This window comes from Micromonospora sp. CNZ299 (assembly GCF_002754415.1).
On sequence record NZ_PEFG01000001.1, the window covers coordinates 6,515,614 to 6,746,299 of the forward strand.

The 230,686-nt window shown below is 71.8% G+C and carries 203 protein-coding genes, 1 tRNA gene and 4 pseudogenes (1 of these 208 cut by a window edge); 73 read left to right on the plus strand and 135 right to left on the minus strand.

Annotated features, from left to right (window positions below; all coding sequences use genetic code 11):
- Window positions 1-346 carry the 3' portion of a lysoplasmalogenase gene (locus tag CLT68_RS29380; protein WP_099855845.1) on the plus strand. 356 nt of this gene lie to the left of the window's left edge, so the window shows 346 of its 702 coding nt (coding positions 357-702); the start codon falls outside the window, past its left edge; the stop codon is at window positions 344-346.
- Here the strand turns inward: CLT68_RS29380 and CLT68_RS29385 are convergent.
- Window positions 315-1,112 (minus strand): tyrosine-protein phosphatase, encoded by a 798-nt coding sequence (locus CLT68_RS29385; protein WP_099855847.1) that lies wholly within the window; start codon window positions 1,110-1,112, stop codon window positions 315-317. The two genes, CLT68_RS29380 and CLT68_RS29385, sit on opposite strands and share 32 nt — an antisense overlap.
- 44 nt (window positions 1,113-1,156) lie before the next feature.
- Here CLT68_RS29385 and CLT68_RS29390 point away from each other — a divergent pair, with 44 nt between their 5' ends.
- Window positions 1,157-2,254 carry a mandelate racemase/muconate lactonizing enzyme family protein gene (locus CLT68_RS29390; RefSeq protein WP_099855849.1) on the plus strand — a complete coding sequence of 366 codons (1,098 nt, stop codon included), beginning with the start codon at window positions 1,157-1,159 and terminating at the stop codon, window positions 2,252-2,254.
- Between the two features lie 58 nt (window positions 2,255-2,312).
- Entirely contained in the window at window positions 2,313-3,239 is a 927-nt protein-coding gene (locus CLT68_RS29395; protein WP_088949277.1) for a C40 family peptidase, read from the plus strand.
- 38 nt (window positions 3,240-3,277) lie between these two features.
- On the opposite strand, the gene CLT68_RS29400 is transcribed toward CLT68_RS29395, so the two are convergent.
- Window positions 3,278-4,276: a TerC family protein gene (locus CLT68_RS29400; RefSeq protein WP_099855851.1), complete on the minus strand. Its 999-nt coding sequence runs from the start codon at window positions 4,274-4,276 to the stop codon at window positions 3,278-3,280.
- 485 nt (window positions 4,277-4,761) lie between these two features.
- Here CLT68_RS29400 and CLT68_RS29405 point away from each other — a divergent pair, with 485 nt between their 5' ends.
- Window positions 4,762-5,055: an antibiotic biosynthesis monooxygenase family protein gene (locus CLT68_RS29405; protein ID WP_099855853.1), complete on the plus strand. Its 294-nt coding sequence runs from the start codon at window positions 4,762-4,764 to the stop codon at window positions 5,053-5,055.
- 108 nt (window positions 5,056-5,163) lie between these two features.
- On the opposite strand, the gene CLT68_RS29410 is transcribed toward CLT68_RS29405, so the two are convergent.
- The 4 genes from CLT68_RS29410 to uvrB all read right to left on the minus strand — a co-directional run bounded on the left by CLT68_RS29410 (window position 5,164) and on the right by uvrB (window position 9,837).
- Window positions 5,164-6,021 carry a helix-turn-helix domain-containing protein gene (locus CLT68_RS29410; RefSeq protein ID WP_099855855.1) on the minus strand — a complete coding sequence of 286 codons (858 nt, stop codon included), beginning with the start codon at window positions 6,019-6,021 and terminating at the stop codon, window positions 5,164-5,166.
- Window positions 6,022-6,341: 320 nt separating this feature from the next.
- A complete protein-coding gene (locus tag CLT68_RS29415) occupies window positions 6,342-6,710 on the minus strand; it encodes a VOC family protein (protein ID WP_099855857.1) in 369 nt (122 codons plus the stop codon).
- A gap of 79 nt (window positions 6,711-6,789) precedes the next feature.
- Window positions 6,790-7,644 (minus strand): helix-turn-helix domain-containing protein, encoded by an 855-nt coding sequence (locus CLT68_RS29420; protein WP_099855859.1) that lies wholly within the window; start codon window positions 7,642-7,644, stop codon window positions 6,790-6,792.
- Between the two features lie 84 nt (window positions 7,645-7,728).
- Window positions 7,729-9,837: an excinuclease ABC subunit UvrB gene (gene uvrB / locus CLT68_RS29425; protein WP_088949283.1), complete on the minus strand. Its 2,109-nt coding sequence runs from the start codon at window positions 9,835-9,837 to the stop codon at window positions 7,729-7,731.
- A 208-nt stretch (window positions 9,838-10,045) separates the two neighbouring features.
- On the opposite strand from uvrB, the gene CLT68_RS29430 reads away from it, so the two are divergent.
- Entirely contained in the window at window positions 10,046-12,124 is a 2,079-nt protein-coding gene (locus tag CLT68_RS29430) for a hypothetical protein (protein ID WP_099855862.1), read from the plus strand.
- 10 nt (window positions 12,125-12,134) lie between these two features.
- On the opposite strand, the gene coaE is transcribed toward CLT68_RS29430, so the two are convergent.
- Both coaE and rpsA read right to left on the minus strand, forming a co-directional pair.
- Entirely contained in the window at window positions 12,135-13,316 is a 1,182-nt protein-coding gene (coaE, locus tag CLT68_RS29435; protein ID WP_099857787.1) for a dephospho-CoA kinase, read from the minus strand.
- 240 nt (window positions 13,317-13,556) lie between these two features.
- On the minus strand, window positions 13,557-15,065 hold the full coding sequence (rpsA, locus tag CLT68_RS29440) for a 30S ribosomal protein S1 (protein WP_030337999.1): 1,509 nt from the start codon (window positions 15,063-15,065) through the stop codon (window positions 13,557-13,559).
- 471 nt (window positions 15,066-15,536) lie between these two features.
- Here rpsA and CLT68_RS29445 point away from each other — a divergent pair, with 471 nt between their 5' ends.
- From CLT68_RS29445 to CLT68_RS29460, 4 genes and pseudogenes are all read left to right on the plus strand, one after another.
- Window positions 15,537-16,364, plus strand: a complete 828-nt coding sequence (locus CLT68_RS29445; RefSeq protein ID WP_099855864.1) for a class I SAM-dependent methyltransferase — start codon at window positions 15,537-15,539, stop codon at window positions 16,362-16,364.
- 56 nt (window positions 16,365-16,420) lie between these two features.
- Entirely contained in the window at window positions 16,421-17,023 is a 603-nt protein-coding gene (locus CLT68_RS29450; RefSeq protein WP_486482376.1) for a Uma2 family endonuclease, read from the plus strand.
- A 52-nt stretch (window positions 17,024-17,075) separates the two neighbouring features.
- A complete protein-coding gene (locus tag CLT68_RS29455; protein WP_099855869.1) occupies window positions 17,076-17,294 on the plus strand; it encodes a hypervirulence associated TUDOR domain-containing protein in 219 nt (72 codons plus the stop codon).
- Window positions 17,281-17,628, plus strand: a pseudogene (locus tag CLT68_RS29460) (DUF3140 domain-containing protein); the annotation flags it as partial. The gene CLT68_RS29455 and the pseudogene CLT68_RS29460, both read left to right, overlap by 14 nt.
- A 436-nt stretch (window positions 17,629-18,064) precedes the next feature.
- On the opposite strand, the gene polA reads toward CLT68_RS29460, so the two are convergent.
- From polA to CLT68_RS29505, 8 genes are all read right to left on the minus strand, one after another.
- On the minus strand, window positions 18,065-20,764 hold the full coding sequence (gene polA, locus CLT68_RS29470; protein WP_088949290.1) for a DNA polymerase I: 2,700 nt from the start codon (window positions 20,762-20,764) through the stop codon (window positions 18,065-18,067).
- A 134-nt stretch (window positions 20,765-20,898) separates the two neighbouring features.
- Window positions 20,899-21,612, minus strand: coding sequence for an ABC transporter ATP-binding protein (locus tag CLT68_RS29475; RefSeq protein ID WP_099855875.1), 714 nt, complete (start codon window positions 21,610-21,612; stop codon window positions 20,899-20,901).
- Complete coding sequence (locus CLT68_RS29480) at window positions 21,599-22,540, minus strand: ABC transporter ATP-binding protein (RefSeq protein WP_099855877.1); 942 nt, start codon at window positions 22,538-22,540, stop codon at window positions 21,599-21,601. The genes CLT68_RS29475 and CLT68_RS29480 overlap by 14 nt, the downstream gene beginning before the upstream one ends.
- A complete protein-coding gene (locus CLT68_RS29485; RefSeq protein ID WP_088949293.1) occupies window positions 22,533-23,711 on the minus strand; it encodes a branched-chain amino acid ABC transporter permease in 1,179 nt (392 codons plus the stop codon). The genes CLT68_RS29480 and CLT68_RS29485 overlap by 8 nt, the downstream gene beginning before the upstream one ends.
- A complete protein-coding gene (locus tag CLT68_RS29490) occupies window positions 23,708-24,691 on the minus strand; it encodes a branched-chain amino acid ABC transporter permease (protein ID WP_099855879.1) in 984 nt (327 codons plus the stop codon). The genes CLT68_RS29485 and CLT68_RS29490 overlap by 4 nt, the downstream gene beginning before the upstream one ends.
- Window positions 24,692-24,757: 66 nt before the next feature.
- Window positions 24,758-25,909, minus strand: coding sequence for a branched-chain amino acid ABC transporter substrate-binding protein (locus CLT68_RS29495; RefSeq protein ID WP_099855881.1), 1,152 nt, complete (start codon window positions 25,907-25,909; stop codon window positions 24,758-24,760).
- A gap of 364 nt (window positions 25,910-26,273) precedes the next feature.
- On the minus strand, window positions 26,274-27,461 hold the full coding sequence (locus CLT68_RS29500; protein ID WP_099855883.1) for a hypothetical protein: 1,188 nt from the start codon (window positions 27,459-27,461) through the stop codon (window positions 26,274-26,276).
- A 65-nt stretch (window positions 27,462-27,526) separates the two neighbouring features.
- Window positions 27,527-28,150, minus strand: coding sequence for an ANTAR domain-containing response regulator (locus tag CLT68_RS29505; RefSeq protein ID WP_088951901.1), 624 nt, complete (start codon window positions 28,148-28,150; stop codon window positions 27,527-27,529).
- Window positions 28,151-28,255: 105 nt separating this feature from the next.
- Here CLT68_RS29505 and CLT68_RS29510 point away from each other — a divergent pair.
- The 3 genes from CLT68_RS29510 to CLT68_RS29520 all read left to right on the plus strand — a co-directional run bounded on the left by CLT68_RS29510 (window position 28,256) and on the right by CLT68_RS29520 (window position 29,844).
- A tRNA-Leu gene (locus CLT68_RS29510) sits at window positions 28,256-28,332 on the plus strand.
- A 281-nt stretch (window positions 28,333-28,613) separates the two neighbouring features.
- On the plus strand, window positions 28,614-29,114 hold the full coding sequence (locus tag CLT68_RS29515) for a hypothetical protein (RefSeq protein ID WP_486482377.1): 501 nt from the start codon (window positions 28,614-28,616) through the stop codon (window positions 29,112-29,114).
- 79 nt (window positions 29,115-29,193) lie between these two features.
- Complete coding sequence (locus tag CLT68_RS29520; RefSeq protein WP_099855888.1) at window positions 29,194-29,844, plus strand: NAD-dependent epimerase/dehydratase family protein; 651 nt, start codon at window positions 29,194-29,196, stop codon at window positions 29,842-29,844.
- A gap of 9 nt (window positions 29,845-29,853) precedes the next feature.
- Here CLT68_RS29520 and CLT68_RS29525 read toward each other — a convergent pair whose 3' ends face one another.
- Window positions 29,854-31,032: a trans-sulfuration enzyme family protein gene (locus CLT68_RS29525; RefSeq protein ID WP_099855890.1), complete on the minus strand. Its 1,179-nt coding sequence runs from the start codon at window positions 31,030-31,032 to the stop codon at window positions 29,854-29,856.
- A gap of 83 nt (window positions 31,033-31,115) precedes the next feature.
- Here CLT68_RS29525 and CLT68_RS29530 point away from each other — a divergent pair, with 83 nt between their 5' ends.
- Complete coding sequence (locus CLT68_RS29530; protein WP_088949299.1) at window positions 31,116-31,595, plus strand: Lrp/AsnC family transcriptional regulator; 480 nt, start codon at window positions 31,116-31,118, stop codon at window positions 31,593-31,595.
- Between the two features lie 72 nt (window positions 31,596-31,667).
- Window positions 31,668-32,678, plus strand: a complete 1,011-nt coding sequence (locus CLT68_RS29535) for an LLM class flavin-dependent oxidoreductase (RefSeq protein WP_199177177.1) — start codon at window positions 31,668-31,670, stop codon at window positions 32,676-32,678.
- Window positions 32,679-32,878: 200 nt separating this feature from the next.
- On the opposite strand, the gene CLT68_RS29540 is transcribed toward CLT68_RS29535, so the two are convergent.
- Complete coding sequence (locus CLT68_RS29540; protein ID WP_099855893.1) at window positions 32,879-35,140, minus strand: rhamnogalacturonan lyase family protein; 2,262 nt, start codon at window positions 35,138-35,140, stop codon at window positions 32,879-32,881.
- A 243-nt stretch (window positions 35,141-35,383) separates the two neighbouring features.
- Between CLT68_RS29540 and CLT68_RS29545 the strand changes: the two genes are divergently transcribed.
- Window positions 35,384-36,823 (plus strand): pyridoxal-dependent decarboxylase, encoded by a 1,440-nt coding sequence (locus tag CLT68_RS29545; RefSeq protein WP_486482378.1) that lies wholly within the window; start codon window positions 35,384-35,386, stop codon window positions 36,821-36,823.
- Between the two features lie 240 nt (window positions 36,824-37,063).
- Here the strand turns inward: CLT68_RS29545 and CLT68_RS29555 are convergent, their stop codons facing one another.
- Window positions 37,064-38,050: a sulfite exporter TauE/SafE family protein gene (locus CLT68_RS29555; protein ID WP_099855897.1), complete on the minus strand. Its 987-nt coding sequence runs from the start codon at window positions 38,048-38,050 to the stop codon at window positions 37,064-37,066.
- A 257-nt stretch (window positions 38,051-38,307) separates the two neighbouring features.
- Window positions 38,308-38,772 (minus strand): RrF2 family transcriptional regulator, encoded by a 465-nt coding sequence (locus CLT68_RS29560; RefSeq protein WP_099855899.1) that lies wholly within the window; start codon window positions 38,770-38,772, stop codon window positions 38,308-38,310.
- Window positions 38,773-39,040: 268 nt separating this feature from the next.
- Between CLT68_RS29560 and CLT68_RS29565 the strand changes: the two genes are divergently transcribed.
- Window positions 39,041-39,709 (plus strand): YceI family protein, encoded by a 669-nt coding sequence (locus CLT68_RS29565; protein ID WP_099855901.1) that lies wholly within the window; start codon window positions 39,041-39,043, stop codon window positions 39,707-39,709.
- Window positions 39,710-39,774: 65 nt separating this feature from the next.
- On the opposite strand, the gene CLT68_RS29570 is transcribed toward CLT68_RS29565, so the two are convergent.
- From CLT68_RS29570 to CLT68_RS29585, 4 genes are all read right to left on the minus strand, one after another.
- Window positions 39,775-40,659 carry an acyl-CoA thioesterase gene (locus CLT68_RS29570; RefSeq protein ID WP_099855903.1) on the minus strand — a complete coding sequence of 295 codons (885 nt, stop codon included), beginning with the start codon at window positions 40,657-40,659 and terminating at the stop codon, window positions 39,775-39,777.
- The gene (gene pyk, locus CLT68_RS29575) at window positions 40,656-42,104 is read right to left on the minus strand and encodes a pyruvate kinase (protein WP_088949305.1); all 1,449 of its coding nucleotides are present in this window, start codon (window positions 42,102-42,104) and stop codon (window positions 40,656-40,658) included. The genes CLT68_RS29570 and pyk overlap by 4 nt, the downstream gene beginning before the upstream one ends.
- Window positions 42,105-42,309: 205 nt before the next feature.
- Window positions 42,310-43,686 carry an FAD-binding oxidoreductase gene (locus CLT68_RS29580; RefSeq protein ID WP_099855905.1) on the minus strand — a complete coding sequence of 459 codons (1,377 nt, stop codon included), beginning with the start codon at window positions 43,684-43,686 and terminating at the stop codon, window positions 42,310-42,312.
- Between the two features lie 134 nt (window positions 43,687-43,820).
- Window positions 43,821-44,186 (minus strand): YciI family protein, encoded by a 366-nt coding sequence (locus CLT68_RS29585; RefSeq protein ID WP_088949307.1) that lies wholly within the window; start codon window positions 44,184-44,186, stop codon window positions 43,821-43,823.
- A gap of 254 nt (window positions 44,187-44,440) precedes the next feature.
- Between CLT68_RS29585 and CLT68_RS29590 the strand changes: the two genes are divergently transcribed.
- Window positions 44,441-45,313 carry an aldo/keto reductase gene (locus CLT68_RS29590; RefSeq protein ID WP_088949308.1) on the plus strand — a complete coding sequence of 291 codons (873 nt, stop codon included), beginning with the start codon at window positions 44,441-44,443 and terminating at the stop codon, window positions 45,311-45,313.
- 25 nt (window positions 45,314-45,338) lie between these two features.
- Here CLT68_RS29590 and CLT68_RS29595 read toward each other — a convergent pair whose 3' ends face one another.
- The 3 genes from CLT68_RS29595 to CLT68_RS29605 form a co-directional block, all read right to left on the minus strand.
- Window positions 45,339-45,755, minus strand: a complete 417-nt coding sequence (locus CLT68_RS29595) for an effector-associated constant component EACC1 (RefSeq protein WP_099855908.1) — start codon at window positions 45,753-45,755, stop codon at window positions 45,339-45,341.
- Between the two features lie 13 nt (window positions 45,756-45,768).
- The gene (locus CLT68_RS29600) at window positions 45,769-47,976 is read right to left on the minus strand and encodes a M48 family metalloprotease (RefSeq protein WP_099855910.1); all 2,208 of its coding nucleotides are present in this window, start codon (window positions 47,974-47,976) and stop codon (window positions 45,769-45,771) included.
- 171 nt (window positions 47,977-48,147) lie between these two features.
- Window positions 48,148-48,942, minus strand: a complete 795-nt coding sequence (locus tag CLT68_RS29605; RefSeq protein WP_099855912.1) for an esterase/lipase family protein — start codon at window positions 48,940-48,942, stop codon at window positions 48,148-48,150.
- Between the two features lie 231 nt (window positions 48,943-49,173).
- Between CLT68_RS29605 and CLT68_RS29610 the strand changes: the two genes are divergently transcribed.
- A complete protein-coding gene (locus tag CLT68_RS29610) occupies window positions 49,174-50,532 on the plus strand; it encodes a pentapeptide repeat-containing protein (protein WP_143743291.1) in 1,359 nt (452 codons plus the stop codon).
- Between the two features lie 15 nt (window positions 50,533-50,547).
- On the opposite strand, the gene CLT68_RS29615 is transcribed toward CLT68_RS29610, so the two are convergent.
- Window positions 50,548-51,123 (minus strand): TetR/AcrR family transcriptional regulator, encoded by a 576-nt coding sequence (locus CLT68_RS29615; RefSeq protein WP_099855916.1) that lies wholly within the window; start codon window positions 51,121-51,123, stop codon window positions 50,548-50,550.
- A 215-nt stretch (window positions 51,124-51,338) separates the two neighbouring features.
- Here CLT68_RS29615 and CLT68_RS29620 point away from each other — a divergent pair, with 215 nt between their 5' ends.
- From CLT68_RS29620 to CLT68_RS29630, 3 genes are all read left to right on the plus strand, one after another.
- Window positions 51,339-52,805, plus strand: a complete 1,467-nt coding sequence (locus CLT68_RS29620) for an MFS transporter (protein ID WP_099855918.1) — start codon at window positions 51,339-51,341, stop codon at window positions 52,803-52,805.
- Window positions 52,806-52,910: 105 nt separating this feature from the next.
- Complete coding sequence (locus CLT68_RS29625) at window positions 52,911-53,897, plus strand: SEC-C metal-binding domain-containing protein (RefSeq protein ID WP_099855920.1); 987 nt, start codon at window positions 52,911-52,913, stop codon at window positions 53,895-53,897.
- A 127-nt stretch (window positions 53,898-54,024) separates the two neighbouring features.
- Window positions 54,025-54,507: a nitroreductase family deazaflavin-dependent oxidoreductase gene (locus tag CLT68_RS29630; protein ID WP_099855922.1), complete on the plus strand. Its 483-nt coding sequence runs from the start codon at window positions 54,025-54,027 to the stop codon at window positions 54,505-54,507.
- Here CLT68_RS29630 and CLT68_RS29635 read toward each other — a convergent pair.
- From CLT68_RS29635 to CLT68_RS29675, 9 genes are all read right to left on the minus strand, one after another.
- Window positions 54,488-54,892, minus strand: a complete 405-nt coding sequence (locus CLT68_RS29635; protein WP_099855924.1) for a hypothetical protein — start codon at window positions 54,890-54,892, stop codon at window positions 54,488-54,490. The two genes, CLT68_RS29630 and CLT68_RS29635, sit on opposite strands and share 20 nt — an antisense overlap.
- Complete coding sequence (locus CLT68_RS29640; RefSeq protein ID WP_099855926.1) at window positions 54,889-55,200, minus strand: hypothetical protein; 312 nt, start codon at window positions 55,198-55,200, stop codon at window positions 54,889-54,891. Before CLT68_RS29640 ends, CLT68_RS29635 begins: the two co-directional genes overlap by 4 nt.
- Before the next feature lie 78 nt (window positions 55,201-55,278).
- Window positions 55,279-57,507, minus strand: coding sequence for a GmrSD restriction endonuclease domain-containing protein (locus CLT68_RS29645; RefSeq protein ID WP_099855928.1), 2,229 nt, complete (start codon window positions 57,505-57,507; stop codon window positions 55,279-55,281).
- Window positions 57,508-57,547: 40 nt separating this feature from the next.
- A complete protein-coding gene (locus CLT68_RS29650; RefSeq protein WP_099855929.1) occupies window positions 57,548-59,047 on the minus strand; it encodes an HsdM family class I SAM-dependent methyltransferase in 1,500 nt (499 codons plus the stop codon).
- A complete protein-coding gene (locus tag CLT68_RS29655; RefSeq protein WP_099855931.1) occupies window positions 59,044-60,423 on the minus strand; it encodes a restriction endonuclease subunit S in 1,380 nt (459 codons plus the stop codon). Before CLT68_RS29655 ends, CLT68_RS29650 begins: the two co-directional genes overlap by 4 nt.
- A complete protein-coding gene (locus CLT68_RS29660; RefSeq protein WP_099855932.1) occupies window positions 60,420-63,911 on the minus strand; it encodes a DEAD/DEAH box helicase family protein in 3,492 nt (1,163 codons plus the stop codon). The genes CLT68_RS29655 and CLT68_RS29660 overlap by 4 nt, the downstream gene beginning before the upstream one ends.
- A 206-nt stretch (window positions 63,912-64,117) precedes the next feature.
- Window positions 64,118-64,567 carry a hypothetical protein gene (locus CLT68_RS29665; RefSeq protein ID WP_099855934.1) on the minus strand — a complete coding sequence of 150 codons (450 nt, stop codon included), beginning with the start codon at window positions 64,565-64,567 and terminating at the stop codon, window positions 64,118-64,120.
- A gap of 345 nt (window positions 64,568-64,912) precedes the next feature.
- Complete coding sequence (locus tag CLT68_RS29670) at window positions 64,913-65,176, minus strand: DUF6244 family protein (RefSeq protein WP_088949318.1); 264 nt, start codon at window positions 65,174-65,176, stop codon at window positions 64,913-64,915.
- Window positions 65,177-65,341: 165 nt separating this feature from the next.
- Entirely contained in the window at window positions 65,342-65,560 is a 219-nt protein-coding gene (locus tag CLT68_RS29675; protein ID WP_099855935.1) for a winged helix-turn-helix domain-containing protein, read from the minus strand.
- Between the two features lie 337 nt (window positions 65,561-65,897).
- Here CLT68_RS29675 and CLT68_RS32990 point away from each other — a divergent pair, with 337 nt between their 5' ends.
- The 4 genes from CLT68_RS32990 to CLT68_RS29690 are packed head-to-tail and all read left to right on the plus strand — an operon-like array spanning window position 65,898 to window position 67,785.
- Window positions 65,898-66,053 carry a hypothetical protein gene (locus CLT68_RS32990; RefSeq protein WP_158240966.1) on the plus strand — a complete coding sequence of 52 codons (156 nt, stop codon included), beginning with the start codon at window positions 65,898-65,900 and terminating at the stop codon, window positions 66,051-66,053.
- Entirely contained in the window at window positions 66,050-66,667 is a 618-nt protein-coding gene (locus CLT68_RS29680) for a hypothetical protein (protein WP_099855937.1), read from the plus strand. Before CLT68_RS32990 ends, CLT68_RS29680 begins: the two co-directional genes overlap by 4 nt.
- Complete coding sequence (locus CLT68_RS29685) at window positions 66,661-67,221, plus strand: hypothetical protein (protein ID WP_099855939.1); 561 nt, start codon at window positions 66,661-66,663, stop codon at window positions 67,219-67,221. Before CLT68_RS29680 ends, CLT68_RS29685 begins: the two co-directional genes overlap by 7 nt.
- Before the next feature lie 6 nt (window positions 67,222-67,227).
- Entirely contained in the window at window positions 67,228-67,785 is a 558-nt protein-coding gene (locus tag CLT68_RS29690; protein ID WP_143743292.1) for a hypothetical protein, read from the plus strand.
- 134 nt (window positions 67,786-67,919) lie between these two features.
- On the opposite strand, the gene CLT68_RS29695 is transcribed toward CLT68_RS29690, so the two are convergent.
- Window positions 67,920-70,709, minus strand: a complete 2,790-nt coding sequence (locus CLT68_RS29695) for an ABC transporter permease (protein ID WP_158240967.1) — start codon at window positions 70,707-70,709, stop codon at window positions 67,920-67,922.
- 125 nt (window positions 70,710-70,834) lie between these two features.
- Between CLT68_RS29695 and CLT68_RS29700 the strand changes: the two genes are divergently transcribed.
- On the plus strand, window positions 70,835-71,554 hold the full coding sequence (locus CLT68_RS29700; RefSeq protein ID WP_099855944.1) for an ABC transporter ATP-binding protein: 720 nt from the start codon (window positions 70,835-70,837) through the stop codon (window positions 71,552-71,554).
- A 15-nt stretch (window positions 71,555-71,569) separates the two neighbouring features.
- On the opposite strand, the gene CLT68_RS34030 is transcribed toward CLT68_RS29700, so the two are convergent.
- From CLT68_RS34030 to CLT68_RS29720, 4 genes are all read right to left on the minus strand, one after another.
- A complete protein-coding gene (locus tag CLT68_RS34030) occupies window positions 71,570-72,496 on the minus strand; it encodes a hypothetical protein (RefSeq protein ID WP_486482379.1) in 927 nt (308 codons plus the stop codon).
- A 2-nt stretch (window positions 72,497-72,498) separates the two neighbouring features.
- Window positions 72,499-75,030, minus strand: coding sequence for an FtsK/SpoIIIE domain-containing protein (locus tag CLT68_RS29710; RefSeq protein WP_099855946.1), 2,532 nt, complete (start codon window positions 75,028-75,030; stop codon window positions 72,499-72,501).
- A 98-nt stretch (window positions 75,031-75,128) separates the two neighbouring features.
- Window positions 75,129-77,825 (minus strand): type 1 periplasmic-binding domain-containing protein, encoded by a 2,697-nt coding sequence (locus tag CLT68_RS29715; RefSeq protein WP_486482380.1) that lies wholly within the window; start codon window positions 77,823-77,825, stop codon window positions 75,129-75,131.
- A 127-nt stretch (window positions 77,826-77,952) separates the two neighbouring features.
- A complete protein-coding gene (locus CLT68_RS29720; protein WP_099855948.1) occupies window positions 77,953-78,750 on the minus strand; it encodes an SGNH/GDSL hydrolase family protein in 798 nt (265 codons plus the stop codon).
- A 184-nt stretch (window positions 78,751-78,934) separates the two neighbouring features.
- On the opposite strand from CLT68_RS29720, the gene CLT68_RS29725 reads away from it, so the two are divergent.
- Window positions 78,935-80,485, plus strand: a complete 1,551-nt coding sequence (locus tag CLT68_RS29725; RefSeq protein WP_486482381.1) for a M1 family metallopeptidase — start codon at window positions 78,935-78,937, stop codon at window positions 80,483-80,485.
- A 146-nt stretch (window positions 80,486-80,631) separates the two neighbouring features.
- Here CLT68_RS29725 and CLT68_RS29730 read toward each other — a convergent pair whose 3' ends face one another.
- The 3 genes from CLT68_RS29730 to gltB form a co-directional block, all read right to left on the minus strand.
- Window positions 80,632-81,126 carry a hypothetical protein gene (locus CLT68_RS29730; protein WP_099855950.1) on the minus strand — a complete coding sequence of 165 codons (495 nt, stop codon included), beginning with the start codon at window positions 81,124-81,126 and terminating at the stop codon, window positions 80,632-80,634.
- Window positions 81,127-81,306: 180 nt separating this feature from the next.
- Window positions 81,307-82,842: a glutamate synthase subunit beta gene (locus CLT68_RS29735; protein ID WP_099855952.1), complete on the minus strand. Its 1,536-nt coding sequence runs from the start codon at window positions 82,840-82,842 to the stop codon at window positions 81,307-81,309.
- Window positions 82,835-87,481, minus strand: coding sequence for a glutamate synthase large subunit (gene gltB, locus CLT68_RS29740; protein WP_099857795.1), 4,647 nt, complete (start codon window positions 87,479-87,481; stop codon window positions 82,835-82,837). The genes CLT68_RS29735 and gltB overlap by 8 nt, the downstream gene beginning before the upstream one ends.
- 203 nt (window positions 87,482-87,684) lie before the next feature.
- Between gltB and CLT68_RS29745 the strand changes: the two genes are divergently transcribed.
- Window positions 87,685-88,530 (plus strand): GNAT family N-acetyltransferase, encoded by an 846-nt coding sequence (locus tag CLT68_RS29745; protein ID WP_099855954.1) that lies wholly within the window; start codon window positions 87,685-87,687, stop codon window positions 88,528-88,530.
- 10 nt (window positions 88,531-88,540) lie between these two features.
- On the opposite strand, the gene CLT68_RS29750 is transcribed toward CLT68_RS29745, so the two are convergent.
- Window positions 88,541-89,728, minus strand: a complete 1,188-nt coding sequence (locus CLT68_RS29750) for an FAD-dependent monooxygenase (protein ID WP_099855956.1) — start codon at window positions 89,726-89,728, stop codon at window positions 88,541-88,543.
- Window positions 89,729-89,743: 15 nt separating this feature from the next.
- Window positions 89,744-90,946 carry a prolipoprotein diacylglyceryl transferase gene (gene lgt, locus CLT68_RS29755; protein ID WP_099855958.1) on the minus strand — a complete coding sequence of 401 codons (1,203 nt, stop codon included), beginning with the start codon at window positions 90,944-90,946 and terminating at the stop codon, window positions 89,744-89,746.
- 102 nt (window positions 90,947-91,048) lie between these two features.
- Between lgt and CLT68_RS29760 the strand changes: the two genes are divergently transcribed.
- Window positions 91,049-91,627: an NUDIX hydrolase gene (locus CLT68_RS29760; RefSeq protein WP_099855960.1), complete on the plus strand. Its 579-nt coding sequence runs from the start codon at window positions 91,049-91,051 to the stop codon at window positions 91,625-91,627.
- Window positions 91,628-91,737: 110 nt separating this feature from the next.
- On the opposite strand, the gene trpA is transcribed toward CLT68_RS29760, so the two are convergent.
- Genes trpA through trpC form a run of 3 tightly spaced genes read right to left on the minus strand, consistent with a single transcriptional unit; the run spans window position 91,738 to window position 94,620 of the window.
- The gene (gene trpA, locus CLT68_RS29765) at window positions 91,738-92,541 is read right to left on the minus strand and encodes a tryptophan synthase subunit alpha (protein WP_088949334.1); all 804 of its coding nucleotides are present in this window, start codon (window positions 92,539-92,541) and stop codon (window positions 91,738-91,740) included.
- A 1-nt stretch (window position 92,542) separates the two neighbouring features.
- The gene (gene trpB, locus CLT68_RS29770) at window positions 92,543-93,781 is read right to left on the minus strand and encodes a tryptophan synthase subunit beta (RefSeq protein ID WP_099855962.1); all 1,239 of its coding nucleotides are present in this window, start codon (window positions 93,779-93,781) and stop codon (window positions 92,543-92,545) included.
- 35 nt (window positions 93,782-93,816) lie between these two features.
- On the minus strand, window positions 93,817-94,620 hold the full coding sequence (trpC, locus tag CLT68_RS29775; RefSeq protein ID WP_172862221.1) for an indole-3-glycerol phosphate synthase TrpC: 804 nt from the start codon (window positions 94,618-94,620) through the stop codon (window positions 93,817-93,819).
- Between the two features lie 484 nt (window positions 94,621-95,104).
- On the opposite strand from trpC, the gene CLT68_RS29780 reads away from it, so the two are divergent.
- Window positions 95,105-95,374 (plus strand): hypothetical protein, encoded by a 270-nt coding sequence (locus tag CLT68_RS29780; protein WP_099857797.1) that lies wholly within the window; start codon window positions 95,105-95,107, stop codon window positions 95,372-95,374.
- Window positions 95,375-95,401: 27 nt separating this feature from the next.
- On the opposite strand, the gene CLT68_RS29785 is transcribed toward CLT68_RS29780, so the two are convergent.
- The 4 genes and pseudogenes from CLT68_RS29785 to CLT68_RS34040 form a co-directional block, all read right to left on the minus strand.
- A complete protein-coding gene (locus CLT68_RS29785; protein WP_486482382.1) occupies window positions 95,402-95,992 on the minus strand; it encodes a Trp biosynthesis-associated membrane protein in 591 nt (196 codons plus the stop codon).
- 114 nt (window positions 95,993-96,106) lie between these two features.
- The gene (locus CLT68_RS29790; protein ID WP_099855967.1) at window positions 96,107-97,660 is read right to left on the minus strand and encodes an anthranilate synthase component I; all 1,554 of its coding nucleotides are present in this window, start codon (window positions 97,658-97,660) and stop codon (window positions 96,107-96,109) included.
- A 49-nt stretch (window positions 97,661-97,709) separates the two neighbouring features.
- Complete coding sequence (gene hisI, locus CLT68_RS34035) at window positions 97,710-98,141, minus strand: phosphoribosyl-AMP cyclohydrolase (RefSeq protein WP_099857799.1); 432 nt, start codon at window positions 98,139-98,141, stop codon at window positions 97,710-97,712.
- Between the two features lie 186 nt (window positions 98,142-98,327).
- Window positions 98,328-99,008 (minus strand): annotated as a pseudogene (locus CLT68_RS34040) (phosphoribosyl-AMP cyclohydrolase); the annotation flags it as partial.
- 195 nt (window positions 99,009-99,203) lie between these two features.
- Here CLT68_RS34040 and CLT68_RS29805 point away from each other — a divergent pair.
- The 4 genes from CLT68_RS29805 to CLT68_RS29820 all read left to right on the plus strand — a co-directional run bounded on the left by CLT68_RS29805 (window position 99,204) and on the right by CLT68_RS29820 (window position 101,881).
- Window positions 99,204-99,959 (plus strand): ABC transporter ATP-binding protein, encoded by a 756-nt coding sequence (locus CLT68_RS29805; RefSeq protein WP_099855969.1) that lies wholly within the window; start codon window positions 99,204-99,206, stop codon window positions 99,957-99,959.
- Window positions 99,956-100,711 (plus strand): ABC transporter permease, encoded by a 756-nt coding sequence (locus tag CLT68_RS29810; protein WP_099855971.1) that lies wholly within the window; start codon window positions 99,956-99,958, stop codon window positions 100,709-100,711. Before CLT68_RS29805 ends, CLT68_RS29810 begins: the two co-directional genes overlap by 4 nt.
- 62 nt (window positions 100,712-100,773) lie before the next feature.
- Entirely contained in the window at window positions 100,774-101,370 is a 597-nt protein-coding gene (locus CLT68_RS29815) for a TetR/AcrR family transcriptional regulator (protein WP_099855972.1), read from the plus strand.
- Between the two features lie 103 nt (window positions 101,371-101,473).
- Complete coding sequence (locus tag CLT68_RS29820) at window positions 101,474-101,881, plus strand: hypothetical protein (RefSeq protein ID WP_099855973.1); 408 nt, start codon at window positions 101,474-101,476, stop codon at window positions 101,879-101,881.
- Window positions 101,882-101,926: 45 nt separating this feature from the next.
- Here CLT68_RS29820 and CLT68_RS29825 read toward each other — a convergent pair whose 3' ends face one another.
- From CLT68_RS29825 to CLT68_RS29835, 3 genes are all read right to left on the minus strand, one after another.
- Complete coding sequence (locus CLT68_RS29825; protein WP_099855975.1) at window positions 101,927-102,676, minus strand: DUF2470 domain-containing protein; 750 nt, start codon at window positions 102,674-102,676, stop codon at window positions 101,927-101,929.
- Between the two features lie 87 nt (window positions 102,677-102,763).
- Window positions 102,764-104,533 (minus strand): ABC transporter ATP-binding protein, encoded by a 1,770-nt coding sequence (locus CLT68_RS29830; protein WP_099855978.1) that lies wholly within the window; start codon window positions 104,531-104,533, stop codon window positions 102,764-102,766.
- A 126-nt stretch (window positions 104,534-104,659) separates the two neighbouring features.
- A complete protein-coding gene (locus CLT68_RS29835) occupies window positions 104,660-106,543 on the minus strand; it encodes an ABC transporter ATP-binding protein (protein WP_099855980.1) in 1,884 nt (627 codons plus the stop codon).
- Between the two features lie 173 nt (window positions 106,544-106,716).
- Between CLT68_RS29835 and CLT68_RS29840 the strand changes: the two genes are divergently transcribed.
- The 3 genes from CLT68_RS29840 (at window position 106,717) to CLT68_RS29850 (ending at window position 110,389) form a co-directional block, all read left to right on the plus strand.
- Entirely contained in the window at window positions 106,717-107,346 is a 630-nt protein-coding gene (locus CLT68_RS29840; RefSeq protein ID WP_099857801.1) for a TIGR03085 family metal-binding protein, read from the plus strand.
- 127 nt (window positions 107,347-107,473) lie between these two features.
- Complete coding sequence (locus CLT68_RS29845) at window positions 107,474-108,424, plus strand: terpene synthase family protein (RefSeq protein ID WP_099855982.1); 951 nt, start codon at window positions 107,474-107,476, stop codon at window positions 108,422-108,424.
- Between the two features lie 138 nt (window positions 108,425-108,562).
- The gene (locus CLT68_RS29850; RefSeq protein WP_099855984.1) at window positions 108,563-110,389 is read left to right on the plus strand and encodes an AMP-dependent synthetase/ligase; all 1,827 of its coding nucleotides are present in this window, start codon (window positions 108,563-108,565) and stop codon (window positions 110,387-110,389) included.
- 45 nt (window positions 110,390-110,434) lie between these two features.
- Here the strand turns inward: CLT68_RS29850 and CLT68_RS29855 are convergent, their stop codons facing one another.
- Entirely contained in the window at window positions 110,435-111,739 is a 1,305-nt protein-coding gene (locus CLT68_RS29855) for a low temperature requirement protein A (RefSeq protein WP_099855986.1), read from the minus strand.
- 122 nt (window positions 111,740-111,861) lie between these two features.
- On the minus strand, window positions 111,862-113,313 hold the full coding sequence (gene yczR, locus CLT68_RS29860) for a MocR-like transcription factor YczR (RefSeq protein ID WP_099855988.1): 1,452 nt from the start codon (window positions 113,311-113,313) through the stop codon (window positions 111,862-111,864).
- Between the two features lie 59 nt (window positions 113,314-113,372).
- Between yczR and yczE the strand changes: the two are divergent.
- Together yczE and CLT68_RS29870 are read left to right on the plus strand one after the other, a co-directional pair.
- Window positions 113,373-114,021: pseudogene (gene yczE / locus CLT68_RS29865) on the plus strand (membrane protein YczE); the annotation flags it as partial.
- A 193-nt stretch (window positions 114,022-114,214) separates the two neighbouring features.
- Window positions 114,215-114,676: a hypothetical protein gene (locus CLT68_RS29870; RefSeq protein WP_099855990.1), complete on the plus strand. Its 462-nt coding sequence runs from the start codon at window positions 114,215-114,217 to the stop codon at window positions 114,674-114,676.
- 5 nt (window positions 114,677-114,681) lie between these two features.
- Here CLT68_RS29870 and hisF read toward each other — a convergent pair whose 3' ends face one another.
- From hisF to hisD, 12 genes are all read right to left on the minus strand, one after another.
- Window positions 114,682-115,449: an imidazole glycerol phosphate synthase subunit HisF gene (hisF, locus tag CLT68_RS29875; RefSeq protein WP_088949351.1), complete on the minus strand. Its 768-nt coding sequence runs from the start codon at window positions 115,447-115,449 to the stop codon at window positions 114,682-114,684.
- A 73-nt stretch (window positions 115,450-115,522) separates the two neighbouring features.
- On the minus strand, window positions 115,523-116,521 hold the full coding sequence (locus CLT68_RS29880) for an MDR family NADP-dependent oxidoreductase (protein WP_099855992.1): 999 nt from the start codon (window positions 116,519-116,521) through the stop codon (window positions 115,523-115,525).
- Window positions 116,522-116,567: 46 nt separating this feature from the next.
- Complete coding sequence (locus CLT68_RS29885) at window positions 116,568-116,999, minus strand: organic hydroperoxide resistance protein (protein WP_088949353.1); 432 nt, start codon at window positions 116,997-116,999, stop codon at window positions 116,568-116,570.
- Between the two features lie 5 nt (window positions 117,000-117,004).
- Window positions 117,005-117,451 carry a MarR family winged helix-turn-helix transcriptional regulator gene (locus CLT68_RS29890; protein WP_088951911.1) on the minus strand — a complete coding sequence of 149 codons (447 nt, stop codon included), beginning with the start codon at window positions 117,449-117,451 and terminating at the stop codon, window positions 117,005-117,007.
- 79 nt (window positions 117,452-117,530) lie between these two features.
- Window positions 117,531-117,920 carry a RidA family protein gene (locus tag CLT68_RS29895; protein ID WP_099855994.1) on the minus strand — a complete coding sequence of 130 codons (390 nt, stop codon included), beginning with the start codon at window positions 117,918-117,920 and terminating at the stop codon, window positions 117,531-117,533.
- On the minus strand, window positions 117,917-118,642 hold the full coding sequence (priA, locus tag CLT68_RS29900) for a bifunctional 1-(5-phosphoribosyl)-5-((5-phosphoribosylamino)methylideneamino)imidazole-4-carboxamide isomerase/phosphoribosylanthranilate isomerase PriA (RefSeq protein WP_099855996.1): 726 nt from the start codon (window positions 118,640-118,642) through the stop codon (window positions 117,917-117,919). Before priA ends, CLT68_RS29895 begins: the two co-directional genes overlap by 4 nt.
- A 14-nt stretch (window positions 118,643-118,656) precedes the next feature.
- A complete protein-coding gene (locus tag CLT68_RS29905; RefSeq protein WP_088949356.1) occupies window positions 118,657-118,980 on the minus strand; it encodes a hypothetical protein in 324 nt (107 codons plus the stop codon).
- Window positions 118,981-119,016: 36 nt separating this feature from the next.
- A complete protein-coding gene (gene hisH / locus CLT68_RS29910) occupies window positions 119,017-119,649 on the minus strand; it encodes an imidazole glycerol phosphate synthase subunit HisH (RefSeq protein ID WP_088949357.1) in 633 nt (210 codons plus the stop codon).
- A 13-nt stretch (window positions 119,650-119,662) separates the two neighbouring features.
- The gene (locus tag CLT68_RS33580) at window positions 119,663-119,833 is read right to left on the minus strand and encodes a hypothetical protein (RefSeq protein WP_165435803.1); all 171 of its coding nucleotides are present in this window, start codon (window positions 119,831-119,833) and stop codon (window positions 119,663-119,665) included.
- Between the two features lie 58 nt (window positions 119,834-119,891).
- On the minus strand, window positions 119,892-120,503 hold the full coding sequence (gene hisB, locus CLT68_RS29915) for an imidazoleglycerol-phosphate dehydratase HisB (protein ID WP_088949358.1): 612 nt from the start codon (window positions 120,501-120,503) through the stop codon (window positions 119,892-119,894).
- A complete protein-coding gene (locus CLT68_RS29920; protein ID WP_088949359.1) occupies window positions 120,503-121,573 on the minus strand; it encodes a histidinol-phosphate transaminase in 1,071 nt (356 codons plus the stop codon). The genes hisB and CLT68_RS29920 overlap by 1 nt, the downstream gene beginning before the upstream one ends.
- A 156-nt stretch (window positions 121,574-121,729) precedes the next feature.
- Window positions 121,730-123,052 carry a histidinol dehydrogenase gene (hisD, locus tag CLT68_RS29925; protein WP_088949360.1) on the minus strand — a complete coding sequence of 441 codons (1,323 nt, stop codon included), beginning with the start codon at window positions 123,050-123,052 and terminating at the stop codon, window positions 121,730-121,732.
- Window positions 123,053-123,158: 106 nt separating this feature from the next.
- Here hisD and CLT68_RS29930 point away from each other — a divergent pair, with 106 nt between their 5' ends.
- Window positions 123,159-123,866 (plus strand): LON peptidase substrate-binding domain-containing protein, encoded by a 708-nt coding sequence (locus CLT68_RS29930; protein ID WP_088949361.1) that lies wholly within the window; start codon window positions 123,159-123,161, stop codon window positions 123,864-123,866.
- Here the strand turns inward: CLT68_RS29930 and CLT68_RS29935 are convergent.
- From CLT68_RS29935 to mraZ, 25 genes and pseudogenes are all read right to left on the minus strand, one after another.
- Window positions 123,778-124,605 (minus strand): DUF2567 domain-containing protein, encoded by an 828-nt coding sequence (locus CLT68_RS29935; RefSeq protein WP_099855998.1) that lies wholly within the window; start codon window positions 124,603-124,605, stop codon window positions 123,778-123,780. The two genes, CLT68_RS29930 and CLT68_RS29935, sit on opposite strands and share 89 nt — an antisense overlap.
- Window positions 124,606-124,661: 56 nt before the next feature.
- The gene (locus CLT68_RS29940) at window positions 124,662-126,389 is read right to left on the minus strand and encodes an AAA family ATPase (RefSeq protein WP_199177178.1); all 1,728 of its coding nucleotides are present in this window, start codon (window positions 126,387-126,389) and stop codon (window positions 124,662-124,664) included.
- Window positions 126,390-126,463: 74 nt separating this feature from the next.
- A complete protein-coding gene (locus CLT68_RS29945; RefSeq protein ID WP_099856002.1) occupies window positions 126,464-127,492 on the minus strand; it encodes a hypothetical protein in 1,029 nt (342 codons plus the stop codon).
- A gap of 42 nt (window positions 127,493-127,534) precedes the next feature.
- On the minus strand, window positions 127,535-128,479 hold the full coding sequence (locus tag CLT68_RS29950; RefSeq protein ID WP_099856004.1) for an RluA family pseudouridine synthase: 945 nt from the start codon (window positions 128,477-128,479) through the stop codon (window positions 127,535-127,537).
- On the minus strand, window positions 128,476-129,090 hold the full coding sequence (gene lspA / locus CLT68_RS29955; protein WP_088949366.1) for a signal peptidase II: 615 nt from the start codon (window positions 129,088-129,090) through the stop codon (window positions 128,476-128,478). Before lspA ends, CLT68_RS29950 begins: the two co-directional genes overlap by 4 nt.
- A 65-nt stretch (window positions 129,091-129,155) precedes the next feature.
- Entirely contained in the window at window positions 129,156-129,575 is a 420-nt protein-coding gene (locus CLT68_RS29960; protein ID WP_088949367.1) for a TraR/DksA family transcriptional regulator, read from the minus strand.
- A gap of 228 nt (window positions 129,576-129,803) precedes the next feature.
- The gene (locus tag CLT68_RS29965) at window positions 129,804-131,303 is read right to left on the minus strand and encodes a potassium/proton antiporter (RefSeq protein ID WP_099856006.1); all 1,500 of its coding nucleotides are present in this window, start codon (window positions 131,301-131,303) and stop codon (window positions 129,804-129,806) included.
- Between the two features lie 22 nt (window positions 131,304-131,325).
- Window positions 131,326-131,631, minus strand: coding sequence for a DUF167 domain-containing protein (locus tag CLT68_RS29970; protein WP_099856008.1), 306 nt, complete (start codon window positions 131,629-131,631; stop codon window positions 131,326-131,328).
- Between the two features lie 10 nt (window positions 131,632-131,641).
- Complete coding sequence (locus CLT68_RS29975) at window positions 131,642-132,271, minus strand: hypothetical protein (protein ID WP_486482469.1); 630 nt, start codon at window positions 132,269-132,271, stop codon at window positions 131,642-131,644.
- A 242-nt stretch (window positions 132,272-132,513) separates the two neighbouring features.
- A complete protein-coding gene (locus CLT68_RS29980; RefSeq protein WP_088949371.1) occupies window positions 132,514-133,326 on the minus strand; it encodes a DivIVA domain-containing protein in 813 nt (270 codons plus the stop codon).
- A gap of 44 nt (window positions 133,327-133,370) precedes the next feature.
- Window positions 133,371-133,676 (minus strand): YggT family protein, encoded by a 306-nt coding sequence (locus CLT68_RS29985; RefSeq protein ID WP_088949372.1) that lies wholly within the window; start codon window positions 133,674-133,676, stop codon window positions 133,371-133,373.
- Between the two features lie 30 nt (window positions 133,677-133,706).
- The gene (locus CLT68_RS29990) at window positions 133,707-134,399 is read right to left on the minus strand and encodes a cell division protein SepF (protein WP_088949373.1); all 693 of its coding nucleotides are present in this window, start codon (window positions 134,397-134,399) and stop codon (window positions 133,707-133,709) included.
- 190 nt (window positions 134,400-134,589) lie between these two features.
- Complete coding sequence (locus CLT68_RS29995; protein WP_099856011.1) at window positions 134,590-135,333, minus strand: YggS family pyridoxal phosphate-dependent enzyme; 744 nt, start codon at window positions 135,331-135,333, stop codon at window positions 134,590-134,592.
- 9 nt (window positions 135,334-135,342) lie between these two features.
- Entirely contained in the window at window positions 135,343-136,458 is a 1,116-nt protein-coding gene (ftsZ, locus tag CLT68_RS30000; RefSeq protein WP_099856013.1) for a cell division protein FtsZ, read from the minus strand.
- Window positions 136,459-136,703: 245 nt separating this feature from the next.
- Window positions 136,704-137,522: a cell division protein FtsQ/DivIB gene (locus CLT68_RS30005; RefSeq protein WP_088949376.1), complete on the minus strand. Its 819-nt coding sequence runs from the start codon at window positions 137,520-137,522 to the stop codon at window positions 136,704-136,706.
- Entirely contained in the window at window positions 137,519-139,084 is a 1,566-nt protein-coding gene (murC, locus tag CLT68_RS30010) for a UDP-N-acetylmuramate--L-alanine ligase (protein ID WP_099856014.1), read from the minus strand. The genes CLT68_RS30005 and murC overlap by 4 nt, the downstream gene beginning before the upstream one ends.
- Entirely contained in the window at window positions 139,081-140,187 is a 1,107-nt protein-coding gene (murG, locus tag CLT68_RS30015; RefSeq protein WP_099856017.1) for an undecaprenyldiphospho-muramoylpentapeptide beta-N-acetylglucosaminyltransferase, read from the minus strand. The genes murC and murG overlap by 4 nt, the downstream gene beginning before the upstream one ends.
- Window positions 140,187-141,617 carry an FtsW/RodA/SpoVE family cell cycle protein gene (locus tag CLT68_RS30020; RefSeq protein WP_374223699.1) on the minus strand — a complete coding sequence of 477 codons (1,431 nt, stop codon included), beginning with the start codon at window positions 141,615-141,617 and terminating at the stop codon, window positions 140,187-140,189. The genes murG and CLT68_RS30020 overlap by 1 nt, the downstream gene beginning before the upstream one ends.
- Window positions 141,618-141,944: 327 nt before the next feature.
- A complete protein-coding gene (gene mraY / locus CLT68_RS30025; protein WP_099856021.1) occupies window positions 141,945-143,069 on the minus strand; it encodes a phospho-N-acetylmuramoyl-pentapeptide-transferase in 1,125 nt (374 codons plus the stop codon).
- Window positions 143,066-144,463, minus strand: a complete 1,398-nt coding sequence (locus CLT68_RS30030; protein ID WP_099856023.1) for a UDP-N-acetylmuramoyl-tripeptide--D-alanyl-D-alanine ligase — start codon at window positions 144,461-144,463, stop codon at window positions 143,066-143,068. The genes mraY and CLT68_RS30030 overlap by 4 nt, the downstream gene beginning before the upstream one ends.
- Window positions 144,460-146,022: a UDP-N-acetylmuramoyl-L-alanyl-D-glutamate--2,6-diaminopimelate ligase gene (locus tag CLT68_RS30035; protein ID WP_099856026.1), complete on the minus strand. Its 1,563-nt coding sequence runs from the start codon at window positions 146,020-146,022 to the stop codon at window positions 144,460-144,462. Before CLT68_RS30035 ends, CLT68_RS30030 begins: the two co-directional genes overlap by 4 nt.
- A gap of 52 nt (window positions 146,023-146,074) precedes the next feature.
- Window positions 146,075-148,282, minus strand: coding sequence for a peptidoglycan D,D-transpeptidase FtsI family protein (locus CLT68_RS30040; protein WP_099856028.1), 2,208 nt, complete (start codon window positions 148,280-148,282; stop codon window positions 146,075-146,077).
- Between the two features lie 3 nt (window positions 148,283-148,285).
- Window positions 148,286-148,891 carry a cell division protein FtsL gene (gene ftsL, locus CLT68_RS30045; RefSeq protein ID WP_099856030.1) on the minus strand — a complete coding sequence of 202 codons (606 nt, stop codon included), beginning with the start codon at window positions 148,889-148,891 and terminating at the stop codon, window positions 148,286-148,288.
- Window positions 148,881-149,990: pseudogene (gene rsmH, locus CLT68_RS30050) on the minus strand (16S rRNA (cytosine(1402)-N(4))-methyltransferase RsmH). Before rsmH ends, ftsL begins: the two are co-directional and overlap by 11 nt.
- A gap of 205 nt (window positions 149,991-150,195) precedes the next feature.
- Entirely contained in the window at window positions 150,196-150,627 is a 432-nt protein-coding gene (gene mraZ / locus CLT68_RS30055) for a division/cell wall cluster transcriptional repressor MraZ (RefSeq protein WP_088949385.1), read from the minus strand.
- Between the two features lie 355 nt (window positions 150,628-150,982).
- Here mraZ and CLT68_RS30060 point away from each other — a divergent pair, with 355 nt between their 5' ends.
- Genes CLT68_RS30060 through CLT68_RS30075 form a run of 4 tightly spaced genes read left to right on the plus strand, consistent with a single transcriptional unit; the run spans window position 150,983 to window position 154,491 of the window.
- Window positions 150,983-152,230, plus strand: coding sequence for a MurT ligase domain-containing protein (locus tag CLT68_RS30060; RefSeq protein WP_088949386.1), 1,248 nt, complete (start codon window positions 150,983-150,985; stop codon window positions 152,228-152,230).
- Entirely contained in the window at window positions 152,220-152,939 is a 720-nt protein-coding gene (locus CLT68_RS30065; protein ID WP_088949387.1) for a type 1 glutamine amidotransferase, read from the plus strand. The genes CLT68_RS30060 and CLT68_RS30065 overlap by 11 nt, the downstream gene beginning before the upstream one ends.
- Complete coding sequence (locus tag CLT68_RS30070; protein ID WP_088949388.1) at window positions 152,936-153,619, plus strand: TVP38/TMEM64 family protein; 684 nt, start codon at window positions 152,936-152,938, stop codon at window positions 153,617-153,619. Before CLT68_RS30065 ends, CLT68_RS30070 begins: the two co-directional genes overlap by 4 nt.
- 2 nt (window positions 153,620-153,621) lie before the next feature.
- Window positions 153,622-154,491, plus strand: coding sequence for an aminoglycoside phosphotransferase family protein (locus CLT68_RS30075; protein ID WP_143743293.1), 870 nt, complete (start codon window positions 153,622-153,624; stop codon window positions 154,489-154,491).
- Window positions 154,492-154,503: 12 nt separating this feature from the next.
- On the opposite strand, the gene leuS is transcribed toward CLT68_RS30075, so the two are convergent.
- Window positions 154,504-157,344 carry a leucine--tRNA ligase gene (gene leuS, locus CLT68_RS30080; protein WP_099856034.1) on the minus strand — a complete coding sequence of 947 codons (2,841 nt, stop codon included), beginning with the start codon at window positions 157,342-157,344 and terminating at the stop codon, window positions 154,504-154,506.
- Between the two features lie 218 nt (window positions 157,345-157,562).
- Complete coding sequence (locus tag CLT68_RS30085; RefSeq protein ID WP_099856036.1) at window positions 157,563-158,354, minus strand: cysteine hydrolase family protein; 792 nt, start codon at window positions 158,352-158,354, stop codon at window positions 157,563-157,565.
- A gap of 276 nt (window positions 158,355-158,630) precedes the next feature.
- Here CLT68_RS30085 and CLT68_RS30090 point away from each other — a divergent pair, with 276 nt between their 5' ends.
- Genes CLT68_RS30090 through CLT68_RS30100 form a run of 3 tightly spaced genes read left to right on the plus strand, consistent with a single transcriptional unit; the run spans window position 158,631 to window position 163,480 of the window.
- Window positions 158,631-159,689, plus strand: a complete 1,059-nt coding sequence (locus CLT68_RS30090) for an AAA family ATPase (protein ID WP_099856038.1) — start codon at window positions 158,631-158,633, stop codon at window positions 159,687-159,689.
- A 1-nt stretch (window position 159,690) separates the two neighbouring features.
- Window positions 159,691-160,989 (plus strand): DUF58 domain-containing protein, encoded by a 1,299-nt coding sequence (locus tag CLT68_RS30095; RefSeq protein WP_088949392.1) that lies wholly within the window; start codon window positions 159,691-159,693, stop codon window positions 160,987-160,989.
- 16 nt (window positions 160,990-161,005) lie between these two features.
- A complete protein-coding gene (locus CLT68_RS30100; RefSeq protein ID WP_099856040.1) occupies window positions 161,006-163,480 on the plus strand; it encodes a transglutaminase TgpA family protein in 2,475 nt (824 codons plus the stop codon).
- A gap of 476 nt (window positions 163,481-163,956) precedes the next feature.
- On the opposite strand, the gene CLT68_RS30105 is transcribed toward CLT68_RS30100, so the two are convergent.
- The 12 genes from CLT68_RS30105 to CLT68_RS30155 form a co-directional block, all read right to left on the minus strand.
- Complete coding sequence (locus CLT68_RS30105) at window positions 163,957-164,355, minus strand: DUF3040 domain-containing protein (protein ID WP_088949394.1); 399 nt, start codon at window positions 164,353-164,355, stop codon at window positions 163,957-163,959.
- A 116-nt stretch (window positions 164,356-164,471) separates the two neighbouring features.
- Window positions 164,472-165,734: a DNA polymerase IV gene (locus CLT68_RS30110; RefSeq protein WP_099856042.1), complete on the minus strand. Its 1,263-nt coding sequence runs from the start codon at window positions 165,732-165,734 to the stop codon at window positions 164,472-164,474.
- 63 nt (window positions 165,735-165,797) lie between these two features.
- Complete coding sequence (locus CLT68_RS30115; RefSeq protein WP_099856044.1) at window positions 165,798-166,964, minus strand: alkaline phosphatase family protein; 1,167 nt, start codon at window positions 166,962-166,964, stop codon at window positions 165,798-165,800.
- Window positions 166,961-167,728, minus strand: a complete 768-nt coding sequence (locus tag CLT68_RS30120; RefSeq protein ID WP_088951912.1) for a methyltransferase domain-containing protein — start codon at window positions 167,726-167,728, stop codon at window positions 166,961-166,963. The genes CLT68_RS30115 and CLT68_RS30120 overlap by 4 nt, the downstream gene beginning before the upstream one ends.
- Window positions 167,729-167,737: 9 nt before the next feature.
- The gene (locus CLT68_RS30125; RefSeq protein WP_099856046.1) at window positions 167,738-168,661 is read right to left on the minus strand and encodes a carbohydrate ABC transporter permease; all 924 of its coding nucleotides are present in this window, start codon (window positions 168,659-168,661) and stop codon (window positions 167,738-167,740) included.
- On the minus strand, window positions 168,658-168,831 hold the full coding sequence (locus CLT68_RS33000) for a hypothetical protein (RefSeq protein WP_158240969.1): 174 nt from the start codon (window positions 168,829-168,831) through the stop codon (window positions 168,658-168,660). The genes CLT68_RS30125 and CLT68_RS33000 overlap by 4 nt, the downstream gene beginning before the upstream one ends.
- On the minus strand, window positions 168,828-169,775 hold the full coding sequence (locus tag CLT68_RS30130; RefSeq protein WP_099856048.1) for a carbohydrate ABC transporter permease: 948 nt from the start codon (window positions 169,773-169,775) through the stop codon (window positions 168,828-168,830). Before CLT68_RS30130 ends, CLT68_RS33000 begins: the two co-directional genes overlap by 4 nt.
- A 7-nt stretch (window positions 169,776-169,782) precedes the next feature.
- Window positions 169,783-171,132 (minus strand): extracellular solute-binding protein, encoded by a 1,350-nt coding sequence (locus tag CLT68_RS30135; RefSeq protein ID WP_099856050.1) that lies wholly within the window; start codon window positions 171,130-171,132, stop codon window positions 169,783-169,785.
- A 97-nt stretch (window positions 171,133-171,229) separates the two neighbouring features.
- Window positions 171,230-174,637, minus strand: a complete 3,408-nt coding sequence (locus CLT68_RS30140; RefSeq protein ID WP_099856051.1) for an error-prone DNA polymerase — start codon at window positions 174,635-174,637, stop codon at window positions 171,230-171,232.
- 108 nt (window positions 174,638-174,745) lie between these two features.
- The gene (locus tag CLT68_RS30145) at window positions 174,746-176,512 is read right to left on the minus strand and encodes a Y-family DNA polymerase (RefSeq protein WP_099856052.1); all 1,767 of its coding nucleotides are present in this window, start codon (window positions 176,510-176,512) and stop codon (window positions 174,746-174,748) included.
- Window positions 176,509-177,234 (minus strand): hypothetical protein, encoded by a 726-nt coding sequence (locus CLT68_RS30150; protein WP_099856054.1) that lies wholly within the window; start codon window positions 177,232-177,234, stop codon window positions 176,509-176,511. The genes CLT68_RS30145 and CLT68_RS30150 overlap by 4 nt, the downstream gene beginning before the upstream one ends.
- 102 nt (window positions 177,235-177,336) lie before the next feature.
- Window positions 177,337-177,786, minus strand: coding sequence for an SAV_6107 family HEPN domain-containing protein (locus CLT68_RS30155; RefSeq protein WP_088949400.1), 450 nt, complete (start codon window positions 177,784-177,786; stop codon window positions 177,337-177,339).
- A 713-nt stretch (window positions 177,787-178,499) separates the two neighbouring features.
- On the opposite strand from CLT68_RS30155, the gene CLT68_RS30160 reads away from it, so the two are divergent.
- From CLT68_RS30160 to CLT68_RS30185, 6 genes are read left to right on the plus strand one after another with little or no spacing between them, the layout of a single operon-like run.
- Window positions 178,500-178,988, plus strand: coding sequence for a YbaK/EbsC family protein (locus CLT68_RS30160; RefSeq protein WP_088949401.1), 489 nt, complete (start codon window positions 178,500-178,502; stop codon window positions 178,986-178,988).
- Window positions 178,985-179,722 (plus strand): monooxygenase, encoded by a 738-nt coding sequence (locus tag CLT68_RS30165; protein WP_088949402.1) that lies wholly within the window; start codon window positions 178,985-178,987, stop codon window positions 179,720-179,722. Before CLT68_RS30160 ends, CLT68_RS30165 begins: the two co-directional genes overlap by 4 nt.
- A complete protein-coding gene (locus CLT68_RS30170; RefSeq protein ID WP_099856055.1) occupies window positions 179,719-180,270 on the plus strand; it encodes a GNAT family N-acetyltransferase in 552 nt (183 codons plus the stop codon). The genes CLT68_RS30165 and CLT68_RS30170 overlap by 4 nt, the downstream gene beginning before the upstream one ends.
- Window positions 180,267-181,166: a carotenoid biosynthesis protein gene (locus tag CLT68_RS30175; RefSeq protein ID WP_099856057.1), complete on the plus strand. Its 900-nt coding sequence runs from the start codon at window positions 180,267-180,269 to the stop codon at window positions 181,164-181,166. Before CLT68_RS30170 ends, CLT68_RS30175 begins: the two co-directional genes overlap by 4 nt.
- Window positions 181,163-182,290, plus strand: a complete 1,128-nt coding sequence (locus CLT68_RS30180) for a glycosyltransferase family A protein (RefSeq protein ID WP_099856059.1) — start codon at window positions 181,163-181,165, stop codon at window positions 182,288-182,290. The genes CLT68_RS30175 and CLT68_RS30180 overlap by 4 nt, the downstream gene beginning before the upstream one ends.
- An 11-nt stretch (window positions 182,291-182,301) precedes the next feature.
- Entirely contained in the window at window positions 182,302-183,789 is a 1,488-nt protein-coding gene (locus CLT68_RS30185; RefSeq protein WP_088949406.1) for a phytoene desaturase family protein, read from the plus strand.
- A gap of 24 nt (window positions 183,790-183,813) precedes the next feature.
- Here the strand turns inward: CLT68_RS30185 and CLT68_RS30190 are convergent, their stop codons facing one another.
- A complete protein-coding gene (locus tag CLT68_RS30190; RefSeq protein ID WP_099856061.1) occupies window positions 183,814-184,503 on the minus strand; it encodes a CDP-alcohol phosphatidyltransferase family protein in 690 nt (229 codons plus the stop codon).
- A 44-nt stretch (window positions 184,504-184,547) separates the two neighbouring features.
- Window positions 184,548-185,465 (minus strand): methylenetetrahydrofolate reductase [NAD(P)H], encoded by a 918-nt coding sequence (gene metF / locus CLT68_RS30195; protein WP_099856063.1) that lies wholly within the window; start codon window positions 185,463-185,465, stop codon window positions 184,548-184,550.
- A 247-nt stretch (window positions 185,466-185,712) separates the two neighbouring features.
- On the opposite strand from metF, the gene CLT68_RS30200 reads away from it, so the two are divergent.
- Window positions 185,713-186,102 (plus strand): helix-turn-helix domain-containing protein, encoded by a 390-nt coding sequence (locus CLT68_RS30200; RefSeq protein ID WP_099856065.1) that lies wholly within the window; start codon window positions 185,713-185,715, stop codon window positions 186,100-186,102.
- Between the two features lie 9 nt (window positions 186,103-186,111).
- A complete protein-coding gene (locus CLT68_RS30205; RefSeq protein WP_099856067.1) occupies window positions 186,112-187,194 on the plus strand; it encodes a polyprenyl synthetase family protein in 1,083 nt (360 codons plus the stop codon).
- Window positions 187,195-187,336: 142 nt separating this feature from the next.
- Here CLT68_RS30205 and CLT68_RS30210 read toward each other — a convergent pair whose 3' ends face one another.
- Both CLT68_RS30210 and CLT68_RS33005 read right to left on the minus strand, forming a co-directional pair.
- Window positions 187,337-187,726: an Rv2175c family DNA-binding protein gene (locus CLT68_RS30210; protein ID WP_099856069.1), complete on the minus strand. Its 390-nt coding sequence runs from the start codon at window positions 187,724-187,726 to the stop codon at window positions 187,337-187,339.
- The gene (locus CLT68_RS33005; protein WP_158240970.1) at window positions 187,723-187,872 is read right to left on the minus strand and encodes a hypothetical protein; all 150 of its coding nucleotides are present in this window, start codon (window positions 187,870-187,872) and stop codon (window positions 187,723-187,725) included. Before CLT68_RS33005 ends, CLT68_RS30210 begins: the two co-directional genes overlap by 4 nt.
- 42 nt (window positions 187,873-187,914) lie before the next feature.
- On the opposite strand from CLT68_RS33005, the gene pknB reads away from it, so the two are divergent.
- Both pknB and CLT68_RS30220 read left to right on the plus strand, forming a co-directional pair.
- Window positions 187,915-189,900, plus strand: coding sequence for a Stk1 family PASTA domain-containing Ser/Thr kinase (gene pknB, locus CLT68_RS30215; protein ID WP_099856071.1), 1,986 nt, complete (start codon window positions 187,915-187,917; stop codon window positions 189,898-189,900).
- Window positions 189,900-190,778, plus strand: coding sequence for a deoxyribonuclease IV (locus CLT68_RS30220; protein ID WP_099856073.1), 879 nt, complete (start codon window positions 189,900-189,902; stop codon window positions 190,776-190,778). Before pknB ends, CLT68_RS30220 begins: the two co-directional genes overlap by 1 nt.
- A 122-nt stretch (window positions 190,779-190,900) precedes the next feature.
- On the opposite strand, the gene CLT68_RS30225 is transcribed toward CLT68_RS30220, so the two are convergent.
- The 4 genes from CLT68_RS30225 to CLT68_RS30240 form a co-directional block, all read right to left on the minus strand.
- Window positions 190,901-191,935, minus strand: coding sequence for a GntG family PLP-dependent aldolase (locus CLT68_RS30225; protein ID WP_099857803.1), 1,035 nt, complete (start codon window positions 191,933-191,935; stop codon window positions 190,901-190,903).
- 166 nt (window positions 191,936-192,101) lie between these two features.
- On the minus strand, window positions 192,102-193,508 hold the full coding sequence (locus tag CLT68_RS30230; protein WP_088949414.1) for a class II 3-deoxy-7-phosphoheptulonate synthase: 1,407 nt from the start codon (window positions 193,506-193,508) through the stop codon (window positions 192,102-192,104).
- An 87-nt stretch (window positions 193,509-193,595) separates the two neighbouring features.
- A complete protein-coding gene (locus CLT68_RS30235; protein ID WP_099857805.1) occupies window positions 193,596-194,111 on the minus strand; it encodes a nuclear transport factor 2 family protein in 516 nt (171 codons plus the stop codon).
- Window positions 194,112-194,297: 186 nt separating this feature from the next.
- Entirely contained in the window at window positions 194,298-195,917 is a 1,620-nt protein-coding gene (locus CLT68_RS30240; protein ID WP_099856075.1) for a glycosyl hydrolase family 18 protein, read from the minus strand.
- Between the two features lie 168 nt (window positions 195,918-196,085).
- Between CLT68_RS30240 and CLT68_RS30245 the strand changes: the two genes are divergently transcribed.
- Entirely contained in the window at window positions 196,086-196,574 is a 489-nt protein-coding gene (locus tag CLT68_RS30245; RefSeq protein ID WP_099856077.1) for a glutathione peroxidase, read from the plus strand.
- 9 nt (window positions 196,575-196,583) lie between these two features.
- On the opposite strand, the gene CLT68_RS30250 is transcribed toward CLT68_RS30245, so the two are convergent.
- Window positions 196,584-197,147, minus strand: coding sequence for a GNAT family N-acetyltransferase (locus CLT68_RS30250; protein ID WP_099856079.1), 564 nt, complete (start codon window positions 197,145-197,147; stop codon window positions 196,584-196,586).
- 411 nt (window positions 197,148-197,558) lie between these two features.
- Between CLT68_RS30250 and CLT68_RS30255 the strand changes: the two genes are divergently transcribed.
- On the plus strand, window positions 197,559-198,233 hold the full coding sequence (locus CLT68_RS30255; RefSeq protein WP_099856081.1) for an NAD(P)-binding domain-containing protein: 675 nt from the start codon (window positions 197,559-197,561) through the stop codon (window positions 198,231-198,233).
- Between the two features lie 26 nt (window positions 198,234-198,259).
- On the opposite strand, the gene CLT68_RS30260 is transcribed toward CLT68_RS30255, so the two are convergent.
- Entirely contained in the window at window positions 198,260-199,861 is a 1,602-nt protein-coding gene (locus CLT68_RS30260) for a glycosyltransferase 87 family protein (RefSeq protein WP_099856083.1), read from the minus strand.
- Window positions 199,862-199,976: 115 nt separating this feature from the next.
- On the opposite strand from CLT68_RS30260, the gene CLT68_RS30265 reads away from it, so the two are divergent.
- From CLT68_RS30265 to CLT68_RS30275, 3 genes are all read left to right on the plus strand, one after another.
- Complete coding sequence (locus CLT68_RS30265) at window positions 199,977-200,648, plus strand: methyltransferase domain-containing protein (protein ID WP_099856085.1); 672 nt, start codon at window positions 199,977-199,979, stop codon at window positions 200,646-200,648.
- A 262-nt stretch (window positions 200,649-200,910) separates the two neighbouring features.
- Window positions 200,911-201,780 carry a DUF4397 domain-containing protein gene (locus tag CLT68_RS30270; protein WP_099856087.1) on the plus strand — a complete coding sequence of 290 codons (870 nt, stop codon included), beginning with the start codon at window positions 200,911-200,913 and terminating at the stop codon, window positions 201,778-201,780.
- Window positions 201,777-202,421, plus strand: coding sequence for a class F sortase (locus CLT68_RS30275; RefSeq protein WP_328381716.1), 645 nt, complete (start codon window positions 201,777-201,779; stop codon window positions 202,419-202,421). Before CLT68_RS30270 ends, CLT68_RS30275 begins: the two co-directional genes overlap by 4 nt.
- Before the next feature lie 102 nt (window positions 202,422-202,523).
- Here CLT68_RS30275 and CLT68_RS30280 read toward each other — a convergent pair whose 3' ends face one another.
- The 5 genes from CLT68_RS30280 to CLT68_RS30300 form a co-directional block, all read right to left on the minus strand.
- Window positions 202,524-202,874 (minus strand): DUF2203 domain-containing protein, encoded by a 351-nt coding sequence (locus tag CLT68_RS30280; RefSeq protein WP_088949422.1) that lies wholly within the window; start codon window positions 202,872-202,874, stop codon window positions 202,524-202,526.
- 46 nt (window positions 202,875-202,920) lie between these two features.
- Window positions 202,921-203,739 (minus strand): pyrroline-5-carboxylate reductase, encoded by an 819-nt coding sequence (gene proC, locus CLT68_RS30285; RefSeq protein WP_088949423.1) that lies wholly within the window; start codon window positions 203,737-203,739, stop codon window positions 202,921-202,923.
- Window positions 203,740-203,853: 114 nt separating this feature from the next.
- On the minus strand, window positions 203,854-204,882 hold the full coding sequence (locus CLT68_RS30290; RefSeq protein ID WP_088949424.1) for a 6-phosphofructokinase: 1,029 nt from the start codon (window positions 204,880-204,882) through the stop codon (window positions 203,854-203,856).
- Between the two features lie 158 nt (window positions 204,883-205,040).
- Window positions 205,041-205,544: a pyridoxamine 5'-phosphate oxidase family protein gene (locus tag CLT68_RS30295; protein WP_099856089.1), complete on the minus strand. Its 504-nt coding sequence runs from the start codon at window positions 205,542-205,544 to the stop codon at window positions 205,041-205,043.
- A gap of 78 nt (window positions 205,545-205,622) precedes the next feature.
- Complete coding sequence (locus tag CLT68_RS30300; RefSeq protein ID WP_088949426.1) at window positions 205,623-206,120, minus strand: polyadenylate-specific 3'-exoribonuclease AS; 498 nt, start codon at window positions 206,118-206,120, stop codon at window positions 205,623-205,625.
- A gap of 285 nt (window positions 206,121-206,405) precedes the next feature.
- Here CLT68_RS30300 and CLT68_RS30305 point away from each other — a divergent pair, with 285 nt between their 5' ends.
- Window positions 206,406-207,098 (plus strand): Crp/Fnr family transcriptional regulator, encoded by a 693-nt coding sequence (locus tag CLT68_RS30305; protein ID WP_007463121.1) that lies wholly within the window; start codon window positions 206,406-206,408, stop codon window positions 207,096-207,098.
- A gap of 72 nt (window positions 207,099-207,170) precedes the next feature.
- Here the strand turns inward: CLT68_RS30305 and CLT68_RS30310 are convergent, their stop codons facing one another.
- The gene (locus CLT68_RS30310; RefSeq protein WP_088949427.1) at window positions 207,171-207,368 is read right to left on the minus strand and encodes a hypothetical protein; all 198 of its coding nucleotides are present in this window, start codon (window positions 207,366-207,368) and stop codon (window positions 207,171-207,173) included.
- Window positions 207,369-207,434: 66 nt separating this feature from the next.
- Here CLT68_RS30310 and CLT68_RS30315 point away from each other — a divergent pair, with 66 nt between their 5' ends.
- The 3 genes from CLT68_RS30315 to CLT68_RS30325 all read left to right on the plus strand — a co-directional run bounded on the left by CLT68_RS30315 (window position 207,435) and on the right by CLT68_RS30325 (window position 213,834).
- On the plus strand, window positions 207,435-211,058 hold the full coding sequence (locus CLT68_RS30315; RefSeq protein ID WP_486482383.1) for an ATP-binding protein: 3,624 nt from the start codon (window positions 207,435-207,437) through the stop codon (window positions 211,056-211,058).
- A gap of 263 nt (window positions 211,059-211,321) precedes the next feature.
- The gene (locus CLT68_RS30320; RefSeq protein ID WP_099856094.1) at window positions 211,322-212,176 is read left to right on the plus strand and encodes a hypothetical protein; all 855 of its coding nucleotides are present in this window, start codon (window positions 211,322-211,324) and stop codon (window positions 212,174-212,176) included.
- Window positions 212,177-212,334: 158 nt separating this feature from the next.
- On the plus strand, window positions 212,335-213,834 hold the full coding sequence (locus tag CLT68_RS30325) for a trehalose-6-phosphate synthase (RefSeq protein WP_486482384.1): 1,500 nt from the start codon (window positions 212,335-212,337) through the stop codon (window positions 213,832-213,834).
- A gap of 31 nt (window positions 213,835-213,865) precedes the next feature.
- On the opposite strand, the gene CLT68_RS30330 is transcribed toward CLT68_RS30325, so the two are convergent.
- From CLT68_RS30330 to CLT68_RS30355, 6 genes are all read right to left on the minus strand, one after another.
- Window positions 213,866-214,663 carry an alpha/beta fold hydrolase gene (locus CLT68_RS30330; protein ID WP_099857809.1) on the minus strand — a complete coding sequence of 266 codons (798 nt, stop codon included), beginning with the start codon at window positions 214,661-214,663 and terminating at the stop codon, window positions 213,866-213,868.
- Window positions 214,664-214,711: 48 nt separating this feature from the next.
- Entirely contained in the window at window positions 214,712-216,118 is a 1,407-nt protein-coding gene (locus tag CLT68_RS30335; RefSeq protein WP_099856100.1) for a flavin-containing monooxygenase, read from the minus strand.
- A 116-nt stretch (window positions 216,119-216,234) separates the two neighbouring features.
- The gene (locus CLT68_RS30340; RefSeq protein ID WP_088949432.1) at window positions 216,235-216,927 is read right to left on the minus strand and encodes an endonuclease/exonuclease/phosphatase family protein; all 693 of its coding nucleotides are present in this window, start codon (window positions 216,925-216,927) and stop codon (window positions 216,235-216,237) included.
- Between the two features lie 12 nt (window positions 216,928-216,939).
- A complete protein-coding gene (locus tag CLT68_RS30345) occupies window positions 216,940-217,887 on the minus strand; it encodes an ROK family glucokinase (protein ID WP_088949433.1) in 948 nt (315 codons plus the stop codon).
- A gap of 76 nt (window positions 217,888-217,963) precedes the next feature.
- Entirely contained in the window at window positions 217,964-218,668 is a 705-nt protein-coding gene (locus CLT68_RS30350) for a hypothetical protein (protein ID WP_099856102.1), read from the minus strand.
- Window positions 218,669-218,699: 31 nt separating this feature from the next.
- On the minus strand, window positions 218,700-219,155 hold the full coding sequence (locus CLT68_RS30355; RefSeq protein WP_088949435.1) for an SRPBCC family protein: 456 nt from the start codon (window positions 219,153-219,155) through the stop codon (window positions 218,700-218,702).
- Window positions 219,156-219,343: 188 nt separating this feature from the next.
- On the opposite strand from CLT68_RS30355, the gene CLT68_RS30360 reads away from it, so the two are divergent.
- The 7 genes from CLT68_RS30360 (at window position 219,344) to CLT68_RS30390 (ending at window position 227,873) form a co-directional block, all read left to right on the plus strand.
- A complete protein-coding gene (locus CLT68_RS30360) occupies window positions 219,344-221,158 on the plus strand; it encodes an AMP-dependent synthetase/ligase (RefSeq protein ID WP_099857811.1) in 1,815 nt (604 codons plus the stop codon).
- A 14-nt stretch (window positions 221,159-221,172) separates the two neighbouring features.
- Entirely contained in the window at window positions 221,173-222,867 is a 1,695-nt protein-coding gene (locus CLT68_RS30365) for a sensor histidine kinase (protein ID WP_099856104.1), read from the plus strand.
- A gap of 7 nt (window positions 222,868-222,874) precedes the next feature.
- Entirely contained in the window at window positions 222,875-223,543 is a 669-nt protein-coding gene (locus CLT68_RS30370) for a response regulator transcription factor (RefSeq protein ID WP_007072219.1), read from the plus strand.
- 188 nt (window positions 223,544-223,731) lie between these two features.
- The gene (locus CLT68_RS30375; protein ID WP_088949437.1) at window positions 223,732-224,541 is read left to right on the plus strand and encodes an SAM-dependent methyltransferase; all 810 of its coding nucleotides are present in this window, start codon (window positions 223,732-223,734) and stop codon (window positions 224,539-224,541) included.
- 79 nt (window positions 224,542-224,620) lie between these two features.
- Entirely contained in the window at window positions 224,621-226,279 is a 1,659-nt protein-coding gene (locus tag CLT68_RS30380; RefSeq protein ID WP_355161551.1) for a putative bifunctional diguanylate cyclase/phosphodiesterase, read from the plus strand.
- A 333-nt stretch (window positions 226,280-226,612) separates the two neighbouring features.
- Window positions 226,613-227,197, plus strand: coding sequence for a TetR/AcrR family transcriptional regulator (locus CLT68_RS30385; protein ID WP_099856106.1), 585 nt, complete (start codon window positions 226,613-226,615; stop codon window positions 227,195-227,197).
- A gap of 13 nt (window positions 227,198-227,210) precedes the next feature.
- Complete coding sequence (locus tag CLT68_RS30390; RefSeq protein WP_088949439.1) at window positions 227,211-227,873, plus strand: lysophospholipid acyltransferase family protein; 663 nt, start codon at window positions 227,211-227,213, stop codon at window positions 227,871-227,873.
- Window positions 227,874-227,887: 14 nt separating this feature from the next.
- On the opposite strand, the gene CLT68_RS30395 is transcribed toward CLT68_RS30390, so the two are convergent.
- The 3 genes from CLT68_RS30395 to CLT68_RS30405 all read right to left on the minus strand — a co-directional run bounded on the left by CLT68_RS30395 (window position 227,888) and on the right by CLT68_RS30405 (window position 230,589).
- Window positions 227,888-229,012 carry a glycosyltransferase family 4 protein gene (locus tag CLT68_RS30395; protein WP_088949440.1) on the minus strand — a complete coding sequence of 375 codons (1,125 nt, stop codon included), beginning with the start codon at window positions 229,010-229,012 and terminating at the stop codon, window positions 227,888-227,890.
- Window positions 229,009-230,268, minus strand: coding sequence for a M48 family metallopeptidase (locus CLT68_RS30400; protein WP_099856108.1), 1,260 nt, complete (start codon window positions 230,266-230,268; stop codon window positions 229,009-229,011). Before CLT68_RS30400 ends, CLT68_RS30395 begins: the two co-directional genes overlap by 4 nt.
- Before the next feature lie 102 nt (window positions 230,269-230,370).
- A complete protein-coding gene (locus CLT68_RS30405) occupies window positions 230,371-230,589 on the minus strand; it encodes a hypothetical protein (protein ID WP_099856110.1) in 219 nt (72 codons plus the stop codon).
- Window positions 230,590-230,686: the final 97 nt, after the last annotated feature.

A 230,686-nucleotide genomic window follows, 5' to 3' on the forward strand; every position in this document is an offset into this window, starting at 1 on the left:
GACGTACGCGGTGCTGACCGTCGTCGCGCTGTGGTGGATGTGGGCGGGACTGACCGACGCCGGGCTCGCCGTGCCGGTGGCCGGCTACGCGCTCGCGCTGGCCGCGATGGCCACCACCGCCACCACCAAGGGCTGGCGGGTCGGTCTCGGCGCAGCGCTGTTCCTCGGCTCCGATCTGCTGATCGCCGCCGGGGTGGCCGAGGTGGCCCAACCACCCGGCGCACCCGTGCTGGTCATGGCGACCTACGCCGCCGGCCAGGCGCTGATCGTCCTCGGCCTGGCCGCCCGCGTCGGCACACCCCCGGGCGCGCCGGTCACTCCAGCAGTTGCGCCCGCAACGCGCTGAGGGTCTCGTCGGTCAATCCCAACCCGTCCCGCAGGTACGCGTCGAACGAGCCGTGCACGCGGCGTACCTCGTCGTAGCCGGCGTCGAGGTACTCGGCGCGGACCTCCAACACCGGCAGCACCGCGTCGACGTCCAGCTCCGGCTGCCGTCGTCGCATCGCCTCGATGATCACCGCCCGCAGGCTGTCGGTCAGCTCGTTGTTGCGTAGGTAGTCGGCGCGGATCGCCGCCTCGTCCACGCCGAGCGCCGTCAACAGGATGACGGTCAGCCAACCGGTGCGGTCCTTGCCGGCGGAGCAGTGGTAGACCATCGGCAGGTTCTCCGGCTGGGCGGCCAGCCGCACCGCCTCCGCGAAGCCGACCCGAGCCGACTCGCCGGTCACGAACCACCGGTAGATGGCGGCCATCGCCCCCGTCGTGCCCTGCCGGGCCAGCTCCGCGTACGCGTTCAGGTCGTGGCCGAGCAGCACCGCCGACACGTACGTGAAGACCGGGTGCTCCGGGTCGTGCACCGGCAGGCACACCACCCGTGGCTCACCGGCCAGTCGATCCGCCGGGGCGACCTCGATCTCCGCGGGGGCGCGCAGGTCGAGCACGCACGCCGGTCCCAGCTTCGCGAGCACCGGCAGATCCTCGTCGGTCAGCCGCCCCAGCGCGGGAGTGCGGAGCAACTGCCCCGCCCGGACCCGCCTCCCGTCGGCACCGACGAGCCCACCCAGATCGCGTGCGTTCGGTGCACCTACCAGCTCCCAGCCCTGCCCGGTCATCCGGTCTCCCATCCCGACGTGCGCCTGCGTATAGGGTGCCTGACATGACGATCTCGGAGGTACGCACCCACCGGGTTTCGGCCCCCTTACACACCCCGTTCGTCACCGCGTTGCGTCGTACCACCACAGTGGACACCCTCGTCGTCGAACTGGTCGACTCCGACGGCCGTTCCGGCTTCGGCGAGGCCCCCCAGGTGTGGCAGGTCACCGGCGCGTCGGTCGCCGGCGCACGGGCGTGCGTACGCGAACTGCTCGGCCCCCAGCTGATCGGCCGTGACCCGGACGACCTGGTGGCCCGATGCTCCGAGGTGCAGCGCGCGGTGGTCGGCAACGAGGCGGCGAAGGCCGCGGTGGACGTCGCCCTGCACGACCTCGCCGCCCGGCGGTTGGGCGTACCCCTGGTGCGGTTGCTCGGGGGCACCAGGCTGCGGGTGCCGACGGACGTCACGCTCGCGGCGGGCGACGCGGTGGACCTGGCGGCGGCGGCGCGGCAGCGGCAGGCGGACGGCTTCGGCGTGCTGAAGTTGAAGGTCGGCACCGACGCGAGCACCGACCTGGACCGGGTCCGGGCCGTTCGCGCGGCCGTCGGCCCGGGGGTGCGGATCCGGCTCGACGCCAACCAGGGCTGGACGCCCCGGGAGGCGGTCCGGGTGATTCGGGGCATCGAGGACGCCGGCCTCGACGTGGAGCTGGTCGAGCAGCCGGTGGCCCGCTGGGACCTGGACGGCCTGGCCTGGGTGAGCGACCGGGTGTCCGTGCCGATCCTGGCCGACGAGGCGGTCTTCGGGGTCCGTGACCTGGTGGAGGTGATCCGTCGTCGGGCCGCCGACCTGGTCAACGTCAAGCTGGCCAAGTGCGGTGGGCTGCACCCGGCGCGTACCCTCCTCGAACTTGCCACCGCCCACGGGCTCGGCACGGTGGTCGGCTCCATGATGGAGAGCCAGGTCGGCATCGGTGCGGCGGCGAGCCTGGTCGCCGCGTACGGCACCACCGCGGTGCCCGACCTGGACGCCGCCTGGTGGCTGGCCTGGTCACCGGTGCAGGGCGGAATACGCTACGAGGGGGCGACCGTGGTGTTGCCCGACGCGCCTGGCCTGGGCATCTCCGGCCTTGCTGAAGCAAAGGTGCAGGCGCGTGGTTGATGAGCGTTGGTTTCTTTCATAGGGTTCCCTGGACAGCCGACTCGATCTGGGGGTTGACGTGAAGCTGCAACCGGGCCGCGAGGCCGTCGTCCGGGTCGCGGTGGCGACGCTCTGGACCTCCCCCGAGGCGGTCCGCCCGGTCGACCGTCCGGCGCTGACCGCCGGCGCCGACATCCTGACCTGGGTTTCCGGCCTGGACACCGACCAGCAGGTCGGCGACTGCGTGCTGAGCCAGCTCCTGCTCGGCGAGCGGGTCCTCGTCAGCGAGCTGCGCCCGGACGGCTGGGCCCGGGTGGTCGCCGTCGAGCAGCCCGCCGCCAAGCTGGACCCGCGCGGCTACCCGGGCTGGCTTCCCACCGAGCAACTGACCCCCGTCGACCCGTCCACCGACACCGGCACCGACCCGCCGCTGGTGGTCGACTCCACAGTCACCGGGCTGCACGCCGCTCCGAACGGTCCGGTGGTGCTGCCCGGCGTCGTCGTCGGCACCCGCCTCGTCCCGGCCGGCCCCGCGCGCGACGACTGGCGGCCGGTGCACGTCCCCGGTCACGCCGCGCCACTCTGGTTGCCCGACGACCACCTCGTCGCCACGTCGGCCGAGGCGCCGGCCGCAGCGCAGGCGCTCGCGGTGGCACAGCGGCTGCTGGACGTGGCCTACATCTGGGGCGGTCTCTCCGCGCACGGCATCGACTGCTCCGGGCTGGTGCACCTGGCCTGGCGGCGGTTCGGGGTGCTGCTGCCCCGCGACGCCGATGACCAGGCCGTCGCCACCACGCCGCTGGCACTGGGGGCGGAACGCCCCGGTGATCTCTACTTCTTCGCCCGACCCGGCCGCAAGATCCACCACATCGGCATCGTCACCGCCCCGCCCGGTAACGGTGGCGAGCGGCGGATGCTGCACGCCTGCTACCGGCGGCGGCGGGTCATCGAGGAGCCCCTGCCGGCCGACCGGACGGCGACGCTGGTGGGCGCACACCGCGTCTGACCGGCCGGGCGCGTTTCCCGCACCCGGCCGGCGACACGTCAGCGTCGGGCGTCGACCAGCTCGCGGCGCCGGTCCCGGGAGGACTTGATCAGGCTGGCGGCGGTGGCGATGCCCAGGGTGCCGAGGATGACCAGCAGCGACAGCCAGATCGGGATGTGCGGCGCCCAGCCGACGTGCTCTCCACCGTTGATGAATGGCAGGTTGTTGTCGGCCAACGCCTCCAGCACCAGCTTGACCCCGATGAAGCCGAGCACGACGGCCAGGCCGTAGCTCAGGTAGATCAACCGGTCGAGCAGGCCACCGAGCAGGAAGTAGAGCTGACGGAGGCCCATCAGCGCGAAGACGTTCGCGGTGAAGACCAGGTACGGCTCCTGGGTGATACCGAAGATCGCCGGGATCGAGTCCAGGGCGAAGATCAGGTCGGTGGTGCCGATCGCGATCATCACGATCAGCATCGGGGTGAACAACCGCTTGCCGTTCAAGTGGGTGGTGAGCTTCGCGCCGTCGTAGTCCTTGGAGATCGGCAGCGCCTTACGGCTCCACCGGATCAGCAGGTTCTCGGAGAACTCGTCCTCGTCCGGCTCACCCTGCCGGGCCAGGTTGACCGCGGTGTAGATCAGGAACGCGCCGAAGATGTAGAAGACCCAGGAGAACTGCGAGATCAGCGCGGCACCGGCGGCGATGAACCCACCCCGCATCACCAGCGCCAGCACGATGCCGACGAGCAGGACCTTCTGCTGGTACTGCCGGGGCACCCCGAAGCGCGCCATGATGATCACGAAGACGAAGAGGTTGTCCACCGAGAGGCTGTATTCGGTGAGCCAACCGGTGTAGAACTGCCCCGCGGAGCTGGCGCCCGAGGTCAACCAGACACCGACGCCGAAGATCAGGGCGAGACCGACGTAGAAGGCGACCCAGAGGCTCGACTCGCGCACACTCGGCTCGTGCGGGCGCCGACCGATGATCAACAGGTCGACGAGCAGGACCGCAGTCAGTGCGACAAGCGTTCCCGCCCACACCAATCCGGACACGTCCAACGTTCATTCCTCCGGCAGACACGCGGCGTCGGGCACACCGTACGCCCCCGGAGAGGCCGGTGTGCCGCTGTCGCTCACTCTGGTGACTGTCGGAGGTCTCTTCCGCCGCCGCCCGCGAACGGAACGGCGACCTACGGGGCCGGGTCGGGTCGCCGTGGTTCCGACGATCGACCGTGCTGACGACTCCGTCGCGAAGGAATACTCCCCTCCTCGTTGACCATTGTTGCCCACCACGCGCCGTGATCACACCCCGGGCACCCGGTGGCGCCAACCACCCCTCGCCGGGGAATACCGGGGGCAGCGCCCGCGTCAGACCGCCGCGTCACACCCGCTGTGGTGTCCTAGGAGGCTAGTGCAGGTCGGGTGCGGTTATCGGGTCGCTGAGCGACCCGCAGTCAGTCAGCACATGCAGCGGCGGGCACCGTCGACACCGGAACAGACCCCGCGGCACCGCCGACGCGGCCCGTCATGCGAGGCTGTCCGACATGGTGCTTGAGGTCGCGCTCATCGACGTACTGCCCGGACACGAGGACGCGTTCGCCGCCGCGTACGCCGAGGGTCACCCGGTTCTCGCCGGGGCAACCGGCTGCCGATCCGTGCGGATGACCCGGGGCATCGAGTCCCCGACCCGCTTCGTGCTGCTCGTCGAATGGGACTCGGTCGAGGCGCACGAGGAGAACTTCCGGGCCACCGAACGGTTCGAGCAGTGGCGGGCGTTGATCGGGCCACACTTCGCCGGTCCGCCCGTGGTCGAGCACTTCCTCGACGTGAAGGCCTGAGCCTGCTGTCGTACCCCGCGGTTATCGTGCCCTGCGCACGCGCACGCGCCGGCCGCCGGTCCCGACGGGCTCGGGGGCGCCGGGCCCGGTGGCCGCGCGGCGCGGCTTCTACTCGCCGACGCGGCGGGCCAGCACGGTGACCGTCTCCTCCGGTGACAGCGCGGCCGCCAGCAATGCCTCGGTCATCCGCTGGTAGCGGTCGACGTCGAGCACGGTGGCCAACCGCACGTCGGTGGTCAACGCCTCCAACATCACCGTCCGCGGGTCCGCGGGGTCGGGAAAGGCATAGCAGGAGTACGGGGTCAGCGGATGCAGCCCACCACCGGCCGCCCCGCGGGGCAGCAGCCGCACCGTGACATGGGACAGCCCGGTCACGGCGACCAGATGCCGCAACTGTTCACGCCAGACCTCGTCCGGCAGGTCGCCCCTGTCACAGACGGCCTCGGCGAGCACCGCCGTGTAGCGCGGCGGATAGGCCCGCCGCAACACCTCCTGCCGCAACGCCCGGGCGCGCACCTCGGCCTCCACGTCGACCTCGGGCGTGAGCTGGGCGCCGGCCGCGACCAGCACCCGCGCGTACGCGGGCGTCTGGAGCAACCCCGGCACGATCGCCGGCTGGTATTCGACGATGTCGGCGGCACCCGCCTCCAACTCGGCGTAGGTGCGCTGCCGTTCGCTCATCTCGCCCAGTGTCTTCCACCAGCCGCGGCTGGTCGCCGCGTCCCGGGCGATCACGATCAGCGCGTCCCGGGCGGGCGAGGGCACCTTGTAGATGTCCAGCAGATCGAGCACATCGGCGAGGTCAGGGCGGCTCTGACCCAGCTCGATGCGGGACAACTTCGACGTCGAGGCCCAGCCAAGCCGGTCGCAGACCTGCTCCAGGGTCAGCGCCTCGCGTCGGCGTAACTGGCGCAACTCTGCGCCGAGACGTGCACGTCGAATGACAGGACTTGTTGGCAGCGGCATCCCGGCCTCCCCACCGAGGGAGAGTACGCAGGACGATCACCCAGTGCAATAGCTCGCTCGCGCACCGCAATCAGGGGAAATGGTGCCGTCCGGCGGTCGGACCGGCCATTTTCCGGCGTTTCCGCACGTCAAGCGGCGTGCCTAGTCGTGTTGTCCAGTCCCGTGCACCGGAGTCCCGCGCACCTGGAGTCCCGCGTGCGGCAGGGCCCTGCGGTGCTGTGCCGCCCTGCGGTGCTGTGCCGCCCTGCGGTGCTGTGCCGCCCTGCGGTGGTGTGCGGCCCGGCAGTGCCGCACGGCTCCCGGCGTGCCGCGCGGTTGGCTCAGGGCCGGTAGGTGCCGAAGGACCAGACGGTGCCGGCCAGGTCACGGGCGGCGTAGTCACGGGAACCGTAGTCGGTGTCGAACGGCTCGCGCGTGATCTCGGCACCGGCGGCGCGTGCCCGGGCGCAGTGGGCGTCGACGTCCGGCACCGCCACGTAGACCGACCAGTCGTCGTCGGCCGGTCGAGATGCCGCGTCGGCCCGACCACCCAACATGATCATGCCGGTGTCGAGGACGAGTTCGGCGTGCGCGACAGTGCCGTCCGACGCCTCGTGCACCGAATGCACCTGGAAGCCGAAGGCGGAGCAGAGCCAGTCGATGGCGGCGCGGGGATCGGAGTAACGGAAGATCGGGTAGACGGTTCGCATGACCCGATTCTGCTGCCGGCGGCCCCGATCCGGATTGGACGAATGTGACCTGGGCGCGTCCCCTGCCGACCGGGTGGCGTCAGCCGGCCGGAGCGCGGGCGGCGAGCAGGGCGGCCGGAGTGGCCCCCGCGAACTGGCGAAAGTCCCGAATGAGGTGGGACTGGTCGTAGTAGCCGTAGCGCGTCGCCACCATGGCCCAGTCGACGGCGCCCACCTCGCGCTGATCGGCGCAAGCCGGCGCCCCGGCGGTCGGTCCGACGTCGGTGAGCACCGCGTACGCCCGCTGGAAACGCAGCAACCGGGCGGCCATCTTGGGCGGCAGACCAACCTCCTGCCGGAACCGGGACGCGAGGTGTCGCCGGCTCCAGCCCAGCTCGTCGGCCAACACACCGACACTCCCCTGCCCACCGCTGGAGACGAGCCACCGCCACGCCCAGTCGAGCCGGGCGTCGACCGGAGGGGACGCCGCCAGCCGGGCCGCGAGGACCCCGTCGAGCAGGGCGAACCGCTCCGGCCAGCCGGGCGTCTCCGCGAGCCGGCCACGCAGCCGATGCAGCCAACGGCCCGGGAGTTGCCCGACGTCGACGGCCCGGTTGGTCAGCTCACTCAGCGGCAGGCCGAGCAGCCGCCGGGCGGTCAGTGGGGCGAGCAGCAGCTCGACGCCCTCCCCCACACCCACAGTGCGCGTTGTGCACCAGCCGTCGAAGGTGCCGGCCACGAACGAGTCGACCATCGTGACGCCGCGCTGCGCGCTGCGCGGGTCGGTCACGTCCAGCGGAGCGCCCCAGCCAAGGATCAGCACCACGAAGACGCCCGCCGACTCGCGGCGCACCAGCGGGATGTCCGCCCGTTGCCGGTAGCCGACGTACCTGTCGACGAACGGACGCAGGCTGACCTCGGGCAGGCCGAGGACGAACTCGTCGACCGGTGCCACCGCAGTCAACCCCGCCCGCCCTTCGCACGGTCGCGATCCGGCCGGCCGCGCCCCGGGGAACGCTGATGGCCGGCCGGATGGCTGTCACTTCACGCCGGCGGCGTCCATGCCGCGCAGCTCCTTCTTCAGGTCGGAAACCTCGTCGCGGATCCGAGCCGCCAGCTCGAACTGCAACTCGCGGGCGGCGGCCAGCATCTGGTCGTTGAGCTCCTGGATGAGCTGGGCCAGGTCGGCGCGGGCCATCCCCTCCCGTGACGGGGTGGTGGTGGCGGACCGGCTCCGGCTGCGGGTCTCCTTGACCGGCGCCTTGCCTCGGGACAGCTGTCGCACCGCGCCCCCGACGCGGGAGTTCTCGGTGTCCTCCGCCTCGCGGTAGATGTCGTCCAGGATGTCGTGGATCTTCTTACGCAACGGCTCCGGGCTGATCCCGTGCGCCTCGTTGTGCGCGATCTGCTTGGCCCGACGCCGGTCGGTCTCGTCGATCGCCGCCGCCATCGACGGAGTGATCTTGTCGGCGTACATGTGCACCTGACCGGACACGTTACGGGCGGCCCGGCCGATGGTCTGGATCAACGACCGGCCGCTGCGCAGGAAGCCCTCCTTGTCGGCGTCGAGGATCGCCACCAGCGACACCTCGGGAAGGTCCAGACCCTCCCTGAGGAGGTTGATGCCGACCAGCACGTCGTAGTCGCCCTTGCGCAGCTCACGCAGCAGCTCCACCCGGCGCAACGTGTCGACCTCCGAGTGCAGGTAGCGCACCCGGATGCCGTTCTCCAGGAGATAGTCGGACAGGTCCTCGGCCATCTTCTTGGTCAGCGTGGTGACCAGCACCCGCTCGTCGCGGTCGGTCCGTAGCTTGATCTCGTGCATCAGATCGTCGATCTGACCCTTGGTCGGCTTGATCACGACCTGCGGGTCGACCAGACCGGTCGGCCGGATGACCTGCTCGACGAACTCGCCCTGGGCCTGCTCCATCTCCCAGGTGCCGGGGGTCGCGGACAGGTAGACCATCTGGCCGACCCGCTCCAGGAACTCGTCGAAGCGCAGCGGCCGGTTGTCGGCCGCGCTGGGCAGCCGGAAGCCGTGGTCGATGAGCATCCGCTTGCGGGACGCGTCGCCCTCGTACATGCCGCCGATCTGCGGGATGGTCACGTGCGACTCGTCGACCACCGTGAGGAAGTCGTCGGGGAAGTAGTCGAGCAGGGCGTGCGGCGGGCTGCCGGGCAGCCGCCCGTCCATGTGCATCGAGTAGTTCTCGATGCCGGAGCAGAAGCCCACCTGCCGCATCATCTCGATGTCGTAGGTGGTGCGCATCCGCAGCCGCTGCGCCTCCAGCAGCTTGCCCTGGCGCTCCAGCTCGGCGAGGCGCTCGGCCAGCTCCACCTCGATGTCACGGATCGCCCGCTCCATCCGCTCCGGACCGGCCGCGTAGTGGGTGGCCGGGAAGATCACCAGCTGGTCGACCTCGCGGACCACGTCACCGGTCAACGGGTTGAGGTAGTAGAGCTTCTCCACCTCGTCACCGAAGAGCTCGATGCGGACCGCCAGCTCCTCGTACGCCGGGATGATCTCCAGTGTGTCGCCGCGGACCCGGAAGGTGCCCCGCTGGAAGGCCATGTCGTTGCGGGTGTACTGGATGTCGACCAGCCGGCGCAGCAACTGGTCGCGGTCGAGCTCCTGCCCGATCTGCACCTTCACCGCCCGGTTGAGGTATTCCTCCGGGGTGCCCAGACCGTAGATCGCCGAGACGGTCGCCACCACGATCACGTCGCGCCGGGTGAGCAGCGACATTGTCGCCGAGTGCCGCAGCCGCTCGACCTCCTCGTTGATCGAGGAGTCCTTCTCGATGTAGGTGTCGGTCTGCGGGATGTAGGCCTCAGGCTGGTAGTAGTCGTAGTACGAGACGAAGTATTCGACAGCGTTGTGCGGCAGCAGCTCGCTGAACTCCTTGGCCAACTGCGCACAGAGCGTCTTGTTCGGGGCGAGCACCAGGGTGGGGCGTTGCAGTCGCTCGATCAGCCACGCCGTGGTGGCGCTCTTGCCGGTGCCGGTCGCGCCGAGCAGCACGGTGTTGCGGTCGCCGCGCCGAACCCGACGCTCAAGATCGTCGATGGCCGCCGGTTGGTCGCCGGCCGGCTGAAAGTCACTGACGACCTGGAAGCGGCTGTCCAGCCGAGGAATGTCGAGCGCCATACCGTCAACGGTACGCCGGAGGTCCGACAGGAACGGCCGTCACGCCAGGTACGTGATCAGCTTCAATATTCCCATTGTGTGGCCCATGTCACCGGGACTACCCTCTTCATGTAGGCCGCTCGCGGCGGCCGACCGGGCAGGTGGCCAGGCCGTCACATCACGGCCGGTCGCCCCCGGCACTGCGGTCGCAGCACCCGGCTCGCCCGGCGTGCGCACCCGTGTGGTCGCGCTCGAGGCGCAGACCGGCCGCCGCGAGCGCCCCTGCTCGTCACCCCGACGCCTCCCCGCCCGTTTCATCTCCGTGGACACCTCTCCGACCCCGGCACCCGACACCACTCCCCGCGGCGCGCCCCGGCCGGACGTCACCGCCGCCGAGCGGCCCAACTCCCCCAAGGTCGGGCGGTCAGGCAGCGGGCGGCACCGCTCCGGCACCGCCTCAGAGACCACCCGGAGCACGGACACCGGAGTCGGTTCCACCACCGGCCGGCCCACCGGCGCCCGCCGAGCCGCCACCGACCGCCCGACCGACGCCGCAGCCAGGGCCAGCCGACCTGCAAACGCCCGCTCGACCAGCCCAGGGCTGCCCACCGCCGCTCAGCGAACCGGCAGTGGGCGCAGGCCCGAGAAGGACCGGACCACCGGCGGCCAGGCGCCCACGGAGATCCGGGCCACCACCGGCGACGGGCCCACGGAGAGCCGGACCACCACCGGCCAGGGCCCCACGCAGCGCCGAACCGCCACCGGGCGAGGTCCCGGGACAGCCGGGACGAACACCCGCCGCGAGGCCACTGCCGAACCCCCCACCGACACGGCGGACGCCACCGGCCCGGCCCCGGTCAGCCGCCGCAGACGTACCCTGCTGCTGTTGCTCGCCCTGACCGCCGCGACGTCCGCGACGGCGCTGGTGCTCGGGTTGTTGAGCTGGGCGCCCGACCCGCCCGAGCCGACCCGGCCGCTGACCCTCGCCGAGGGCGAGCGGCTGGCCGCCGTGCGGGTCACCAACCTCCGGGACCTGCGCGCCGGAGTCCGCATCACCGCCGGCGCCGACGCCGCCCGGATCGAACTGGTGGGCTGGGTGGACTGGTCGCGGTCACTGCTCTACCTCGATGTGGGTGGGCCGGGCGCGGGCACCGAACGCGGGCTGGTGCAGCGGGTCGGCCCGGTCCTGGTCATCCGGCCCGACCCGGCAGCAGTGCCCACCCCCGCCGCGCCGCCCCTGCTGCCTCCGGCGGACCGTTGGCGGCTGCACCGACTGGCACCCGGGACGAACCTGGCACCCGTGCTCGACCTGCTCCTCGGCCTCGCCGCCGACCGCCCGGACCAGACCCAGGCGGTGCCCGGCAGCGGTGCGCGTTGGATCGCTCAGGACACCGTGGCGGCCGGTCCGGTGGACGTCCTTGAGGCGTCGCTGCCGGCCGGACCGCCACGCCGTAGCCCGGCATTCGGCAGCACGGTGGCACCCACGCCGAGCGCCGTGCCGGCGAGCACCGACCCGAACGGGCAGACCCGGTTCTGGCTCGATCAGGACGCCCGACTGCACAAGCTGGTGACCCGGTTGCCCGGCGTCGGCCCGGTCACGATGATCCTCAACCGGGCGGACCGGCCGACGCTGCGTCCGGTGGACGCACTCGGCGGCCGGCCCGGCCTGCCCCGCGCGCTGACCGACGCCGAGCGGCGTCGACTGGACCGGTTGCCGGCCCGGCTCCGGGCCCAGCGCGGTGCGACGATGACGCTGACCGCGCCCGTCGGCACAGACACGAACCTGCGGGGCGCTGGCTGGGTGAGCTGGACCACGGGTACCGCGTACCTCGCGGTCGCCGACCTGGGCGTGCCGGACCGCCGGACCCTGCTGCGGCGCGACACCGCCGGTCTGGCCCGGGCGGATCTGCCGGCGGCCGCCGCCGGCGGCGGCACCGCGGAAGCGCCCGGCCGACCACCGCTGCCACCCCCGGCCGGGCCCTGGCGGGCCCAGCGATCGGGCGGCGACGACCTGAACGTGCTGGTCGAGGCCGCGGTGGCCGCCGGGTCGGTCGGGCCACCAGGAACGGCCCTCCGGGTACGCGAGGACGTCACCGCCGGACGGACCGTGGACGTCGTCGAGGTGGGTCCGGCCGACGCCCGACTGCGTTACTGGATCGACCGCGACGGGTCGCTACGCCGGCTGGAGCTGCACACCGACGCCAACGCCTGGGCCCAACTGGACCTCCAGCCCGCCGTGGTGCCCCGACTGATTCCAGTGCCTCGCCCGGCCGCCAAGCCTCGACCCACGACACCTCGGCCCCGCTGAGCGGTAACGCTCAGGGCCGCCAGCCGGTCTGCTCGGCCCACTGCTCCGCCCGCAGGTACTCCTCGTCGAACCACGGGTCGCGCGCCGTGCCCGAATCGCCAGCGTCCGGTGCGGCGTCGACCAGGTCCCTCTTGAGCAGCAGGTACGCGGCCCGCTGATCCGGGTCGGCCCGCAGGTGGTCGCGCATCAGCAGCGCGTACCGCCAACCCGGCGAATCGGCCACCCGCACGTGCAGGCGAACCGGGCGGGCCGGGTCCGCGCTGCCGTGCAACCTCTTCTCCCACCGACCGCTGCCGGCCGGGCGTGGGTCGTCCCACCAGTGCCCCGGCACCCGGGGGAACCCGGCGTTCGCCAGCCGGTCGACCAGCGCCCCGTCGGCGTCGGCGAGGCTGCGCACGGCCACCTGCACGTCGATGACGTCCTGGGCGGCGAGGCCGGGCAACGCGGTCGAGCCGATGTGGTCGATCCGCAGGGCGTCCGAGCCGAGCGTGTGCCGGATTCGGGCGGCCAGCCGCTCGTACTGCTCCGGCCAGCTCGCGTCGGTCCCCGCCGGGTCGACCCGGTCCGGCAGGACCACCCGCCGCTCGCGCAGATTGTCCTCGTAGGGCAGCAGCCGCTGCCGCCAGAGGTCGTCGACGGCGTCGTGCAGATCCGCCAGGCTGCCGTCGTTGGTCAGCACCACGTCCGCGGCGGCCCGTCGTCGGGCGTCGTCGGCCTGGGCGGCGATCCGCCGCTCCGCCTCCGCGCGGTCCATCCCCCGGTCGCGCGCCAGCCGCTCCAGTCGGGTCGTCACGGCCGTCTGCACCACGATCACCAGGTGGTACGTGGGCGCGAGCCCCACCTCGACCAGCAGCGGTACGTCGTTGACGACGATCGCGCCGGGTGCCGCCGCAGCGGCCAGCTCCGCGGTGCGAGCCCGAACCCGGGGGTGGGTGATCGACTCCAGCCGACGGCGGGCCTTCTCGTCGGCGAACACCACAGCGCCCAGCGCGACACGGTCCAGTGAACCATCGTCGTCCAACACCGCGTCGGAGAAGGCCGCAACGATCTCGGCCAGTCCCTCAGTGCCCGGCGCCACGACCTCCCGGGCCACCTGGTCGGCGTCGATGAGCACCGCGCCCCGCTCGACCAGCCTCGCGGCCACCGCGCTCTTTCCCGACCCGATCCCGCCGGTCAACCCCACTCTCAGCACCCGACCAGTCAACCGGATCCCCGAGCCCGCCGCCAAACCCACCGCCATCGTCCCGACCGACCCGGCCCGAACGGCCGAGGCCCGCGCAGCCGGCCGACCCGGCCCTGCCCGCCTCGTCTCGGACCGGGCTCGTCGAGAGGCCCGGGCTGCTCCCACAACGAGCGGGCCTCACCCACGACGGGGGCCCCGCCCCCGGCGATCCGAAGATCGCGGGGACGGGGCCCGTCGTCGTTCAGCGGGTCACTTACCGCCGGCGAGCTTCTCCCGCAGTGCGGCGAGCGCCTCGTCGGTGGCCAGCGTGCCGGCCGGCTCCTCGGCCTGCCGGCTCGGGGCCGGGCTGGACGAGGAGGTGGTGCCACCGCCGCCACCGGCAGCGGCCGGGACGACCGGAGTCGGGTTGGCAGCGGCCTCGGCGTCGGCAGCCCGAGAGGTCTGCACCTGCTTGGTGTGGGCCTCCCAGCGCAGACGAGCCTCGGCGTACTGGTTCTCCCAGGTCTCGCGCTGCTTGTCGTACCCCTCGAGCCACTCGCCCGTCTCCGGGTCGAAGCCCTCCGGGTAGATGTAGTTGCCCTCGGTGTCGTACGTCGCGGCCATGCCGTAGAGGGTCGGGTCGAAGTGCTCCTCGCCCTCGACGAAGCCCTCGTTGGCCTGCTTGAGCGACAGCGAGATCCGGCGGCGTTCCAGGTCGATGTCGATGACCTTGACCATGACCTCGGAGCCAACCTGGACGACCTGCTCCGGGATCTCCACGTGGCGCTCGGCCAGCTCGGAGATGTGGACCAGGCCCTCGATGCCGTCGTCCACGCGGACGAACGCACCGAACGGAACCAGCTTGGTGACCTTACCCGGCACGATCTGCTGGATCGCGTGGGTGCGGGCGAACTGCCGCCACGGGTCTTCCTGGGTCGCCTTCAGCGACAGCGAGACCCGCTCGCGGTCCAGGTCGACGTCCAGGACCTCGACCTCGACCTCCTGGCCGACCTCGACAACCTCGGACGGGTGGTCGATGTGCTTCCAGGACAGCTCGGAGACGTGCACCAGACCGTCGACGCCGCCAAGGTCCACGAAGGCGCCGAAGTTGACGATCGAGGACACGACGCCCTTGCGGACCTGGCCCTTCTGCAGCTTGTTGAGGAACTCGGTGCGCACCTCGGACTGCGTCTGCTCCAGCCAGGCCCGGCGGGACAGGACCACGTTGTTGCGGTTCTTGTCCAGCTCGATGATCTTGGCCTCGAGCTCACGCCCGACGTACGGCTGCAGGTCGCGCACACGACGCATCTCGACCAGGGACGCGGGCAGGAAGCCCCGCAGCCCGATGTCGAGGATGAGGCCGCCCTTGACCACCTCGATGACCGAACCGCGGACGACGCCGTCCTCGTCCTTGATCTTCTCGATCGTGCCCCAGGCCCGCTCGTACTGTGCCCGCTTCTTGGAGAGGATCAGACGACCCTCCTTGTCCTCCTTCTGGAGGACCAGGGCCTCGATGTGGTCGCCAACCGTCACAACCTCGGCGGGGTCCACGTCGTGCTTGATCGACAACTCCCGAGAGGGGATGACACCCTCGGTCTTGTAGCCGATGTCGAGCAGGACCTCGTCCCGATCGACCTTGACGACGGTTCCTTCGACAATGTCGCCGTCGTTGAAGTACTTGATGGTCTCGTCGATCGCGGCGAGGAATGCCTCCTCGGAACCGAGATCGTCGTGGGTGACCCGGGTGGCGCTCGAGGGGGCCTCGATGCTGCTCGTCATGTGGGCGGTTGCTCCGGTCGGTGGGTTGTCACAGCAGGCTGGTGTCGCAGTGACCTGTTCGCGCCAACGGATCCGCCGCCGGGCACACCGAACGATCGCCTAGTGAGATCATGATGTGGCTCCGACGACCGCGTACCTGCTCCCTGCCGAGGCAACGCGATCCGCGAGCGCATCGTCTAGCCTACCGTGCGCATTACCACAGCGTGCAAGCCCTCCCGGCTTCTCTCCGTGCGGTGACCTGCGAAAGGCGAACAATCGCCCGTAAACGGCCTCTGCTGTCTCGTGCGTCACAGCAGCCCCAGCCGTCGCATCATCCAGGCGGACATGTGCTCCGCGTGATCGACCCGGTTTCCTGAACATCGGCGTGTCCCACCGGCCCGGACACCGCGACTTCACGGAAACCGGGTCGATCAGGCATCACCGCGCGAGGAGTCGCAGGATCTCGGACGCGCCGCCGTACCGAACGGGGCGATGGGGCCTAGCGTGAGCGCCGTGGATGACGACAGCCGGGTCACCCGGCGCCGGGTGGGTGACGCCGAGGCCCGGCGGGCCAACCGCGGCTGGTGGGACACCGACGCCGACGACTACCAGGCCGAGCACGGCGCGTTCCTCGGCGATGTGGACTTCGTCTGGTGTCCGGAAGGGCTGCGCGAGGCCGACGCCCGGCTGCTGGGCGACCTGTCCGGGCGGCGGGTGCTCGAGGTTGGCTGCGGCGCGGCGGCCGCTGCCCGCTGGCTCGCCACCCAGGGTGCCCGGCCGGTCGCCTTCGACCTGTCCGCCGGCATGTTGCGGCACGCCGCCAAGGCCGCCGACGACACCGGGGTACGCGTACCGCTGGTGCAGGCCGACGCCCTCGCCCTGCCGTTCGCCGACCGGTCGTTCGACCTCGCCTGCACCGCGTTCGGGGCGATCCCGTTCGTGGACGACTCGGCGGCCCTGCACGCCGAGGTGCACCGGGTGCTGCGCCCCGGGGGGCGGTGGGTGTTCTCGGTGACCCACCCGATGCGCTGGATCTTCCTCGATGACCCGGGTGAGGGCGGGTTGACGGCCGTCCACTCGTACTTCGACCGCTCCCCCTACGTGGAGCAGGACGAGTCCGGCGTGGCCACCTACGTCGAGCAGCACCGCACCCTCGGCGACCGGATCCGTGAGCTGGTCGGCGCCGGGTTCCGACTGCTGGACCTGGTGGAGCCGGAGTGGCCGGAGGGGCACGAGGGGATCTGGGGGCAGTGGAGCCCGCTGCGCGGTCGGCTCTTCCCCGGTACCGCCATCTTCGTCACCGAGAAGCCCGCCGACTGAGCGCGTCGCACCCGCAGTCCGCCCTACGTCGCATCGACCGCCGGTAGGCTCGTCCCATGAGCGCCGAGCCCATCCGGACATCACCTGGCCCCTGGTGTCCGGACCCGATGCGGCAGCAGCGTGCCGACTACACGCTGGAGGACCTGCTCACCCTGCCGGACGACGCCCCCCGCGTCGAACTCGTCGACGGAGTTATCCAGGTGACGCCCTCCCCCACCCTGGGCCATCAAGACATCTCGTTACTGCTTGCGCACTGGCTGCTGCAACATGTGCCGGCCGACCTCCGGGTCGTGCAGGCCGTCGGAGTCGGGCTGAGTTCGAACACCAGCCGACAGCCCGACGTTCTGCTGCGGCGGGCCGGCGTGTCTTCCTCCCGATCCTCGCTGCGTCCGGCGGATGTGGTCCTCGCCGTGGAGATCGTCTCGCCCGGTACGCGACGGATCGACAGGTTCGCTAAGCCCGGCGAGTACGCCGCCGCCGGCATTCCGTTCTACTGGCGCATCGAGCAGGACCCGGTGCACGTCTACGCGTATCGGATCGGCGACCGCGTGGGTCCCGGCGGTGAGCGGCAGTACGAACTGGTCGCCGACGGCACCGACGTGATCGAGCTGGCCGAGCCGTTCGACATCAAGCTGCCGATCGCCGAGATCACCCCGTAGCGCGTCGCCGGAACGGCCGTTTCGCCGTCCCGGTGTCGGGTAGCCGAGGAGCATGGCCGAGCAGCGATTCCGCAGAGGCGACCAGGTTTCCTGGTCGGCCCACGGCAGCCGCGCGTACGGCGTGGTGCAGGAAAGGATCACCGAGCGGACGCGGATCAGTGGGCGGGCGGTGAACGCGGCTCCCGACGACCCGCAGTACCGGGTCCGCAGCGACGGCACGGGCCGCGACGTGGCCCACCGACCCGAGGCGCTGCGTCATGAGCAGAGCTGACGACCAGGGCCGGGACACCTACCGGGAGTTCACCGACGCGGTGAACATGAAGCCCGGCGAGCTGTCCACATGGCTAGAAACCGACGAATCGAAGCAGGTCGGCTGGCACAAGGGTGGCCGTTCCGGTGGCGGCGAGTCCGTCGGCCACGAGTCCGGCCGGAAGATCATCAACCTGTTGCGTCGTAAACGCGGCGACCTGTCCGAGGGCGACTACAAGCACATGCGCAAGGTGGTCGGCTACGTCCGACGGCACATGGCGCAACGCCCGTCCGGCAATGTCCGCGACACCAAGTGGCGCTGGTCCCTGATGAACTGGGGCCACGACCCCCTGAAATAGCCCGCGAGCACGCCCGAACCACGTCACTCCACAGCAAGATCCGCACAACTTCGGCGAAGTTGGTGCCTCAGAACCCCGCGACCCAGCACTTTCCCCGAAGTTGCGCAGATCTTGGGCCAGTGTCGGCGCGGCGCGGCGCGGGACCTTGCGAACAAGAAGACGGCGGACGCCATGCGGACCTGGCGACCAGGCGTCGGTACCACGTTGGCGGTAGCAGCGCGGACCTGGCGATCATGGGCAGCTGTCCACCAGGCCGAGCTGGACCGACCGCAGAGACCTCGTCGGGGTTCCGGGGCAGCCCGACCCGCGCAGGGATCAAGCCTGACCGCCCGGAGCGGGTCGGGCTGCCCCGGAACCCCCAACCGCGACCAACCCAGGAACCCCGGCCGCGACGAAGCCCGAAACTCACCCGCGACCGCGACCGCCAAAAGGCTCAGTGGTCAGCGCTGTTCCAGTCCCGCCCCTCGCCCACGGACACCTCCAACGGCACCGACAGCGGGTACGCCCCGCCCATCTCGTGCCGGACCAGCGCCTCCAGAGCCTCCCGCTCACCGGGGGCCACCTCGAAGACCAACTCGTCGTGCACCTGCAGCAGCATCCGCGAGCGCAGCCCGGCCTCGCGCAGCGCGGTGTCGACGTGCAGCATCGCCACCTTGATGATGTCAGCCGCGGAACCCTGGATCGGGGCGTTGAGCGCCATCCGCTCGGCGATGTCGCGGCGCTGCCGGTTGTCGCTGACCAGGTCGGGCAGGTAGCGGCGGCGACCCAGGATGGTGGAGGTGTAGCCGTCCTGACGAGCCCGGGCGACCACCTGGTGCAGGTAGTCGCGCACCCCGCCGAACCCGGCGAAGTAGTTTTCCATCAGCCCGCGCGCTTCCTCGGTGTTGATCCCGAGCTGCTGGGACAGGCCGAAGGCGCTCAGCCCGTACGCCAGGCCGTAGTTCATGGCTTTGATCTTGCGGCGTTGGTCGGGGGTGACCTGGTCGAGCGGCACCCCGAAGACCGACGAGGCGGTGGCGGCGTGGAAGTCGGCGCCGGAGTTGAAGGCGTCGATCAGCGCGTCGTCCGACGACAGGTGCGCCATGATGCGCATCTCGATCTGGCTGTAGTCGGCGGTGAGCAGGCACTCGTAGCCCTCTCCCACCACGAAGGCCCGGCGGATCCGCCGGCCCTCTTCGGTGCGGATCGGGATGTTCTGCAGGTTGGGCTCGGTGGACGAGAGTCGACCGGTGGCCGCCACCGTCTGGTTGAAGGTGGTGTGGATCCGGCCGTCGTCGGAGACCGACTTGAGCAGACCGTCCACTGTCGACTTGAGCTTGGCGACGTCGCGGTGGCGCAGCAGGTGGGCCAGCACGGGGTGCGGCTGTTGCGCATAGAGCCACTGCAGGGCGTCGGCGTCGGTGGTGTAACCCGTCTTGATCTTCTTGGTCTTCGGCAGGCCCAGCTCGGTGAAGAGGATCTCCTGCAGCTGCTTGGGCGAGCCGAGGTTGAACTCCCGGCCCACCGCCTCGTACGCGCCCTGAGCGGCGGCCTTCACCTCGGCGGCGAAGTGCGCCTCCAACTCGGACAGATAATGCGTGTCGGCGGCGATGCCGGTGCTCTCCATGCCGGCCAGCACCCGCATCAGCGGCAGCTCGACCCCGGCCATCAGGCGGGCGGACTGCTCGCCGTCGCGGGACAACTCGGCGTCGATCGCGTCGGCCAGGTCGAGGGTGGCCCGGGCCTGGAGCATCAGGTTCTGCTCGACCACACCCTCGTCGCCCAGCCCGTCGAGGGTGAGCTGGCCGGACTCCGGGACGTCGACGCGCAGCTCCCGGTGCAGGTAGCGCAGCGCCAGGTCGGTCAGGTCGTAGGACCGCTGGTCGGGGCGGGCCAGGTACGCGGCGATCTGGGTGTCCCGGACGATGCCGGCGAGCTGCCAGCCGTGCGCGGCGCAGGCCAGCACGGCCGGCTTGCTGTCGTGCAGCACCTTGGGGCGCTGCTCGTCGGCCAACCAGCTGGCCAGGGCGCCCTCGTCGGTCGGGTCGAGCGTTGCCGGGTCGACCCAGGCCGCCGCACCGCCGGCGGTGGCCAGCGCGAGACCCGTGATCGAGGCGGTGTGCCGGCGGTTGGGGCCGGTGTCGAGCTTGACCGCCAAACCGACGGGGGTGCCGGTCGGCGCGTGCGTGGTCAGCCAGCCGGCCAGCGTGCCGGGCTCGGTGAGAACCTCGCCGGTGAGGTCGAACCCGGACTCGGCCTCCGGCTCGACCGCCTCCAGGTACTGGTAGAGGCGGTCGCGCAGGATGCGGAACTCCAGGGTGTCGAAGACCTGGTGCACGGCCTCCCGGTCCCAACCGGTCCACCGGGCGTCCTCCGGGCGCAGCGGCAGCTCCAGGTCGGAGACCAGGCAGTTGATCTCGTAGTTGCGGATCACGTCGGCGAGCCGCTCGCGCAGGCTGTCGCCGGCCTTGCCCTTGATCTCGTCGGCGCGGGCGATTACGCCCTCCACGCCGCCGTACGTGATGATCCACTTAGCCGCGGTCTTCGGGCCGACGCCGGGGATGCCGGGCAGGTTGTCGCTGGTCTCGCCGACGAGCGCGGCGAGGTCCCGGTACTGCTGTGGCGGAACGCCGTACTTCGCCTCGATCGCGGCCGGGTCCATCCGGGCCAGGTCGGAGACGCCCTTGCGCGGGTAGAGGACGGTGATCTGGTCGTCGACCAGCTGGAACGCGTCCCGGTCGCCGCTGCTGATCAGCACCGTCATGCCCTGGTCGCGGGCCTGGCAGGCGAGCGTGGCGATGACGTCGTCGGCCTCGAAGCCCTCCTTTTCCACCACTGGGATCTGGAGCGCGGCCAGGACCTCCTTGACCAGGCTGACCTGCCCCTTGAAGTCGGTCGGGGTCTCGCTGCGGCCGGCCTTGTACTCCGCGTACTTGTCGGTGCGGAAGGAATGGCGGGAGACGTCGAAGGCGACGACGATGTGGGTGGGCTGCTCGTCGCGCAGGACGTTGATCAGCATCGAGGTGAAGCCGTAGACCGCGTTGGTCGGCTGACCCGTCGTGGTGGAGAAGTTTTCCACAGGCAGGGCGAAGAAAGCCCTGTATGCCATGGAATGTCCGTCGACGAGGAGCAGGCGCGGCGTCGTAGCTGTCACGGCAGCGACTCTAGCCCGTCGCACCGACATCCCTGGCCGGCGGCACCGGGTGACACGACGCCGAAACGGCGTCCGCCCCGAACGCCGACGGCCGGCCACCCCGTGCAGGGGTGACCGGCCGTCGCTCGGGTGGCTCAGGCCACGCCGAGGTACGCCTCCTTGACCGACGGATCGTGCAGCAGGTCCTGACCGGACCCCTCCTTGACGATCCGACCGGTCTCCAGCACGTAGCCGCGGTGTGCCCGCGACAACGCCTGCTGGGCGTTCTGCTCCACCAGCAGGATGGTGGTGCCCTGCTGGTTGATCTCCGTGATGATGTCGAAGATCTGCCGGATCACCAGCGGGGCCAGACCCATCGACGGCTCGTCGAGCAGCAGCAGCTTCGGACGGCTCATCAACGCCCGGCCGACCGCGAGCATCTGCTGCTCGCCGCCGGAGAGCGTGCCGCCGGCCTGCTTGCGCCGCTCGGCCAGCCGCGGGAAGAGGGTCAGCACCCGCTCCAGATCGGCGGCGATGCCGGCGGTGTCCCGCCGGGTGTACGCCCCCATGTCCAGGTTCTCCATCACCGTCATACCCGGGAAGATCTGCCGCCCCTCCGGCGACTGACACAGCCCCCGGACCACCCGCAGGTCGGCCCGGAGCTTGCTGATGTCCTCACCATTGAAGGTGATCTTCCCGTTGGCGAGCGACCGGGTCCCGGAGATGGCCCGCATCGTGGTGGTCTTACCGGCGCCGTTCGCGCCGATCAGGGCCACCACCTCACCCTCGTTCACGGTGAGGCTGATGCCGTGCAGCGCCTCGATCCGGCCGTACGCGACGGCGACGTTCTCGAGCTCAAGCAGCGTCATCGGCTGGCTCCCCCAGGTATGCGGCGATCACCTTCGGATCGCGGCTGACCTCCGCGGGCGCACCCTCGGCGATCTTGCGGCCGAACTCCAGCACCACGATCCGGTCGGTGACACCCATGACCAGCCGCATGTCGTGCTCGATGAGCAGCACGGTCAGGCCCTTGTCACGGATGTTGCGGATCAGGGTGAGGAGCTCCTCCTTCTCCGCCGGGTTGAAGCCGGCAGCCGGCTCGTCCAGGCAGATCAGCTTCGGCTCGGTGGCCAGCGCGCGGGCGATCTCCAACCGGCGCTGGTAGCCATACGGCAGGTTGCGTGCCTCGTCGTTGGCCCGGTCGGCGATGCCGACGAAGCGCAACAGCTCGAGCGCCTTGGCCTCGGCGGCCCGCTCCTCGAGGATGTGCCGGGACAACCCGAACGTCTTGGCGAACGTCCGGCGAATCTCCTGCCACGACCGCTGGATGCCCGACTCGGCGGTGACCTGCGGCAACTCGTGCTGCTTCGGCCTGCGCCGAGGCAACCGGAAGAGCGCCCCGGGCACGCTGGTCTTGTGCCGGGAGTCGGTGCCGACCATGACGTTCTCCAGCGCCGTCATCTCCGGGAAGAGACGGATGTTCTGGAACGTCCGGGAGATGCCCAGCTGGCTGATCTGGTGCGGCTTGCGGCCGGTCACCTGCTGGCCCTGGAACCGTACCGCTCCGGAGGTCGGCTTGTAGACCCCCGTCATCACGTTGAAGCTGGTGGTCTTGCCGGCGCCGTTGGGCCCGATGAGACCGAGGATCTCGCCCTCGTAGATCTTAAAATTGATCTTGTCGAGGGCCACCACGCCGCCGAAGCGGAGCGTGACGTCGTCGACTTCGAGCAGTACCGACCGGGGCCCCGGCTGGGCCGGGATCTTCGGCGCGGACGTGCTGGTGGTCTGGTCAGACATGAGCAGGCGCCTCCTCTGCCTCGGCCGCGCGGTCCTTCAACTCACGGGCCCGCCGCCGGCTGGGGATCAGGCCCTGCGGACGCAGGATCATCACCAGCACCATGGCCAACCCGAAGACCAGCCACCGATAGTCGGCGAAGTCGCGGAACCGCTCCGGCAGGTACGCCAGCAGGACCGCGCCGAGCGAGACGCCGATCATGTTGCCGGAACCGCCGACCACGACCATGGCGACGAAGAGGATCGAGAGGTTCGCGTTGAACTGGGTCGGGTCGATGAACGCGTTACGGCTGCCGAAGAGGAAGCCCGACAGGCCACCGAGCGCCGCGCCCATGGCGAACGCCCACAGCTTGAACTTGAACGGATACACGCCCATCACCGCGGCGGCGTCCTCGTCCTCGCGGACCGCGAGCCACGCGCGACCAACCCGGCTGTGCTCCAGCCGGCGAACCAGGATCACCATCAGCAGTACGAAGGTGATCGCCAGCCAGTACCAGGGCTTCGCGTCGATCAGACCGAAGACCTTGTTGTCCGCCGACGGCGGACCCTCCGGACCCGGAATGGCCGAGATACCGACCGGACCGTTGGTGACGCCGGTGGCGTTGCGGGCGACGATGCGGATGATCTCACCGAAGCCGAGCGTCACGATGGCCAGGTAGTCACCGCGCAACCGAAGCGTCGGCCAACCCAGCAGCACACCGGAGATCATCGTCAGCACGATCGCGAGCAGGAGACAGATCCCCCAGGTCACCGCCCAGGTCGGCGGCAGGTTGAACTCCTGCTGGATCCACTTGACGACCGGCGAGTTCACCGAGCCGAAGAGCGCCACGCTGTACGCGCCGATGGCGAAGAAGCCGATGTAGCCGAGGTCGAGCAGGCCGGCGAGGCCGACCACCACGTTCAGACCGATCGCGACAAGCACATAGATGGCGCAGATGAAGAGCACACCCGCCCAGTTGTTGCCGCCCTCGATCGAGTCGGTACGCAGGTTGTTCAGACCGGGGATCATGAGACCACCGGGCAGCTTGCCCAGGTACGGCAGGTGGTAGACGAAGACGAGCAGAGCCACCACACCGATGGCCTTCTGCCACTTCGGCAGGGCCTGCCAACGGTCGCTGACCGAGGTCAACAAACCGACCCGGCGGCGGTCTGCGGAGCGAATCTTGTCGATCATGCGCGGGCCCTCCCGAGCGACTCACCCAACAGGCCGGTGGGCCGGAACATCAGCACCACGATCAGCACCACGAAGGCGATGACGTCCTCCCAGTTGGACGCGAAGAGCGTCGCGCCGTAGACCTCGACGATGCCGAGGAAGAGGCCACCCAGCAGCGCACCGCGCAGGTTGCCGATGCCGCCGAGGACCGCTGCGGTGAACGCCTTCAGGCCGAGCACGAAGCCGATGCTGTTCTGCGTGAAGCCGAACCGCATGCTCCACAACAGCGCGGCGGCGCCGGCCATGATGCCTCCGAGCACGAAGATCAGCATGATCACGCGCTCCTGGTTGACGCCCATCAGCGCGGCGGTTTCCGGGTTCTGGGCCACGGCCCGCACACCCCGGCCGTACCGGGTGCGGTTGATGAACCAGTCCAGCACCGCCATCATGGCCACGGCCGCGACGAAGACGATGAGCTGGATGTTCGTGATCGCCGTGTTGCCGATGGTGAAGAGGGTCTCCTGCTGGATGATCGTCGGCATACCGACGATCTGCCGCGGCCGGCCGAACACGTCCGGCAGGGCGCCACCAAGCAGCTTGGGCAGGACCTGCCCGAACAGCTCCACGAAGACCAGCGACAGACCGATCGCGGTGATCAGGAAGATCAGCGGCGGTGCGTTCTTGCGTCGCAACGGCCGGTACGCGATCCGTTCGAGCGCCAGGGCCGTGCCGCCGGAGGCGACCGCCGCGACGACCAGACCGAGCACCAGGAACAGGATCGCCTGGCCGATAGGCGGGTTATTTTGCACCCCGAGCTGGTTCCAGAGGATCAGCACCGCGAAGGTACCGACCATGAACACCTCGGAGTGCGCGAAGTTGATCAGGCGAAGAACGCCGTAGACGAGGGTGTAGCCGAGGGCGATCAGGGCGTAGATCGCACCCTTGGACAGGCCGTCGACCGTGTGCTGGCCGAGATGGCCGATCAGTTCATCGAAATGCACCGGGGGTCTCCTTGAATCGAGTGCGGCCGGGGTGAAACACCCCGGCCGCACTCCATTGCGGGGGCGTCAGCTGAGCTTGAGCTCCTGCAGCGCTTCGATGGCCTCGCCCTTGATCTGGTAGGCCCAGATGACGACCTTCGTCGGGTCGACGTCACCCTTGGAGTCGAACTTGATGTACTTCGACACACCCTGCTTGTCGTACGACTTCACGAACGCCAGGATGTCCCCCCGGCTCTTCTTGCCAGCCTTGAAGGCGTCCAGGTAGATGGTGGCGCCGTCGAAGCCTTCCGCACCGTAGGAGCCCGGCGGGATGCCGAACTTCTTCTGGTAGTCGGCAGAGAAGGTGCCGCCGGCCTTGTCGGCCGGGAGGCACGGGCAGGTGATGATCGCGCCCTCGGCACCGCCGGAGGCACCCTTCGGGAACGCCGTGTCGTAGAGACCGTCCGGACCGACGAACTTGGCGTTGACGCCAGCGGCACGCATCTGCTTCACCAGCGGGGCGGCCTCACGGGTGTAGCCGCCGTAGAAGACGAAGTCAGCCTGCGAAGACTTGATCTTCGAGACGGTGGCGTCGAACTGCGTCTGCCGCTCCTGGATCTTGTCCTTGTTCACGACCAGCGGGCCGAGCTGCTTGCCCAGCTCGTCGGTGATACCGGCGCCGTAGGCGCTGGCGTCATCGACCATGAAGACCTTCTGCGCGTTCTGGGTCTTCAGGTAGCTCGCCACCGCACCGGCCTGCGTGCCGTCGTTGCCGACCACGCGGTAGAAGGACGTGTTGCCCTTCTGGGTCAGGTCGGTCCGGGTCGCCGACGGGCTGACCATCGCCAGGCCAGCGGCCTGGTAGATCGGCATCGTCGCGTCCGACTCACCGGAGAAGTGACCACCGATGACACCGAGGAACGAGTTGTCCCCCGCGATCTGGTTCGCGAACGGGGTCGCCACCGCGGGGTCACCCTGGGTGTCGAACTCCTGCATGGTGACCTTGCAGTCCGCGTTCGCCGCGTTGAACTGCTCCACGGCGAGCTTCGCGCCGTTCAGCGACGGGATCACCAGACCCGCGTTGTCACCAGTGAACGCGCCGAAGATCGCGATCTTGCCACCGCAGTCACCGGACGCGGTTCCACCCTCGCTGCCACCGGAATCCTGGCAACCAGCCGCGACCACCAGGGTCGCGGCGAGCGCAACGGTGCCCAGCGCCCGTACATAGCTTCGCCTCACGGCTTCAGACCTCCTCCAGATGCGGACGCGGCTGACCCGTTGCGACGGCGACAGCAGCAGACCGCAATTCCACCCACCCCGCAGGGACTGCCCCTGCGTTACGGCTCGTGATGGCGGAGCGTACCGACACCGCATACCGTCCCGGAAGACCTGAACGCTGGGTCTGCGAAACCGTTACGAAGACGTGGGCAATCATGTCGATGTCCGTAACAGGTGAATCCGCCGGACGGTCCTTAAACCCACGCCCGGTCGCAGTCCGCCCGCACCCGCCCGGACCGGGCACTGCTGCCGAAAAAGCCGATTGACCTGCGGAAACGTCTCAGCGGGACCGCAACCGGAACCGTGCACCACGTGAACGTCGGTGTCAGACGCCCACACCGGCCGCCCACCACAGCCCGGCCCGCGTCCCATCGTCGGCCGCCAACCACCACCGGTCACCCACCGCCACCAGCGTCACGTCCCGATCAACACCGGCCAGCACATCGAGCGGCGCCGTGACCTCCCGCCACGACCCACCCCGGTCCGACGACACCCACACCGAGTGCCGCGCCCCGTCCGTCACCGCGGCGAACAACCGATCCCCGGACGACACCAGCGACGTCACACTCTGCACCCCGGCCCCGGCCCGCCGCCCGAACGTCCCGGCGGACACCCAACTCTCCGCCTCCTGCCGCCAGGCGCCGAACACCGCCCCACGCAGACCGACCGCCACCGGCACCCCGCCGACCAGCACCACCCGCTGCAACTCCTCGTACTCCGAACTGCCCGGCAGCACGGTGCGCCGCCACGACCGCCCGTCCGGTGACGACCAGACCGCCGGGTCACGGTCGATCCGGCCGGCCGGCAGAAGGCCGCCCACCGCCAACCAGCCCGACGACGTCGCCACCGAGTCGAACGCCCAGGTCACCCCCACCGCGTCACTCGCCAGCTCCGGCGCACCCTCGACCAGCGCGAACTCCGCCACGTCCGGCGACGACACCCAGGAAGCCGCGCCCGCCGAACGGTTACCGACGATCAACCAGCCCTGCGCACCCGCCGTCAGGCGGGACACGTTCACCGCCGTCGGGCCGCCGTACGTCTCGAACGACGCCTGCACCTCGACCAGCGCACCGTCGGCCACCTGCCGCCAGGTGCTCACCCGCGGGTAGCCGTGCGCGCCACCGACCTTGGCACCGATCAGCGCCGCCTTCCCGTCCCGGCAGGCCACCGACAGGAACACGTTCTGCCGACCGTAGAAGGACTCCGCGCGAACCGGCAGCACCGTCCAGGTCGTACCGTCCACACTGGTCCAGGCCGCCGGACGCGTGCCGCCCTCGGCATCGACGACGCCACCGACCACGAACCACCGATCCGCGCATGACGCCGCGTCACGTATCAGTGGACGCCCCGCACCGCCCGGCGGCGCCGGCAGCGTCAGCGGCTGCCAAGCCGGCCGCAACGCCGGCGCGGCCGGCGTCGCCGACCCCGCGCCGTCGGGCGCGGCCGACCCGTCGCACCCGGCAAGCACCAGCGTAAAGAGGCCGAACACCGCGATCACCCGTCGGACGGACATCCGCCGATGCTAACCACCGGACACCGCTCACGGCGGCCCACACGGCCCGTTGTCGCGCGGAGCGCTCAGACGGTCGGCTGCTGCGACACCTCGCCGCCGGCGGTCTCCGCGAGGATCCGCTCGGCGACCTCCTTCATGGTCATCCGGTGGTCCATCGCCGTGCGCTGGATCCACTTGAACGCCTGCGGCTCGGTCATGCCGTACGTGGTCATCAGCGCGCCCTTTGCGCGCTCCACCGCCTTGCGGATCTCCAGACGGTCGGTCAGGCTCGCGACCTCGGCCTCCAGGGCCGCGACCTCCGAGTAGCGCGACAGCGCGATCTCCACCGCCGGGACCAGGTCACTCTTCTGGAAGGGCTTCACGAGGTACGCCATCGCGCCCGCCGCCCGCGCCCGCTCCACCAGATCACGCTGGCTGAACGCGGTCAGGATGATCACCGGGGCGATCCGGGCACCGGCGATGCGCTCGGCGGCGGCCAGCCCATCCATGATCGGCATCTTGATGTCGAGGATGACCAGGTCGGGCTTCAACTCCTCGGCGAGGCGAACGGCGGTCTCGCCGTCGCCGGCCTCCCCCACCACCTCGTAACCCTCTTCGACCAGCATCTCGGCGAGGTCCAGCCGGATCAGCGCCTCGTCCTCGGCGATCAGTACGCGCCTGCGCTCGGTATCCGTCGGCATCTCAGCCACCAGCCCTACCCCCACCAGTTCGAACGCGTCACCCGCCCAGCCGGGTGTCACCGCCCTCAGCGTAGTAGGTAACCTATGGGAGGCCACCAGAGCATGCGGCCAAGCGTCCCCGTATTCCAACCGGCAGAGAAGCGGAGCTCAAACCTCCGACAGTGTGGGTTCGAATCCCACCGGGGGCACCAAAAGTGTCGTACGCCTGTTCCAAAATCGTGCTGTGCACCCACCTGAACTGCGCCTACAGGCCCGCGCCCTCCGCGCTCGCGGACACAACATTCACGCAGTAGCTCGCACGCTCTCACTGCCATACGCGACGGTCTGGCACTGGTGCGTCGATCGACCCGAACCGGTGAAGCGCGGCACTGAGCTACGGTGCTTCCGATGCCGGCCGGATGTCGAGAATCCGACCGACCCCGCCGCCTATGCCTACCTGCTCGGTCTCTACCTGGGCGACGGTCATCTGGCCATGTCACCAAAGGTCCCGGTGCTCCGAATCGCTTGTACGGCCATCTATCCGAATCTCACCGACGCGTGCGAGGCCGCCATGCTCGCGGTGCTCGCCGCGCGTGTGCAGAGGATCCCCAAGCAGGGCTGCATCTCGATCGAGAGCAGTGGGGCGCACTGGCCGTGCCTGTTGCCGCAGCACGGCCCAGGTAAGAAGCACGAGAGGCCGATCGTCCTGGCCGACTGGCAGCGACCGATCGTCGAACGACACCCGGGCGACTTCCTGCGCGGCCTGTTCCACTCCGACGGCTGCCGCGTCGCCAACCGGGTCACCGTGCGCGGCAGGGCGTACGTCTACCCGCGTTACATGTTCGTCAACGAGTCGGCCGACATCATGCGGCTGTGCCAGTGGGGCCTCGACCTGCTCGGCATCGACTGGCGGATGAACCGGCGCAACTCACTCTCGGTGGCGCGACGGGGCGCGGTCGCCGTGTTGGACCGGCACGTGGGCCCAAAGTCCTGACCGGTACCGCGCGGATCACACCGACCGTGGGAGCCTGGCCGCCAGGCGGCAGCGGGATCGACGACAGGGGTGGGAACTGATGCGGGTGGTCATCTTCGGTGCGACCGGCATGGTCGGCCAGGGCGTGTTGCGGGAGTGCCTGCTCGCCGACGACGTGCGGGAGGTGCTGACTGTCGGTCGCCGGTCGACCGGTCGGCAGGACCCGAAGCTGCGGGAGCTCACGGTCGCGGACGTGGGTGAGTTGGCTGCGGTGCGCGCCGAGTTGACCGGTGTGGACGCGTGTTTCTACTGCCTGGGCGTGTCCTCTCTGGGTCTGGACGAGGCGGCGTACACGCGGGTGAGCTACGACTACCCGCTCGCGGCGGCACGGTTGTTGGCGGAGGTGAGCCCGCAGGTCACGTTCGTCTACGTGTCGGGCCAGGGCACCGATTCGTCGGGTCGGGGTCGGGTGATGTGGGCGCGGGTCAAGGGTCGGGCCGAGAACGCGATCATCGAGCTGCTGCCCAACGGCTACGCGGCGCGTCCCGGTTTCATCCAGCCGACCTACGGGGCGGTGTCGAAGACCCGGTTGTACCGGTTCGGGTACGCGGTCGCGCGGCCGCTCTTTCCGGTGTTGCGTCGGTTGCTGCCGAGCCAGGTCACCACCACCGACGGGATCGGTCGGGCGATGCTGCGGGTGGCTCGGGAGGGCTCGCCGCGTCGGGTGTTGGGCAACCGCGAGCTGCGCTGACCGGGCCCGTCAGGCGATCGTGTCGAGGGCCTGGGCGAGGTCGGCGCGCAGGTCTTCGGGGTCTTCGAGACCGACCGAGAGCCGCAGCAGGGCGGCGACGGGTTTCGCGTCGCCCTCGACGGGTCGGTGGGTGAGCGAGGCGGGGTGCTGGATGAGGGTGTCGACGCCGCCGAGGGAGACGGCGTGGGTGATGAGGCGGCAGGCGCTGGTGACGGCGGCAGCGGCGGGTGCGCCGCCGCGTACCTCGAAGGCGAGCAGGCTGCCGGGTCCGGCCATCTGCCGGCCGACCAGCGCCGCCGGATCGTACACCGAGGGGTGGTGCACCCGGTGTACGGCCGGGTGGTCGGCGAGCCAGCCGGCGAGCTTCTCGGCGCTGGCCTGTTGGGCGCGGACCCGCAGCGGCAGGGTCTGCAGGCCGCGGTGCAGCAGGTAGCCGCCCAGTGGGTGCAGGATCGCGCCGGTGACCGCGCGGACCTGGCGTAGTCGCGCGGCCCAGTCCGCGTCGCAGGCGACGACGCCGGCGAGCACGTCGCCGTGCCCGCCGATGCTCTTGGTGGCGCTGTGCAGGACGAGGGTGGCGCCGTGTCGGGCGGGTTGTTGCAGGACGGGGGTGGCGACGGTGTTGTCGACCAGCAGCGGGACGTCGCCGGCCGCGGCGGCGAGAGCGGCGATGTCGACCAGGTCGAGGGTGGGGTTGGCGGGTGTCTCGACGATGACCAGCGCGGTGTCGGGGCGGATGGCGGCGGCGACCTCGTCGGGGCGTGCCCAGGTGACGGTGGTGCCGAGCAGGCCGGTGGCGAGGACGTGGTCGGTTCCGCCGTAGAGGGGCCGGACGGCGACGACGTGCCGGCGGTCGTCGCGGGCGGCGGCGAGCAGGGTGGCGGTGAGGGCGGCCATGCCACTGGCGAAGGCGACGGCCTGGGCGGTGCCCTCCAGTTCGGCGAGGGCGGTTTCGAAGCGGGCGACGGTGGGGTTCCAGAGCCGTTGGTAGACGGCGCCGCCCTCGGCGGGGAGGGTGCCACCGGTGGCGAGCTGCTCGTACGCGGCGCCGCCGTCGTCGACCGAGGGCAGTGGGTTGGTGGTGGACAGGTCGATGGGTGGCACGTGCACGCCGAGGGCGCGTAGGTCGTCGCGGCCGGCGTGTACGGCCCGGGTGTCCACCGTCGTCATGCCGGTAGCGTCGAACATCTACTGCCTGATGGGCAATGGTTCGGCAGATCATTCTGTCGATCGGCTTGGTTTTGGTGGCGTATTCGGGCGATGATGGCGGGATGCCTCCTGAGCCGAACGATGTGCGGCCGTATCCGGCCCTGGACGAGGTGGACCGCGCGATCCTGAGCGAGCTGGCCGCTGACGGTCGTCTGCCGAACAACGCCCTCGCCGAGCGGGTGGGGGTGGCGCCGTCGACGTGTCTGACGCGTACGCGGGCGCTGCGCGAGCGTGGCGCGATCCGTGGTTTCCATGCCGAGGTGGATCCGGCCGCGCTCGGCCTGCCGTTGCAGGCGTTGGTGTCGGTGCGGCTGACGGCGCACGAGCGGGCGGCGGTGGACGCGTTCCGGGCCCGGTCGGTGCGGCTGCCGGGGGTGGTGTCGGTGTTCCACGTGGCCGGCGCGGAGGATTACGTGCTGCACGTGCGGGCGGCGTCCGGTGACGCGTTGCGGGACTTCGTGCTGGACCATCTGGCGGTCGACCCGGTGGTGCAGCACACCCAGACCAGTCTGATCTTCGAGCAGGCGCGCGGAATGGGCTGAGCAGCGGGTGAGCTGGCCGACGAAAACCCGCGTGGCGGAACAAAGCCGCCCGTTGACGGGTTGGTTGACCTTGTGATCACCGTACCGTTGTCTGTTCTTGATCTTGCCCCGGTCGCCAAGGGCACCTCCGCTGGCGCGGCGTTGCAGGCCACCACCGAGCTGGCCCGACGCACCGAGGAGCTGGGCTACCACCGGTTCTGGGTGGCCGAGCACCACAACATGCCGGCGATCGCCAGCTCCGCGCCCGCGGTGCTGCTGGCGCACCTGGCCGCGAACACCTCGACGATCCGCCTCGGGTCGGGTGGGGTGATGCTGCCCAACCACGCGCCGCTGGTGGTGGCCGAGCAGTTCGGCACCCTGGAGGCGCTGCACCCCGGTCGCATCGACCTCGGTATCGGCCGGGCGCCGGGCACCGACCAGGTGACCGCGCTGGCGTTGCGGCGCACCATGGAGGGCCTGTCGGCGGAGGGCTTCCCCCGCGAGCTGGCGGACCTGATGAACTACTTCAGCGGGGAGAAGCCGGGGCAGATCGTCGCCACGCCGGGTCACGGCGAGCAGCCGGCCGTGTGGCTGCTGGGTTCCAGCGGTTTCAGCGCCCAGCTCGCCGGTCTGCTCGGCCTGCCGTTCTCGTTCGCGCACCACTTCAGCTCGGCGAACACCCTGCCTGCGCTGGCCCTGTACCGGCAGAACTTCCGGCCGTCGCAGTGGTTGGACAAGCCGTACGCGATGGTGGCGGTCAACGCGGTGTGCGCGGAGACCGACGAGCGGGCCGAGTGGCTGACGGGGCCCAGCGCGTTGTCGTTCCTGAAGTTGCGCTCGGGCCGGCCGGAGCCGCTGTCGACGCCGGACGAGGCGGCGGCGTACCCGTACTCGGAGTTCGAGAGGGAGTTCGTCCTGCAACGCCGAGACGGTCAGGCGATGGGTTCGCCGGAGACGGTGCGCCGGCAGCTGACCGAGTTGATCGAGCGCACCGGCGCGGACGAGCTGATGCTGACCACGCTCGTGTACGACGTCGAGGACCGGGTGCGGTCGTACGAGTTGATTGCCGAGCAGGTGGCGGGCGGTCTGCACCGGGCGGCGTGAAACACGATCTTCACGTCAGCGTCACCCGGCCGACCCGGACGGTGCCTAATGTTGGTGCCGGTGGTGGTACGGCATTCTCGGTCGGGACGGGTCGAGAATGCCGCGGTGTGGCGCACCGGGCCGGAGCTGAGCGGATTCCGCGGCTGCGGCCCGGTGCCTGCCACCCTGGGCGGCCCCGTTCGGGACCACCAGGGGTCAGATCAGCGTAGGTAGATGTTCGGGGTGGGCGGGTCGGCCATCCCGTTACCGATGAAGAACCCCGGGTGTGGCGGTTGGTTGTAGGCGGTGTTCTGCCACGCGATCGCCACCCGATACTGCGGGTCGTGCATCAGGGTGTGGATTCGGGTGCTGGTCGGTGTGGGCGTGCTGTAGACGCGCAACGCCCGGCTGTCGGTGGTTCGCCAGATCACCTCCTCACGCCAGTCGCCCAGGATGTCGCCGGAGAGCGCCGGGGTGGACTTGGTGCCGTTATTGGACGCCACCCCGCTGCCGGTGAGCAGCCGGGTGTCGCCACCGGTGCCGTACTTGTCGATCTTCGTGGCGTCGACCAGTTCCCGCACCGGATCACCGTCCCACCAGGCGAGGAAGTTCGCCGACGACGGCTTGCGGCCGATGTTCTGCCCCCGGGTGTTGGCCAGCCCGGTGGCCGCCGACGACCAGGACTCCGCGCCGGGGCTGCCGGCCCAGATGTCCGCGGAGACTCCCCGGCCGTTGTCGCCGGAGGCCGGTGTGGACCAGAGGACCTGACCGGTACGGGCGTCGGCGAAGTAGGAGCTGGGCTTGCTGGCGTCCTCGTCGACCTTGAACACCTCCAGGCCGGCGCGGCCCGGGTCGAGGTCCCCGACGTGCATGGCGTCGCCGTGCCCGTTGCCGGTGGAGTGCAGCAACCGGCCGTTGTCGTCGATGGTGGCGGCCCCGTAGACGATCTCCTGCCGGCCGTCGGAGTCGACGTCGGCGACGGAGAGCTGGTGGTTGCCCTGCCCGGCGGCGGCGCCGTTGCCGGAGGCGTTCGAGTCGAACGTCCAGCGCTTGCGCAGCGTGCCGTCGCGGAAGTCCCAGGCCGCGATCACCGCTCGGGTGTAGTAACCCCTGGCCATGATCAGGGAGGGACGCTGCCCGTCGAGGTAGGCGGTGCCGGCGAGGAACCGGTCCACCCGGTTGCCGTACGAGTCGCCCCAGGAGGAGACGGTGCCGCGCGGCGGGTCGTAGTTGACGGTGGAGAGCACCGCGCCGGTCTGCCCGTTGAACATGGTCAGGTACTCCGGACCGGACAGCACGTAGCCGCTGGAGTTGCGGTGGTCCGCCGACGACGAGCCGATGACCTGGCCGGTGCCGGAGCGGGTGCCGTCGGCGGTCTTCATGGCCACCTCGGCGCGGCCGTCGCCGTCGTAGTCGTACACCTGGAACTGGGTGTAGTGGGCGCCGGCGCGGATGTTGCGGCCCAGGTCGACGCGCCACAACCGGGTGCCGCCGAGGGTGTACGCGTCGACGAGGACGTTGCCGGTGTAGCCGGACTGGGAGTTGTCCTTGGCGTTGGACGGCTCCCACTTGAGCACGATCTCGTAGCTGCCGTCGCCGTTGAGGTCACCCACCGAGGCGTCGCTGGCGCTGTAGCTGTAACTCTCACCGCTGGGGGTGCTGCCGCCGGCCGGGACCTGCAACGGCACGTCCAGGTAGCCCGCGCCGAACTGCAACGCCGGTGCCGACGCCGCCTGCTCGGCGCCGCCCACCACGGCCCGCACGGTGTACGCCGAGCCGGCCGCCGCGCCGCTGTCGAGGTAGTTGGTGGCGCCGGTGATCGGGCTGGCGTTGACCTTTGTCGCCCCCCGGTAGAGGTTGAACGCGACCCCGGAGGTCTCGGTGCCGAGCAGCCGCCAGGAGACGAGGTTGCCGCTGCCGGAGCGGACACTGATCAACCCGCGGTCCAGGTTCTCCATCTGCAACACACCAGCCGACGGCGGCGGAGTGGTCGGCGGTGGCGTGGTCGGGGGTGGGGTGGTGGGCGGTGGCGTGGTCGGGGGTGGCGTGGTCGGTTCGCCGGTGGGTGGGGCGCCGGTGCAGGTGGTGCCGTTGAGCGCGAAGCTGCCCGGCACCGGGTTGCTGCCGGTCCAGGAGCCGTTGAAGCCGAACGTGGCGGTGCCGTTGGTCGCGATGGCGGCGTTGTGGTCGACGTTGCGGGCGGTGACCTGGGCACCGGACTGGGTGACTGTGGCGTTCCACGCCTGGGTGACCTGTTGCCCGGCGGCGTACGACCAGGTGAGGGCCCACCCGTTGACCGGGTCGCCGAGGTTGGTGACGGTGACGTTGGCGCCGAAACCGCCCTGCCACTGGTTGGTGATCTGGTAGTCGACCCGGCAGCCGACGGCGGCGGCCGAAGCGGCGACCGTGCCGAGGGTGCCGGCCACGACGGCGGCGGCCGTCGTGCCGGCGAGCAGGATCAGCCGATGTCTGGACGGGTGCATGGACTGCCTCCGGGGATCCGGTGGTGATCGCTGCGGCCCACTGACCCCTGCCCGGGAAGCACAGTGGACCGGCCCGGCCGCGACTGCGGCGGACGGCGATCTGATCGGGGTTGAACGCCCTGGAACTCGCGGATCCGGCTCACCGCGCATCGTAAGGCAAGCGCTTTCCGGTACGCAATATCGACAACCGTCGTTCATTTTCGGGTCTTGCCCCGGCAGGCGCCACCTGATCAACTCGTGGGTGTGAGCGCCCCGCACATGAGCCCCGACGAGTTCCGCCGAGCCGGCCATGCCGTCGTCGACTGGATCGCCGACTACTGGGCGACTGTCGAACAGCGACCGGTCGCCCCGTCCGACCCGCCGGGCACCGTCGCCGCCGCCCTCCCCACCACGCCACCGACCACCGGCGGCGAACCGGTCGAGGCGGTCCTCGCCGACCTGGACTCCATGGTCGTACCGGGGCTGACCCACTGGCAGCACCCCGGCTTCTTCGGCTACTTCCCGGCCAACACCTCCGGCCCGAGCGTGCTCGGTGACCTGGTCAGCTCCGGGCTCGGTGTGCAGGGCATGCTCTGGGCCACCAGCCCGGCCTGCACCGAGCTGGAGACGGTGATGATGGACTGGCTGGCCCACCTGCTGGACCTGCCGCAGCGGTTCCGCTCGACCGGCAGCGGCGGCGGAGTCATCCAGGACTCCGCCTCCTCGGCGACGCTGGTGGCCACCCTGGCCGCACTACACCGGGCCAGCGGAGGGCGCTGGCGCGACACCGGCATCGACCGGCGCTACCGCGCCTACACCTCCACCCACGGCCACTCCTCCATCGAGAAGGCCGTACGCATCGCCGGGCTGGGCAGCGACGGCGTCCGGTCCATCGCTGTGGACCCGGACACCCAGGCGCTGCTGCCCGACGCGCTGCGTACGGCGATCGAGGCCGACCTGGCCGCCGGTGACGTTCCCGCCATCGTGGTGGCGACCATCGGCACCACCTCCACCACCGCCATCGACCCACTGCCCGAGATCGGGGCGATCTGCGCCGAGTACGGGATCTGGCTGCACGTCGACGCCGCGTACGCGGGCTCCGCCGCCGTCTGCCCCGAGCTGCGGTGGTCGCACGCCGGCCTGGAGCACGCCGATTCGTACTGCTTCGACCCGCACAAGTGGCTGCTCACCGGCTTCGACTGCGACGCGTTCTGGGTGGCCGACCGCGCCGAGCTGATCGAGGCGCTCACCGTGCTGCCGGAGTTCCTGCGCAACGCCGCCTCCGACTCCGGCGCGGTCATCGACTACCGGGACTGGCAGGTGCCGCTGGGCCGGCGCTTCCGGGCCCTGAAGCTGTGGTTCGTGCTGCGCTGGTACGGCGCCGAAGGGCTACGGGCCCACATCCGCTCCGGGGTGGCGCTCGCCGCCCAGTTCGCCGATCGGGTGCGCACCGACGACCGCTTCGAGCTGGCGGCGGCACACCCGTTCTCACTGGTCTGCTTCCGACTGCGCGCTGGCGACGACGTCAACGCCGCACTGCTGGCCCGGGTGAACGACACCGGGCGGGTGCACCTGACACACACCCGGGTCGCCGGCCGCTACACGCTGCGCATGGCCATCGGCTCCCCGCAGACCACCGAAGCGCACGTCGACGAGGCCTGGACGCTGCTCGCCCACGCGGCCAAAGACCTGCTCACCCCCTGACGCCCCCTCCCCCCGCACCCCGCCGCACCCCGCCGCGCCCCGCGCCCCGCACCCCGCACCCCGCACCCCGCACCCCGCACCCCGCACCCCGCACCAAGATCCGCGCAACTTCCCTGATGTTGCTGCCTCCGGCGCGCGGGAGGCAGCAACATCCCTGATGTTGCGCGGATCTTCCGCGCGATCTTGACGGGTCAACCCCGGAAAGCGCGGCGTTGACCGTCGAGCGGGTGTGGCGCGCGTTCAGCGCTGGTTGGGCGTACCCGTCGCGGCCAACTCGCCCGCGACCACCGCGGCCGGAGTGGCGGGAGCAGCAGCAAGGGCGTGAGGGGCAGCAGCGGCGGCCTCGGCGGTCGCTGCTTCGGCGCGGGCCAGGCGGGTCCGGCGCAGGGCCCGCACGGCCAGCACCAGGGCGGCCAGCCAGCCGGCGGCCAGCAGGGCGTACGTGATGGGGCGGACCGGGCCGTCCAGTTCGGCGGAGCGGAGCAGGGTGCGGGCGTTGGTCAGCACGATCACGCCGCCGACGGCCGCGCCGAGGAGTTGGGCGGGGACGATGCGCACCAGCCAGGCGGCCAGCGGGGCGGCGATGAGCCCGCCGATCAGCAGTGCCGCGACGGTGGGCAGCAGGAACCCCTCGGTGCCCAGCCCGATCAGGAAACCGACGCTGGCGGCGGCGGCCACGACGAACTCGGAGGTGTCCACCGAGCCGATCACCTTGCGGGGTTCCATGCGGCCGGAGACCAGCAGTGCCGGGGTGGCCACCGGGCCCCAACCGCCGCCGCCGGTCGCGTCGACGAAGCCGGCGACCAGGCCGAGGGGGCCGAGGAAACGACCGCGCAGACGGCCGCCGACCCGATCGGTGCGCAGCGGTCGGGCGAAGCGGATCAGCAGGTACGCGCCAAGGGTGAAGAGGATGGCAGCCATCCACGGCGCTGCCGCCTCGGTGGAGATCGAGCTGAGCACTGTGGCGCCGGCGAAGGCGCCGATCGCGCCGGGTAGGGCGATGCGGCTCACCACCCGCCAGTCGACGTTGCCGAACCGCCAGTGCGCGACGCCTGCGGCGAGGGTGGTGCCGATCTCGGCCAGGTGCACCGAGGCCGAGGCGGCGGCCGGGGCTACCCCGGCGACCAGCAGCAGGGTGGACGAGGTCAACCCGTACGCCATGCCGAGCGAGCCGTCGATCAGCTGCGCGACGAGCCCGACCAGAGCGAGGACCAGCAGCTTGCGCACGAGCGCCCCCTGACTTTTCGGCATCTCCTATCGACTTGGTCGACAATGCGGCACGGGGCTGCCAGGGTCAAGCCCCCGATCGGTGGATGGGACGCGTCCATGCGGAGCGCGGCACGAGAGACGACATCACGCCGCGCAGCACCACGGATGACGTAACCAGTGGCCGCACTGCGAGGACAACAGACGCGGCGCGCCGCCGAGGACGACGTCAAGGGCGCGCATCGCGGCAGAGGCCGCCGGGCGGTGCGGGGCGGCGCTCAGATCCAGGCGCGCGGGTCGGCGACCAGCTCGGTGACCCGTGCGGGCAGGGTGCCCGCTGCCACGTCGGCGATGCTGACCAGGTCCAGGATTTCCCGCTCGCTCGCCCGCAGCGCGATCCAGACCTCCTGGAGCGCCCGGGCCGGACCGTGGTAGCCGAGCTGCTCGGGACGATGCCCGCGTACGTGGGCGAGCGGGCCGTCGATCACCCGGATCACCTCGGCGAGGGAGATCTCCTCGGCGGGGCGGGCCAGCCAGTAGCCGCCCTCCGGGCCACGCTGCGCGTGCACGATGCCGCCGCGGCGCAGCTGCAACAGGATGCTCTCCAGGAATTTCGGCGGGATCTCCTGGGCACGGGCGATCTGGTCGGCCGTGACCGGCCGGCTGCGCCCAGGACCACTGGCCGTCGCGGCAAGCTCGGCGGCCGCGCGGAGGGCATAGTCGACCCGGGCGGATAGGCGCATGCCGGCAAGGTTAGTCGCTGGTCAGCCGGCTGGGCGGGCGACCCTCGGCCGATCGGGTACGCATCGATGGAAATCCGTGCCGCTCGCGCCCGTTCCCGCCACCAATGCGCAGCGGCGAAAGCGCGTCATGATCCACCGCGCGGTGGGGGCCGAAATGCTGTTCTGGAGCGTCCTTATGCTGGGCGGGAGTACGAATGTCCGGCCGTTTACGTGGCCGCCGGCAAGATATAGATAAACACCCGGGTGCGCTCGGGGGGAAGGCAATACGATGACCGATGTCGCCACACGCACCTGGGATGGCATGACCATCCCGGTCGCCGGCACCTATCTTCTCGATCAGGCGCACAAGCGGATCGGTTTCCTGTCCCGGCACATGATGGTGAGCCCGGTGCGCGGCGAGTTCGCCGAGGCCACCGCCGAGATCATCGTGGCGGAGGACCCGCTGCTCTCCTCTGTGACGGCCACCATAATGTCGGCCAGCATCACCACCGGCAGTGTCGACCGGGACACACATCTGAAGAGTGCCGACTTCCTCGATGTGGAGCGCTATCCAACCCTCGAATATCGAAGCACCGGAATCAAATGGCAGGGCACCGAGGATCCCATATTCCAGTGGGCCCGTCTGCGCAACCATCGGCTGGGTGGACGAGGCCGGAGTCACATTGTTCCGCCGCAGTCCGACAGCACACCCGGACGATTCGTCCTCACCGGTGAGTTGACGGCGAAGGGGGTCACCCGGGCTGTCGACCTGGAGGTGAATTTCGGTGGCAGCCGTCGTGATCCGTACGGGCAGAACATCTTCGGATTCAGCGCGACGGCCGAGATCAACCGCGAGGACTACGGCCTGCTCTGGAATGTCATCCTGGAGAGCGGCGGAGTGCTGGTCGGCAAGACGGTGCAGATCGAGATCGCCGGCGAGGCCATCTACCAGGCCTGACCCGCCTCATCCCCGCCACGACGCGGCCGTTGCGGACGCGCGCCTGGCGGGGATGATCGAGAAGGTCAGGCGCCGACGCGGCGGAGCAGGCCCTCCTGGACGGCGCTGGCGATCTGCTGGCCGTCGGTGGTGAACATCCGGCCGGTGGCCAGCCCACGCGCGCCGGACGCCGACGGGCTCAGGCAGTCGTAGAGGAACCACTCGTCGGCCCGGAACGACCGGTGGAACCACAGCGCGTGGTCCAGGCTGGCGCCGACCAGCCCGCCCGGCCCCCACACCTCACCGTGCGCGGAGAGCACCGAGTCGAGCAGGGTGAGGTCCGAGGCGTAGGTGAGCGCGCAGGCGTGCAGCAGCGGATCGTCCGGCAGTTTGCCGTCGATGCGCATCCAGACCCGCTGGTGCGGGTCGGCGGGCCGGTCACCGGGACGGACCCAGCCGGGCTCCCCCACGTAGCGCACGTCGATCGGACGCGGGATCTGGCCCCAGATGCCCAGCCGCTCCGGGTAGCGGGAGAGCCGGTCGGTCATCGTCGGCACGTCCTGCGGCATGGGTACGTCCAGCGGGGCGATGACCTGGTGGTCCAGACCCTCCTCGGCCCGCTGGAACGACGCCGACATGAAGAAGATCGGCTTGTCGTGCTGGAGGGCGACCGCGCGGCGAACCGAGAAGGACCGGCCGTCGCGGATGTTCTCCACCTGGTACTCGATCGGCTCGACCGGGTCGCCGGGGCGGACGAAGTATCCGTGCAGCGAGTGCACGAAGCGCTCCGGGTCGACAGTGCGGCCGGCGGCGACCAGTGCCTGACCTGCGACCTGGCCGCCGTACACCCGTTGTGGGCCGACCGGGGGGCTCATCCCCCGGAAGGTCATGTCCCCGGTCGGGTCGAGGTCCAGCACTTCCAGGAGCTGGTCCACGGCGGCCTGGCCGACCGCGACCCGACCGTCGCTCACTGCAGCGCCCGCGCCGACGCCGCGTCGACCAGCGACCCGAGCTGGTGTACGCGCAGCGTGTTGGTCGAGCCGGGGGTGCCGGGTGGGCTTCCGGCCACGATCACCACGTAGTCACCCGGGTTGGCCCGGTTGAGGCCCAGCAGCGCCTGGTCGACCTGACGGAACATGTCATCAGTGTGCTGCACGAACGGCATCAGGAAGGTCTCCACGCCCCAGGAGAGGGCGAGTTGGTCGCGCACCTCGGGCACCGGCGTGAAGGCCAGCAGCGGCAGGTCGCAGTGCAGGCGGGACAGCCGTCGGACGGTGTCGCCGGTCTGCGAGAAGGCGACGAGCGCCTTGGCGTTGATGGCCCGGGCGATCGACGAGGCGGCGACGGTGAGCGCGCCGCCGTGGGTACGCGGGTCGTGCTGCAACCGGGGCACGCCGATCGAGCCGGACTCCGTGGTCGTCACGATCTTGGCCATGGTGCTGACGGTCAGCACCGGGTACTTGCCGACGCTGGTCTCGCCGGAGAGCATCACCGCGTCCGCGCCGTCGAGCACCGCGTTGGCGACGTCGGACGCCTCCGCCCGGGTGGGGCGGGAATTCTCGATCATGGAGTCGAGCATCTGGGTGGCCACGATGACGGGCTTGGCGTTCTCCCGGCACAGCTGCACGGCGCGCTTCTGCACCAGGGGCACCTGGTCCAGTGGCATCTCGACACCGAGGTCACCGCGGGCGACCATGACACCGTCGAAGGCCAGCACGATGGCCTCCAGGTGCTCCACCGCCTCCGGCTTCTCGACCTTGGCCAGGACCGGGCGGAACACGCCCTCCTCGGCCATGATGCCGTGCACGAGCTTGATGTCCTCGGCCGAGCGGACGAAGGACAGCGCGACCAGGTCGACACCGAGGCCCAGGGAGAAGCGAAGGTCCTCGGCGTCCTTGTCCGACATGGCGGGCACGCTGACAGCCACGTTGGGCAGCGAGACGCCCTTGTTGTTGGAGACCGGGCCGCCCTCGGTGACCAGGCAGCGGATGTCGTTGCCGGTGACGTCGGTGACCTCGACGGCGACGCGACCGTCGTCGATCAGCAGCCGGTCGCCGGGCTTCACCTCGTGCGGCAGCTTCTGGTAGGTGCAGGAGACGCGCTCCTTGGTGCCGATGATGTCGTCGCCGGTGATCACGACCGAGTCGCCGGTGCGCCACTCGTGCGGGCCGTCGGCGAACTTGCCGAGCCGGATCTTGGGGCCCTGGAGGTCGGCGAGGACGGCCACCGGCTTACCTGCCGCCTCGGACGCCTCCCGGACCAGTCGATAGACCGCCTCGTGGTCGGCGTGGCTGCCGTGGCTGAAGTTGAGCCTCGCCACGTTCATGCCGGCCTCGACAAGACCCCGGATGCGCTCCGGGGACGAGGTGGCGGGACCCAGAGTGCAGACGATCTTTACGCGGCGTGTCACGCCCATCAGGCTAGTCTCTCCTTCAGGTCGGACTCGGGGCCGACCCATTGCAGGCAGCGGAACATGTGTCCAACGACGCGCGGTGCGCGTCGGGCCGGCGGGTGGAACCGCACCGGGAACGTTGTGGCGACGGGCAACGGCGACCGCGCGCCGGGAATCGTACGCCTCCGGTGGCGTGCGCTGTCGGGGTGCTCCCGGCGGCAGGTCACCATCAGCGCCGCGACCGGGGCAGGGTGGGCACCGCGGTGAGCAGGTCACGCGGGTCGTAGCGGTGCTTGGCCCGGCGTAGCCGCGGCCAGTTCGCGCCGTAGGCGAGCTGGACCCGGTCGGTCTCCTCGGGGGCGAGCAGGTTGGGGTAGCCACCGGGCAGGGCGTGCGGTGCGAGCGCCGCCGAGGTGTGCTCGGCCCACTCCCGGTGTGGCCTGGCCTGGTCGCTGGGTGCCCAGACCGCGATGATCTCGGTCAGCAGGTGGTCGGTGCGCAGGCCGAACGCCGTGTCGGCGAGACGGACCCGGGTGGCCGCGCCGTGGAAGTGGTGCACGGCCAGCGCGGAGAACGGGGAGCTGACCTGCCGGGCCGCGTCGACGAGCACGTCCACCGTGCTGTCGGTGAGCGCGGGCAGCCAGCGGGTACGCAGCAGGTAGTGGTTGCCGTCGACCATCCCGCCGTCGAACATCCGCAGCGCGTCCGCGTACGGCATCGGCGCGATCTGGTCGATCAGCGGGGTGCCCAGCGCGCGTAGCCGATCCATCCACGGCAGCCCGGCGTCCAGGTCCGGGCCGCTGTAGAACGGGCAGACGAAGATGACCGGTTCGCCGGCCGGGCCGGGCAGGAAGCCGGTCATCACGGTCAGCTCGTCCGGGGCCTCGGCGATGAGCGCGCCGTAGCCGCGCAGGACGGCCGGCGCCTCCGCCAGAGCGAACATGATCATGCCGGCCAGCACGCCGGGCAGCCGGTGCGCGCGGAAACGCAGCTCGGTGACCACGCCGACGTTCCCACCGCCGCCGCGCAGCGCCCAGTACAGCTCGGCGTCGTGTCGAGGGTCGGCGGTGACCCGGCGGCCGTCGGCGAGGACCACCTCCGCGCCGAGCAGGCTGTCCAGGGTCAGCCCGAACCGGCCGCACAGCGGGCCGTACCCGCCGGCGAGGGCCAACCCGGCCATGCCCACGCCGCCAACGGTGCCGGTGGGCACCACCAGGTCGTACGGGCGGGCGGCGGCCAGCAGCCCGGCAGCCGTGACACCGCCGCCGATGGTGAACGTGGCCGCGTCCACGTCGATGTCGACCGCGCGCAGACCGGTCAGGTCGAGCACCACACCGCCGTCGCGCAGCGCCCGGCCCGCCCAGTCGTGCCCTCCGGAGCGGACCGACAGCGGCAGGTGGCACTGGGCGGCGACGCGGACCGCGTGGGCCACCTCGTCGGCGTCCAGGCACTGGGCCACCAGGACCGGCGTGCGCTGAACCGCACCGTTCCAGAGCGTCGTGGTGGTGACGTACGCCGGATCGCCCGGCTCGTGCAGCCGATCGCCGAGCAGGGCGCGCAGCCGGGTGGTGGCCGTCGCGACATCGGGGGTGGCGGCGGAGATCATGGCGACTCCTCGACCGGGGCCTACCCAAGGCTTTCCGGGTACGCCCCGGCGGCGGCCCTCGCTGGGCGCGACCGTAACACCGGCAGGCAGCCGAGCGCCGTCGCCATCACGACAGCCGTCGATTGACCGGGTGGTCAGCTTTCCGTCTTCACCAGCGGAAACTCCAGGGATCCGGCCGGGCAGAGGAAGGTCAGCACGTCCACCCGGTAGAGCCCGGCCTGCACCGCCGGGTCGGCCTCCAGCACGCTGCGGACGTCGTCGACGCTGCCGGTGCGGGCCAGACCGAAGCCGATCGGTGGCTCCGGCTCGCGGGCCGGCCCGTCCACCGAACCGGCGACCAGGATGATGCCGCTTCGCTGTAGCGCCTGCATGTGCTCGGCGTGCTCGGCCTGCAACCGCTGCACGGTCTCGGCGGGCAGGACCCGTCCGGCCGCGCCGGGATAGATCACGATGCACTCGTACGTGTCGAGCGCGAAGTTGACCTGCGGCACTCCCGCCATGGGTGCTCCCTCTGCCGTCGCGCCGGAAGGCACCGGCTCCGGCCAGCGTCGCACGGACGCCCCGGTCGTACCGGCAGCTTCCGGGCAATGCCCGGCGCGGACTCCAGGCGACCGCCCGACGCGGCTTGCGGGTGAGGTGTCCACGCACACAGTCGACCGACGAGCGGAATACCGGCCGGCTGCCGGGGGATGATCTATCTGGTGGCGGGTGGGCCTTTCCACGCCCCCACGACACGACGATTGGGGATCGGCCAATGGCGACCAACATCAGTGAGCAGCCCGCGAAGGCGTCCGGCACGTACCGCATCGGTGGCGACGTCACCGTCAACCGGCTCGGCTACGGGGCGATGCAGATCACCGGCCCGGGTGTCTGGGGAGACCCGAAGGACCCGGCCGAGGCGGTCCGGGTGCTGCGCCGCGCGGTCGAGATGGGCGTGACGTTCATCGATACAGCCGACTCGTACGGCCCGTTCGTCTCGGAGTTGCTGATCCGGGAGGCCCTTCACCCGTACGCCGATGACCTGGTCATCGCGACCAAGGCCGGGCTGAGCCGCTCCGGCCCGGGCGACTGGCGTGCGCTGGGCCGCCCGGAGTACCTGCGCCAGCAGTGTGAGCTGAGCCTGCGGCACCTCGGCCTGGACAGCATCCCGCTGTACCAGCTGCACCGGATCGACCCGAAGGTGCCGCTCGCGGACCAGTTGGGTGAGCTGGCGCTGCTGCGCGAGGAGGGCAAGATCCAGCACATCGGTCTGTCCGAGGTGAGCGTCGCGCAGATCGAGGAGTCCCGGGCGATCACCACGATCGCGTCGGTGCAGAACCTGTACAACCTCGCGAACCGCAGCGCCGAGGACGTGCTGGAGTACTGCGAGCGCAACGACCTCGCGTTCATCCCGTGGTTCCCGATCGCGACCGGCGAGCTGGCCCGCCCGGGCGGCCCGCTGGACGCCATCTCCACCGCGCACGGCGCGTCGCCCGCGCAGCTCGCGCTGGCCTGGCTGCTGCGCCGCTCGCCGGTGATGCTGCCGATCCCCGGTACGTCCTCGGTGGCGCACCTGGAGGAGAACGTGGGCGCTGCCGACGTACGGCTCACCGACGACGAGTTCGAGGCGCTCGCCAAGGCGAGCTGACCCACCGGTGCGGACGCCGTCGGTGTCAGTCGACGGCGTCCGCGCCGGGCTCCCGGTCGGCGTCCGGGCCGGGCTCGCGGGCGGCCCGCAGCGCCTGGGTTGCCTGGGCCAGCAGGCGGGCCGAGTCGGTGCGCCCGCTCACCTGTAGTTCCACCTCGGTGTCTCCGGCCTGGATCCGGATGCTCGCCTCGGTGCGCTGCTGGTCGACCCAGGACTGCAACAGGTTGAACAGACCCGGGAGCAGCCCCTGGGCCAGCACCGCGATGATCACCGCGTCGCTGAAGCCCGGCCGGCCCCCGCCGCCACCGGCCTGGCGGACCACCGGCCGGTACTCCGGCTGGCGGTGGATCCAGGTCAGCAGGTCGACCGACGGGGGCTGCCGCTGCCGGGGGTTGATGGTGAGCCGCACGGGCAGCCGGGCTGCGGCGAAGCTGTCGGTCACGGTCTCTCCCCGGTCAGTTGGCGGCGGGTCGGAAGGCGACGGCGTCCCCGTCGGCGGTGGCGACACCCGCGACGGTGAACGCGTCCTCCTCGGTGAACGGTGAGTTGGTGCCGAAGTACGTGGTGGTGCCGCTGACCTGCACCTTGCCCTGCGTCTCGTACGGGGTGGCGACCTGGGCGCTGGCCGGGCCGGTCAGTTCGACGGTGAGTTTCGGGTACTCCAGGATCTTCCAGGTGACCTTCTGCGCGGAGCTGCCGTAGTAGCGGAACGGGCAGCCGGGTGGCGCGGCGACCGTCTGCTTGGCGCACTCGTCCAACCAGGCGCGCACCCGGGCTTCGACGGCCTCGCCCGCCGCGGGCTTGAGCACCGGAGCCAGTTGCACTGTCGCCGCGCTCTGCCCGGGGCCGACCACCACGGTCTCGGCGGGCGTCTCGCTGAGCGCGCTGGACGGGCCGGTCGCGGTGTAGCCGCCGGGCAGCAGCATCAGCGCGGGGCCCTCGGCGGCGCCGGGCAGTTCCACCCCGTTGAGCCGCACTCCGGGGCCGGCGATCGGCGTGTTGAGCGCGGCCAGCCCACCGTCGACCCGCCAGCCGTGGAACAGCCCGGCGGTCGCCTCGTCGTCACGACGCAGGCTGACCGTGGAGGTTTGCGCCGCGCCGCCCAGCCGGTACGCCACGATGGCGGTGGCGGCGTCGCCGTCGCGTTCCAGTGAGCTGATCTCCACGTCGGTCGGTGGTTGGTAGCCCTCGCCGCGCAGCAGTTGGGCGAGCAGCTTGCGGTCGGTGACACCGTTCTGGTCGGTCAGGAAGCCGAGCGCGGCGTCGCTGTCCCGGTCGGCGAGCGCGGAGAAGTATCCGTCGACCGTCGACTGGGGGCGGAAGAACGCCCACTGCACCACGCCGAGCCCGCCGGTGCCGGCGCAGGCCGCCAGCATCAGGGCGCCGACCAGCAGCCAGGTGCGGCGGGTGCCGACCGGACCGGAGTGGCCGAACAGCCGCTCGACGGTGACCGCTGGCTCGCCCGCCCCGGCGGACACACCGGCCACCGACGCCCGCTCCAGGGCGTCGAGCCGCAGTTCGTGCGGCGGGTGGGTGGCGCAGACCGCCTCGTCCCAGCCGCTGCGGCCCGTCTCGAAGGACAGTCGCCGCTCCAGCACGCGCCGCATTCCCTCGACGTGCCCGGTGAGCACGGCACCGAGGTCGGCCCGGTATTCCGCGGCCCGGACGTCACGGGCGTGCAGCGGCAGCACCACGTACCGCATGGTGAGCAGCACCGGCCAGAAGAACAGGAAGACCACGAAGTTGGTGGCCGGGTGCGGGAAGGTCCGCATCAGCCAGGTCGGCAGGGCGTGCGCGAGGGTCAGCGGCAGACCGACACCACGGACGAAGGCGCTGGTGATCTCGTCCCCGGTGCGCCAGTGCACCAGCTCGTGGCTGAACAGCGCGGCGATCTCGTCGTCCGGTTCGGTCAGCACGGCGGTGGTGACCACCACGTGCCGGGCGTACGTGCGGGCGTTGCTCAGGACCGGATCGTCCTCGATGAGCAGCCGCGGCACGCTGGGCAGGCCGAGCCGTCGGGCGCAGTCGTCCAGCACCGGGCGCAGCCGCGCGTACTCGCGGCGGCTGGGCTGACGGGCACCGGAGACCACCAGCAGTCGCGGTTCCAGCAGCACCCGGTAGAGCGTGTAGAGCACCCCGATCAGCGCCGCCGCGGCGACCGTGCCGACCAGGCCGGTGACCACCGTGAGCGGCCCGGCGTCGGCGCCCAGCCAGGGCACCACCAGCACGGCGAGGAAGCCGCCGAGGAACCCGACGACGAAGCCGACCACGCCGCCGAGGGCCCCGCCGGTGCGGGTCAGGAACGCCTCCAGCAGGGGGCCGAGCAGCGGCGCGTCGCGCAGCACCTGGGGCAGCTGGTCATCGGCGCCCAACCCGCCGGCGAAGAGCCCGCCGACAGCGAGGACGAGACCACCCCAGAACGCCAGGAGCAGCGCGACCGGCAGGTAGAACCAGGTGGCGAAGAAGGCACCGAGCACGCCGCGCCAGTCCCGCAGGATCCCGGCGCGCAGCCAGACCAGCGCGCTCGGATAGCCCGGCGGTCGGTCGGCGAATCCCCCGGTGGGCGGCGGTGTGTCGGCCGCCGGCGGTTCGGCGGCCCGGACGTCGAGCTGCGGCACGGTCGGCGGAGTGCCCTCCGGCGGCACGGAATGCGGCTCGGTCATGCGCGCTGCTCCTTGGGAAAGTCGCTTGCTCTGTCGCGAGTGGACAGCCGCAGCAGGCTATCGAGGACACCTGATGTCTGCCATCCCGTTTCGCCGTACCGTCGCCGACCCGACACTCACCGTCGCGCGCCCGTGGGGGTGGTCCCGCCGGGACCACCCCCGTGGACCGGGTCAGAGCGCGAGGCAGTTGGGTCGCACCGGGCCGTCGACCAGGGCGCCACGCACGATGGTGTACGCCGTGCCGTCGAGCACCAGGCCGAGGTGCCCCACCACCCGCAGCGGGCAGTACGTCTGGATCAGCACGTTGGTCGCACCATCGTTGACCACGGCGTTCCCGGTCGGCCGGACCAGCTCGTCCTGAAGCGTTCGGATGGTGGTGTAGCGCACCGCGCCGGGGGTGTCGTCGCCGGCGTTGAGGTCGGCGAGGAACGCCGAGCCGATGGTCATCTGCTGGCAGGCCACGACACCGGCGCAGCTGCCCAGCCCGAGGAACGCCACGATGTTGGCGACGTAGGTGCCGTACTGCGGTGTGCCGAGGCTGACGTAGCGCCCGATGGCGGCGGTGCCGCCGAGCCGCTTGAGGTAGTAGCGGCTGACCAGGCCACCCTCGGAGTGGGCCACGACGTCCACTGTCGCCGCACCGGTGCTGGCGCGCACCTGGTCGACGTAGGTGGCGAACGCGCGGGCGGACGTGGGGATGTCGCCGAGGCCCAGCCCCGGCAACTGGTAGATGAAGGTGCGGTAGCCGTCGGCGCGCAGCCGGGCGGCCATCGGCTCGTACGCGACGGCGATGCCACTGAGCCCGCCGACCACGATCACCGGGTTGGCCGCGGCCGCGGCGGCGAAGGCTTCGGGGGTGACGGGAGCCGGGGTGGGATCGGCGGGGGCGGCGGTCGCCGTGCCGGCGGACGCGAACAGGGCGGCGGCGACGAGGGACACGACGAGGGCGGTCTTTCGGAGCAGCATGGCTGCACCTCCGGGGGGAGGCACCCGGCGTACCGGGCAGGTGGGTGGGGGTGTCCGGTCGACCGTGCGACGATCATCCCCGCAACAATTCAGAAACGTCAATGACTTGTTACGCGCCGGTAACCCGTTGTCCCGGCGAGGGCGCAAACGCGCAAATCGCGGCGCTCCACATCGGACCACCGGCCCGGCGCGCGCACCCCGGGTCGGGTCGGCGGATGGCATGCTGTGGCCGTGGCCGCCGACGAACCCACCGAGCGCCAACTACGGGTGATGCCCTGGTGGCTGGTCCTGGTCGGCCTGCTGCTCGCCGCCGCCCTGGGCTGGCTGGTGCTGGACCTGCTGCTCACCGAGGCCGACCGGGCCAGCCAGCCGGACACCCGCGCCACGCTGCGCATCGACGCGATCCGCACCGGCCTGACCGTGGTCGCCGGCACCGGCGGAGGTCTCGCCCTGCTCCTGGCCGCCCGCCGCCAGTGGATCACCGAACGCGCGCAGCGGCACCAGGAGAGCGTCGCCGCCCGGGACCAGGCCCACCGCGACCGGGCGCAGGCGCACGCCGAGTCAGTGGCCGAAGCCGCGCAACGCCAGCAGGACCGGCAGTCCACCGCCGCCGAGCACGACGCCGCCGAACGTCGACTGACCGAGCTCTACACCCGGGCCGTCGAGCTGCTCGGCAACGACAGCGCGGCGGTACGCCTCGGCGGGCTGCACGCGCTGGAACGCCTCGGTCAGGACAACCCTGGGCAGCGCCCGACGATCGGGGCGGTGCTCTGCGCGTACCTGCGGATGCCGGCGCCCGACGACGAGCCGCGCGAGACGGAGGTCCGGCGTACCGCGCAGCGTGTGCTGACCCGCCACCTGTGGGCGGACGACGTGGCCCACTGGCCGGAGCTGGTGCTGGACCTGACCGGTGCCACGCTGGTCGACTTCGACGCCACGGGCTGCATGCTGGTCGACGCGAACTTCACGGCGACGGCGTTCACCGGCACGACCACCTTCGCGGGCGCGACGGTGCGGGGGCGTGTCCTACTCGGGGCGGCGACCTTCGGCGACGTGGTCTTCGAGGGCGTCGCGGCCGACGGTGAGGTCCTGCTGGACGGCGTCCGCGTCAGCGGTCAGGCCACCTTCGACGGGGCCACGTTCAGCGACGGCCTGTCCTGTCGACGGTCCACCTTCGCCGGTCATACCTCGTTTCGCCAGGTGACCTTCGGTCAGCCGACCAGCTTCGACGCGACCCGCTTCGAGGACTCCACCACGTTCCGGCAGGCCGTCTTCGAGGGCGCCCTGTCGATGGAGCACACCGAGTTCGGCCGGTCGGCCAACTTCCACGCTGCCCGTTTCACGAACATGGCGCTGTTCCGCTGGACGGTGTTCGGGGCGGAGGCGTTGTTCGACCAGGCCCGCTTCACCGACGCCGCGAACTTCGGCCGGGCCCGGTTCCACAGCATGGCCAGCTTCCGCGACACGCAGTTCAGCCGGCCACCGCAGGTCGATCAGGCCCGGGCGGTGGTCGATCCCGGTCACCGCTGGCCGGCGGGCGCGGTGGTCCAACAGCTCGATGACGAGTGGCTGTTGCTGGTCGACCGCTGACCGGCCGGGCGAGCGTCAGCGGGTGGAGGCGCGCAGCCCGTCCAGGGCCACGCCGAGCACCCTGTCGCGCTGCTCGGGTGACGGGAACTGGGCCATGGTGAGGCCGCTGATCAGCCGCACCACGTCGTCGAAGCCGATGTCGTCACGGACCACGCCGGCGGCCTGGGCGCGACGCATCAGCGGCTCGCCGGCGGAGTAGATCTCCGTCCGGCAGCTCCGGAAGATCTCCGAGTCGTGCAGCAGATGCTCGGCGAGCGCCCGCTTGGTGGCGACGTACGCGACGAAGCGGTGCAACCAGGCGACGAGCGCGTCCCACGGTGGCAGCTCGGCCAGGTCCTCGGCGGAGCGGCTCAGCGCCCGGACCTCCTCGACGTACACGGCCTCGAAGAGGTGCCGCCGGCTGGGGAAGTTGCGGTAGAGCGTGCCGATGCCGACCCCGGCCCGGCGGGCCACGTCCTCCAGGGAGGCGGCGGCGCCGTTCTCGGCGAACGCGTCGCGCGCAGCGGCGACCAGAGCGTCGTAGTTGCGCCGTGCGTCGGCCCGCTTCGGGCGTTGCGCGAACACCTCGGGCACCTGCCCCGCGCTGGTCATGACGTGCGTCACCTCGTCCTGGTTGCAACCGGAGGCAACCCTCCGCTAGCTTAGTGGAGGCACCCCTCCGGAATCCCGGAGGCCTGCCTCCGCTTAGCTTACCTGGGGACCCTCCCGATCCGCCTGGCCACCCGATCGCCCGGACCCGACAGCCAGCCCGCCACAGACGACGGGTGACAAACCTCCTTCCGTACCGTTATCAGGAGTCTTCTCTCGTGGCAGTGACCTCCCGACGCAGCTCGCGTCGGCTCACCTTCACCGTGCTCGCCGCCGGTGCCGGGTTCTTCGCGATGCTCCAGTCGTTGATCACCCCGGTGCTGCCGACCATCCAGCACGATCTGCACACCTCCCAGAACACAGTGACCTGGGTCCTGACCGCCTACCTGCTCTCCGCGTCGATCTTCACGCCGATCCTCGGACGGGTCGGCGACATGGTCGGCAAGGAGCGGATGCTGGTCGTCGCGCTCGCCGCGCTCGCCCTCGGCTGCCTGCTGGCCGCCATCGCGCCGAACATCGGCGTCCTCATCATCGCCCGGGTCGTGCAGGGCATCGGCGGAGCGGTCTTCCCGCTGTCGTTCGGCATCATCCGCGACGAGTTCCCCGCCGCGCGGGTCTCCACGGCCGTGGCCGCCATCTCGGCGATCGTCGCCGTCGGCGGTGGCCTGGGCATCGTGCTGGCCGGCCCGATCGTCAGCACGCTCGACTACCGCTGGCTGTTCTGGATCCCGATGGTCGTGGTCGGGCTGACCGCCGTGGCCGCCCACCTCTTCGTCCCCGAGTCCCCGGTCCGCACCCCCGGTCGCATCGACTGGCGAGCGACAGTGCTGCTCTCCGGCTGGCTGGTCGCGTTGCTGCTGCCGATCAGCCAGGGCGCGGCGTGGGGCTGGACCAGCCCCCGGGTGCTCGGCCTGCTGGCCCTCGCCGTGGTGCTGCTGGTCGGCTGGCTGGTCGCCGAGGTGCGGTCGCCCAACCCGCTGATCGACATGCGGATGATGCGCCTGCCCGGCGTCTGGACCACCAACCTGGTCGCCCTGCTCTACGGCGCGTCGATGTTCTCCGTGTACGCCTTCCTCCCCCAGTTCCTGCAGACCCCGACCGCCGCCGGTTACGGCTTCGGCGCGAGCATCAGCCAGGCCGGTCTGCTCATGCTGCCGATGGTCAGCGCGATGTTCGTCGCCGGCATCGTCGCCGGCCGACTCCAGGCGGTCTTCAGCGCCAAGGCGCAGCTCGCCACCGGTGCCACGTTCAACGTGGCCGCCTCCGCGATGCTCGCCGTCGCGCACGACACCCGCTGGGAGGTCGCCATCGCCGGTGGACTGGTCGGCCTCGGCATCGGCCTGGCCTTCGCGTCGATGGCCAACCTGATCGTCGCCAGCGTGCCCGCCAGCCAGACCGGCGTGGCCACCGGCATGAACGCCAACATCCGCACCATCGGAGGCGCGATCGGCGCCGCAGTGGTCAGCGGTGTGATCACCGCGAACCCGCAGGCCAACGGCCTGCCCCGGGAGGCCGGCTTCACGATGGGGTTTCTGGTCCTCACGGCCATCGCGCTGGCCGCCGCGCTCGCGGCCCTCGCCGTCCCGTCCGCCCGGCGGAAGGCGGCCGGTCCCCGGCCGTCCGCCACGACGATCGTCGAGTCCGAGCTAGCCGGCGAGTTCGCCACCATGCCCGCTACCCGCTGAGGGAACGTGTCGGAGCCCGGGCGGTTCGCCGCCCGGGCTCCACCATGTCCGGGAGTACGCTGGCCGCTTCCCCGTCCACCACTCGCCGCTCTTCAGGATGCCCACATGCCCGAGTTGCTGACCACCGACCGCATCGAGGAGATCGGCTCCCTGGGCTTCGAGAGCCCGGACCCGGCCGCGCTGGTCGCCGAGCTGGTGGGCGCCGTCGACGAGGGGCGGGTCGCCGACCCCGACGACACCGCGTACGCCCTGCTGGTCGCCGCGGACATCCTGGAGCAGGCCGGCGACCTGGCCGACGCGCTCGCGCTGGCCACCCGCGCCATCGCCGAACAGCCCGACGAGGACGCGTACGCCCGCTCGGTGCGCGGCGGTCTGCTGCTGCGCCTCGGCCGCTCCGACGAGGGCATGGCCGAGCTGACCGCCCTGCGCCCGCTGCTGGAGACCAACCCCAACGCCACGTACCTGGTCGACGAGCTGGCCGAAGCCGGCCAACCCGAGCTGGCGCTGGAATGGCTGACCGGGGCGCTCGACGCGATCCTGGAACGGACCCGCAACCAGCAGCACGAATCCGAGGACGCCCAGGACGAGGCCGCGGCCATGATCTACGGCCTGACGCAGCGGCGGCACAACCTGCGCGAGGAGATGGGCCTCCCGCACGACGAGTACGACAACCTCGCCGACCGGCTGCGCGCCGCGAGCGACCACGCGCTCGACGCACTGGACGAGGGCCCCGCGACGCTGCTGTTCTGGCCGCAGGCGGAGTTCGGCGCGCTGCTGCTGCGCTGGCCCGCCCTCGCCGACAGCTACCCCGCCAGCTGGGACGAGCACCGCGCTCAGACCGAACGCGCCCTCGTCGACGCATCCGGGCTGGGCGGCGCCGACCTGGGCGTGGTCGTCGGCTCCGTCGCCGGGTTGTCGGCCTTCGCCGAACGCGAGGGCAGCGACCCCACCGACGAGGAAACCCAGGACGAGTACGCCGACTCGCTCACCGGCCCCGACCTCAGAGCCTGGCCGCCCGGGCGCAACGACGCCTGCTGGTGCGGGTCCGGGGCGAAATACAAGAAGTGCTGCCTGCCGCGCTCGCGCGGATGACCCCCTCGGTCCTGGCCCCACGCAACTGGAGGCCAAGTCCCGTGAAAGCCTGATGCCGGTGAGTCATCTTGATGACTCACCGGCCTGCCCTCCCCCAGCGGACAGGCCCGATGAAGGAGGCGAAGCGATGACCGCGCAGGAGCAGCACGAAACGATCGAGGACAGCCCGGTCGGCTGGGTGGCCAAGCACATCCAGCGGTACGTCGAGACCGACGGCGCCGACGGCGGCACCTACCACGGCGTACCGTCGCTGCTGCTCACCACCCGCGGACGCCGCACGGGCGCCCTGCGCCGCACCGCTCTGATGTACGGCCGCGACGGTGACAACCACCTGCTGGTGGCGTCCAACGGAGGCGCGGACAAGCACCCCGCCTGGTACCTGAACCTGAGCGCCGACCCGGTGGTGGAGATCCAGGTCGGCCCCGAGCGCATCGCCGGTCGGGCCCGCACGGCGACGGGCGAGGAGCGGGCCCGGCTGTGGCCGGTGATGACGAAGGTCTTCCCGACGTACGAGCGCTACCAGAAGGGCACCGACCGCGAGATCCCCCTCGTCGTCATCGAACGCGCGCCCCGGAACCCTCGGCGACCCTCTAGGCAGGAAAGCGGATGACCGGGAGGTCACCGCCGTCGCCGTACGCCTTACCCTCGCCGGTCAGCACCGAGGCATCGTGCTCCAGGACAGCCATCACCGCAGCAGCAAGGTCAACGCGACCAGTGACCAAGCGCCAGTACGCCAACTCCTGCCAGTCCTCACCCCACGTCGGCAGCACCGCGCAGGCGGGACGTTCGAGCAGTCGGTGCAGCACCGTCCGATCACCCGGATCGTCCACCACGGCCAGCGCCTCGGCCACGACCACCGCCGGCACACCGAACCGGACCCCGTCCTGGGCAACCTCGTGGATGGGTTCGGCGACATCCATGGACCCGGCCACGTAGGCGAGCAACGCGGACCGGTCCAGTATCAGCCGGACCGACGGCGCCTCGGGAGTCGTCATGCCGCTGGGGCCTGGCTGCCGGAGCCGTCGAGCATCTCCGCTGCCGCGCGGCGCGAACGGTCACGTAGTGCGGCGCGTCGACCAGGCGACCATTCCTGCTCGACCTGAGCGCGTCGGGCCCTGGCACGGGCCTGTCCCTCCGCCGTCACGGTCATGCCTCGGCGGGCCAACTCGGCGTCGAGATCCTCAGCGCGCATCCGTGCCCGAATCGTGTCGACTACGTACGCGCTGGCGTTGGGCTCACGCTCCAGGCGCTCGGCCACGTCCTGCGGAAGCGAGAACGACTTCTTGCTCACCGATCCGGTCATACCAGGGAGCCTACCGAATCGCACCACCAGTCGTTAACGACACGAGCACGTTGCTCGGATCGGACTGAGCGAGCACCCCTACGTCGCCACCTCAAGCAGGCCACGCGACAACGCATCCGCCCGCACATCGTGCAGTGGCGTCAGGCCGTCGCCCCGCCGCACCTTCCATGCGCTCCAGCCGTTGATTGTCGGCTTACCGGTGGCAGTCGACCCGGCCGGGGAGGGTGACTCGAACGCTTCCCCGCTCTCCAACTCGATTTGACCGGCTTCATTCACATGCGCGAGGTAACGATCGCGCTTGTAGGTGAGAACCAACTCCTCACCAACGCTGAGCGCCCCGACAGTGACAAGTCTTGCGACGGTAACGCCACCGAAGTGAGCCCGGGTACGTCTGGCTACGGCGGCAGACACGCGCTGAGCAGGGACAGCGACGGGAACGTCGCTCTGCTCGACCACCTGCCGCGCGACAGTGGGCGGCAGGTTGAAACCGAGCCGCTTCGGGTCCCAGACGATCTCGCATAAGCGCTCGTAGAGCTGCTGTCGCAGCTCGATGGCTGACATGTCGAACCTGGCCACCGGATGGAAGATCTTCTCCAGCCGATATTTTTTGATCACTCCCTCCGTGAAGGGTCGGTTACGTTCCTGGGTAGCTTTGTGCAGCGACGCCGCGAGGTGATTCTGGCCGCGGTACCATTCGATTTTCTGCTCATACGGGGCGTCCTGATAGCTGGCGTTATGAGACTTCCTGAGCAGCAGCAGTGCGCCGATCCGATTGCGCTGCACCCGGAAGACCGACTCGGTCTTAACCTCGGGCTGGTGCCGTTCGAACTTGTTCGCCCAAATATGTTCGATCTCGAACGGCTCATCCTTGTCGAGATACCGGGCGATCTCGTTCGGTCGGCCACACTCGGTCTCCACGAAGGCCGTCAGTCGTGCGAGCAGGTACCTGACCTGAGATCGGTTGTCCGCTCGCAGCCCGTACCGCTTGACCCCGATGAAGTCGACATCCAGCTCAGCTATGCGCCGCCCCAGCACCTTCGCGACAGCGTCGATGTCCGGGCAGGCGCGAAGATCGAGAATCACCGGCAGGACGTGGGTGTCCAGATCATCCGGCTTTCCGATCCGGTTGTTCACGGCCATCCGGACGAACACCAAGTCGAGGTAGGCGGCAACCAGGAACGCCTTCTCTCGGAACTGGGCGTCGGTGTCGTCAGGGTCGATCGCGGCCAGCAGGAACGGCATCTGGTCGATCTCGTTCCTGGCATTATGAAACAGCGGTTCGAGACTGGGCTCCAGGACGCTCGTCGCCGCGTGCAGTGAGGCGTACCGCCCGGAGAGGCGCGCCAGATCGTGTTCAATGAAGCGCGCGAAATCCGGCGCAAAATTCAGATTCATTCGACGCGAAGCATTCTCCTGCACCCAGCCGTGGAACGATACCGTGATGTCGGAGACCTCCTCGGCGCTCTGTGCGTACCGGCCGATGAGCAATGCTTGAAGAAACTTTGCAGCTGCCTGCGGGGCGTGATTGTCGACCCTGGCCAGGATGCCACCCCACGCCTCCCCCAACCGGGGCAGGTTGTGGCCGTTGCTGGCGCGTCGCAACAGGAAGCTCTTCAGAAGATCAGCGGGACCGAGCTGTACCCCCCGGTCATTCATTGTCTCGAAGATCTCCCAGCCCTGCCGGCGATTGTTGGCGTTGATGCCGACAAGGCAGACCCGGTTGAGCAGCCAATGGATGAAAAGCGGCAGGGCTTCGTCGCGGACGGATTCCGGCAGCAGCCCGTCAAGCTCGTGGCTGCGTTCATGAAGGTTCTTGACCGACGGGCTCGCGTCGGCGGGCAACGAGAACGGCTTGTCTTCGAAGATCGCATCAAGGACAGGGGTCCGCTCATCGGAGCGGATCGCGTAGGCCCGCTCTCCGAATGAGCTGTCAGCGATGAGCGGCTCCAGGGCACCGACGTCGCCCCGATACTCGGGCCGCTCTGCCTCCACCGCGAGCCGGCGCAGATGCAACAGCAGCAGGTGCAGCGTGGTAATCCGTTGCTGTCCGTCGACAAGTGACGCCACCTCGTCGTCCTGGTAGTAGACAAAGGGCCCGAGGAAGTACGGCCGATAGTGGCGCACCGCGCGCCGTTCATGGCCAGGCATCCAGTCTTCAGCGAAGTGGTCAGTCAGGTCGTCGATCAGCGCTTTGACGTCCTTCCGGCCCCAGCTGTACTCACGCTGATACGGATCAAGCCGGAATTTTAAGAGGCTGAATAGCTCCTTGATCGTGAAGCCGTCACCACGAATGGGAGAGTCGGTCATGCCACCACCTTCGTCGCACCAGCACTACGGAGCGGACAAGTTAGCTCGGATTCGGCTGCACCTTCGACGCGGTCAGGGCTTCCGCGATGGCTGCGAACTCCCGTAGCGCCGCTTCCAGATCCTCTACGATCTCCTGGGCGATCACTTCCGGCGGCAGTAGTGCGTCGGCGTTCTCAAGGGAGGCGTCCTTGAGCCAGGTGATGTCGAGGTTCACCTTGTCGCGGGCGATCAACTCCTCGTAGGAGAACGCCCGGAACCGCTCGGTCTCGACCCGCTCGGCGCGATCCTTGCCCGGCAGGTAACAGTCGACGAAATCCTGGAGGTGTTCGCGACGCAGTGGGTTCTGCTTGAGCGTGAAGTGCTGGTTGGTGCGGAAGTCGTACACCCAGAATTTTTGGGTCCACGGCTCCTCGCGGGCGCGCTTGCGCTCAAAGAAGAGCACGTTGGCCTTCACCCCGCCGGCGTAGAAGATGCCGGTGGGCAGGCGCAGCATGGTGTGCAGGTCGTACTGCTTGAGCAGCCGGCGGCGGATGGTCTCCCCAGCGCCGCCCTCGAAGAGCACGTTGTCCGGCAGGACGACGGCGGCCCGTCCGTCGATCTCCAGAAGCGATGCGATGTGCTGGACGAAGTTGAGTTGCTTGTTGGCGGTGGTGGCCCAGAAGTCGTTCCGCTCGATCTCCCGTTCTTCGCGGGTGGAGCGGCCATCTTCGCCGACCATCCGGATCGAGGAGCTGCGGCCGAACGGCGGGTTGGCGAGGACCAGGCTGTAGCGGCGGTCCGGCTCCCTGCCGAGCGCGTCCCTGATCGCGATCAGAGAGTCGCCGCTGGGCGTGCCGATGCCGTGCAGCAGCATGTTCATCGCGGCCAGTCGAGCGGTGCCGTCGACCAACTCGGTACCGCTGATTGCACCGTTGGCGAGCCGGCGCCGCTGATCCGGGGTGAGCTCAGCGCCGTAGTGCCGCTGAATGTGGTCGAACGCGGCGAGCAGGAACCCGCCCGTGCCGCAGGCCGGGTCGGTGATCGTGTCGTCGGGGGTGGGCTGCATGCAGTCGACCATCGCGGCGGTCAGTGCGCGCGGGGTGAAGTACTGGCCGGCACCGGACTTGGCGTCTTCGGCGCCCTTGGCCAGCAGTTCCTCGTAGGCGTCACCCTTGACATCGACGCCTGCCTGCGACCACTGCTCCTTGTCGATCAGGTCGACGATCAACCGCTTAAGCTTCGCCGGGTCCTGGATCTTGTTCTGCGCCTTGCGGAAGATCGTGCCCAGGGTGCCGTCTTCCTTGGCCAACTCGGTGAGGATCCGCCGGTATTGCACCTCCAGAGCGTCAGCCTCCGCATCAAGCAGCGTCTGCCAACTCAGCTCGTCGGGCACGATCTGCTCCGGTCGAATCGGCCGGTTGGCCCGCTCGTCGGCCATCTTAAGGAAGAGCAAGAACGTCAACTGCTCAACGTAGTCGATCGTCGAGACGCCGTCGTCGCGCAGCACGTCGCAGTAGTTCCACAGCTTCTGCACCAACCGGCGCGAATCCACAGTGCTCACAGCGGCAATGCCTCCTGCTGGTAGTTGTCGCCGGTCACCCTGGTCGGCGGTGCCGCCAGCTCCCTTTTATTAAGCGGAGGGCGCCTCTTCTGCTTAGGTGGTGCGGCTGCCCGTTCGGCTCGGATGCGTGCGAGTAGATCCGACGCCGGCTCGTCGTTGGGGTTCTGCGGCACCAGCCGCCCCACGAACGCTGTCGATAACAGCGAAGTTCGCAACTGGGCCGCACGCTTCGATGCGGTCAGCAATGCTGCACGCAACCGTTGTGTTTCCTCGGCTGCCGCCTGCCACCGAGCAATGATTCGGTCCTGTTCATCGAGCTTCGGCACGGGAATCGCGACGTCGGACAGTATGGCCTGGTTGACCTTGTAAATGCCGGCAGTAGTACGCGCCGACCGCTCGATTTGGTGACGCACATGAGGCGAATTCCAAACGAGTGCCAAAAATTCGGGCCTAATCGCAGATTTATCCACCCGAACTCGAATTAGGGTGTCCGGGAAGGCGACAGGGTCGGGATCTTGAGATACCAGCCCTCCACGCCCAACCAGTCGAAGTGATCCATTTCCTCGGCTTACTAGAAAATCGCCTCGATGTACCAGGTACTGCCGCGCCTCGCCGAGGCTCCACGCACCCGATTTGCGCTCCGATAAATCAATCTCATCGCCACGCAACGCGGTCAGGCGAAGCACCGGGAAACCACCGGCCTGAGTAGGCACCGACCTGCCATTGATCATCTTCTCGGTGAGAAGTGCGCCCAACTTGCGCTGATCAAGCAGGCTTGAACCTAACAGGGTCTTCATTAAGGCCCTGCTCAACGAATCGAGCCGCGCGCTGCTCCCGGCAAGGTTCGCTACACCTGCGTCGAGACTGAACAGGGCATCTTCAAGAGCGTTGACGATGCGCCGCTGCTCGGCGAGTGGTGGCAGCGGGATGGGCAACTGTCGGAGCTGCTCCTGCGGGAGATGTTTGATGGTACTTCCGGTCGCCCAACTTGCCAGGACTCCTCGCGAAGTGAGGTATTCGAGGACATAGCGCAGATACTGCGGATCCATGCACCCGAGTGGGCGAACCCGGTGTAGGGCCTTCTGAAATGCCATGTACTCATCGCCGCCGCGCCAGATGGCGCAACGCCCGATCTCACCGCCTTCACAGACGAGGAGATCCCCGTCTCGAACCCGGAAGCGCTCCTCCTGATCAGGCGGCACGTCCATAGTCAGCACGTCGACCTGATCGATGCGACCCCATTGAACGTTTACGTTACGAAGGTACGGACGTAGATGCCGCCCGGTGCCCTGGCCTCGGTCGAGCATCTTGCCGAGGGACGTGTCCGCGATCTCCCCAAGCGTTGTCTCCGTCCAGCCGGAGGGTAGTTCGGTCACGCGGACAGCTCCTGGTTCAGTTCGTTGAGTAGCGGCTCGGCGCGCTTCCCGAACGCACCGGCGAACCCGTCGATCCCACCTCGCTCACTGAACGGCGCGCCCTCCAAGTCGTCCGGGGTGATCTCCACGCTGACCGCTATCACGTCCTTGATCCTCTCCAACCACCACGCCTGATCGGCAGTGAACGTAGCGCCCGCCTGCTCCTGCCGGAGCAGCCACCCACGGAAGCGCTCCTCGACGAGACTGCGGTACGGGCGCAGCTCCTGATCCAGCCCCAACTCATACCGGATGAGGCTGACAAGATCCGTCACTCCCCTGCTGCCCGCCGAATCCGCGGTGCGGCCGAGCAGCACGTACGACTTCCACAGCGATTCCGGCGTCCACGCCTGCGGCGGCCGGGCAATGCGCGACGCCAACTCCTTGAGCTGGTCGTACCCGACCCGTCCCCGCCCCTCGAAGAAGACCTGCAAGGCGCTGATCTCGTCGCGGTGTTCCTCCAGATAGTCGTGCCAGCTCTTCACTGTGACCTGGGCGCGTTCCTCGGGCGGCACCCCGGCCGCCGAGATCAGCTTGTCGGCGTTCACCTCGTCGATGGTGATGTCGTGCGCGCGGCGGATCTCCAGGATGCGTTCACGCAGCGGCGGGTTCGCTGCGAGCGGGCGCAGCGCGCCGGCCAGCAGGTCGCGTACGGCGTCCGGGCCAGCTTCCTTGGCCGGGTTGAGCTGTTCGGGCGCGACCGCGTCGACCAGGCCCCGCACGATGCCGGTCAGTGGTTGGTCGGCGAGATCGGCCAGTTCCGCCCGCTCGTCGTCGGTCAACTGCTGTTCCAGCCGGGCCAGCCGGGCGGCGAGCGTGGCCACCTCGTCCGGGTCGGCGGTCAGCGTGCCGGCCTTCTTCAGCAGGTCGCGCAGCGAGATCTGCCGTTCGGTGTGGCGTTGCAGGGGCACCGCCTCGTCCAGGTCCGCTTCGGTGACACCGACCGCATCGACGATGACGAACCGGTCCTTGACCTCAGCGTCGGGCGTGACAGCCTGGAACTCGGCGGCGTCGATCGTGCGAGCGCCACGACCCTTCATCTGCTCGAAGTAGGTGGCGCTGCGTACCGGGCGGAGGAAGAACACACACTCCAGAGGCCGGACGTCGGTGCCGGTGGCGATCATGTCGACGGTCACCGCGATGCGCAGCTCCGGGCTGTTGCGGAACGCCTGGATGAGGGTGTCCGGGTTGTCGCCACTCTTGCGGGAGGCGTACGTGATCTTCGCGGCGAAGTCGTTGCCCCGCCCGAAGACCAGTCGGACCATCTGCACGATCTCCTCGGCGTGGTTGTCGTCGCGGGCGAAGATCAGCGTCTTGGGCACGGTCTTCCGCCCGGGGAAGATCTCGGTGAAGAGGCGTTCCCGGAACGTGTCCAGCACCAGCCTCAGCTGGCCCTTCGAGATCACCGAGCGGCCGACCTGGCTGCCGCCGTACGTGAAGTCGTCTTCCAGCTCCTGATAGCGCTCGGCCCGGGTGCGCCGGTCGCGCAGCGGCACTACGGTGCCGGCCTCGATGTCGGCGCCCCTCTCGGTGATCTCCGTCTTGATCCGGTACACGTCGAAACTGACGTTGACCCCGTCGGCGACCGCCTGCTCGTAGGTGTACTCCGAGACCAGGTTCTGCTGGAAGAAGCCCAGCGTCTGCTTGACCGGCGTGGCCGTGAGCCCGACCACGAACGCGTCGAAGTACTCGATGACGCCTCGCCACTTGCCGTAGATCGAGCGGTGGCATTCGTCGACCACGATCAGGTCGAACGTCTCCGGCGGAAAGCGCCGGTTGTAGGCGACCTCGGCCGGCTCGTTCAACTCGTAGTCGTCGTACGCCCGGTCATCGAGATCCACGTCCGGCAACTCGTCGCCGCGCAGTGCGCCGTAGAGCCGCTGGATCGTGGAGATGACCACGGCGGAGGAGTCGAGCATGCCGGTGCCCGAAAGCCGGTCGACGTTGTGCAGTTCGGTGAACTTCCGTCCGTCGTCCGGGGTCTGGTAACCCGCGTACTCGCGCAGGGTTTGCTTGCCGAGGTTGTTGCGGTCGACCAGGAATAGGATCCGCGCGGCGCGGGCGTGCTTCAGCAGCCGATAGCTACTGGTGACCGCCGTGAACGTCTTGCCAGCGCCCGTGGCCATCTGGATCAGCGAGCGCGGCCGATCCTCGGCGAGGGAGCGTTCCAGCCCATCGATCGCATCCACCTGAGCAGGACGCAGGCCGAGTCGGTCCAGCGCCGGCATCCGCCGCAGCCGCGCCCGCAACGTCGGTGCCGCCGGGTCGTCGTCGGCCTCCCGCATCCACCGCGCGAACGTCTCGGGCCGATGGAAGGCAAAAACCTCACGGGTACGCGGGAACGGGTCGAGCCGGTTGACGAAGGCGGTCTCGGTTCCCGTGGCGACGTAGCCCAAGGGCAGCGGATCGTCCCGGCGCCATGCGGCGAGCTTCTGCTCGGCGGTGAGGCCGTTGAGGTAGCGGTCGAGCTGCGCTTCGACACCGCGCGGTGCAGTCCCCTCCCGCTTGGCTTCGATCACGCCGACCAGCCGCTGGTTGACGTAGAGCAGGTAGTCGGCCCGGCCAGTCGCCAGGGTCACCTCCCGCACGGCGATGCCGGTGCCCGCGTAAAGGTTGATCTGGCTCTCGTCCTGCACAACCCAGCCGGACGCGCCCAACTGCCGGTCGATCTCGACACGGGTCTGGATCTCGTTGAGCGGTTCGTGCGAGGCACGACGGGCACGGGCGATGAACTCCTCGCGCCGAGCGGCCGAGACCTTGGCCGTCGCCTTGCTGTCCAGCGCCGCTTGCTCCGCCTCGGCCGCCGACTTCAGACTCGCGACCAGCACGGCTGCCTGATCGCGGCGGGCATCGGCATCGCGGACGGCGCGATCCGCCGCGACCATCGCCTCCGCCTTGGCCTGCGCCAACGACGCCTTGCCCTCCAGCAGAAGCTTTGTCTGCGCCAGCTCGTCCTTGTAGCGCTGGATCTCGGCATGGAGCCCGTCGGCGATGCTCAGCGACACCTGCTGAGGCGGCGGGGAGGGCGGCACGAAACCGAGCGGCGCGCGGTCGCCGGTCAAGGCCCGATGAAACCAGACGCCCAGCTCAAATCCAGTACGCAGCATGTCCAGCGCCGCGCGAACCTCGCCCAGATGATCGTGTACGGCCTTGTTGCCCTGATCGCGGAGCCGGTCGAACGCTTGGTAGATCTCTGGAACGAGGGTGCCGTCTGCGTAGAGCGCCTCAACCCGGCGGTAGAAGTTGTTCTGCTGCGGCCTTACACCGGTACGCCGGACGAGATCCTTGGCCATCTCGTCGCCGAAGGCGCGAATCTTGAACATTGCCGACTGGGCGTCGACATAGACGAGCAGCTCTGCACCAGCGCCGTACCAGACCAGCAGCGGGTGTTCCTTGAGGAACCCGAAGTTGGCGGACTGCTCTGCCAGACGTCGTACCTGTCGAGGATCCACGACACTCCACGTGGCTAGCCTGCGGTGAACACGTCAGGATAGGGACGATCACCGCTGGGCACAGCCCGCACCACGCGCGGTGACAGCTTTCCGACAGCAACAACCTGATCGGCTGACCAGGCTATCGGCGGCCGAGCCCGAACCAGCAATCCCGAACGCCTCGGCCACACCGGTTAGGCCAGGAGCCCCACCGTGCTGTCGCTCAGTCAGCGTCCGGCCGCCTCAATTGCCGCCTCCGCCTTGTCCAGGTAGTTGAACCACCACTGTCCCTCAGGCATCGGTCGCGCCGAGAGCAGGCTTCCTGCGACGACGAACGCCAAGACCACAACGTCCTCGGGCGACAACCGCTCAGTCAATGACCTACCCGCTACGACAGCGTTCATGAAGAGAGCCGCTTCATCTGAGGTGACAGACGCCCACGCCTCCATCCGGCCGATCTCCTCGGCCAACACATCGACCTGCTGAGGTGTGGGCCGGGCACCATGCATGTCGATGAGGACGAAGCCCGAGACTGCGACCGCCAGCGCAAGAGCCGCTTCCTGGGCCGACTCGTCGGGGAACGACTTCAGCGCCGCGTCAAACTTCTCCAGGTCCCGCTTCACAACCCAGTGAAGGGTGTCTCGGACGCGCTGCTCGGTGCCTTCATCGATCTTCATCGCGACTCCCCTGTTGTCGATGCTTGGCCTTCCACGCCTTGTAAGCGCCCGCCGTAGCCACGCCTGCTATGAAAACGCCGCCAATGGCTTTAGGTACGAGCGGCAGAAACTCGACGAACGTAGCCCAGGCAGTTGAAGCAAAGGAACCACCTAAAGCGATGGCCTCAGGGCTTACCCGCTCTCTGCGCCTTGGGCTCGGCGCCTCCGCAGCACTCCGATCCCGGAACGCAGCAGACAGACCATTGGCGGTGGGTGTAGCAGGTGATGCCTGGGTTGGGACTGCGGGTCGCAAGGTGACGCCGGCTGCTGCGGGTGGTTGGTGGGTTGTGCTACCACCACCCGTGGTCAGTTTCCCAGCGCTCGAACCTTGGCGATTGTCTCCTGGACGTGCTGCTTGGCCGGGTCGCCACCCTGGGATGCCTGTGCCAGTGCCTGGCGGTACGCATCGATCATGCCGACCAGTGGGCCGGCTGCCACGCCTTCCAGCGCACCGGCCACGAGTGCCCGCGCCTCGGCCGCGTCCTGGGCTGCCGCTGCCGTCTTGGCCTTCGCCTCGTCCAGCTTCTGCGACGCCGCCGCCAGCCTCGCGATGATCTGTGCTGCGCTCACGCGCGCCTCCCCCGTGGTCGACCATCGCCTCCACCACCGCACCGGCGGAGACCACATGGGAGCGTACGAGATCCGCGCACCGAGCGCGACCGCATGATTGCTCTCACGTCACGACAAGAGCAGCAGATGCCTCAAGAATTCAAGCCGTGCGAGGGATCGGCCTAATCAGCGCTCAGCGACGAACACGCCCAGTCCGTGAACACCTTCGACGAGGCCCTGGGTTTGTAGGACGAGAATCGCCTGCCGCACCACACCGGCCGAGACGTCATGCTCAGCACGAAGCTGAGAGGTGGACGGAAGCTTGTCCCCTGGAGCGAGTTCACCGGACGCGATCTGCTCTCGGATATGGTCCGCGAGCTGCGCCCATTTGGGCTTGGCGGGCATTTCGTCTCCCTGGTCTGCACCGCCATTTGATCACACCCGACTAGTCAGGACAAGAACGGACTACTCTGTCGTTGACTTGTATAGACTAGTGTGACAAAGTTCGAATCGACCGGCTCCCTGGTCTGCAACCCGGAGCTGGTTCGTTCCCACCGCGCAGAGAGCGCCCGGCCGGTCGGTCCCCCCGTTCGGCCGGGCGTGCCGGGGCGTGCCCGCACGCCGTCCTGGCGCACAAGCCATGACCAGCAAGGAGACGACCCGACGGGAGCCCCCGATGCCCGATCGACCCGACGAATCCCCTACTGACCCAGCATCCCCATCCAAGCAGCGCCGTCGCCTCGTGTCCGATCAGGACATCGAGGATGCCGACGACGTTCTGTTTGCCCATCCACCACGTGTGGTGCGGCGCTGGCTGTGCGAGTGCGGCGTGGACTACCCCTGCGCCGATGTGCGCTTCGCCCTCCTGGTCAAGTCCAGCGCTGAGGCGGGCGAATGAGCATCGACACCGCGGACGACCTGCGTGCCGCATGGTTGGCCACGATCTCCGCCGCCGACCGCGCCGGTGCGCACCTGCACGGGGCCGGGCCGCGCGGCCGGCGGCTGCCCTGGCAGGACGCGGTCACGGAGTGCTGGCGTGCGCTGAGTTTGGTCTACGCCGGCTTGGCCGCGGACCGGAGTTCGCCGGGAGGCTCGGCCGGGGACCTGCTCGCCGGCCTGCGTGACGCTCGCGTCGACGCCGACCGGGCCGCCACGTTGGCTGCCCGTGTCCGGTGGCGGTTGGGGGCGGCTGAGGACCGGCTGCGGCGTACCCGAATCGTGGCGGACGCGGTCGCGGCCCGGCACGTCGCGGCGGCGATCAGCCGGTTGGACCTGGTCGGTGCCCGGCTCGCGGTCGGCAGCTGCCGGATCGACCGAACGGTCGCGGCACTGACCGGTGAACCGACGGCGCCGCCCCGGCCCACCAGCCACCGCAACGCCGATAGCGACAGCGCCGAGCTGATTGCCCGCGGCTGTCACGCGGCGAGCGTTCTGGTGACCAGGCGGTACCGATTGAGCAGGCCACGCCGACACAGGAGCGCACTCACAATGATCAGGGAGCGACGATGGTGACCGATCCACACGCGGCGCTACGGGGTCTGCTGACTGGTCGGCTGCGTGGCCACGAACGGCGGCTGCGCCGGTTCACCGAGGCGGACTGGCGGCGGTACGCCGATCTGCTCGCTGGGGCGCTGCTGGTGGCGGTGCGGCGACGGTTCGTGGCTGGGCAGGATCGGGCGCCGGTGATCCGGTTCGTGGCGTCCGTCCGGGAACGTTACGACGCCACCGGGCGTGACGTCGATCCCGTGCTGGCTGAGGCGCTGGTCTGGGCGGCGCTCGGTGAGCGTCCGCCGGTGCCCGACGACGCGGCGGCGGTCGTCGCGCGGACGGTGTTGCTGCTCGGTCTGCTCGAAGACGAGGGTCTCACCGACAGCGAGCGCGACGGCATTCTCGCCGCTGCCGCGCACGCTGCTGACGACTCAGCGCCCGGTGTCGAACGGCGGCAAACAGGCGGAAGTGACCAGCAGCAGGGACCGACTTCGCGGGACAGTGCCGGGGCGGGCAGCGTCATAGACTCTGCTGCCGGCAGCCAGGAGAACGGTCCGGGCATGCCGCTGGAGGAGTGACGCGACGTGGCACCTCAAGGGAACCCCGCGAGCCCCACCGGCCGTCGTCGCCGGGCCAGGGCCATCGTGCTGTCGGGCGGGCTCGTGGTGGTTCTGGCCCTCGTGCTCGTAGCCGCCCACTCCACCGGTGACAGGTGGGGCATCCTCAACAGTTCCCGGTCGTCTTCCTCGACACCGCCCGCGCCCACGGCGACCGCGGAATCACGGGCACAGCTCGCCCGGGCCTGCATCGCGCAGACCAAGGGCGAGGAAGCCGTGGCGTACTTCCACCGGGACATCCCCGCCGACCGGTGGGGCGACCCGGTCCGCGGCACCGCCTCGGCGAGCAGCGAGCCGTTCGTGCTGTGGCTCTTCGACGACGATTGCGAGCCACACAAGGCGCTCGACGTGCCAGCGCGGACCAGTCGTACGTTCAAGGCGCAGGTGGGTCAGGTCTGGTCCTACACGGAAGCGTCCGCGGGGCAACCGACCGGCGGCCGCACCTGTCGCGTCTTTGGCCTCTCGAACAGCGGCACCGAGCAGAGATTCAGCGACAGCGGGCTCCTCACCTACCACGCGGAGTAGACGAGCGGTCCTCCTGCGGACCGATCGCCGTTCGGAATCTGACCTGACCGCAGAACAACCACAGCTGGCGCGCGGGATCCGCAGAAAACGCAAGCTGGGTCAGCGGACCGGGCTCGCCTGCATGAAGAACCTCGTCACTCATCGGCCAGGTCTCTGGCAGGCATGCGACGGACCAGGACCGCAGGCAGCAGTCCGGCGGTCGCGGCGAGCAGTACGCCGAAGCCCGCAGTTCCGGCAGCGACGAGGAGCATCGCCGGGGTGATACCGCCAGCGAAGAAGGAAATCGCGACGAGCGCGACCCCGCCACCGGTAACACCACCGAGCATCCCGATGACGAGCCCTTCCAGAGACACCAGGCGGACGAGTGCGCCGTCCGACCAGCCCGTCGCCTGCAACACGGCGAACTCTGTCGCCCTCTCCCGCACACCGAGATAGAGGACGTCCGCCACGGCGGCGACGCTGAACACGACCAGCCCGACCACGGTGACCCGGTCGATCTCCCGAACGGTCACCGACACCCCGTCACCGAGCACGGTGCCGATGATCCGACCCTTGAAGGTGAGGTCGACGGCGACAGCGAAGGTCAGCGCGGCCACGGCAATGGCGAGGCTCACCGCTGCGAGTGCGGTACGGCCGGGTACGCGGCGGGTGCCGGTCACCGCCATCCGAAGAATCGTCCGTTGCGTACCTGCTCGCACACTGGCCGCCGCCACGGCCGGCTGCAGGGCCGCCGCCGGGTAGGCGCCCGCGGCGCGCAGTGCGGGGACGAGTGCCGCGACAAGCGTCAGCGCGACGGCGACACCGAAGGCCACCGCGACTCGCGACCACGGCACCTCGATGCCGACCGCGGTGGCGACCGGAACGGTGAGCAGCCCAGCCGCGACTCCAGCGAGGGCACCCAGCAGGCCTGCCTCGCCGAGGATCAACCCGGCGAGGCGGTGCGCCGGCCAACCCAGGCAGGCGAGGGTGGCAAGCTCCCGGCGCCGGTCGCGCATTGCCGCCGACACCGCATTGCCGACGAACAGCACGCAGGTGATGAGCACCATGCCGAGCAGAACGCTGCTCTTACGGTCGACCGCCCGCACGAGCACCGCCGCGACGCCCTTCTCCGTCCACATCTCGTGCACGGTGAGCGAGGGGCGGCCGTACTTGCCGGCGGGCAGGACCAGCGTCTCCCGCGTCGCGGACGAGCCGAGGACGATATCCACATCGAGGCCCGTGCGTTCGGCGATCTCCTCGGCCACAACTCGGACGCGTTCCCGGCCGACAGCGTCGAACCGGTCGATCCCCGCCACCCGGACCCGGACGGCACTCAGCGGCGACTGAGCCTGCCCAGCATCGGCGCCACGGAGCAGGTCGGGCAGAGACATCAGGTTGGTGAGCAGTTGCGGAGGGGCCGCGACATACCCGGTGATGCTGCTGGTGGGCAGCAGGTTCTGGCCGCCGAGCGCGCTGCTCGAACGCCGGTCGCCTCCGCTCACGCTGGGTGCGACGAACGTTTCCATCGGCGCGCCGGTCAGCTCTCGTCCCTGGGTGACGACCAACGGGTCGAGTGCCCCCACGACTGTGCCCTCGACGACCAGTTCCTGGTCCGTCCGGATGTCGTCCCCGATCGCCCGCATAGCGGTGTCCAAGGCAAGGGGTGAGAACCGCTCGGTGTCAGCTGCGCTGCGCAGACGCTCTGGTGGGTCAGCGGGGCGCACCCGCAGCCCGTCGCCGTCCTGGTCGTACGACGGTGAAGTTACTGTCACCACGTCATGAATGTCGATGGTCTCGCCGCTCGCGGTGTTCGAGGCGAGCCAGTCGGCCCAGACGGTGCTCAGTGCTCTCCGCTCAGGCGGCAGCGCCGCACCGGCATCGACGGTGAGGCGGGCGAGTTCGGGTCGGTCGTCGCCCGCCCTGACCAGGCCCGGTTCGGGCAGGGCACTGATCGCGACCGTCATCTCCTCGTCACTGATGAGACGGTCGGTCGCCAGCATCGGCACGCGTGGCACCGGGTGCTCTCCACCGCCGGGCTGTGGTCGCTCATCCGCGTTCAGGTAGCGCCCCGAGGTCATCGCGCGGTTCAACCCGGACAGCCGGGCCTCCTGATCCGGGTCGATCGCCGCAGTCAACAATGAGAAGCGGGCGGGCTGCCTGACAATGAGCCGCTCCATGACCGGCAGGGCCCGCCCCCGGGTCAGCACCGTCGCGTCCCGGAACGTGCCGTCGTCGATCAACTGGTAAGCCCTGACCGCGTGGCTCACCGGGCTGCGGGGGTCGTCGCGGAGCCAGTCGCAGACCAGTTCACGGTGTCCGTCGCTGAGCACCTCCAGCGGAGGCTGGCTGGCTGCGGGACAGCGGCGGGAGACGTAGTCGGCCGACAGTTCGGTCCCGTCGGCGTACACGTGCACCTGCCGGTCGTTGATGAAGTCCCGCACCGGGATCAACTGATTACGGGTTACGTAGACGAAGGCAGGCGTGCCGGGCACGCGGGTCAGCCCTCGATCGGCGACCGTCTCCGGGGACAACCGCAACAGCTGCTGCCTGAGCCGTCGGTCGACCCGATCGGTGAGGTCCACCGGCAGGCCGAGATCGACGCTGACATAGCCGACCATGGCCACGGGTGCCGCAATCTCGACGCCATCAATAGCCTGGATGTTCCGCCACTGGCCGAGCGAGAGACCGCCGAACTGGCCGGAGAGGAAGTTGGGCCGCACCAGGCCCTGTCGCGTCTCCAACTCGCCCCGCGTCCCGGCCGGCCGGACCAGAATGTCGTACGTGGAGCGGTAATTGGCCTGCACAACGCCGACGGCTTGCAGTCGGGAGGCCGTCGTTGCCCCGGTGAGCACACAAAAGCCGGTGGTGGCCAACATGACGGCGCTGAGCACGGCGAGACTGCGGCCCGTGCGGTGCCGCAGTTGAGTGATGATGATGCGAAGCAAGGCGCGGTTCCCAACTGACGGGCTCAGGTTAGCGCGTGCACCGTGTGCGGGCTGCCCCTCGATGATCATCAGCCAGGGATCCGATCAGACTCCAACACACAGCCGGAAGAACAGGTGTCCCGCTCATGGCGATCGGTGCAGAGCAACCAGAGAAGGCCGGGGCATCGATCCGGGCGAGCCACCTGACCAGATCATTCGGCACCGGCGCCGCACGGATCGTCGCCGTCGATGACCTTTCACTCACCATCTCGCCAGGGGCGGTGGTCGCGCTCCGTGGTGCCAGCGGTTCGGGCAAGTCGACTCTGCTCCATCTGCTCGCCGGGATCGAGCGACCCGAGTCGGGAGGGCTCAACGTCGGTGGGGTCGACCTGGGCCGGGCCACCAGACGACACCTGACGCAGCACCGACGTCGGGTGGGGCTGGTGTTTCAGCGGTTTCACCTGCTCCCGGCCATGTCCGTCCTGGACAACGTCCTCGCACCCGTGATCCCGCTTCGGGTGTCGTTCGACGCGGTTGCGCGGGCGAGGGAACTGCTGGCCGCCGTTGGGCTGGCAGGACGCGAGTCTGCCGTGCCCACTCAACTCTCCGGCGGCCAGCAGCAGCGCGTGGCGGTGGCCCGGGCGCTGATCGGCTCTCCTGCGCTGATCCTCGCCGACGAGCCGACGGGCAGCCTGGACTCCACCACCGGGGCCGAGATCATGGACCTGCTGCTGCGGGTCGCTGCTGAGCGGTCCACGACGATGGTCATCGCCACGCACAATGAGGGTGTCGCCAACGCCTGTGACCACGTCATCACGATGCGCGACGGTCAGATCACGGTCGACGAGCCCGCCCAGTCGGCCTGACCAGCCCGGCGAGGGTCAGCGCAGGCCGCGGACCAGCAGCAGGTAGGCGCAGTAGGCCATCGGCACCAGCAGGAAACAGATCAGGAACCCGAGCGGCAGATAACGCGGCGGGGTGCCGGTGACCATCGCGGGTCGCCCCCACCTGCCCAGCACCAGGTACCCACCGAAGAACGCCACCGCCGGCAGCCCCGCGCAGATCCACGCGCCGAGCGTGAACCCGTCGACCATGCCGACGCCGGACGCCAGCACCAGGGCCAGCACGAGCACCCCGGCGGCAGCGCCGCACGCGGCGTAGACAGCGACCGCCCGCGCCAGCGGCGACCACGTCGGCAGGAGCGCCGGCCGCTGGGCCAGAAGCTCCGCCTGCTGTCCGTGCCGGTCGGCCTCGTCGGCCATCCGCCGGGCCAACTCCAGCTCCACCGCCGGGTCGACCGCCGCCGCGCGTTGCGCCGGCACCCCGACGCCCGCCGGGCTCACCGCAGTCGGCAGCGCCAGCCGCGCCTCCCCCGCCGGCAGCTGGGGGTACGCCCCGACCCCCGCCCGCCCCGGCACGCCGGCTGCGCCGTCGGATCCCCCGTCCCCCGATCCGGGTGCGGTGGAAGGGCCGGACCCGGCAGCGGACGAAAGGCCCGACCCGGCAGCGGTGACCGGACCAGCGCCGAACCCGGAGCCGGAGGCCGACCCGGAGCCGGACGGTGGGCCCGGCCAGCCGGCGGCTTCGGCCGGACTCCCTGGGGCAGAGCCTGCGGGTGGCTGGTCGACTCGGATCGATCGGCCGAGCTGGTCGAGGCGGTGCCCCTGTGCGGTCAGTCTCTGCTGGAGGTAGTCGACGGCGGCGTGCAGGTCACGGCGGCGCGCGGACTCGGTGGCGGCGTGCTGCTCACCGGCCCGGCGCTGCTCGGAGAGTTGTCGGGCCAGCGCCGCGTACTCCTCGAAGGACACTGTCACCGCTCCCCGTCCGGGTCGTGCCCGTCGCCGACGAACGGGACGATCAGCCGGGTGCGCTGGTCGTGCCGGTCGATCAGCAGCGCCCGGTCGGCGCGGGGCGTGTAGGTCAGGTCGTGCGTCCCGAGGTGCAGGGCCAGCTCGGCCCCGGGCACGTTGAGGGCGACCAGACAGGCCACGTCGTCACGGTTCTGGGTGCCGCCGAGGTCGTCGGCGAGCCGGCGCAGCCCTCGCCACCAGCCGAGCAGGTGCACGCCCTGCCCGGGGCCCTGGCGCAGCAGTGTGCGCAGGTCGTCCAGGCCGGAGCGGAACGTGCCCGGGTCGGTCGCCCCGAACACCGGCGCGGCGGCGTCCATGCCGAACACCACCAGGTATTCGCGGCCGGTGGCCCCGGCGGCCAACGTGGTGACCCGGTCGCGCAGCCCGGCCGCGTCGAGGCGGTGCACGGGGTGGCCGGCGGCCCGCAGGACCGCTTCGGTGTCGTCGGCGACCGGGTCGGCGACGGTGACCAGGGAGGCCAACTGGAACCGGGCGTCACCGGGGGCGTGCTGGCGGGCCAGGCTCAGCGTCGCGGCGCGCAGCACGTCCGCGCCGGTCGGTGCGGTGCCCACCACGGCGAGGTGCCGGCCGGGGGTGGTGTCCATCAGGAACAGGGCGGTGGTGCCATGCACGTCGACGGTCCGGCCGACCAGGGCCATCGGGCGCCGACCACCGGGGCGCAACCCGGCGAAGGTGGGGTCGTCCTCGACCCGTGCGACCTCGTACCCCTTGAAGACCGCCGGTGCCCGCGAGCCCGGCGGGCGGGCCTGCCACAGCTCGTGGCGCAACGCGGCGAGGTCCGCGGCGGCGGCGTGCGCGTCGGGGAAGCGCAGCACGGTGTCGGCGCCGACCGCGCCGGCGGCGGTGTTGACCACGGCGGAGCCGACCGGCAGGGCCGCGGCGGCGTCGTTGAGCTGATCGAGCACCCCGCCGCCGCCGGGCAGCGCCACCCGCAACGCGAACTGCCCGAAGATCGCCTCGGCCCGCCCGTAGAGGGCTTCGATGCCGGTCATGCTCTGGCTCGCCAGCACCAGGTGGATGCCGTACGAGCGGCCCTTGCGGGCCAGCTCCTCCAGCAGGTCCACGGATTCGCGAGCCAGCGCGTCGTTGCCGGCGAGCAGCACGTGGAACTCGTCGATGACCGCCACGATGCGGGGCAGCGGATTGTCCCGTGGCAGGTCGGCGAGCTTCGTGACGCCGTGGCGCTTCAGCGCGCCGGCCCGGCGTTGCGCCTCCCGGCGCAGCTCCCGCAGGACGGCGAGGCCGTACTCACGGTCGGATTCGATGCCGACGGCACGGGCGTGCGGCAGCCAGGACGGGTCCCGACCGGTGGGCACGAACTCGGTGAAGCTCACGCCCTCCTTGAAGTCGAGCAGGTAGAGCTGCAACTCGGCCGGGGAGTAGCGGGCGGCCAGCCCGTAGAGGACGTCGAGGAGGAAGACGGTCTTGCCCGCGCCGGTGCGCCCCCCGACCAGCCAGTGCGGGGTGGCGTCGTCGAACGCGAGCGTCAGGGGTGCGGTGCCGGCCCGGCCGATCACCGTCCGCAGACCGTTGCCGGCCGACTCGGCCCAGCGTCGCTCCGGCAGCAGGTCGGTGAAGGGCAGCGCGTCGGCGCGGCGGGTGGCGGCGCCGAGGTGCTCGGCGAGCGCGCGTACCGAGGCGGCCGGCGGGTCACCGTCGAGCACCACGGGTGCGGCGAGCCCGCTGCCGTCGGCGCTGAACGGGATGCCGGGCGGGTCGCCGACCTGCGCGTACCCCTGGTGGAGCCGGATCGCGGTGGTGCCACCCAGCGGCGGCGCGGTTTCGCCGGGCACCCGGGACGGGTGGCCGGTGAGCAGCACGCAGACGGCGGCGGCCGGGCCGGCGTGGGTGAGCGCGGCGAGCCGGGCCAGCTCACGCGGCGGTGGCGGGGCGGTGGCGACCACCACCAGGAGGTGCCGGCCGGCGGGCTGACCGTGCTGGGCGGCGCGGGCATGCTGCTCGGCGGCATCGAGCAGCGCGGCCACCTCGGCCTCGCTGGTGGCCGGCGGGTCGAGCACCCCCGCGTCGAGCAGGGGACGCAACGGGCCGAAGGTGGCGCCGAGCGCCGCGGTGTCGATGCCGGCGACCCGGACCTGACCGGGCGGTGCGGTGGCGACCAGCCGCAGCACCAGTGCCCGCAGCAGCCCGGCGACCCGGGGATCGCGGGCGTCGGTGTCCAGGGCCAGGTGGTGCCCACCGCCGAGGGGAACCAGCACCGGGAAGCCAACGTCCCAGATGGACGCCTCGCCGATCCGGACGGCCGCCGGCCCGTCGGTCAAGGGCGTGGCGCCCGGAGCGGGGGTGGCCAGGGCGCCGCCGAGGCGGGCGAGGCGGGTCACCAGCGCGTCGATGCCGGCCGGGGCGACGGCAGCCGGTGCGGTGCCGAGCGCGTTGCGGGCGGCGTCGAGGTGCGCGCGGGCCGCCCGGTGGGAGTTGATCGCCTGCCCGTACGCCGACGCGAGCCTGCCCACCCTCTGCCCCCAACGCCGACGGCCGCCTGGTCCCAGGAACCCTAACGGACAGCGGTGGCACCCGGACAGTCCTGCGAGGACGTGTCACGCCGGACCCGTCAGGCAGGGCCGCACGGCACGGGGTCGGGCGCGTCGGCCAGCCCACAGCGGAACACCTCCACCGGCGCCGTCGCGACCTGCGGGACCTGCTCCACCCGCAGCAGGGCCAGCCGTTTGTCGACCGGCTCGCCCGACTCGGGCGTGAACCGGATCAGCCCGGCCACCCCCCGGTAGCCCTGGCCGGCGTTCTGCCGGAGCACCTCCGCGTGCACGGCGACCGGGTTGACCGACGTCGGCTCCCACCGTTGTCGCGGGTCGGCGTGGTGCAGCCGGGCGGCGAGGCTCTCCACCGCCCGGATCATCATCATCGCCGCGTCGTAGGCGAGGCTGACCCGCTCGCCGACCTGGTGCCCGGAGTCCGGCCGGCAGCGCGGCGGGTCCAGCAGGTCGTCGGCCTGGATCCAGGACAGGAAACTGGCCCGGGCGTCGTCGCGGCGCTCCTCGGCGACCCGCAGCGCCGCGCAGGTGGCCAGGGATGCCTTGGAGACGTACGTGACCGGCAGGTTGCCAGGGGCGGCGGCGCGCAGCCCGGGGTTGGCCATGTAGCGGTTGACCGAGTCGTCGGCGACGAGGTGCCGGGGCGGGTTGCCCCCGCACTCGCGCAGCGCCCGCAGGAAACCGTCGAACTCCGTCCAGCGGCCCGCGTAGAAGAGCAGGCCGGGGTAGCCGCACTCGTCGGTCAGCCGCTCACCGGTGCTCCACTCGTCGAGGCGCGTCATGCGGGCGCCGAACCGCTGCCGCAGCCCGTCGACGAGGGTGCCCACGTAGAGGTCCTCGGTGAGTGAGCTGCCCTCCAACGTCGTGTAGTAGACGTGTGCCTCGTCGACCTTCAGCACCTGCTGGGCGTACGCGTCGACCATCTCCACCTGGTCGGTGTTGGGCGCGGAGATCTGCAGGTAGAGGCGGGAGTTGGCGTCCATCCGGTCGGCGGAGAGCGTGGGTGCCAGCACCGGCAGCCCGGCCTTGTGCAGCTCGCGCAGCGCTCGGGCGGTGCTCGTCCGGCTTTCCACCAGGCCGACCACCCCGACCACCGTGGGGTCGTCCGAGGCCAGCTCGGCCAGCATCGACACGGCCCGGTCTGCGTAGATCATCTGCTTGCCGCCGTTGGCCACCACGATCCGCAGCAGCGCGGCGCCGTCGGCACCGGCCGACTCCTTCAGCAACGCGTACTGGGCGGTGGCCATGCCTTCGAGCTCCTCGCGCTCGGAGACGTAGGACTCCTCGTCGGCGCGGGTCAGGTTGCCGGTCAGGGTGCCCAGGTAGACCAATGTCAGGAAGGGCCGGCGTCGTTCGCTGCGCTGCCAGACCTCCTCGGCGGCGCGGTTCTGCGCGAAGATGCGCTGCTGGATCTTTCGCAGACCCTCCTGACCGGGGTCGTTGTTGAACACCTGCGCGGCGCTGTCGCTGTAGCCGACACACTCGCCGCTGGCGACCACCTCGACCGAGACCCGACCGCCGGTCAGCGACGGGTGACACCCCGGCGCCCACCGGCTGCCCGCCCACACACCGAGCGCGGCCACCAGCACCAGGCACAGCGCCGCCGGCAGGAAGCGCCGCGACCACCAGGGCGGGTCGGGCGCGGAGAACGGTCGCATGCCGCCACGCGACGGCGGGCCGGTGTCGGAGTCGTCGGGGCGCAACGCCACCAGCCAGGCGGCCGGGCGGCGCAGCCGCCGCATCTCCGGCAGCGCCTCGGCCCACTCGTCGTACGCCTCGTCGGCCTCGGTCAGCGGGTGCGGCTCGGGGAGTTCCGGCGGTGGTTGCCCGCCGGACACCACGATGAGCAGCGGGTCGTTGCGGCCCGTCTCGGTGCGGACGTCGCCGATCAGGCGGACCAGTTCGCCACCGACGTTGCCGGGGGCGACGTGATTGATCAGCAGCGCCGGGTACGCGGTGCGCCGCCAGTCCGACGGGCGCCACGGTCGACGCCGGTACGCCTGCCGCAGGTCCTCCAGGAACGCGTGCAGCAGCAGCTTGTTGACCTGGTCGGGTTGCTCGCCGTCGCGCCACCCGGCGGTGAGGCGTTCGGCGAAGCCGAGGAAGGTGACCGACTGCCGGGGCGCCAGGTACTGCTGGCGCATGAACCAGTTGTAGTGCCGCCCGAGCACCGGCACCCGGCCGGAGACGGCGGCCCGGAAGACCACCCCCGGCACGGCGCGGCGGACCACCCACAGCAGCACCTGCGAGACGATGCTGACCGCGTCGCCGCCGGTGGGCAGGGCCTCGGGCGTACGCGGGCCCCGGCGGTCGCGCAACCGTCGGACCAGGGCCGCGCGGCCGTCGTCGGCGTCGATGCCGAAGCTGAGGCTCTGGTGCATCAGCCAGTCGGCGAGCGGGTAGTGCCGGAAGCGCAGCCGGGCGGCGCCGAACGCCTCCAGGGAGAGCTGCCGGTGCAGTTCGCGCAGCAGCGCCGGCACGTCCCCGGCGCCCGGTGGCGCGTCGGCGTCCAACACGGCGTGCGGCACCCGCCGCCGGGCGCCCTGACCGAGGAAGCGGCGCAGCGACACCATCAGATCCGCCGTGTCGGAGCGGACCAGCCAGACCAGCGGCAGCCGACGGTCGCCGCGACGGGGTCGCCGCAGCAGCCGTGCGAGCAGCGCGAAGAACTCCAGCCCGCCAGCCGGCAGTCGCTCGCGCCCGGTGGCCGCCTGCCGCTGGCCGATCAACTCCTGCTTGGGCACCTCGGACCGTCGCACGCGTCACCTCCGATTCCACCCAGTGTGACGCATCGGGTACAGACGCGGGGCCGGCCGACGGCCGAGTGCCCACAGGGGACGCTCGGCCGCCGGCCGGTGGGTTCTGGCGGTGCAGTGCCGTTTCGCTCTAGCCGGTGACAGCGTTCAGCGCGGGCAGGTATCCGTAGCGGTAGCCGTCGGCGTCCGGGTGGTACGCCTCGATGATCCCGGAGATGTCGTTGATCCACGGGTCGCCGGCGCAGACGCCGTGGCCGGCAAAGTTGCGCCGGGTGTCGGCGAAGGTGGCGCCGGCCGCGCTGGCCCGGCCAGCCGTGACCGAGGCGAGCACGTCGGCGGCCTCGTTGAGGATGGTGCGCTTGTAGGTGCTCATCGCCAACCATCCGCAGGAGGTCGTCTCGAACAGCCGCGGGTAGCCGAGGACGATCAGCCGGGCGTTGGGTGCCCGGCTGCGGATGGCGGCGTAGGTGGCGTCCAGCCGGGCGGGCAGGGTCGTGGTGGCGAAGGTCTTCGCGGTGTTGACGGCGTTGGTGCAGGACGAGGTGCTGCCGAACCGGCAACTGGTGATGACGTTGACGAAGCCGGCGTCGTTGCCGCCGATGGTGATGGTGACCAGGGTGGTGCTGGCGCTGAGCGCGCTGACCTGGTCGTTGAGCACGTCGGCGGTGACCGCACCGCCACAGGCCCGGAAGTTGAAGCTGGTCACGCCGTGGGCGGCCGCCCAGAGCGGGGCGTACGACTTCTGGCTGCGCAGGCAGCCGGACGAGTCGTACGGGCCGGCGCCGACGCCGGAGGAGTACGAGTCGCCGAGCGCGACGTAGTTGACGGCGGCGGCCTGCGCGGTGCCGGGAACGAGCACGGCGCCGAGGGCGGCGGCGCAGAGGGCGACCAGTGCGGCCAGGGCGCGGGCGAGTGGACGGTGGGGCATGACGGACCTCCACAGAACAGGGGGTGGTGGGATCCTGCGACCGCGCGCGTGGCCAGGGGTGGGTCTTTTGTTACTAGCCGGTAATGCTATCGAAACATGTGCATCAATGGAATAGCTGGACGACGCCGCGCGGCGGGTCTGCGACGTTCACTTCTGTCGATTAGGTTGACGTGGCGAACACCCGATGGAGGGAGTCCACCTCGTGCGACGAGCACTCACGGCGGCCACCGCCGCCCTGACCCTCACCACCGCCGGCACCATGCTCGCCGGCACCCCCGGCCAGGCCGCCCCGACGGGCTGGGGTCGGCCGATCGTCACGGCCGCGCCGCAACCCGGCGCGCCCGGCCTGGGCGACACCTACTTCCCCGACTACGGCAACGGCGGCTACGACGTCGAGCACTACGACGTCCGGCTGCGCTACGACCCGGCCACCGACCTGCTCACCGGCACCACCACCATCCTCGCCACCGCCACCCAGGACCTGTCGGCGTTCAATCTCGACTTCCTGCTCGACGTCGAGTCGGTGCGGGTCAACGGTTGGGCGGCGACCACCAGCACCGCGGGCGCACACGAGCTGGTGGTCACCCCGGCCCGCACGGTGACCCGGGGCCAGCAGCTCACCATCGTGGTGCGCTACAACGGCATCCCGTCGGAAACCCTGGTCGGCGGCTACACCGGCTGGACGCGCACCGACGACGGCGCCCTCGCCGTCAACGAGCCCGAGTCGGCCTGGTGGTGGTTCCCGAGCAACGACCACCCCCTGGACAAGGCCACCTTCGACATCTCGGTGTCGGTGCCCACCGGCGTCGAGGTGATCAGCAACGGCGTGCAGCCGAGGCCACCGGTGGCCGAGGCCGGAAACCGCACCCGGTGGATCTGGCGGACCACCTCACCCACCGCCACCTACCTGGCCTTCATGGCCATCGGCCAGTACGACATCGTCACCGACACCACGCCCGGCGGCCAGCCGGTGGTCAACGCGTACAGCACCTCGCTGGGCGCGCTCGGGCCGGCCGCGAGGGCCAGCATCGAGCGGACCGCCGAGATCGTCGACTGGGAGAGCGGGATCTTCGGGCCGTACCCGTTCGAGGCGCAGGGCGGCGTCGCCGGGCCGATCGACGGCATCGGCTTCGCACTGGAGACCCAGACCCGACCGGTGTACGGGCCGGGCTTCTGGCGGCGCGGCGCCAACACGTACGTGGTGGCGCACGAGAACGCCCACCAGTGGTTCGGTGACTCGGTCTCGGTGGCCGAGTGGCGCAACATCTGGCTCAACGAGGGCTTCGCCTCGTACGCCGAGTGGCTCTGGTCGGAGGAGCAGGGTGAGGGCACCGCGCAGGAGGTGTTCGACTTCACCTACGCCAGCTACCCGGCTGACGACGAGTTCTGGCAGGTGCTGCCCGGCGACCCTGGTGCCGCCCGGCTCTTCGACAACGCCGTCTACGACCGCGGCGCGATGACGTTGCACCAGTTGCGGCTGGCCGTCGGCGACGACGCGTTCTTCGAGATCCTGCCGGCCTGGACCAGCGAGCACCGGTACGGCAACGGCACCATCGAGCAGTTCCAGGCACTTGCGGAACGGATCTCCGGGCTGGACCTGGACGAGGTGTTCACCACCTGGCTGTTCACCGCCGGCCGGCCCGACGTGGCCACCGCCGCACGCAAGGCGGCCCCGCCGACGGAGCCGAAGTCCTGGGCCAAGATCCGCGAGTCGCACCACCTGCTGTCGCACTAGGCATCCGGTGTGGACCGCGAGCGCCCGCACGTGAGCGCGGGCGCTCGCGGCACGCCCGCCGACTTTTGTCGATCATGGAGTTGTGGTGCCAACTTCGGCCCGAAACGGGTGGTTCTTCCGGCACCACAACTCCATGATCGACGGCGTCAGGGGCGGGCCGTGCTCGCTTCCACGGCACGGATGTGCCGGTAGGCGAACCAGAGCGGAGGGAACGCCCCGACCGCGAAGGACAGGTCGATGAGCGTCCAGAACCAGGGGATGTCCCGGATCGGCCCGCAGATCAGCGCCAGCGGCACGATTCCCGCGCAGGCGATCATGCCGACCTGCACGACCCACACGTTGCGCACCGGGTCGCGCAGCGGCCCCCAGAACGCCACCGCCAGCACCAGATGGGCGAACGCCAGCCAGTCGGTGCCGTAGAGCAGGAACGGGTAGTCCTCACCGGCCGTCACGAGGCCGGTGTGCACCCGCTCGATCCAGGCGACCAGGGCAGGCAGTTGGCCGGAGAGCGGGTCCAGTGCGCGCAGCAGCCAGCGCACCTCGATCTCCAGCGGAAATGCGGTGGCACCGCTCAGAAAGAGCCCGATCAGCACGACCCAGAGCCACCGACGGGTCCGTCGTAGCCGCTCCTCGATGTCCATGATCGCAGCGTAACGATGATCTTCGTGTCGTCCTGTCCCGTGCGCGGGGCACCGGGGGTGACCGCTGTCTCAGCGACGCGCCACCCGCCCGGCCGTGGCCAACTCCGGGAGCGTCTTCACCAGCGGGAATGTCCGGCCGATGAGGCAGCAGACCTGCCCCACCGACCGGACGCCCGCAACTCAGCGAGCGGCGAGAGCCTGCGCGGCCGGGCCGACCGGGGCCGGCAACGCACCGACACCACCGAGGTGCTCGTGGATGGCGGCAGCCGCCGCACGCCCCTCGGCGATGGCCCAGACGATCAGCGAGGCACCCCGGTGCATGTCACCGGCCACGAACACCCCGTCGGCGTCGGTCTGCCAGTCGTCGCGGGCGTCGACCGCGCCCCGGGGATTACGGGTCACACCGAACTGGGCCAGCAACGGCTGCTGCTCGGTGCCCTCGAAGCCGATCGCCAACAGCACCAGATCTGCCGGCAACTCCCGCTCGGAACCCGGCACCACGGTCACGACCCGTCGACCGTCGCGCTTCTCCACTGTCACCTCAGCGATCCGCACCGCCCGCACCTGCCCGGTGCCGTCGTCCACGAACTCCTGCACCGCAACGGCGAAGACCCGCTCGCCACCCTCCTCGTGCGCGGGGTAGCTGCGCAGGATCCACGGCCACGTCGGCCACGGGTCCCGTGCCTCGTCGCGCTCCTGGGGCGGCTGCGGGTACAGGTCGAGCTGGTGCACGCCCGCGGCGCCCTGCCGGTGCGCGACGCCGAGGCAGTCAGCAGCGGTGTCACCACCACCGATGATCACGACGTGCTTGCCGGCCGCGTCGATCGGGCTGCCGTCCGGCAGCAGCGCACGCGCCGGCCGGGCCTCACCCGTGGCCGCGACGCCAGGCTGGTCGGTGGCCGCGGTGGCCACCGCGCGATTCGCCGCGACCAGGTGCGCCATCGCCTGGTGTACGCCCCGAAGCGCCCGCCCCGGAGTCTCCGGAGTGTCCCGCCCCTGCAACGCGCCACAGGCCAGCAGCACCGCGTCGTGTTCGGCGCGCAACTGCTCGGCGGTGACGTCCACCCCGACATTCACTCCGGTGCGGAAGCGCACCCCCTCGGCGACGAGCTGGGCCAGGCGGGCATCGATGTGCCGCTTCTCCAGCTTGAAGTCGGGGATGCCGTACCGGAGCAGGCCACCGATCGCGTCGTCACGCTCGTACACCATCACCGCGTGACCGGCGCGGGCCAGTTGCTGGGCGGCGGCGAGGCCGGCGGGCCCGGAGCCGACGACGGCGACCGACCGACCGGACGGCGCCGGCACCGCGCGAGGGGTGAACCCGCGTGCCGCGGCGGCGTCGGCGATCTCCACCTCGACCTGCTTGATGGTCACCGGCTTGCCGCCGGAGATGCCGAGGACGCAGGCCGCCTCGCAGGGCGCCGGGCAGAGCCGGCCGGTGAACTCCGGGAAGTTGTTGGTGGCGTGCAGCGACTCGACCGCGGCGTCCCAGTTGCCGGTCCGCACCAGATCGTTCCAGTCCGGGATGCGGTTGCCCAGCGGGCAGCCGTCGTGGCAGAACGGGATGCCGCAGTCCATGCATCGGGTGGCCTGCTCGCGGACCAGTTCCTCGCCGGCCGGTGGGTACACCTCGCGCCAGTCGCTGATCCGCACCGGCACCGGGCGGCGGGCCGGCAGTCGCCGGTCGTAGCGCAGGAAACCGTTCGGGTCAGGCACGAGCCACCTCCTGGGCAGCCACCCGCGGGGCGGGCGGCACCGGCGCGGCGGACGGCGCGCTGAGCGCGCTCATCACCGCGTCGTCGACGTTGCGGCCGGCGGCTTCGGCGGCCTTCATGATCTCCAGCACCCGGCGGTAGTCGCGGGGCACCACGGCGGTGAACTCGGCCACCGCCTCCGGCCAGCGCTTGAGCAGCTCCTCGGCGACCGCCGACCCGGTCTCAGCCACATGCCGCTGGACCAGCTCGTGCAGCAACGACTGCTCCTGCTCGCCCAGTTGCGCCAGGTCGACCAGCTCCGTGTTGACCCGTGCGCGGTCCAGGTGGTGCACGAACGCCGTGCCGCCGGACATGCCGGCCGCGAAGTTACGACCGGTCGCGCCGAGCACCACGACAGTGCCGCCGGTCATGTACTCGCAGCCGTGGTCGCCAACCCCCTCGACCACGGCGACCGCACCGGAGTTGCGCACCGCGAACCGCTCCCCCACCCGGCCACGCAGGAAGACCTCACCCGCCGTGGCCCCGTACAGGATGGTGTTGCCGGCGATGATCTGATCCTCGGCCCGCTGCCCCGGCTCGGCGTCCGGGTCGAGGAACGGCGCGGCGGCGTCCGGACGGACGATGATCCGCCCACCGGAGAGGCCCTTGGCCACGTAGTCGTTGGCGTCGCCGTGCAGCCGTAGGGTCACCCCGCGCGGCAGGAACGCGCCAAACGACTGCCCGGCCGTGCCGTGCAGCACGAACTCGATGGTGTCGTCCGGAAGGCCGGCACCGCCGAAGCGGCGCGTCACCTCACCGCCGAGCATCGCGCCGACGCTGCGGTGCTCGTTGCGGACCGCCACCTCGACACGTACCGGCGCACCGGCGGACAGGGCGGGCTGCGCGAGCGCGATCAGCTCGTTGTCCAGGGAGAGCTCCAGGCCGTGATCCTGTGCGCGAATCCCCCGTCGGGCCGCGCCGGCGGGCAGCTCCGGCAGGTGCAGGACGGGCGCCAGGTCCAACCCGTGCGCCTTCCAGTGCGTCAGCGCCGGGGCCACGTCGAGCAGCTCGGACTGCCCGATCGCCTCCTCGATGGACCGGAAACCCAGCTCGGCCAGGTATCCCCGAACCTCCTCGGCGAGGAAGAGGAAGAAGTTCTCCACGAACTCCGGGGTGCCGGTGAAGCGCTCGCGCAGCACCGGGTTCTGCGTGGCGATGCCGACCGGGCAGGTGTCCAGGTGGCAGACCCGCATCATCACGCAACCGGCGACGATCAGCGGCGCGGTCGCGAAGCCGAACTCCTCCGCGCCGAGCAGCGCCGCGATCAGCACGTCGCGGCCGGTCTTGAGCTGACCGTCGACCTGCACGGTGACCCGGTCGCGCAGCTTGTTGAGCAGCAGCGTCTGTTGGGCCTCGGCAAGTCCCAGCTCCCACGGGGTGCCCGCGTGCTTGAGCGAGTTCATCGGGGAGGCGCCAGTGCCCCCGTCGTGGCCGGAGATCAGGATGACGTCGGCCTTGAGCTTCGCCACCCCGGCGGCGACGGTGCCGACGCCGACCTCGCTGACCAGCTTGACGTGCACCCGCGCGGTCGGGTTGACGCACTTCAGGTCGTGCACGAGTTGGGCGAGGTCCTCAATGGAGTAGATGTCGTGGTGCGGCGGCGGGGAGATCAGACCGACGCCCGGAGTCGCGTGCCGGGTACGGGCGATCCACGGCCAGACCTTGTTGCCGGGCAGTTGACCGCCCTCGCCCGGCTTGGCGCCCTGGGCCATCTTGATCTGGAGGTCGTCCGCGTTGACCAGATATTCGCTGGTCACACCGAACCGGCCGCTGGCGATCTGCTTGACCGCCGAACGGCGGGCCGGGTCGTGCAGGCGATCGACGTCCTCGCCGCCCTCACCGGTGTTGGACTTGCCGCCGAGACGGTTCATCGCGATGGCGAGCGTCTCGTGCGCCTCCGCGGAGATCGACCCGTACGACATGGCGCCGGTGGCGAACCGCTTGACGATCTCGCTGGCCGGCTCGACCTCGTCGATCGGCACCGCCGGGCGGAGCCCGGTGCGCAGGGTGAACAGTCCACGCAGCGACCCGGCCTGCGCGGCGAGCGCGTCGACCTTCGCGGTGTACTCCCGGAAGACGTCGTACTGCCGGCTGCGGGTGGCGTGCTGCAACAGGAAGACCGTCTCCGGGTTGAACAGGTGCAGCTCACCCTCGCGGCGCCACTGGTATTCGCCACCGACCTCCAACCGGTCGGAGGCGGCGGAACCCGCCGGGGGCCAGGCCAGCGCGTGCCGGGCGGCCACCTCGGCATGCACGCCCGCGAGGTTCACCCCGCCGATCCGGCTGGGGGTGCCCCGGAAGTAGCGCTCGACCAGCCGGGTGTCAAGGCCGACCGCCTCGAAGACCTGCGCCCCGCAGTACGAGGAGACCGTCGAGATGCCCATCTTCGACATGATCTTCAGGACGCCCTTGCCGAGCGCCTTGGCGTAGTTGCGGACCGCGGCTGCCGGCTCGACGCCGGCCAGGGCGCCGGTGGCGATCATGTCCTCGACGGACTCGAACGCCAGGTACGGGTTGACCGCCGCGGCGCCGTAGCCGATCAGGACCGCCGCGTGGTGCACCTCCCGGCAGTCGCCGGACTCCACGATCAACGCCGCCTGGGTGCGGGTCTGCTCCCGCACCAGGTGCTGGTGCACGGCGGCGGTGAGCAGCAGCGACGGGATCGGCGCGAGGTCGGCGTTGGAGTCCCGGTCGGAGAGCACCAGGATGCGGACGCCGTCCTCGATGGCCTCGGAGACGTGCCGGCAGATCTCGGTCAGCCGTGCCTTGATCCCGGCCGCGCCCTCCCGGATGCGGTACAGCCCGGACACCCGGACCGCCTTGAAGCCGGGCAGGTCGCCGTCCTCGTCGATGGAGAGGATCTTCGCCAGCTCGTCGTTGTCGATGATCGGGTGCGGCAGCACGATCTGGCGGCAGCTCGCCGCGCCCGGGTCGAGCAGGTTGCCCTCCGGCCCGATCGTCGACGCCAGACTGGTCACCAGCTCCTCGCGGATGGCGTCCAGTGGCGGGTTGGTGACCTGGGCGAAGAGCTGGTGGAAGTAGTCGTAGAGCAGCCGCGGCCGGGTCGACAACGGCGAGATCGGGGTGTCCGTACCCATCGAACCGAGCGGCTCGGCGCCGGTGCGGGCCATCGGCCCGAGCAGGATCTTCAGCTCCTCCTCCGTGTAACCGAAGGTCTGCTGCCGGCGGCGCACCGAGTCGTGGGTGTAGACGGTGTGCTCGCGGGCCGGCAGGTCGCCCAGCTCGATCAGCCCGGCGTGCAGCCACTCGCCGTACGGCTGGGCGGCGGCCAACTCGGACTTGATCTCCTCGTCGTGCACGATGCGACCCGCGACGGTGTCGACCAGGAACATCTTGCCCGGCTGGAGTCGCCCCTTCGCGACCACGTGGGCCGGGTCGAGGTCGAGCACGCCCGCCTCGGAACCGAGCACCACGAGCCCGTCGTCGGTCTGCCACCAGCGCCCCGGGCGCAACCCGTTGCGGTCCAGGACCGCGCCGACGATCTCGCCATCGGTGAAGGCCACCGACGCGGGACCGTCCCACGGCTCCATCAGGCTCGCGTGGAAGCGGTAGAAGGCCCGCTTGGCCGGCTCCATGCCGGGGTCGTTCTCCCACGCCTCGGGGATCATCATGAGCACCGCGTGCGGCAGGCTCCGTCCGGCCAGGTGCAGCAGCTCCAGGACCTCGTCGAAGTTCGCCGAGTCGGAGGCGCCGGGCGTGCACACCGGGAAGACCCGCCGGATGTTGCCCGGCACGTTCGGCGAGCGCAGCAGCGCCTCGCGGGCCTGCATCCAGTTGCGGTTGCCACGGATCGTGTTGATCTCGCCGTTGTGGGCGATGAACCGGTACGGGTGCGCCAACGGCCAGGACGGGAAGGTGTTCGTGGAGAAGCGGGAGTGCACCAGCGCGATCGCGCTGTCGATCCGCTCGTCGCGCAGGTCCGGGTAGAACGCCGGCAACTGGTCGGGCGTCAGCATTCCCTTGTAGACCATGGTGCGACTGGACAGCGACGGGAAGTATGCCGGCACGCCCCGCTCGGCGGTCTCCCGCTCGGCCTGTTTGCGCAGGCTGAACGCCACCCGGTCCAGGTCGATGCCGCGCAGCGGTGAACCGGCCGGCCCCTCTGGCGAGTCGGTGAGCCGGCGCGCGGCCAGGAAGAGTTGCCGGACCCGGGGCATCGCCGCCAGGGCCGTCTCACCAAGCTCACTCGGGTCGATCGGCACGTCCCGCCAGCCGAGCAGGTCGGCTCCCTCGACCAGTGCGTACTTCTCGACAACCCGCCGGGCACGCGCCTCGGCGGCGTCGTCGTCGGGGAGGAAGACCAGCCCGGTGGCGTACTCGCCCGCCGGGGGAAGCGCGACGTCGGCCACCGCGCGCAGGAAGGTGTCGGGGACCTGGATCATGATGCCGGCGCCGTCGCCGGTGTTCGGCTCGGCACCGCGAGCGCCGCGATGGTCCAGTCGACAGAGGGCACCGAGCCCGTTGGCGACGACCGCGTGCGAACGCCGGCCCTGCAGGTCCGCCACGAAGGCCACCCCGCAGGCATCGTGCTCCTGCGCCGGGTCGTAGAGGCCCTGCGCGGGCGGGCGGGAGCCGGGCATCGGGGACGCCTGCGGGCTGTGCGGATACGGCTGAATCTTGTCCGCGTACGGCTGAGCCACCGGGCCTCCTGTCGTCACTCAGGTTGGATCATGGTGGGGACGACGTCGGCCCGGGGTCTATTGAGTCTACGTTAGGGCCGGGGTCGCGGGGCCACCTGAGATTGATCACACCGTCCACAGGCTGGGACGTGTAGTCTCGCGCGGTGGATCAGCTACACAAGGACGTCTTCGACCGGTTGGAACGCTTCTACGACGCGGTGCCCCGCGACGTCGCCGGTGCGGAGGAGCACGGCGGGTTGGTGCTGTTCGTCCGCAACGGTGCCGGCTGGCCGTTCTACGCCCGCCCCCGGATCGACGCCACCGAGCCGCCGTCGCTGGCCGACGTGACCTCGGTCCGCGAGCGGCAGCGCAAGCTGGGCCTGCCGGAAGCCTTCGAGTGGGTGCACGAGACGAGCCCCGAGCTGCTGGCGGTGGCCCGCTCGGCGGGGCTGCACGTGCTGGAGGCGCCGCTGATGGTGCTCGACCCGGCCGCGCTGCCCGACCCGGCGACGCTGTCCGACGTGGCGGTGCGGGTGCTGGCCGCCGACTCCCCCGGTTTCGCCGCCGATGTCGCCGCGCGGCGTGCGGTGGCAGCGGTGTCGTTCGCCGCCGCCGGCACCGCGCCCGGCGAGGCCGGCCCGGCCGAGCGGGACGCCGCCGTCACCGAACTCGAACTGGCCGCGCTCGACGAGGAGCGTTCCCGGATCGCCGACGGTCGACGGATTTCCGCGCTGGCCGGCACCCCCACCGATGGTGCGCTGGCCAGCGGCATGGCCATGCGCGTCGGCGACGTCGCCGAGATCGCCGGGGTGGCCACCCTGCCCGCCGCCCGCCGACGCGGGCTGGGCGCCGCGCTCACCGCGACCCTGGCCCGGGAGCTCGTCGCCGCCGGCACCGACCTGGTCTTCCTCTCCGCTGGCAGCGACGAGATCGCCCGGGTCTACCTGCGGGTCGGCTTCCGCCGCATCGGCACCGCCTGCATCGCCGAACCGGTCGCCCTGATCCCCTGACCGGGGTGGGTCAGGTTGGGGGGCGCCACTGGGCCGCGGAGGCAGCGGCGCTGGAGAGCAGTCGCGAGTTGATCGTGCCCAGTGCGGCGTCCCGGGCTCGCAACGCCAACCGGCCCCGAGCCTGGAGCACCGCCGACATCCGTCGGGTCTGCCGGACCACTGTCGCGGCCCGCGGGCGGCGAATCCGGTCGTACGCCTGAACGGCGTCGGGCAGCCGAGCCTCCCGCAGCAGAGAGGCCAGGGTGGCGGCGTCCTCGAACGCGAGGCAGGCGCCCTGCCCGAGGTGCGGCGGCATGGCGTGCGCCGCGTCGCCGAGCAGCACGACGCCGCCCGGCCCGGACGGAAAGCCGTACGCGCGGGGCAGCGGTCGCAGCTCGCGGACCTCCTGCTGGACCAGGTCGGCCGGGTCGGTGGCGTCGAGCAGTGCCCCGATCGGGTCGGGCCAGCCCGCGTACCAGCGGCGCAACAGGGCGAGCTGGGTCTCCGGTGGTTCCGGGCGGGGTGCGCCGGCGGCGGTGGCCACCCAGTAGATGCCGCCCCGGGTGGACCCGCCGGACGAGCCGCGCTCACCCAGCGACGCGGCCACGAACCGGTAGCCGGCGCCCAGGATCTCGCCGGCGAGTGGCTGGTCGTCGGGTAGCCGAGGGGCCTGATACCAGGGAATGACGGCCCGCCAGGCGGCGCATCCGGAGCTGACCACCCGGGAGTCGGGAGCGAGTTGGCGGCGGATGCCGCTGTCCGTGCCGTCGGCGGCGACCACCAGGTCGACCTCGATGGTGTGCCGGCCGTCGCTGACCGCCGGCCGCTCACCGGGCTCGACCCGGACGTGGCGCACCGTCACACCGGTCCGCAGCTCGACCCGCTCACCGAGGCCGGCGATCAGCGCGTCGTGCAGATCCTCGCGGTGCACCACCACCGGCATCCGGTCGGCGGGAATGGGCCGGGGCTGCACGAGCCAGTGCCCGTCGGGGCGACGGACCCCACCGTCGGGCAGCGGCGTGGCGATGGCAGCCAGGCCCGCGCCGAGACCGAGGGCCTGCAGCGCGCGGACGCCGTTGGGCCAGAGCACCACGGCGGTCGGCTCGGGACGGACCCGTTCGGCGCGCTCCAGCAGGGTCACCTGCCAGCCGGAGCGGGCCAGCGCGCCGGCCACCGCGAGGCCACCGACCCCTGCGCCGACGACCACCGCGCTTCGCATCGGTGCCGCCCCCGCTCAGCTGTCCCGGTCGGCGGGCCGTGCGCCAGTGGCGTCGGCCCGGTCGGTACGGGTGGCCGACGGGTCGTCCGTCGGGTCCTCGTCGGTCGACGGGCTGTCCACGGTTGCCTCGTCGACACGCGACTCGTCACCCAGCGGCTCGGCGCCACCGGGCCGGACGTCCTCGTCGGCGGTCGGCTCGGGCGGCACGACGCCGGTGTCCTGCCAGGCGGCGTACTGCTCCTCGCTGACCACCCGGTAGCCCTCCGGGGCGGCGGCCTGCGCTGGGGTCTCCCGCTCGGAGAGGTCCACCTGGGACAGGTCGGACGTGGGGGGCGTGGTCGGCGTTGCCGCCGCGCCGATCGGGATCAGGAATTCCTGGGGGCCGCGCACCCGGACGAAGTAGATCAACCCGCCGAGGAAGACCAGCGCGGCGGTCCAGACGTTGAGCCGTACGCCGAGGATCTGGTTGGCCTCGTCGGTGCGCATCAGCTCGATCCAGAAGCGGCCGGCGGTGTAGCCCATCACGTAGAGCGCGAACGCCCGGCCCCGGCCCAGCTTGAGCCGGCGGTCGAGGAGGAGGACCAACGCGACCACGCCGAGGTTCCACAGCGCCTCGTAGAGGAAGGTCGGCTGGTAGAGGCCCGGTTCGAGGATCGGCTGCCCGGCGTCGTCGCGCAGCGCGTGCCCCGGATTGTCCGGGTCCATCCGGTGAATCTCCAGACCCCACGGCAGGGTGGTCCGGCCACCGAACAGCTCGTTGTTGAACCAGTTGCCGAGCCGGCCGACCGCCTGGGCCAGCGGCAGCCCGGGTGCCAACGCGTCGGCCACCACCCCGAACGGGATGCCGAGCTGTCGGGCCGCGATGAAGGCGCCGAGCGCGCCACCGGCGACGGCGCCCCAGATGCCGAGACCGCCCTCCCAGATGGCGAATGCCTTCATCGGCTCACCACCGGCGCCGAAGTATTTCTCCGGTGAGCTGATCACGTGGTAGATGCGGGCGCCGATGATGCCCGCCGGCACCGCCCAGACGGCGATGTCGAGCACGGCACCGGGCGCGACGCCGCGCTGCCGCAGCCGGCGCTCCGTCACCCAGCAGGCCAGCACGATGCCGGCGATGATGCAGAGCGCGTAGGCCCGGATCGGCACCGGCCCGAGCTGCCAGACCGCGGTGCTGGGGCTGGGCAGGGCCGCCTGGGGGGACAGCGAGGCGAGGGTCACGGGTGCACACGCTACCGCTGCACACCCCCGCAGCGGCACCCCGGGCCGCTGGAGTGCGCATCCCGGTGACTTCTGGTTTGCACCCCCGTACGCTCTTTGTCCATGAGCGCGCTCACCTGGGCGGTCGCCGCGGTCGTCAGTGACGACACCGGCCGGGTGCTGCTCTGCCGGCAGGGCCGGGGGGAGCGCCGATACGCGCTGCCCGGCGGGCGGCTACGCCCGGCCGAGAGCCCGGTGCAGGCGGCCCTGCGGGACATCCGCGCGGAGACCGGCTGGGAGATCGAGCTGGTCGACCTGGTCGGCGTCTACCACCTGACCGGCCCCACCGGGCGGACGGCCCCCGGGCGCGCCGGGCCGCTGCCGGACGTCCTCGTGCACGTGTTCCGGGCCCGCGCCGCCAGGGTCCGACCCGCCGCCGACCCGACGCCGGGCTGCCGGTTGTCCTGGCACTCCCCCGACGCGCTGCCCGAGTCGGTCACGCCGCTCACCCACGCCGCCGTCACCGATGCTCACGCCGGCCGCTCCGGCGTGCTCCGCGACGCTTCGTGGGCACCGCCCGAGCCCATTGGAGAGCCGGTGAACGGGCCTGCCGGGCACGGGGTCGTGGCACAGCCGCCGGAACAACGTGGTGAGACGGCGGCGGACGCCCCACTTCGCCCCGGACCGCGCCGACACGACTGAGCGGCCCGACGCCGACCGGACGGGCAGCACCCGTTCGAGCGTGATGCCGGTGAGTCATCAGGATGACTCACCGGCATCACACGCCTGAGACAGACAGGCCCGCCGCGCCGTCAGCGGGTGGGGTTGCGGACGCCTTCCGCGAGTTCGGCACTGAGGGTACGCAGGGCGGCCAGCCCCTCCGCCTCGCTGGGCGCGTCAAGCACGCACCGGACCAGGGCACTGCCGACGATCACCCCGTCGGCGTACCCGGCGACGGTGCCGGCCTGCACACCGGTGCCCACGCCCAGACCGACACCGACCGGCAGGTCGGTGACCGCCCGGACCCGGGAGACCAGCGTCGGCGCGGCGTCGGACGTGCTCGCCCGGGCACCGGTCACCCCCATCACCGCTGTCGCGTAGACGAAACCGCGGCAGTGCTCCACCGTCATCGCCAGCCGGGCGTCGGTGGACGACGGCGACACCAGGAACGTGCGGTCCAGCCCGTGCGCGTCCGAGGCGGCCAGCCACTCGTCGGCCTCGTCGGGAATGAGGTCGGGGGTGATCAGCCCGGTGCCGCCGGCGGAGGCGAGATCACGGGCGAACACGTCCACGCCGTACCGCTCGACCGGGTTCCAGTAGGTCATGGTGACCACCGGAGCGCCGGTGGCCGCCACCGCCTCGATGATGCGCATGGTGTCCGCGGTGCGTACGCCACCGGCCAGGGCGATGTCACTGGCCTTCTGGATCACCGGCCCGTCCATCACCGGGTCGGAGTAGGGGATCTCCACCTCGATGACGTCGACGCCGGCCTCGACCATGGCGGTCATCGCGGCGATGCTGCCCTCGACGGTCGGGAAACCAGCCGGCATGCAGCCGACCAGCAGTGCCCGCCCGTCGGCGCGGGCCTTGTCGAAGGCCACCCCGATCCGGCTCATCTCACCGCTCCTTGTCGAGGATGCCGAAGTAGTCACCGGCGGTGTGCACGTCCTTGTCGCCCCGCCCGGAGAGGTTCACCACGATGGTGGGCTCGCGGCCCAGCTCGGCGGCGAGCTTCGGGGCCAGCGTGAGGGTGCCGGCGAGCGCGTGCGCGCTCTCGATCGCCGGGATGATCCCCTCGGTGCGGCAGAGCAGCTCGAACGCGGCCATCGCCTCGTCGTCGGTGACCGGCAGGTAGGTCGCCCGGCCGGTGTCGTGCAACCAGGCGTGCTCGGGCCCGACGCCCGGGTAGTCCAGGCCGGCGGAGATCGAGTGCGACTCCAGCGTCTGCCCGTCGGCGTCCTGCAACACATAGGTGCGGGCACCGTGCAGCACGCCGGCCGACCCACCGGTGATGCTGGCCGCGTGCCGGCTGGTGGTCACGCCGTCGCCGCCGGCCTCGAAGCCGTACAGCCGCACGTCCTCGTCGCCGACGAAGGCGTGGAAGATGCCCAACGCGTTGGACCCGCCACCGACGCAGGCAGTGACCGCGTCCGGCAGCGCGCCGGTGAGGTCGAGGCACTGCTGGCGGGCCTCGTCGCCGATGCCCCGGACGAAGTCGCGGACCATCGCCGGGAACGGGTGCGGGCCGGCGGCGGTGCCGATCAGGTAGTGCGTCTCGTCGACGTTGGCCACCCAGTCGCGCATCGCCTCGTTCATCGCGTCCTTGAGCGTGCGCGAGCCGTTGGTGACCGGGACGACGGTGGCGCCGAGCATCCGCATCCGGGCCACGTTGAGGGCCTGCCGCTCGGTGTCGACCTCGCCCATGTAGACCACGCACTCGAGGTCGAACAGGGCGGCGGCGGTCGCGGTGGCCACGCCGTGCTGCCCGGCACCGGTCTCGGCGATCACCCGGGTCTTGCCCATCCGCTTGGTGAGCAGCGCCTGGCCGAGCACGTTGCGCACCTTGTGCGCGCCGGTGTGGTTGAGGTCCTCCCGCTTGAGCAGCACCCGTGCGCCGAGGGTCGCGGAGAACCGCCGGGCCTCGTAGAGCAACGACGGGGTGCCGGCATAGTCACGCAGCAACGCGGCGAACTCGGCCCGGAAGGACTCGTCCGCCATCGCCGTGCGCCACGCCCCGTCGAGCTCGTCCAGCGCGGCCACCAGGGCCTCGGGAACGAACCGACCGCCGAAGCGGCCGAAGTGGCCGGCGGAGTCGGGCTGCGAGCCGGCCACCGGGGCCAGCGCGTCGGCGCTCATCGGAAAATCCTCTCGGTGGGGCGTCCGGTGCGAGGTCAGCGCACCGGCCTGGGCGTTGCCGGGTGGTTGCCCGCGTTGACCAGTTCGGCGACGGCCTCGCGAGGGCTCTTCTGGGTGACCAGGCCCTCGCCCACGAGCACCGCGTCGGCGCCCGCCGAGGCGTACCGGATCAGGTCGTGCGGGCCACGGACGCCGGACTCGGCGATCTTGACGACACTGCTGGGCAGGCCGGGCGCGATCCGCTCGAACACGGACCGGTCGACCTCCAGGGTACGCAGGTCACGGGCGTTGACCCCGATCACCTGCGCGCCGGCCTCCAGAGCGCGGTCGGCCTCTTCCTCGTCGTGCACCTCGACCAGCGCGGTCATGCCCAGCGACTCGATGCGCTCCAGCAGACCCATCAGCACGTTCTGTTCGAGCGCGGCGACGATCAGCAGAACCAGGTCGGCGCCGTGCGCGCGCGCCTCGTGCACCTGATAGCTGGAGACCACGAAGTCCTTACGAAGCACCGGAACCGTGACCGCGGCCCGGACGGCCGCCAGGTCGTCCAGTGAGCCACCGAACCAGCGCCCCTCGGTCAGCACGCTGATCGCCCGAGCCCCACCGGCCGCGTAGTCGACGGCGAGGTCGGCCGGATCGGCGATCTCGGCCAGCCGGCCCTTGGACGGCGACGAACGCTTCACCTCGGCGATCACAGCGACGCCGGGCTTGCGCAGCGCCGCGTACGCGTCCAGCGGCGGCGGCGCAGCCGCTGCCAGTTCACGGATCCGCTCCAGCGGAACCTGCTCCTGGCGCCGGGCGACGTCCTCACGTACGCCAGCCAGAATCTCGTCGAGCACGCTTACGGACGCTGCCTGACCGGCGTCGTCCCCCTCCGCGTGCGCATGCTCAGCAGTCACCAACGGACTCCCCTCTCCGGGCGTCATGGGCCGATGCTAGGGGCAGCCGACCTACGCCGGACGCCGGGGGTATGGCGCTGCTCACGAAAAGGGCTGCGGCATAATGGCCGACTTGCCGTGAACGGTGTGTCACGCAGCGCCACCTCCGATATCGACCACCGTCACGGGTACGGGGCCTGGCGGCCACGGTCGAACCGGGCCGATCCATCGATCATGCCACCAGTCGGTGGACGGCGCTCAGCGACAACGACGCCGGTCGATGTTGTGAGCAAGCTCAAGGTTTGGCAGGGGGCCCTGGTCAGGGCCAGGGCGGACAGTTGACCGGGCGTTCACGGCGGCGAAACGTCAGCCGGCGAGCATCGTCCTCGGGCAGACTCAATGGCGCGCCTGCCCCGACCGTCGCAACTCCTCGTGCGAGGTGACCATGAGCATTTCCGAGCCGCAGCCGACCATCGGCCTGACCACCATCTCGCGCACTGTGGCGTCGCTCGCCGTCGGCGTGGTGCACAGCGTGGAGCGGGCCGTGGTGGGCGAAGGACGGATGCGGACCGCCCGCGGCAACGCCTGGGAGGCCGTCTGCGCCGACCGCGCCCGCGCCGACCAGCGTGCCGAGCTGAACCGCCTGGTAGCCGAACTGACCGCCGCCCGCGCCGCCGGTCGCCGAACCCAGCGGGAGCACCAGCCGGTCGGCTGACCCCCGCCCACCGCACCGGCCGCCGCCTCAGTCGGCCGTCGGGTCCTCGCCCCGGTCCAGGGCGTCCCACGCCTCGGTGGTCCGCCGCCCCGCCAGCGGAGCCGGCGGACCCTCCGAACCAGCCGGCACCGACGTGGTCGCAGGGGCCGAACGCACCGGCCGCTCATACCGGGCGCCCATCGCCGGCCAACCGCCACCACGCAACGCCGTCCACCACCCGCCGACGGCAGCCAGCAGACCGCCGAGCAGGCAGAGCGCCGGCCACTGCCGGCTCACCGAACCGCCGATGTCGGCGACCAGCCCGTACCCGCCGCCAGCCGCCACGGCCAGCCCCAGCGCGCCGAGCAACCCACCGAGCACCTGCCGCAGTCGACCCCGGGTGGCCAGCACCGCTCCACCACCCGCCAACGCCACCAGCGCCAACGCCGGCAGCCAGGGCAGCAGCCCGCCGCCGCTGCGGGTGTCCCGCACCGGCGGCAGCGGCGCCGGGCGCACCGTCAGCTCCACCGACCAGCTCCGCGTCGCCGCCCACAACGCCAGGCCCGCGCCGGCCAGACAGAGCAACACCGCGTACGTCAACTCGCGCCGACCCACGGCGGCCCGCTCCTCGGCGCTCACCGGCCCCACCTTCCGTTCGCGACTGCGGGGCTCCGCTGCGCTGCACTCCTCGCGCTCACCGAGCCCACCTTCCGTTCGCGACTGCGGGGCTCCGCTGCGCTGCACTCCTCGCGCTCACCGGGCCGGCCGCAGGGTTTCGGCGGCCGCGATCGCCGCCAGCACGGCGGCGGCCTTGTTCCGCGTCTCCTGGTCCTCGGCGGCCGGGTCCGAGTCGGCGACCACCCCCGCCCCGGCCTGCACGTACGCGCGGCCGTCGCGGATGAGCGCGGTCCGGATGGCGATCGCCATGTCCAGGTCGCCGCCGAAGCCGAAGTAACCGACAGTGCCCCCGTAGACGCCCCGGCGGACGGGCTCCAACTCTTCGATGATCTCCATGGCCCGCACCTTGGGCGCGCCGGAGAGCGTGCCGGCCGGGAAGGTCGCGGCGAGCGCGTCGAAGGCGGTCTGGTCGTCCCGCAACGTGCCGGTGACGGTGGAGACGATGTGCATGACGTGGCTGTACCGCTCGATGGTGGCGAACTCGGGCACCTCCACGCTGCCCGGCTGACAGACCCGACCCAGGTCGTTGCGGCCCAGGTCGACCAGCATCACGTGCTCGGCTCGCTCCTTCGGGTCGGCGAGCAACTCCTGGGCGAGCGCTGCGTCGGCGGCGGGGGTGCCGCCGCGCGGCCGGGTGCCGGCGATCGGGTGCAGCAGCGCCCGCCGTCGCCCGTCCAGGCCACCGGTGACCTTCAGGTGTGCCTCCGGCGACGAGCCGACGATGTCGAACCCGTCGAAGCGCAGCAGGTACATGTACGGGCTGGGGTTGCTGGTGCGCAGCACCCGGTAGACGTCCAGCGGGTCGGCGTGGATCGACCGCTCGAAGCGCTGGGAGAGCACGATCTGGAAGCACTCACCGGCCCGGATCGCCTCCTTGGCCGCCTCCACCGCCTTCGGGTACCCGTCGTCGGGCGTACGACAGAGCACCTCCCCGGCCGGCGGACGCTCGACGGTGGAGATCATCGGCGGGATGGGCCGCGACAGCGCGGTGGTCATCGCGTCCAGTCGGCCGACCGCGTGGTGGTACGCGGCGGTCACCTGCGGGCCGCGGTCCGGGGCGTCCGGCGGTGGCAGCACCGCGTTGGCGACCAGGATCGCCGAACCGTCGTAGTGGTCGAGCACCACCAGGTCGGTGGCGAGCATCATGCCCAGCTCCGGCACGCCCAGGTCGTTCTCGGTCAGCTCCGGCAACCGCTCGAAACGGCGGACCAGGTCGTAACCCAGGTAGCCGACCATGCCCCCGGTCAACGGCGGCAGGCCGTCGGACGGGTCCCCCACCGGGCCGGCCAGCGCCGCCACCGTCTCCCGCAGCACCCGCATCGGGTCACCCTCGGTGGGCAGCCCGGCCGGCGGCTGGCCGAGCCAGGTCGCGACGCCGTCCCGCTCGACGAGGGTGGCGCTGCTGCGTACGCCGATGAACGAATACCGTGACCAGGCCATGCCGGCGGACCCGACGCCCTGCTCGGCCGATTCCAACAGGAACGTGCCCGGCCCGCCGGCCAACTTCCGGTAGACCCCGACCGGGGTCTCCGCGTCGGCCAGCAACCGCCGGGTGACCGGCACCACCCGCCAGCCGGTGGCCAGCTCGGTGAAGGCGGCCAGGTCGGGGCTGACGATGCCGTCGGTCATGGCTGGGTCTGCCTTTCGTTCACGGCCGTGGGGCTCGGCCACGCCGCGCTCACCGTGCCTCCGGCGTGGTGACGGGCAGCTCGGTGAAGAAGCAGGTCCGGTGGCCGGTGTGGCAGGCCGCTCCGACCTGGTCCACGCTCACCAGCAGCGCGTCCCCGTCGCAGTCCAGCGCGACAGAGCGGACGTACTGGTGGTGCCCGGAGGTGGCGCCCTTGACCCAGTATTCGCGTCGGCTGCGTGACCAGTAGGTGGCGCGGCCGGTGGTGAGGGTGCGGTGCAGCGCCTCGTCGTCCATCCAGGCGACCATCAGCACCTCACCGGAGTCGTGCGCGCGGACCACGGCGGCCACCAGGCCGTCGGCGGAGCGGCGCAGCTGGGCCGCGATGGCCGGGTCGAGCCGGGACGGGCGAACCGGCTCGGACACCACCGGGTCGCTCGGATCGCTGGGAACGCCGGTCACCGGCGAGTCAGGTACGGGCACAGTGATGAATTGTCCCGCACGCGGTGCTGGTACCGGCGACCGCTCCCGCCCGGGCTGCGACGCAGACCCGGCGGGCCGGGCCAGCTGGGCCACGTAGCGGTCCAGCCGACCGTCGACCAGGGCAGCGGCCAGGTCCGCGCCGGCCGTGTCGGCGATCTCCTCGGCGTACGGCCGGATGAGCGGCAGTGTGCCGGCGACCAGCCGTACGGCGGCGGCCCACAGCTGGCTGGTGGCGCCCGGACGCAGCCCGAGGCAGAGCAGCATGTCCGACCGGTAGCCGGGTGGGGCGACCGGGAGTTCCAGGGCCGCCGCGAAGGCCGCCCGACGGGAGTGGACCCGCACCGACGGGTTGGCCGGGCGCAGCACCGACGGGCAGAGGCGGGCCAGGTCGGCGACGGCGAGCCGGACCCCCACGCGGTCGTTGGCGACGCGGGCGGCGGCGGCCTTACCGAGCGTGGCGATCAGCTCCTCCAGCCGGGGTGGCTCGGCGGGCTGACAGAGCACCGGCAGATCGATCCGGGGCCGCCAGTGCGGGTCGGCCCAGAGCAGTCGCGCCGGTGTGGTGACCGGCAGCCCGAACGCCCAGTCGGCCGGTTCGCCGAGTCGGTGCACCCAGGAGCGGACGTCACGGGCGGCCACCGAGACGTGGGTGACCCGGCCTGCGGACTCGGCCAGGTACGCCTGTCGGGCGGCGTACGGGGCACCGCCGACCAGCACGTCGAGGTCGACGTCGCTGTGTGCGGTGGCGGCGCGGCGGGCGTGACTGCCGCGCAGCAGGATGCCGACGACCGGCCGCTCGGCGCCCTGTCGCAACCGCGCGGCCCAGTCCTCAAGAAAACCGCTGTCCGGTAACGGAGCGTGACCCACCGCGCCATCGTGCCGTACGTCCGATCAGCGCGCAATGCCCGTTGGCGGACTCGGTGTCCGGTCCGGAGCCTACTGCCCGTTCTCACGCTGTACGCGACGGCGGGCAGTCGGACACCGGCCTCGACCGTTGCGCCCGAATCGGTATTTCATCTAGCGTTGAGTTCAACAGATGATGAGTTTCTTTGGAGGTGCGCGATGGACGACGCGATAGCCGTCCGCGACCTGGTCGTCGACCGAGGCGGGCGGCGGGTGCTGGACGGCATCAGTTGCCGCGTCCCGCGCGGGGCGGTCACCGGCCTGCTCGGCCCCAGCGGCAGCGGCAAGACCACGTTCATGCGAGCGGTGGTCGGCGTGCAGGTGGTCGGCGGCGGGGAGATCACCGTCCTGGGCCAACCGGCGGGCACCCCGGCGCTGCGGCACCGGGTGGGCTACCTGACCCAGGCGCCGAGTGTCTACGCCGACCTGACCGTTCGGGAGAACGCCCGCTACTTCGCCGCCCTGTACGGACGAGGGCGGGTCGAGGCCGACCGCGCGGTCAGCGATGTCGGGCTGACCGACGCGGCGGGCCAACTGGTCGCCACCCTCTCCGGCGGTCAACGCAGCCGGGCCTCCCTGGCCTGTGCGCTGGTCGGCGAGCCGGAACTGGTCATCCTCGACGAGCCGACCGTCGGTCAGGACCCGGTGCTGCGGGCCGACCTCTGGGCCCGGTTCCACGCGATGGCCGCCGCCGGCACCACCCTGCTGGTGTCCAGTCACGTCATGGACGAGGCGGCCCGCTGCGACCGGCTCCTGCTGATCCGCCAGGGGCGGCTGATCGCCGACGACAGCCCCGCCGCCATCCGCACCGCCGCCGGTGTCGACGACCTCGACGAGGCGTTCCTGCGCCTGATCCGGGCCGGCGAGGCGGGCCCGACCACCACCGCCACGACAGCCGGACAGGAGCAGTCATGAACCCGCGGATCCTGGCGGCCACCACCGGCCGCATCCTGCGCCAGCTCCGGCACGACCGGCGGACCATCGCGCTGCTCGTGGTGGTGCCGGCCGCCCTGCTCACCCTGGTCTACTTCATGTACTCCGACCAGCCCACCCCGCCCGGGCAGCCGACGACGTTCGACCGGATCGCGCTGGTGATGCTGGGCATCTTCCCCTTCGTGATCATGTTCCTGGTGACCAGCATCGCCATGCTGCGCGAACGCACCTCCGGCACCCTGGAGCGGCTGCTCACCACACCGCTGGGCAAGCTCGACCTGCTCTTCGGGTACGGCATCGCGTTCGGGCTGGCCGCCGCCGTGCAGGCCGCTGTCGCCGCCGGTGTGGCGTACTGGATCTTCGGCCTGGAGACCGCCGGCAGCATCGGTCTGGTGATCGGGATCGCCGTCGTCGACGCCGTGCTCGGTGTCGCCCTCGGGCTGCTGTGCAGCGCCTTCGCGCGCACCGAGTTCCAGGCAGTACAGTTCCTGCCAGTCGTGGTGATCCCCCAACTGCTGCTCTGCGGGCTGTTCGTGGCCCGCGACCAGATGGCCGGCTGGCTCCAGGCGCTCAGTGACGCCTTCCCCCTGTCGTACGCCATCGAGGCGTTGCAGGAGGTCGGTGCCCACGCCGAGCCGACCGGCAGAATGTGGCGGGACGTGGCGGTGGTGCTCGGGGCGGTGGTGCTCGCGCTCGTGCTCGCGGCGGCCACCCTGCGTCGACGCAGCGGGTGAGGCTGCGGCAGCCGTGGGCGGACCGGCCCACGGCTGCCCAGGTGGACGAACGAAGGGTGGCGATGACGCGGCGGACCGGCCGGCGACCCGGCAACCCGGACACCCGGGAGGCGATCCTCGACGCGGCGCGCACGGCGTTCGCCGAGCGTGGCTTCGACTCCGCCTCGATCCGCGCCATCGCCGGCACGGCAGGCGTCGACCCGGCGTTGGTGCACCACTACTTCGGCAGCAAGGACCAGCTCTTCCTCACCGCGATGAACTTCCCGGTCGACCCTGGTGAGCTGGTGCCGAAGGTGGTCGCCGGCGACCCGGACGGGGCCGGCGAGCGACTGGTGCGCACCTTCCTCGGCGTCTGGGACTCACCGGCCGGCAGCGCCGCCCAGGCACTGCTGCGCTCCGCGGTGAGCAACGAGTGGACCGCTCGACTGCTGCGCGAGTTCGTCACCACCCAGGTCCTGCGGCGGGTGCTCGAACAGCTCGACGTCGATCCGGCCCAACTGCCGCTGCGCGGTTCCCTGGTGGCCACCCAGATGATCGGCCTGGCCATGATGCGGCACGTGGTGCGTCTGGAGCCGGTCGCCTCGGCGGACCCGGAAACCCTGGTCGCCGCGATCGGCCCGACGATCCAGCGCTACCTCACCGGCCCCCTGCCGACCTAGGGGCGGTCGCGGCGGGCCGGCTCTCGGGTTCGCAGGGTTGAACGGTGCGGAATCGGAGATGGTAGGGGAAGTTCGTCTCCGACAGAGCCCCAGGAACAGGATCATGAGCCAACCGACGAAACCCGTTCTGCAGGCCATCGGTCAGGCCTCCCTCGGCGCTGTCCTGCTGAGCACCGGCGTTGGTCACCTGACGACGAAGCGGCAGGAGTTCCGGGCACAGGTGCCGTCCTGGCTGCCGGTCGACGTCGACAAGGTCGTGGTCGTGTCCGGTCTCGCTGAGGTCGCGCTGGGATCGGCGTTGCTGGCGACGTGGCGCCAACCCGCCCGCCGGTTGCTCGGCCGGGCCGTCGCCGGCTTCTTCGTCGGGGTCTTCCCCGGCAACATCGCCCAGTTCGTCGAACGCCGGAACGGCTTCGGGCTGGACACCGACCGCAAGCGGGCGCTACGCCTGCTCGGTCAGCCGGCGCTGGTGGCGTGGGCGCTGGCCGCGACCCGCGATCGGTCCAGCTGACGGCGTGCAGCCAGGCAGGTGGTGCCAGCGGCGTGCCTGCCGGGCTCAGTACGGCGGATGGGCCTCGGCCGGGCGGCGCAGCGTCGGGAGCAGCCAGCCCAGTTCGTCGGCGTCGGCCAGCGGATCCGGGAAGGCCAGCCGGACCCGACGCCGCGCGCCCGGTCGACCGAGGGCGACCACCAGCCCGTAACGGTCGATGCGCACCACCCGGGGTGGCCCGTCCGGGGTCTGCTCGGTCAACCCGAGCTGCCGGCGCAGATACTCGGTGACCTGCGCGCCGTCGCGCTCCGCGAGGTCGGCCAGCAGACGCGCCTCGACCGGGTGCACCGGGTCCGGCTCGGCCTCGGCGTACTCCACCGGGTCGACCCGGTGCACGGCGCCGGCCCGCTCCCAGCGGACCTCGACCACCTCGAAGCGGAACAGTCGGAACCGGGTGCCCAGGTCGAGCAGGTCGCCGGTCGGCTCCACCGCGGCGAAGTCGACAGCCGCGTGGCGGGCCTCGTCGCCGTGCAGCTCGGCAGCCCACCCGGAGACCCAGGCGCGACCCAGACCGGGCGCACCGGCGGCGGGCGGCAGGTCGAGCACGTCGAGCACCACCGCCACGTCGCTGCCCCCGGCCACCGGTTGCAGCGCGGCGGCCAGGTGGCTGGCCACCGGCACCAGCAGCAGCACCCGCCCGTCCGGATCGGTCACGTGCCGGGCGTGGTGCGGGCCGGGCCGGTGGGCCAGGTGGACGAGACCGGGCAGGCGCCCGGCGACGAGGGTACGAACGATCTCGGCGGGGTTGGGCCGCATGGGCGCGACCTCCTTCGAAGGTTAGGCTTACCTAAGCCGGAGCCTAGAGCACCTGACCTTCGACGTCCACCACACCGGCGCATCGCGTCACCGGGTCTGCTCCAGCCAGGACGCGTAGAGCAGGCCGTAGACCGAGTCCGCGTCGCGGACCAGCTCGTCGTGCGGACCCCGCTGCACCACCCGACCCCGGTCCACCACGATCACCTCGTCGGCCGCCTGCGCCGTGGAGAGCCGGTGGGCGATCGCGAGGGTCGTCCGGCCCCTGGTGACCGCGTCCAGGGTGCGTTGCAACCGCACCTCGGTCGCCGGGTCCACCGCGCTGGTCGCCTCGTCCAGCACCAGCAGGTCCGGATCCGCCACGTACGCGCGGGCCAACGCGACCAACTGCCGCTCACCGACGCTGAGCGCCTCGCCGCGCTCGCCGACCGGAGTGTCCAGCCCCGCCGGCAGGCCATCCAACCAGTCCGACAGACCCAGCTCGGTGAAGGCGGCGCTCAACTGCTCGTCGGTCAGCTCCGGCCGAGCGAACCGGACGTTGTCCCCCACCGTCGCGTCGAAGAGGAACCCGTCCTGCGGCACCATCACCACCCTGGAGCGCAGCGAGTCGAACCGGACGTCCGCCAGCGGCACCCCGGACAGCAGCACCGCCCCCGCCGACGGGTCCATCAGACGGGTCAGCAGCTTCGCGAAGGTCGTCTTGCCACTGCCGGTCTCGCCGACCACCGCCACCCGGCTCTTCGCCGGAATCTCCAGGTCGATGTCGTGCAACACCGGCGGACCGCCCGGGTACGCGAAGCGCACCCCCGCGAACCGGATGTCCAACGGCCCGCTCGGCAGGTCCCGTCCCTGCTCCCCCGGGTCAGCCACGTCCGGGGCGACGTCCAGCACGTCCAGCACCCGACGCCAGCCCGCGATCGCGTTCTGTGCCTCGTTGAGCACCTCGGTGGCGATCTGCACCGGCTGGATGAAGAGCGTCACCAGGAACAGGAACGCGGTCAGCTGGCCGATCGACAGCGTGCCGTCCACGCCCAACGTCACCCCGAGCACCACCACGCCGGCCAGCGCCAGCCCCGCGGCCAACTCACCGACCGAGCTGCCCACGATGCTGATCCGGATCGCCCGCTGCTGCGCCAGCCGCTGCCCGTCGATGGCCTCGTCCAGCCGCCGCTCGGTGCGCCGCGCGATGCCGTACGCCCGGATCACCGGCGCGCCCACCACGCTCTCGCCGATCGCGCCGAGCAGCGTGCCGGTGCGCTGCCGCACCGTCGCGTACGCCGAACCCAGGCGCTGCTGCAACTGCCGGATGACGAACACGGCCGGCAGGAACGCGGCCAGCACCACCAGGGTCAACTGCCAGGAGTACGCCAGCATGACGGCGGTGGTGACCACCAGCTGACCGAGGTTGACCAGCAGGATCACCCCGCCCCACTGGAGGAACTGGGTGATCTGGTCGACGTCGCTGGTCACCCGCGAGACCAGCGAGCCGCGCCGCTCCGACTGCTGGTGCAACATCGACAGGTCGTGCACGTGCCGGAACGCCCGCGTCCGCACGTTGGCCAACGCCGTCTCGCTGACCGTGAACAGCCGGCGCATCATCAGATAACCGCAGACCGTCGTGATCACCAGGATCGCCGTGGTGATCGCCACCACCGTCCAGACCACGTCGAGGTTCAGACCACCGACGAGGCCGCGGTCGATGCCCTGCTGCACGGCGACCGGCACGGCCACCCGACCGACCATGTAGACCAACGCCAGGGCCAGCGTGCCGGCCAGACCGGTCCGCAGCTCCGGCGACAGCGCCAGACCCCGGCGCAGGGTCTGCCAGGTCGTCTCCTCCCGCTTGTCACCCGTCCCCATGGGAGTCGTCACCGGGCCCGCCTTTCGTTCGCGACTGCGGGGCTCCGCTTCGCTGCACTCCTCGCGCTCACCGGGCTGGCCTTTCGTTCGCGACTGCGGGGCTCCGCTTCGCTGCACTCCTCGCGCTCACCGGTCCACCTCGATTTCCAGGCCCGAGGGCAGCGGCGCGACATCGTCGCCGTACGAACTTTCCTGCGCGCGGTCGACCTCGGCCTGCTCGTAGGCGGTGACGAGGTCGACGTAGCCGGGCACGGTGGCCAGCAGCTCGGTGTGGGTGCCCCGGGCAATCACCCGCCCCTGCTCCACGTAGATGACCTCGTCGGCGAGCGCGATGGTGGCCCGCCGGTATGCCACCACCAGGATCGACGCGACCGGCACCCCCGGCTCGGCCGTCGACGACCGCAGCCCGGCCAGGATGGCCGCCTCGACGCGGGGGTCCACCGCGCTGGTCGCGTCGTCGAGCACCAGCAGGCGCGGCCGGCCGGCCAACGCGCGGGCCAGGGTGAGCCGCTGCCGCTGCCCGCCGGAGAGCGAGGTGCCCCGCTCACCGACCATGGTGTCCAGGCCATCGGGGAGCGCGGCGACGAACCCGTCCGCCTCGGCGAGCCGAAGCGCCGCCCAGACGGCCTCGTCGTCGATGCCCTGCCGGTCGAGGGCGATGTTGGCGCGAACCGTGTCGTCGAAGACGAACGGCACCTGCGCGACCAGCGCCACAGTGCCGGCCAGCGACGCGGCGGTCAGCTCGCGCACGTCCACCCCGTCCAGGCTGACGGTGCCGGAGTCCGGGTCGACGAGGCGCACCGCCAGCGAGGCGATGGTGGACTTACCGGCGCCGGTCGGCCCGACCAGGGCCACCGTCCGACCGGCCGGCACGGTGAAGCCGACCTCACCGAGGACCTGCGCCCCGGTCTGGTGCGCCTCGGCCGGTGGGTAGGAGAAGTGCACGTCACTGAAGGTGAGGGTGGCCGGGCCGGCGCCGGCCGCGTCGAGCACGCGCTGCCCGTACGGCATCTCGCCGGTGGCGTCGAGCACCCGGCGGACCCGGTCCCAGCCGGCGACGCTGCGCGGCAGCTCGGCCAGGACCCAACCGATGGCCCGCACCGGGAAGGCCAGCACGGTGAAGAGGAAGGCCACGCTGACCAGCTCGGTCACGCTGATCGCGCCCTGGCGCAGCCGGAACGCCCCGACCACCAGCACGGCCAGGGTGCCGAGACTGGGCAGCGTCTCCAGCAGCGGGTCGAAGATGCCGCGCAGCCGACCGACCGCGATCAACGAATCGCGCAGCTCACCGGCACGGCCCGCGAACCGGGCGGTCTCCTGGGCCTCGCGACCCATCGTCTTGACCACCAGAGCGCCGTCGAAGCTCTCGTGGGCGATGCCGCTGACCTCGGCGCGCAGCCGCTGCGCCCGAGCCTGCCGGGGCGCCATCCGGCGGGAGTAGACGACGTTGAGCGCGAACAGCGCGGGGAAGACCGCCAGGCCGACCAGGGCGAGCGCCCAGTCGGTGGCGAAGAGCGACACGATCGCGCCGACCAGCATCACCAGCGTGCCGACGGCGAAGGGCAGCGGCGCGATCGGGTACCAGGCCGCCTCCACGTCGGAGTTGGCGTTGGACAGCAGGGTGCCGGTGGAGTTGCGGTGGTGCCAGGACAGCGGCAGCTCCAGGTACCGGCGGGTGACCCGGCGGCGGTAGGAGGCCTGGAGGCGGTACTGCATGTAGCCGGCACCGAGCCGACGGCCGAAGATGCCCGCCACCCGCAGCACGCTGATCCCGAACAACGCGGTCGCCGCCAGCGCCAGGGTGCCCGCGCCCACCTCGCCGCGTTCGATGGCCGGAAGCGCCACCTCGCCGATGACCGACCCGACGACCCGCGCGCTGACAATGATCATCCCGCCGAAGAGCACGCTGCCCACGACCGCGACGGTGAAGATCCGTGGCTGCTCGCGGATCGCCTGCCGCAGGACCCCCAGCCCTCGGCTGAGCACGTCCCGACTTGTCCTGCTCGCCACACTCTCCCCCGCCGTAAGCCGCAATTATCTCCCTCATCCTTACCGGTCCAGGCCAGCACCGCCGACCCCGACGGGATATGTCGACCATCACGTACCGGACGGGGCGAACCGCGGACATCGAACCGGCGGACGGTAGCCGCGCGCCAACGGGCCACCGGGCCTACGATCAGGCCATGCCGCGGTACGCCCGAGCCGAGCGCGATGCGCTGGCCGATCTCTTCCTGGCCCTCGGGCCGGACGCCCCGACGATCAACGAGGGGTGGGCGACCCGTGACCTCGCCGCGCACCTGGTGCTGCGGGAACGCCGCCCGGACGCGGCCGGGGGCATCATGCTGCCGCCGCTGCGCGGCTACGCCGAGCGCGTCCGTCTCCGACTCGCCGCACAGCCCTACCCGGACCTGGTCGACCAGGTGCGCAACCCGCCGTTCTGGAGCCCGGTCAGCAACCGGGTGACCGACGAGCTGGCCAACATGATGGAGTTCTTCATCCATCACGAGGACGTGCGGCGGGCCGGCTCCGGGTGGCAGCCGCGGGACCTGCCGGTCGGCTTCCAGGCTGCGCTCTGGAAGCGTGCCTCCCCGATGGCCCGCTTGACACTTCGCCGCTTTCCGGCGGACCTCTACGTGCAGGCGCCCGGCCACGGCGAACTCTCCGTCGGCCGGGGCGGCGAGCCGCTCCGGGTGGTCGGCGCCCCGGCCGAGCTGGTCTTGTTCCTTTCCGGTCGGCAACGGGTGGCCCGGGTCCAACTGGACGGTCCTCCGGAGGCCATCCGACGCCTGCGGACCGCCAGCCTGGGAATGTGACGCTATGTCCGGAAACGGTCACAGGTCCACTGTGGAATGCCCCACACCCAGCGACGAAAGCTGATACCTCCTCACGTACGCTTTACCGCGTCACTCTTCGCCGAGCGGCAACGAGTGGGGACGGACTGTGCGAAGTTTCGCGATTTCGGCGCTGCGGGAGCCCCCGTTTCCCGTAGGCCGCCATGAGGCCACCGAACGGGTGGCGGACGAGAGCCTGGAGTGGGCGCAGACCTTCGGGCTGATCGATTCCAGCCAACGGGTTCGTCGGCTGCAGCGGGCCGACGCCGCCGGCCTGGCCGGCCGTGCCTGCCCGGCGGGCTCGGTGGACGGGTTGCGACTGCTCACCGACCTGATCAGCTGGCTCTTCGTGATGGACGACGCCTGCGACGAGGACGGCCTCGGCGCCGACCCGGTCCGGCTGGGACCGGCGATCAGCACCCTGCTCGACGTGCTGGACCGGTACGGCAACCCGGACGTCCCACCGCCCGCCGTCGGACCCCTGGGTGACGCCTTGCACGACCTGTGCCGCCGGACCCGGCTGCACGACGACCGTGCGGCGCTGCTGCTGCGGTTCGTCAGCCAGATGCGGGAGTACCTGCTGGCACTGCTCTGGGAGGCGACCAACCGGGAGCGTCGGCGCGTGCCGGAAATGGCGGAGTACCTCCAACTGCGCCGGCACATCGGCGGCGTGCACCCCTGCCTCACCCTGACCGACCTGGCATCGGCGCGGCCCCTCGGGGCGATCCAGCGCGCCAACCCGGCGCTGCTCGCACTGGATCTGCTGGCGGTGGACCTGGTCTGCTGGTGCAACGATCTCTTCTCCTACGGCAAGGAGAGCCAGGCTGATCCGGAGGCGCACAACCTGGTCACCGTGATCGCCCAGGGCGCCGCCGGGGACGAGGCGACCGCGCTGCGGGCCGTGGCGAACCGGTTCAACCAGAGCCTGGCGGCGTACCTGGAAGCGGAGGAGGCGCTGTTGTCCAGCGGGAACGACGAGATGACCCACGCGGCGGCCACCCGGCGCAACTGGGTCCGGGCCACCTACGACTGGTCAGTCGTGGCTGCCCGATACGCCTGATTCCGCCGGACCGGTTGGTGGGTTGGGCCGGCCGGACGATCACCAGGGCTAGCCGATGCACGGTGCAACGCAATACTCTTCGGTAACCATCATGACGTGACGACGGTCACGCCACCACCCCCGAAGGCGGCTCCAGCGATGGCTCTCGATATACCGTACCGTTCCATCCCGGACATGTTCCTCAAGCGCGTGGCGGCCACCCCCGACCGGAACGCGTTCGCCTCCCCCGCCCCCGACGACTCGGGGCCCGTCTGGCTGACCTGGGAGCAGGTCGGCCAGCGTGCCAAGGCGGTCGCCGCCGGCCTGCACGGCCTGGGCGTCGGCCAGGAGGACCCGGTCGCGATCCTCGCCAACACCCGACTGGACTGGGTGATCGCCGATCTCGGCATCATGTGCGCCGGCGGGGCGACCACCACCGTCTACCCGACCACCGAGCCGGCGGACGCGACCTTCATCATCGCCGACTCCGGCTCGAAGGTGCTCTTCGCGGAAAATCCGGCCCAGGCGGCGAAGATCGCTGGCGCCAACCTGCCCGCGCTGACCCACGTGGTGCTCCTCGACGGCGACACCGACCAGGCCGCGGCGATCCCCCAGTTGACCCTCGCCGAGCTGGAGGAGCGGGGCACCCGCACGCTGGCCGCCGAGCCGGATCTGATCGACATGCTGGTGGCCGGCATCGGCCCGGACCACCTGGCCACCCTGATCTACACCTCCGGCACCACCGGTCGACCCAAGGGCGTCGAGCTGCTGCACGGCGGCTGGTGCTGGGAGGCCGTGGCGCAGGCGGAGGTCGGGCTGCTGCGCGACGACGACCTGCAGTACCTGTGGCTGCCGCTGGCCCACTCGTTCGGCAAGACGCTGCTCTGCGGTGCCATCCACGTCGGCCTGCCCACCTATGTCGACGGGCGGGTGGAGAAGCTGGTCGACCTGCTGTCGGTGATCCGCCCGACGCTGATGTGCGGCGCTCCCCGGGTGTTCGAGAAGGTCTACAACCGGGCGGTGACCACCGCGCAGGACGGCGGCGGCGCGAAGGCGAAGATCTTCGCGTGGGCCGTCGGCGTCGGCAAGCAGAAGGTGACACTGGAGCAGGCCGGCAAGCCGGTGCCGGCCGGGCTGAAGCTGCGTTACGGCCTGGCCGAGAAGCTGGTGTTCAGCAAGCTCCAGGCCCGCCTCGGCGGCCGGATGCGGGTGCTGGTGTCCGGTGCGGCTCCGCTCAGCCCGGAGATCGCCACCTTCTTCGCCGCGGCGAACCTGCCGATCTCGGAGGGCTACGGCCTGACCGAGACCAGCGCCGGCAACTTCGTCAACCCGCCGTCCGGGCTCCAGATCGGCACTGTGGGCCGGGCGATGGGTGACCTGGAGTGCCGGATCGACACCGACGGGGAGATCCTGGTGCGTGGCCGGCCGGTGATGCGCGGCTACCACAACCTGCCGGAGGAGACCGCCGCCGCGTTCACCGAGGACGGCTTCTTCCGCACCGGTGACATCGGCACCCTGGACGAGCAGGGCTACCTGCGGATCACGGACCGCAAGAAGGACCTGGTCAAGACCTCGGGCGGCAAGTACATCGCGCCGTCGCACATCGAGGGGATGTTCAAGGCGATCTGCCCGTACACCTCGCAGGCGGTCGTCGTCGGTCAGGCCCGCAACTTCTGCACGATGCTGGTCACGCTGGACCCGGACGCGATCCGGGGCTGGGTCGCCGGTGGTCCGCTGGAGGGGCGCAGTTACACCGAGATCGTCGCCTCGCCGGAGGCCCAGACGATGGTCGAGGAGTACGTCGCCCAGCTCAACGCCAAGCTCAACCGCTGGGAGACGATCAAGAAGGTGGCCATCCTGCCGCGCGACCTGACGATCGAGGACGGCGAGATCACCCCGTCGTTGAAGATCAAGCGGCGTGGTGTGGAGAGCAACTTCGCGGCCCAGATCGACAAGATGTACGCGGGCACGCTCGCCGAGCTGTGAGCCGGCCGAGGGTCCCGTGTCGGCGAGAGAGCCGGCACGGGGCCCTCACAGGTGGTGGCCCCGCCACCTCGTGTGTTCCTCTTCCGCGGCGAGCTGCTCCTCGAACGCCTTCTGCCGGACCCCGGCCCGGCGCCGCGAGTCGACGACCGTCTGCGCGGCCACGGCCAGCGTCGTGGCCAGGGCCAACATGCCCAACGCGATCAGCTCGGGCAGCGACCCGGCAACCGGCACCAGCGCGACCAGCAGCAGGATCCCGCCGATCGTGGGCCAGCGGGGGGCGCCGAGCATCAGCCGGCCGAGCACGATGAGCGCGAGCAGGTAGAGCCCGACCCCACCGTAGAGCGCCAGCAGGTCGAAGCTCGGCAGCGGGATGCCCCAGCTCGGTGTGTTGGGGTCGGCGCCCTCGTGGATCAGCCCCTTGAGCCCGAGCGCGAACAGGATGATGCCGGCGATGACCGGCAGGTGCAGGTAGCTGTAGGCGTTCCGGGCCAGGATGGCACGGGCGTCCGGGTCGCGGGTGCGGTGCAGGGTCTGTTCCATGCCGAGCGCCAGGGTGTCGAAGTACGCCCACCACATCGCGGCGACCACCGCGACGCCGAGGAGCGCGGCGAACAGCACCGGCCAGGTCAGCGGCAGACCGGCGATCCCGCTGGGGCTGAGTCCGAGCGCGATGATGGTCTCGCCGAGGGCGACCAGGACGATCTGACCGTGCCGCTCCGCCCAGTGCCCGGCCGAGAGCACCGTCCACCCGCTGCCCCGCAGCGTGAGGCCGGCTCCGTACTCCACGCCGAGGGCCGCGAGCCAGCACAGCAGGCGGGCCACCGACTCGGCTGTTCCGTCGAAGAACCGCTGCGGCAGCAGCCCGGCGACCACGATGAGGGCCGTGGCCAGCAGCAGCGGCAGAACGAGCAGCCGCCAGCGTCGACGCACGTCGCGGTTTCGGCGGCCGATCCACAGGAAGATCACCGTCTCGCTCACACGCACCAGGAAGTAGCAGGTCGCGAAGACCAGCGGACCGAACAGCCCACCGGGCCGGTCGACGAACGCCTTCGGCAGACTCAGCGCCAGCACGAAGGCGGCGGCGATGGTGACGAAGCCGATCGCCGGGACGATGCCCTGGTCGGTGCGGATCAGGTTGCCCAGCACGGCGAACCCCGACCAGCACCACCAGAGCAGGGCCAGCAGCACCAGGCACTGCACCAGGCCCCGGGCGGTCGGATTGCCGGCGGTGGCCGTGGTGACGTGCAGGAACGCGAAGACGAAGACCAGGTCGTAGAAGAGTTCGAGCGGGGTCGCCCGTGAGCCCGGCGCGCTCCGGCGGACCCCGCGCATCCCCCCGCCCTCGCCCATCAGGAGATTGTGGCAGTCGAGGTAGGGCGAAAGGCATGTTCCCGGCATACCGTCGAGATCCCTGGTGCCGGCAGACAGGCGACGATCGTGGGTCGAGGGCCGGTGGTCGGGTCGCGGTTGGCTCAGGCGATGACGGCGGGCTCCCGCCATCGCTGCCGGCCGGTGCGGTCCAGGTCGTAACGCACCGCCGCGATCCGCCCCACGGCCTCCACCAGGTCCGCGGCCGGCAGGGTGAACGGCAGCCGCAGGAACCGCTCCATGGTGCCATCCAGGCCGAACCGGGGGCCGGGAGCCAGCCGTACGCCGACCTCCTCGGCGGCCCGGGCCAGCGCGCTGGAGACCGGGCCGTCCAACTCGGCCCACAGCGTCACGCCACCCCGGGGAACTGTGACCCGCCAGTCCGGCAACCGCTGCGCCAGCGCGCCGAGCAGAGCGTCACGCTGGACGGCCAACTGGACGCGGCGCTCGGCCACGATGGCGTCGGCGTCGGCGAGCAGGTGCACAGCGACCAGCTGGTCCAGCACCGGGCTGGCCATGTCCACCCCGACCCGGACGGCGGCCAGCCGCTGCACCTGCGGCGCGGAGGCGCGCACCCAGCCGATCCGCAGGCCGCCCCAGTAGGGCTTGCTCATCCCGCCGATGCTGATGACCCGGCTGTGCCGGTCGTAGACGCCGACCGGGGGTGGCAGCTCGGTGCCGTCCAGCGGAAGGTCCACGAAGGACTCGTCGATGACCAGATCGGTGCCGACCGCGTGGGCGGCGGCCACCACCCGTTCGCGCAGCGAGGCGGGCATCAGGTGCCCGGTCGGGTTCTGGAACTCCGGAATCAGGTAGGCCAGCTTGGGCCGGGTCTGCCGGAGGCTGCCCAGCAGCAGGTCCGGCTCCCACCCGTCGGCAGCCAGGCCATGGGTGGTGATCCGGGCCCGTCGCCCGGCCAGCGCGGCGAGCGCGTTGGGGTAGGTCGGTGACTCGACCAGCACACTGCCGCCAGGGGCCAGGGCGAGTCGCAACACCAGGTCCAGTGCGTGCTGGGTGCCGCTGGTGACCATGATCTGGTCGGCCGAGGTGGGCAGGCCCCGGGCGGCGTACGCGTCGGCCACCGCCTCGCGCAGCTCGATGATGCCGGTCGGGTGGTAGCCGGCCCCGCCCAGATAGCGGGGCAGGTCCTCGGTGGCGGCACGGGCGGCCGTCAGGAGCTGCGGTGGGGCCGCCAGCGCGGCGACACCGAGGTCGAGCATCTCCCGGTCGTCCAGGGGGGTCCACAGGCCGGTGCTGGCCACCCGGTGGTTGCCGGGCAGCATCGTCCAGCTGCCGGCGCCGCGGCGGCTTGCCAGGTGCCCGGTCTCGCGCAGTTGCCGGTACGCGGCGGTGACAGTGGTCCGGCTGATCCGCAACGCCTCGGCCAGCTCCCGTTCGGCGGGAAGGCGGACGCCCAGCGGCAGCCGGCCGTCGGCGAGCAGACCGCGCACCGTGCCGGCCAGCGCGGCGTAGTCGGGGCTGCGTCGGCGGCCCGGCAGGGCGTGCCACTGACCGAGCAGACGCGCCAATTGGACGCCGCGCACCTGACCCGTCATGGCCACTCCCCGGATATTGGCTTCTTCCTCGACGTGGATTGGCACCTAGGGTGGCATGCATGGCATTGCTTGGCAATCTGCGGCACCGGCCGGTTCGACGGTTGGTCCAGCTCTACCTCGGGCTTGTCCTCTACGGCGTCAGCATGGCCCTGATGGTCCGCTCCGACCTGGGCCTCGACCCGTGGGACGTGTTCCACCAGGGCCTCTCCGAGTTGACCGAGCTCTCGTTCGGCACCGTCACCATCGGCGTCGGCGCTCTGGTGCTGCTGCTCTGGATCCCGCTGCGACAGCGGCCGGGTCTCGGCACGATCAGCAACGTCGTGGTGATCGGTCTGGTCGTGGACGCCACACTGGCCCTGATGCCCGCCGGTGGCCCCCTCGGCGTCCGGATCGCGCTGCTCGTCACCGGGATCGTCGCCAACGGCGCCGCCACCGGCATGTATCTCGGTGCCCGGCTGGGCCCGGGCCCACGTGACGGGCTGATGACCGGTTTCGTCGCCCGCCGGCCGGGCTGGTCGGTCCGGCTGGTGCGCACCGTCATCGAGGTCACCGTCCTGGCTCTGGGCTGGCTGCTCGGCGGCACTGTCGGCCTGGGCACTGTCGCGTACGCGCTGGCCATCGGTCCGTTGGCCCAGCTCTTCATCCCGCCGTTCGCCGTACCCGAGGAAAGTGTGTCCGACGCCACCACGCGCGGTGCCACCGTCCCCGACGGTGCCGTGTCCGACGGCGCCGCCGCTCCCCCGGCGGAGGCCGACGTGCCGCGACCAGGCAGCACCGCCCCGGCCGCTACCACCGGCTGAGCCCTCACCGACCGTTCGCGAACCGGCACACGGTGGTGGTCCGGTGTGCCGGATGGAGGGTGGGTGTTCCCTTCCGCGACGCGCGCCGTCATCATCTCTGCATGGGGGAGAACGGTTGGCGCTGGACGGACGCCTGGATCTTCGTGTCGCTGGTCATCGCGAGCGGAGCCGGACGGCACCACCGGTCGGCCACTAGTCGACGGCCGGAGGGCGTCCGCCTGACCGACGTGCTCTCCACCGCCGACCACCTCAACCACGCGATCCCGCAAAGGCACGAGGTGGAGGCCGCGATCCAGCGGCTGGTCGGCGCCGGGCTGGTGAGCGTCGCCGACGGCTGGTTCCGGATCACCGCCGAGGGCGAGCAGCTCTGGCGCACCCGCCCTCGGGCGGGGGTGGCAACCATGGTGGACACCGTGCAGGGGGTGCTGACCCGCCGGCACGCACCCGGCAGCGCGGACTGGATCCTGGAAGAGGCCGACCACGCGGCGGCCGTCCAGGAATACGCGGTCCGTTCGATCCCCACGCCCCGGCGGTCACCGGAGGGGCACTCCGGCGTGCACTGACCGGCTCAGCGCACCGGGTGGCCGCTGTGGCGCAGAGCGTCCTTGACCTCGGCCACGGTCAGCTCACCGAAGTGGAAGACGCTGGCGGCGAGCACCGCGTCCGCTCCGGCACCGATCGCGGGCGGGAAGTGAGCCACCTCACCGGCGCCGCCACTGGCGACCACCGGCACGTCCACGACGGCCCGCACCGCGGCGATCAGCTCCAGATCGAAGCCGGCCTTGGTGCCGTCGGCGTCCATCGAGTTGAGCAGGATCTCCCCCGCGCCCAGCTCGGCGCTCCGCTGCGCCCACCGCACCGCGTCCATTCCGGTGCCGCGCCGACCGCCGTGGGTGGTGACCTCGAAGCCGCTGGGCGTGCCGCCGTCGGGCGACCGACGCACGTCGAGGGAGAGCACGAGCACCTGCCGGCCGAACCGGTCGGCGATCTCGGCGATCAGCTCGGGGCGGGCGATGGCGGCGGTGTTCACGCCGACCTTGTCCGCCCCGGCGCGCAACAGTGTGTCGACGTCGGCGACCTGCCGGACCCCGCCACCGACGGTGAGGGGGATGAACACCGACTCGGCGGTGCGGCGCACCACGTCGAGCATGGTGCCCCGGTCACTCGAGGACGCCGTGACGTCGAGGAAGGTCAGCTCGTCCGCGCCCGCCCGGTCGTACGCGGCGGCCAACTCCACCGGGTCGCCGGCGTCGCGAAGGTCGAGGAAGTTGACCCCCTTGACCACCCGCCCGGCGTCCACGTCCAGGCAGGGGATCACGCGCACCGCCACCGTCATGCCGCGAGCCTATCCTCCGTCAACGACACGGCGGTCGACCCGATCGGGTCGACCGCCGTGAACGAGGCCTGGGTCACACCTTGACGAGCATCTTGCCGAGGTTGTCGCCACGCAGCAGGCCGATGAACGCGTCCGGAGCGTTCTCGATGCCGTCCACGATCGTCTCGTCGTAGGACAGCGTGCCCTCGCGCAGCCAGCCGGCGACGTCGCGGACGAACGCCGCCCGCATGTCGTTGTGATCGTTGACCAGGAAGCCGCGCAGGGTGAGCCGCTTGCCGATGACCAATGCCAGGTTGCGCGGCGCGGCCGACGGCTCGGTCTCGTTGTACTGCGAGATCATGCCGCAGATCGCGGCCCGGCCGTGCAGGTTCATGGCCGAGATGGCGGCCTCCAGGTGATCGCCGCCGACGTTGTCGAAGTAGACGTCGACGCCGTCCGGCGCGGCCGCCCGCAGCGACTCGCGGACCGGCCCGTCGTGGTAGTCGAACGCGGCGTCGAAGCCCAGCGCCCGCAGCCGCTCGACCTTGGCCGGCGAGCCGGCGCTGCCGACCACCCGGCCGGCACCCTTGAGCTTGGCGATCTGGCCGACCAGGCTGCCGACCGCGCCGGCCGCGGCGGAGACGAAGACCGTCTCGCCGGGCTTCATCGCGGCGACCTCCAGCAGCCCGGCGTACGCGGTCAGCCCGGTCATGCCCAGCACGCTGAGGTACGCGCTGACCGGCGCGACGCTCGGGTCGACCGGCCGGGCGGCGGTGGCGTCGAGCAGCGCGTACTCCCGCCAGCCCAGCCCGTGCAGGACGGTGGTCCCGACGGCGACGTCCGGTGCCTCGCTGGCCACCACCTCGCCGATCGAGGCACCGTCGAGCGGCGCGTCGAGGGCGAACGGCGGCACGTACGACTTGACGTCGTTCATCCGTCCGCGCATGTACGGGTCGACCGACATGTACTGGTTGCGGACCACGATCTGGCCCGGGCCCGGCGTCGGGACGTCGGTCTCGACGAGCCGGAAGGTGTCCTCGGTGGGCCAGCCCTGAGGGCGGCTGGCCAGGTGGATCTCGCGGTTTATGGTCACGGGGTGGTCGTCCTCTCGTCCGCGGTGGGGGTCTCGGTCCGCGAGGTCACGCGGCCAAGGTCTCCCGGACGGTCAGCGTGACGTCGATGTTGCCGCGGGTCGCGTTCGAGTACGGGCAGACCTGGTGGGCCTGCTCGACGATCTGCTCGGCGGTCTCGCGGGAGACGGCGGGCAGGTCGACGACGAGCTCGACGGTGAGCCCGAAACCGCCGCTGCCGTTCGGGCCGATGCCCACCTCGGCCGCGACGACGGAGTCGCTCACGTCGGCCTTGGCCCGGCGGCCCACCAGCCGCAGCGCGCTGTGGAAGCAGGCCGCGTAGCCGGCGGCGAAGAGCTGCTCGGGGTTGGCGGCGCCGCCGGCGCCACCCATCTCCTTCGGCACGGCCAGGTCGAGCGCGAGGGTGCCGTCGGAGGTCTCGACGTGGCCGTCGCGGCCATCGCCCTTGGCGGTCGCGGATGCGGTGTAGATGACCTGCATGAGAGTCACTGCTCCTTCTGTCGATGGATGGTGTCGGTGACCCGGGTGAGCGTGTCGCGCAACGCGACAAGCTCATCGATGCCCAGCCCGGTGGCCAGGGCGATCCGCAGCGGGACGTCGCAGAGCTGCTCCCGCAGCGCCCGCCCCTGCTCGGTGAGGCCCACCTCGACCCGCCGCTCGTCGCGCGCCGACCGCCGCCGAACCACCAGGCCAGCTCCTTCCAGCCGCTTGAGCAGCGGGGAGAGCGTGCCGGAGTCCAGTCGCAGCTCGGCGCCGAGCTCGGACACCGTGGGGGCGTCGTCGGGGCGTTCCCAGAGCACAAGCAGCACCAGGTACTGCGGGTAGGTCAGCCCGAACTCGTCGAGGATCGGCCGGTAGACGTCGGTGAGGGCGCGCGACGCGGCGTAGAGCGCGAAGCACACCTGTCGGCGCAACAGCAGATCATCGGTCACCGCTGAACCGTAGCCCACAATTAAGTTGTGCACAACTTATCTGGCCGGGAAGCGGCCGGCACCACGCCGACCGCCAACCTCAGCGACCGCCGAGGTACGCCTCCAACTCCACCTCGACCAGGTGCTCCGGATCCAGCAGACCGGCCACCACCACCAGGGTCGCCGCCGGCCGGACCGCGCCGAAGACCGCGTTGTGCGCCCGGCCCACCTCGTCGGCGTGCAGCCGGTCGGTCACGTACATTCGGGTCCGGACCACGTCGCCGGGCTCCGCACCCACCTCGGCCAGCGCGTCCAGCCCGATCCGCAACGCCTGCGCGGTCTGGGCGGCGGCGTCACCGACGTGCACCACCCGACCGTCCACCGTCGCCGTGCAACCGGCCGTGAACGCCAGGTCACCGGCCCGAACCACCCGGGAATAGCCGTACCGCTGCTCCCACGGGCCACCCGAGGAGAGCCGGGTGACCGTCACGCCTCGGCCAGGGTCCGCAGCGCCTCGGCCACCGTGAAGGCACCCGCGTAGAGCGCCTTACCGGCGATCACACCCTCCACCCCGAGCGGCTCCAGGGTCGCCAACGCCCGCAGGTCGTCCAACTTGGACACCCCACCGGAGGCGATCACCGGCCGGTCCGTGCGGGCGCACACCTCGCGCAGCAGGTCCAGGTTCGGCCCGCGCATCGTGCCGTCCTTGGTGATGTCGGTGACCACGTACCGGCTCGCGCCCGCCTTGTCCAGCCGCTCCAGCACCTCGTACAGGTCACCACCGTCGCGGGTCCAACCACGCGCGGAGAGGGTGTGGCCGCGCACGTCCAGCCCGATGGCCACCCGGTCGCCGTACTCCCCCACCACCCGGTCACACCAGACCGGGTCCTCCAGGGCGGCGGTGCCGATGTTCACCCGGGTCGCCCCGGTGCCCAGCGCCGCCCGCAGCGACTCGTCGTCCCGGATGCCGCCGGAGAGCTCCACCTTCACGTCCAACTGGCGCACCACCTCGGCGAGCAGGTGCGCGTTGGTGCCCCGACCGAACGCCGCGTCCAGGTCGACCAGGTGGATCCACTCGGCGCCGTCCTGCTGCCAGGCCAGCGCCGCGTCCAACGGCTCGCCATAGATGCTCTCGCTTCCGACGGCGCCCTGCACGAGCCGGACGGCCCGGCCGTCGGCGACATCCACAGCGGGTAACAGGGTGAGGCTCAACGTCTTCTCCTCGATCAGGTACGACGGTCCAGGGCGATCACGACGATCGCCGGCAGTACGAGCAGCAAGAGCACCATCAGCGCGACACGCAGCGCCAGGTTGTCGACGAACGTCCAGATCAGAATCAGCGCGGCACCGGTCAGCAGCACGATCGCGGCCCGCTCACCCCGGCTGTGCCGGGGCAACCGTCCGGAGCGGCCCCGCCGCACCTGCGGCGTCAACCGGCGGACCACCGCGCGACGGCGCTGACGGCGCGCCACCTGCCGCTGCCGGACCGCCCGCTCCCGGGCCTGCTCGGCCTCACGCACCGCCCGACGACGGGCCCGTTCCCGGCTCACCGCGACACCCTCGCGCCGGGCACCGGGCGACGACGGTCAGTCACCGCTGGGCAGCGTGACGAGCCAGTTGCGCAGCAGCGCGGCACCGGTGTCGGCGGACTTCTCCGGGTGGAACTGGGCCGCCGACAGCGGACCACGCTCCACCGCGGCGACGAAATCAGTGTCGTGATGGGCGGTGGTCACCGTGGCACCGGCAGCAGCCAGCGCCGCCGGGTCCCCCATCGCGTACGAGTGGACGAAGTAGAACCGGCTCTGCTCCGACAACCCGGCGAAGAGCACCGACCCCTCGGGCGCCCGGACCGTGTTCCAACCCATGTGCGGCAACCGGGTGGCGGCCAACCGGGTCACCCCGCCGGGCAGCAACCCGAGCCCCTTGGTCACCACACCGTGCTCCTCGCCGTACTCGAAGAGCACCTGCATGCCCACACAGATGCCGAGCACCGGCCGACCCGCCGCCACCCGCTCGGCGATCACCGGGCCGGCGCCGAGCGCCTCGATCCCGGCCATGCACGCCGCGTACGCGCCCACCCCCGGGACCACCAGGCCGTCGGCGGCGGCCGCGGCCGCCAGGTCATCGGTCACCCGCACGTCAGCACCGGCGGCGGCCAGCGCCCGCTCCGCCGAGCGCAGGTTGCCCGAGCCGTAGTCGAGCACCACCACGTCACTCATGTCGTCACCCCGATCACCCGTTCTCCGGCAGCAGCCGCAGAACCCCGGCGACAGTGGCGAGCACCGCGAGCGCCGCGGTGACCAGCACGGCCGCCTTCGGCGCACCCTGCCGGTAGAGCGACCAGGTGCCACCCACCAGCACCCCGGCCAGGATCAGCAACAACGTCGGCAACGCGGCACCCATCAGAGCCACCCTCGAATCGCGACTGCGGGGCTCCGCTGCGCTGCACTCCTCGCGCTCATCAGAGAGCACCCTTCGTGCTGGGAATCGCGCCCGCCGAGCGTGGGTCGATCGCGGTCGCCTCCCGCAGCGCCCGGGAGACCGCCTTGAACTGCGCCTCCACCACGTGGTGCGCGTCCGGGTGACCGCCCGGCCGGGCCGCCCGCAGCACGTCGACGTGCAGCGTGACCCGGGCCGCCTGACCGAAGGACTCCCAGATGTGCCGGGTCATGCTCGTCGCGTACACCGGCCCGATGTACGGGGCCAGCGCCGGCTCGTCGTGCACCACGTACGGCCGACCCGAGAGGTCCACCGCGGCCCGGACCAGCACCTCGTCCATCGGCACGGTCGCCGAGCCGTACCGCCGGATGCCGGCCTTGTCGCCCAGCGCCTGGTCGAACGCGGCACCCAGGGCGAGCGCCGTGTCCTCGATCGTGTGGTGCGCGTCGATCTCCAGGTCACCCACGGTGCGCACGGTCAGGTCGAAGCCGCCGTGCCGGGCGATCTGGTGCAGCATGTGGTCGTAGAAGCCGACGCCGGTGCTGATCTCGGCGGCGCCGGTGCCGTCGAGGTCGATCTCGACGAGGACCTTGGTCTCCTTGGTGATCCGCTCCACCCGGGCGGTCCGGCTCATCACACAGTCTCCATTGCAGAAAGGAAGGCGTCGGTCTCGGTCGGGGTGCCCGCGGTCACCCGCAGCCAGCCGGGCAGGCCGACGTCGCGGACCAGCACCCCCTGTGCCAGCAGCGCCTTCCAGACGGTGGTCTGGTCCCCGCCCACCTCGAAGAGCACGAAGTTGGCGTCGCTGTCGGCGACCCGCAACCCACGCTCGCGCAGCGTCGCCACGATCCGGTCCCGCTGCGCCATGATCGCGCTGACCGTGCCGAGGAGTGCGTCGCGGTGGGTCACCGCCGCCCGTGCGGCGGCCTGGGTCAGTGCGGAGAGATGGTACGGCAAACGGACGAGCTGCACCGCCTGCACCACCGCCGGGTCGGCGGCCAGGTAGCCCAACCGCCCGCCGGCGAAGCCGAACGCCTTGCTCATCGTGCGGCTCACCACCAGCCGCGGGTGGCCGGGCAGCACCGCGAGGGCGCTGACCGTGCCCGGTCGGGCGAACTCGGCGTAGGCCTCGTCCACGACCACCATGCCCGGCGCGACGTCGAGCACCGCGGCGATCACCGCCGGGTCCAGTGCCGTGCCGGTGGGGTTGTTCGGCGAGCAGAGGAAGACCACGTCGGGCCGGTGCTCACGGACCTGGGCGACCGCCTCCTCGGCGGTCAACCCGAAGTCGACGCCGCGCTCGGCGGGCACCCACCGGGTGCCGGTGCCGAGGGCCAGCAGCGGATGCATCGAGTACGCCGGAACGAAGCCGAGCGCGCTGCGCCCCGGCCCACCGAACGCCTGCAAAAGCTGCTGCTGGATCTCGTTGGAGCCGTTGGCCGCCCACACCTGCTCGACGGTGAGCCCGTGCCCGAGATATTCGGCCAGGTCGGCGCGGAGCGCCAGCGCGTCCCGGTCCGGGTAGCGGTTCAACTCGCGCAGCTCGGCAGCGAGCGCCTTGCCGATCGCCTCGACCACCGGCTCCGGCACCGCGTACGAGTTCTCGTTGGTGTTGAGCCGCACCGGCACGTCGAGCTGCGGCGCCCCGTACGGCGAGAGCCCGCGCAGGTCGTCGCGGATCGGCAGCTCGTCCAGGCTGCTCATGCCGCCTCCCCGCTTCGCGAGGAGGCGGCATGAGGCACCGGGCGACCGAGCCAGCTGGTTCGCTCGCTGCGCTTGCTCATGCCGCCTCCCCGCTTCGCGAGGAGGCGGCATGAGGCACCGGGCGACTGAGCCAGCTGGTTCGCTCGCTGCGCTCGCTCATGCCGCTCCACCCGGGAAACGGGCCTGGACCGCCTGGCCGTGCGCCGGCAGGTCCTCCACGTTGGCCAGGGTCACCACGTGCGGGGCCACCTCACGCAGAGCGGTCTCGGTGTATTCGATCAGGTGCACGCCGCGCAGGAACGACTGCACGGACAGCCCCGAGGAGTGCCGGGCGCAGCCGCCGGTGGGCAGCACGTGGTTGGACCCGGCGCAGTAGTCGCCGAGCGACACCGGCGACCAGGCGCCCACGAAGATCGCCCCGGCGTTGCGAACCCGCAGCGCCCACTGCCGGGCGTCGACCGTCTGGATCTCCAGGTGCTCGGCCGCGTACGCGTCGACCACCCGCAACCCCGCCTCAAGATCGTCGACCAGGACGACGCCGCTCTGCTCACCGGTCAGCGCCGTGGTCACCCGCTCGGTGTGCTTGGTCGCCGGCACCTGCCGGGCCAACTCCCGCTCGACCGACTCGACCAGCGCCAGCGACGGGGTGACCAGCACGCTCGCGGCGAGCGGGTCGTGCTCGGCCTGACTGATCAGGTCGGCGGCCACGTGCGCCGGATCGGCCGTGTCGTCGGCGAGGATGGCGATCTCGGTCGGCCCGGCCTCGGCGTCGATGCCGACCACGCCACGCAGCAGCCGCTTGGCGGCGGTCACCCAGATGTTGCCGGGGCCGGTGATCAGGTCGACAGGGTCGCACCGCAGCTCACCCAACGGGTCGACCGCTGCGCCGTACGCCAGCATCGCCACCGCCTGGGCCCCGCCCACGGCGTACACCTCGTCGACGCCTAGCAGCGCGCACGCGGCGAGCACCCGGGGGTCGGGCAGACCGCCGTTGTCCTTCTGCGGCGGGCTGACCACCACCAGCGACCGCACGCCGGCCGCCTGCGCGGGCACGACGTTCATCACCACTGTCGACGGGTACATCGCCAGGCCACCGGGCACGTAGAGGCCGACCCGGTCGACCGGCAGCCAGCGCTCGGTGACAGTGCCGCCGGGCACCACCTGCGTGGTGTGGTCGGTGCGCCGCTGGTCGTCGTGGACCCGACGGGCCCGGCTGATCGACTCCAGCAGCGCGGCGCGCACAGCCGGGTCGAGCACCCCCTCGGCCTCGGTGATCGCCTCGACCGGCACCCGCAGCACCTCGGGGGAGATGCCGTCGAATCGCTCGCTGGCCTCCCGGATCGCCGGGTAGCCATGCTCGCGAACCGCCTCCACCAGCGGGCGGATCCGCTCGACGGCAACCGACACGTCGAGCTGGGCACGGGGCAGCAGGCGGCGCGGGTCTCCGAGACCCTTGCGCAGGTCGATCCGATTCAGCACCCTTGCGAGTCTAGGCGGCCGGCCCGGCGTACACCCGAGCCGCCCGTCCGCCGGGACGGTGAGCCGGGCCACGCCCACGCGGGCGAGATTGGTTAGGCTCGACCATGTGACCGCACGGCTGCCGGTGTTTCCGCTCGCAACGGTGCTCTTTCCCGGGTTGGTGCTGCCGCTGCACATCTTCGAGGAGCGCTACCGGGCGCTGGTCCGACACCTCGTCGACCTGCCCGAGGGCGCTCCCCGCGAGTTCGGTGTGGTGGCCATCCAGGCTGGCTGGGAGGTCGCGCCCGCCGGTCCCGGCGCCCGCGCGACGCCCGGCGTCGGCGACGTCACCCTGCACGAGGTGGGCTGCACCGCCGAGCTGCGTCAGGTGACCGAGCTGACCGATGGCGGCTTCGACATCGTCACGGTCGGCCGACGCCGTTTCCGGATCGCCGAGGTCGACGACAGCGCGGCCCCCTATCTGACCGCCGACGTCGAGTGGCTGCCCGACCCGGCCGGGTCGGACGAGGTGGCCGATCTGCTGGCCGCCCGGGTGATCGCGGTGTTCCGGCAGTACCTCGGCCTGATCCGCTCCGACCCGGAGGAGATCTCCGAGCAGCTGCCGGAGGATCCGACGGTGCTCTCCCACCTGGTGGCGGCGACCGCGGCGCTCACCGTCGACGACCGGCAGCGCCTGCTGGCGATCGACGACACCGCCGCGCGGCTGCGCGCCGAACTGCGGCTGCTCAACCGCGAGGCGGCTCTGCTGCGCCAGGTGCGGGCGGTTCCGGTGCCGCTGGCGGAGCTGGCGTCGTCCCCACCGACACCCAACTGAGGTCGGCCGGCTCGGGTTCCGGACGGAGGCCCGGCCACCGCGACCAGCCGGCCAGCAGGGTGTACGTGATCGCGGCCCCGAAGGCCGGCAGCAGCAGGTTGCCGTGCGGCACCGGCAGGACGCCGAGCAGCCAGTCGACCCCGCCGGCCCGCAGGTCCGGGGGCTTGGTGAAGGACTGCCCCGCCGGGGCGGTGTCCAGCAGCCGGTCGAAGGTGGCCAGACCGACCCGCCGCCCCACCTGCCAGGCAACCGGCGCGGCGGCCAACGCGCCGAGAACCGCGGCGAGCAACCCGACCGGGCCGCGTCGCCGGCGCAGCACGAACCACAGGACGAGCGCCACCAGCAGCCCGAAGCCGAGCCCCAGCAGACTGAACCACCCGTCCGCCGCGATCGGCTGCTCCGGTTGCGGGTCGGCGTAGATCGCCCCCTCGGCGGTCTTGAGCACCGGCGTGGCCGGCGCGAGCACGGCCCACAGCAGCCCGAACGGCACACCCAGCACGGCCAGCGCGAGCACGGCGCCCAGCACCGTCGCCGCTGTGCGCAGCGGACGACGCGGCTCGTCGGAGGTCAACTCGAACCAGCTCCGGGACGCGGTCGAGGGTGCCGCGCCCGGCGGCTCGGCGTACACCGGCGGTTGGGCAGCGGGCTGCGTCTGCGACGTGGTCCCCGACGGGTCGGGCGGAGCGGCCCGGTCGGGATCGTCGACGGGCCGCTCGGGTTCGGGGTTGTCCGGGCTCACCCGATGATCCTCTCAGGCCCGGTGCAGGGCCGGGGCTCCGGTGGCGGCAGACCAGCTCACCGGGCGAACGGCTCCACCATCATCGCCGCCGCCTGCAACCAGGCCTGCCGGGTCTCCGGCTGGAGTTGGTGGTACTCGATCGACGACCCGGTCTCCAGCGCCGGGTCGTAGGGCACCACGGCCACCCCACGCGTACGGGTGGCGAAGTGCCGCTCCAGGTCGTCCTGCAACGACGAGCGGCCCGGGGTCGGGCAGGAGATGAGGGTGATGGCGTTGTCCGCCAACTCGCCCATGCCCTCCTCGTGCAGCAGGTCGAGCATCCAGTCGGCGCTGAACGCCGCGTCCTCCCGGGGCACGGTGGTCACCACGAGCTGGTCGGCGGCCTGCATCACGGTGCGCCAGTTGGGGCTCTCCACGTTGTTGCCGGTGTCGACGCAGACCACGTCGTGGGTGCGCCGCAGCAACTCCAGCACACGTCGGACGGTGAACTGGTCCAGTCGTTGGGCGAAGCGCGGGCTCTCCTCGCCGGCCAGCACGTCGTACGAGCCGTCGGATGCGTGCCGCAGGTAGTCGTCCAGCCGACCCAGCAGGGTCTCGCCCTCGAGGATCTCGATCTGCGCCAGGTCGGTGATCAGGTGACGGATCGTCCGGGCGTGCCGGGCACTGCCGGCGCGCAGCCCGAGGGTGCCGCGCAGCTCGTTGTCGTCCCAGGCCAGCACGCCCTGTCCGCGCACACTGCCGACAGTGGCCGCGGCGAGCACTGTGGCGGTGGTCTTGTGCACCCCGCCCTTGGGGTTGGCGAAGGCGAACACCCGGGGCGTGCCCAGGTCACGCCGGAGCACCCCGTTGGCGCGTTCCTGCTCCTGGTCGACGCCCTGCGGGCGCCACTCGACCCGGGCCGGAAAGGCGCGCTCGACGATCGCCGAGCCGACCGACGGGGCGGGTGGCGGGGCCACCGGCGCGACGGGTGGCGGGGCCACCGGCGGTGCGACCGGTGCGGCGAGTGGCGGTGCGACCGACGGGGTCGGGGGCGCCGGGTAACCGGTCTCCGGTTGGTAGCCGGTCTCCAGCAGGGCGTACCGGGACTGCACCGGCGGGTCGCCCGGCCGGTAGCCGTTGTCCAGCAACGCGTACCGCGACTGGGCCGGGTCGGGGACGGCTGGCGGTGGCTCGGGCTCGGCCCGGTACGTCGGTTCGGCCCGATAGCCCGGCTCGGCCCGGTATTCGGGCTCGACGCGATAGCCAGGCTCGGCCCGGTACGTCGGCTCGGCCCGATAGCCCGGCTCGGCCCGGTATTCCGGCTCGACGCGATAGCCAGGCTCGGCCCGGTAATCCGGCTCGGCGCGGTACGCCGGCTCGGCGCGGTACGCCGGCTCGGACCGGTACGCCGGCTCCGACCGGTAGTCCGGCTCAGAGCGGTACACCGACTCGGCCCGATAGTCCGGCTCGGCGCGGTAACCCGGCTCCGCCCGGTAACCCGGGTCGGCCCGGTAGGCGGGGTCGACACGGTAGGTCGCCTCGGCCCGGTAGTCGGGCTCCGCGCCGTACGACAGCTCGGCCGGATGCCCGATGGCGGACGCCCGCCCGGCGTTGCCGTTCGGTGCCGCGCGCCGTGGCAGCGGATCCGGTGACGGGTCATCGGCATGCCGGTCCGGCTCGGTCTGCTCCGCGCCGCGACCGCCCAGCCGGGCACGGTCCAACAACGCGCGCCAGCGCGGCGCTGGTTCGGCCGGCCGGCCCCAGCCGGTCTCACTGCCCTCCACGGCCCGCCCTCCCAGCGCCATCGATCTCCGTCTGACAGGCTACGAACCAAACCCTATTCGGACCACACCTCAGAGCGCACACCAGCCGACGCAGATCACGACGACGCGGGCGTCGGCAGCTCGGCACCGATGCCGTCCGGGGAGGTGGTGACGGTCGGCGGGGGTGGCGCGGTCGACGTGGCCGGCGACGGTGCGGGTGACGGAGTCGTGACGACCGGTGCGGGTTCCGACGATTCGCCCATCGACGCCATCGGCGCGGGCGCGGGTGGTGTCGAGGCCGCGTCCCCGTCGGGCGTGGGCGCCGGACTCGGCCCGATGTCGACAGGCGGACGCACCACGTCGCGCTGTTCGGGCAGCGGAGGTGTGAAGACCGTGCGGTCCAGGCGGTACACCTCGGGAGCGGGGTCGACCGCACGTACGTCCGGCCGGGCCGCCACACCGCGCAGCGCACCCGGCGTCGCTCGCACCACAGCGGCGTAGACGCAGGCGCAGCCGGTCCGGTACGCGGTCGCCTCGGCGGCGGCCACCTCGGCGCCGCTGGCGTAGCGCTCCCGCAACTCCCGCTCATCCGGCCCGTCACCGTCTACCGTGGCGGCCAGCGCCCGGTAGTCGGCGGCTTCGACGTCCTTGCGGGCCGCCACCTGGTCCATCCCGGCCACGACGTCGTCCGGCACCCGCAGCGCGGGAATCTTGACGATCTCGGTCTGCCGCCCGGGTAGCGGCACCCGCCCGAAGACGGTGGAGACCCCCACGTCGCCGAGGACCGTCGCCAGACGCTGCGGCGGCAGGTACGCGGCAAGCGTGACCAGCGCGTAGGTCCCGTCCCCCGCGGACTGCGCCGACGCGGGCAGCGCGGCCAGGTCGGCGGCGGCGGACCGCAGGTAGCCGGGGACGGAATCGCCGTCGGTCACACCGACGCGGGTCACCTCACCCACCGTCCGGTCGCCGACCGGAGTGTCGTCGACGGCCCAGACCGCGGTGCCCAGGACCGCCGCCGCAGAGAGCACGGCGGCCCAGGTGAGCACCCCGGACCGCGCCGACCGCTCGCCGAGCCGGGTCACGGCCCGGGTCAGCGGCGGCAGCAGCCGTTGGTCCAGCTGCCGCAGCAGGTTGCCGGCGCGCACGGGCGGGATCCCCTCGTCGGAGCGGTGTCGGGCGGTCGCCGCTCAGTCACGCAGGATCTGAAGCGCACGGTCCAGGTCGTCAGGGTAGTCGCTGACGAACCGGACCTCGTCCCCCGTTCGGGGGTGCAGGAAGCTCAGTTCGCGGGCGTGCAGCCACTGTCGGGCCAGGCCGAGACGGGCCGAGAGGGTGGGGTCGGCACCATAGGTGAGGTCACCCACGCAGGGGTGCCGCAGGGTGGAGAAGTGCACCCGGATCTGGTGGGTCCGGCCGGTCTCCAGTCGAACGTCGACCAGGCTGGCCGCCGGGAACGCCTCAATGGTGTCGTAGTGGGTGATGCTCGGCTTGCCGCCGGACACCACCGCCCAGCGGTAGTCGTGGGTGGGGTGACGGTCGATCGGCGCGTCCACGGTCCCGCGCAGCGGGTCCAGGTGACCCTGCACCACCGCGTGGTAGCCCTTGTCCACCTCGCGGTACTTGAAGGCCCGCTTCAACGCCGTGTACGCCTGCTCGCTCTTGGCGACCGCCATGATCCCGGTGGTGCCCACGTCGAGCCGGTGCACCACGCCCTGTCGCTCGGCGGCGCCACTGGTGGAGATGCGGTGCCCGATCGCGGCGAGGGCGCCGATCACGGTCGGGCCGGTCCATCCGGGGCTGGGGTGCGCGGCCACGCCCACCGGCTTGTCGACCACCACGATGTCATCGTCGGCGTAGACCACCCGCAGGCCGGGCACCGCCTGCGGCACCACTGTCGGCGGTGCGACCGGGGCCGGCAGCGTGACGTCCAGCCAGGAGCCGGCCTTGACCTTGTGCGAGTTGGGTCGGGCGGCGCCGTCGACGAGCGCGTCCCCGGCATCCACCAGGGCCGCGGCGGAGGTGCGGGAGAGCCCGAACAGGCGGGACACCGCCTGGTCCAGTCGCATGCCGTCGAGGCCGTCCGGCACCGGGAGGGAACGGTGGTCGCCGCCAGCGGCGAAGGCGGAGGTCATGCCCGCTCCTTCTGGTCGGCGCCCTGGGTGGCGTCCGTTTCGGCCGGGGCGTCGTCGCGTCCGGCCCGCCGGCCGTCCCGCTGGCGGCCGGTCAGTTCCAACAGGACCGCCAGCAGCACACCGCAGACCAGCGAGCTGTCCGCCAGGTTGAACACCGGCCAGACCTGGCCGTACGGGTCGAAGAGGCTGATCATGTCGACCACGTGCCCGTGGAAGGGCGAGGGCGCCCGGAAGATCCGGTCGACGAGGTTGCCCAGCGCACCACCCAGCACCAGGCCCAGGGAGATCGCCCAGGGCAGCGAGCGGAGTCGCAGCGCCATCCAGACGATCCAGCCGACCACACCGATCGTGATCAGCGGGAAGATCCAGGTGTGGTCAGCGCCGATGCTCCAGGCCGCACCGCTGTTGCGGGTCAGGCTCAGGTAGACGAATCCGCCGAGCAGCCGGACCGGCTCCCGGTCGGTCAGCGCGGCCAGCGCGAGGTGCTTCGTGACCAGGTCGGCCAGCAGGGCCACGAGGGCGACTCCGGCAAGGATCGCGACGGCCCGGGGCCGGCGTGTGCCGCCTCCCGGGTCGGTGCGGCCGGGCTCGGCGGACGGTACTGCGGTCATGCGCTCCCCATCGAGGTGTCTCGGCGGTGATCGCTCACCGTCTCATCGCCGCCGGGGAACGGACCTCAGCGCCGCTCCTCCAGCTGCTTGCACGTCACACACTGGGTGGCCGACGGGAAGGCGGCGAGGCGCTCGACCGGGATCGGGTTGCCGCACCGCTCGCACCAGCCGTAACCACCCTCGTCGAGGCGCTCCAGAGCGCGCTCGACCTGCGTGATCCGTTCCAGAATGCTGTTGGCGAGAGAGATCTCCTGCTCCCGCTCGAGCGTCTTGGTGCCCGTGTCGGCCTGGTCGTCCCCGGCCGAGTCGGTCAGCCGGTCGCGCTGCAGCTCGGTGATCTCACTCAGCGTCTGATCGTACTCGGCGCGAAGCTCGTCCCGCCGCGCCGCCAGCGCCGCCCGGATCTTCTCGGTCTCCGCCGTGCTCCGGGTGGGCTTGGTCACCGGCTTGCGCCCGGCGGTCCTGGTGTCGGCTGGCTTCGCCATGGGTCGCTCCCTCGGCCGGGGAGCCGCGTGGTCCGCGGCATCCTGGTTCGGGGGGCGCCGACCAAGGCGTCCCCTAATGTACGAAAAGGGGCGCACGGCAATGATGGCCGCGCACTCCGGAGGTTGGCAAGAATACGGAACGTACAGGCGTCCGACAACGTGCCGCACCGTCGCTCCGCTAAACAGCCCCTAGCCCTGCCTAACTGGGGCAAAGGGAACGCTAGCAGATCAATCGACTGCCTCATCCCCGTACTCACCAAACCACCGGGCCAGGCGACCGCGCCGGCTGACCGCCCGCAGTCGGCGCTCCGCGGCATCCCGCACCCCCGCAGTCGCCACGATCAACAAGCTGTCGCCGGTCTTCAGGCGGGTGTCCGGTGCGGGCACGAAACCCACCCCGTCGCGCAGCACCAGCGTGACCGATGCGCCCAACGGGAGCCGCAGCTCGTCGACGTGCACACCGGCCAGCCGCGAGCCCGGCGGCACCTCCAACTGGAGCAGGTCCGCCCGCATCCGCTCCAGCGGCGCCGTCTCCACATGGATCTCAGCCGCCTCGGCCGGCGCTGTCACCCGCAACCACCGCGCGAACGGCCCGAGCGCCCCGGCCTGCACCAGCGTGAAGATCACCACCAGCACGAAGACCACGTCGAAGAGACGCTCCGCACCGGGCACCCGCTCGGAGAGCGGAATGGTGGCCAGCACGATCGGCACCGCCCCGCGCAGCCCCGCCCAGGACAGGAACGCCTGTTCGCGGAGGCTGACACGGAACGGCAGCGCCGAGACGGCCACCGACAACGGCCGGGCCAGCAGCACCAGGGCCAGTCCCGCGACCACCGCGGGCAGCACGGCCGCGTCCAGCCGACCCGGCGAGGCCAGCAACCCGAGCAGCACGAACAGCCCGATCTGGGCGAGCCACGCGAGCCCGTCCGCGAAACCGAGGATCGCCTGCCGGTGTGACAACCGGGCGTTGCCCAGCAGCACCCCGGCCACGTAGACGGCGAGGAACCCCGAGGCATGCAGCACCGCCCCGGCCGCGTACGCCAGCACGGTGATGCCCACCGCGGCGATCGGGTAGAGCCCGGCCGAGGGCAACGCGGCCCGGCGCAGCGCCCAGCTGCCGGCGACGCCCGCGCCCACACCCACCGCCGCACCCACACCCAGCTCGTAACAGACCAACCCGACCTCGTACCACCACGGGTGCGCCCAGCCCTCGTGGGACAGCAGCACCACCAGCAGCACCACCGGGGCGTCGTTCATGCCCGACTCGGCCTCCAGCGTCGCCACCAGCCGGGGCGGCAGCCGCAGCCGACGCAGGGTGGCGAAGACAGCCGCCGCGTCGGTGGACGAGAGCACCGCGCCATAGAGCAGCGCCAACCGCCAGTCCAACCCCAACAGCAGGTGTACGGCGACACCGACCACCACGATGCTGACGATCACGCCGACAGTGGAGAGCGCGGAGGCCAGCCCGAGCACCGGACGCAGGGTGGTCCACCGGGCGGTGAGGCCGCCCTCGGCGATGATCACGATGAGGGCGCAGAAGCCGAGGGTCCGGGTCAGCTCGACGTCCTCGAAGCCGATGCCCAGCCCGCCCTCGCCGATCGCCACGCCCAGCGCCAGGTAGACGAGGAGGCTGGGCACGCCGAGCCGGGTGGAGAGCCGCACCGCGCCGACGGCGACCAGCAGCACGGCCGCACCGAGCAGCAGCGCGATGTCCAATCCGGGCGTCACAGCAGCCTGGCCTGGGCGTTCCTCACTCGGCGGATCCGTCGCGCAGTCGGCGCAGCAGCTCGGACAGCTCCGGGCCGGGCCGATCGACGAGGAAGAGTTTGTCGCGGCTCGCCGCGCCGACCCGCAGTGACACCGCGGCCGGCCGGAGGCCCAGGGCGGCGGCCAACGCCTTGCGGGCCGCCTCGGTCGCCCGACCGTCGACTGCCGGGTCGTGCACCGCGATCACGAGGGCAGGCCCGTGTGGACCATCGAAGCGGCCACCCACCCGTGCACGGGAGGCGCCCGGCTTCACCCGTACCGCCACGGTGAGCGTCTCCTGCGCGGGCACTGGCGCCGCTTCAGATCGGCCGGGCGTCGGCGAGCAGGGCGGTGGCTGGCGCACAGTGCGCGCAGGGCGTGAAACCGAGCTCGACGGCCTCGGCGACCGGCAGCACCTCGGGCGTCCGGCCAACGAGGTGCGGGCAGCTGGCGAGGTGGTAGCGGGGGTGACCGTCGACCACCTGGACGGCATCGGGAAGTCGCGCCACCCGGGCCGCCTCGGCGGGAGTGACCGGCTGCTCGGCCGGCTCGTCGGCCGTCGGGGCACCGTCGAGGAAGGCGTCGTCGGTCGACGCCGCGAACGGCGACGCCGGGCTGACGGGCCGGGTGGGAGCGGACACGTCGTCGGCCGGGGTCACGAACGGCGAGCCCGGATCGAACGGCGGCGCATCATCGAGCGGCGGCACATCGTCGACGCGCGGATCGAACTGCGGCGCATCATCGACGCGCCTGTCGAACGGCGGCGCATGGTCGGCCGGCGGCTCGGGTGGTTGCCGCCACCCGGTGCCGCCGGTACCAACCGTCGTGGGCACGTGCTGAACCGGCACCTCCGGCTCGACCAGCGGCGGCCCGTACGCGACACCCGTGGCCTGGCGGGCCGTGCGGGGTGCGTCGGGCGGTCGCCGGCCGGACCGACCGGGATCCGCCATGGCGCGGTTGGCGGCTGCCTGGCGGGCGCCCACCACCAACGCCACGGCGGCCAGCAGACTGGCCGCGATGGAGATGATCAACATGAAGCTGGAGCCACTGGCCAGACCGAGCACCAGTAGGACCACCGCGACGAGGATGAGCAGAAGACTTGCGACTATCACGGCTCACCCCCGCCGCGTCGTACCGTCCAGGCTGGGCCGGCGATCGTCACCATTGGCGGGAAACGATCGCCGGCCGGTGCTCAGCGTCCGGCTTCGAGGGCGCCGGAGCGCCCGCCGCCGCCGTACGAACCGGCGAGGCCCGCAGCGGCCAGCCCGTTGCCGCCGGCAACCCGGCCTGCCTCGGAGCGGGTCATCTCGGCTTCGAGGCCCTGGCCACGACCGTCGAGGTCACGCAGCTGGCTCTCCAGGTAGGCCTTGAGCCGGGTGCGGTACTCGCGCTCGAACTGCTTGAGCTCCTCGATGTGCTTCTGCAGCGCCGTGCGCTTGGCGTCCAGGCCGCCCATGGCCTCCTGGTGCCGCTGGCGGGCGTCCCGCTCAAGGGCGTCAGCCTTCGCGCGCGCCTCCCGGGTCACCTCCTCGGCCTTGCCACGGGCCTCGGACAGCAGCTGGTCGGCCTCGCGACGAGCGTCGGACACGTGGTCGTCGGCGGTGCGCTGGGCCATCATCAGCACGCGCAGGGCCTGCTGCTCACCGTCACCGGTGACGCCGCCGCCAGCCGGGCCGCCGGTCGCACGGACCTGCTCGAGCTCGGCCTGCATCGCGCGGGCGGCCTGCTCGGCCGCCGACTTGTCGCGCTGCACCCGGTCCAGTTGGGCCTTGACGTCGTTGAGCTCCGCCGCCAGTCGGGCGTCGCCGCCGGGGCCTGCGGGGGCACCGCCACGGCCGCCGCGCTCCACCTGGGCGCGCAGCTCGTTGTTTTCCTCGATGAGACGGGCGAGCTCGCGCTCGACCTCGTCAAGGAAGGCGTCGACCTCCTCCTCGTCATACCCCCGTTTGCCGATCGGCGGCTTTTTGAAGGCGACGTTGTGGACGTCGGCCGGGGTCAGCGGCATCGAAACTCCTCGGGTCAGTTGCGGCCGCGAAAGCGCGTCGGTCATCAGGCAGATGCCCTGATCGACGGCCCTAACACGAACTCCATCAGCACGAACAGGATAACCAGGAGCACAAGGGAGGCCAGGTCGATGCTCACGGTACCAATTCGCAGCGGAGGGATCACACGCCTCAACGCGTTGAGAGGGGGATCAGTGACGCTCCACACGGATTCCAATCCTGCCGATGCTCCACGCCCCGGTTGCCAGCGACGGCCGTACTGCAGGACGGCGCTCAACACGAACCGGGACAAGAGGAGGAGCAGGAAGACATAAAGGACCAGGTACAACACTTGCAGTAAGATCGACAACACGGTCAGCGACGTCCCTCGGGTCGGGCGGGGTCAACTCAGACTGAAAAAACCGCCCTCAGCGATCTTGGCCTTGTCCTCAGCGGTGACCTGGACATTAGCCGGTGAGAGCAGGAACACCCGATTGGTCACGCGCTCGATCGTACCGCGCAGGCCGAACGCCAGACCGGCGGCGAAGTCCACCAGACGGCGGGCATCGGCCTCATCCATCTCGGTGAGATTGATGATCACCGGAACCCCGTCGCGGAAGTGCTCACCGATCGTGCGCGCCTCGCGGTAAGTGGTCGGGTGCAGCGTGGTGATCTGGTAGCGCTGCTCCTCCTCGGGCAACGCCCGCTCACGCGACGCGACCTGCGGCGCGAGCGCCAGATTGTCGCGGGTGTGGTAGGTCAGCGCGCCGGAGGTCTCACCAGCCGACGACCGGGTGATCGACCGTACGCTGGCCCGCTCGGCCCGCTCCGGACGCTCGTTGTCACCACGCTCGGACTCGCTCAACCGCCCGCTCGCCCGCTCGGAGAGTCGACCCCGCTCACTGACCCGCGGCCGGGGAGCCGGTGGCTCCTCGGTGTCGTCCTCGTCCTCGTCGGCGAACTCCTCGGCGTACCGGCTCTGCCGGTAACGCGAGTCGCGGTAGCCACCCTTGTCGTAGCCACCGTCGTCGTAGGCCCGCTCGTCGTCTTCTTCGACCAGACCGAGCCAGACCCCCGCCTTGCGCAGTGCACCCATCCCGCGCCCTTCCGTCCGCCGTGCGGCACGCGCCCCCGTGCCATGTCGCCCGTCGCGAATGGACAACAATGCCCATCGGACCGGGGCGGCAATCCCCTGGCGCGCGATTCGCGTCGCGCGCCACGACCCCCGACTAGGGGACGCCACCCCTGAAACAACACTGATGTAATTTGCATGTCTCGCGGTCAGGCTACCGCAGCGTGGGACGCATTCCGAGCAACGCGCTGCCGACGCGGACATGTGTCGCGCCGTATCGGATCGCGATGTCGAAATCTCCGCTCATTCCCGCGGACAGCTCGGTCGCTCCCGGATGGACCGTCCGAAACACGCCGGCAACCTCCGCGAGTTGAGCGAAGGCCCGGTCCGGCTCCCAACCCAGCGGAGCCACCGCCATGAGACCGACCAGACGCAGCCCGGGCGCGTCGGCCACCGCCTCGGCCACCGGTTCCAGCCCGGCGCCCGGGTCGGCCGAACCAGGCAGTGCGCCACCCCGGGCCGCGTCGCCGTCGATGCTCACCTGGACCATGACGTCCAGTGGCACCTCCCGGTCGGCGGCGGCGTTGGCCAACGCCCGGGCCAGCCGGACACTGTCGACGGACTGCACCACGTCGGCGTACCGGACCACCGAGCGGGCCTTGTTGCGCTGGAGTTGACCGATGAAGTGCCAGCGGGGGCGCACCCCGGACGCGGCCACCTCGGCGGCCTTACCGGCTGCCTCCTGGTCGCGGTTCTCCCCCATGTCGGTGACCCCGAGCCCGGCCAGCGCCAACACGTCGCTGGCCGGGTAGGTCTTCGTCACCGCGATCATCGTGACGTCGGCGCGGTCCCGGCCGGCCTGCACGCAGGCGTCGGCGATCCGGGACCGGACCTGAGCCAGACCGGCCGCGATCTCGGCATGCCGGTCCGGCCCTACCGTGGCTGAGCTGTCGGTCATCGGCGGTGCTCAGGACCCGTTCTTGAGGAAATCGGGAACGTCCACGTCGTCGAAGAGCACTCGGCGCGGCGACTGGGCCGGAGCCGGGTTGGTCGTCGGCGCCGGCACCGGGGTGCTCTGCGCCGCCGGCTGGTTGGTGTTGGTCTTGCGGGTGGGCTCGGCCGCCTTGTACGCGGGCGTGCCGCCGTCGAAGCCCGCCGCGATGACCGTGACCCGCACCTCGTCACCGAGCGCGTCGTCGATGACCGCGCCGAAGATGATGTTGGCGTCCGGGTGGGCGGCGTCGGTGACCAGCTGGGCCGCGTCGTTGATCTCGAACAGGCCCAGGTCGGAACCGCCGGCGATGGAGAGCAGCACGCCGCGCGCGCCGTCCATGCTCTGCTCCAGCAGCGGGCTGGAGATGGCCGCCTCGGCCGCCTCGACCGCACGGTTCTCGCCGCGGGCGCTGCCGATGCCCATCAACGCGCTGCCGGCGCCGCTCATCACGCTCTTGACGTCGGCGAAGTCCAGGTTGATCAGACCCGGGGTCGTGATCAGGTCGGTGATGCCCTGCACACCGGAGAGCAGCACCTGGTCGGCCGTGCGGAAGGCATCCATCATGCTGATGTTGCGGTCACCCAGGGCCAGCAGCCGGTCGTTCGGGATCACGATCAGCGTGTCGCACTGGTTGCGGAGTTCGTCTATTCCGGTTTCGGCCTGCACCTGACGGCGCTTGCCCTCGAAGGAGAACGGCCGGGTCACCACGCCGATGGTCAGCGCACCGAGCTTGCGGGCGATGTTGGCCACCACGGGCGCACCACCGGTGCCGGTGCCGCCACCCTCACCGCAGGTCACGAAGACCATGTCGGCGCCCTTGAGCACCTCCTCGATCTCGTCGCGGTGGTCCTCGGCGGCGTTCTTGCCGACGTCCGGGTTGGCCCCGGCCCCCAGGCCACGGGTCAGCTCCCGGCCGACGTCGAGCTTGACGTCGGCGTCACTCATCAGCAGCGCCTGGGCATCGGTGTTGATCGCGATGAACTCGACGCCCTTGAGCCCAACCTCGATCATCCGGTTGACGGCGTTGACGCCGCCTCCCCCGATGCCGACGACCTTGATGACCGCCAGGTAGTTGTGCGGAGGTGTCATCTCCGGTCCTTTCCTTCGAGATTGGCTTCGGCCGACCGGGTACGGCGTGGCCAGACCAGCGGCCGACGACAGCTGTCACCAGCGAGAGTCAGGAGTGAACCCTCACCCTCTACTAGAGGCTTACAGTTATGTCAACCACTGAACCTCTTCGGGGCAACGTAAGCGCCACCACGCGATGAGCCAAGGACCCGCCCGGCGTGTCGCCGGCCGGAGCGCGACAGGTCACGCCTTGACGCGCTCGCCGGTCAGCGGAAGGTCACCACGTCCGGGGCACTCACGTCGATCCGATCGGTGTCCTCGTCGAGCAGCGCGGTGGCCACCCGGGCCTTGTCCGCGCCCCGGGTCGCGTCGCCCCAGACCACCGTCCGGTCTCCGCGCAGCCGCAGGGTGATCCGGGCCAACCCCTCCACGCTCACGTCCACCACCTCGGCGCGCAACTGCGGGGTCAGGGCGACGAGCACCTCCAGCCCGGCCCGCGTGCCCGGGTCGTCGGCGGCCGGTCGGGCCACCGTCACCTGCGGCATCCCGGCGGGGCGTTGGTCCACCGTCCGGAACGCCACCCCACTGCGGTCGATCAGGGCGTACGCCTCCCCCTGCGGCACCGCCGCCACCGGAGTCCGCTCGGTCACCCGCACCACCAGCGTGCCGGGCCAGTCGCGGGACACGGTGGCCCGCTCCACCGGCGCCAGCGCGCCGACCCGGCGGGCGGCGGCCGCCAGGTCCACCCGGGCCAGCGGCACCCCGTCCGGTACGGCGACCGCGTCGTGCACCTGCACCGGGGTGACCAGATCGGCTCCCTCCACGCGCACCTCCCGCACACCGAACAGCCCGGTGCCCAGGACCGTCCAGGCGACCAGCCCGGCCAGCGCGAGCACCCCGGCGGCCACCGCCCAGGGCAGCGCCGCGCGCATGCGACGCTGCCGGGCACGGGCCATGAACCGGCGGGTCGAGGGCGGTACCGCGTCGCGGCTCGCCCGGACCAGCTGCCAACGCCGCGCCGGACCGCGACGCGGGGCGCCGCCGTCGGCGGCGCGGGTCCGCCCTCGGGCCGGGCCGGGACTCATCCGGCCGTGGGCGCCGTGCCGCCGGGCGCGACGGTGCCACCGAGGGCCGCTCCGTCGCCACCGGCCGTGGCGCCACCCGACACCGGATCACCGATCACCGGGGCGGTGGCCACCGGGTCGACGGTCGCGGTCGGCGCGGAGCCGTTCGCACGCGCCCCCAGGGCGGCGAGCAGTTCGTCGCCCATCAGCGAGATCGGCGGGGCGCCCATGGTCACCACGACGTCCCCCGGGCGGGCCCGGCGGGCCACCTCGACCGGCGCCGCCTCCCACGAGTCGACGAAGACCTTGCGGTCGGCGGGCAGCCCCACCGCCGCGATCAGCGCCGCCGAGCCCTCGCCGGGCTGGCGCAGCTCGCCCGGCCCGAAGACCTCCAGCAGCACCACCTCGTCGGCGATGGCCAGCGCCTCGGCGATCTCCGCCTGGTTGTCGCGGGTGCGGTACAGCCGGTAGGGCTGGAAGACGACGATCAGCCGCCCGTCGCCGGCCACCTCGCGCAGGGTCTGCATGGCGAGGGTCATCGAGGTCGGGTGGTAGGCGTACTCGTCGTAGACCAGCACGCCGTCCGCGACGCCCTTGCGTTCGAAGCGCCGCCGCACTCCGGGGAACACCGCCAGCGCGGCCTCGGCCGCCTCCAGCGGCAGTTTCAGCAGGTACGCGGCCAGCACCGCGGAGGCGCTGTTCAGCCCCATGTGCCGCCCCGGCACCGGCAACCGGAACTCGCCGAGCGACCGGCCGTCGATCGCGGCCAGATAGCGCACCCCACGCGCCGAGGAGACGATCTCGGTCAGCCGCAGGTCGGCGTCGGCCGCCTCGCCGTAGGTGAACACCTGCCGGCCCTCGGCGCGCAGGCTCTCGGCCAGCCGCCGACCGCCCGGGTCGTCGGCGCAGGTGATGATGAACCCGTCCGGGTCGGTGAGGCGGGCGAACTCCACGAACGCCGCCTCCAGCGTCGCGTAGTCGCCGTAGGTGTTGAGGTGGTCCGCCTCGACGTTCGTGATGATCGAGACGTACGGGCGGTAGATGAGGAACGAGCGGTCGCTCTCGTCCGCCTCGACCACGAAGTGCTCGCCGGTGCCGTGGTGGGCGCCCGAGCCGACCTCGGAGATCTCGCCGCCGATCACGAAGGACGGGTCCACACCGGCCTGCTGGAGCACCATCGTCACCATCGAGGTGGTGGTGGTCTTGCCGTGCGTGCCGGCGACCGCCACCGCCCGGCGGCCGGTCATCGCCGCGGCCAGGGCCTCCGACCGGTGCAGCACCCGCAGGCCGCGTCGACGCGCCTCGACCAGCTCCAGGTGGTCGGAGGGAATGGCCGACGAGTAGACGACGGTGTCAACGCCGTCGAGGTTGGTCGCCTCGTGGCTGAGGTAGATGGTGCCGCCGAGCGCCCGCAGGCCCGCCAGCGACGGCCACTCCCGCAGGTCGCTGCCGGAGACCCGGATGCCGCGGGTGAGCAGCAGCCGGGCCACGCCGAGCATGCCCACCCCGCCCACCCCGATCAGGTGGACGGCGCCCAGGTCCTCCGCGGTGAGCGTGCCGGCCGGGGTGAACTGCGCGGTCATCGGGCCACCGCCTGGATGACGAAGGAGCGCAGGGCCTCGTCGCCGTCGCGTCGGCCGTACGCCCCCGCTGCCGCGCCCATCGCGTACAACCGCTGCGGGTCGCGGATCAGGGGGATGACGGTGCGCTCCAGCCAGGCCGGGGTGAGCTCCGCGTCGTCGACCAGGAGCCCGCCGCCGGCCTCCACCACGGGCAGCGCGTTGCGCCGCTGCTCCTGGTTGCTGTGCGGGTACGGCACGTAGATCGTCGGCAGCCCGATCGCGGCAACCTCGGCGACGGTCATCGCCCCGCCCCGGGCCAGCATCAGGTCGGCGGCGGCGTAGCCCAGCTCCATCTCGGACAGGTACGGCAGCGTCACGTACGGCACCGGCAGGTCGGTGGGGATCGGCACCGGCTCGTTGCGGGCGCCCATCACGTGCAGCACCTGCACGCCGTTGCGGGCCAGCTCCTTGGCCGCCCCGGAGACCGCCAGGTTGATCGACCGGGCGCCGGACGAGCCGCCGGAGACGAAGAGCACCGGCAGGTCCGGGCGGAGCCCGAAGTGGGCGCGGGCGGCGTCGCGAAGCGCGTACCGGTCCAGTGCGGCGATGGTGCGGCGCAGCGGGACCCCGACCACTGTGGCGTCGCGCAGCGACTCGGCCTGGCTCGGCTGGTGCGGGAAGCCGACGGCGACGTTCTTGGTGAACTTCATACCCAGCTTGTTGGCCACACCCGGTGGCACGTTCACCTCGTGGATCACCATGGGCATCTCGCGACGCCAGGCGGCCAGGTAGGCCGGCACCGAGACGTACCCGCCGAAGCCGACGACCACGTCGGCCTGTACCTCGTCGATCACCTTGCCCGCGGCGCGCGCCGCGGTCCACATCCGGCCCGGGGTACGGACCAGGTTCATGTTGACCGACCGGGGCAGTTGGTACGCCGGGATCTGCCGCAGGTCGTAGCCCTGCGGCGGGATCAGGTCGTTCTCCATGCCGCGTGGTGTGCCGAGGCAGGTGATCCGGACGCCCGGGTCGTGTCGGCGCAGGCAGTCGGCGAAGGCGAGCAGCGGGTAGACGTGCCCCCCGGTGCCACCTCCCGCGAGCACCACCGAACGCAGCGGACCCATCAGCGTCTCCTTTCGCTCGCCGTACCCCCGCGGTTGCGGTCCTGGCGGACCCCGCGCGGCGCGGCCTGGTCGTCATGGCGCCGCTCGCGGGACCGGGGTATGGACCCTCGGCCAGCGGGCGGCGTCGCCGGTCGGCGACGCCGGCCGGGAAGCGGCGGCAACGGGGCCCAGAGTAGTCGGACCCACCGGGCCGGCGGACGGGCATGCAGTGCTCGGGCCGCATCGGGTTCGGCGCGGGCGAAGGAGGCCAGCATGCCGATGCCCGCCAACGTCACCACCAGGGCACTTCCGCCGTCGGAGATGAACGGCAGCGGCAGACCGGTGATCGGCAGCAGCCCGACCACCCCACCAATGTTGATCACGGCCTGGCTGACCAGCCAGGTGGTCACGGCGGTGGCGGCGAGCCGGCGGAACGGGTCGTCGACCCGGCGGGCGATCCGGAACCCGGTGTACGCGAGGACCGCGAACAGGCTCAGCACCACGACGCACCCGATCACGCCCAACTCCTCGGCGATGATCGCGAAGATGAAGTCGTTGTGCGCCTCGGGCAGCCAGTCCCACTTCAGGCTGCCCTTGCCCAGCCCGACACCGAACCAGCCGCCGTGCTCGATGGCCAGCCGACCCTGGTAGAACTGGAGACAGCCGTCGAGTTTGCAGGTCTCCGGGTCGGGCGGGTTGAAGAACATGGCCAGCCGGGCGAAGCGGTAATTGTCCTCGCCCCGCTCGCCGGAGCCGGCGCCCAGCGATGCCACCGCGACGAGCAGGCCCACGCCGAGCAGGCCCACCACGGTCAGCGCGCCGAAGACCCGCATGCGGACGCCGGCGGCCCAGAGTAGACCCACCACCAGGGCCAGCAGGCAGAGCATCGTGCCCGTGTCGTTGTAGCCGACCAGGACGAAGAGCAGACCCATCACCGGGAAGAGCGGGGTGGCCAGCTCGCGCCACCAGCCCAGCGCGGCGCCCTTGCGGGCGATCAGGTGCGCACCCCACAACACCAGCGCGAACTTGGCCAGCTCGGAGGGCTGCACCTGGATCCCGCCGACGAAGAGCCAGTTCAGTCGCGCCTCGATCGGCCCGAACCCGGCCGACTTCTGCTTGGTGAGCCGGGCGTAGGCGACCAGCAGGTTGAGCACCAGCAGCAGCCCGATCGAGGTGAACAGCAGCGGTCGGCCCAGCGAGCGGTACGTGCTGGCGGGCAGGCGCTGGCAGACCCAGAACGCCCCGATGCCGATCACCGCGAAGATCGCCTGCTTGGTCACCGAGGCCGAGGCGTTGCCGTCCTCGGCGTAGTCCTTCACGCTGGTCGCCGAGAAGACCATGGTCAGCCCGATCAGCAGCAGCAGGCCGGCGCTGGACAGCAGCAGGTAGTAGGAGGCCAGCGGTCGCGCCAGCAGACCGCGCAGCGCGGCGAGCCCGCCGGCCCCGTCCAACCCGCGCAGTGGCACGGGTGGTGGCGGGTCCGCTGCCCGCGGTGCCGCACCCGGTTCCGGGCCGCGCGCGTCGTCGGGCGGCGCGCCCGCCGCAGCGGTACGCGTCGCGCCCGGTGACCGTCGCGGCCGACCGGCTGTCCTGTCGTCGGTGCCTGAGTCCTCCCCCACCCCGACATCATCACCGCTGGACGCGCCGGGCACGCCCACAACGACGCACCGGGCGTGTCGAACTCCCGCGCCGGCCGTTCACGCACCAACCGCCCGAACGGAACCCGCGCGGAGCGGGCCGTCCGGGCGGCCGGAGAGTGCGGGGATCGCGAGGGCCGATCAGGTCATGTTGGCGAGGAACTCGCTGTAGAACAGGCCCAGGGCGATGGCCACGCCGATGCCCGCGATGATCCAGAAGCGCACCACGATGTTGACCTCACTCCAGCCGGCCAACTCGAAGTGGTGCTGCAGGGGCGACATCCGGAACACCCGTTTACCGGTGGTCTTGAAGGAGATGATCTGGATCACCACGGACATCGTGATGATCACGAAGAGCCCACCGATGATCGGCAGCAGCAGGATGGTGCGGGTGGACATCGCCATGCCGGCGATCAGACCGCCCAGCCCCAGCGCCCCGGTGTCGCCCATGAAGATCCGTGCTGGGGACGTGTTCCACCAGAGGAAGCCCACACAGGCCCCCGCCGCCGCCCCGGCGATCAGCGCGATCTCCAAGGGGTCGCGCACGGCGTAGCAGTAGTCCTGCGTGTAGTTCGGGTCGGCGCACCAGTGCCGGTACTGCCAGAACGCGATCAACGCGTACGCGGCGAGCACCATCACCGAGGCGCCGGTGGCCAGACCGTCGAGGCCGTCGGTGAGGTTGACGCCGTTCGTCGCGGCCATCACCACGAAGATGAAGATGATCACCGCGCCGACCTTGCTGACCTCCAGGGCATCGATGTCCCGGATGAAGCTCAGCGTGGTGCTGCCCACCGTCTCGGTGTTGGTCGCCAGGCCCGAGCCGTCGGTCATCGTGCTCGGGAACCACAGCGCGATCACGCCGAAGACCGCGCCGACCAGGATCTGGCCGAGCAACTTGCCGCGCTTGTTCAGCCCGGCGCTGTTGCGCTTGCGCACCTTGAGGAAGTCGTCGAGGAAACCCACAGCACCGGAGAAGACCATCAGCCCCAGCAGCACCAACGCCGTGATGGTCGGCTCCACCTGGGCGATCTGCTGGTCCGGCAGGCTGGTCAGGGCCAGGTGCCCGGCCACGTACGCGATCACCGTGGCCAGGATGAAGACCACGCCGCCCATCGTGGGCGTGCCCTTCTTTCCCTGGTGCATGGCCGGGCCGTCGGACCGGATCGGCTGACCGGCCTTGAGCCGGGTGAACAACTTGATCGCGATCGGGGTGCCGAACAGCGAGACGAGGAAGGCGACCCCGACGGCGACGATGACGGCCCTCATCGGGTTGGCTCCCCACCGGCGTCGGCGCGCAGGGCGTCGGCCACCTCCCAGGTCCGGTACCGGGAACCCTTGACCAGGACGACATCACCCGGTCGTAGCTCGCTCCGCAGCACCTCGACGGCCGCCGCCTGATCGGTGAGCAGCACCGACTCTCCTCCCCAGTTCGCTACCGCTGTCGCGCCTTCGTGGATCGGCGCTGCCGGCTCACCCACCACGAGCAGCCGGTCGACGCCCAGCTCGGCCGCGAGTTGGCCGACCTCGGCGTGGCCGTCGCGCTCGAACGGGCCCAGCTCGGCCATGTAACCGAGCACCGCGACGGTACGCCGCCCCTGACCGATACTGGCCAGCGCCCGTACCGCCACCGCCATCGAGGCCGGGTTGGCGTTGTACGAGTCGTCGATCACGGTCACCCCGTCGGGGCGGTCGAAGACGTCCATCCGACGGGTCGAGACCAGCCCCAGCTCGCCGAGGGCCGTGGCCAGCTCGGCCAGCGGCATGCCCAGCTCCCGCGCGACCGCCGCCGCGGCGAGCGTGTTGCCGACCTGGTGACGGCCGGTCAGCCCGAGCCGCACCGGCGCGCGCCCCTCCGGGGTGACCAACGTGTACGACGGGTGCCCCCGCTCGTCCAGCGTGACGTCCTCGGCGCGCACGTCGGCGTCCGGCGCCTCGCCGTAGCGGACCACCCGGGCCCCGGTGCGACCCGCCATCGCGTCCACCCGCGGGTCGTCGGCGTTCAGCACCGCCAGCCCGTCCGCCGGCAGAGCCTCGACCAGCTCTCCCTTGGCCTGGGCGATGGCGTCCTGCGAGCCGAACTCGCCGATGTGCGACGTGCCGACGTTGAGCACCACCGAGATCCGGGGCGGCACCAGCTCACACAGGTACCGCACGTGCCCGATCCCCCGCGCGCCCTTCTCCATCACCAGGTAGCGGGTGTCCGGCCCGGCCCGCAGCGCGGTGTACGGGTGGCCCAGCTCGTTGTTGAACGAACCGGGCGGCGCCACGGTGGCCCCGAGCCGGGCGGTGAGCTGACCGATCAGGTCCTTCGTGGTGGTCTTGCCGGAGGAGCCGGTCACCCCGATCACGGTGAGCTCCGGCAGCCGGTCCACCGCGGCACGGGCCAGCCGGCCCATCGCGGTCAGGGCGTCGTCCACCAGCACCATCGGCACCCCGGGCACCGCACGGCTGCCGAGCACCGCCACCGCGCCGGCCTGGATCGCCGTCGCCGCGTAGTCGTGCCCGTCGACCTTCTCACCGGGGAAGGCCACGAAGAGCGAACCGGGCCCCACCTTGCGGGAGTCGAACTCCACCGAACCGGTCACTGTGGCGGCGGGATCGGCGGCCTCCAGCCGGCCGTCGACCGCCGCGGCCACCTCGGCCAGGCTCAGCGTGATCACCGCTGGCCCGCCAGGTCCCCGAAGCGGGCCCGCAGCGCCTCGGCCAGCTCGATGCTGTCGTCGAACGGAAGCACCTGGCCCGCCACCTCCTGGCCGCGTTCGTGGCCCTTGCCGAGCAGCGCGATCACGTCGCCCGGCTCGGCCAACCGCACCGCCTCGTCGATCGCGGCGCGGCGGCCGGCCACCTCGATGATCCGGGCGGCCGTTCCAGCCCGGTACGCGCCGGCGAGCACCTCGGCGCGGATCTCCGCCGGGTCCTCGGTACGCGGGTTGTCGTCGGTCACCAGCACCAGGTCGGCTCCCTCCGCCGCAGCCGCGCCCATCACCGGCCGCTTGCCCCGGTCCCGGTCACCGCCGGCGCCGATCACACAGATCAGGCGTCCGGCGCTCAACTCGCGCAGCGCGGCCAGCGCCGCCACGATCGCGTCCGACTTGTGCGCGTAGTCGACAACGCCGCGCACCGGCGCGGCGACGTCGACCAGCTCCAGCCGGCCCGGCACGCCACCGCAGGCGGCCACCCCGGCCGCAGCGGTCGTCGGGTCCACCCCGGCACCGACCAGCGCGGCGATGGCCAGCAGCGCGTTCGCCACGTTGTGCCGGCCGGGCAGTGCCACCCCGGCGTCCAGGACCACGCCGTCCGGGCCGTGCGCGGTGAACCGCTGCGCGTACCCCTCGCCGCCCACGCCGTCGGCCCACCAGCTCGCGCCCTGGTCGCCGGCCGCCGAGTAGGTGACGGTGGCCGGCTTGTACAGCGGCTTCAGGGCCGGGTCGTCGTGGTTGAGCACCTCGACCGCGCACCGCCCGTCGAAGAGCTGGGCCTTGGCCGCGAAGTAGTCGTCGCTGTCGGCGTGGAAGTCCAGATGGTCGGAGCCGAAGTTGGTGTAGCCGCCGACGGCGAACCGGACGCCGCCCACGCGACCCATGGCCAGTGCGTGGCTGGAGACCTCCATGACCACCGCGGTGACCCCCCGCTCGCGCGCGGTGGCCAGCATGGCGTGCAGGTCGGTCGCCTCCGGAGTGGTGCGCACACTGTCGATCACCAGGTCACCGAGCCGGGTCTCGACCGTGCCGATCAACCCCGTGGTGTGGCCGGCCGCCCGCAGCCCCGACTCGATCAGGTACGCGGTGGAGGTCTTCCCGGCGGTGCCGGTCACCCCGATCACTGTGAGACCGGCGGTCGGGTCGCCGTACACGGCCGAGGCCAGCTCGCCGAGCACGGCACGCGGGTCGGGCACCACCAGGACGGGCAGCCCGCTGCCCGCGGCCAGCTCCGCGCCCGCCGGGTCGGTCAGCAGTGCCACGGCACCCGCCTCGGCGGCGCCGGCGGCGAACTCCGCGCCGTGCCGGCGAGCGCCGGGCAACGCCGCGTACAGGTCGCCGGGATGCACCTCCTGGCTGGCGTGGGTGGCCCCGGTGACGACCACCTCGGCGGCGTCCGCCGGAAGGTCGACGGCGAGTCGGACGGCGAGATCGCCGAGCCGGACTCCGGTCACGGTACGTGGACGTGGATTGCCGGGCACGGCGTCAGACCCTACCCCGTCGTCCGGTTCCGGCCGCACAGCCGCCCCGGTGGTTCGTCGGCACTCAACGATGATGTCCCGCCATTGCTGCTCAGCGCGGATAGACCACGAACTTGGGTGCGGAACCACCGGTTGACGGTGGTACGCGGTAGTGACGCAGCGTGAACTGCATCATGTCGCGGAACGCCGGGCCGGCGATCGCCGCGCCCCCACCACCGGGCGCGTACGCGAAGACCGCGATCACGTACCGGGGGTTCTCGGCGGGGGCCATGCCGATGAACGAGGACACCTCGCCGGGCTGCTTCTTGCCGTCCACCAGTCGCCACCCGGTGCCGGTCTTGCCGGCGACCCGGTAACCGGGGACGGCGGCGGCCAGGCCGGTGGCGCGGTCGACGGTGGTGACCGCCTCCAGCATGGTGCGCAGGGCCGCCGCGTTCTGCGGGCTGAGCACCGAGCGGGTCACCGGTGCCGGCGCGGGGGTGCGCTTGCCGTCCGGGCCGATCACCTCCTTGACCAGGTGCGGCTGCACGTACGTGCCGTTGTTGGCGATGGCGGCGTACGCGGCGGCCATCTGCAACGGCGTGGCGTCGACGCTGTGCCCGATCGGCACCGACCCCTCCGACGAGTCGCTCCACTCGTCGGCCGGCAGCAGGCGTCCGCTGGCCTCCCCCGGCATTCCCTCGCCGGTGGGCTTACCCAGCCCGAACCGCTTCTGGTAGTCGATCAACCGGTCCTTGCCGAGCTGGTCGGCGATCGTGATGGTGCCGACGTTCGACGAGTAGGCGAGCATCCCCGGCACGCTCATCTTCTTGCCGTCGGCGGGATGGGTGTCGGAGAACCAGGTGTCGCCCTTCTTGATGCTGTTGGCGATGGGCAGCGCCGTGTCCGGCGTGATCACACCCTCCTGCAACGCCGCGCCGAAGGTGATCGCCTTGTGGATCGAGCCGGGGTCGACGACGAAACTGGTCGCCGCGTCCTCCCGGGCGACCGGGTCGCTCGGGAACGGCTTCGCCGCGCTGTAGGTGGGATTGCTGGCCTGGGCGAGCACCGCGCCGGAGGGGATCTCGATGATCACGGCCACGCCGGTGCCGCCGCGCTGCTGGGCCATGCCCGCGCTGAGGATCTGCTGCGTACGGAACTGCAGGTCACGGTCGATGGTGAGGGTCAGTGAGCTGCCCGGCTTGGCGGGAGTGGTCTGGCTGTAGCCGCCAGGGATCGGCGCCGCGAGGTCACCGAGGCCGGCCTCGTACACCCGCTTGCCGTCCTGCCCGGCGAGCACGTCGTCGTAGCGTGCCTCCAACCCTTCCAGGCCGGCCATGTCCTGACTGGTGAAGCCGATCAGGTTGGCCGCCAGGTCACCGCCGGGCACGTCACGGCTCTCGTCGCGGTGCACCCCGATGCCGGGAAGCTCCAGCGCCTGCACCCGCTTGGCGGTCGGGATCTCCACACCCCGGGCCAGGTAGGCGAACGTGGACAACTTGCCGTTCTCCAGCCTGCGGGGCTTCATCAGCTCGACCAGCTTCGACGCCGGGATGCCGAGGACCGGGGAGAGCGCCTTCGCGGTGCCGGGCGGGTCCTTCACCTCGGTCGGGTCGGCGAAGACGTAGCGGGCCTCGACACTGCGGGCCAGGGGCGCGCCGGTACTGTCGTAGATCGCGCCCCGCGGCGCCGGCAGCTCGACAGTGCGCAGGCGGTCGGCGATGCCGCCCCCGGCGTACGCCGGAGCGTCGACCGCCTGGAGGAAGATCAGCCGGATCCCGATGACGGCGAACAGCGTCAGGGCGAGCGCGGTGCCCAGCCGCAGGCGCAGTCGCGACTCGGCCAGCTTCGGCGGGCGCGGTGGCTTGCGGGACGGCCGGCGGGCCGCCGGTCGGTCGGTGCGCCGCGGCGCGCGTGGCGTTGTCCGGCGGCGTGGCGGCGGCTCGTCGACGCCCGGGGCACGCGGGGTTCGCGGCGAGACGGTGCGCACGACGCCGCCGCGTCCAGCGGCCGGAGCGTCGCGCCGGCCGGCCCGGGCGGCGGCCCGGCCGCCGTCGAGCACCTGCAACGCCGGCCGGAACGGGTCGCCGGAACGGGTGCTGCGCGGCGTACGCCGCTGCTCGGCGCCCCCGCTGCGCGTCGGCGTGGCGCGCTCCTCGCGAACGGTTCGACCCCTCGGGGTGTACGCGCGAGCCCCGGAGATGCCCCCGATGCCTGGTTCACCGGTGCGGGACTCCCCGTCGACGGGACCGGCGTCACGCGAAGAACCGCGCCGGGCCCCCGTGGGGTCCCGGCGCGGCTCGTCCGACCTTGGTGGCACTGGTCAGCCTCCCGCACCCTGGCTGGTCACCGACGGCTTGCCGGTCGCCGGCTGCGGCACGCCGATGGTCTTGCCGTCCGGCAGCCGGATGTAACCCGGCTCGCCGGCGTCCACCAGACCCAGCCGCCGCGCCTCGGCGGTCAGGTTGCCCGGCGCCTCGGCCTCGGCGATCTGCTTGTCCAGTTGCTGCTTCTCCAGGTCCAGTCGAGCCTGCTGCTGCTGCAACCGCTCCAACCGGAACGCGTTCTCATTGATCTTGGTGTTGACCGCCAGGATGCCCAGCACCCCGCCGACCACCAGCAGCACGATCAGCGCCGCGAACGGCGCGCGCGGCACCGACACCGGCGGTGGCGGCGCCACCCGCAGCCGAGGCGGACGGGCAGCGGTGGCGCTGGCGGCCTTCTCGACCGGCCGCAGCGCGGCGGTGCCCTGAGTCGGGAACTCGCGCGCCCCCCGGGCGCGAGTCTCCCCCTGCCGATTCGTTCGATCGATGCGTGGCGTACCGTTTCCGAGGCGCGGAGCCCGCTCCGCCGCGGTCCGGCCCCCCGACCGCGGTGCGCGCTGCTCGCCGCCGGTGACGTCCCGGCGGCCGCGCTTGTCAATGTTCATGTCCCTCCCCCTCAACGTCCGTCCCTCTGCCGTCCCGGTGCCCCTGACCCCCCACGGATCAGGCGGACCCCGTGCCCGGTTGGTGCATTCCCTTCACCCGTCGGCGAGACCGTTCGCGGTCGGTCCGCCCAAGCTCTGTCGCGTTCGGGTCGAGTCGTTCCGCAGCCCGCAGCCGCACCGAGGCGGCGCGCGGGTTAGCGGCGACCTCCGCCTCCCCGGGCAGTTCGGCGCCCCGGCTGAGCAGCCGGAACGTCGGACCGGACCCGGGAAGTTCGACCGGGAGGTCGACCGGGCCCGTGTTGCGGACCCGGTCCGCGAGCGCCGCCTTGGTGAGCCTGTCCTCCAGCGAGTGGTAGGACAGGACCACCATGCGACCGCCCACGGTCAGTGCGTCGAGCGCGGATGGCAACGCTGTCTCCAGCGCTGCCAGCTCTTTGTTTACCTCGATCCGTAAAGCCTGAAACGTTCTCTTTGCCGGGTGTCCGCCCGTTCGTCGGGCCGGCGCCGGGATGGAGTCCCGGACCAGCTCCGCAAGCAGCGCGGACGAGGTGATCCGGGCGCGTTCCCGCTCCCGGATGATCGCCGAGGCGATCCGGCCGGCGAACTTCTCCTCGCCGTAGACCCGCAGCACCCGGGCCAGGTCCGGATGCCCGTAGGTGTTGACCACCTCCTCGGCGGTCACCCCCCGGGTCTGGTCCATCCGCATGTCCAGTGGCGCGTCCTGGGCGTACGCGAACCCGCGGTCGGGCGCGTCCAACTGCAACGACGAGACACCCAGGTCGAACAGGATCCCGTCGATGCCCGGATAGCCCAGCCGGTCGAGCACGTCCGGCAGCTCGTCGTAGACGGCGTGCTCCAGGTGCACCCGATCGGCGAACCGGGCCAGTCGGACCCGCGCGTGGGCGAGCGCCTCGGTGTCCCGGTCGAGCCCGATCAGGACCGTCTCCGGGTGCGCCTCCAGCACCGCCTCCGCGTGCCCGGCCAGGCCGAGCGTCGCGTCGACGTAGATCGTCCGGCCGCCTCGACCCAGCGCGGGGGCCAGCAGCTCGAGACACCGCTCGAGCAGCACCGGCACGTGCGTGCCGCGCAACTCCCCCATGATGACCCCCACTGGTTGAAACGTCCGTTCTCTTCGTGCGCCTGTCGTCGGACGGCGCTGCCGTCGTACCGCCAGATCCCCATCCGCTCCCGCCGGACACCGGACCGTCGCCCGATGACTGGATCGTGCGCCTGGCACCGGGGAAGGGGTGCCAGGAACTCGAAAGCGGCTGGAGATCTCGCAGTACGTCGGGCGCCGTTCCGCCCTACAGACCGCCTGGCAGCACCCCCTCCTCGATGTCGGCGAAGTCGTCTTCGCTCTCGGCGAGGTAGGTCTCCCAGGCGACCTTGTCCCAGATCTCCACCCGCGTGCTCGCGCCGATGACCACCAACTCGCGGTCGAGCGCGGCATACTCCCGCAGATGGGCTGGAATGGTCACCCGACCCTGCTTGTCGGGAACCTCGTCGTGCGCGCTCGCGAAGAAGACCCGGCTGTAGGCCCGGGCCGCCTTGTGCGTCATCGGCTGCGCGCGCAACTGCTCCGCGATCCGCTGGAACTCAGGAGTCGGGAAGACGTAGAGGCAACGATCCTGCCCTTTGGTGACCACGACACCCCCCGCCAGCTCATCCCGGAACTTGGCCGGAAGGATCAACCGGCCCTTTTCGTCCAGGCGCGGAGTGTGGGTGCCGAGGAACATCGGCCCAACCCCCTCGCCCTTGAGCGGCGTTCGCGGCGCCGCTGACCCCCCGGGCCGGTGAGCCCTCCCGGCCTCACCATTGGTCCCCACTCTACTCCACTTCCCTCCACCCGCAACCAGATTCGCCCGCGTGGCGCGCCCGATCCCCGCCTAAAACAGCACGTCACAAGGGGTGGAGCGGAGTGGAGGGCCGGGACCGCCCTCCGGCGTGGTCCGCTTTCCGACATAGATCGACTCCGTCCGGCGGAGGTCCACCCGGCCGCCCGCGCAGCCACCACGGCCGAACGGTTCACCGTCGGCGGCGATCTGGCGGGGCGGGCGGTCCGGTAACCTCGCTCGCGTGACCGACGCGAAAATGCCCCTACGGGCCAAGGTGGCCAGCTCCGTGTCACGGACCGCCGCAGCGCTCTCCCGGGCGGCCGGCCGCGGCGACGGTTCGGTGATCGGCGGTTGGATCGGCCTGAAGATCGACCCGGACCTGCTGGCCCACCTGTCGGCCGGGCGGGCGATCGCGCTCGTCTCCGGCACCAACGGCAAGACCACCACCACCCGGCTGACCTCCGCCGCGGTCGGCGTGCTCGGCCGGGTCGCCACCAACTCGTTCGGCGCCAACATGCCCAGTGGGCACACCTCGGCGCTGGCCAAGGCCGGCAGCACCCCGTACGCGGTGCTGGAGGTGGACGAGCACTACCTCGCCCAGGTGCTGGAGGCGACCGAGCCGCACGTGGTCGCGCTGCTCAACCTCTCCCGCGACCAGCTCGACCGCGCCAAGGAGGTCGCCATGATGGCGCAGCTCTGGCGCGCGGCCCTGGTCCGGCACACCAACGTGCGGGTGGTGGCCAACGCCGACGACCCGCTGGTGGTGTGGGCCGCCACCCCGCCGGGCGACCCCGCCCGAGGCATCAACCCGCCGCACGTGACCTGGTTCAGTGCCGGCCAGCGCTGGCACGACGACTCCTGGGTCTGCCCGGAGTGCGGCTCCACCATCCAGCGCTCCGGTGACCAGTGGTGGTGCACCGGCTGCCCGCTGCGCCGACCGGAGCCGAACTGGGTCGTCGAGGACGAGGGGGTGCTCGACCCCACCGGGGCCTGGCACAAGGTCTCGCTCCAGCTGCCCGGCAAGGTCAATCTCGGCAACGCCGCGACCGCGCTGGCCGTGGCCGCCGAGTTCGGCGTCCGTCCGGTCGACGCGGTGTCCCGCCTCGGCATCGTCACCTCGGTGGCCGGCCGTTACGCGCAGGTCGACAAGGACGGGCGCAACATCCGGCTGCTGCTGGCCAAGAACCCGGCCAGCTGGCTGGAGGCCTTCGACATGGCCGACGACGCCCCGACCCTGCTCTCCATCAACGCGCGCGACCCCGACGGTCTGGACACCTCCTGGCTCTACGACGTCGACTTCGCCCCGCTCCGTGGCCGGCAGGTGTTGATCACCGGCGACCGGGCATACGACCTGGCAGTCCGTCTGGACGTCAACGACGTGCCGTTCCAGCACGTCCGCACGTTCGACGACGCGATCCGGTCGGTCCCGCCCGGGCGGCTGGAGGTCATCGCGAACTACACCGCGTTCCAGGACATCCGAGCGGAGTTGGACCGTGTCATCTGAGAGCCTGCGCATCGTCTGGATCTACCCCGACCTGCTGTCCACCTACGGCGACCGGGGCAACGCCCTGATCCTCGCCCGCCGGGCCCGCCAACGCGGCATGCCCGTCGAGGTGTTGGAGGTCCGCTCCGACCAGCAGCTGCCCGCGACCGCCGACATCTACCTGGTCGGCGGTGGCGAGGACGGCCCACAGGCGCTGGGCGCGCAGCGCCTGCTCGCCGACGGCGGTCTGCACCGGGCGGTCGCCCAGGGTTCGGTGGTGTTCGGTGTCTGCGCCGGCTACCAACTGCTCGGCACCTCATTCTTCGCCAAGGGTGTGCAGTGCCGCGGCCTGGAGCTGCTCGACCTCCAGTCCGACCGGGGCCCGAGCCGGGCCGTGGGTGAGCTGGCCGGTGAGATCGACCCGCGGCTGGGCCTGCCACCGCTGACCGGTTTCGAGAACCACGGCGGCCGCACCCACCTCGGCCCGGAGGTCTCCCCGCTGGCCCGGGTCACCGCCGGGGTGGGCAACGACGGCGCCACCGAGGGCGCGTGGCGCGGCAAGCTGCTGGGCACCTATTCGCACGGCCCGGCGCTGGCCCGCAACCCCGCCCTGGCCGATCTGCTGCTGCGCTGGGCCACCGGGGCACACCAGCTTCCTCCGCTGGACGACACCTGGCCCGACCGGCTCCGCAACGAGCGCCGCTCCGCGGTGGCCGCCGCCCGGCAATGATCCGAGCCGTCCGTCGGCTGCTCCGGCAACCGTCGGCCGCCCGGTTCGCCCTGCTCGTGCTGCTGATCGGCGGGTGCGGGCTGCTGCTGCTCCTGGTGCCCCGTCCGGATCCGGAGCAGTTGCCGCTGCTGGCCGACCGGCTCGGCGACCTCGCCCCGGTGGCGGCGATCCTCGGCGGCGCTCTGCTGCTGGTCGCGCTGGTCCCCCGTACCTTCATCACGCTCGCCGCGGGCGCGATCTTCGGCCCCCTGGAGGGCGCCGCGTACGCCCTGGGCGCCGCGTTGGTGGCCGCGGCGATCGGGTTCACTGTCGGCCGGCTGCTCGGCCGGGAGTTCGTGGCCGAACGGGTCCGTGGTCGCCTGGCCCGCCTCGATGGCTGGTTCGCCCGGCAGAGCGTGTTCGGTGTGGTCACCGTGCGGCTGCTGCCCATCGCCGGCTTCGGGCTGGTCAGCTACGGCTACGGCACGACCGGCGCGCGCGTGCTGCCGTTCCTGGCCGGCAGTGTGATCGCCTCCGCGCCGACCGCCGTCGGCTACGCGGCGATCGGCTCCGCGGTCAGCTCCCCCGGCCACATCAACTGGTATGCCGCCGCGCCGGCCAGCCTCGGCCTGATCGCCAGCGTGGTGCTCATCCACCAGTGGTGGCGTGCCGAGCGCCGACGCCGTCGCATGCCGGTCTGACCGTGGCCGAGCCGACCGCCGGCCCGGCCGGGGAGCCACTGTCCGGTGGGTTCGTCGCCGACGTGGTCCGGATCGGGGACACGGTACGACGTACCCCGCCCGCCAACCTGGACTTCGTCGGCGCGCTGCTGCGCCACCTGGCCGGGGTGGGCGCGGACCTCGCGCCGCGCCACCTGGGCGTCGACGCCCACGGTCGGCAGATGCTCAGCTTCGTCGCGGGTCGGGTGCCGTGGCGGGACCGGGAGGATCCGGCGTTCTTCGCCGACGCGGCGCTGGTGCGGCTGGCCGAGCTGATCCGGCGGCTGCACGACGCGTGTGCGGGCACCGGGCTGGCGGGCGACGCCGAGACGGTGTGCCACCGCGACCTGTCGCCGAAGAACACTGTGTACCGGGACTCCCCCGCCGGGCCACTGCCGGTGGCCTTCCTCGACTGGGACCTAACCGGCCCGGGCCGGCGGATCGAGGACGTCGCGTTCGCCGGCTGGCACTGGGCTGCGTTGGGTGAGGGCGCCGACCCGGTCGAGCTGGGTCGGCGCTGCCGGCTCCTCTGCGACGCCTACGACGCGGCGTCGACCGCGACCGCACCGGCCACGCTGGCGCGGGCCGAGCTGGTGGGCGTGATGCTCGACCAGATCGAGAGCACCTGGCGGGGCATCGAGGCCGGCGCCGACCGCGACGAGCCGGGCATGCGCCGGCTGCGCGACCAGGGCGCGGTCGAAGGAATACGAAGCTGGCAGGACTGGCTGAGCTCCCACAGCGGAATCGTGGCGGCCGCGCTGGAGCGCCCGGGTCGATCATGGAGTTGTGCTGGGGGATCAAACCCCTGTCAAGGGGCGAACCAGGCACCACAACTCCATGATCGACGCCGGTGAGGGCCTGCGGCGTCAGGCGACGACGGAGACCATCCGGCCCTTCACCACGATGACCTTGCGGGGTTCCTTACCGGCCAGCGCTGCGGCCACCGCCTCCAGGGCAGCCGCGCGGACGGCCTCCTCGGCGGTGTCGGCGGGGACCTCGATGCGGCCACGGACCTTGCCGTTGACCTGCACCGGATAGGTCACCGTGTCCGCCACCAGCAGCGCCGGGTCGGCGGTCGGGAAGTCCGCGTACGTCAGTGAGGTGTCGTGGCCCAGCTTGCGCCACAGCTCCTCCGCCAGGTGCGGGGCGAACGGCGCCACCATCAGCACCAGCGGCTCGGCCACCTCGCGGGGCGTCGCCGACAGCCCGGTCAGCCCGTTGGTCAACTGGATCAGCTTGGCGATCGCGGTGTTGAACCGGATGCCGTCCATGTCGCCACGGACCCCGTCGATCACCGTGTGCAGCAACCGGCGGGTCGCCCCGTCGGCCGGGTCCTCGGTGACCCGCAGCGCTCCGGTCTGCTCGTCGACGACGGCCCGCCAGACCCGCTGCAGGAACCGGTACGAGCCGACCACCGCCCTGGTCTCCCAGGGGCGGGACACCTCCAGCGGGCCCATCGACATCTCGTACACCCGGAAGGTGTCCGCGCCGTACGCGGCGCACATGTCGTCGGGGGTCACCACGTTCTTCAGCGACTTGCCCATCTTGCCGTACTCGCGGTTGACCGTCAGGTCACCCAGGTAGTAGGCGCCGTCACGCTCCATGACCTCCTCGGCCTGCACGTAACTGCCGCGCGAGTCGGTGTACGCGTACGCCTGGATCATGCCCTGGTTGAACAGCTTGCGGAACGGCTCGAACGACGACACGTGACCCAGGTCGTACAGCACCTTGTGCCAGAACCGCGCGTACAGCAGGTGCAGCACGGCGTGCTCGGCGCCGCCGACGTACAGGTCGGTGCCCCCGCAGTCGCCATCGCCTCGCGGGCCCATCCAGTACTGCTCGTTCTCCGCGTCGACGAACCGGTCGCTGTTGGTCGGGTCCAGGTAGCGCAGCTCGTACCAGCAGGAGCCGGCCCACTGCGGCATCACGTTGGTCTCCCGGGTGTAGCGCTGCGGCCCGTCACCCAGATCCAGCTCCACCTCGACCCAGTCGCGCCGCCGCGACAGCGGGGTCTCCGGGTTGCTGTTGGCGTCGTCGGGGGCGAACGTCTTCGGCGAGAAGTCGTCCACCTCCGGCAGCTCGACAGGCAGCATCTCCTCCGGCAGGGCGATGGCCGCGCCGGTGGAGTCGTAGACGATCGGGAACGGCTCGCCCCAGTAACGCTGGCGGGAGAACAGCCAGTCGCGCAGCCGGTAGGTGACCGCGCCGGTGCCGTGCCCGTTCGCCTCCAGCCAGGAGATGATGGCCGCCTTGGCGTCGGCGACCCCCAGGCCGTTCAGGTCCAGGCCGCGCTCGGGCGCGGCGCTGTTGATCGCCGGGCCGTCCCCGGTGTACGCCTTGCCGTCGAAGCCCTCCGCCGGCTGCACGGTGCGCACGATGGGCAGCTCGAAGACCTCGGCGAACGCCCAGTCCCGCTCGTCCTGAGCCGGCACCGCCATGATCGCGCCGGTGCCGTAGCCCGCCAGCACGTAGTCGGCGATGAAGATCGGAATCTGCCCGCCGGTGACCGGGTTGGTGGCGTACGCGCCGATGAAGACGCCGGTCTTCTCCTTGGTGTCGGACTGCCGCTCGACGTCGGTCTTGGCCGCCGCCGTCTTGCGGTACGCCTCGACGGCCACCCGGGGGCTGGCGTGCCCGCCGGTCCAGGCGTCCCTCGTCCCGTCCGGCCAGGCGGCCGGCACCAGCGCGTCGACCAGCTCGTGCTCGGGCGCCAGCACCATGTAGGTGGCGCCGAAGACGGTGTCCGGTCGGGTGGTGAACACCCGCACCGGCGCCTCCCCGGTGGGGAAGTCGATGTGCGCACCGGTGGAACGGCCGATCCAGTTGCGCTGCATCAGCTTGATCGGCTCGGGCCAGTCCAGGGTGTCCAGGTCGTCGATCAGGCGGTCGCCGTACGCGGTGATCCGCATCATCCACTGCTTCAGGTTGCGCTTGAAGACCGGGAAGTTGCCCCGCTCCGAGCGGCCGTCGGCGGTGACCTCCTCGTTGGCCAGCACGGTGCCCAGCCCCGGGCACCAGTTCACCGGGGCCTGCGAAACGTACGCCAGGCGGTGGTCGTCGACGACCTGGCGGCGCTCGGCGACGCTCAGCTCGGCCCACGCCCGGCCGTCCGGGGTGGACCGGTTGCCACCCTCGAACTCCGCGATCAGCTCCGCGATCGGGCGGGCCCGGCCGGCGTCACGGTCGTACCAGGAGTTGAAGATCTGCAGGAAGATCCACTGGGTCCAGCGGTAGAAGTCGGTGTCGATGGTGGCCACCGAGCGGCGCTCGTCGTGCGCCAGCCCCAGCCGGCGCAGCTGCGCCTTGTACCGCTCGATGTTCGCGACCGTCGTGGTGCGGGGGTGGGTGCCGGTCTGCACCGCGTACTGCTCGGCGGGCAGGCCGAACGCGTCGAAGCCCATCGCGTGCAGCACGTTGCGGCCGGCCATCCGCTGGTAGCGGGCGTAGCAGTCGGTGCCGATGTAGCCCAGCGGGTGGCCGACGTGCAGGCCGGCGCCGGACGGGTACGGGAACATGTCCAGCACGTACAGCTTCTCCGCGCCGGCGCGGGGGTGGGTCGGGTCGGCCAGCGGGCCGGTCGGGTTCGGTGCGTGGAAGGTGCCCTCGCGCGCCCAGATGTCCTGCCAACGAATCTCGATCTCGTCGGCCAGGGCCGCGGTGTACCGGAACGGGGGAATGTCGCCCGCCGGTGCGGCTGCCTCACTCATCGTCTCTCCTCGCTTCGCTTCGCTTCGTCTCGGCACCACCGGGCCGGGCCGGCGGCGGGCACAAAAAAGCCCCTCGCACAGGAGGGGCCGCCGTGCTGTCGCTGCGTTCAGCGCATCAGCACGGCCCGGTAAGAAGCAGGAAGACTCCGGCCATGTCCGGCAGTGTACCCCGCTGCGCGGCGTGACGACGTGCCGCCGCCGGGCAGGGCGCGCGGCGGTCACCCGGCCGCGGCGAACCGTGCGGTGTCGGAGGTGAAGCCCCAGCACTGCTGGGAGTTGAAAACCACGGCGTCCTTGCAGTACGCGGGGCTGGAGGTGGCGGTCGCGTCGGTCAGCAGCACTGCTGCGTAGTCCCGGAAGTATGCGTCCTCGACAGTGGTGCTGACGCACTGGTCGGTGTTGACCCCGCCGAACAGGAGGGTGCGAATGCCCTGGGCGCGCAGCACCTGGTCGAGGTGGGTGGCATGGAACCCGTTCATCCGGTACTTCTCCACCTGCACGTCCTCGGGACGCACCAGCTCCCGCAACTCGTCGACCAGCGTCGCGCCCCACGATCCCTCGGTCAGCACCCGACCATGGTCCAACTGCTCCCCGAGGCCGGCCTGGTCGAGACGGTGCTTGAACGACCAGAGTGTGGGAGCGCCGAGGTTACGCAGGTCAGGACGGTTGTACCAGTACACCCAGATCACCGGTACGCCGAGCTGGCGGGCGGCCTGCACCGCCCGTACCGCGCCGGGGATCGCCGCCCGGCAGGCCGTGTGGTCCAGCCCGGAGCGGTCGGTCCAGCCACCCGGAGAGCAGAAGTCGTTCTGCAGGTCGAGCAGGACCAGGGCGGTCGCGTCCAGGTCCACCACGACAGGCAGCAACTCGGCCTCGATGCGGGCTCGCCGCCCTCCGGCGCCGGTCGCCACGTCGACGTGGTCGGCGTGCAGCCGCCACTGCGCCACGCCACCACCGAGACGTACGCCTCCGTCGTCGGCCTGCCCGTAGATGTCGCGCTCCCGCCACACGCTGCTCTCCCCCGGTTACGTCGCCGCCGCCGACCGGTGGGCCACGCGGGCGGGGCACCGGATACCCGGGCTCGGACCGGTCACGCATCTCCCGAACGGCGAATATTCCGGTGCGTAACCGACGGACTACCTGCGGGGGTCGGCGATAACGACAAACATGGTTAGCCTGAGAGACCAGTGAGATTCCTGCGGCAGACGAGGCTCGACGTCGCGAACCCAACGGCGGGTCCAGGTGCTCTATACAGAGCTGCCGTCATGGCGACGAGGAGGAGGCCCGTGACACAACAGACCTGGGACGAGGTGGGCGGCCTACTGCCGCACGACGAGTTCCGCGCCGCCAGCGAGGCCATCGTGGCCAACATCGAGCAGGTCATCGAGGGTAAGACCGCCACCGTGCGGCTCGCCCTGGCCGTCCTGCTCGCTGAGGGTCACCTCCTGATCGAAGACGTGCCGGGTGTCGGCAAGACCAAGCTGGCCAAGGCCCTGGCGCGGTCCATCGACTGCACGGTGCGACGGATCCAGTTCACCCCCGACCTGCTGCCCAGCGACGTCACCGGCGTCAGCGTCTACAACCAGGAGACCCACGACTTCGAGTTCCGTCCCGGTGCCGTGTTCGCCAACCTGGTGGTCGGCGACGAGATCAACCGGGCCTCGCCGAAGACCCAGTCGGCGTTGCTGGAGTGCATGGAGGAACGGCAGGTCACCGTCGACGGTGTCACCTACCAGCTCCAGACCCCCTTCATGGTCATCGCCACCCAGAACCCGATCGAGATGGAGGGGACCTACCCGCTGCCCGAGGCGCAGCGCGACAGGTTCACCGCCCGTATCGCGATGGGTTACCCGGACTCCAACGCCGAGCTGGCCATGCTCGACGGGCACGGGGCCACCGACCCGCTGAACGAGCTGCGCTCGGTCTCCGACGCGGCCATCGTCCGACAGCTCATCGCCACCGTCCGACAGGTGCACGTCGCGGACGCGGTCAAGCAGTACGCGATCGACCTGGTCACCGCCACCCGCGAGGCACCCGACCTGCGGCTCGGCGCCTCCCCCCGGGCGACCCTGCAACTGCTGCGCACCGCCCGGGCGGTCGCCGCCCTGGAGGGTCGCGACTACGTGCTCCCCGACGACCTGCAGGCCCTGGCGGTGCCGGTGCTCGCGCACCGGATCATCCCGACGGCCGACGCGCAGCTCGCCCGACGCACCACCGACGCGATCGTCTCCGAGCTGGTGCACCGCCTGCCGTTGCCACACGACAGGCAGCGCAACCCGTACGACACCCGCCCCGGCACCGGCAACGGCAACGGCCGCGCGCCCTACGAGCCGCGGAGGCCATGACGTGCGTGCCGGGCTACGCGGGCTGACCACCCGCGGGCGCTCCTTCCTCGCCGCCGCCATCGCGGCGGCGATCTCGGCCGCCATCCTGGGCGAGAAGGACCTGCTCCGGGTGGCTGTGCTGTTGGCCATCCTGCCGTTGCTGGCCGCGGCCTACGTCGGGCGCAGCCGCTACAAGCTGGCCTGCAACCGTTCACTGGACCCGCACCGGGTTCCGGTCGGCGCCAACTCCCGGGTGGTGCTGCGCCTGCAGAACCTCTCCCGGCTGCCGACCGGCACCCTGCTCCTGGAGGACCGGCTGCCCTACGCGCTGGGCAGCCGACCCCGGGTGGTGTTGGAGCGGCTCGGCGCGCACCAGGCCACCTCCGTGGCGTACACCGTCCGTGCCGACGTTCGGGGTCGCTACGACGTGGGCCCGCTGGTGGTCCGGATGACCGACCCGTTCGGTCTCTGCGAGCTCACCAGGTCCTTCCCCAGCACCGACCACCTGACGGTCATCCCGCAGGTCACCGCCCTGCCGTCGGTCCGACTCCCCGGGGAGTACGCGGGCAGCGGCGACAGCCGGGCCCGCTCGGTGGCGGTGCACGGCGAGGACGACGCGGCGACCCGGGAATACCGGCGTGGCGACGACCTGCGCCGGGTGCACTGGAAGTCCACAGCACGCACCGGCGAGCTGATGGTGCGTCGCGAGGAGCAGCCGTGGGAGAGCCGGGCCACTGTCGTCCTGGACACCCGCGCGTACGGCCACCGCGGCGAGGGGCCGACGGCCAGTTTCGAGTGGTCCGTCTCCGCCGCCGCGAGCATCGCCGTCCACCTGCGCCAGGCCGGCTACAAGTTGCGCCTGGTCACCGGCTCGGGGGCGGATGTCGACGCCTCGGAGGCCGGCGGCGACGGGGCGCTGCTCGATCACCTCGCGGAGGTCCGACTGGATCAGCGCGCGGAGCTGACCGACCTCGTGCAACGGGTCCGCCAACGCGCCGACGGTGGTCTGATCATCGGGCTGTTCGGCACGGTGAGCGTGGCCGAGGCCGAGCTGCTGGCCGGCCTGCGGGGCAACGGCGCCACCTGCGTCGGCTTCCTGCTGAACAGCTCCACCTGGCTCAGCCTGCCGGAGAAGGCCCGTGCCGAGGCGGAACGCGCGCACGCCGCCGCCGTCCTCGCCATGCTGCAGAGCGGTTGGCGGGTGGTCGGTGTCGACCACGGCGGCCGACTGCCCGCGCTGTGGCCGCAGGCCGGCCGGGGCTCCCAGGGCTTCGCGCTTCGCGCCGCACTGGCCGAGACGGTGGCCGGCGGCGTGCGATGAACGGAAGGTTCCCCTCATGATCGCCAGTCGGAACATCGGCCTGGTGGCGGCCACGGCCACCCTGCTGGCCGCCGCGCCGCTGTCGGCCATCTTCCAGAGCTGGACGTGGCTCATCCAGTCCGTCATCGCGGTCGCCGTGGTGGCCGGGGTGGCCGCGTTGACCCGCCTCGCCCGGGCCCCCCTGTGGGGTCAGGTGCTGGGCATGCTGGCCGGCCTGCTCCTTGCCCTGACCTGGTTGTTCCCCAGCGGCGCGGAGCTGCTCGCCGTCCTGCCCACGCCGGGCACGCTCGCGCACTTCAACGATCTGCTCGCCGGTTCCATGCAGGACATGCGCTCGTACGGCGTCGAGGTCCCCGACACCGACCCGCTGCTGTTCATCACCGTGCTCGGCGTCGGTGGGGTCGCCGTCCTGGTCGACGTACTGGCCGTCGGGCTGCGCCGACCCGCGCTGGCGGGGCTGCCGATGCTCGCCATCTACTCGGTGCCGGTCGCCGTCTACGTGGACAGCGTCCCCGCGGTGCCGTTCGTGGTGGGCGCCGCCGGTTACCTCTGGCTGCTGGTCACCGACAACGTGGACCGCGTACGCCGCTTCGGGCGCCGCTTCACCGGTGACGGCCGTGACGTCGACGTGTGGGAGGCCTCGCCGCTGGCGTCCGCCGGCCGCCGGCTCGCGGCGGTCGGGGTGGCTCTGGCGGTGATGCTGCCGCTGGCGGTGCCCGGCATGACCGGCGGGCTGCTCGACTCCCTCAGCCGGAGTTCAGGCAACGGCACCGGCAACGGCCCCGGCTCGGGCGGCACATCGGGTCGGATCGACCTGTTCGCCTCGCTCGCCGGCCAGCTCAACCAGTCCCAGGTGGCCGATCTGGTCAAGGTCACCACGTCCGAACAGAGCCCGTTCTACCTGCGCTACGCGGTCGCCGACGAGCTGCGCCCGGGTGGTTTCCAGGCGCGCAGCCCGAGCGGTCGGCCAGCCAACCGGGACCTGCCGGACCCGGCCGATAAGGCCGGTCGGGGCGTGCAGCAGACCACCTACCGGGCGACCGTCGAGGTCACCAAGAGCCTGAGCATGTCGCTGATGCCGGTGTACGCCGAGCCGGTGCGCACCGAGGACCTCAACAGCAACTGGCTCTACGACCCCAACCAGCAGGTCGTCTTCTCCAACCGGGAAAACTCCCGGGGCCGCAAGTACTCCTTCGACTACGTCCGCTCGACGTACACTCCGGCGGCGCTGCGGGCCGCGCAGCCGCTCCCGGCCGACCACCCGGTCCGCCGGCAGCTGACCGCCACCCCCGAGCGGGTGCCGGAGGTGGACGAGCTGGTCAAGGGGCTGGTCCAGGGCAAGCGCACCGACTACGACCGGGTGCTGGCCATCTACCAGCACTTCTCGGCGGACAACGGGTTCAGCTACCGGTTGAGCACCGAGAGCGGCAGCAGCGGGCAGGACATCGTCAACTTCCTGACCAACAAGGTCGGCTACTGCCAGCAGTACGCCGCCGGGATGGCCTGGCTGGTCCGCGCGGCCGGGATCCCAGCCCGTGTGGCCTTCGGCTTCACCAATGGCAGCAAGCGCGACGGTGACACCTTCACGCTGACCAACCTCAACCTGCACGCCTGGACCGAGGTCTTCTTCGACGGCCTCGGTTGGGTGCCCTTCGACGCCACCCCGGCGTCCGGGGTGCCCGGTTCCACCCGGTCGGCCTGGGCACCGGACACCGACGCACCGGATCCGACCACCCCGGGCACGGGTGTCACGGACGCCCCGACGGGCCCCGAGGCCTCAGCTGGGCCGGCCGGCCCGGACAACGCCGACCGGGACACCGACGAGGGGCTTGCCCTCGGCGGAACGACGCCCGACGAACAGCCGCCGACCTGGCCCTGGTGGGCGGCCGGCGTGCTTGCCCTGCTGCTGCTCCTGGCGGTGCCTGCTCTGCGCCGGGTCGCGCTGCGGCGTCGACGCGGTGGCCGGGCGGCGAGCGCCACGGTGGCCGCCACCACCGTCGCCGACGGCACCGAGGCGGGGACGCGCCTGGTGACGGTCGCGGCGGACGCCAACCGCGCCCGCGCGGACGCGCACGCCGCCTGGGCGGAGCTGCTCGACACCCTGGTGGACTTCCGGGTTCCGGTCGACCTCACCGAGACGCCGAGGGCGACCGCGGACCGGCTCATCCGGGACACCCTCAGCGACGACACCGCCGCTGTGGAGTCGGCGCGGCTGCTCGGCAAGGCGGAGGAACGGGCCCGCTACGCGCGGGATCCGCTGACCGGTGAGCGGTTACTGCCGGCGCTGCGCACGGTCCGCGGGGCGCTCGCCGCACGGGCGGACCGACGGACCCGCATCCTCGCCGCCGTGTTGCCGCCGTCGGTGCTGCTGCGGTGGAGGACCGGCATGGCGGACACGTCCGGGCGAATGGCGGCGCTGACCGGGCGGACCCGGTACCGGCTGCTGCGCTGGAACCCACGACGGCTGATGGCCGACCGGGCGGCGCGCTGAACAACGCAGGTCCAGGTGTGGGGCGGCGGTCGGTGGACCGTCGCCCCACGCTGCGTCAGGCGCCACCGCCCAGCGGCCCCGCGCGGGTCACCCCGCGCCGCCACCCGCGTCGGTCCCCCGTCGCCCGTCGACCCGTGGGCCAGCGAGCCCAGCGAGCCATGATCAAGTGATCACGGAATGCGGAGCAGGATCATGGGGAAAGGGGGCCGCAAGGCTGCCGTGGGCTGGGTCAGCGTTTCCGGGAGAGCCGGCGCTCGCGCCCGGGGAGACACGAGAGAGACCGGCGGAAAGGGGTCCCGCCAGAAGGAAGACCGCGGAAGGACGACCACCGGCAAGGGAGCCGCCGGATAGAAGGCGGCATGCAGAGGGCGCGCGGATGCCACTGAGGTCGCCGGCGCGGAAATGCCCGGCGACCGACTCGTCGCGACGTACGGCCGTCTCAGCGGCGTACGTCCCGCCTCAGGGGCGGGACTGGCCTACCGGTGTCCCTCCGGGCGCTGCCGCCACCTGTCCTCCATACGGTCCAGGAGTGACGACTTGCGACCGGATCGGCCACCGCGGGGGCGACGACGACTCGTCGTGCCGCCCACCACGTGCAGGTCAGGTGATTGTGCCCGCCGGTGCGACTGGTACGCGAACGCGGCCGACGCCAGCATGACGACGAAGCCCGCCACCGCCAGCGGTGGAGTCTTGATCACCGCGCCATAGACCAGTAGAGCCAAGCCAGCGATGATGACGCCGGCGGCGACGAGCAGGCGACGCCGCGCATGGAAGCGCGGATCGCTGGCGCGCACGGCCGAGGCGAATTTGGGGTCCTCGGCAAGCGACTGCTCGATCTGCTCGAACAGCCGCTGCTCGTGCTCCGAGAGCGGCACGGCACTCCTCCCCGGTCACGTTGGTCGGGCCCATTCGGGCCGACAGACCGTGGCAGCCATCCGGCTGCTTACCCGCAAGTCTACGAGGGGGCTCGCGCGTCGGAAAGCGGGACGACCTACGGGTGGGGTGGATTTTCGTTTCGACGGCTGTCACGGTCGCCCATCAGACTGGCCGGACCTATGACGGACCGCCCGAAACGGGCAGCAGCGGCGTCCACGGCAGCTTCCGCTTCCCGCCAACCATGCTCGGGCGCGCCGAGGGTGAGCTGCCGGGGAGCGCCCTGCGCCGGGGCGAGCCCTTCGACCCGGACACCGACGAGTCGGATCCGCTCGCCCGGGTCCAAAACGGTGTAGAGCGCCCAAACCGTGTCGAACATCTCGCGGGCGGTGTCGGTGGGCACGTCGAGGGTGCGAGAGCGGCTCACGGTGCGGAAGTCGGCCAGCCGGACCTTGAGGGCGACGGTGCGCCCAACCTGCCCGGAGCCTCGCAGCCGGACGCCGACCTTCGCGCTGAGCGCGAGCAGCGCACGGCGGATCTCCAGTGGGTCGGCCACGTCGACGTCGAAGGTCACCTCGGCGCCGATCGACTTGTCGACGTGCTCCGGGCTGACCCCGCGCGGGTCCCGTCCCCAGGCCAGCTCGTGCAGGTGTGCCGCCGAGGCGGCGCCGACCGCCCGACGGATCATGCCCACCGGCGCCTCGGCGAGATCGCCGACGGTGGTCAGGCCGAGCCGGCGCAGCGACTCGGCGGCGCGCTCCCCCACCCCCCACAGCGCGTCCACCGGCAACGGGTGCAGGAAGTCGAGCACCTGCCCCGGGGGCACCACCAGCAACCCGTCCGGCTTGGCCCGGGTGGAACCCAGCTTGGCCACGAACTTGCTCGGCGCCACCCCGACCGAGCAGGTCAGCGCCTGCTCGTCGGCGACCCGACGGCGGATCAGCCGGGCGATGGTGGCCGGGGAGCCGAAGAGCCGGCGGGCGCCGGTCACGTCGAGGAACGCCTCGTCGAGGGACAGCGGCTCGACCAGCGGGGTGACGTCGCGGAAGATCTGCATGACCGCCCGGGAGGCCTCGGTGTAGGCGGTGAAGTCAGGTGGCAGGTAGACGGCGTGCGGGCACCGGGCTCGGGCCTGACTGGTCGGCATCGCGCTGCGCACGCCGTACCGGCGGGCCTCGTAGCTGGCCGAGCTGACCACCCCGCGTGGCCCGACGCCGCCGACGACCACCGGCCGGCCGCGCAGCTCGGGTCGGCGGCGCACCTCGACGGCGGCGAAGAACGCATCCATGTCGACGTGCAGGATCGGGCTGCCGGAGTCGTCGGCATCCGGCCCGAAGCGCGGATCGTCGTCGCCCCGGGGCAACGACTGGCTGCGGCCCATCCCGGCAGGTTAACCCGAAGGTACGACACCACCAGCCACCGGCGGGCCGCACCGGTACGCCGGTCAGCCGCGGACGACCAGCAGGGGCACAGTCAGCTCGGCCGCGGTGTCCGACCCGTGGTACGCCACCAGCTTCGACGCCATCGGCCGCTCGGTGCGGCTGGCCATGACCGCGTACGTGTCGTTGCAGGTCACCACCACGTCGCCGATCCGCCCCAGGTGTTCCTCGGGCACCGGGCCGAACCAGCCGGTGGCCACCACCTCGTCGCGGGTGCGTACCCGCGCCGCGTCGCCCAGCACCTCGGACCAGGCGGCCCGCACGTCGTCGACCGCGCCCTCCTCGACGTGCAGGTAGCGCACCCGGGCCTCACCGGCCACCACCCGCACCCCGGCGCGCAGTCGTGGGTCGGTGTCCAGGTCGAAGCGGTGGTCGGCGGGAATGTCGAGCTGGCCGTGATCGGCGGTCACCAGCAGTGCCGCGTCCGACGGCAGCCCGTCGACCAACCGGGCGATCAGGGCGTCCACCTCGGTGGCGGCGACCCGCCAGGGTGCTGAGTCGACGCCGCTGAGGTGGCCGTGCCGGTCCAGGTCGGCGTGGTAGCCGGAGACCAGGGTCGGGCCCGGGCCGGCGGCCAGCGCGGCCAGCATGGCGGCGGCCACCGCGTCCCCACCGGCGGCGCCCCGGAAGTCGCCGCCCCGGTTGGCGGCGAGGGTCAGCCCACTGCCGCCGAACTCCGGCCGGCTCACCACTGTCACCGTCACACCGGCGGCGCGGGCCCGTTCCAACTGGGTGGGCACCGGCTGCCAGTGCAGCGGCGACGGGTCCGCGGCCCAGTCGGTGTGGGTGAGCACCCGGTCGGTGCCGGGCACCCGCACGGTGAAGCCGAGCACCCCGTGCGCGCCCGGCGCGACGCCGGTGCCCAGCGTCACCAGGCTGGTCGGTGTGGTGGACGGGAAACCGGCGATGATCGGCCGGGCCACCGTCGCGGCGAGCCCGGCGAGGGTCGGCGCGTACGGGGCGGCGGTCGGCAGCTGGTACCAGCCGAGCCCGTCGACCAGCAGCACGGCGATCCGGCGTACCCCGGCCAACACGGGGACGAGCCCGAGCGGGTCGGCCGAGCCGGGAACGCCCAGCACGGCGAGCGCGCTGGGCAGCACGTCGGCGAGACGGCCGCCGCCGTGGTGCGGCCCGAGGACCGTCAGCGGCGCGGCAGGTGGCGAGTCGCTCATGCCGGCCGGCGGGCAAAGAGGTGCAGTTGGGCGGCCAGGTCCCGGTACGGCGGTTGGGCGGCCAGCGCGCGTTCCAACTCGACCAGGGCGGCGGACTGCCCGTCGGCGACCGCGGCCGGCAGCAGGTCGGCGAGCACGCGTACCCCGTGGATCTCCTCGACCACGAGACCGGCGGCGCCGAGCAGCGCGGCGGCGCCCGGGGCGTCGTAGCGTCGGCGCAGCGTGTCCCGTGGTCCGGCGGTGCCGGCCGGGTCGGCGGCCAGCGCGGTCGCGACGTCGAGGTGGCCGTTCATCGCGCGGCCCAGCACGGCGGCGGCCCGCCCGGCCACGAGCACACTGGCCGCGCCGCCCGGGCGCAGCGCGGTGGCCAGCGCGGTCACCACCGGTGCCGGGTCGTCGACCACCTCCAGCACGGAGTGGCAGAGGACCAGGTCGACGCCGGCCGGCTCGACCAGCCCGGCGAGGGCGTCGCCGTCGCCCTGCACGGCGGCGATCCGGTCGGCCACGCCGGCCTCGGCGGCCCGGCGGGTGAGTGCGGCGAGCGCGTCGGGGCTGGCGTCGACCACTGTGACGCGGTGCCCGGCGCGGGCCAGCGGAACGGCGAAACCGCCGGTGCCGCCGCCCACGTCCAGCACGGTCAGCTCGGCGTCGCCGCGCCGGTCCAGCTCGGCGCGGAGCACCGACCAGATCACGGCGGTACGGGGGGTCAGCGGCGGCCCGGCGAACCGGCCTCGGGTCTGCTCCACCCGGTCGAGCCTAGTCACCTGGTCCAGTCAGCCCTTGCGGCCGGTGGTGGCGATTCCCTCGACGAAGTGCCGCTGGGCCAGGAAGAACAGAATGATCATCGGGACGGTGGCCAGCACACTCCCGGCGAGCACGATCTCCCACTGCTGCTCACCGCCGTAGCCGAACCGGTCCAGCACGACCTTGAGCCCGCGCGGCAGGGTGTAGAGCTGCTCGTTGCGCAGGTAGATCAGCGGCTTGAGCAGGTCCGTCCAGCTGGCCTTGAACTCGAAGATGAAGGCGACCAGCAGCGCCGGTCGGATCAGCGGAAAGGCCATCTTCCAGAACAGCTGCGGGTAGCTGGCGCCGTCCACCCGGGCGGCCTCGAAGTATTCACGGGGCAGAGCGAGCAGGAACTGCCGCAGCAGGAAGATGTAGAACGCCGAGCCGAACAGGTTGCCCGCCCAGAGCGGCACCTGGGTGTCGGTCAGCCCGAGGTCCGACCAGATGAGGTACGTCGGGATCATGGTGACCGCGAACGGCAGCATCATGGTCGCCAGGACCAGCCCGAAGAGCAGGTTGCGGCCGGGGAAGCGGAAGTAGGCGAAGCCGAAGGCCACCCAGGCGCTGGAGAGGGTCGCCGCGGCGGCGGCGGCCACACCGACCACCACGCTGTTGAAGAACCAGGTCACCAGTGGCACGGCCCGCCAGGCCTCGGCGTAGTTCTCCGGAGCGAACGGGACCGGCAGGAAGCCGGGGGCGAAGACGTACTCCCGGGGGCGAAGCGAGGCGCTGACCAGCCAGACGAACGGCAACATGAAGATCACCGCGGCGCCCACCAGCGCCACCACGAAGAGCACCCGCTGCCAGGGTGACCGACGGCCCTCACCGGCCGCCGACCGGGGCGCCGCCGGCCGGACCGGCGAGATGCCGGACACCGGCGACGCGGCGCCCCGCTCGACGGCGGTGGTCACGACTCGGCCCCAGCTGCCGGATCCTCCTCCGCCCGGGACCGCCGAACGTTGGCGACGGGACCGTCGGTGAGCTGGTACTCGCGCGGCTCAAGCTGCTCGGGCACCCAGCCAGCGGTCAGCCGGGTGCGTCGCGCGTTGGCCACGCCGTTGTGGCCGATCATCGAAGTCACTTGTCTTCTCCCTCGTAGTACACGAACCGGTTGCTGAGTTTCACCTGTATCAAGGTGATGATCAAGATGATCACGAAAAGCAGCCACGCCATCGCTGACGCGAAGCCCATGTGCAGGAACTGGAACGCCTCCTGGAACAGGTGGATGACGTAGAAGGTGGCGGCGTCGCTGTTGAACGAGTTCTGCGTCTCCCGGTTGCCGAAGTACATCGTGTAGACCTCGGTGAACATCTGCAGCGACGCGATCGTGTTGACGATCAGCGTGAAGAACAGCGCGCCCGAGATCATCGGCAGGGTGACCGACCGGAACCGGGCCCACGGGCCGGCGCCGTCGATGGCAGCCGCCTCGTACAGGTCACGGGGCACGTTCTGCAACGCGGCCAGATAGATGATCACTGTGGAGCCGAGGCTCCACAGGCTCATCAGGACGATGCCGGGCATCACCCAGCCCGGGTCGGTGGTCCAGCTCGGACCGTCGATCCCGACCAGGCCGAGCGCCCGGTTGATCAGGCCGTCCTGGGTGTTGAGCAGCAGCAGGAACAGGATGCCGACCGCCACCGCCGGGGTCATCACCGGCAGGTAGAAGACGGTACGGAAGAAGCCCTGCAACCGGCCGACCCGCTTGAGCAGCAGCGCCAGGCCCAGCGAGATGAGCATAACCAGCGGCACGTGCAGCGCCGCGTAGTAGACGGTGTTGCCCAGGCTGCGGGCCACCGCTGGGTCACTCATCAGCTGCCGGTAGTTGTCCAGCCCGGTGTACTCCGGCGGGTTGATCACGTCGTACTCGGTGAAGCTCAACCACAGGCTGGCGATCATCGGCCCCGCCGAGAAGACCAGGAACCCGACGATCCACGGCGCCAGGAAGAGGTACGCCCAGCGCGCCTCCCGCCGGGCCAGCGGCGTGCGACGGCGCCGGCCCGGAGCGGGAGTGGTGACGGTGGTCATCGCGGGGCTACTTCGCGGCCTTGTCCAGGGCTGCGGCGGCCTCCTGCTGGGCCCGCTGCAACGCCTGCGCGGGCTGCGCCTGGCCGGCGAGCACCCGGTTGACCGCGTCGTAGTACGCCTTGTCGAACTCCGCGCCGGCCGGAGAGGCGGGCATCGCGAACGCGGCGTCCTGCACCGAGCGGATGGTGGCCACGGCGTCATCGAAGCGCTTGTTGCCGGTCGGCTGGTACAGCTCGTCGAAGATCTTCTTGTCGGCCGTGGCATTGGCCGTGTAGAGGCCGGTGAACGGCTGGCCGGCGGCCTTGCGGGCGTCCACCCGGGCCTTCGCGGCGGCCACCCAGGTGTCGGTGGCGGTCATCTGCTTGACGAACGCGCACGCCGCGTCCGGGTTCTTCGCGCCCTTGGTGACGACCCAGGCCTGCCCGCCGGACTGGGTCAGCGGCTTGCCCTGCCGGTCCACGAACGGCTTGACCACCAACTCGGCGTTCGGGCTGTTCTTGGCGGCCTGGTTGAGGAACCACTCCTCCATCGGCCACGCCACGATCTGGTTCTTGGACAGCGGGTTCTGCGCACCGAAGAAGTCGAAGGTGTCCCGGAACGACTTGAATTTGCCCCAGCCGCCCTGCTGCTGGATCAGGTTGACCCCGGTGGTCAGCGCCTCGACCACCCTGGGGTCATCCAGCTTGGCAGTGCGGCCGTCGGCGGAGATCATGTCGGCGCCGTTGGCCTTGGCCCACATCGGCAGGAACTCGGGAACCTTCGGGTCGATGCCGATCCGGGAGAGTCGACCGCCGGAGACGGCGGCCAGCTTGGCGTTGAGCTGGGGCAGCGCGGCCCAGTCGGCCAGATTGACCTGGTCGGCGGTCAGGCCGGCCTGCTTGAGCAGCCCCTCGTTGAGGTAGACCACCCGGACGGTGGAGAACTCGGGGATGCCGTAGACGGTGCCGTCGAGCGTGACCTGGGCGCGGGCGGCCGGCCGATATTGTTCCAGGTCGATGTCCTGCTTCTTGACGCAGTCGGTCAGCGGCTGGATCGACCCGCGCTTGGCGTACGTGCCGATCAGCTTGCGGTCCATGTAGACCAGGTCCGGTGGGTTGCCCGAGGCGACCGCGGAGAGGAACTGCTGCTCGTCGAAGGCCCCCTCGGTGACCTTCAGCTCGACGCCGGGGTGGTCACGCTTGAAGGCGTCCACGCGGGTGGTGGCGATCTCGTCGGAGAAACCGAAACCCATGGTGCTGAGCGTGCCCTTGGCGGCGGTGCCGCCACCCGCGTCGCTGTCGCCGCCGACACCCCCGCAGCCACTGAGCACCAGAGTGAGCACCCCGGCGAACACCGTCGCCCGCAGCATCCGTGACATGTGTCCCTCCCCGAGTCCACGCGGACCACACCGTTCGCGTGACCTGCACTTCTCCTCAGACGCGCGCCTCAAACGTGGGATCTGGGTAGCCGAACGGTCACCGGAAGTCACGGGAAGCGGGGCTGACCGGCGGCTCGATGGCGTCCAGTCGGTCGGCGACCAGGTTGGTCACCCCCTCGTGCCGCTGCAACCGCCCCCGGACCACCAGCGCGGCGCTGGTGCGGGCCACCCGCCGGTAGCGCTGCCACAGCCCCGGCGAACAGGTGACGTTGAGCATCCCGGTCTCGTCCTCCAGGTTGAGGAAGGTGACCCCGCCCGCGGTCGCCGGACGTTGCCGGTGGGTGACGATGCCACCGACCCGGATCCGTTGGCCGGGCTCCACCCGGCCGAGCCGGGCGATCGGCACCGCGCCGAGCACGTCGAGCTGACCCCGGATGAACCGGGCGGGATGGCTCTCCGGCGACAGCCCGGTGGCCCACACGTCGGCGACCAGCCGGTCCACCGCCTCCATCCCGGGCAGCGTGGGCGCCGCCGCGCCGGTCACCGTGCCGGGTAGCCGTCCCGGCCGGTCCTGGGCGGCCGCGCCGGCGGCCCACAGCGCCTGCCGCCGGGTCAGCCCGAAACAGGCGAAGGCGTCCGCGGTGGCCAACGCCTCCAGCTGCGCGGCGGTGAGACCGACCCGCCGGGCCAGGTCAGGCATGTCCCGGTACGGCCCACCGACCGCCCGTTCGGCCTCGATCCGCTCGGCCACGTCGGCGCCGAGGGTCCGTACGCTGGACAGGCCGAGCCGGACCGCCGGACCGCCCAACCCCCAGGCGTGCGGCGGCTCCCCCGGCCCGCTGCCCCACCGGGTGTCCGGGGTGGACTCCAGCACCGCCAACGCCGCACTGGCGTTGATGTCCGGCCGACGGACCTCCACCCCGTGCCGGCGGGCGTCGTCGACCAGGGTCTGTGGGGAGTAGAAACCCATCGGCTGGGCGTTGAGCAGCGCGGCCAGGAACGGCGCCGGGTGGTAACGCTTGAGCCAGGAACTGGCGTAGACCAGGTAGGCGAAGCTCATCGCGTGGCTCTCCGGGAAGCCGTAACTGGCGAACGCGGTGAGCTTGCGATAGACGTCGTCGGCCAACTCACCGGTGATACCCCGCTCGGCCATCCCGGCGTAGAGCCGGTCGGCGATACGGGTCATCCGCTCGACCGACCGTTTGGCGCCCATCGCCCGGCGCAACTGGTCGGCCTCTGCCGCGTCGAAGCCGGCCAGGTCGATGGCGAGCTGCATCAACTGCTCCTGGAACAGCGGCACACCCAGGGTCTTCTCCAGGGCGTTGCGCATCAGCGGGTGCGCGAAGGTCACCGGCTCCTGGCCGTTCTTGCGCCGGATGAACGGGTGCACCGAACCGCCCTGGATCGGGCCGGGCCGGATCAACGCCACCTCGACCACCAGGTCGTAGAACTCGCGGGGCTTGAGCCGGGGCAGGGTGGCCATCTGAGCGCGGCTCTCCACCTGGAACACCCCGACCGAGTCGGCCCGGCAGAGCATGTCGTAGACCTCCGGGTCGTCCAGCGTCATGTCACCCAGGTCGAGGCTCTGGCCGATCATGTCGTAGCCGTAGTGCAGGGCGGAGAGCATGCCCAGCCCGAGCAGGTCGAACTTGACCAGGCCGACCGCCGCACAGTCGTCCTTGTCCCACTGCAGGACGCTGCGCCCGGGCATCCGCCCCCACTCCACCGGGCAGACCTCGATCACCGGCCGGTCGCAGATCACCATGCCGCCGGAGTGGATGCCCAGGTGTCGTGGGAACGTCTGCAACTCGTTGGCGTACTCCACCACCTGCTCCGGGATGTTCTCCACGTCGACAGTGGCGACCGAGCCCCACCTGTCGATCTGCTTGCTCCAGGCGTCCTGCTGCCCCGGCGAGTAGCCGAACGCCTTGGCCACGTCGCGCACCGCCGACCGGGGCCGGTAGGAGATGACGTTGGCGACCTGGGCGGCGTGCTCCCGGCCGTAGCGGGTGTAGACGTGCTGGATCACCTCCTCCCGACGGTCGGACTCGATGTCCACGTCGATGTCCGGTGGGCCGTCGCGTTCCGGGGCGAGGAACCGCTCGAAGAGCAGCCGGTGCCGGACCGCGTCCACATTGGTGATCCGCAACGCGTAGCAGACCGCCGAGTTGGCCGCCGAACCCCGACCCTGGCAGTAGATGTCCTGCTCACGGCAGAACGTGACGATGTCGTAGACCACCAGGAAGTAGCCGGGGAAGCCCAACTCCTCGATCATGTTCAACTCGTGGTCGAGTTGCGCGTACGCCGTCGGGTGCGCCTGCGGCGGCCCGTAGCGCTCCCGTGCCCCGTCGGCGGTCAGCTTCCGCAGCCAGCTCATCTCCGTGTGCCCCGGTGGCACCGGGTACGCCGGCAACTGCGGCGCGACGAGCTGGAGGTCGAAGGCCAACTCGGTGCCGAACTCGGCGGCCCGCGCCACCGCACCCGGGTACGCGGCGAACCGGGCCGCCATCTCCGCGCCGCTGCGCAGGTGGGCGGTGGCCGCCGCGGGCAGCCAGCCGTCGATCTCGTCCAGGCTGCGTCGGGCCCGGACGGCGGCGACGGTGGTGGCCAGCCGACGCCGGCCAGGCGTGGCGTAGTGCACGTTGTTGCTGGCCACCGTCGGCAGCCCGGCCGCGGCGGCCAGGTCGGCGAGCGCGTCGTTGCGGTCGGCGTCGACAGGATGGCCGTGGTCGGTCAGCTCCACCGCCACCGTCTCCGCACCGAAGAGCGCGGTCAGCCGGTCCAGCTCGCGGGCCGCCGCGTCCACCCCCTCGGTGAGCAGCGCGCCCGGCACGTGCCCCTTGCGGCAGCCGGTCAGCACCAGCACGTGATCGCGTAGCTCGGCGGCGACCTCCTCCAACTCTCCGTAGACCGGGCGGCCCTTCTCCCCGCCGCGCAGTTGGGCGCGGGCGATGGTGGTGGCCAGCCGGGCGTACCCCTCATGGCCGTGCGCGAGCACCAGCAGGTGCGCGCCGTGCGGGTCGGGTTCGCCGTTCTGCGGGCCGGGCAGCCCGAGGGACAGCTCCGCGCCGAAGATGGTCGGCAGGCCCAGCGTGCGGGCCGCCTCGGCGAAGCGGACCACCCCGTAGAAGCCGTCGTGGTCGGTGACGGCGAGCGCGGTGAGCCCCAGCCGGGCCGCCTCCTCGGCCAGCTCCTCGGGATGGCTGGCACCGTCGAGGAAGCTGAAGTTGGTGTGCGCGTGCAGCTCCGCGTAGGGCACCACCCCGTCGGGGCGGGTCAGCTCCGGTGGCTGGTACCGCTCACGGTGGCGGCTCCAGGCCGGGGAGTCTCCCCCGTCGGCGTCCATGGCGAGCGGGTCCACCACGTGCAGGTGCCGCTCGTCGCGCGACCGCCCGCCGCCGGAACCGCCCGACCCGCCGTCGCCCCGCCCGGAGCTGCCACTGCCCCGCCCGGAGAGCACCCGTTCCAGCTCCGACCAGGGCATCTTCGGGTTGTGGAAGCTCATTCCCGCACCCTCACCCTGATCGACTCGACCTCCGGGAAGTCGGGCTGTCCGGGTCGGCGGGACACCCCGACTTTCGGAATACCGAGTCGATCAAGCCCGGCTGGACGCTCAGTCATAGATCGCCTCCACCAACCACTGCCCGCCCTCGACGGCGAGCAGCAGGGCGGTACCGTCGGCCAGGCAGACCTGGAACCGTGCCCGCCGCCGAGCCTCGGCCGGAGCCCACCACCGCTCGTCCACCGGCCACGGGCCGACCCAGCCGACGATCTCCGCCGGCCGGCCGGTGCCGACCACCAGCCGGGCGGGCGGAGCGCTCACCGCCAACCGCGCGCTGATCACCACCGCCTCACCAGCGGCGTCGTGCACGGTCGCGGCGAGCGGGCTGGGCAGCACCACAGCCGGCGCGGGCGCCGGCAGCCGGCCGGGCCATGGTGGAACCCCGCCAGCACTGTGGTCGGCAGGCCGACCGGCACTGACGGCCCGGCCGCCGCCACTGGCGATCGACTCGCCGGACAGCGGTGCCCGGCCGGGACGCGCGATCGGCTCGCCAGGCAACGGCGCCGGACCGGGACGCGCGATCGGCTCGCCGGACAGCAGTGCCGGGCCGGGACGCGCGATCGGCTCGCCGGGCAACGACGCCGGACCGGGACGCGTGGGGAGGCGTTCGTCGCCCCACGGCACCAGTCGCACCTGGTCGGCCGGGGAGCGACCACCGCCGAGCACCGCGGTGACCACCGCTTCCGGGCCGAGGATGCCCTGCACCCGGCTCAGCGCCCGGTGCGCCCGTTCCCGCTCCTCGCCGGTCTCCCCCCACAAGCCGGCCTGCAGACCGGCCTGGGCGATCACCCCGTCCGGGATCAGTCGCAGCCGGATGATGCCGGCCGTCGGTCGGGCTGGTCGGGCGCCGGTGCGGCCACTGCTGCCGGAGAGCCACCCGTCGAGCTGCCAGCGCACCCGGTCGGCGATAGCCGCGGCGGTGAGCAGGCCGTCGTGCCGCCACACCCGGTGCAGCTCCTGCCCGTGCTCGGTGACCGCCTCGATGCCGAGCCGGGTGCAGGCCAGCCCGTGCCCGGCCAGCCGCTCATGCAACTGCTCAGCCAACGCCCGGGCCACGAACGCGGCCACGTCGACCCGGTCGATCGGCTCGTCCTGCTCGGCGGTCACCGTCAGGTCGGCCGGCGGCTGCCGGACGGCGAGTGGGCGGTGGTCCCGCCCGGCTGCCAGCCGATGGGCCAGCGCACCGTCGAACCCGAACCGGGCCAGCACGTCGCCAGCCGGCAGCGCGGCGAAGTCGCCGAGACTGCGCACACCGAGCCGCCGCAACAGGTCGGCCAGCGCCGAGCGGCCGAGCGCCTCGACCGGCAACCCGGCCAGGAACTCCGGTGTCCCACCCGGTGGCACCACCCGACCGGAGCGAGCGGCCAACCCGGCCGCGAACACCCCGTCGGCGATGCCGACCTGGCTCTCCACCAGGCACGACTGGGCGACGTGCTCGATGATCCGCTCGGCGGCCGCCTCCTCGCCACCGAGGTAACGGCTCGGCCCGCGGGCGGCCACCGCGCAGGCGCCCGGACGGACCACCTCGACGCCGGCGACCAGCTCCTCCACCGCGGCGACCACCGGCTCGAATGCCCGGGCGTCCCGACCCGGGTCGTAATCCACGACGGTGAGCTGCGGGCAGCGACCCTGCGCCTCCCGTTTGCGCAGCCCTCGGCGCACCCCCTCGGCGCGGGCCCGCTCGGAGCAGGCGACCACCCGGTTGGCGTGCAGCACGGCGACCGGGCCGGTGGCCGGCACCCCGTCGACGATCTCGGCGGCGAGCACCGGCCAGTCCGGGCACCACAGCAGCAGGGTCCGTGCCGGCGTGCCGGTCACTCCCGACCGACCAGGGCGAGCGGCGCGGCCGGACGGCCCACTGTCGACGGCATCACACGCGGGATCACCCGGGTCAGCTCGTCGCCCGGCAGCCAGACCTTGATCTCCTTTGGTCGGGCAGCCGCCCCGCGCCCGCGCGCCGAGACGGTGACCTCCCGGCGGCGCAACCGCCCCCGGCCATGCCCGAGCCCTTCCCAGACTCCACGGACCACCTGCAACGTCACGTCCGCGCCGTCCCACCGGCCGTACGGGACGAGCACACTGCCGCGCTGCCGCGCCCGGGCGGCCAACCGGGTGGCGACCGAGGCGGAGACAGCGGCCGGCACGGTGGTGACCACGACGTCCACGCCGTCGATCAGCGCGGCGACCACTGTGGCCCACTCGGGGCCGGGATTCGGCACCAGGGCCAGCCGGTCCAGGGCGATGCCCAGCTCGGCGGCCGCGCCCGCACCGAATGTCGGCACACCGACCACGGCGCACCACGAGCCGGCCCGGGAGGCCTCGGCGAGCAGAGCCAGCATCAGCGAGGTGCCACCGCTGCGCCGGGGCTGGCCGGCGGCAACCGCGATGGTGCTGCCCCGGCGCAGGCCTCGGTTGGGCAGCAGACCGGTCAGCTCGGGCACCACCGGCAGCACCCGGTGCCCGCCGGCCTGGTCGGGCGCGCTCGCCGGGCGCACCAGATCGGCCAGTGCGGCGGAACCGACCACCATGCGGCCCGCCATTGGACCAACTCCCCCGTCGTTGCTGTGGATCAGATCAGGACCGGCACGCCGTGCCACCGGCCGCCCGGCTCCCCCCGCAGGGCGGTCGGTGGCACGGCGGGATCAGGCGGCGAGGCCGTCCAGGGCCGGTTGGTGGGCAACGCCGAGTGCGGTCTCCACCACCGTGACGAACTGTTCGGCGGCACGGAGCAGATCGTCGGCCTCCCGGGCGCTGACCACCCGGGGGATGCCGGCCTCGGCGGCGGCGCGCTTGCTGGCGCCAGCGGCGAAGAACCGGGACCACTCGTCGAGCTCCGGAGCGACGGCGCAGAGGAGGACCCAGACGCTGGTGATCCGGTTGCGTCGGCTCGGCGCGGGTCGGGCACGCGCGGCGAGCAGGGCGGCCGCCGCGCGCAGCGCCGCCAGGTGGGCAGCCGCATAACGCAGACCGTCAGGTCGGGTCTGGCCGGCCTCGACCAGCCCACGCCGGGCCAACGTGAGCAGCTGGGCGGGGGTGCGGTGCGGCAGCACGTGCGCCGGCACCGTCGGTGCCTGAGCCGAGTTGGTCGGCATGGATGTCTCCTCCACATGGCCGAGGCGTCGCCCCGGCGCGCTGATGCCGCCGACGAGACGCCGAGGTCGAGTGGTGCGGAGGAAGACGCACCGGGTGTGGCCGGCCGGGTGTGGATGCTTCCCCACACCACACCCGGCCGGCGTACCGGCGGGTTCGTCGCCCGCCGCCCGGGGGTCGTGGGCGGCGAGCGACGATCCTGCCTGTCGGGACCAGGCTCGCGACTGCCCGGAAACCCAGGTGCGGCCCGCGGAGCCACACCGCCCGGAGCTGGCGCCGCGAAACGCCGCGCTCCGGCTGGTTGGAACGGGCGTTCGAGGCAATCGAACACTCGTTCTAACTGCTCCTGACAGTACACCTCCCCTCCGACGAAAATGCAACGTGTGACGCGCCAGGCGTGCGTACCGAGCGCGGCGGCTCACCTCGGGGTCGGATAGTCGGGCGGGACGAGGAACGGGCCGGGGTCGCCCCACGCTGCCAGCGCATCGCGTAGTCGCGCAGCCGCTCCGGCGAGATCGACGAGGAAGATCCGTACAACATCAGGGATGTTGCTGCCTCCCGCGCGCCGGAGACAGCAACATCAGGGAAGTTGCGCGGATCTTGGCGCGAAGGTCGGTCACTCACCACGAACGGGACCTGTCGGGCTGGGTCCGATGGGGCGGGATGGAACGTGGTCGGCTGAACCCGTCGCCGACTGACCGGGAAGAATGGCGACATGCAGCCACACCCGAACGTACGAGCGGTGCAGGACGCGCTCACCGCCGTCGGCGCGCTCGACGGCACCGGTGAGCCCAGCACGGTCCGTCTGCTTCCCGACGCGGTGCACACCGCCTCGGCGGCCGCCGAGGCGCTCGGCGTCGAGGTAGGCCAGATCGCCAACTCACTGATCTTCGACGCGGACGACGCGCCGCTGCTCGTGCTCACCTCCGGCGCGCACCGGGTCGACACCGCCAGCCTGGCGGCGTCGCTCGGCGTCACCCGGCTGCGCCGCGCCACCCCGGAGTTCGTCCGGACACACACCGGGCAGCCGATCGGCGGTGTCGCCCCACTCGGGCACCCGCACCCGCTGCGCACCCTGGTGGACACGGCGCTGACGGCGTACCCCGAGATCTGGGCCGCGGGTGGCGTGCCGCAGGCGGTCTTCCCGACCACCTACACCGAGCTGCTGCGGGTCACCGCCGGCAGCCCGGCCGAGGTGGCGTGAACGCCGCACCGGAGCTCGTCACGCTGCACGTGTGGCGGACCTCCCGCGCCGCGCTGCCCCGGGCGCTGACCCGGATGGCGGTGGACCCACGCCGGTTGCGCTCCCTCCCGGGCGTTCGGTTCGGCAAGCTGCTGGGCACCGGGACCGGCACCGGATTCGGGCCGGGGGACGCCGACCTGACCCGGTGGGCGGCGCTGACCGTCTGGGACTCCCCCGCAGCGGCGGCCGGCTTCGACGACTCGGCGGTCGGGCGCGCCTGGGCGCGCATCGCCCACGCCTCCGCACGGGTGGACCTGCGCCCACTGACCAGCCGAGGCGAGTGGTCCGGTCAGCGGCCGTTCGGTGACCCGCCGGGTGGCCGGGTCACCGGCCCGGTGCTGGCGCTGACCCGGGCTCGGCTGCGGGTCCGCCGGGCAGCCACCTTCTGGCGGGCGATCCCCCCGGTGGCCGCCGCCCTGCGCGACGCGCCCGGGCTGTTGGCCCGGTTCGGGGTCGGGGAGGCGCCCTTGGGTTGGCAGGGCACGGTGAGCGTGTGGCGCGACCCGACGGACCTGGTGGCGTTCGCGTACCGTCACCCGGAGCACCGGGCGGCGATCATGCGAACCCCCACCGAGGGCTGGTACGCCGAGGAGTTGTTCGCCCGGTTCGAGGTGCGCGACGTGGTCGGCGACCGGTCGGTGCTCGGATGGGTCGCCGACGGTGGCCCGGAAACAGTGAAGGGTGGACGGGCATGAGGTTGGTGCGCTGGACGCCGGACGATCTCGTCCGGCGGCTGGACGACGTGGTGACCGTCTACGGCGAGGCGATGGGATACCGCACCGACCTGCTGGAGGCCCGGCGCGGTTACATCGCCACCCACGTCCGCCGGCCGGGTTTCCGGGCGGTCGCCAGCCTGACCAGCGAGGGTCACCTCGCCGGCTTCGGTTACGGCTACCTGGGCGCCTCCGGTCAGTGGTGGCACGACCAGGTGCACCGGGCACTGGACGCCCCGACCCGCCAGCGCTGGCTCACCCACTGCTTCGAGGTGGTCGAGCTGCACGTCCGGCCACCGGCGCAGGGGCACGGTCTGGGCGCCGGCCAGCTGCGCGCGCTGCTCGGCATGGCCGAGGGTGACACCACGCTGCTGTCCACCCCGGAGGCCGACGAGCAGACCTCACGGGCCTGGCGGTTGTACCGGCGCTTCGGTTTCGTCGACGTGCTGCGCAGCTTCCACTTCCCCGGCGACGAGCGGCCGTTCGGCGTACTCGGTCGGGACCTGCCCCTCGAACCACCGGCGTCATGACCCGGCGGATCTCCTGGGCGCTGCTCGCCATCCTGGTGCTCGCCCAGATCTGCTACCCGCTTACCACCGGCGCCACCAGGGCCGGGCTCACCGTGGCCACCGTCGTGCTCGGGTGGCTGCTCTCGGTCGGCCACGCGCTGCTCAGCCGGGGCCCTCGGGTGGCGGCGGCGCTGGTCGCGGTGGCCACCGGCGGCGGGTTCGCGATCGAGGCGATCGGGGTGGCCACCGGGGTGCCGTTCGGCAGCTACGACTACTCCGGCGAGCTGGGCCCCAAACTGGCCGGAGTGCCGCTGATCATTCCGCTGGCCTGGACCTGGATGGCCTGGCCGGCCTGGCTGGCGGCGGTCCGGCTGACCGGCGGCAGCGCGTCGCGGGCCGGTGACAGCGGCGCGACGGCCGGCGGCGGCACATCGGGAACCGGCCGCGGCGGGTCGGCGGCCGGGCTGTGGGTACGACGGATCGCGCTGGCCACCGTGGGGCTGGCCGCCTGGGACCTCTTCCTCGATCCGCAGATGGTGGCCGAGGGCTACTGGGTCTGGCGGGACGCCACCCCGGCGTTGCCCGGCCTGCCCGGCATCCCGGTCAGCAACTACCTGGGCTGGCTGCTCTTCGCGGTGCTGATGATGAGCGCGCTGCGCCCGCTGGCCGGGCCGGCGGCCGAGCACACCGACCGGCGGGACCACCCGATGGTCGCGCTCTACCTGTGGACGTACTTCTCCAGCATCCTGGCCCACGCCGTCTTCCTCGACCTGCCCGCCTCGGCGCTCTGGGGCGCCGCCGGCATGTCGGTGACAGCCGTACCGCTGGCGGTGACCCTGCTGCGTGCCCGGCGGGCTCGCGACACCCGCCGGGAGGACCACCAGCCGCACCGGCCCGGCGTCGACGCGACCCGATGACCGTCCTGCTCGCCCTGGTCATCGCCATCGCCGCGTTGACCGGGCACACCTGGCTCAACGCCACCCGCTGGCTGCGCAGGCCCACCGACCAGCCCGACGAGGTCGACGAGCGGGTCGCCGTGCTGCTGCCGCTGCGCGACGAGGCCAACCGGGTCACGCCCTGCCTGCGCGCCCTGCTCGACCAACGCGGCGTACCCGGGCTGCGCGTCGTGGTCCTCGACGACGGGTCCACCGACGGCACCGCCGACGTGGTCCGCGCGGTGGCCGGCGACGACCCCCGGGTGACGCTTCTCACCGGGGTCGCCCCACCGCCGGGCTGGCTGGGCAAGCCGCACGCCTGCTGGCAACTGGCCACCCGCGCCGACCCGGACGCCACCGCGCTGGTCTTCGTCGACGCCGACGTGGTGCTCGCCCCGCACGCCGTGGCCGCGGCCGTCACCGAGCTGCGTGCCGCCCGCGCGACGCTGCTGTCGCCGTACCCCCGGATCGTGGTGGCGACGGCGGCCGACCGGCTGGTGCAGCCGCTGCTGCAGTGGCTCTGGCTGACCTTCCTGCCGCTGCGCGCGATGGAGCGCTCGTCGCGGCCGTCGCTGGCCGCGGCGGGCGGCCAGTTCCTGGTGCTGGACCGGGCCGGCTACACGGCCGCAGGCGGGCACGTCGCGGTCGCCGACAAGATCCTGGAGGACGTCGAGCTGGCCCGGGCGGTCAAGCGGTCCGGTGGGCGGATCGCCCTGGCCGACGGCTCCCGGCTGGCCACCTGCCGGATGTACGACGACTGGCCGCAGCTACGCGACGGGTACTCGAAGTCGCTCTGGGCGTCGTTCGGGCACCCGGGAGCGGCTGCGGCCGTGGTGGCGTCGCTGCTGCTGCTCTACACCGCACCGCCGCTGATCGCGCTGGCGGGTGTGGCGACCGGCGCGCCGGGGGTGGTCGCCGCGGGCCTGGCCGGCTATCTGCTCGGGGTGGCCGGGCGGGTGTTCACCGCCCGGGCGACGGGGGGCCGGTGGTGGCCCGACGCGCTCGCACACCCCGTGTCGGTCGTGGTCCTCGGTTGGCTGACCCTGCGGTCGTACCATCTGCGAAAGCGACGCCGCCTGACCTGGCGGGGTCGCCCGGTCAGCTAGGAGGACGCGGAATGGCGCGGATCGTGGTCGTCGGCGCCGGGGTGGGTGGCCTCGCCACCGCCGCCCGGCTGGCCGCCACCGGGCACCAGGTGACCGTCTTCGAACGGGCCGGCACGGTCGGCGGCAAGCTCGGCCGGTACACGCACGACACCCCGGCCGGGTCGTTCCACTTCGACACCGGGCCGAGCCTGCTCACCCTGCCCGAGGTCTTCCACGACCTGTTCGAGGCGACCGGGGCGAAGCTCGACGAATACCTGGACCTGGTTCCGCTGGACCCGATCGTCCGGCACGTCTTCCCCGGCGGCGGCCCGGCACTCGACTCGTGCGCCGACCCGATGGAGTTCGCCACCCGGATCGGTGCCGCCTTCGGCGACCGGGCGGCAGCCGACTGGCAGCGGCTGTGGCGTCGGGCCGCGCGGGTGTGGAACGCCTCCTCGCGGGACATCCTGCGTCGTACCGTCGACTCCCCCCGCGACCTCGCGTCGCTGGCCTGGCGGGTCGGTGACCTGGCCGCCATCGCCCCGGGCCGCACCCTGCGTGGCCTGGGCCGCCGGCACCTGTCCGACCCGCGGCTGCGGATGATGCTGGACCGGTACGCCACCTACACCGGCGCCGACCCGCGGCGGGCGCCGGCGGCGCTGGTCGCGGTCCCGTACGCCGAGCTGGCATTCGGTGGCTGGTACCTGCGCGGTGGGCTGGGCACGCTCGCCGACGCGCTGCTCACCCGCTGCCTGGACCTCGGCGTGGTCGTGCAGACCGACGCCACGGTCACCCGGATCGACGCCACCGGTGGCCGGGTGCACGGGGTACGCCTCGCCGGTGTCACCGCGCCGGTGCCCGCCGACGTGGTGGTGGCCAACGTGGACGCTCTCACCGTCTACCGTGACCTGCTGCCGCACCCGCGTCGGCTGGCTGGGCTGACCGACCGCAGCCTCGCCGGCTTCGTGCTGCTGCTCGGCGTCTCCGGCAGCACCGGGCTGGCCCACCACAATGTCTTCTTCCCGCGCGACTACGACGCGGAGTTCGACGCGATCTTCGGCGACCCCGGGCGCGGCGTACGGGCCCGGCCGGCGGCCGACCCGACGGTGTTCGTCACAGTGGCCGACGACCCGATGGTCCGCCCGGCCGGACATGAGGCGTGGTTCGTGCTGGTCAACGCCCCTCGGCAGGGCACCGCGGCGGGCGCTGTCGACTGGCGACGGCCGGGGCTGGCCGACGCGTACGCCGATCGGGTCCTGGACGTGCTGGCGCGGCGCGGCATGGACGTGCGCGACCGGCTGCTGTTCCGCGAGGTCCGCACCCCGGCCGACCTGGACGCGGCGACCGGAGCGCCGGGTGGCTCGATCTACGGCACCGCCGGCGGGCTGCTCCGCCCCGCCAACCGAGGCCCGGCCAACGGGTTGTGGCTGGTGGGCGGCTCCACCCACCCGGGCGGCGGGTTGCCGATGGTGACCCTCTCCGCGCAGATCGTCGCCGACGAGATCGGCCCCGCCTGGTAGGCGCGGGGCCGCACGCTCCGGGGCTCAGTCGGCGTCGAGCAGCGCGCGGCGGATGGTGGAGAGCAGCTGCCCGAGGCCGAACCCGGCCAACAGCACCCACACCGCGGTCGCCATGGTGATGGTGCCGGCGGCCAGCTCCGGCTCGATCAGCCCGGCCAGCCCCGCGACCAGCAGCCCGGCCAGCGCCACCGAGACCCGGGTGGGACGCTCGCCCACGGTGACCGCGCCGATGTCGCGCATGCCGGCGGCGACCGCCCGGGCTCGGACGTACTCGTGCAGCCAGGACAGCGCGCCACCCGCGACGACCAGCGCGCCCGGCGCGCCGAGCAGCCAGAACGCCAGCAACCACGCCACCTCACCGAGCCGGTCGGCAACCGAGTCGTAGACGTAGCCGAGCCGGGTGGTGCGGCTGGTGGCGACCGCCACCGCACCGTCCACGCTGTCCGCCACGGCGGCGAAAAGCACGAACAACGCGCCCAGGAAGGGCCCGTTGCCCGGGCGGGTCACCAGCAACGGTACGCAGAAGCAGAGCAGCACCCCGGCCACTGTGACCGCGGTCGGGCTGACCCGCAGCCGGCCCAGCACATAGCCGACGTGGTACGCGAATCGCAGCCAGGCGCGGACCACCGGGGCCGCGACCCGAGGGTCGAACCCGCCGTGCAACCGCGCCCACGCCGTGGCGTACTGATCCCAGTTCAGCTGTGTGCCCACCACGGATCAACCGTCGTGCCGGGCATCAGGTGTCGCAGAAGCAACGTTCACACCCGCGCGCCGGCCTTCAGGTTCTGCCAGACCTCGCGCGTGGCCGTGGACCGGTTGAGGGTGATGAAGTGGATCCCGGGCACACCCTCGTCCAGCAGTCGACGGCACATCTCGCTGGCCTGCTCGACGCCGAGGCGGCGGACGGCCTCCGGGTCGTCGGCGACACGCTCGAAGCGGGCCGCCAGCGCCGGCGGGAAGGGCGCGCCGGACAGCTGCACGGACCGCTCGATGGTGCCGATCTGGGTCACCGGCATCACCCCGGCCACGATCGGGGTGTCGCAGCCGGCGGCGGCCACCCGGTCACGCAGCCGCAGGTAGTCGTCGGCGTCGAAGAACATCTGCGTGATCGCGAACTCCGCGCCGGCACGGCACTTGCGGACGAACTGCGCGGTGTCGCTGGCCACGTCGGGCGAGCGGGGGTGCTTGTACGGGAAGGCGGCCACGCCGACGCTAAAGTCGCCGGCATCGCGCACCAGGCGGACCAGGTCCTCGGCGTAGTCCACGCCCTCCGGGTGGCGGATCCACTCACCGCCCGGGTTGCCCGGCGGGTCCCCGCGGACCGCCAGCACGTTGCGCACTCCCACCCCGGCGAGCCGGCCGATCACGTGCCGCAGCTCGGCGACGGAGTGGTCGACAGCGGTCAGGTGGGCCATCGGCAGCAAAGTGGTGTCGGTGGCGATCCGTTCGGTCACCGCCACCGTGGTGTCCCGGGTCGACCCGCCCGCGCCGTACGTGATCGACACGAACGACGGGCGCAGTGACTCCAGCTCGCGGATGGCCTGCCAGAGCAGCCGCTCCCCGGCGTCGGTCTTGGGCGGGAAGAACTCGAACGAGAAGGTCGGCTGGCGCTCACGGATGAGCTCCCCGATCGCCGGTTGCGGATTGGGGAGGACCGAAGGAAGACCGAGCGCCACGACCCGACTCTAGCTGGCGACGCCACCGCGACCCAGGCGCTTCCCACCCGGTGACCCGTGCCGCCCCGCCCGTCCCGGCGCGGTGGACGCACGGGTGTCGTACCCCCGGGGTAGGAATGGGTGGCGTGGGAGGGGCGGCGGGGGCGGCTCCGGGGTTTCGCGCGGGGGTCAGCAACCGAGCGGTGACGCCGGTCCGGCCGGTCGGCCGGGCGGGTCGTCACCACACCGACGCCCGCCAGGAGGACCCGTGACCCCACCCGCAGCGCCGCGCCCCGCGCAGCTCGGGCCACTGCTGGCCCGCTGCCGGCTGGCCCGCGGCTGGAGCCAGCAGCGCGCCGCCGCCGAGTTGTGTGCCGCTTCCGGAGTGCCGACTCTGAGCCGGCATGAGGTGTCCCGCTGGGAACGACAGCGCCGCGTGCCCGGCGGTTTCTGGCTCGGCTGGCTCGCCGTCGTCCTGGACGTGCCGCTGGTGACGCTCGCCGAGGCCGCCGCAGCCACCCGTCGGGCCGGCTCGACAGGAGCCGCCGGTCCGGGCCGCACCGCGCGGGCCGGGGCGCCACCGGCGGGGCGCACCGGTCCGGGCCGCACCGGCGGGACTACGCGTGGCGGGAGAGCGCGGGTCAGGACGACCCGCTAGCGTCGGGGAGTGACCCAAGCTGCTCCCGTGTCTCCCGTCGACCGCGCCGGCCTGCGCCAACGCGTCGACAAGGCCCTCACCGAATTCCTCGCCGGTCAACGGGGTCGGCTCGCCGCCGTGGATGACGCCCTCGCCCCGGTGGCCGAGGCGATCGAGGCTTTCGTGCTCGGCGGCGGCAAGCGGCTGCGTCCGGCATTCGCCTACTGGGGGTTCCGGGGCGCTGGCGGGGTGGACGGCGACCAGGTGGTCACCGCCCTGGCCGCGCTGGAGTTCGTCCAGGCCAGCGCCCTGATCCACGATGACCTGATGGACCGCTCCGACACTCGCCGCGGCGAGCCCGCGGTGCACCGGCGGTTCGCCGCGCGGCACCGGCAGTCCGGCTGGGGCGGCGACCCCGACGGCTTCGGCGACGCCGCGGCCCTCCTGCTCGGCGATCTCTGCCTGGTCTGGTCTGACGAGCTGCTGCACTCCTCGGGCCTGGATCTCCAGGCGTTGGCCCGGGCTCGGCCGGTCTTCGACGAGATGCGCACGGAGGTCACCGTCGGGCAGTACCTCGACGTGTTGACGCAGGCCACCGGGGACACCTCGGTGGAACGCGCCAGCAAGGTCGCCCGCTACAAGTCCGCGAAATACACGGTCGAGCGTCCGCTGCTGCTCGGCGCCGCGCTGGCCGACGCGACGGCCGACGTGCGGACGGCCTACTCGGCGTACGGGCTGCCGCTGGGCGAGGCGTTCCAGCTCCGCGACGACGTGCTGGGGGTCTTCGGTGACCCGGCGCTGACCGGTAAGCCGGCCGGGGACGACCTGCGGGAGGGCAAGCGCACCTTCCTCGTGGCGGCGGCCGGGGAGGCAACCGACGACGCGGGCCGCGAGCTGCTGTTCAGCCGGCTCGGCGACCCGGAGCTGGACGAGCAGGGGGTGGCCCGGCTCCGCGAGCTGATCACGGCGAGCGGGGCTCTCGCCCGCACCGAGCAGCGGATCGTCACGCTCACCGACGCCGCGCTGGCCGCCCTGACCGCCGTCGACCTCGACACCGAGGCCCGCCAAGCCCTGGTGGACCTGGCCATAGCCGCAACCCGCCGAGCCGACTAACCCACCCCGCCCCTCTCCCCCGGCCTCCGGCCCCCTCTCCCCCGGTCGATCATGAAGTTAGCGGCGTCCGCGACGGCGTGTCGCGCCGCTAACTTCATGATCGACGGGGTGGGCGGAGGGCCCGGGGGGGGTGGGGGTGGGGTTAGAAGGCTTGGGCTTGGGCTCTGCGCTTTACCTCGCGGGCCTGGTCGCCCGACAGGGCGGCTGCGGCGGTGGCGCCGGGGAGGGTGTCGTCCGGCTCGTAGAGCCAGCGCAGCGCGGCCTCGTCGTCGTAGCCGTTGTCGGAGAGCAGGTTGAGCACGCCGGGCAGGTGCTTGAGCACTGTCTCGTTGGCCACCAGGTCCACCGGGATCCGGCGGACGCCGTCGCGGCGGACCGCCAGCAACTCCCGGTCACGGATCATCTGGTGCACCTTGCTGATCGACACGTCGAGGCGCTCGGCCACGTCGGGCAGGGTCAGCCAACCGGCCGGGTCGGCGGGTCCGGCGAGCTCCGGGCCGGGGACGGCCTGGTCGGGTACGGGTTCGGTCACCCGACCACCCTGCCACGTCGTCGCCGCGACGAGCCACCGGCACCCCGGACGACCGATCGGCGACCGGTCCCGTACGCGTCGCTGACCAGCGGGTGAGGGCCGGCGAGCGCGGCGGGACGTTCCAGTTCGGCGTACGGCTGTAGCATCCTGTTCATCCTTCACCCCCTGGACACATAGACTCCCTGCCGATGGACACTCAGGTCGCCGACACGTTGCTGGGCTCGCTGATCGACGGGCGCTACCGCATTCGCGGTCGCGTGGCCCGTGGTGGCATGGCGACCGTGTACACCGCCACCGACGAGCGCCTCGAGCGCACCGTCGCTGTAAAGATCATTCACCCGACCCAGGCACCGGAGGCCCGAGCCCGGATCGCCAACTTCGTGGCCCGGTTCACCGACGAGGCGAAGACCATCGCCCGGCTGACCCACCCGAACGTGGTGGCGGTCTACGACCAGGGCACCCACGCCGGTCTGCCGTACCTGGTGATGGAGTACGTCCGCGGTCGCACGCTGCGCGACGTGCTGGCCGAGCGTCGCCGGCTCAACCCGGACGAGGCGCTGGCCATCGTCGAGCAGATGCTCGCCGCGATCGCCGCCGCGCACCGGTCCGGTCTGGTGCACCGCGACGTCAAGCCGGAGAACGTGCTGGTCGCCGAGGCACCCACCGGCGGCGTCGCCAACCTGGTCGACAGCGTCGTCAAGGTGGCCGACTTCGGGCTGGCCCGGGCGGTCGAGGCGAGCGCCGACGAGGAGCAGGGCAACCAGCTGATGGCCACCGTGGCGTACGTCGCCCCGGAGCTGGTCACCGAGGGCCGCGCCGATCCACGTACCGACGTCTACTCGGCCGGCATCGTGCTGTTCGAGATGCTCACCGGCCGCGTGCCCTACGACGGGGACCGCCCGGTGGACGTCGCCTGGCAGCACGTCGACCGGGACGTGCCGGCACCCTCGACGCTGGTGCCCGGCCTGCCGTCGGTCCTCGACGACCTGGTGCAGCGGGCGACTCGGCGCGATCCCGACGCGCGGCCCGCCGACGCCGGCGCGCTGCTGACCGAGGTGCAGGCCGCCCGGGATCGCCTGGGCGACGCCAACAGCCACACCGCCGTGCTCCGCCCGGTGAGCGGCGAGCCACTCTCTCAACCGACCATGGTGGTCGCGACGGTCCGCCCTTCCGACCGCCCGTCCTGGGCGCGGCTGCCCGAGGGTGCCAGCAGCCAGGGGCCGGGTCGACGTCGGGCCGCTCCGGAGCCCGCGGACAGCCTGGGGTCCCGACTCGCAGCGTTGCGCAGCACTCTGATGGCGAGCCAACGCGGCCGGCTGGCCGTCGCGGCCGTGGTGGTGACGCTGGGCCTGGTGGCCGCGATCGGTGGTTGGTGGTTCGGTGTCGGTCGTTACACGGATGCCCCGCAGCTGGTGAGCTTGAGCAAGGCCGAGGCGCAGGCGCAGGCCGACCGTGCCGGGCTCACGCTGAAGTACGGTGAGCCGCGCTTCGACGAGCAGGCCCCGAAGGACAGCGTGCTGGCGCAGAGCCCGGCGTCCGCCACCAGGATCGTCAAGGGTGGCGCGATCACCCTGACCCTCTCCCTCGGCCCGGAGCGTTTCCCCGTGCCGGACGTGATCGGCAAGGAGTTCGAGCTTGCCGAGGCGGACCTGGTCAACGTGAAGCTGGTGGTGGCCAAGGGAGCCTCCCGCTACGACGACAGCCTGCCGTCCGGGGTTGTGCTGGACACCTCCCCCAAGGTGGGCAGCGAGGTCAAACCCGGCGCGAAGATCACCCTCATTGTGAGCCGTGGCAGGGCGCCGGTGTCGGTGCCGAACCTGGTCGGAAAGAGCCTGACCGAAGCCCGGACCGTTCTGGCCCAGCTCAACCTGGTGCTGGTGCCGACCTACAAGGACTCCGACAAGCCCAGGGACGAGATCCTCGGCCAGAGCCCCGCCGATGGTGCCGGCGTGGAAAAGGGCACCCAGGTCAAGCTGGACGTCAGCAAGGGCCCGCCGGCGATCGTCGTGCCCCGGGTGATCGACCTGCCGTGTCAGCAGGCCAAGCAGGCGTTGGAGAGCCAGGGCTTCCCGGTGACCGTCGTGGTCAACCCGAACGCCGTGGTCCGGATCCAGGTCCCGGGCGAGAATTCGCAGGTGCCGCCGGGCACCCCGGTCACCCTCACGTGCTTCTGATGCCGGCGGTCACCTCGCGTCCGGTGGGCGCGCACACTCCGACCTCCGGTGGGCTGGCCAAGGCCGCCCTGCCGTACGCCGACGCGACGGGCGCCCAGGTGGTGCAGGTCTACGTCTCCAACTCGCGGGGTTGGGCGCTGCCCAACGGTGACCCCGTGCAGGACGCCCTGTTCCGCGACGGCTGCGCCGAGCGGGGCATTCCGGCGTTCATCCACGCCTCGCTGCTGGTCAACCTCGGCTCGCCCACCCCGGCCACTGTCGAGAAGTCGGCACAGACGCTGGCGCACGCGTTGCGTCGGGGCGTGGCGATCGGTGCTCAGGCGGTGGTGTTCCACGCCGGCAGTTCGGTGGACGAGGGGTACGCCGAGGCGGCGATGCGACAGGTCCGCGAGGAGTTGCTGCCGCTGCTCGACTGGGCCGCCGAAGCCGGCGGGCCGATGCTGCTGGTCGAGCCGAGCGCGGGCGGTGGTCGGTCACTGGCCTCCCGGGTGGAGCAGCTTGGGCCCTACCTCGACGCGGTGGACCGGCACCCCATGCTCGGGGTCTGCTTCGACACCTGCCACGCCTGGGCGGCCGGTCACGACCTGGCGGCCGAGGGCGGCATGACGGCGACCCTGGACACGCTGGTGGCCACGGTCGGTGCGGACCGACTGCGGCTGGTCCACGCCAACGACTCGAAGGATCTGTGCGGCTCCACCCGGGACCGGCACGAGAACATCGGCAAGGGCACCATCGGCGAGCCCGCCTTCGCCGAGCTGATGACCCACCCCGCCACCGCCGGCGTCCCCTTCGTCGTGGAGACCCCGAGCGAGAAGCAGATCGGCCACGCCGCCGACATAACAACCCTGACCCGCCTGACCCCTGATCCCCGCCCCTGACCTCACCTCGGTGATCAAGAGGTTTGCGTCATCCGGAGGCCGGAATCTGACGCGAACCTCTTGATCACCAGGTCGTGGGAGGGCGCCGGATCACCAGGTCGTGGGAGGGCGCCGGCCGGAGTTCAGGACGCGGCGAGGATGCGGGGCAGGGCCGCGACCGCGCGGTCGATGGCCGCGTCGTCGAGGCCCAGGTGGGTGACCAGGCGGGCGGTGCGGGGGCCGAGCACCGAGATGAGTACGCCCTCGGCCCGCGCCGCGGCGGCCAGGGCCCGCGCGTCCAGGGTGTGCTTGGTGAGATCCAGTGCGACCAGGTTGGTGCGCACCGTGGTGGCCAGCACGCCGAACGGCGCGACCGCCTCGGCGAGCCGGGCCGCCTTCGCGTGGTCGTCGGCCAGCCGGTCGACGTGGTGCGCGAGCGCGTACCGACCGGCCGCGGCGAGGATGCCGGCCTGACGCATGCCACCGCCCATCCGCTTACGGATCATCCGAGCTCGCTCGATCTTGTCCGCGCTGCCCACCACCAGCGACCCGACCGGCGCGCCGAGGCCCTTGGAGAGGCACACCGACAGCGTGTCGAACAGCCGGCCGTACTCGATCAGGGGCACCCCGTCCGCGACGTGCGCGTGCCAGATCCGAGCGCCGTCGCAGTGCAACGCGACATCCGCGTCGTCGGCAACCCCCCGCAGATCCCGCAGGGTGGCCAGCGGAATCACGCCGCCACCGCCCCGGTTGTGGGTCTGCTCGACGGCGATCGCGCGGGTCGGAACGGCGAAGTAGCCGTCCGGCCGGATCATCCCGGCCACCACCTCCGGGTCGATGTCCGCGCCCACCGCAGGCCAGGTCCGCGAGGAGATCCCGCCGTACGCGGCCGCGGCGCCAATCTCGTACGTGACCACGTGCGCGTCCGCGTCGCAGAGCAGCTCGTCGCCGGGCGACACCAGCAGTTGCAGGGCGATCTGATTGGCCATCGACCCGCTCGGGGCGAACAGCGCCGCCTCGTGCCCGAACAACGCGGCGACCTCGGCCTCCAGCGCATTGACGCTCGGGTCCTCGGCGTAGACGTCGTCACCGACCTCGGCGGTGGCCATCGCCTCCCGCATCCCGGCGGTGGGCCGGGTCACCGTGTCGGAACGCAGGTCCACGAACAGATCAGCCATGATCATCCCTTCGGCTGCCGACTGCGGGGCTCGCAAGCTCACTCCTCGCGTCAGCCACTGTTGTCCTTTCGGCTGCCGACTGCGGGGCTCGCAAGCTCACTCCTCGCGTCAGCCACTGTTGTCCCTTCGGCTGCCGACTGCGGGGCTCGCAAGCTCACTCCTCGCGTCAGCCACGGAGCATCTCCGCTACGAGGAACGCCAACTCCAACGACTGCTGGGTGTTCAGTCGCGGGTCGCAGGCGGTCTCGTACCGGTCGGGCAGGTCAAGGTCCTCGATGCCCTGGGCGCCGCCCAGGCACTCGGTGACGTCCTCACCGGTCAGCTCGACGTGCAGCCCACCCGGGTGGGTGTCCAGCCCCCGGTGCACCTCGAAGTAACCGAGCACCTCGTCGACGATGCGGTCGAAGTGCCGGGTCTTGTAGCCGTTGGACGACTCGTGCGTGTTGCCGTGCATCGGGTCGCACTGCCAGACCACCTTGGCGCCGGCGGCGGTGACCTTGGCGACGATCGGCGGCAGCGCGTCGCGTACCCGGTGGTTGCCCATCCGGCTGATCAGGGTGAGCCGGCCGGGGATGTTGTCCGGGTTGAGCTTCTCGCACAGCTCGATCGCCTCGTCCGGGGACGTGGTCGGGCCGAGCTTGACGCCGATCGGGTTGGCGATGCGGGAAATGAAGTCGATGTGCGCACCACTGATCTGCCGGGTGCGCTCGCCGATCCAGAGGAAGTGCCCGGAGAGCCCGTATGCCCGACGGTCGGAGACCCGGGTGAGCGCCCGGTCGTACTCCAGGGCCAGAGCCTCGTGGGAGCAGTAGAGCGTGACAGTACGCAGGGCCTCGTCGTCGGTCATCCCGCAGGCCCGGATGAACGCCAGCGCCCGGTCGATCTCCCGAGCGATCGCCTCGTAGCGCTCCCCCGCCGGGGAGTTCTTCACGAAGCCCTTGTTCCAGTCGTGCACCGCGTGCAGGTCGGCGAGCCCACCGGCGAGGTACGCCCGGAGCATGTTCATAGCCGCCGCCGAGTTGGCGTACGCCCGGATCATGCGCTGCGGGTCGGCGACCCGCGCGGCCGGGTCGGCCTCCAGCGAATTGATCATGTCGCCGCGGTACGCGGGCAGGCCGCGCGCGTCGGTGGGCAGCGAGCGGGGCTTGGTGTACTGCCCGGCCACCCGGGCGACCTTGACCACCGGCAGGGACGCGCCGTAGGTGAGCACGATCGCCATCTGGAGCAGTGTGCGGGCGTTGGCCAGCAGGTGGCTCTCGGTGTTGTCGACGAACGTCTCGGCGCAGTCACCGCCCTGGAGCAGGAACGCCTTGCCCTCGCAGACCAGGGCGAGCTTCTGCCGGAGCTGGTCCACCTCGTAGGGCGCGACGACCGACGGCACGGTGTCGAGGACCTTGCAGACCGCCGCGACGGCGGCCGGGTCGGACCATGGTGGGACCTGCTCGCGGGGCAGATCCCGCCATCGGTCCAGCCCGAGCGCGGCGTCCTCGGCGGAGTCGACGGTCGGTCGGCTGGTCTGCAGGCCCGGGCTGCTCACCGCGGGATGGCTCAGCTGATGCCACTCATGGCGCATGACAGAAAGCGTACGGCGACCGTCGGGGTGACCGGGCGGCGAGGGGGACGGTTCCGGCAGATGGGAGATCAACCCGCCCGGCGCCGGTCAGGACGCGGGGGTGGGGGCGACGCCGGTCGGTGGCGCTTTGGCACCCGGCGGGCCGGTGGGCGCCTCTCCGGCGATGCACCAGTCGCTGCCGTCGCGGGTCACGGTGAACACCAGCGGACGGGTGACGGTGCGCTTGCCGGCGGTGACCGAGACCGAGACGCTGACCTCCTGCCCGAGCGGACCGGACCGGATGTCCGTGATGGCCGCCTCCGGCACCTGGAAGTGGTCGGCGAAGTCACCGTTGGGCCCGGTGGCACCCAGGTCGAAGCCGTCGTGCAGGAGAGCGCAGAGCTGGCTGCGGCCGGCGGCGACGTCCTTCGCGGTCATCGCGTCGAGGTACGCCTGCACGCGCTCGCGGGAGCGGGCGGCGGCCTCCTCGGCGGGGGCCCGCGCGGGCTTGGGCGTGGGCTCGGCCTTGGTGTCGCCGCCGCCGATCCCGCAGCCGACCAGGGCGACCGGCAGCAGCACCAGCCCGGCGGCGGTTGCCGCCAGCCTGCGGTGGGTCGGGCGCATGACCACCTCCGTCGCCGGTGCCATCGAGATCGAGACGTGCCGAGCCGCGAGTCTGCCACATCGAGCTGGGTCAGCCCAATGACGGCGGCCCGGCCGACGCTGAACGCCGGCCGGGCCGTGGTGTCACGGGCGGGGAGGGACGGTGCGGGCCCCTCCCCGCCGTGTGGGTGTTGCGCCGGCATCGGCTCAGCCGAGACCGCCCTTGATGGCGCCGATGAGCTCGCCGTTGCTGGTGTCACCGGAGAGCTCCCAGAAGAACGCGCCACCGAGGCCCTGGTTGTTCGCGTACGTCATCTTGCCGTTGATGGTCGACGGGGTGTCGTAGCTCCACCAGTTGCTGCCGCACTTGGCGTATGCGGTGCCGGCGATCGTGCCGGTGGTCGGGCAGGTGTTCTTGAGGACCTTGTAGTCCTCGATGCCCGCCTCGTAGGTGCCCGGTGCCGCTCCGGTGGCGCTGCCACCCGGTGCGGCCTGGGTGACGCCGGTCCAGCCGCGACCGTAGAAGCCGATGCCGAGCAGCAGCTTGTTGGCCGGGACGCCCTTGCTCTTGAGCTTCTGGATCGCCGCGTCGGAGTTGAAGCCCTGCTGCGGGATGCCGGTGTACGAGGTGAGCGGGGAGTGCGGTGCCGTCGGACCCTGCGCGGCGAACGCCCCGAAGTAGTCGTAGGTCATCGGCATCAGCCAGTTGAGGTTGCCGATGGCCCCGGCGTAGTCGGTGGCGTCGATCTTGCCGCCGTTGCTGCCGTCCGCGGTGATGGCGGCGGTGACCAGAGCGCTGGACCCGAACTTCGACCGCAGCGCGCTGATCACGTTCTTGAACGCGTTCGGGCCGCTGGTGTCACAGGTCAGACCGCAGGCGTTCGGGTACTCCCAGTCGACGTCGATGCCGTCGAAGACGTCCGCCCAGCGCGGGTCCTCGACCAGGTTGTGGCAGCTCTCGGCGAACGCGGCCGGGTTCTGTGCGGCCTGGGTGAAGCCGCCGGACCAGGTCCAGCCGCCGAACGACCAGATCACCTTGAGGTGCGGGTTCATCTGCTTGAGCTTGCGCAGCTGGTTGAAGCTGCCCCGCAGCGGCTGGTCCCAGGTGTCGGCGACGCCGTCCACGCTGTCCGCCGCCGTGTACGCCTTCTCGTAGTCGGCGTAGCTGTCGCCGATGGAGCAGCGACCACCGGTGGTGTTGCCGAAGGCGTACAGAATGTGGGTCAGCTTGGCGGCGGAGCCGCTGGTCTGGATGTTCTTCACGTGGTAGTTGCGCCCGTAGACGCCCCACTCGGCGAAGTAGCCGACGACCTTCTTGCCACCGGGAGGCGGCGTGGTCGGCGGCGGCGTGGTGGGCGGGGGCGTGGTGGGTGGCGTCGTGGTCGGCGGCGTGGTGGTCGGGGGCGTGGTGGTCGGCGGGGGCGTTCCGCCGCCGCACGCGGCACCGTTGATGGTGCAGTTCAGCGGCGCCTTGTAGGCGCCGGTGCCGTTGTAGCCCCAGCTGAACGAGGCACCGGGCGCGATGCCGCCGGCCCAGCTCTTCTTGACCGCGACGTAGTGGTTGCCGCTGCTGGTGACGTCGGCGTCCCAGGCGCTGCTGATGGTGGTGCCCGACGGCAGGTCGAACTCGATGCGCCAGGTGCTGATGGCGGCACTTGATCCGTTGGTGACGGTCACCCTCGTCTCGTGACCGGTCCCCCAGTCCTGTGCCCTGGTGAACGTGGTGGTGACCGTGCCGGCGCCGAAGGCAGTCGTCACCGGTACCGCAGCGACGGTCACGGCGACCACGGCACCGGCCCAGAGGGCCCGGCGGAGCGATCTTTTCATGAGGCGTCTCCCGAACTGTTAGGAAACTTTCCAAAAGCGATGGTGAGACGGTACTCACGGCGTCATCACTTCGTCAAGATGTGCATGTTTCGATTTCCCCTGGTGCATGGAGTTCACCCGTCGGGCCCGCCCCCCGCCCGCTCGGCGCCCGGCGCGTAACCTCGGCCCATGACCGTCTTCGACATCCCGATCGACGCCCTCAACGGTGGACCCGCCGACCTGGCCCGCTACCGCGGCAAGGCGTTGCTGGTCGTCAACGTGGCCTCCCGCTGCGGCCTCACCCCGCAGTACGCCGGCCTCCAGACGCTCGCGGACACCTACGCCGACCGTGGCCTGGTGGTGCTCGGCGTGCCGTGCAACCAGTTCGCCGGGCAGGAGCCGGGCAGCGCCGCCGAGATCAGCGACTTCTGCCAGGTCAACTACGGGGTGACCTTCCCGCTGACCGAGAAGGTCGACGTCAACGGGCCCGACCGGCACCCGCTCTACGCCGCGCTGGTGGACACCCCGGACGCCGACGGGCACACCGGGGACGTCCGGTGGAACTTCGAGAAGTTCCTGGTGGCCCCGGACGGCACGGTCGCCGCCCGCTTCGCCCCCACCGTCGAGCCCGGTGCCGACGAGCTGGGTGCCGCCATCGACAAGGTCCTCCCCGCCTGACGGGGGTGATCAAGAGGTTTGCGTCAACCCGGGGTCATTTTCCGACGCAAACCTCTTGATCAACACCTCTGAGGGCGGCGCGAAGCACCACTGGGCTGCTTCCGCCACGCGCCGGTAGCCCAGGGCCTGGTAGATGTGATTGCTGGTCGGGTTCGCCAGATCGGTGTAGAGGGTGCAGGTCGTCGCGCCGGCGTCGAGCGCGTACCGGCTGACGTGCGCGACGCAGCCACTGGCGAAGCCGCGCCCTCGTTCCTCTGGTGGCGTGAAGACCCCGCTGACCCGGACCACCTCGGCGACCGGTCGACTCAACCAGGCCGTCGAGACCGGCCTGCCGGTCCACTCCCAGAGCCAGAGCAGGCCGTGCCGAAGCCGGGCGTCCACCTGCCCGGACAGGTCCACGGGTCGACGGCCGGGTGAGGTCTCCACGGCGAACGCGACCGCCCAGGACACCAGCAGGTCGCGGTCCGCCGCGGTCGCCGGTCGGGCATGTCCGGGCACACCGGTTGGCAGCCGGACCGCGTCCAGCGCAAAGATCCGCTGCGCGGTGCCGCGTACGGCCACAGGTTGGCGCATTCGGCGTACCGCTGCGCGAACTCCGCCACGGCCGGAACCGGGCCGTGCACCTCGACCAGCGGCGGCGCCGCCCCGACGAGGTGCTCGGCCAGCGTTCGCGCGGCCGCGACCGGCATCGCGGCGAGCAACGGCCCGCGCGGCGGAGTCCACACCATCGCGCCCACCGTCTCACCGCCGTCGACCACCCGCACGAACCGCTCGTCACCGGAGAGTGGCACGTCACCGGAGAGCCGGTCAGCGACGAGCGTGAGCAGTACGTTGTGCAGGACGGGCTCGCGGCGCAGCCAGGCGCCCGCCGTGACGGCGAAGGTCGCGAGGTCCTCGACGAGACAGCGCATGCCCGGCAGTCTGCGCAGCCGATCGACACCGGGCAACCGGAATGCCTCGCGGGTGGACGGAGTTGGATCAATCATGACAACTGTGGGACTGATCGGCAGTGGCAACATCGGCGGCACCCTGGCCCGGCTGGCGGTGGACGCCGGCTACGACGTGGTGCTGAGCAACTCGCGGGGCCCGGAGACGCTGAAGGACCTCGTCGACGAGCTGGGCCAGCACGCCAGCGCCGGCACGGCACAGGACGCGGCGCAGGTCGGCGACCTGGTGGTGGTCACCGTGCCGCTGAAGGCGTACCGCGCCGTGCCCGTCGAGCCGCTGGCCGGCAAGGTCGTCATCGACACCAACAACTACTACCCGCAGCGCGACGGGGCCTTCCCGGAGCTGGATTCGGGCGAGACCACCAGCAGCGAACTGCTCCAGCGGCACCTGCCGGACTCACGGGTGGTCAAGGTCTTCAACAACATCTACTACAAGGGCCTGGCCGAGCTTCCCCGCCCGTCCGGTGCGGCCGACCGCAGCGCCATCGCCATCGCCGGCGACGACGCCGCCGCGAAGGCCGAGGTGACCGCCTTCCTGGACCGGATCGGCTACGACGCGGTGGACGTGGGCCCGTTGGCCGAGGGGTGGCGCTACCAGCCGGACACCCCGGCGTACGGCGTGCTCTACTCCGCCACGCCGACAGACTGGGAGCACCCGGCACCGGGTGACGCCGAGAAGCTGCGCGCTGCCCTGGCCGCCGCGACCCGCTGAGCTACGCCGCCGCCCTCCCCGATCACCTACCGGGTGGTCGCACGGAGGGCGGCGGCGAGTTCCTCGTCGTAGCTGGCGATCGGCTGACCGTCCGAGGCGTACGCGACGAGCCGCCCCTGCGCCATGTTCGCCGAGCGGAACGAGAACGTCCGGCTACCCGGGTACGCGTCGAGCAGCGGGATGGCCCGGGGCGCCCCGCCGGGCGCGGAGAAGTATTCCAGGCGTGTCACCTGCGGGGAGACCACGCCGTTGACCCGAACCTTGGTCTTCTCGGCGCGGGTGCCGAAGGTGACCGGCGCGTCGGTGCCGTAGGCGGCACACTCGACCGGACCACGGCACACGAAGAAGTATCGCGGGTTGACCACGTCATCGAGGGCGTACGCCTTGAAGGTGGGGTCCGCCCCGGCGGGCAGCGGCTGCACGGCGAAGAACGCGACCGCCACCGTTGCCGTGACACCCACCCGCAGCCAACCCCGCCCGCCGGCAGGCCGGCGAGCCGTTCGGGTGGCGGCGACCGCGACGCCGCCGAAGCCGACCAGGCACAGCAGGCACACCCCGATCGCGCGGGCGTTCTCGAAGAGGAACTGCACGCCCGGCCGTGCCGACACCGGGCTGAGGACCGCACCCAACGAGACGACCATGGCGGCGAGCAGCGCCACGCCGGCGGCGCGCTGGGCGACGCCGGACGCGCCGATCAGCAGCATCGCGGCGAGCACCGGCCACACCTGGTGGTGGGTCCAGGACACCGGGGACGCGGCGACGGTCGCGCAGCCGACCAGCACGGCCGCGTGCCCCGGGCGGCCCTCCACCGTCAACTGCCGGGCCCGCAGCAGCGCCGCCGCGCACACGAGCGCCACCAGACCGGCCCAGAGCAGGGGCAGTGTCGCCTCGTCGACGCCGACGCGCAGCAACATCCCGTGCACTGACTGATTGCCCAGCGAGGCGAGGTTGCCGATCCGCGAGGTCTGCCGCACGGCCTCGGTCCAGTACGTCCAGCTCTCCCCCGGCAACACCACCGCTGCGAGAGCCGCGCAGGCCAGGAAGGTCGCCACCGCGCGCCCGGCGTCGCGATAGCGGCCCGTGGCGACGAAGTAGACCACGAACAGCAGCGGCGTCAGCTTGATCGCCGCGGCGACCCCCACCAACATCCCGCGCAGCCGAGGCGGGACGACGCCCATCCCGTCGAGCAGGGCCATCAGCACGATGAAGATGCTGACCTGACCGAAGCGCAGGTTGCTCTGCACCGGCGCGGACAGCATCAGCACCGTGGCGGCCACCGCCACCACGAGCGGTCGCCGGGACTGCCGGGTGGTCAGCGCGACACCGACAGCACCGGCGACGGCGACGACCGCCGCGCACGTCGCCACCAGCCAGATCCCCTGGAGTACGCCCTCACTCACGGCGGTGATCGGACCCAGCACGAGTGCCGCGAACGGCGGGTACGTGAATGGCCCACCGTTGGCCGCCTTGAACTCGTACAGGGGGCGACCGGCGTGCAGATCGGACAGTGCACCGTAGTAGATGTGCAGGTCCGAGAGGCGGTCATCGCGGCGCAGCACGAGCACGCAGGACACCAGCGCGACGACGACGAAGGCCGTCCACACCAGCGCCACCCGGCGATCCCGCATCGATCGAGGATAAGGGAGCACGCCCGTCCGCGGCGGCCCGTGTGGCAGACGCCGGCACGTCTGCCCGTGGAAGAACGGGCACGGCGTGGGCGTCTCCGATTCCTAGCATCGACGGATGGGAACGACGAGCACACCGGCGTACGACGCCCACGCGGACTGGTACGAGGGCTTCATCTCGGGCGGGGGTGACTATCTCCGCCGGGTGCACGCCACAGTGGAGGACCTGCTCGGCCCAGGCGACGGTGTCTGCCTCGACGTCTGCTGCGGCACCGGTGCGCACGCGACCGTACCCGCAGGTCTGGGTTGGACGCCGATGGGCGTGGACCTGTCCGGAGGGCAGTTGCGGCACGCGAGCGGGCGGTTGCCGGTGACGCGGGGCGACGCGACCGCCCTGCCGTTCGTCGACGCGTCGCTGCCAGCCGCGATGTGCGTGCTGGCCAGCACCGACATGCCCGACTACCCGGCCATGCTGCGCGAGGTCGCCCGGGTGCTGCGCCCCGGCGGTCGCTTCGTGCACGTGGGCGTGCACCCGTGCTTCGTGGGCGCGTTCGCCGACTGGGGTCGGCATCCGAGCGTCATCGTCGACGGGCGATACGCCGACCGGTCGCGCAGCTTCGACAGTTGGAACACCAGCGGCGTCCGGGTACGGGTCGGCGCCTGGCACCTCCCTCTCGCCGACCTGGTCAACGCGACAGTGGCGGCTGGTCTCCGGCTGCTCCGGGTCGCCGAGGCAGGCCCAGGAGGAGTCCCCGACCTGTTGGGCCTCCTCGCTGTCCGAGAGGGGTGACGACAGGTCGCCCCCCGCGCGCCCACGTCGAAGAGCCAAGATCCGCGCAGGTTCGGGGAAGTTGCTGCCTCAGCACGGAACGAGGCAGCAGTTTCGCCCAAGTTGCGCGGATCGTGCGCGGGGGTGCGGGGCGGGGGCGGCGGCGGGACAGCGACGGGGACACGTCGAGAAACATCTCGTCGCAACTTGCGTTGCAGTCCCGCGCACGGGACCCTGTTCTCTGGGTTGCCGCCCGCTCACCGAAAGTGCTTCCGGAGGCGACATGTACACGCTCCGTACCCTTCCCCGCCGGCTGTTGGCCGGCTCCGGCGCGCTCCTGATCACCACCGCTCTCGCTGCCACCGGCGTCCCGGTTCCCGCCGGTGCCGCGACCGGCACGGGCACCGTCGGCTACGTCCGGCTGGCCCACCTCTCCCCCGACACCCCCGCCGTCGACGTCTACCTGGCCGCGCCGGACTCCACGAAACCCCGGGTCTTCCCCGGGGTCGGCTACGGCGTGGTCTCCGACTACCTGGAACTCGCACCCGGGCGGTACGCGGTGGCGATGCGCGAGGCCGGCGCCCCCGCCAGCGATCCCCCGGTGCTCACCACCGAGGTCGCGGTGGCCAGCGGCGACGCGTACACGGTGGCCGGTGTCGGCCGACACGCGGACCTGGGGCTGCGGGTGCTCAACGACGACCTCAGCGCCCCCACGCAGGGCCGCGCCAAGGTGCGCGTCGTGCAGGCTTCCGTGCGTACCCCCGTGCTGGACGTGGCCGCCGCCGACGGCCCGATGATCGCCGACGGTGTGCAGTTCGCGACCACGACCGCATACCAGCAGGTCGACCCGGGCAGTTGGCGCCTGCGGCTGACGGGTGCCGGTGGGCCGAGCACCGACGCCGAGGTGCGGCTCGTCGGCGGGGCGGTCTACTCACTGCTGGTGCTCGACGCGAAGCAGGGCGGGCTGACCGCCGAGCTGCGCCGCGACGCCGAGGGCGGCACCGTCGTTCCCGCCGGCGGGGTGGACACCGGCGCTGGCGGCACCGCCAGGACCGGCCTCGGGGCGTACCCCCTGGTGGCCGGCGGGTTGGCCGCGGCGGCCGTCGCGGTGGTCCTGCTGATGTGGCGCCGGCGGCGGCGCACCACCTGGTGACCACCGGGCCCGACCCGTCGATCCGGCGGCACCGCGACCGCCGGGTGCCGCTGGTCGGGCTGGTCGCGGCCGGCGCGGCGGTCTGCCTGGCCGCCGGCACCGGGGTCGGGCTGGCCACCACCGGCCCGGCGCCCCCGGCCGCGACCTGGCACCCCGGCTGCACCGACGACTGCCCGTCGGTGGCCGCCGCGCCCACGGCACAGGGTCCACCCACGCGGGTACGCGTACCGCGCATCGGCGTCGACTCCACGCTCACGGTGCTGGGCCTCGACCGCAGCGGTGCACTTGTCCCGCCAACCGACTTCGACACCGCCGGCTGGTACGGCGGCGGCCCGGCCCCCGGCGACACCGGCCCCGCCGTACTCGCCGGCCATCTGGACTCGCGGCGCGGCCCGGCGGTCTTCGCCCGGCTCGACGAACTGCGGCCCGGCGACCGGGTCGACGTGTGGCGCGGCGGGCAACGGCTGTCGTTCCGGGTGACCGGGTCGATCCGTGCGCGCAAGGACCAGTTCCCGACCGCCGCGGTCTACGGGCCGACGCCCGGCGCGGAGCTGCGGCTGGTCACCTGCGGAGGTGACTTCGACCGGCGCAGCAGGCACTACCGGGACAACATCGTGGTTTTCGCGGTGACCGAAGCTTGATCGACTCGGGTTCAAGGAGATCGGGGTGTCCACTCCACCCCGACACCCCGGCTTTCAGGGTCCCGAGTCGATCAAGCGCGAGGCGGGACGGGACGGGGTGGGTCAGAGGGGGCGGCGGCCAGCGAAGCCGCACTCGGCCCGGTGGTACCAGCGCACGTCGGAGTCGCCCTCCAGCCAGCACCAGAGCACGGCGCGGCCGGCGCGCTCGCCGGGGAAGTCGAGCAGCACCGGAGCGATGCCCTTGACCTGGATGTCGTGCTGGTGCAGCTCGTCGACGACGGCGTGCAGCCGGGCCTCCAGCCCCTTGACCTCGGCCAGCCCGCCGAGCGCGCTGACGCCGTGGTCGGCCAGGTCGGCGCGCAGCTCGGCCAGGTCGGCCCGGACCCGGATCAGCTCGTTGACGCGCGGCTGGAGGGTGGCCACCAGGTGCCGGGCCTGGGCAAGTGTGAACACCGCGCCAGTATGCGCCACGCCCGGCTCCCGGACGGGCCCGGAATGCTCAGTCGGCCTGTGCCGCCAGCTCGCGGGCACGATCGCGGGCAGCTTCCAGTGCGGCGAGCATCGCGGCGCGTACGCCGTGCTTCTCCAACTCGCGGATCGCGGAGATGGTGGTGCCGGCCGGTGAGGTGACCGCCTCGCGCAGCTTGACCGGGTGCTCGCCCGAGTCGCGCAGCATCACCGCGGAACCGATCGCGGTCTGCACGATCAGCTCGTGGGCGACCTGCCGGGGCAGGCCGAGCAGGATGCCGGCGTCGATCATGGCCTCGACCAGCAGGTAGAAGTAGGCCGGGCCGGAGCCGGAGAGCGCGGTGACCGCGTCCTGCTGCGACTCGGGCACCCGGATCGTCTGGCCGAGGGGCTTGAACATCTCCTCGGCCAACGCCAGGTGCGCCCCGGTGGCGTACGCGCCGGCCGAGATCGCGGTCATCGCCTCGTCGACCAGGGCCGGGGTGTTGGTCATCACGCGGACCACGGGGGTGCCGTCGGGCAGCCGACGGTTGAAGAAGCTGGTGGGCAGGCCGGCGCAGAGCGAGATGACGAGCTTGTCGGCCGGCACCTTGGGGCCGATCTCGTCGAGCAGCGCGGCGGCGTCCTGTGGCTTCACCGAGACCGCGAGCACCGCTGCCTCGTCCACCGCCGTGAGGTTGTCGACGACCCGTACGCCGTAGCGGGCGGTCAGCTCCTCGGCGCGGGCCGGTCTGCGGGCGGTTGCCAGCAGCCGGTCCACCGGCCATCCCGAGCGCAGCAGCCCGGAGAGCATCAGCTCACCGATCTTGCCCGCGCCGATCACCGCGACCGTGTGCACCCCGGCTGACATCTCGGCCGTACCCCTCTCGCGTCGGGTCGCGGCACGGCGGATCCGCAGGTCTGCCGCGCCGCATCGGGTCGCGGCGCGACGGACCCGCAGGCCCGCCGCGCCGCCTACCGTCGATCAGCTACCGAAGAACACCTCAGCCTCGGCGTACCGCTCCAGCGGCACGGTCTTCAGCTCGCGGGTGGCCTCGGCGAGGGGCACCCGGACGATGTCGGTGCTCTGCATCGCGACCATCTTGCCCCAGTCGCCGTCGTTGACCGCGTCGATGGCCTGCAGGCCGAGGCGGGTGGCGAGCACCCGGTCGAAGGCGGTCGGGGTGCCACCGCGCTGGATGTGGCCCAGCACCACGGTGCGGGCCTCCTTGCCGGTCTTGGCCTCCAGCTGCTCGGCGAGCCACTGGCCGATGCCGCCGAGGCGGACGTGACCGAACGAGTCCAGTTCCTGGTTGGCGAGGACCATCTGGCCGTCCAGCGGCTGTGCGCCCTCGGCGACGACCACGATGGGGGCGTACTGGTGCTGGAAGCGCTTCTCGACGTAGCCGGCCACCTGCTCCACGTCGAACTGCCGCTCGGGCAGCAGGATCACGTTGGCGCCGCCGGCCAGACCGGCGTGCAGGGCGATCCAGCCGGCGTGCCGGCCCATCACCTCGACGACCAGGGTGCGGTGGTGGCTCTCCGCGGTGGTGTGCAGGCGGTCGATGGCCTCCATCGCGATGTTGACAGCGGTGTCGAAGCCGAAGGTGTAGTCGGTGGCACCGAGGTCGTTGTCGATGGTCTTCGGCACGCCGACCACGTGCACGCCCAGCTCGTAGAGCTTGGTGGCCACGCCGAGGGTGTCCTCGCCGCCGATCGCGATGAGCGCGTCCACGCCCTGGGCGGCAAGGTTGTCCTTGATCCGCTCGACGCCGTTCTCGATCTTGAACGGGTTGGTCCGGGACGAGCCGAGGATGGTGCCGCCGCGGGGCAGGATGCCGCGGACGTCCGCGATGTCCAGGGGGCGGGACAGACCCTCCAGGGGGCCCTTCCAGCCGTCCCGGAAGCCCACGAACTCGTGACCGTACGTGGCGACACCCTTGCGGACCACCGCCCGGATGACCGCGTTGAGACCTGGGCAGTCGCCGCCGCCGGTGAGCACGCCGATACGCATGATCCGTCATCCTCCTGGAGCATCAGGTAAAGCCCGATATGCCCCAGGGTATGTGTCAGGTCAGACCATCGGCGCCGTTGCCGGCCCGGGGCGGGCCGTCACTGCGAACTGTAGTCGGCGTGCCGGTGCGACGACAGCGCGCCCCGGGGCAACGCGGCTCAGAAGGTCACCTCGTGGTTCTCCCCGGCGTTCGGCGGCTGGCCGGTGACCGCCGCCTTCGCGTAGCCGAAGAGATTGACCACGGTGCTGCTCGGCGAGTCCCAGTACTCGGCCGAGCTGGCGTGCACCTTGATCAACGTGAGACCGGGGGTCTCCAGCCCGTCGGGAAACCACGCCTTGAGCAGCGGGTTCCACAGCTGCTCGGCCCGGGCCCGGTCGAACCCCTCGGTGGCGGTCCCGGAGATCGACACCCAGGCGTTGTGCTTCTGGTCGGAGAAGGCGACGTTGACCTCCGGGTTCACCCGGATCTGACGGATCTTGGCCGAGTCGGCGTCTGCGAAGAACCAGAGGTCGCCGTCGAACTCGGCCTCCTGGAGCCCCATCGGCCGGCTCACCTGTCGCCCGTCCAGGGCGATCGTGGTGAGCATGCAGATCCGCGCGGCCCGGGCCAGCTCGGTGACCCGGGCGCGGGCCTCGACGGCGTTGGTCGGCTCGTTGCTCATGGCACTCTCCTCCGCTTCGATTCGTCGAACCGATGCCCGGGACAGAACCGGTCAAACCTACGACGGTACGACCGGCGTTCAGCGGGTCGTCATCGCCCGCCAGCGGGCCAGATTGTGCCGGGCGTCGACGAGAGCGTCATGCCGGGCCGCGTCCGCCTCGGGCAGGGCCGGACGGCCACGGTCGTCCCAGAGCTGCCGCAGCTCCTTGGTGTAGCGGGGGATCTCCCGGGGCAGCGCCGGCATCGCACCCCAGAGCTGCGCGAGCACCACATGGTCGTACGCGGCGAACCAGGCCCACAGCTCCAACTGCTCGCCCGGCCGGTCCCGAATCGGTTCGACCAGGAAGTCGTACAGGTCGTCGCGGATGCGCTCGCGCGACCGCCAGGCCCGGTCCGCCGGGGAGGGCAGCTTGTCCAGCACGTTGCGCCGGACCCAGGGCACGGCGCGGGAGTCGTCGAACTCGGTGGAGACCGCGTAGAACTCGCGGCCGTACTCGTCGACGACACCGATCGAGACGAGGTCGACGGTGGTGCCGTCCTCGATGAACTCGCAGTCGTAGAAGTAGCGGTAGACCATTCCGGCCATCCTCGCCCACTGCCGCGGGGCCGCGTCCGGCGGGGGTCCGCCCCGGCGCTGGCGGTCACGCGGGCGCCGAGGCCGGACCGGCAGCTCCAAAACGGGTACGCCGCAGCTCGCGACGGTCACGGAAGTGCTTCGAGGGGTGTACAGCAAGCGACCGGACCGTCATGATCTGATGTGTACCGCTACCGGACGCCGAATCGGTGTCAGTTCACCTTGTCAGGGCCATCAGGTTCACCCGGTGAGCGAGTTTGTGGTCCATGACCGGGGAGGGGTTGGGCCGTGGAGATGCGCCTGCCGGAGCCGGGTGACGCGCTCACGGGTGTCGAGATGTTCGCCGGGTTGGAGCCTGAGGTACGGCAGCGTGTCATCGCCGCCGCCGTCCCACGCACCTACCGCAAAGGCCAACTGCTCTTCGTGGAGAACGACCCCGGCGAATCACTGATCGTGCTGCGCCGCGGCGCGGTGGCCGTCTTTCGGACCGCGCCCACCGGCGAGCGGGCCGTCTTGTCGGTCATCCGACCACCGGACGTGCTCGGCGAGGTTTCCCTGCTCGACGCGTCCACCCGGTCCGCCTCGGCGGAGGCCATTGAGGACTGCGCCGCGCTGGCGCTCTCCCGGGGCGCGTTCATGGAGTTGGTGCACTCCAACCCTCGCATCCTCGACGCGGTGATGCGCTCGCTGGGCGGGCTGATCCGCCGGCTCACCGAGCAGAACGCCGACCACGTCTTCCTCGACCTGCCCGGTCGGGTGGCCAAGACGCTGGTCCGGTTGGCCGGCGAGAGCCAGGCACCGATGATCACGATCGAGCTCAACCAGAGTCAGCTGGCCGAGATGGCCGGCGGTTCCCGGCAGAGCGTCAACCAGGCGATCGGCTCGTTCGCCAGCCGCGGCTGGCTGCGTACGGAGGGCCGCCGGATCGTGGTGACCGATGTGGCCGCGTTGCGTCGCCGCGCCGGCATGAACGACCGCTGACACCTCACGAGCAGCACGAAACGGCCGGGTCACCCGTGGGAGACCCGGCCGTTCGGCGTCATCAGCGTGGGGTCACACCCCGGAGCTGCCCGGCCCGGCCCACTTGTCCGGGCCCTTGCCGTCGCCACCCGGGCCGTGGGACTGCTCGCTGACGATCCCCTCGGCCTGCAGCGTGGCGAGCGTGGCGGCGTCGACGTCCACCGAGTCACCTGCGGAGTGGCTGACCCCGTTGCCGTCGGTCCAGTCGCTCTCCAGCTTGACGTACACCATTGACCTGTCCCCCTCTGGTCCCTGATCGATATCTGGCCGCCTGAATCTAGTCGGTCAGCACCCTCGGTGACTGTCCACAAGCCAACAGGCCGGTACCTGACAGCGGCCGACGGGGGCGATAATCCCGGTCAGGGGACGCGCCATCGGCGTCGACCCGTTGACCTCTGGGGGGATGTCATCGCCGCGCAGTGTGGACGCTGTGGACGCACGGCCGCCGACGGGGACCGCTTCTGCGGCGGCTGCGGCGCCGAGCTGGGCGCGGTGTGCCCGCACTGCCTGCGCCCCCTCGCCTCGGACGTCACGTTCTGCACGTCCTGCGGGTCGCCCCGACCGGGCGCGGACCGACCGGCCGTGGTCACCCCGCAGGAGGACCGCCGCCGGGTGAGCGTGCTCTTCGTGGACCTGATCGACTTCACGCCGTACGTCGAGCGCGCCGACCCGGAGCAGGTCCGTGGGATGCAGACCGGGTTCTTCTCCGCCGCCCGTCGGGTGGTCGGTCAGTACGGCGGGGTGGTGGAGAAGTACATCGGGGACGCGGTGATGGCGCTCTTCGGTGCCCCGATCGCCACCGAGACCGACGCGCTGCGCTGCGTGCGGGCCGGTCTGGAGCTGCAACGGGTGCTCACCCGGTTCGCGCCGACCGGCAGCACCGAGTTGCGGTTCCGGGTCGGGGTGGCCACCGGCGAGGCGCTTGTCGACGTGGCCGCCGCGCGCGACGGCGGGCAGGCCATCGTGGCCGGCGACGTGGTCAACACCGCCTCCCGGATGCAGTCGGTCGCGCCACCCGGAGGGGTGCTGGTCTGCGGCACCACCCACGCGCTCACCAAGGACGCGATCCGCTACGAGGAGCAGCCCCCGGTCACCCTGCGCGGGCGGTCGTCACCGACCGAGGTGTGGCTCGCGCTGTCCCCGCTGCGTCGCCAACCCACCGACCGGGAGCCGGACACCACACCGCTGGTCGACCGGGAACACGAGCTGGGGATGCTCGTCAACGCCCTGCACCGGTCGCTGCGCGACCGGCGACCGCAGGTGGTCACCATCTTCGGCCGGGCCGGCATCGGCAAGAGCCGCCTGCTGCGGGAGCTCTACCGGCACACCGGCCGGCTGGTCGACGAGCCGCTGACCTGGCGCACCGGGCGCTGCCCGCCGTTCGGGGAGAACGTCACCTTCGCGGCGCTCGCCGACATCGTGAAGTCCGAGGCCGGCATCCTCGACACCGACCCGGCGGGCAGCGCCGCGCAGCGGTTGGCCGCCGCCGTGGGCGAGCTGATCGGCCCGGGCGAACGGGACCGGGTGGTGGACGCGCTGCGCCCGCTGGTCGGGCTGCCCGGCACACCGCTGCCGGCCGAGGAGGCGGAGTCGGCGTGGCGTCGCTTCCTGCTGGCGCTGGCCACCCGGCGTCCCACAGTGCTGGTCTTCGAGGACCTGCACTGGGCCGACGACGCGATGCTGCGTTTCGTGGAGCTGCTCGGGGCCGCGGCCCGCGACGTGCCGCTGCTGCTGCTCTGCACCGCCCGCCCGGAGCTGGTCGACAGGGACCCGAGCTGGGCCGGGACGATCACCGGCTCGGTGACCATCACCCTGCCGCCACTGCGCGACACCGGCATCGCCGCCCTGTACGCGCACCTGTTCGGCCAGGCGGCCTTCTCCGCCGACATGCTGACCCCGCTGATCGAGGTGGCCGGCGGCAACCCGCTCTACGCGCACGAGTACGTCCGGATGCTGATCGAGCAGGGGGCGCTGCGTCAGTCGGGGCGGGGGTGGTCGCTGGACAAGCAGCTTGAGCTGACCATGCCGGAGAGCGTGCACGCGGTGATCGCCAACCGGGTGGACCTGCTGGACGCCAACGACCGCGCGGTGCTGCTGGCCGCATCGGTGGTCGGGGTGCAGTTCTGGCCCGGCGCGGTCGCCGCCGCGCTCGGGCAACAGGTCGAGTCGGTCGAGCGGTCGCTGCGCCGACTCGAACAGCGCGACTTCGTGCACGAGCAGGCCGCGTCGACGATGGCCGGGCAGGCGGAGTTCCGGTTCCGCCACGTGCTGGTCCGCGACGTCTGCTACCAGCGGTTGCCGCGCACCGAACGGGTGGCCCGGCACGAACGGGCCGCCGACTGGCTCGACGCGCTGTCGCACTCCCGCGACACGGACCTGGCCGAGGTGCTCGCCCACCACCGCTGGGCGGCGCACGAGATCGCCCGCTCGCTGGGCATGCAGGTGCGGCGCTACGCCGGCCCGGCGCGGCAGGCGCTGCACCGGGCGGCCCGACGGGCGTACGCGCTGCACGGGTTGGACGCGGCGGCCAGCCACGCGGGCCGGGCACTCGGCCTGGCCGACGACAGCGACCCGGTGGGCCGACTCCAGTTGGAGCTGCTCAGCACGGAGATCTCGTTCTACCGGGACGGTAACGCGTTCCTCTCCGGCGGCGGCGCGGAGCAGGTGCACACGCTCGCCGACCGGCTGCTGTCGCACGGCGACAACGCCTGTGCCGCCCGGGCGTGGACGCTGCTCGGCCAAGCCGCCTGGCTGCGGGCCGACCGCAGCGACGCGTTGGCTTGCCTGGACCGCGCGGTGGAGTTGTTCGAGCCACTACCGGACACCCCGCAGAAGGCGGACGCGTACGCCGAGGTGGGCCGGCTGCACATGCTCAACTACGAGCGGGACCCGGCCGTCGCGGCGGCGGACACGGCGGCGGAGATCGCCGAGCGGTTGGGCCTGACCGAGACCCGCACCAACGCCCGGATCACCGCGGCCACCGCCCGCTACCAGTCCGGGGACCGGGTCGGGCTGGACGAGCTGCACGCGATCGTCGAGTTCGCCCGCGCCGGTCAACTGCTGGCGCTGCCCCGGGCCACCCAGAACCTCGCCTGGGCGATCCGGGAGGAGGGCGACTGGCTGCGGTCCGACGCCCTGCTCTCGGCCGCGCCGGCGCGGACCGCCAGCGGTCAAACCCTGACGACCAGTTATTCGGCGGAGGCGATGCGCGCCTGGTTCGACGGCGACTTCGGCCGGCTCCTCGCGGCGGCGGAGGCATTCGTGGACACGCCCACCGGGAGCTGGGACATGCAGGTGCGCGGGTTGCGCTGCTGTCTGCTGGTGCTGCGCGACGACGAGGATCCGGACGACCTGACCGACGCGTTGGACACCGCGCGGCGCAGCGGGTTCCACCGGCTGCTCTGGACGATGCTGAGCATGGCCGCGTTGTGTCGAGCGTTGCAGGGGCGCGACGACGAGGCGGCGAAGCTGATCGAGGAGCTGGACGGACGCTGGTCGGCGGTGCCGGCCCTGGCCAGCGGCGAGTGGATCGCCGCTGCCGCGTACGCCGCAGCGCTGAGCGGTCGGGACGCGGCGGTGCGGGTCCGGACGATGCTGGGCCGGGTCGGGCACCGCACGCCCTGGTCGGAGGCGGCCCTGCGGACCGTGACGGCGGCCCTGGCCGCGGCGGACGGTGACCACCGACGCTCCGCCGAGCTGCACCTGGCCGCCGCCGAGACCTACGGGCGGATCCCCGACGTCAGCGACCGGCTGTTGGCGCTCGCGCTCGCGGCGGCGGAGCTGACCCGCGCCGGCGATCCGGCGGGCGCACGGACGATCCGCGCGGAGGTACGCACCTTCGCGCTGCGCAACGACGCCCCCGGCCTGCTCGCCCTGGCCGGTCGGCCGATCAGCCCGACCGGGCCGGCGGTGGCGTGCTGAGCCACGGACAGAGGATCACGTACGTCACCGTCGACCACCGCACGCACCACCCGAATCGCCATCAGAACAGATCGCACTTGTCGCGCAAGAACGGACAAAGGAGCCCTGCCGTGACCTGCGGCAGCAGCCGTGACTTTGGAAGACGCGACACAACGCACTCCCGGAACCATGCCCTGACGTGTCACGATTCAGAGCACGGCGTGCGGACGGGCGTCGAGGGGCGAAGTGGCCGCGCCGGAAGGCGCGTTAAGGGGGATGTCCGGGTGTCAGCGGGTGGGGCCCGCCGGGGACGGCGGGACAACGGGCTCGACGCGAACGAGTACGCCGTCGTCGGCGACGTCGATCCGCGCGTCGGTGAGCACCTGCTCGACGTGCTGGCCGCTGGCGGGATCGCCGCCTACCTGCAGCCCTCCGCCGACCTCAACCCGGTCACCCGCACGACCACCGTTCCGGCCCGGCCGGTCGACCGGCTCTACGTCGACCGTTCGCACCTGACCACCGCACGGGACTACCTGACCCAACTCGCCGACGAGACCACTCCGGAGCAGCCGCCAGCCCGCGACGAACCGGACATCGACGCCGAGTGGGCGCGCATCGTCGCCGGCTTCCACACCACCCCGACGACCGACGAGCACCCGTGGCCGGCCTCGGAGAACGTGGACGAACGGGACGCCCGCGACGAGTCGGCCGCCGGCCCGCTGGCCCGCTCCGGAGCCGACGAGCCGGGTCCGACCGCCACCGACGTGCGCCGGCTGCCGTCCGCGACCGACATCTCGGGAATCTCGGTGGGGCGCGGCACCCGGCCGGACGAGCCGTCACTCCTGGACGGGCTGGACACCTTCGGCGCCGACCTGCCCGACGACGAGGACGACGACGAGGGTTACCACCCACCCCCGCCGCCGCCGCTCCCCCGGTTCAGCAAGTACGCGGTGATTGGCGTGCTCGGGGTGGTCGTCGGGTTCATGCTCTTTCTCTTCCCCTGGCTGCTTCCGATCGACAAGTCGGCGGTCACCCTGTTCGGGTTCACCGGCATCCTGGCCGGTTTCGTCACGCTGATCTGGCGGCTTCGCCCCGGCGACGAGGACGAGGACGACCCGGACAACGGCGCCGTCGTCTGACCTCCGGCCCGCATCCCGGGACAGCACCGGCCCGCCGACGCCGTAACAGTGGTGTAACTTACTGTCAGTAGGAATACCGCTGTACGTCACTTCCCCCGCTGACTGACCGGTTTTCCCTTGCTCGCGGCGGTCAGTCTCTGCTGATCGGAATGCCCGAGATGCGACAAAGTTCCCTCGTGGTGGTGGCCAACCGCCTCCCCATCGACGACAGTCAGGCCCCGGACGGGGCCTGCGAGTGGCGACGCAGTCCCGGTGGGCTGGTCAGCGCGCTGCACCCACTTCTGCGGCACACCCCGGCGACCTGGGTCGGCTGGGCTGGCGGCACCGGCCCGGCCCCCGCGCTGCCGGACGTGGACGGCGTCCGGATGCACACCGTCGCGCTCACCCCGGAGGACCTGCGCGACCACTACGAAGGGTTCGCCAACGCCACCCTCTGGCCGCTCTACCACGACGCCGTGGAGCAGCCACAGCATCACCGTCGCTGGTGGGAGGCTTACCAGCGGGTCAACCAGCGCTTCGCCGAGGCGACCGCCGAGGTGGCGGAGCCGGGCGGGGTGGTCTGGGTGCAGGATTACCACCTGCAGCTGGTCCCCGGCATGCTCCGCGCGCTCCGCCCCGACCTGCGCATCGGGTTCTTCCTGCACGTGCCGTTCCCACCGCCGGAGCTGTTCATGCAGCTGCCCCGCCGAGCCGAGCTGCTGCGCGGCATGCTCGGCGCCGACCTGGTCGGCTTTCAGCGCGTGCAGGCGGCGCACAACTTTGCCCAGCTCGTGACCAGGGTGCTGGAGTTGCCCGCCACCGACCGCCGGATCGGCATCGACGACCGGGTCGTCCGCATCGGCGCGTTCCCGGTCTCCATCGACACCGCCGAGATGGGTGCGCTCGCCGCCCGCCCCGACGTGGCCGCCCGGGCCCGCCGGCTCCGGCAGGATCTCGGCGACCCGCGGCAGGTCATCCTCAGCGTGGACCGGATGGACTACACCAAGGGCATCGAGCAGCGCCTCAAGGCATACAGCGAACTGCTCGCCACCGGCGACGTCAAGGTCCGCGACACGGTGCTGGTGCAGGTCGCGATGCCGAGCCGGGAACGCGTCGGCCAATACCAGATCCTGCGTGAGCGCATCGAGCGCGAGGTGGGCCGGATCAACGGCGAGTTCGGCCGGGTCGGCGAGCCGGCGATCCACTACCTCACCCAGCCCTTCGACCGGGCCGAGCTGGCCGCGCTCTACCGGGTCGCCGACGTGATGGCGGTGACCCCGCTGCGCGACGGGATGAACCTGGTCGCCAAGGAGTACGTGGCCGCCCGCGTGGACGACACCGGCGCCCTGCTGCTCAGCGAGTTCGCCGGCACCGCCGCGGAGCTTTCCCAGGCGTACCTGGTCAACCCGCACGACCTGGAAGGGCTCAAGCAGGGCCTCCGCGCGGCGCTGCGGGCCAGCCCGGCCGATGTCACCCAACGGATGCGGGCCATGCGCGCCCACCTGCACGAGCACGACATCCGGGCGTGGGCCCGCTCCTACCTCCGGGCCCTGGACGAGGGCGGCGCCCTGGTCAGTCGCCTGTCCGGCACCGACACCAACCCCGACGGCGTGGCTCTGGTGCCGCGACCCGCCACCGCCCCGACCGCCAGCCCAGCCACCCACCAGGCCGGCGGCTGACCGACGGGGCCGCAGCGGCGCGCCCGAGGGCTCAGTGCGCCGGCGCGGGCTCCTTCTCCAGCCAGTCCAGGATCGCGTCGATCGGCTCCGCCCACCGCGCGTCCAGCATCAGGTCGTGGCCCATCCCGGGGAAGAGCAGCGGGGCCGAACCGTACCGGCGGGCCACCCGGGTCAACGTCGACGCCGGCACCACCCGGTCGTCCGGGCTGCCCAGCACCAGCACCGGAGGCGAGCCCACGGCCGGCTCGGCCTCCGGCTCGCCCAGCAGCGCCCACTGCGCCCGGCGGCCCGCCCGACCGAGACGTCCGACGTGGCGTCGGGCCTCCTCGTCGGGCAACTCACGGCTGAACAACTGAGCGCGGTTGAGCCGCAGCGGTCCGCCGAACACCGCCGGCAGCGTGCCCGCCGGGTTCCGGCGCAGCGCCGCACCCAGCACTCCCCAACCGCCGAAGACGGGTGCCACCAGCACTGCGCCCCGCGCCGGGTAGCGGGCCAACGCGTGCGCCACCACCAGGGCCCCGGCGCCGTGCCCCACCAGCACCGCCTGCCGCGGCAGGCTCGCGGCCACCTGGACCACATCATGGGCGTACGCCCGCAGCGTCGCGTCCGGCGCCGGCTCGCTGCCACCGTGCCCCCGCAGGCTCACCGCGTACGCCGGGAAGCCCCGCGACGCGGCGTGACCCAACCAGTGCTCGGCGAACGCCCACGCGCCGTGCCCAAACCCGGGTACGAAGAGCAGCGGCGGCCGCCCCTGCTCCAACTCGGGAAGGGCGCTGAGCACCTCCCGCCGCGCCGGCCGGACCGGGCGCGACCACTCCCGGCCTCGCATGATCCGCAGCTCAGTCACTGGTCTGCCTTTCGTCCGCGACCGGGGATCTCACTTGGCCTCCAGGTCGTGCAGGGCGCGCTGGATGGCGCGCAGGTAGTCGGCGTGACCGACCTCGAACCAGTGCCGGCTGCTCTCCTTGACCTGCCCGGAGTAGCGCTCACCGGCACGGTCACGCACCCGAGACGCGAACGCGGCGGCCCGCTCCGGCCGGTCCCGTCGAGCCCGCAGCAGGCGGGCGAAGAGCACCGTCTGCCAGTGCGACAGGGTGAACAACCCGGAGTCCGGCTGCAACAGGCCGGCGACCGCCAGCGTCGGGTGCCCCGGGGTGAACGCGTTGAGCCACAGCGTGGGCCGACCCGCGCCGGCGCTGTCACCGAACACCGAGGCGTCGAGGAACTCGAAGCGCGGCAGGTAGCCGGTGGCGAAGATGACCACCTCGGGGTCGATCTGGCGGCCGTCGGCCAGCTCCACCGCGTACGGGTGGAACCGGGCGATGTCCGGCACCGGGCCGATCGCGCCGTGGCCCACGTAGTAGACGAGCTGGCTGTTCGCGATGGGGTGCGTCTCGTACACCCGGTGGTCGGGTTTGGGCAGGCCGAAGCGGGTCAGGTCGCCGACGGTCAGGCGCAGCGTCCAGTGGTAGAGCCACTGCCGCACCCGCAGCGGCACGCGCAGCGCCAGCAGGGTGTCGTTCACCTGGTCGGCGGGGCGGCCGAGCACGTACTTCGGCGCGTACCAGTAGCCGCGCCGGGTGGAGTGCCAGCAGCGCGACGCCTGCTGGGCGGCCTCGACGGCGATGTCGCAGCCGGTGTTGCCGGCGCCGACCACCAGCACCCGCTTGCCGCGCAGCTGCGCCGGGTCCTTGTAGGACGAGGCGTGCATGATCTCGCCGCGGAACTCCTCCAGCCCTTCGTAGCGGGGCAGCTTCGGCGACCAGTTGTGACCGTTGGCGATCACCACGGCGGCGTACCGGGAGGTGCGCTCCGGGCCGTACCCGCCGGTGGAGCGGGTGGTGACGTCCCACCGGTCCCCCTCGGCGGGCTCGACCCGGATCACCTCGGTGCCGAACCAGATGTGCGAGCGCAGGTCGAAGTGGTCGGCGTAGCGCTCGAAGTACGACAGCAGCTGACTGTGGTGCGGGTAGTCCGGCCAGGAGTCCGGCATCGGGAAGTCGGGGAACTGGGTGAACGGCTTCGACGACAGCAGGTGGGTGCTGGCGTACACCGGGCTGCGGTCGTGTCGCCAGTTCCAGGCGCCGCCGACGCCGGTCTCCCGCTCGTAGCAGTCGACGCCGAAGTCGTGCTCGCGCAGGTTCTTGATGGCCGTCAGGCCGCTGGCCCCGGCCCCGATGACGCAGACCGTGTCGCCCCGGTCGGAGACCGGGCGACCGTCGCTGCTCAGCGCGGACGGGATCGCTTCGGGGTCGGGCCGGCCGTGGTCGGTGGAGGTGGACACCGAAACATCTCCTTTTGGTACGGCAGGCGTGCCGGTCGCCGCGAAATCCTCTCCACAACGGAGCCGGATGTCCAGCCCTGACGCGGAAGCGTCGACTGTCGAACCGGCGTCGGGGGTCAGTCGGCGTCGGGCAGCAGCAGGTCGACCAGGACCGGGAAGTGATCGCTGGCCCGGCGGGTCTGTGGGGTGTCCACCACGTCGTAGTCGACCACGGTGATCCGCGGGTCGACGAAGAGCGCGTCGATGCGTCGGCGAGGCTCGGCGCAGGAGTAGGTGAGCCGGTCCGCCCGGTCGGCCGCCACCGCGGCGTCGGTCAACCCGCGCGACACGGTCGCCCACGCCGGCCCGTCCGGGCCCTCATTGAGGTCCGCCCCGGCCAGCACCGGGCTGGTCGCCTCGTCCAGCCCACGCTTGAACTCGGCGGCCTGGGTCGGACGCTCACCCGGGTCGGTGGACAGGTGCGAGCCGGCGAGGGTGAACCGGGCGTCGCCGACCCGGCATTCGGCGTACGCGGCGCCGCGCAGGTGCCGGCCCGGGGTCAGCGGGAAGCGCTGGCACCGGGTGGCCCGCACCTGGACCCGCAGACTGGTCAACAGCAGGTTGCCCAGCGCAGGCAGGCCGCCGGCGGCCACCACCAGGCCGAACGACTCGGCCAGCGTGGCGGACTTCTGTCGCCACCGGAACCGGCGCGGCCCCTCCTGCACGATCACCACGTCCGGCCGCGCGGCCCGGACCACGGCCGCCAGCGCGGCGGTGTCGTCGCGCTGGCTGTGGATGTTGTACGACACGACCCGCAGCGGTACGCCCATCGGTGGACCGCCTCAGATCCGGCGGGCCAGGTCGGCGGCACCGATGACGCCGGCGCTGTTGCCCAGCTCCGCCGGGAGCACCTCGGCCACCGGCAGGCGACCACGCTGGGCGAGCGCGTCGAGGTACGCACGGCGGGTCGGGCCGAGCAGCAGGTCACCGGCGTCGATCACACCGCCGCCCACCACCAGGGTCTGCGGGTCGAGGATCTGCGCCATGTCGGCGAGGCTGGTGCCCAGCCACCGGCCGATCTGGGCGAACGCCTCGGCGGAGATCAGGTCACCGCCCTGCGCGGCGGCGGTCACCATCGGGCCGGTGATCGCCTCGGCCTCGCCACCGGCCAGGTCGAGCAGCGCGGTGGCCCGGTTGGGCTCCTGGCGGGCGCCGGCCCGGGCGAAGCGTACGAGGGCGCTGCCGCTGGCGTACTGCTCGATGCAGCCCAGCCGGCCGCAGCCGCACTGGTGCCCGTCCGGAACGGCCAGCATGTGGCCCAGCTCCGCGGCGATGCCGTGCGCGCCGCGCATCAGCTCGCCGCCGAGGACGATGCCGCCGCCGACGCCGGTGCCGATGGTGAACATGATCATGGAGTCGTCGGCGTCGCGGGCGGCGCCGTACCGGAACTCGGCCCAGGCGGCCACGTTTCCGTCGTTCTCCACGATCACCGGCAGACCGATGGCCTTGCTGACGTACTCGCGCAGCGGTTCGTCGCGCCAGGCCAGGTTGGGGGCGAAGAGCACTGTCGAGCGGCTGGCGTCGATCCAGCCGGCCGCGCCGATGCCCACGGCCTCGATCGTCCGCCCGGCTGCCAGCTCACCGACCAGCTCGATGATGACGTCGCGGGTCTTGCCGACGTCATCGGCGGGAGTGTCCCGTCGGGTCTGTACGAGGACCGTGCCGGTGTCGTCCACGACACCGCCGGCCACCTTCGTGCCACCGACGTCGACTCCGATGGTCAGCGTCACCGCTGCCGCCCCCTCTGCTGTGCCGTCCGGCCCGTGTCCCGGCGGCATGCCGGTCCGGGTCGGAAATGTCCCGCGCTCAGGCGCCGTCGCCCGATGCTTCCGCGTCGGTGTCGTCGGGCACCCGCGAGGCGGGCACCACGGGACGGGTGGTCGGTGCCGGTACGGTCGCCGACCCGGCCTCGTCGACGGGTGGTGCGGCGGCCGGGGCGAGTGGGTCCGCCGTCCGGGTGGCGACCGACCAGACATCCCGCTCCGGCGCCGGCTGAGAATCATGCCCGGTGCGGGTGGCATCGCGCCACACGTGGTGGTCACCGGCCGCGGCAGGCGGCTCGTCCGGGGCCGGCTGCGGGAGCACATCGTCGGTGCTCGCGGCCGGTGCCGGCGCGGTCCGGGTGGGTTGCTCGAATGGTGACTCGGAGGGGTTCGTCGAGGGCGGCTCCGCCGGGGAGAACGCGCGGAGCAGGCTGGCGACGCCCGCCGCCAGGTCTCCGGCGCCGGTCGCGAGACGTTCGGCGAATTCCGGACTCGGGTCACGCAACGCGGCGATGCCCCGACAGACCGGGCAGACGCAGCATTCGGCCGATCCGGTGGCGAAAGCACCTGCGGGGCCGGGACGCCCGTCCGGGCCGGCACTGTGACCGAGGACACCGGCCAGCACCCCGCCCAGCGAGCCGAACGCGCCGCCCGCCGAGCCTGCGGAGGCCAGTCGCGCCCCCGCCAGCACTGTGGCGACCAGCCGCTCCGCCTCTTCCCGGGCCGAACCCGGATCCGTTCCGCCCACCCTCGACTCCTCTACCGTGCCACCGGACACGTCACTGCGCCGCACCGGTTGCTTCTACCCGGCGCTTGAGCTGCTTCAACGCGGTGTCCATGATCATCTTCTCGGCTTTGCGGCGAAACATCCCGAGCATTCCCACCGACAGGTCGACCTCCAGCGTGTAGGTCACCGTGGTGCTGCCGTCCGGGTTGCCCACCAGGTCGTACGACCCGCGCTGGCTCTTCTGCATCTTCGAGGGCGCGACGAGGTGCCACTCGATGCGGGACAGGTCCTCGGCGTACTCGTAGGCGAGCACATACTCGTCGGCCATCACCCCCGCGTCGATGGTGAAGCGCACCTGGCTGGCGTAGCCGTCCTCGTACTCCTCGACGACCTCGGCGCGGCGCAACGCGTCGGTCCACTCCGGGTAGCGCCCGAAGTCGCAGATGACCGCCGCCACCCGGTCCGGTGCGGCGCCGATGATGATCGACTGGGTGGAGGAGTCCGCCATGGGGCGAGGCTACCCGGCGGGTACCCCCGGTGTGCCGCGCCGCCCCCGTCGGCACGTCCCGAGGCCCGCAGGCGGCCGGAACAGCCCCGGGCGTTGGCGGTGTGCCGGTGCTCACCAGGTAGGTTTCGACACAGCCGACACCCACGGGCGACGGCTGGCCCGACCAGTGCGAGCACGAAGGAGTGCAGGTGCGCGAGTTCTCCGTCCCGCCGATCGTCACCGTTGGCGACGCGGCCAACCTCACCGATCCGGTCTGGGACAACGCCGAGGTCGCGCCCGACGCCGTCCAGTTCGCCCGCCCAGCCGCGAGCGCCGACGGCGCCGTCACCGCCTGGACCGAGGTGACCTGCCTCCAGTTCCGGGACGAGGTGGCCGCCGTCGCCCGCGGGCTCATCGCCGCCGGCATCGAGCCCGGTGTCCGGGTCGGCCTGATGAGCCGCACCCGCTACGAGTGGACGCTGCTCGACTACGCCATCTGGACCGTCGGCGCGGTCACCGTGCCGATCTACGAGACCTCCAGCGCCGAGCAGGCCGCGTGGATCCTCGAGGACTCCAACGCGGTCGCCGTCGTGGTGGAGACCGAGGCGCACGCGGCCCTGGTCGCCGGCGTCCGGCACCGGCTGCCCGAGCTGGACCACGTCTGGCAGATCGACCGGGGCGGGGTCGACGAGCTGGTCACCAGCGGTGCCAGCGTCGAGCTGGCCGAGGTCGAGCGGCGGCGCAAGGCCGTCCACGCCGGCGACCTCGCCACGATCATCTACACCAGCGGCACCACCGGCCGCCCCAAGGGTTGCGTGCTCACCCACCGCAACATGTACGCCGACATCGCCAACGCGATCCCGGTGCTGCCGAACCTGTTCAACCCCGGCGCGAGCACCCTGCTCTTCCTCCCGCTGGCGCACGCCTTCGCCCGGCTGATCCAGATCGGCGTCGTGCAGGCCCGGGCCACCATGGCGCACTGCGCCGACACCAAGAACCTGGTCGCCGAGCTGCAGGAGTTCCGGCCGACCTTCGTGCTCTCCGTACCCCGGGTGTTCGAGAAGGTCTACAACGCGGCCAAGCAGAAGGCCGAATCGGACGGCAAGGGGCGCATCTTCGCCCGCGCCGAGCAGGTCGCCATCGCGTACAGCGAGGCTCTGGAGACCCCGGGCGGGCCTGGCCTGGCGCTGCGCGCCCAGCACGTGGTCTTCGACCGGCTGGTCTACCGCAAGCTGCGCGCCGCGCTCGGCGGCCGGTGCCGGGACGCGATCTCCGGCGGCGCACCGCTCGGCGCCCGGCTCGGGCACTTCTTCCGCGGCATCGGCGTGACGATCCTGGAGGGCTACGGCCTCACCGAGACGTCGCCCGCCGCCGCGGCGAACCTGCCGGACGGCACCCGGATCGGCACCGTCGGCCGCCCGCTGCCCGGCGTGACCATCCGCATCGAGGACGACGGCGAGATCCTGATCTCCGGCGAGTTGATTTTCCAGGGCTACTGGGGCAACGAGACGGCGACCGCCGAGGCGATCAGCGCCGACGGGTGGTTCCGCACCGGCGACCTGGGTCACCTCGACACCGACGGTTACCTCACCATCACCGGCCGCAAGAAGGAGCTGATCGTCACCGCCGGCGGCAAGAACGTCGCCCCGGCGGTGCTGGAGGACCTGGTCCGGGCGCACCCGTTGATCAGCCAGTGCGTCGTGGTCGGTGACGCCAAGCCGTTCATCGCGGCACTGGTCACCGTCGACGAGGAGGCGCTGCCGGCCTGGCTGCAGAGCGCCGGGATGCCCGCCGACACCACGGTCGAGCAGCTACGCGAACACGAGGGCCTGCGTCAGGAGATCCAGACCGCGGTCGACACGGCGAACCAGGCCGTCTCCAAGGCCGAGGCGATCAAGGTGTTCCGGGTCCTGCCCCGCGACTTCACCGAGGCGACCGGCGAACTGACCCCGTCGCTCAAGGTCAAACGCCAGGTTGTCCACAAGACGTACGCGGCGGAGATCGCCGATATCTACCGAGGCTGACTACCATCCGTCACGTGCCCGCATCCACAGCAACCGCACCGCACCCGCATCCCCTCGCCGCGGCCGCCCGCCTGGTGATGCTGGCGCTGATCGCCGTCCTGACCCTTTTCGCCACCCGTGACGTCGGCCAGCTGTGGTGGATCGCGTTGCTGGCGGTGGCCGGGCTGCCGTCCCTGCTCGCCCCGCAACACCGGCTGATCGCGCCGCTGAGCCGGGTGGCGGAGGTGGTGGTGCTGGGCCTCGCCGCGAGTCACGTGGCGGCGGTCGCGTCGATCGGCGGCACCGTCGACGGCCTCGGCGCCTCAGCGGTGCTGCCCTACCTGGCGGTCCCGGTGACCGTCACCGCGCTGCGCCGCCGCTTCTCCGAGGGCACCGCCCTGCTCGCGGTCACCGCCGCCACCCTGCTGGTCAGCGGCGCGCTGACCCAGGTCGACGGAGGGCCCCAGCTCGGCCAGCTCGGATACCTCGCGGTCTGCGCGCAGTGGCTCATCCTGGCGGCGCTGGGGCTCTACGCCGCCGGCACCCTGCACCGGCTGATGGCCGTCCGCAACGAGGGCAAACCCCAGCCGTACGCCGAGGCCACCCGACTGCTCACCCAGCTGCGGACGGTCGCCCGGCAGCTGCCCGGGGCCACCCTGGATCCGGGTGGCATCTCCGAGCACCTGCTGGAGGAGTTGCGCACGGTGGCCCAGGCCGACCGGGGCGCGGTGCTGTCGGCCAGTGGCGGCGGCCGGCTCGTGGTGCTCGCCCAGGCCGGCGTCGACCGGGTGGACTGGGAGACGACACTCGACGCGGACTCGGCCATCGCCGACGCCTGGGCCAGCCAGCAGGCCACGACGGCCGCGCGCTCGCAGTCCCGCTCGCACCGTGGCGGCGACGTGTCCGCGCTGATCGTTCCGCTGGTCGCCGGGGTGCGCACGGTGGGGCTGGTGGTCCTGGAGGCGGACGCCGCGCACGCGTACCCGCCGCCGGTGGTGTCCCGGGTGACCGCGCTGACCCGCCCGGCCGCGCTGCGGCTGGAGGCGGCGCTGCTCTTCGATGAGGTGCGTTCACTCGCCACCAACGAGGAGCGGCAGCGGCTGGCCCGGGAGATCCACGACGGGGTGGCGCAGGAACTGGTGATGGTCGGCTACGGCATCGACAACGCACTGGCCACCGTCTTCGACGACGCGGACGAGACCGCCGAGGCCCTGCGTACGCTGCGCGCCGAGGTGACCCGGGTGATCCAGGAGCTGCGGCTGAGCCTCTTCGAGCTGCGCAGCGAGGTGGACCGGCAGGGCGGGCTGGCCGCGGCGATCGCCGAGTACGCGCGCACCGTCGGCGCGTCCGGAGGGTTGCGGGTGCACCTCTCGCTGGACGAGTCCACCGCGCGGCTGCCGGCCGCCACCGAGGCCGAGTTGCTGCGCATCGCCCAGGAGGCGGTGACCAACGCCCGCAAGCACGCCGGAGCCTCGAATCTGTGGGTCACGTGTGAGGTCGACCCGCCGTATGCACAAATAGAAGTGTCGGATGACGGTCAGGGGATGGCTGACCAGCGCCCCGACGGACGGTACGGTCTTGCGATCATGGCCGAGAGGGCGGAACGTATCCGGGGCCGGTTGGAGATCAGGCCGCGGCAACCCAGCGGCACGACCGTGGCGGTGGTTCTCGGCACCTCGGCCCGGCGAGACAACGTGCGCGACAGCGCAGCACCATCAGAAGGGGAGTAACCCGAGGATGACCACAAGTCCGACACCGGCCACCCGCACCAAGGTCCTCCTTGTCGACGATCATGACCTGATTCGCAAGGGCCTGCGGCATGCCTTCGAGCGCGACCGCCAGTTCGAGGTCGTCGGTGAGGCGGCCACGGCGGCGGAGGGCGTACGCCAGGCCGGCGCCCTGCAGCCGGACGTGGTGATCATGGATCTGCGGCTGCCCGACGGCAGCGGCCTGGAGGCCACTCGCGCGCTGCGCAAGTCCAGCGCGTCGATGGGCATCGTGGTGCTGACCATGTACGCCGGCGACGACCAGCTCTTCGGCGCCCTGGAGGCCGGCGCGAGCGCCTTCGTGCCGAAGACCGCCCCGGCCGACGAGGTGGTGGCCGCCGCACGGCACGCCGCCTCCTCCCCCAGCGCGTTCACCGCCGCCGACCTGGCTGAGGCCATGAAGCGTCGGCTCGCCCCGTCCGGCCCGCAGTTGTCACCGCGGGAGGGGCAGGTGCTGCGGCTGCTCGCCGACGGAATGAGCGTGGCGGGCATCGCGAAGCAGCTGTTCGTCAGCGAGTCCACGGCCAAGACGCACATTTCCAAGCTCTACGAGAAGCTCGGCGCGGCCAACCGGGCTCAGGCCCTGATGACCGCACTCCGGCTCGGCCTGCTCGAGGCACCGGACGCTCCCAAGTTCTGACCTGTCCCCGCTCGTCGAGCGGGACGTCGCGACCGACGGTCCGCGCCAGCTTCGGCCAGGCGCGGACCGTCGCGTATCGACCGACGTCGGCGGGCAACCTCCGGCGCGCTATGGTCTGGCGTGCGTGGCGGGTGCACAATACCCGCGCGGGCGACGACGCTCGCGTCGCGGATTCGAGGGGTTGACGCATGCAGCGGCCGGACTGGGCACCCGACACCATCGACATCGAGCGCCCGAGCGTCGCGCGGATGTACGACTACTATCTCGGCGGCTCCCACAACTTCGCCGCTGACCGAGCCGCGGCGCAGGCGATGGTCGCGGCGGTGCCGGAGGCGCCGCTGATGGCCCAGGCCAACCGGGCGTTCCTGCGCCGGGCCGTGCACCACCTCGCCGAGGCGGGGATCCGGCAGTTCCTGGACATCGGCTCGGGCATCCCGACCGTCGGCAACGTGCACGAGATCGCCCAGCGGCTCGACCCGCAGTCACGGGTGGTCTATGTGGACGTCGACCCGGTGGCCGTGGCGCACAGCCGCGAGATCCTCGCCGGCAACGAGCGGGCCGTGGTCGTCCAGGAGGACCTGCGGCGCCCGGAGGCGATCCTGGCCCACCCCGACGTCCGCAAGCTGCTCGACCTGAGCCAGCCGGTCGCCGTGATGGTCGTGGCCGTCCTGCACTTCGTCTCCGACGACGACCGACCGGCGGAGCTGCTGCGGACGCTGCGCGACGCGTTGGCCCCCGGCAGCTACCTCGTGCTGTCGCAGGCCAGCGACGACGGGCGCAGCGACGACGAACGCGCCGAGGCCGAGCGGGTCTACCGGCGTACCGACAACCCGTTGTGGGTGCGCAGCCGCGCCGAGTTGACCGAGTTGTTCGACGGGTTCGAGCTGCTCGACCCCGGCGTGGTCTGGGTGCCCGAGTGGCGACCGGACACCCCGGAGAGCGCGGAGGACGCCGAGCGCGCGGTCTTCATGGGCGGCGTCGGGCGACTCGGTGACTGAGCTGCCCGAGGTGGCCACCCACCCGGGCACGTTCGCGCGCGCCTGGGCCAAGGCGGTCTCCGGCACCAGCTACCTGCCGATGACCCAGGCCCAGCTGGAAACCCTGCTACACCGGCTCACCGGGCAACTGGCCGGCGCGTTGCTCACCGAGCCGTTCGACCTGCGTGCCGGGCACCGGGTCGGCGCCGAGCTGGTCGCCGCGCACATCGCCTCCGCGGAGGGCCTCGGTCGTACCGTCGAGGTCATCCAGCTCCGCCTTGTGCGCGACCTGGGGTTGGTGGCCGAGGACGTCGAGGACCGGATGGCCCGGCTGCTCGCGGCGGTGGCGACCGGCTACGCCCGCGCGTTGCGGGACCGGACGCTCGACGAGCAGGAGTCGATCCGCCGGGCCGCGATGAGGGCCCGCACCCAGGCCGAGCGGGCGCTGCGGGCCAGCGAGGCCCGGTTCCGGCATCAGGCCACCCACGACCCCCTCACCGGCCTGCCCAACCGGACGCTGTTCACCGAGCGGCTCACCGCCGCGCTGAACGAGCCGGGCCGGGGCGCGGAGCGGGTCGGGGTGTGCTTCCTGGACCTGGACCGATTCAAGGTCGTGAACGACACCCTGGGGCACCAGGTTGGCGACCATCTGCTGGTCACCGTGGCCGAGCGGTTGTGCAAGGCCATGGGTGAGCACCTGCTGGCCCGCCTGGGCGGGGACGAGTTCGTCATCCTTGTGGAGCGCAGCGGCGGCACCGACGACATGCTGGAGGTGGCCGAGACCGCCCTTGCCGCGGTGCGGGCACCGGCGCTGGTCGACGGGCACGAGCTGCAGATCTCGGCGAGCATCGGCATCGTCGAGCGCCAGGTGGCCGGTGCCAACCCCAGCGACCTGATGAGGGCCGCCGACAGCACGCTGCACTGGGCGAAGGCCGCTGGCGGGGCCCGCTGGGCTCTCTACGACGCCGAGCGCAACCAACGTGAACTGGCCCGGTACGCGCTCTCCGCCGCCATCCCAGCCGCCCTGGAACGCGGCGAGTTCTACCTCGACTACCAGCCGCTGACCTCACTGCGCGACGGCAGCCTGGTCGGCGTCGAGGCGCTGGTCCGTTGGCGGCACCCTGAGCTGGGTGTGCTTCGACCGGACAGCTTCATCGGGTTGGCCGAGGAGACCGGCCTGATCGTGCAGCTGGGTGGGTGGGTGCTGGCCGAGGCGTGCCGCGAGGCGGAGGCCTGGTCGGCCGGTGGCGCCGCCGCACCGTTCGTCAGCGTCAACCTCGCGGTACGCCAGGTGCACCGGCCCGGGCTGGTGCAGGAGGTCCGCGCGTTGCTGCGGCAGACCGGCCTACCGCCGGAGCGGCTGCAACTGGAGATCACCGAGAGCACGATGATGAGCACCGCCGAGGAGCCGGTACGCGCCCTGCGGGTCCTGGCCGACCTCGGAGTGCGGATCGCCATCGACGACTTCGGCACCGGCTACAGCAACCTTGCGTACCTGCGGGACCTGCCGGTGACCGAGCTGAAGGTGGCCGGGGAGTTCGTGGCCGGCCTGCGGTCGCCGTCGGTCGGTCGCACCGACGAGCGGATCCTCGCCTCGCTGGTCTCGCTGGCGCACGCGCTGGACCTGACCGTCACTGCCGAGGGCGTGGAAACCGCCGGGCAGGCTGAGCGACTGCGGGCGATCGGCTGCGACGCCGCCCAGGGCTGGCACTTCGGCCGCCCGGCCCCCGCCGATCGCATCCTGGCCCGCATCCGCTGAACCTCGGGCCGCGGCGGCCGGGCATGATCCACTCGTCTTCCATGATGGCGGGGTATCCCTGGCATCAGGACACCGCGACTTTTTGAAACCGGAGTGGATCACGTGAGGGAGTGATCGAGGCTCCCCGTCCGGTATCTCCATTGAGCCTGATGCCTGTGCGTCATCTTGATGACTCACAGGCATCAGGCTGACTCCCACGTCCCCGCAGCCCACGACACGCCGCCCGATGATGGCTGAGCAGGCCCCACCGATGAGCCCAGGGAACAGCGCGCGCCACCGACGCGCCCCGCGCCCCGAGTAGACAGCGTCTACGGATGCTGGTAGACACTGTCTATGGACGGGGGCGAGAACGGGCTGCGGGCGCGGCTGGTCGCCGTCGGGGTGGACCTGGTGCTCAGCGAGGGCCAGTCGGCCGTGTCACTGCGGGAGATCGCCCGCCGCGCCGGGGTTTCACACGGCGCCCCGCGCCGCTACTTCCCCACCCACGTCGACCTGCTCTCCGCCATCGCCCGGGAGGGCTTCGCCGACCTCACCGCCCGCGTCGAGGAGACGATGCGCGACGTCGACCCGGACCCGCGTACCCGATTGACCGCGCTGGCCCGGACGTACCTGGACTTCGCGGCGGCCCATCGCGGCATGTTCGAGCTGATGTTCCGTCACGACCTGCTGGACAGCGGCCGGCTGCGGCTGCGCGAGACGAGCCTGCCGCTGTTCGACGTGCTCGCCGACCTGGTGGCCCAGGTACGCCGGCCGACCGACGCCCCCGCGCCGGTGCTCGCCGGCGCGCTCTGGGCAAACCTGCACGGCATCGCCCAGCTCTGGGCCTGGGGCAGCCTGCCGCTGGCCACCGGCGCCACCGAGGACGACACCCTGCTGCGCGCCGCGCTCGACGCCCATCTCGGCCCGAACCCCACCTGAACCCGGAGAACACGTGCCCCTGCTGTACGACCTCACCAAGCTGACCGTCGGCACCACGCTGCGGCTGGGCTGGCGGCCCCGCGTGGAAGGGCTGGAGCATCTGCCCCGGCACGGCGGCGCGATCCTCGCCGGCAACCACCTGTCCGTCGCCGACGAGTTGTTCCTCGTCACCGCGGCGCCCCGACACGTGACCTTCTGGGCCAAGGCCGAGTATTTCACCGGCCGAGGTCCGGGCGGCTGGCTCAACCGGCGCATCGTCGCCGGCATGGGTGCCATCCGGGTCGACCGCGCCGACGGCCGAGCCGCCCTGCGCGCCCTCGACGCCGCCGTACCGGTGCTGCGCGCCGGCGGCCTGGTGGCCGTCTACCCGGAGGGCACCCGCTCGCCGGACGGACGGCTCTACCGGGGCCGCGTCGGGATGACCCGCCTGGCCCGCGACGCCGAGGTGCCGATCATCCCGGTCGGCGTGACCGGCACCGCCGAGGTGCTGCCGGTCGACGCGCGGCTGCCCCGCCGGCACCCCGTCACCCTGCGGTTCGGCCCGCCGATCCCGGTCGCCGAACGGATCAACGGGCCACGCGACATCCGGACGGTCACCGACGAGGTCATGGCGGCGATCCAGAAGCTCACCGGCCAGGAGTACGTGCCTCGCTACGCACCGACCCGGGAGAGCTGAGCACGGCGCTGCGGTCAGCCGGCGAGCAACGCCGCCATCCGGTCCGCCTGCGCCTCCCAGCGCCACTCCCGCTCCACCCACGCCCGGCCGGCAGCACCCAGCTGGCGAGCCAGGTCCCGGTCGGCGAGAAGCCGGGCGACCCGGTCGGCGAGCTGCGCGACGTCCCGGCCGCGGACGACGTAGCCGGTCTCCCCCTCACGGACCGCGTCCGGCGCGCCGCCGGAGTCACCGGCCACCACCGGCAGGCCGGTCGCGGAGGCCTCCAGGTAGACGATGCCCAACCCCTCCACGTCGAGACCGCGGTTGCGGGTGCGGCAGGGCATCGCGTAGACGTCGCCCGCCGCGTAGTGCGCCGGCAACTCGGCCGACGGCACCGAGCCGGTGAACACGACGTCCCTTTCCACACCGATCTGCCGGGCCAGCTTCTCCAGGGTGGCCCGGTACGGCCCGCCGCCGACGATCAGCAGCGCCGCCTCGGGCACCCGGCGACGGATCTCCGGCAGTGCCCGGATCAGCATGTCCTGACCCTTGCGCGGCACCAGCCGGGACACGCAGACCACCACCGGCCGGTCGGTCAGCCCGAGCCGGGCCCGGACCTGCTCACCGTCCACTGTCGGGTGGTAGGTGTCCACGTCGACCCCGGGCGCCAAGCGGCGGAGCTCGGTCACCCCGTCCAGCACGCGGGCCAACCGGCTGCGGGTGTACTCGCCGAGGTAGGTGGTGACGTCGACGCCCCGACCGATGCGCCGCAGCGCCGGCCGGGCCGCCGGCAGCGCCGCCCAACCGACCTCGTGGCCGTGGGTCTGCGCCACCACCCGGCGTACGCCGGCCCGCCGCCGCAGACCGGCGGCGAGCAACCCCAACGGCGCTGCCGCACCGAACCACACCGTGTCGCAGTCGTATGCGCGAGCCAGCCGCGCCGCCCTGCGGGCGATCAGCGGGGTGGGCAACAGCACCCGGGTGCGCTCCCGGATCACCTCGAACGGCTGGTCGGCGTCGAACTTCGCGGCACCGCGCCAGCTCGACGCGTACACGACCACCGAGCCGGCCGGTTGACGCACCGCGAGGTTGTGCACGAAGGACTGGATCCCGCCCGGGCGGGGCGGGAAGTCGTTGGTGATCAGCAGTGTGCGGCTCATCGGCCAGACTCCCGGGCGTACGCGCGGGCGGCGGCGATCCGCTCCACGGTGGACGGATGCGAGGCCGAGTAGAGGTATTCCCAGCGCGGCGGATCGGGGTCGCCGAGGTTGACAGAGCCGAGCCGGCGCTGCATCGACTCGAAGGCCTCCGGGTCGCGGGTGAGCGCGAGCGCATGGGCGTCGGCTCGTGCCTCCACCCGCCGCGACATCAGTGCCTGGACCGGCGCGGCGACCAGCCCGGCCACCGTGACGAGGGCCAGCAGCAGCGGGAACGCGCTCGGTTGGGCGACCGAGTCGACACCGGCCAGCCGTAGCAGCGGCCCCCACGAGCCGAGCAGGTAGAGCGCCACCACCGCCGCGGCGGCACCCAACGCCCCGGTCAGCGTGCCGGCCGCCACGTCGGAGTCCTTGGCGTGCCCCAACTCGTGCGCCACCACGGCTGTCACCTCGGCTGGGGTCGCCTCGGTCAGCAACGTGTCGTAGACGACGACCCGCCGCGTCGGGCCGAGACCGGAGACGTACGCGTTGACCGCCTTGGTGCGCCGGGAGGCATCGGCGACCAGCACGTCGCGCACCGGCACCCCGTCGCGGGCCGCCATGCTCATCAGCTCGGTGCGCAGCTGGCCCTGCTCCATCGGGGTGAACCGGTTGAACACAGGCTCGACCAGCACCGGCAGCACAAACGACAGCAGCACCACCAGCAGCGCCGCACCACCCGCGCCGAACGCCCACCACCAGCGCGGCGCGAGCCGGATGACCGCGTAGAAGCCGAACAGCGCCACCGCGCCGATCACCGCGCTGACCGCGTACGACTTGAGCAGGTCGACCGCCCAGCCGCTCCAACCGTTGGTGCTCAACCCGTAGCGGGTGAGCACGCTCTGACGCCAAGCGGCGAACGGGAGCGTGACGAGGTCGGCGACGAGGACCACAGCCAGCCCACCCACCACGGCCTGCGCGGCCCAGTGCCCGCCGAAGGGCCGAGCCACCAGCTCGATCAGACGGCTGCCCAGCGGGGTGAGCCCGAGCGCCAGGGCGACCAACAGCCCGACGGCGAGCGCGGTGTAGCCGCCGGGGCGCAGCGCGGCCCGGAACTCCCGCCCCTTGGCCACCTGCTCCGCCGGCAGGTCACCCAGCGCGGCGAGCTGGTCGGCGCGGGGTGCCGGAGGTCGGTGCCACGGAATGAGCAGCGCGGCGATCACGACCAACGCGACGGTCAAGCCGGCCAGGGTCAGCAACGCCCACCCGCGCGGGGTCACCGCGTCACCACCCGTCGTACCCCGCTCATCGCGCCGCTCCTCCCGCCGTGACCGCTCATCCTATGGCCCGCGGAAAGCGCGCTCCCGGGCGCGGTCTCGCGCTCAGGCGACCCGGCGGGTGGCGCGGCGGTGAGCGATCCCGGGCCGTGCGGGCGCGGCCAGCACCTCCACGTCGAAGCCGGCTCGGGCGAGCACCTCGATGGCCTCGACCTCGGCGGCGACCAGCCCGGCCGCCGGGGACGTTTCGTCGAACAGGGCGGTCAGCGGGCAGCCGGAACAGCCGTCGGCCCGCTTCGCGCACCCGTCGCAGTCGATGAGCATCACGCCTCCTGATCGGCTCGCGGCGCAGGGCCGGCGCCCTGTCGTCGCCGACCGAGCACCGTCGGTCACATCGACGCTAACCACCGGGTACGACAGA

What these genes read in the sequence shown, in the direction of transcription:
- CLT68_RS29385 (WP_099855847.1), bottom strand. Translation starts at nt 1,112, where the DNA reads ATGACCGGGCAGGGCTGGGAGCTGGTAGGTGCACCGAACGCACGCGAT.
- CLT68_RS29390 (WP_099855849.1), top strand. Translation starts at nt 1,157, where the DNA reads ATGACGATCTCGGAGGTACGCACCCACCGGGTTTCGGCCCCCTTACAC.
- CLT68_RS29405 (WP_099855853.1), top strand. Translation starts at nt 4,762, where the DNA reads ATGGTGCTTGAGGTCGCGCTCATCGACGTACTGCCCGGACACGAGGAC.
- CLT68_RS29410 (WP_099855855.1), bottom strand. Translation starts at nt 6,021, where the DNA reads ATGCCGCTGCCAACAAGTCCTGTCATTCGACGTGCACGTCTCGGCGCA.
- CLT68_RS29415 (WP_099855857.1), bottom strand. Translation starts at nt 6,710, where the DNA reads ATGCGAACCGTCTACCCGATCTTCCGTTACTCCGATCCCCGCGCCGCC.
- uvrB (WP_088949283.1), bottom strand. Translation starts at nt 9,837, where the DNA reads ATGGCGCTCGACATTCCTCGGCTGGACAGCCGCTTCCAGGTCGTCAGT.
- rpsA (WP_030337999.1), bottom strand. Translation starts at nt 15,065, where the DNA reads ATGACGAGCAGCATCGAGGCCCCCTCGAGCGCCACCCGGGTCACCCAC.
- CLT68_RS29445 (WP_099855864.1), top strand. Translation starts at nt 15,537, where the DNA reads ATGGGGCCTAGCGTGAGCGCCGTGGATGACGACAGCCGGGTCACCCGG.
- CLT68_RS29450 (WP_486482376.1), top strand. Translation starts at nt 16,421, where the DNA reads ATGAGCGCCGAGCCCATCCGGACATCACCTGGCCCCTGGTGTCCGGAC.
- CLT68_RS29455 (WP_099855869.1), top strand. Translation starts at nt 17,076, where the DNA reads ATGGCCGAGCAGCGATTCCGCAGAGGCGACCAGGTTTCCTGGTCGGCC.
- CLT68_RS29475 (WP_099855875.1), bottom strand. Translation starts at nt 21,612, where the DNA reads ATGACGCTGCTTGAGCTCGAGAACGTCGCCGTCGCGTACGGCCGGATC.
- CLT68_RS29480 (WP_099855877.1), bottom strand. Translation starts at nt 22,540, where the DNA reads ATGTCTGACCAGACCACCAGCACGTCCGCGCCGAAGATCCCGGCCCAG.
- CLT68_RS29485 (WP_088949293.1), bottom strand. Translation starts at nt 23,711, where the DNA reads ATGATCGACAAGATTCGCTCCGCAGACCGCCGCCGGGTCGGTTTGTTG.
- CLT68_RS29500 (WP_099855883.1), bottom strand. Translation starts at nt 27,461, where the DNA reads ATGTCCGTCCGACGGGTGATCGCGGTGTTCGGCCTCTTTACGCTGGTG.
- CLT68_RS29515 (WP_486482377.1), top strand. Translation starts at nt 28,614, where the DNA reads ATGTCACCAAAGGTCCCGGTGCTCCGAATCGCTTGTACGGCCATCTAT.
- CLT68_RS29520 (WP_099855888.1), top strand. Translation starts at nt 29,194, where the DNA reads ATGCGGGTGGTCATCTTCGGTGCGACCGGCATGGTCGGCCAGGGCGTG.
- CLT68_RS29525 (WP_099855890.1), bottom strand. Translation starts at nt 31,032, where the DNA reads ATGTTCGACGCTACCGGCATGACGACGGTGGACACCCGGGCCGTACAC.
- CLT68_RS29530 (WP_088949299.1), top strand. Translation starts at nt 31,116, where the DNA reads ATGCCTCCTGAGCCGAACGATGTGCGGCCGTATCCGGCCCTGGACGAG.
- CLT68_RS29540 (WP_099855893.1), bottom strand. Translation starts at nt 35,140, where the DNA reads ATGCACCCGTCCAGACATCGGCTGATCCTGCTCGCCGGCACGACGGCC.
- CLT68_RS29560 (WP_099855899.1), bottom strand. Translation starts at nt 38,772, where the DNA reads ATGCGCCTATCCGCCCGGGTCGACTATGCCCTCCGCGCGGCCGCCGAG.
- CLT68_RS29565 (WP_099855901.1), top strand. Translation starts at nt 39,041, where the DNA reads ATGACCGATGTCGCCACACGCACCTGGGATGGCATGACCATCCCGGTC.
- pyk (WP_088949305.1), bottom strand. Translation starts at nt 42,104, where the DNA reads ATGGGCGTGACACGCCGCGTAAAGATCGTCTGCACTCTGGGTCCCGCC.
- CLT68_RS29580 (WP_099855905.1), bottom strand. Translation starts at nt 43,686, where the DNA reads ATGATCTCCGCCGCCACCCCCGATGTCGCGACGGCCACCACCCGGCTG.
- CLT68_RS29585 (WP_088949307.1), bottom strand. Translation starts at nt 44,186, where the DNA reads ATGGCGGGAGTGCCGCAGGTCAACTTCGCGCTCGACACGTACGAGTGC.
- CLT68_RS29590 (WP_088949308.1), top strand. Translation starts at nt 44,441, where the DNA reads ATGGCGACCAACATCAGTGAGCAGCCCGCGAAGGCGTCCGGCACGTAC.
- CLT68_RS29600 (WP_099855910.1), bottom strand. Translation starts at nt 47,976, where the DNA reads ATGACCGAGCCGCATTCCGTGCCGCCGGAGGGCACTCCGCCGACCGTG.
- CLT68_RS29605 (WP_099855912.1), bottom strand. Translation starts at nt 48,942, where the DNA reads ATGCTGCTCCGAAAGACCGCCCTCGTCGTGTCCCTCGTCGCCGCCGCC.
- CLT68_RS29615 (WP_099855916.1), bottom strand. Translation starts at nt 51,123, where the DNA reads ATGACCAGCGCGGGGCAGGTGCCCGAGGTGTTCGCGCAACGCCCGAAG.
- CLT68_RS29625 (WP_099855920.1), top strand. Translation starts at nt 52,911, where the DNA reads ATGCCCGAGTTGCTGACCACCGACCGCATCGAGGAGATCGGCTCCCTG.
- CLT68_RS29630 (WP_099855922.1), top strand. Translation starts at nt 54,025, where the DNA reads ATGACCGCGCAGGAGCAGCACGAAACGATCGAGGACAGCCCGGTCGGC.
- CLT68_RS29635 (WP_099855924.1), bottom strand. Translation starts at nt 54,892, where the DNA reads ATGACGACTCCCGAGGCGCCGTCGGTCCGGCTGATACTGGACCGGTCC.
- CLT68_RS29640 (WP_099855926.1), bottom strand. Translation starts at nt 55,200, where the DNA reads ATGACCGGATCGGTGAGCAAGAAGTCGTTCTCGCTTCCGCAGGACGTG.
- CLT68_RS29645 (WP_099855928.1), bottom strand. Translation starts at nt 57,507, where the DNA reads ATGACCGACTCTCCCATTCGTGGTGACGGCTTCACGATCAAGGAGCTA.
- CLT68_RS29665 (WP_099855934.1), bottom strand. Translation starts at nt 64,567, where the DNA reads ATGAAGATCGATGAAGGCACCGAGCAGCGCGTCCGAGACACCCTTCAC.
- CLT68_RS29675 (WP_099855935.1), bottom strand. Translation starts at nt 65,560, where the DNA reads ATGCCCGCCAAGCCCAAATGGGCGCAGCTCGCGGACCATATCCGAGAG.
- CLT68_RS29680 (WP_099855937.1), top strand. Translation starts at nt 66,050, where the DNA reads ATGAGCATCGACACCGCGGACGACCTGCGTGCCGCATGGTTGGCCACG.
- CLT68_RS29685 (WP_099855939.1), top strand. Translation starts at nt 66,661, where the DNA reads ATGGTGACCGATCCACACGCGGCGCTACGGGGTCTGCTGACTGGTCGG.
- CLT68_RS29700 (WP_099855944.1), top strand. Translation starts at nt 70,835, where the DNA reads ATGGCGATCGGTGCAGAGCAACCAGAGAAGGCCGGGGCATCGATCCGG.
- CLT68_RS29720 (WP_099855948.1), bottom strand. Translation starts at nt 78,750, where the DNA reads ATGCCCCACCGTCCACTCGCCCGCGCCCTGGCCGCACTGGTCGCCCTC.
- CLT68_RS29725 (WP_486482381.1), top strand. Translation starts at nt 78,935, where the DNA reads ATGGAGGGAGTCCACCTCGTGCGACGAGCACTCACGGCGGCCACCGCC.
- CLT68_RS29730 (WP_099855950.1), bottom strand. Translation starts at nt 81,126, where the DNA reads ATGGACATCGAGGAGCGGCTACGACGGACCCGTCGGTGGCTCTGGGTC.
- gltB (WP_099857795.1), bottom strand. Translation starts at nt 87,481, where the DNA reads ATGCCCGGCTCCCGCCCGCCCGCGCAGGGCCTCTACGACCCGGCGCAG.
- CLT68_RS29750 (WP_099855956.1), bottom strand. Translation starts at nt 89,728, where the DNA reads ATGCGAAGCGCGGTGGTCGTCGGCGCAGGGGTCGGTGGCCTCGCGGTG.
- CLT68_RS29760 (WP_099855960.1), top strand. Translation starts at nt 91,049, where the DNA reads ATGAGCGCGCTCACCTGGGCGGTCGCCGCGGTCGTCAGTGACGACACC.
- trpA (WP_088949334.1), bottom strand. Translation starts at nt 92,541, where the DNA reads ATGAGCCGGATCGGGGTGGCCTTCGACAAGGCCCGCGCCGACGGGCGG.
- trpB (WP_099855962.1), bottom strand. Translation starts at nt 93,781, where the DNA reads ATGAGCGCCGACGCGCTGGCCCCGGTGGCCGGCTCGCAGCCCGACTCC.
- CLT68_RS29780 (WP_099857797.1), top strand. Translation starts at nt 95,105, where the DNA reads ATGAGCATTTCCGAGCCGCAGCCGACCATCGGCCTGACCACCATCTCG.
- CLT68_RS29790 (WP_099855967.1), bottom strand. Translation starts at nt 97,660, where the DNA reads ATGACCGACGGCATCGTCAGCCCCGACCTGGCCGCCTTCACCGAGCTG.
- CLT68_RS29805 (WP_099855969.1), top strand. Translation starts at nt 99,204, where the DNA reads ATGGACGACGCGATAGCCGTCCGCGACCTGGTCGTCGACCGAGGCGGG.
- CLT68_RS29810 (WP_099855971.1), top strand. Translation starts at nt 99,956, where the DNA reads ATGAACCCGCGGATCCTGGCGGCCACCACCGGCCGCATCCTGCGCCAG.
- CLT68_RS29815 (WP_099855972.1), top strand. Translation starts at nt 100,774, where the DNA reads ATGACGCGGCGGACCGGCCGGCGACCCGGCAACCCGGACACCCGGGAG.
- CLT68_RS29820 (WP_099855973.1), top strand. Translation starts at nt 101,474, where the DNA reads ATGAGCCAACCGACGAAACCCGTTCTGCAGGCCATCGGTCAGGCCTCC.
- CLT68_RS29825 (WP_099855975.1), bottom strand. Translation starts at nt 102,676, where the DNA reads ATGCGGCCCAACCCCGCCGAGATCGTTCGTACCCTCGTCGCCGGGCGC.
- CLT68_RS29830 (WP_099855978.1), bottom strand. Translation starts at nt 104,533, where the DNA reads ATGGGGACGGGTGACAAGCGGGAGGAGACGACCTGGCAGACCCTGCGC.
- CLT68_RS29840 (WP_099857801.1), top strand. Translation starts at nt 106,717, where the DNA reads ATGCCGCGGTACGCCCGAGCCGAGCGCGATGCGCTGGCCGATCTCTTC.
- CLT68_RS29850 (WP_099855984.1), top strand. Translation starts at nt 108,563, where the DNA reads ATGGCTCTCGATATACCGTACCGTTCCATCCCGGACATGTTCCTCAAG.
- CLT68_RS29855 (WP_099855986.1), bottom strand. Translation starts at nt 111,739, where the DNA reads ATGGGCGAGGGCGGGGGGATGCGCGGGGTCCGCCGGAGCGCGCCGGGC.
- yczR (WP_099855988.1), bottom strand. Translation starts at nt 113,313, where the DNA reads ATGACGGGTCAGGTGCGCGGCGTCCAATTGGCGCGTCTGCTCGGTCAG.
- CLT68_RS29870 (WP_099855990.1), top strand. Translation starts at nt 114,215, where the DNA reads ATGGGGGAGAACGGTTGGCGCTGGACGGACGCCTGGATCTTCGTGTCG.
- hisF (WP_088949351.1), bottom strand. Translation starts at nt 115,449, where the DNA reads ATGACGGTGGCGGTGCGCGTGATCCCCTGCCTGGACGTGGACGCCGGG.
- CLT68_RS29885 (WP_088949353.1), bottom strand. Translation starts at nt 116,999, where the DNA reads ATGCAGGTCATCTACACCGCATCCGCGACCGCCAAGGGCGATGGCCGC.
- hisH (WP_088949357.1), bottom strand. Translation starts at nt 119,649, where the DNA reads ATGAGTGACGTGGTGGTGCTCGACTACGGCTCGGGCAACCTGCGCTCG.
- CLT68_RS33580 (WP_165435803.1), bottom strand. Translation starts at nt 119,833, where the DNA reads ATGGGTGCCGCGTTGCCGACGTTGTTGCTGATCCTGGCCGGGGTGCTG.
- hisB (WP_088949358.1), bottom strand. Translation starts at nt 120,503, where the DNA reads ATGAGCCGGACCGCCCGGGTGGAGCGGATCACCAAGGAGACCAAGGTC.
- CLT68_RS29920 (WP_088949359.1), bottom strand. Translation starts at nt 121,573, where the DNA reads ATGAGCAGCCTGGACGAGCTGCCGATCCGCGACGACCTGCGCGGGCTC.
- CLT68_RS29940 (WP_199177178.1), bottom strand. Translation starts at nt 126,389, where the DNA reads ATGGCGCTGGGAGGGCGGGCCGTGGAGGGCAGTGAGACCGGCTGGGGC.
- CLT68_RS29950 (WP_099856004.1), bottom strand. Translation starts at nt 128,479, where the DNA reads ATGACCTCCGCCTTCGCCGCTGGCGGCGACCACCGTTCCCTCCCGGTG.
- lspA (WP_088949366.1), bottom strand. Translation starts at nt 129,090, where the DNA reads ATGACCGCAGTACCGTCCGCCGAGCCCGGCCGCACCGACCCGGGAGGC.
- CLT68_RS29960 (WP_088949367.1), bottom strand. Translation starts at nt 129,575, where the DNA reads ATGGCGAAGCCAGCCGACACCAGGACCGCCGGGCGCAAGCCGGTGACC.
- CLT68_RS29975 (WP_486482469.1), bottom strand. Translation starts at nt 132,271, where the DNA reads ATGGCGGATCCCGGTCGGTCCGGCCGGCGACCGCCCGACGCACCCCGC.
- CLT68_RS29980 (WP_088949371.1), bottom strand. Translation starts at nt 133,326, where the DNA reads ATGCCGCTGACCCCGGCCGACGTCCACAACGTCGCCTTCAAAAAGCCG.
- CLT68_RS29990 (WP_088949373.1), bottom strand. Translation starts at nt 134,399, where the DNA reads ATGGGTGCACTGCGCAAGGCGGGGGTCTGGCTCGGTCTGGTCGAAGAA.
- CLT68_RS29995 (WP_099856011.1), bottom strand. Translation starts at nt 135,333, where the DNA reads ATGACCGACAGCTCAGCCACGGTAGGGCCGGACCGGCATGCCGAGATC.
- ftsZ (WP_099856013.1), bottom strand. Translation starts at nt 136,458, where the DNA reads ATGACACCTCCGCACAACTACCTGGCGGTCATCAAGGTCGTCGGCATC.
- CLT68_RS30005 (WP_088949376.1), bottom strand. Translation starts at nt 137,522, where the DNA reads ATGAGTCCCGGCCCGGCCCGAGGGCGGACCCGCGCCGCCGACGGCGGC.
- murC (WP_099856014.1), bottom strand. Translation starts at nt 139,084, where the DNA reads ATGACCGCGCAGTTCACCCCGGCCGGCACGCTCACCGCGGAGGACCTG.
- murG (WP_099856017.1), bottom strand. Translation starts at nt 140,187, where the DNA reads ATGGGTCCGCTGCGTTCGGTGGTGCTCGCGGGAGGTGGCACCGGGGGG.
- mraY (WP_099856021.1), bottom strand. Translation starts at nt 143,069, where the DNA reads ATGAGGGCCGTCATCGTCGCCGTCGGGGTCGCCTTCCTCGTCTCGCTG.
- ftsL (WP_099856030.1), bottom strand. Translation starts at nt 148,891, where the DNA reads ATGAACATTGACAAGCGCGGCCGCCGGGACGTCACCGGCGGCGAGCAG.
- mraZ (WP_088949385.1), bottom strand. Translation starts at nt 150,627, where the DNA reads ATGTTCCTCGGCACCCACACTCCGCGCCTGGACGAAAAGGGCCGGTTG.
- CLT68_RS30060 (WP_088949386.1), top strand. Translation starts at nt 150,983, where the DNA reads ATGCCCCTACGGGCCAAGGTGGCCAGCTCCGTGTCACGGACCGCCGCA.
- CLT68_RS30070 (WP_088949388.1), top strand. Translation starts at nt 152,936, where the DNA reads ATGATCCGAGCCGTCCGTCGGCTGCTCCGGCAACCGTCGGCCGCCCGG.
- leuS (WP_099856034.1), bottom strand. Translation starts at nt 157,344, where the DNA reads ATGAGTGAGGCAGCCGCACCGGCGGGCGACATTCCCCCGTTCCGGTAC.
- CLT68_RS30100 (WP_099856040.1), top strand. Translation starts at nt 161,006, where the DNA reads ATGATCGCCAGTCGGAACATCGGCCTGGTGGCGGCCACGGCCACCCTG.
- CLT68_RS30110 (WP_099856042.1), bottom strand. Translation starts at nt 165,734, where the DNA reads ATGGGCCGCAGCCAGTCGTTGCCCCGGGGCGACGACGATCCGCGCTTC.
- CLT68_RS30115 (WP_099856044.1), bottom strand. Translation starts at nt 166,964, where the DNA reads ATGAGCGACTCGCCACCTGCCGCGCCGCTGACGGTCCTCGGGCCGCAC.
- CLT68_RS30130 (WP_099856048.1), bottom strand. Translation starts at nt 169,775, where the DNA reads ATGACCACCGTCACCACTCCCGCTCCGGGCCGGCGCCGTCGCACGCCG.
- CLT68_RS30135 (WP_099856050.1), bottom strand. Translation starts at nt 171,132, where the DNA reads ATGTCACGGATGCTGCGGGCGACGGTGTTCGCCGGGGTGCTCACTCTG.
- CLT68_RS30140 (WP_099856051.1), bottom strand. Translation starts at nt 174,637, where the DNA reads ATGAGCTTCCACAACCCGAAGATGCCCTGGTCGGAGCTGGAACGGGTG.
- CLT68_RS30150 (WP_099856054.1), bottom strand. Translation starts at nt 177,234, where the DNA reads ATGGCGGGCCGCATGGTGGTCGGTTCCGCCGCACTGGCCGATCTGGTG.
- CLT68_RS30155 (WP_088949400.1), bottom strand. Translation starts at nt 177,786, where the DNA reads ATGCCGACCAACTCGGCTCAGGCACCGACGGTGCCGGCGCACGTGCTG.
- CLT68_RS30160 (WP_088949401.1), top strand. Translation starts at nt 178,500, where the DNA reads ATGCAGCCACACCCGAACGTACGAGCGGTGCAGGACGCGCTCACCGCC.
- CLT68_RS30170 (WP_099856055.1), top strand. Translation starts at nt 179,719, where the DNA reads ATGAGGTTGGTGCGCTGGACGCCGGACGATCTCGTCCGGCGGCTGGAC.
- CLT68_RS30175 (WP_099856057.1), top strand. Translation starts at nt 180,267, where the DNA reads ATGACCCGGCGGATCTCCTGGGCGCTGCTCGCCATCCTGGTGCTCGCC.
- CLT68_RS30180 (WP_099856059.1), top strand. Translation starts at nt 181,163, where the DNA reads ATGACCGTCCTGCTCGCCCTGGTCATCGCCATCGCCGCGTTGACCGGG.
- CLT68_RS30185 (WP_088949406.1), top strand. Translation starts at nt 182,302, where the DNA reads ATGGCGCGGATCGTGGTCGTCGGCGCCGGGGTGGGTGGCCTCGCCACC.
- CLT68_RS33005 (WP_158240970.1), bottom strand. Translation starts at nt 187,872, where the DNA reads ATGCTACAGCCGTACGCCGAACTGGAACGTCCCGCCGCGCTCGCCGGC.
- pknB (WP_099856071.1), top strand. Translation starts at nt 187,915, where the DNA reads ATGGACACTCAGGTCGCCGACACGTTGCTGGGCTCGCTGATCGACGGG.
- CLT68_RS30220 (WP_099856073.1), top strand. Translation starts at nt 189,900, where the DNA reads ATGCCGGCGGTCACCTCGCGTCCGGTGGGCGCGCACACTCCGACCTCC.
- CLT68_RS30225 (WP_099857803.1), bottom strand. Translation starts at nt 191,935, where the DNA reads ATGGCTGATCTGTTCGTGGACCTGCGTTCCGACACGGTGACCCGGCCC.
- CLT68_RS30230 (WP_088949414.1), bottom strand. Translation starts at nt 193,508, where the DNA reads ATGCGCCATGAGTGGCATCAGCTGAGCCATCCCGCGGTGAGCAGCCCG.
- CLT68_RS30235 (WP_099857805.1), bottom strand. Translation starts at nt 194,111, where the DNA reads ATGCGCCCGACCCACCGCAGGCTGGCGGCAACCGCCGCCGGGCTGGTG.
- CLT68_RS30240 (WP_099856075.1), bottom strand. Translation starts at nt 195,917, where the DNA reads ATGAAAAGATCGCTCCGCCGGGCCCTCTGGGCCGGTGCCGTGGTCGCC.
- CLT68_RS30245 (WP_099856077.1), top strand. Translation starts at nt 196,086, where the DNA reads ATGACCGTCTTCGACATCCCGATCGACGCCCTCAACGGTGGACCCGCC.
- CLT68_RS30250 (WP_099856079.1), bottom strand. Translation starts at nt 197,147, where the DNA reads ATGCGCCAACCTGTGGCCGTACGCGGCACCGCGCAGCGGATCTTTGCG.
- CLT68_RS30255 (WP_099856081.1), top strand. Translation starts at nt 197,559, where the DNA reads ATGACAACTGTGGGACTGATCGGCAGTGGCAACATCGGCGGCACCCTG.
- CLT68_RS30260 (WP_099856083.1), bottom strand. Translation starts at nt 199,861, where the DNA reads ATGCGGGATCGCCGGGTGGCGCTGGTGTGGACGGCCTTCGTCGTCGTC.
- CLT68_RS30265 (WP_099856085.1), top strand. Translation starts at nt 199,977, where the DNA reads ATGGGAACGACGAGCACACCGGCGTACGACGCCCACGCGGACTGGTAC.
- CLT68_RS30270 (WP_099856087.1), top strand. Translation starts at nt 200,911, where the DNA reads ATGTACACGCTCCGTACCCTTCCCCGCCGGCTGTTGGCCGGCTCCGGC.
- proC (WP_088949423.1), bottom strand. Translation starts at nt 203,739, where the DNA reads ATGTCAGCCGGGGTGCACACGGTCGCGGTGATCGGCGCGGGCAAGATC.
- CLT68_RS30290 (WP_088949424.1), bottom strand. Translation starts at nt 204,882, where the DNA reads ATGCGTATCGGCGTGCTCACCGGCGGCGGCGACTGCCCAGGTCTCAAC.
- CLT68_RS30295 (WP_099856089.1), bottom strand. Translation starts at nt 205,544, where the DNA reads ATGAGCAACGAGCCGACCAACGCCGTCGAGGCCCGCGCCCGGGTCACC.
- CLT68_RS30300 (WP_088949426.1), bottom strand. Translation starts at nt 206,120, where the DNA reads ATGGTCTACCGCTACTTCTACGACTGCGAGTTCATCGAGGACGGCACC.
- CLT68_RS30310 (WP_088949427.1), bottom strand. Translation starts at nt 207,368, where the DNA reads ATGGTGTACGTCAAGCTGGAGAGCGACTGGACCGACGGCAACGGGGTC.
- CLT68_RS30325 (WP_486482384.1), top strand. Translation starts at nt 212,335, where the DNA reads ATGCGACAAAGTTCCCTCGTGGTGGTGGCCAACCGCCTCCCCATCGAC.
- CLT68_RS30330 (WP_099857809.1), bottom strand. Translation starts at nt 214,663, where the DNA reads ATGCGAGGCCGGGAGTGGTCGCGCCCGGTCCGGCCGGCGCGGCGGGAG.
- CLT68_RS30340 (WP_088949432.1), bottom strand. Translation starts at nt 216,927, where the DNA reads ATGGGCGTACCGCTGCGGGTCGTGTCGTACAACATCCACAGCCAGCGC.
- CLT68_RS30355 (WP_088949435.1), bottom strand. Translation starts at nt 219,155, where the DNA reads ATGGCGGACTCCTCCACCCAGTCGATCATCATCGGCGCCGCACCGGAC.
- CLT68_RS30370 (WP_007072219.1), top strand. Translation starts at nt 222,875, where the DNA reads ATGACCACAAGTCCGACACCGGCCACCCGCACCAAGGTCCTCCTTGTC.
- CLT68_RS30375 (WP_088949437.1), top strand. Translation starts at nt 223,732, where the DNA reads ATGCAGCGGCCGGACTGGGCACCCGACACCATCGACATCGAGCGCCCG.
- CLT68_RS30380 (WP_355161551.1), top strand. Translation starts at nt 224,621, where the DNA reads ATGACCCAGGCCCAGCTGGAAACCCTGCTACACCGGCTCACCGGGCAA.
- CLT68_RS30385 (WP_099856106.1), top strand. Translation starts at nt 226,613, where the DNA reads ATGGACGGGGGCGAGAACGGGCTGCGGGCGCGGCTGGTCGCCGTCGGG.
- CLT68_RS30395 (WP_088949440.1), bottom strand. Translation starts at nt 229,012, where the DNA reads ATGAGCCGCACACTGCTGATCACCAACGACTTCCCGCCCCGCCCGGGC.
- CLT68_RS30405 (WP_099856110.1), bottom strand. Translation starts at nt 230,589, where the DNA reads ATGCTCATCGACTGCGACGGGTGCGCGAAGCGGGCCGACGGCTGTTCC.